154 protein-coding genes, 5 tRNA genes and 26 pseudogenes (2 of these 185 cut by a window edge) are annotated in these 230,686 nt (G+C 65.5%); 112 read left to right on the top strand and 73 right to left on the bottom strand.

All coding sequences use genetic code 11. The features are described 5' to 3' along the window. Positions 1-900, top strand: the 3' portion of a protein-coding gene (locus CKW46_RS21990) for a fatty acid synthase subunit beta domain-containing protein (RefSeq protein WP_482052400.1). The gene continues 8,307 nt to the left of window position 1, outside the view; only the last 900 of its 9,207 coding nucleotides appear in the window; its start codon lies beyond the left edge, outside the window; its stop codon occupies positions 898-900. Positions 901-928: 28 nt separating this feature from the next. Continuing rightward, a complete protein-coding gene (gene acpS / locus CKW46_RS21985) occupies positions 929-1,321 on the top strand; it encodes a holo-ACP synthase AcpS (protein ID WP_482052399.1) in 393 nt (130 codons plus the stop codon). A 73-nt stretch (positions 1,322-1,394) separates the two neighbouring features. Here acpS and CKW46_RS21980 read toward each other — a convergent pair whose 3' ends face one another. The 5 genes and pseudogenes from CKW46_RS21980 to CKW46_RS21960 form a co-directional block, all read right to left on the bottom strand. Beyond that, positions 1,395-3,281, bottom strand: a complete 1,887-nt coding sequence (locus CKW46_RS21980) for a DUF2339 domain-containing protein (protein WP_482052398.1) — start codon at positions 3,279-3,281, stop codon at positions 1,395-1,397. Positions 3,282-3,342: 61 nt separating this feature from the next. Further along, entirely contained in the window at positions 3,343-3,999 is a 657-nt protein-coding gene (locus CKW46_RS21975; RefSeq protein ID WP_012395552.1) for a response regulator, read from the bottom strand. Next, positions 3,996-4,925 (bottom strand): annotated as a pseudogene (gene macS, locus CKW46_RS21970) (MacS family sensor histidine kinase); the annotation flags it as partial. The pseudogene macS and the gene CKW46_RS21975, both read right to left, overlap by 4 nt. A gap of 18 nt (positions 4,926-4,943) precedes the next feature. After that, positions 4,944-6,146 (bottom strand): annotated as a pseudogene (locus CKW46_RS21965) (ISAs1-like element IS2404/ISMul1 family transposase). A 140-nt stretch (positions 6,147-6,286) separates the two neighbouring features. Then, positions 6,287-6,514: pseudogene (locus tag CKW46_RS21960) on the bottom strand (DUF5931 domain-containing protein); the annotation flags it as partial. A gap of 42 nt (positions 6,515-6,556) precedes the next feature. Here CKW46_RS21960 and CKW46_RS21955 point away from each other — a divergent pair. Continuing rightward, positions 6,557-7,882, top strand: a complete 1,326-nt coding sequence (locus tag CKW46_RS21955) for a dipeptidase (RefSeq protein WP_117435643.1) — start codon at positions 6,557-6,559, stop codon at positions 7,880-7,882. On the opposite strand, the gene bcp is transcribed toward CKW46_RS21955, so the two are convergent. Continuing rightward, positions 7,883-8,356 carry a thioredoxin-dependent thiol peroxidase gene (gene bcp / locus CKW46_RS21950; protein ID WP_011741514.1) on the bottom strand — a complete coding sequence of 158 codons (474 nt, stop codon included), beginning with the start codon at positions 8,354-8,356 and terminating at the stop codon, positions 7,883-7,885. Between the two features lie 107 nt (positions 8,357-8,463). On the opposite strand from bcp, the gene CKW46_RS21945 reads away from it, so the two are divergent. Then, positions 8,464-8,691: a DUF3618 domain-containing protein gene (locus CKW46_RS21945; protein ID WP_011741513.1), complete on the top strand. Its 228-nt coding sequence runs from the start codon at positions 8,464-8,466 to the stop codon at positions 8,689-8,691. A gap of 111 nt (positions 8,692-8,802) precedes the next feature. Here the strand turns inward: CKW46_RS21945 and CKW46_RS21940 are convergent. Beyond that, a pseudogene (locus CKW46_RS21940) lies at positions 8,803-10,542 on the bottom strand (DUF3556 domain-containing protein). 192 nt (positions 10,543-10,734) lie between these two features. Then, entirely contained in the window at positions 10,735-11,619 is an 885-nt protein-coding gene (locus tag CKW46_RS21935; RefSeq protein WP_482052397.1) for a lysophospholipid acyltransferase family protein, read from the bottom strand. Positions 11,620-11,694: 75 nt separating this feature from the next. Here CKW46_RS21935 and CKW46_RS21930 point away from each other — a divergent pair, with 75 nt between their 5' ends. Further along, entirely contained in the window at positions 11,695-12,276 is a 582-nt protein-coding gene (locus tag CKW46_RS21930) for a TetR/AcrR family transcriptional regulator (protein WP_117435645.1), read from the top strand. 2 nt (positions 12,277-12,278) lie between these two features. Here CKW46_RS21930 and CKW46_RS21925 read toward each other — a convergent pair. After that, positions 12,279-12,351: transfer RNA gene (locus tag CKW46_RS21925), tRNA-Lys, on the bottom strand. 205 nt (positions 12,352-12,556) lie between these two features. Between CKW46_RS21925 and CKW46_RS21920 the strand changes: the two genes are divergently transcribed. Continuing rightward, on the top strand, positions 12,557-13,756 hold the full coding sequence (locus CKW46_RS21920; RefSeq protein ID WP_117435655.1) for a L,D-transpeptidase: 1,200 nt from the start codon (positions 12,557-12,559) through the stop codon (positions 13,754-13,756). Between the two features lies 1 nt (position 13,757). Here the strand turns inward: CKW46_RS21920 and CKW46_RS21915 are convergent, their stop codons facing one another. The 10 genes and pseudogenes from CKW46_RS21915 to CKW46_RS21870 all read right to left on the bottom strand — a co-directional run bounded on the left by CKW46_RS21915 (position 13,758) and on the right by CKW46_RS21870 (position 24,226). Then, positions 13,758-14,537: a mannan-binding family protein gene (locus tag CKW46_RS21915; RefSeq protein ID WP_015356606.1), complete on the bottom strand. Its 780-nt coding sequence runs from the start codon at positions 14,535-14,537 to the stop codon at positions 13,758-13,760. A gap of 18 nt (positions 14,538-14,555) precedes the next feature. After that, positions 14,556-15,248 (bottom strand): Rv1363c family protein, encoded by a 693-nt coding sequence (locus CKW46_RS21910; RefSeq protein WP_482052396.1) that lies wholly within the window; start codon positions 15,246-15,248, stop codon positions 14,556-14,558. Positions 15,249-15,275: 27 nt separating this feature from the next. Further along, positions 15,276-16,526 (bottom strand): annotated as a pseudogene (locus tag CKW46_RS21905) (MlaD family protein). Between the two features lie 917 nt (positions 16,527-17,443). Further along, positions 17,444-17,566, bottom strand: a pseudogene (locus tag CKW46_RS21900) (mammalian cell entry protein); the annotation flags it as partial. Positions 17,567-17,724: 158 nt separating this feature from the next. Continuing rightward, complete coding sequence (locus tag CKW46_RS21895; protein ID WP_482052395.1) at positions 17,725-18,840, bottom strand: MCE family protein; 1,116 nt, start codon at positions 18,838-18,840, stop codon at positions 17,725-17,727. Further along, positions 18,837-19,892: an MCE family protein gene (locus CKW46_RS21890; RefSeq protein WP_020786668.1), complete on the bottom strand. Its 1,056-nt coding sequence runs from the start codon at positions 19,890-19,892 to the stop codon at positions 18,837-18,839. The genes CKW46_RS21895 and CKW46_RS21890 overlap by 4 nt, the downstream gene beginning before the upstream one ends. Beyond that, positions 19,885-20,940 carry an MlaD family protein gene (locus CKW46_RS21885; protein WP_117435649.1) on the bottom strand — a complete coding sequence of 352 codons (1,056 nt, stop codon included), beginning with the start codon at positions 20,938-20,940 and terminating at the stop codon, positions 19,885-19,887. Before CKW46_RS21885 ends, CKW46_RS21890 begins: the two co-directional genes overlap by 8 nt. Then, on the bottom strand, positions 20,937-22,469 hold the full coding sequence (locus tag CKW46_RS21880) for an MlaD family protein (RefSeq protein ID WP_482052394.1): 1,533 nt from the start codon (positions 22,467-22,469) through the stop codon (positions 20,937-20,939). The genes CKW46_RS21885 and CKW46_RS21880 overlap by 4 nt, the downstream gene beginning before the upstream one ends. 23 nt (positions 22,470-22,492) lie before the next feature. Continuing rightward, positions 22,493-23,356, bottom strand: coding sequence for an MlaE family ABC transporter permease (locus CKW46_RS21875; RefSeq protein WP_482052393.1), 864 nt, complete (start codon positions 23,354-23,356; stop codon positions 22,493-22,495). Position 23,357: 1 nt separating this feature from the next. Further along, a pseudogene (locus CKW46_RS21870) lies at positions 23,358-24,226 on the bottom strand (MlaE family ABC transporter permease). Positions 24,227-24,544: 318 nt separating this feature from the next. Between CKW46_RS21870 and CKW46_RS21865 the strand changes: the two are divergent. Next, positions 24,545-25,144, top strand: coding sequence for a TetR/AcrR family transcriptional regulator (locus CKW46_RS21865; protein ID WP_117435657.1), 600 nt, complete (start codon positions 24,545-24,547; stop codon positions 25,142-25,144). 132 nt (positions 25,145-25,276) lie between these two features. Continuing rightward, the gene (locus CKW46_RS21860; protein ID WP_086085613.1) at positions 25,277-25,978 is read left to right on the top strand and encodes a hypothetical protein; all 702 of its coding nucleotides are present in this window, start codon (positions 25,277-25,279) and stop codon (positions 25,976-25,978) included. 60 nt (positions 25,979-26,038) lie between these two features. On the opposite strand, the gene CKW46_RS21855 is transcribed toward CKW46_RS21860, so the two are convergent. Beyond that, a tRNA-His gene (locus CKW46_RS21855) sits at positions 26,039-26,114 on the bottom strand. 49 nt (positions 26,115-26,163) lie between these two features. Next, a complete protein-coding gene (gene orn, locus CKW46_RS21850; protein ID WP_117435653.1) occupies positions 26,164-26,811 on the bottom strand; it encodes an oligoribonuclease in 648 nt (215 codons plus the stop codon). Between the two features lie 114 nt (positions 26,812-26,925). Between orn and CKW46_RS21845 the strand changes: the two are divergent. Then, a pseudogene (locus CKW46_RS21845) lies at positions 26,926-28,533 on the top strand (helicase HerA-like domain-containing protein). 3 nt (positions 28,534-28,536) lie between these two features. Here the strand turns inward: CKW46_RS21845 and cmrA are convergent. After that, a complete protein-coding gene (gene cmrA / locus CKW46_RS21840) occupies positions 28,537-29,343 on the bottom strand; it encodes a mycolate reductase (RefSeq protein ID WP_012395456.1) in 807 nt (268 codons plus the stop codon). Positions 29,344-29,438: 95 nt separating this feature from the next. Between cmrA and CKW46_RS21835 the strand changes: the two genes are divergently transcribed. After that, positions 29,439-30,767: an MFS transporter gene (locus CKW46_RS21835; RefSeq protein WP_015356593.1), complete on the top strand. Its 1,329-nt coding sequence runs from the start codon at positions 29,439-29,441 to the stop codon at positions 30,765-30,767. Here CKW46_RS21835 and CKW46_RS21830 read toward each other — a convergent pair. Beyond that, positions 30,764-31,555: an MmpS family transport accessory protein gene (locus CKW46_RS21830; RefSeq protein ID WP_015356592.1), complete on the bottom strand. Its 792-nt coding sequence runs from the start codon at positions 31,553-31,555 to the stop codon at positions 30,764-30,766. The two genes, CKW46_RS21835 and CKW46_RS21830, sit on opposite strands and share 4 nt — an antisense overlap. Positions 31,556-31,785: 230 nt before the next feature. Beyond that, entirely contained in the window at positions 31,786-32,421 is a 636-nt protein-coding gene (locus CKW46_RS21825) for an SACE_7040 family transcriptional regulator (RefSeq protein ID WP_012395453.1), read from the bottom strand. Between the two features lie 83 nt (positions 32,422-32,504). Between CKW46_RS21825 and CKW46_RS21820 the strand changes: the two are divergent. From CKW46_RS21820 to mmaA2, 14 genes and pseudogenes are all read left to right on the top strand, one after another. Continuing rightward, positions 32,505-33,626: pseudogene (locus tag CKW46_RS21820) on the top strand (AMP-binding protein); the annotation flags it as partial. A gap of 142 nt (positions 33,627-33,768) precedes the next feature. Beyond that, positions 33,769-34,971, top strand: a pseudogene (locus tag CKW46_RS21815) (ISAs1-like element IS2404/ISMul1 family transposase). Between the two features lie 22 nt (positions 34,972-34,993). After that, positions 34,994-35,545: pseudogene (locus CKW46_RS21810) on the top strand (AMP-binding enzyme); the annotation flags it as partial. 120 nt (positions 35,546-35,665) lie between these two features. Next, positions 35,666-36,411: pseudogene (locus tag CKW46_RS21805) on the top strand (CoA transferase subunit A). A gap of 49 nt (positions 36,412-36,460) precedes the next feature. Beyond that, the gene (locus CKW46_RS21800) at positions 36,461-37,108 is read left to right on the top strand and encodes a CoA transferase subunit B (RefSeq protein WP_012395450.1); all 648 of its coding nucleotides are present in this window, start codon (positions 36,461-36,463) and stop codon (positions 37,106-37,108) included. Then, positions 37,105-38,683 (top strand): annotated as a pseudogene (locus tag CKW46_RS21795) (carboxyl transferase domain-containing protein). The gene CKW46_RS21800 and the pseudogene CKW46_RS21795 overlap by 4 nt, the downstream one beginning before the upstream one ends. A gap of 3 nt (positions 38,684-38,686) precedes the next feature. After that, entirely contained in the window at positions 38,687-40,696 is a 2,010-nt protein-coding gene (locus CKW46_RS21790; RefSeq protein ID WP_482052391.1) for an acetyl-CoA carboxylase biotin carboxylase subunit, read from the top strand. A gap of 6 nt (positions 40,697-40,702) precedes the next feature. Next, positions 40,703-41,869 (top strand): acyl-CoA dehydrogenase family protein, encoded by a 1,167-nt coding sequence (locus CKW46_RS21785; protein WP_117436429.1) that lies wholly within the window; start codon positions 40,703-40,705, stop codon positions 41,867-41,869. Further along, positions 41,866-42,372, top strand: a complete 507-nt coding sequence (locus CKW46_RS21780) for a MaoC family dehydratase (protein WP_011741488.1) — start codon at positions 41,866-41,868, stop codon at positions 42,370-42,372. The genes CKW46_RS21785 and CKW46_RS21780 overlap by 4 nt, the downstream gene beginning before the upstream one ends. Then, positions 42,369-43,190 (top strand): HpcH/HpaI aldolase/citrate lyase family protein, encoded by an 822-nt coding sequence (locus CKW46_RS21775; protein WP_117436430.1) that lies wholly within the window; start codon positions 42,369-42,371, stop codon positions 43,188-43,190. The genes CKW46_RS21780 and CKW46_RS21775 overlap by 4 nt, the downstream gene beginning before the upstream one ends. 340 nt (positions 43,191-43,530) lie before the next feature. Then, positions 43,531-44,622 carry a pyruvate dehydrogenase (acetyl-transferring) E1 component subunit alpha gene (gene pdhA, locus CKW46_RS21770; protein ID WP_020786686.1) on the top strand — a complete coding sequence of 364 codons (1,092 nt, stop codon included), beginning with the start codon at positions 43,531-43,533 and terminating at the stop codon, positions 44,620-44,622. A 10-nt stretch (positions 44,623-44,632) separates the two neighbouring features. After that, positions 44,633-45,679 (top strand): 3-methyl-2-oxobutanoate dehydrogenase subunit beta, encoded by a 1,047-nt coding sequence (gene bkdB / locus CKW46_RS21765; RefSeq protein WP_482052390.1) that lies wholly within the window; start codon positions 44,633-44,635, stop codon positions 45,677-45,679. Continuing rightward, complete coding sequence (locus tag CKW46_RS21760) at positions 45,676-46,845, top strand: dihydrolipoamide acetyltransferase family protein (protein WP_482052389.1); 1,170 nt, start codon at positions 45,676-45,678, stop codon at positions 46,843-46,845. Before bkdB ends, CKW46_RS21760 begins: the two co-directional genes overlap by 4 nt. A 318-nt stretch (positions 46,846-47,163) precedes the next feature. After that, the gene (gene mmaA2 / locus CKW46_RS21755) at positions 47,164-48,033 is read left to right on the top strand and encodes a cyclopropane mycolic acid synthase MmaA2 (protein WP_015356584.1); all 870 of its coding nucleotides are present in this window, start codon (positions 47,164-47,166) and stop codon (positions 48,031-48,033) included. A gap of 669 nt (positions 48,034-48,702) precedes the next feature. Here mmaA2 and CKW46_RS21750 read toward each other — a convergent pair. Both CKW46_RS21750 and CKW46_RS21745 read right to left on the bottom strand, forming a co-directional pair. Continuing rightward, complete coding sequence (locus CKW46_RS21750; protein ID WP_012395440.1) at positions 48,703-49,047, bottom strand: hypothetical protein; 345 nt, start codon at positions 49,045-49,047, stop codon at positions 48,703-48,705. Positions 49,048-49,209: 162 nt separating this feature from the next. Beyond that, entirely contained in the window at positions 49,210-50,412 is a 1,203-nt protein-coding gene (locus CKW46_RS21745) for an ISAs1-like element IS2404/ISMul1 family transposase (protein ID WP_499019320.1), read from the bottom strand. 681 nt (positions 50,413-51,093) lie between these two features. On the opposite strand from CKW46_RS21745, the gene CKW46_RS21740 reads away from it, so the two are divergent. Both CKW46_RS21740 and CKW46_RS21735 read left to right on the top strand, forming a co-directional pair. Next, a complete protein-coding gene (locus CKW46_RS21740; protein WP_482052388.1) occupies positions 51,094-52,569 on the top strand; it encodes a cobyric acid synthase in 1,476 nt (491 codons plus the stop codon). 763 nt (positions 52,570-53,332) lie between these two features. After that, positions 53,333-54,535, top strand: a complete 1,203-nt coding sequence (locus CKW46_RS21735; RefSeq protein WP_420891825.1) for an ISAs1-like element IS2404/ISMul1 family transposase — start codon at positions 53,333-53,335, stop codon at positions 54,533-54,535. 55 nt (positions 54,536-54,590) lie between these two features. On the opposite strand, the gene CKW46_RS21730 is transcribed toward CKW46_RS21735, so the two are convergent. Beyond that, complete coding sequence (locus tag CKW46_RS21730; RefSeq protein WP_117437525.1) at positions 54,591-55,214, bottom strand: cutinase family protein; 624 nt, start codon at positions 55,212-55,214, stop codon at positions 54,591-54,593. A 328-nt stretch (positions 55,215-55,542) separates the two neighbouring features. Then, positions 55,543-55,619: transfer RNA gene (locus CKW46_RS21725), tRNA-Arg, on the bottom strand. 186 nt (positions 55,620-55,805) lie between these two features. On the opposite strand from CKW46_RS21725, the gene lipQ reads away from it, so the two are divergent. The 4 genes from lipQ to CKW46_RS21705 all read left to right on the top strand — a co-directional run bounded on the left by lipQ (position 55,806) and on the right by CKW46_RS21705 (position 63,040). Beyond that, positions 55,806-57,059 (top strand): esterase LipQ, encoded by a 1,254-nt coding sequence (gene lipQ, locus CKW46_RS21720; RefSeq protein ID WP_482053458.1) that lies wholly within the window; start codon positions 55,806-55,808, stop codon positions 57,057-57,059. Between the two features lie 232 nt (positions 57,060-57,291). Further along, positions 57,292-58,755, top strand: a complete 1,464-nt coding sequence (locus CKW46_RS21715) for a WS/DGAT/MGAT family O-acyltransferase (RefSeq protein WP_015356574.1) — start codon at positions 57,292-57,294, stop codon at positions 58,753-58,755. Further along, on the top strand, positions 58,752-60,677 hold the full coding sequence (locus tag CKW46_RS21710; protein WP_015356573.1) for an HAD-IB family hydrolase/lysophospholipid acyltransferase family protein: 1,926 nt from the start codon (positions 58,752-58,754) through the stop codon (positions 60,675-60,677). The genes CKW46_RS21715 and CKW46_RS21710 overlap by 4 nt, the downstream gene beginning before the upstream one ends. Further along, complete coding sequence (locus CKW46_RS21705) at positions 60,674-63,040, top strand: glycerol-3-phosphate 1-O-acyltransferase (RefSeq protein ID WP_482052386.1); 2,367 nt, start codon at positions 60,674-60,676, stop codon at positions 63,038-63,040. Before CKW46_RS21710 ends, CKW46_RS21705 begins: the two co-directional genes overlap by 4 nt. A 57-nt stretch (positions 63,041-63,097) precedes the next feature. Here the strand turns inward: CKW46_RS21705 and CKW46_RS21700 are convergent, their stop codons facing one another. Beyond that, entirely contained in the window at positions 63,098-64,027 is a 930-nt protein-coding gene (locus CKW46_RS21700; protein ID WP_015356571.1) for a sterol desaturase family protein, read from the bottom strand. 78 nt (positions 64,028-64,105) lie between these two features. After that, complete coding sequence (locus tag CKW46_RS21695; protein ID WP_015356570.1) at positions 64,106-64,324, bottom strand: hypothetical protein; 219 nt, start codon at positions 64,322-64,324, stop codon at positions 64,106-64,108. A 316-nt stretch (positions 64,325-64,640) separates the two neighbouring features. Here CKW46_RS21695 and CKW46_RS21690 point away from each other — a divergent pair, with 316 nt between their 5' ends. From CKW46_RS21690 to CKW46_RS21655, 8 genes and pseudogenes are all read left to right on the top strand, one after another. Next, a complete protein-coding gene (locus CKW46_RS21690; RefSeq protein ID WP_012395431.1) occupies positions 64,641-65,159 on the top strand; it encodes a single-stranded DNA-binding protein in 519 nt (172 codons plus the stop codon). Between the two features lie 67 nt (positions 65,160-65,226). Continuing rightward, entirely contained in the window at positions 65,227-66,903 is a 1,677-nt protein-coding gene (gene ettA / locus CKW46_RS21685; protein WP_482052385.1) for an energy-dependent translational throttle protein EttA, read from the top strand. Between the two features lie 160 nt (positions 66,904-67,063). Continuing rightward, positions 67,064-71,902 carry an NAD-glutamate dehydrogenase gene (locus CKW46_RS21680; protein ID WP_482052384.1) on the top strand — a complete coding sequence of 1,613 codons (4,839 nt, stop codon included), beginning with the start codon at positions 67,064-67,066 and terminating at the stop codon, positions 71,900-71,902. Beyond that, on the top strand, positions 71,899-72,315 hold the full coding sequence (locus tag CKW46_RS21675; RefSeq protein WP_482052383.1) for an acyl-CoA thioesterase: 417 nt from the start codon (positions 71,899-71,901) through the stop codon (positions 72,313-72,315). The genes CKW46_RS21680 and CKW46_RS21675 overlap by 4 nt, the downstream gene beginning before the upstream one ends. Then, positions 72,312-72,974, top strand: a complete 663-nt coding sequence (locus CKW46_RS21670; RefSeq protein ID WP_011741473.1) for a DUF8010 domain-containing protein — start codon at positions 72,312-72,314, stop codon at positions 72,972-72,974. The genes CKW46_RS21675 and CKW46_RS21670 overlap by 4 nt, the downstream gene beginning before the upstream one ends. Before the next feature lie 512 nt (positions 72,975-73,486). After that, positions 73,487-75,676: pseudogene (locus CKW46_RS21665) on the top strand (Rv1355c family protein). Then, the gene (locus CKW46_RS21660) at positions 75,673-77,208 is read left to right on the top strand and encodes an MFS transporter (RefSeq protein ID WP_482052382.1); all 1,536 of its coding nucleotides are present in this window, start codon (positions 75,673-75,675) and stop codon (positions 77,206-77,208) included. The pseudogene CKW46_RS21665 and the gene CKW46_RS21660 overlap by 4 nt, the downstream one beginning before the upstream one ends. An 83-nt stretch (positions 77,209-77,291) precedes the next feature. Next, entirely contained in the window at positions 77,292-78,890 is a 1,599-nt protein-coding gene (locus tag CKW46_RS21655; RefSeq protein ID WP_482052381.1) for a GMC family oxidoreductase N-terminal domain-containing protein, read from the top strand. Between the two features lie 169 nt (positions 78,891-79,059). On the opposite strand, the gene CKW46_RS21650 is transcribed toward CKW46_RS21655, so the two are convergent. From CKW46_RS21650 to CKW46_RS21640, 3 genes are all read right to left on the bottom strand, one after another. Further along, positions 79,060-80,592 (bottom strand): phospholipase C, encoded by a 1,533-nt coding sequence (locus tag CKW46_RS21650; protein WP_117437533.1) that lies wholly within the window; start codon positions 80,590-80,592, stop codon positions 79,060-79,062. 236 nt (positions 80,593-80,828) lie between these two features. Continuing rightward, on the bottom strand, positions 80,829-82,406 hold the full coding sequence (locus CKW46_RS21645) for a glycoside hydrolase family 13 protein (RefSeq protein WP_041299454.1): 1,578 nt from the start codon (positions 82,404-82,406) through the stop codon (positions 80,829-80,831). Continuing rightward, positions 82,406-82,792: a globin gene (locus CKW46_RS21640; RefSeq protein ID WP_012395421.1), complete on the bottom strand. Its 387-nt coding sequence runs from the start codon at positions 82,790-82,792 to the stop codon at positions 82,406-82,408. The genes CKW46_RS21645 and CKW46_RS21640 overlap by 1 nt, the downstream gene beginning before the upstream one ends. A gap of 153 nt (positions 82,793-82,945) precedes the next feature. On the opposite strand from CKW46_RS21640, the gene CKW46_RS21635 reads away from it, so the two are divergent. From CKW46_RS21635 to CKW46_RS21625, 3 genes are all read left to right on the top strand, one after another. Further along, complete coding sequence (locus CKW46_RS21635; protein ID WP_015356563.1) at positions 82,946-83,587, top strand: HNH endonuclease; 642 nt, start codon at positions 82,946-82,948, stop codon at positions 83,585-83,587. Positions 83,588-83,688: 101 nt separating this feature from the next. Beyond that, positions 83,689-83,922 (top strand): aa3-type cytochrome oxidase subunit CtaJ, encoded by a 234-nt coding sequence (gene ctaJ / locus CKW46_RS21630; RefSeq protein ID WP_011741467.1) that lies wholly within the window; start codon positions 83,689-83,691, stop codon positions 83,920-83,922. Continuing rightward, a complete protein-coding gene (locus tag CKW46_RS21625; RefSeq protein ID WP_252872648.1) occupies positions 83,909-84,376 on the top strand; it encodes a DUF5130 domain-containing protein in 468 nt (155 codons plus the stop codon). The genes ctaJ and CKW46_RS21625 overlap by 14 nt, the downstream gene beginning before the upstream one ends. 94 nt (positions 84,377-84,470) lie before the next feature. Here the strand turns inward: CKW46_RS21625 and pepN are convergent, their stop codons facing one another. Further along, positions 84,471-87,050: an aminopeptidase N gene (gene pepN, locus CKW46_RS21620; protein WP_482052380.1), complete on the bottom strand. Its 2,580-nt coding sequence runs from the start codon at positions 87,048-87,050 to the stop codon at positions 84,471-84,473. Positions 87,051-87,325: 275 nt separating this feature from the next. Between pepN and CKW46_RS21615 the strand changes: the two are divergent. The 6 genes and pseudogenes from CKW46_RS21615 to CKW46_RS21590 all read left to right on the top strand — a co-directional run bounded on the left by CKW46_RS21615 (position 87,326) and on the right by CKW46_RS21590 (position 93,091). Further along, a pseudogene (locus CKW46_RS21615) lies at positions 87,326-89,022 on the top strand (PE family protein). A gap of 100 nt (positions 89,023-89,122) precedes the next feature. Then, the gene (locus CKW46_RS21610; protein WP_117437535.1) at positions 89,123-89,746 is read left to right on the top strand and encodes an Rv2466c family mycothiol-dependent reductase; all 624 of its coding nucleotides are present in this window, start codon (positions 89,123-89,125) and stop codon (positions 89,744-89,746) included. Positions 89,747-89,877: 131 nt separating this feature from the next. Next, positions 89,878-91,248: a cation:dicarboxylate symporter family transporter gene (locus CKW46_RS21605; protein ID WP_482052379.1), complete on the top strand. Its 1,371-nt coding sequence runs from the start codon at positions 89,878-89,880 to the stop codon at positions 91,246-91,248. Positions 91,249-91,333: 85 nt separating this feature from the next. Continuing rightward, the gene (locus CKW46_RS21600) at positions 91,334-91,813 is read left to right on the top strand and encodes a ribose-5-phosphate isomerase (RefSeq protein ID WP_012395413.1); all 480 of its coding nucleotides are present in this window, start codon (positions 91,334-91,336) and stop codon (positions 91,811-91,813) included. 8 nt (positions 91,814-91,821) lie between these two features. Beyond that, complete coding sequence (locus CKW46_RS21595; RefSeq protein ID WP_015356556.1) at positions 91,822-92,628, top strand: Fpg/Nei family DNA glycosylase; 807 nt, start codon at positions 91,822-91,824, stop codon at positions 92,626-92,628. Positions 92,629-92,755: 127 nt separating this feature from the next. Beyond that, positions 92,756-93,091: an Mtp family mycobacterial-type pilin gene (locus CKW46_RS21590; protein WP_499018222.1), complete on the top strand. Its 336-nt coding sequence runs from the start codon at positions 92,756-92,758 to the stop codon at positions 93,089-93,091. Between the two features lie 76 nt (positions 93,092-93,167). Here the strand turns inward: CKW46_RS21590 and CKW46_RS21585 are convergent, their stop codons facing one another. Together CKW46_RS21585 and CKW46_RS21580 are read right to left on the bottom strand one after the other, a co-directional pair. Further along, positions 93,168-94,352 (bottom strand): serine hydrolase domain-containing protein, encoded by a 1,185-nt coding sequence (locus CKW46_RS21585; protein ID WP_134429427.1) that lies wholly within the window; start codon positions 94,350-94,352, stop codon positions 93,168-93,170. A 30-nt stretch (positions 94,353-94,382) separates the two neighbouring features. Further along, a tRNA-Gly gene (locus CKW46_RS21580) sits at positions 94,383-94,456 on the bottom strand. A gap of 164 nt (positions 94,457-94,620) precedes the next feature. On the opposite strand from CKW46_RS21580, the gene CKW46_RS21575 reads away from it, so the two are divergent. The 4 genes from CKW46_RS21575 to clpP2 all read left to right on the top strand — a co-directional run bounded on the left by CKW46_RS21575 (position 94,621) and on the right by clpP2 (position 97,539). Continuing rightward, positions 94,621-94,697, top strand: a tRNA-Pro gene (locus CKW46_RS21575). 36 nt (positions 94,698-94,733) lie between these two features. Then, on the top strand, positions 94,734-96,188 hold the full coding sequence (gene tig, locus CKW46_RS21570) for a trigger factor (RefSeq protein WP_482052378.1): 1,455 nt from the start codon (positions 94,734-94,736) through the stop codon (positions 96,186-96,188). A gap of 131 nt (positions 96,189-96,319) precedes the next feature. Then, positions 96,320-96,907 carry an ATP-dependent CLP protease proteolytic subunit ClpP1 gene (gene clpP1, locus CKW46_RS21565; protein WP_036426435.1) on the top strand — a complete coding sequence of 196 codons (588 nt, stop codon included), beginning with the start codon at positions 96,320-96,322 and terminating at the stop codon, positions 96,905-96,907. Further along, on the top strand, positions 96,904-97,539 hold the full coding sequence (gene clpP2, locus CKW46_RS21560; RefSeq protein ID WP_011741457.1) for an ATP-dependent CLP protease proteolytic subunit ClpP2: 636 nt from the start codon (positions 96,904-96,906) through the stop codon (positions 97,537-97,539). Before clpP1 ends, clpP2 begins: the two co-directional genes overlap by 4 nt. Before the next feature lie 56 nt (positions 97,540-97,595). Here the strand turns inward: clpP2 and CKW46_RS21555 are convergent, their stop codons facing one another. Next, positions 97,596-99,152: an MFS transporter gene (locus tag CKW46_RS21555; RefSeq protein ID WP_482052377.1), complete on the bottom strand. Its 1,557-nt coding sequence runs from the start codon at positions 99,150-99,152 to the stop codon at positions 97,596-97,598. Between the two features lie 725 nt (positions 99,153-99,877). Here CKW46_RS21555 and clpX point away from each other — a divergent pair. From clpX to CKW46_RS21450, 21 genes and pseudogenes are all read left to right on the top strand, one after another. After that, entirely contained in the window at positions 99,878-101,158 is a 1,281-nt protein-coding gene (clpX, locus tag CKW46_RS21550) for an ATP-dependent Clp protease ATP-binding subunit ClpX (RefSeq protein WP_117437541.1), read from the top strand. Between the two features lie 78 nt (positions 101,159-101,236). Further along, positions 101,237-102,466, top strand: coding sequence for an MFS transporter (locus tag CKW46_RS21545; protein ID WP_482052376.1), 1,230 nt, complete (start codon positions 101,237-101,239; stop codon positions 102,464-102,466). Positions 102,467-102,798: 332 nt separating this feature from the next. After that, positions 102,799-104,760, top strand: coding sequence for a 2-oxoacid:acceptor oxidoreductase subunit alpha (locus CKW46_RS21540; RefSeq protein ID WP_482052375.1), 1,962 nt, complete (start codon positions 102,799-102,801; stop codon positions 104,758-104,760). Between the two features lie 48 nt (positions 104,761-104,808). Beyond that, a complete protein-coding gene (locus CKW46_RS21535) occupies positions 104,809-105,900 on the top strand; it encodes a 2-oxoacid:ferredoxin oxidoreductase subunit beta (RefSeq protein ID WP_482052374.1) in 1,092 nt (363 codons plus the stop codon). Between the two features lies 1 nt (position 105,901). After that, complete coding sequence (gene mobA / locus CKW46_RS21530) at positions 105,902-106,507, top strand: molybdenum cofactor guanylyltransferase (RefSeq protein ID WP_015356549.1); 606 nt, start codon at positions 105,902-105,904, stop codon at positions 106,505-106,507. 347 nt (positions 106,508-106,854) lie between these two features. Continuing rightward, positions 106,855-108,057, top strand: a complete 1,203-nt coding sequence (locus tag CKW46_RS21525; RefSeq protein ID WP_420811857.1) for an ISAs1-like element IS2404/ISMul1 family transposase — start codon at positions 106,855-106,857, stop codon at positions 108,055-108,057. Between the two features lie 1,340 nt (positions 108,058-109,397). After that, positions 109,398-109,623, top strand: a pseudogene (locus tag CKW46_RS21520) (transglycosylase family protein); the annotation flags it as partial. 166 nt (positions 109,624-109,789) lie between these two features. Beyond that, positions 109,790-111,046 (top strand): saccharopine dehydrogenase family protein, encoded by a 1,257-nt coding sequence (locus CKW46_RS21515; protein WP_482052373.1) that lies wholly within the window; start codon positions 109,790-109,792, stop codon positions 111,044-111,046. Between the two features lie 107 nt (positions 111,047-111,153). Continuing rightward, positions 111,154-111,750, top strand: coding sequence for a DUF937 domain-containing protein (locus tag CKW46_RS21510; protein ID WP_117435370.1), 597 nt, complete (start codon positions 111,154-111,156; stop codon positions 111,748-111,750). Between the two features lie 83 nt (positions 111,751-111,833). Next, positions 111,834-112,457 (top strand): LysM peptidoglycan-binding domain-containing protein, encoded by a 624-nt coding sequence (locus tag CKW46_RS21505; RefSeq protein ID WP_011741447.1) that lies wholly within the window; start codon positions 111,834-111,836, stop codon positions 112,455-112,457. 74 nt (positions 112,458-112,531) lie between these two features. Further along, positions 112,532-115,192 carry a valine--tRNA ligase gene (locus CKW46_RS21500; protein WP_020725987.1) on the top strand — a complete coding sequence of 887 codons (2,661 nt, stop codon included), beginning with the start codon at positions 112,532-112,534 and terminating at the stop codon, positions 115,190-115,192. Beyond that, entirely contained in the window at positions 115,189-116,643 is a 1,455-nt protein-coding gene (gene folC, locus CKW46_RS21495; protein ID WP_482052372.1) for a bifunctional tetrahydrofolate synthase/dihydrofolate synthase, read from the top strand. The genes CKW46_RS21500 and folC overlap by 4 nt, the downstream gene beginning before the upstream one ends. Beyond that, the gene (locus CKW46_RS21490) at positions 116,640-117,044 is read left to right on the top strand and encodes a DUF4233 domain-containing protein (protein ID WP_012395378.1); all 405 of its coding nucleotides are present in this window, start codon (positions 116,640-116,642) and stop codon (positions 117,042-117,044) included. The genes folC and CKW46_RS21490 overlap by 4 nt, the downstream gene beginning before the upstream one ends. A gap of 63 nt (positions 117,045-117,107) precedes the next feature. Continuing rightward, positions 117,108-117,518, top strand: a complete 411-nt coding sequence (gene ndk, locus CKW46_RS21485; RefSeq protein WP_012395377.1) for a nucleoside-diphosphate kinase — start codon at positions 117,108-117,110, stop codon at positions 117,516-117,518. A gap of 325 nt (positions 117,519-117,843) precedes the next feature. Further along, positions 117,844-120,866: pseudogene (gene rne, locus CKW46_RS21480) on the top strand (ribonuclease E). 272 nt (positions 120,867-121,138) lie between these two features. Beyond that, positions 121,139-121,450: a 50S ribosomal protein L21 gene (rplU, locus tag CKW46_RS21475; protein ID WP_011741441.1), complete on the top strand. Its 312-nt coding sequence runs from the start codon at positions 121,139-121,141 to the stop codon at positions 121,448-121,450. 17 nt (positions 121,451-121,467) lie between these two features. Further along, complete coding sequence (rpmA, locus tag CKW46_RS21470) at positions 121,468-121,734, top strand: 50S ribosomal protein L27 (protein WP_015356542.1); 267 nt, start codon at positions 121,468-121,470, stop codon at positions 121,732-121,734. Positions 121,735-121,837: 103 nt separating this feature from the next. Then, on the top strand, positions 121,838-123,277 hold the full coding sequence (gene obgE / locus CKW46_RS21465) for a GTPase ObgE (protein WP_015356541.1): 1,440 nt from the start codon (positions 121,838-121,840) through the stop codon (positions 123,275-123,277). Beyond that, positions 123,277-124,383 (top strand): glutamate 5-kinase, encoded by a 1,107-nt coding sequence (gene proB / locus CKW46_RS21460; protein WP_015356540.1) that lies wholly within the window; start codon positions 123,277-123,279, stop codon positions 124,381-124,383. The genes obgE and proB overlap by 1 nt, the downstream gene beginning before the upstream one ends. 443 nt (positions 124,384-124,826) lie before the next feature. Next, positions 124,827-128,975 (top strand): PE family protein, encoded by a 4,149-nt coding sequence (locus CKW46_RS21455; RefSeq protein ID WP_482052371.1) that lies wholly within the window; start codon positions 124,827-124,829, stop codon positions 128,973-128,975. A gap of 185 nt (positions 128,976-129,160) precedes the next feature. Continuing rightward, entirely contained in the window at positions 129,161-129,616 is a 456-nt protein-coding gene (locus CKW46_RS21450; RefSeq protein ID WP_482052370.1) for a hypothetical protein, read from the top strand. A 70-nt stretch (positions 129,617-129,686) separates the two neighbouring features. Here the strand turns inward: CKW46_RS21450 and CKW46_RS21445 are convergent, their stop codons facing one another. After that, entirely contained in the window at positions 129,687-130,325 is a 639-nt protein-coding gene (locus CKW46_RS21445) for a TetR/AcrR family transcriptional regulator (protein WP_015356536.1), read from the bottom strand. A gap of 128 nt (positions 130,326-130,453) precedes the next feature. Between CKW46_RS21445 and CKW46_RS21440 the strand changes: the two are divergent. Further along, positions 130,454-131,714 (top strand): annotated as a pseudogene (locus CKW46_RS21440) (cytochrome P450). A gap of 86 nt (positions 131,715-131,800) precedes the next feature. Here the strand turns inward: CKW46_RS21440 and CKW46_RS21435 are convergent. Beyond that, positions 131,801-132,670 carry a Sir2 family NAD-dependent protein deacetylase gene (locus CKW46_RS21435; protein ID WP_482052369.1) on the bottom strand — a complete coding sequence of 290 codons (870 nt, stop codon included), beginning with the start codon at positions 132,668-132,670 and terminating at the stop codon, positions 131,801-131,803. 291 nt (positions 132,671-132,961) lie between these two features. Here CKW46_RS21435 and CKW46_RS21430 point away from each other — a divergent pair, with 291 nt between their 5' ends. Continuing rightward, positions 132,962-135,004 (top strand): NAD(+) synthase, encoded by a 2,043-nt coding sequence (locus CKW46_RS21430; protein ID WP_015356532.1) that lies wholly within the window; start codon positions 132,962-132,964, stop codon positions 135,002-135,004. Positions 135,005-135,116: 112 nt separating this feature from the next. Here CKW46_RS21430 and CKW46_RS21425 read toward each other — a convergent pair whose 3' ends face one another. Beyond that, on the bottom strand, positions 135,117-137,177 hold the full coding sequence (locus tag CKW46_RS21425; protein ID WP_499018204.1) for a PE family protein: 2,061 nt from the start codon (positions 137,175-137,177) through the stop codon (positions 135,117-135,119). A gap of 698 nt (positions 137,178-137,875) precedes the next feature. Between CKW46_RS21425 and CKW46_RS21420 the strand changes: the two are divergent. From CKW46_RS21420 to CKW46_RS21385, 8 genes and pseudogenes are all read left to right on the top strand, one after another. Further along, a pseudogene (locus CKW46_RS21420) lies at positions 137,876-139,078 on the top strand (ISAs1-like element IS2404/ISMul1 family transposase). A gap of 192 nt (positions 139,079-139,270) precedes the next feature. Beyond that, a pseudogene (locus tag CKW46_RS21415) lies at positions 139,271-141,465 on the top strand (adenylate/guanylate cyclase domain-containing protein). Beyond that, on the top strand, positions 141,462-142,862 hold the full coding sequence (locus tag CKW46_RS21410) for a mechanosensitive ion channel domain-containing protein (protein WP_015356530.1): 1,401 nt from the start codon (positions 141,462-141,464) through the stop codon (positions 142,860-142,862). Before CKW46_RS21415 ends, CKW46_RS21410 begins: the two are co-directional and overlap by 4 nt. A gap of 165 nt (positions 142,863-143,027) precedes the next feature. Continuing rightward, positions 143,028-145,220, top strand: a complete 2,193-nt coding sequence (locus CKW46_RS21405) for an adenylate/guanylate cyclase domain-containing protein (protein WP_240274676.1) — start codon at positions 143,028-143,030, stop codon at positions 145,218-145,220. Then, a complete protein-coding gene (locus CKW46_RS21400; RefSeq protein ID WP_482052367.1) occupies positions 145,217-146,611 on the top strand; it encodes a mechanosensitive ion channel domain-containing protein in 1,395 nt (464 codons plus the stop codon). The genes CKW46_RS21405 and CKW46_RS21400 overlap by 4 nt, the downstream gene beginning before the upstream one ends. A 92-nt stretch (positions 146,612-146,703) precedes the next feature. Beyond that, positions 146,704-147,975, top strand: coding sequence for a glutamate-5-semialdehyde dehydrogenase (locus CKW46_RS21395; RefSeq protein WP_482052366.1), 1,272 nt, complete (start codon positions 146,704-146,706; stop codon positions 147,973-147,975). Positions 147,976-148,008: 33 nt separating this feature from the next. Continuing rightward, complete coding sequence (locus tag CKW46_RS21390; RefSeq protein ID WP_011741427.1) at positions 148,009-148,884, top strand: AAA family ATPase; 876 nt, start codon at positions 148,009-148,011, stop codon at positions 148,882-148,884. A gap of 13 nt (positions 148,885-148,897) precedes the next feature. Further along, entirely contained in the window at positions 148,898-150,337 is a 1,440-nt protein-coding gene (locus CKW46_RS21385) for a vWA domain-containing protein (protein WP_482052365.1), read from the top strand. A 10-nt stretch (positions 150,338-150,347) separates the two neighbouring features. Here CKW46_RS21385 and CKW46_RS21380 read toward each other — a convergent pair whose 3' ends face one another. Then, positions 150,348-151,385 (bottom strand): class I SAM-dependent methyltransferase, encoded by a 1,038-nt coding sequence (locus CKW46_RS21380; protein ID WP_482052364.1) that lies wholly within the window; start codon positions 151,383-151,385, stop codon positions 150,348-150,350. Positions 151,386-151,620: 235 nt separating this feature from the next. On the opposite strand from CKW46_RS21380, the gene nadD reads away from it, so the two are divergent. Genes nadD through CKW46_RS21355 form a run of 5 tightly spaced genes read left to right on the top strand, consistent with a single transcriptional unit; the run spans position 151,621 to position 154,919 of the window. Further along, positions 151,621-152,268: a nicotinate-nucleotide adenylyltransferase gene (nadD, locus tag CKW46_RS21375; RefSeq protein ID WP_015356524.1), complete on the top strand. Its 648-nt coding sequence runs from the start codon at positions 151,621-151,623 to the stop codon at positions 152,266-152,268. After that, positions 152,265-152,654: a ribosome silencing factor gene (gene rsfS, locus CKW46_RS21370; RefSeq protein WP_012395357.1), complete on the top strand. Its 390-nt coding sequence runs from the start codon at positions 152,265-152,267 to the stop codon at positions 152,652-152,654. The genes nadD and rsfS overlap by 4 nt, the downstream gene beginning before the upstream one ends. Further along, positions 152,651-153,325, top strand: a complete 675-nt coding sequence (gene gpgP / locus CKW46_RS21365; RefSeq protein ID WP_015356523.1) for a glucosyl-3-phosphoglycerate phosphatase — start codon at positions 152,651-152,653, stop codon at positions 153,323-153,325. Before rsfS ends, gpgP begins: the two co-directional genes overlap by 4 nt. Beyond that, complete coding sequence (octT, locus tag CKW46_RS21360; RefSeq protein WP_012395355.1) at positions 153,315-154,070, top strand: diglucosylglycerate octanoyltransferase; 756 nt, start codon at positions 153,315-153,317, stop codon at positions 154,068-154,070. The genes gpgP and octT overlap by 11 nt, the downstream gene beginning before the upstream one ends. Before the next feature lie 3 nt (positions 154,071-154,073). Further along, positions 154,074-154,919 (top strand): DegV family protein, encoded by an 846-nt coding sequence (locus CKW46_RS21355; RefSeq protein WP_015356522.1) that lies wholly within the window; start codon positions 154,074-154,076, stop codon positions 154,917-154,919. Between the two features lie 35 nt (positions 154,920-154,954). Here the strand turns inward: CKW46_RS21355 and CKW46_RS21350 are convergent, their stop codons facing one another. From CKW46_RS21350 to CKW46_RS21335, 4 genes are all read right to left on the bottom strand, one after another. After that, positions 154,955-157,876, bottom strand: a complete 2,922-nt coding sequence (locus tag CKW46_RS21350; protein WP_117435689.1) for an MMPL/RND family transporter — start codon at positions 157,874-157,876, stop codon at positions 154,955-154,957. Next, the gene (locus CKW46_RS21345) at positions 157,873-158,262 is read right to left on the bottom strand and encodes an MmpS family transport accessory protein (protein ID WP_020725966.1); all 390 of its coding nucleotides are present in this window, start codon (positions 158,260-158,262) and stop codon (positions 157,873-157,875) included. The genes CKW46_RS21350 and CKW46_RS21345 overlap by 4 nt, the downstream gene beginning before the upstream one ends. Positions 158,263-158,614: 352 nt before the next feature. Continuing rightward, entirely contained in the window at positions 158,615-159,391 is a 777-nt protein-coding gene (locus CKW46_RS21340; protein WP_012395351.1) for a hypothetical protein, read from the bottom strand. 2 nt (positions 159,392-159,393) lie between these two features. After that, positions 159,394-160,443 (bottom strand): NAD(P)H-dependent amine dehydrogenase family protein, encoded by a 1,050-nt coding sequence (locus CKW46_RS21335; RefSeq protein ID WP_012395350.1) that lies wholly within the window; start codon positions 160,441-160,443, stop codon positions 159,394-159,396. 192 nt (positions 160,444-160,635) lie between these two features. Between CKW46_RS21335 and CKW46_RS21330 the strand changes: the two genes are divergently transcribed. After that, the gene (locus tag CKW46_RS21330) at positions 160,636-161,766 is read left to right on the top strand and encodes an enhanced intracellular survival protein Eis (protein WP_499019318.1); all 1,131 of its coding nucleotides are present in this window, start codon (positions 160,636-160,638) and stop codon (positions 161,764-161,766) included. 222 nt (positions 161,767-161,988) lie between these two features. Here the strand turns inward: CKW46_RS21330 and CKW46_RS21325 are convergent, their stop codons facing one another. The 3 genes from CKW46_RS21325 to CKW46_RS21315 all read right to left on the bottom strand — a co-directional run bounded on the left by CKW46_RS21325 (position 161,989) and on the right by CKW46_RS21315 (position 165,637). Further along, positions 161,989-163,089 carry a pyridine nucleotide-disulfide oxidoreductase gene (locus CKW46_RS21325; RefSeq protein WP_117435694.1) on the bottom strand — a complete coding sequence of 367 codons (1,101 nt, stop codon included), beginning with the start codon at positions 163,087-163,089 and terminating at the stop codon, positions 161,989-161,991. A gap of 255 nt (positions 163,090-163,344) precedes the next feature. Then, positions 163,345-164,463, bottom strand: a complete 1,119-nt coding sequence (locus tag CKW46_RS21320) for an acyl-CoA dehydrogenase family protein (RefSeq protein ID WP_015356517.1) — start codon at positions 164,461-164,463, stop codon at positions 163,345-163,347. 7 nt (positions 164,464-164,470) lie between these two features. Further along, on the bottom strand, positions 164,471-165,637 hold the full coding sequence (locus tag CKW46_RS21315) for an acyl-CoA dehydrogenase family protein (protein WP_011741415.1): 1,167 nt from the start codon (positions 165,635-165,637) through the stop codon (positions 164,471-164,473). A 254-nt stretch (positions 165,638-165,891) separates the two neighbouring features. On the opposite strand from CKW46_RS21315, the gene CKW46_RS21310 reads away from it, so the two are divergent. The 3 genes and pseudogenes from CKW46_RS21310 (at position 165,892) to holA (ending at position 169,339) form a co-directional block, all read left to right on the top strand. Then, the gene (locus CKW46_RS21310; RefSeq protein ID WP_482052362.1) at positions 165,892-166,767 is read left to right on the top strand and encodes a ComEA family DNA-binding protein; all 876 of its coding nucleotides are present in this window, start codon (positions 165,892-165,894) and stop codon (positions 166,765-166,767) included. A 17-nt stretch (positions 166,768-166,784) separates the two neighbouring features. Continuing rightward, positions 166,785-168,349 (top strand): annotated as a pseudogene (locus CKW46_RS21305) (ComEC/Rec2 family competence protein). A gap of 30 nt (positions 168,350-168,379) precedes the next feature. Then, entirely contained in the window at positions 168,380-169,339 is a 960-nt protein-coding gene (gene holA / locus CKW46_RS21300; protein WP_482053457.1) for a DNA polymerase III subunit delta, read from the top strand. Positions 169,340-169,410: 71 nt separating this feature from the next. Here the strand turns inward: holA and rpsT are convergent, their stop codons facing one another. Then, positions 169,411-169,674, bottom strand: a complete 264-nt coding sequence (rpsT, locus tag CKW46_RS21295; protein WP_011741410.1) for a 30S ribosomal protein S20 — start codon at positions 169,672-169,674, stop codon at positions 169,411-169,413. A 138-nt stretch (positions 169,675-169,812) separates the two neighbouring features. Between rpsT and CKW46_RS21290 the strand changes: the two genes are divergently transcribed. Genes CKW46_RS21290 through CKW46_RS21280 form a run of 3 tightly spaced genes read left to right on the top strand, consistent with a single transcriptional unit; the run spans position 169,813 to position 173,302 of the window. Further along, entirely contained in the window at positions 169,813-171,486 is a 1,674-nt protein-coding gene (locus CKW46_RS21290) for a circularly permuted type 2 ATP-grasp protein (protein WP_012395343.1), read from the top strand. After that, positions 171,486-172,463: an alpha-E domain-containing protein gene (locus tag CKW46_RS21285; protein ID WP_012395342.1), complete on the top strand. Its 978-nt coding sequence runs from the start codon at positions 171,486-171,488 to the stop codon at positions 172,461-172,463. The genes CKW46_RS21290 and CKW46_RS21285 overlap by 1 nt, the downstream gene beginning before the upstream one ends. Continuing rightward, positions 172,463-173,302 carry a transglutaminase family protein gene (locus CKW46_RS21280; protein ID WP_482052360.1) on the top strand — a complete coding sequence of 280 codons (840 nt, stop codon included), beginning with the start codon at positions 172,463-172,465 and terminating at the stop codon, positions 173,300-173,302. The genes CKW46_RS21285 and CKW46_RS21280 overlap by 1 nt, the downstream gene beginning before the upstream one ends. 4 nt (positions 173,303-173,306) lie before the next feature. Here CKW46_RS21280 and CKW46_RS21275 read toward each other — a convergent pair whose 3' ends face one another. The 3 genes from CKW46_RS21275 to CKW46_RS21265 form a co-directional block, all read right to left on the bottom strand. After that, complete coding sequence (locus CKW46_RS21275) at positions 173,307-174,734, bottom strand: PE family protein (RefSeq protein WP_482052359.1); 1,428 nt, start codon at positions 174,732-174,734, stop codon at positions 173,307-173,309. A gap of 103 nt (positions 174,735-174,837) precedes the next feature. Beyond that, on the bottom strand, positions 174,838-176,478 hold the full coding sequence (locus CKW46_RS21270) for a PE family protein (protein WP_482053456.1): 1,641 nt from the start codon (positions 176,476-176,478) through the stop codon (positions 174,838-174,840). Between the two features lie 162 nt (positions 176,479-176,640). Then, positions 176,641-177,480 (bottom strand): Rv2407 family type 3 sulfatase, encoded by an 840-nt coding sequence (locus tag CKW46_RS21265; protein ID WP_015356510.1) that lies wholly within the window; start codon positions 177,478-177,480, stop codon positions 176,641-176,643. Positions 177,481-177,705: 225 nt separating this feature from the next. Between CKW46_RS21265 and CKW46_RS21260 the strand changes: the two genes are divergently transcribed. Next, positions 177,706-178,134, top strand: coding sequence for a CBS domain-containing protein (locus tag CKW46_RS21260; protein ID WP_117436190.1), 429 nt, complete (start codon positions 177,706-177,708; stop codon positions 178,132-178,134). A 41-nt stretch (positions 178,135-178,175) separates the two neighbouring features. Here CKW46_RS21260 and CKW46_RS21255 read toward each other — a convergent pair whose 3' ends face one another. Beyond that, positions 178,176-178,778, bottom strand: a complete 603-nt coding sequence (locus CKW46_RS21255; RefSeq protein ID WP_012395337.1) for a type II toxin-antitoxin system PemK/MazF family toxin — start codon at positions 178,776-178,778, stop codon at positions 178,176-178,178. Between the two features lie 32 nt (positions 178,779-178,810). Here CKW46_RS21255 and lepA point away from each other — a divergent pair. The 3 genes and pseudogenes from lepA (at position 178,811) to CKW46_RS21240 (ending at position 182,247) form a co-directional block, all read left to right on the top strand. Then, a pseudogene (gene lepA, locus CKW46_RS21250) lies at positions 178,811-180,728 on the top strand (translation elongation factor 4). Positions 180,729-180,730: 2 nt separating this feature from the next. Then, a complete protein-coding gene (locus tag CKW46_RS21245; RefSeq protein WP_117436187.1) occupies positions 180,731-181,474 on the top strand; it encodes a sensor domain-containing protein in 744 nt (247 codons plus the stop codon). Next, a complete protein-coding gene (locus CKW46_RS21240) occupies positions 181,474-182,247 on the top strand; it encodes a sensor domain-containing protein (protein WP_117436186.1) in 774 nt (257 codons plus the stop codon). Before CKW46_RS21245 ends, CKW46_RS21240 begins: the two co-directional genes overlap by 1 nt. Before the next feature lie 17 nt (positions 182,248-182,264). On the opposite strand, the gene CKW46_RS21235 is transcribed toward CKW46_RS21240, so the two are convergent. Next, a complete protein-coding gene (locus tag CKW46_RS21235) occupies positions 182,265-184,331 on the bottom strand; it encodes a glycoside hydrolase family 15 protein (RefSeq protein ID WP_012395333.1) in 2,067 nt (688 codons plus the stop codon). A 70-nt stretch (positions 184,332-184,401) separates the two neighbouring features. Then, a pseudogene (locus CKW46_RS21230) lies at positions 184,402-185,584 on the bottom strand (FAD-dependent oxidoreductase). A gap of 123 nt (positions 185,585-185,707) precedes the next feature. Between CKW46_RS21230 and CKW46_RS21225 the strand changes: the two are divergent. The 5 genes from CKW46_RS21225 (at position 185,708) to CKW46_RS21205 (ending at position 190,130) form a co-directional block, all read left to right on the top strand. Further along, positions 185,708-185,911 (top strand): hypothetical protein, encoded by a 204-nt coding sequence (locus CKW46_RS21225; protein ID WP_231395645.1) that lies wholly within the window; start codon positions 185,708-185,710, stop codon positions 185,909-185,911. Positions 185,912-186,260: 349 nt separating this feature from the next. Next, positions 186,261-187,310: a sulfate ABC transporter substrate-binding protein gene (locus tag CKW46_RS21220; protein ID WP_012395331.1), complete on the top strand. Its 1,050-nt coding sequence runs from the start codon at positions 186,261-186,263 to the stop codon at positions 187,308-187,310. Beyond that, positions 187,307-188,209 (top strand): sulfate ABC transporter permease subunit CysT, encoded by a 903-nt coding sequence (cysT, locus tag CKW46_RS21215; protein ID WP_012395330.1) that lies wholly within the window; start codon positions 187,307-187,309, stop codon positions 188,207-188,209. The genes CKW46_RS21220 and cysT overlap by 4 nt, the downstream gene beginning before the upstream one ends. Continuing rightward, positions 188,206-189,024 (top strand): sulfate ABC transporter permease subunit CysW, encoded by an 819-nt coding sequence (gene cysW / locus CKW46_RS21210; protein ID WP_117436184.1) that lies wholly within the window; start codon positions 188,206-188,208, stop codon positions 189,022-189,024. The genes cysT and cysW overlap by 4 nt, the downstream gene beginning before the upstream one ends. Then, positions 189,021-190,130, top strand: a complete 1,110-nt coding sequence (locus tag CKW46_RS21205) for a sulfate/molybdate ABC transporter ATP-binding protein (RefSeq protein WP_015356502.1) — start codon at positions 189,021-189,023, stop codon at positions 190,128-190,130. Before cysW ends, CKW46_RS21205 begins: the two co-directional genes overlap by 4 nt. A 28-nt stretch (positions 190,131-190,158) precedes the next feature. Here the strand turns inward: CKW46_RS21205 and CKW46_RS21200 are convergent. From CKW46_RS21200 to CKW46_RS21175, 6 genes and pseudogenes are all read right to left on the bottom strand, one after another. Beyond that, positions 190,159-192,161, bottom strand: a pseudogene (locus tag CKW46_RS21200) (OPT family oligopeptide transporter). A gap of 90 nt (positions 192,162-192,251) precedes the next feature. Next, the gene (ggt, locus tag CKW46_RS21195) at positions 192,252-194,192 is read right to left on the bottom strand and encodes a gamma-glutamyltransferase (protein ID WP_482052357.1); all 1,941 of its coding nucleotides are present in this window, start codon (positions 194,190-194,192) and stop codon (positions 192,252-192,254) included. Between the two features lie 14 nt (positions 194,193-194,206). Then, positions 194,207-194,937: pseudogene (locus tag CKW46_RS21190) on the bottom strand (sirohydrochlorin chelatase). Continuing rightward, on the bottom strand, positions 194,916-195,665 hold the full coding sequence (locus CKW46_RS21185; protein WP_015356498.1) for a phosphoadenylyl-sulfate reductase: 750 nt from the start codon (positions 195,663-195,665) through the stop codon (positions 194,916-194,918). The pseudogene CKW46_RS21190 and the gene CKW46_RS21185 overlap by 22 nt, the downstream one beginning before the upstream one ends. After that, entirely contained in the window at positions 195,662-197,329 is a 1,668-nt protein-coding gene (locus CKW46_RS21180; protein ID WP_240274682.1) for a nitrite/sulfite reductase, read from the bottom strand. The genes CKW46_RS21185 and CKW46_RS21180 overlap by 4 nt, the downstream gene beginning before the upstream one ends. A gap of 117 nt (positions 197,330-197,446) precedes the next feature. Beyond that, on the bottom strand, positions 197,447-197,500 hold the full coding sequence (locus tag CKW46_RS21175; protein WP_350356019.1) for an Ms4527A family Cys-rich leader peptide: 54 nt from the start codon (positions 197,498-197,500) through the stop codon (positions 197,447-197,449). Positions 197,501-197,765: 265 nt separating this feature from the next. Between CKW46_RS21175 and hemW the strand changes: the two genes are divergently transcribed. Continuing rightward, on the top strand, positions 197,766-198,938 hold the full coding sequence (hemW, locus tag CKW46_RS21170) for a radical SAM family heme chaperone HemW (RefSeq protein ID WP_041300487.1): 1,173 nt from the start codon (positions 197,766-197,768) through the stop codon (positions 198,936-198,938). Between the two features lie 11 nt (positions 198,939-198,949). Here hemW and CKW46_RS21165 read toward each other — a convergent pair whose 3' ends face one another. Then, positions 198,950-200,185, bottom strand: coding sequence for a sodium-dependent bicarbonate transport family permease (locus CKW46_RS21165; RefSeq protein ID WP_015356495.1), 1,236 nt, complete (start codon positions 200,183-200,185; stop codon positions 198,950-198,952). Positions 200,186-200,474: 289 nt separating this feature from the next. Further along, a complete protein-coding gene (locus tag CKW46_RS21160) occupies positions 200,475-200,684 on the bottom strand; it encodes a hypothetical protein (RefSeq protein WP_012395320.1) in 210 nt (69 codons plus the stop codon). 389 nt (positions 200,685-201,073) lie between these two features. Between CKW46_RS21160 and CKW46_RS21155 the strand changes: the two genes are divergently transcribed. The 3 genes from CKW46_RS21155 (at position 201,074) to CKW46_RS21145 (ending at position 204,525) form a co-directional block, all read left to right on the top strand. Continuing rightward, on the top strand, positions 201,074-202,435 hold the full coding sequence (locus tag CKW46_RS21155; protein ID WP_015356494.1) for a salicylate synthase: 1,362 nt from the start codon (positions 201,074-201,076) through the stop codon (positions 202,433-202,435). Between the two features lie 200 nt (positions 202,436-202,635). Beyond that, positions 202,636-203,439 (top strand): sigma 54 modulation/S30EA ribosomal C-terminal domain-containing protein, encoded by an 804-nt coding sequence (locus CKW46_RS21150; protein WP_012395318.1) that lies wholly within the window; start codon positions 202,636-202,638, stop codon positions 203,437-203,439. An 81-nt stretch (positions 203,440-203,520) separates the two neighbouring features. Continuing rightward, a complete protein-coding gene (locus CKW46_RS21145; protein WP_369797351.1) occupies positions 203,521-204,525 on the top strand; it encodes an acyl-ACP desaturase in 1,005 nt (334 codons plus the stop codon). 31 nt (positions 204,526-204,556) lie between these two features. On the opposite strand, the gene CKW46_RS21140 is transcribed toward CKW46_RS21145, so the two are convergent. From CKW46_RS21140 to CKW46_RS21115, 6 genes and pseudogenes are all read right to left on the bottom strand, one after another. Beyond that, positions 204,557-205,519, bottom strand: a complete 963-nt coding sequence (locus CKW46_RS21140) for a MerR family transcriptional regulator (protein ID WP_015356492.1) — start codon at positions 205,517-205,519, stop codon at positions 204,557-204,559. Continuing rightward, positions 205,516-207,028, bottom strand: a pseudogene (locus CKW46_RS21135) (flavin-containing monooxygenase). Before CKW46_RS21135 ends, CKW46_RS21140 begins: the two are co-directional and overlap by 4 nt. Beyond that, positions 207,025-207,945, bottom strand: a complete 921-nt coding sequence (locus tag CKW46_RS21130; protein ID WP_482052356.1) for a ferritin-like domain-containing protein — start codon at positions 207,943-207,945, stop codon at positions 207,025-207,027. The pseudogene CKW46_RS21135 and the gene CKW46_RS21130 overlap by 4 nt, the downstream one beginning before the upstream one ends. Before the next feature lie 31 nt (positions 207,946-207,976). After that, a complete protein-coding gene (locus CKW46_RS21125; protein ID WP_117436176.1) occupies positions 207,977-208,837 on the bottom strand; it encodes an SDR family NAD(P)-dependent oxidoreductase in 861 nt (286 codons plus the stop codon). 1 nt (position 208,838) lies between these two features. Next, a complete protein-coding gene (locus tag CKW46_RS21120) occupies positions 208,839-209,834 on the bottom strand; it encodes an alpha/beta hydrolase (protein ID WP_020725941.1) in 996 nt (331 codons plus the stop codon). Positions 209,835-209,943: 109 nt separating this feature from the next. After that, a complete protein-coding gene (locus CKW46_RS21115; RefSeq protein ID WP_482053455.1) occupies positions 209,944-211,557 on the bottom strand; it encodes a (2,3-dihydroxybenzoyl)adenylate synthase in 1,614 nt (537 codons plus the stop codon). Positions 211,558-211,792: 235 nt separating this feature from the next. Here CKW46_RS21115 and mbtG point away from each other — a divergent pair, with 235 nt between their 5' ends. Next, complete coding sequence (gene mbtG, locus CKW46_RS21110; RefSeq protein WP_482052355.1) at positions 211,793-213,097, top strand: NADPH-dependent L-lysine N(6)-monooxygenase MbtG; 1,305 nt, start codon at positions 211,793-211,795, stop codon at positions 213,095-213,097. Beyond that, entirely contained in the window at positions 213,078-213,293 is a 216-nt protein-coding gene (locus CKW46_RS21105; protein WP_011741377.1) for an MbtH family protein, read from the top strand. The genes mbtG and CKW46_RS21105 overlap by 20 nt, the downstream gene beginning before the upstream one ends. Before the next feature lie 4 nt (positions 213,294-213,297). On the opposite strand, the gene nbtC is transcribed toward CKW46_RS21105, so the two are convergent. The 4 genes from nbtC to CKW46_RS21085 all read right to left on the bottom strand — a co-directional run bounded on the left by nbtC (position 213,298) and on the right by CKW46_RS21085 (position 219,119). Continuing rightward, positions 213,298-216,372, bottom strand: coding sequence for a nocobactin polyketide synthase NbtC (gene nbtC / locus CKW46_RS21100; protein ID WP_482052354.1), 3,075 nt, complete (start codon positions 216,370-216,372; stop codon positions 213,298-213,300). Next, positions 216,369-217,688, bottom strand: coding sequence for a beta-ketoacyl [acyl carrier protein] synthase domain-containing protein (locus tag CKW46_RS21095; RefSeq protein WP_015356484.1), 1,320 nt, complete (start codon positions 217,686-217,688; stop codon positions 216,369-216,371). The genes nbtC and CKW46_RS21095 overlap by 4 nt, the downstream gene beginning before the upstream one ends. Continuing rightward, complete coding sequence (locus tag CKW46_RS21090) at positions 217,685-218,443, bottom strand: thioesterase II family protein (RefSeq protein WP_117436170.1); 759 nt, start codon at positions 218,441-218,443, stop codon at positions 217,685-217,687. Before CKW46_RS21090 ends, CKW46_RS21095 begins: the two co-directional genes overlap by 4 nt. Positions 218,444-218,552: 109 nt before the next feature. Beyond that, positions 218,553-219,119 carry a GNAT family N-acetyltransferase gene (locus CKW46_RS21085; protein WP_020725936.1) on the bottom strand — a complete coding sequence of 189 codons (567 nt, stop codon included), beginning with the start codon at positions 219,117-219,119 and terminating at the stop codon, positions 218,553-218,555. A 313-nt stretch (positions 219,120-219,432) separates the two neighbouring features. On the opposite strand from CKW46_RS21085, the gene CKW46_RS21080 reads away from it, so the two are divergent. The 3 genes in view from CKW46_RS21080 to CKW46_RS21070 are tightly spaced (at most 35 nt apart) and all read left to right on the top strand, a layout consistent with a single transcriptional unit that may run on beyond the window. Further along, positions 219,433-224,445 (top strand): non-ribosomal peptide synthetase, encoded by a 5,013-nt coding sequence (locus CKW46_RS21080; RefSeq protein ID WP_482052353.1) that lies wholly within the window; start codon positions 219,433-219,435, stop codon positions 224,443-224,445. Then, positions 224,442-228,980 (top strand): non-ribosomal peptide synthetase, encoded by a 4,539-nt coding sequence (locus tag CKW46_RS21075; protein WP_482052352.1) that lies wholly within the window; start codon positions 224,442-224,444, stop codon positions 228,978-228,980. The genes CKW46_RS21080 and CKW46_RS21075 overlap by 4 nt, the downstream gene beginning before the upstream one ends. Positions 228,981-229,015: 35 nt before the next feature. Then, positions 229,016-230,686, top strand: partial view of an amino acid adenylation domain-containing protein gene (locus tag CKW46_RS21070; protein ID WP_482052351.1) — the 5' end (the start) only. Its footprint extends 1,821 nt past the window's final position; the window shows 1,671 of its 3,492 coding nt (coding positions 1-1,671); its start codon is at positions 229,016-229,018; the stop codon falls past the right edge of the window.

The raw sequence follows: 230,686 nt of genomic DNA, 5'->3' as shown, positions 1-230,686 counted from the left end.
CGCGGCCGCGGAATCGCCGACTCGAAGTTCTCCCGGCCCAATGACCGGCGCCGGCTGGGCTTCGTGGAAGCCCAGGGCGGTGGCACGATTCTGCTGGCCCGTGGCGACCTGGCTCTGAAGATGGGCCTGCCCGTGCTCGCGGTGGTGGCCTTCGCACAGTCCTTCGGAGACGGTGTGCACACCTCGATTCCGGCTCCGGGGCTGGGCGCATTGGGCGCCGGACGCGGCGGCCGGGACTCCGCGCTGGCGCGGGCGCTGGCCAAGTTGGGCGTGGGTGCCGATGACATCGCCATCATCTCCAAGCACGACACGTCGACGCTGGCCAACGATCCCAACGAGACGGAATTGCACGAGCGGCTCGCCGACTCACTTGGCCGATCCGAGGGTGCGCCACTGTTCGTGGTGTCGCAAAAGAGCATGACCGGTCACGCCAAGGGTGGCGCGGCGGTCTTCCAGATGATGGGGCTGTGCCAGATTCTGCGTGACGGTGTCATTCCGCCCAACCGGAGTCTGGACTGTGTGGACGATGAACTGGCCGGGGCAGCGCACTTCGTGTGGGTGCGTGACGCGTTGCGGCTGGGCGGGAAGTTCCCGCTCAAAGCCGGCATGCTGACCAGCCTCGGGTTCGGCCACGTGTCCGGTCTGGTCGCGTTGGTGCACCCACAGGCGTTCATCGCCTCGCTGGCTCCTGAGCAGCGCGCGGACTACCAGCGGCGTGCCGATACGCGGCTGCTGGCCGGTCAGCGGAGGCTGGCGTCGGCCATGGCCGGTGGAGAGCCGATGTATCAGCGGCCTCCGGACCGCCGTTTCGACCACGACACGGCCGAGAAGCCGCAAGAGGCAGCGATGCTGCTGAATCCGGCCGCTCGGCTCGGCGACGGCGAGGCCTACATCGGATGAGATTGGTCATCGATTAACGTGGCGATCCATGGGCATCGTCGGCGTCGGGATCGACCTCGTCTCCATTCCTGATTTCACCGAGCAGGTCGATCAGCCGGGAACGGCGTTCGCTGCGACCTTCACCCCCGGTGAGCGCCGCGACGCCTCCGATAAGAGTTCGTCGGCGGCGCGGCACTTGGCGGCCCGTTGGGCCGCCAAGGAAGCGGTGATCAAGGCCTGGTCTGGATCACGGTTCGCGCAGCGGCCGGTGCTGCCCGAAGACATCCACCGCGACATCGAGGTGGTCACCGACATGTGGGGACGGCCGCGGGTGCGTCTCACCGGGGAGATCGCCAAGCACCTGGCCGATGTGACGATCCATGTGTCGTTGACCCACGAGGGGGATACGGCGGCCGCCGTGGCCATTCTCGAGACCAGTTGATCTCCGGCGAGCAGACGCGAAATCGCATCGGAATCTCCGATCCCGTGCGATTTCGCGTCTGCTCGCCAGGGTGCTAGCGCGCGAGGCTGCGCGCGTATCCGGTTCCCATCGCCAGCAGCACCAGGCCGACCACGATGAACGCCGCGACCCGGAAGATGCCGTCGAGCGTGGCGAGATCGAACAGGAACAGCTTGGCGGTGGCGGCCCCGGTGAGCGCCAGGCCGGCGCTGATCGGGGCGGTGCGGCGTTCCCGGTCTGCGACTCGCAGTGCGTAGACGAACAGCGGCGCCGCTACGGCGATCCAGCAGATGGTGGCCGCCATGTGGCCGGCCAGGAAGCCCGCCTCGCTGCCGGCGATCAGGACACCGGCGGTGACCGTAAACGCGGTGACGGCATAGATCACCAGCACCCCGCCGACGGCGGCCAGGATCCGGCGGATGTCGCGATTCTGGCCTCCGATGCCGGCACACGCCCTGCTCATCGCAACGACAAATGCGATGCTGAGCAGGCTGGCGGCCAAGGTGGACACCGCGATCGGGGTCGGCATCACCGTCGCTGTCAACAGCGCATGCAGCGGCGCATAGCTGTAGTACAGGCCGAGGCCGACGATGCCGAAACCCGCTGCGGCCCAGAGCGCCATGCGGTCGTGGCGACCGGCGATCGCGACGACGATGGCAAGGGCGAGCAGGATCGGCCCCTCGACGTGGCCGTCGAAGGCAACGGTAACGGCGACCAGCGCCGAGATTGCCGACCATGCCGCCAAGACCCGGTTGAAGATGGTGGGAAGTTCACTGCCTACCAGAACGATTGCCAACAGTGCCGCGGCCAGGGTGCCGGCCAGCAGCGCGGCAAACACGCGATCGACCGCGACGGCGGCGGCCAAGACGGGCAGGGTCCCGACCACCGTGAGCACGGCCAGGGCGGCGGCGTTCTTGCCGCCCGGCAACACGATCAGGCCGCTCACGATGGCAAGGATCGCCGCGACACCGCAGGCTGCGCCCAGCAGCCAGGTGTTGTCGTGCTTGTCGGCCGCCACCAGGGCGATCAACAGGGGCACGGTGGGTGCCGCGACGCGCGCGGCGTGCAGCCAGACCCAATCCTTGCCCAGTTGCACCGGTAACGCTGCGGCCGACAGCGCCAGCATGAAGCTCACCAGCAAGAGATCGGCACCTCTGGTGAGCACGGGCGCCAGCCCGATCAACGGCACCAGCACCAGTAGCCCCAGGTGCTCGGAATCCCAGCGGCGGGCCAGCGCAAGTCCCGCCCCACCGACCAGCGCGGCCAGCACCAGCCCGGCGGGCGCCGGCACCAGCCCGGTGGGCGCCGGCACCCACTGGTAGATGGTGGTCGCCGCGATGACGTCCAGGTAGGCGGTTGCGATACCGGTGGCGGCCAACGCGATCGCGCCGATGCGTCCACCGGGGCGGCCGCGCAGCCGGACGGCCACGCCGACGAGCGCGACTGACAACGCCGTGCCACCGGCGACCCGGATCTCGGGTCGCAGCAGCCCGGCTTGCGCGGCGAGGACCAGCAGCAGCGCCACGCCGGTCAACGTCACCGCCACTCCCGCGACCGCTAGCAGCTTGCCGATCCAGCCGGATTCGGTGCTCTCGGCGGGGCGCCGCGGTGCGGAGACCGGTGGGGCCGCGGCCGGTGCCGGGGCCGGTGGGCCTTGGGGGGCCGGGCGCGCGGTAGGTGGGGGAGCGTCCTGGCGTGGCGGCGCCGCGGCGGGTGCTGGCGCCACGGGCGCCCACTGCTGCCAGTAGGGGTACCAGTACGGAGCCACAGGCTGCGGTTGCGGTTGCGGCGGCGCGGCCGCAGCGGGTTGGGGCGCGCCGACCGAATCGGAGATCAGGCGGTCAAGCTGGCTGAGTTCGCCGGAAACGCGGGCCATCTGACGAGCCAATGAGTCGAATTCCGCGGAGAGTCGACTGATGACAGCGTGCTGCGATTCGGTCATGTCGATTACTCTGCCGTTCTTGGCCCCGGCATGGATGAGTAGGACTACGCAAACTGGGCGGCTACTTGTCCAGCCCGTGCTCAATGGCGTAGCGGGTCAGCTCCACCCGGTTGGCGACCTGCAGCTTGCGGAACGTCGCCTGGACGTGGTTTTCCACCGTCCGGTGGCTCAACGAGAGCTTTTCAGCAATCTGCTTGGCGGATAGTCCTTTTGCGACGTAGCGCAGTATCTCGGTCTCCCGTTCGGTCAGGCTGGGCCGATCCTGGCTCGAGTCCGCGGTTTGCGCGATACGCCGATACTCGCCCAAGACCAGCCCAGCCAGGCTCGGGGTGAAGACGGCTCGCCCCGCCGCGGTGGCGCGCACCGCATCGGCGAGTTCGGCCTTCGACGCACTCTTGACCAGGTATCCGGTTGCCCCCGCCTTGACGGCTTCCAGGACGTCCTCGCGTTCGTCGGAGGCCGACAGCACCAGCACGCGGGTCGCGGGCGAGACCTTGAGCACCTCCGTGGTTGCCTGCACACCATCGCCGTCGGCCAGCCGCATGTCCATCACCACCACGTCGGGCTTGACGATTGCGGCCCGCCGTTGCGCCGTCGCCACCCCGTCGGCGGTGGCGACCACTGCGAAGCCGTCATCGGAGAGATCGCGGGCAACCGCGTCACGCCAGATCGGATGGTCGTCGACGACCATCACCGTCGGCGATTCGTGCTCACTCATGACGATCCTTCCCGGCGTGGCACCCGCAGCTCCCATTCGGTGCCCTCGCCCTGGTCCGTGCTCAGTTCTGCGGTGCCACCCAGGGCCGCCAGCCGTCCCACAATCGACTTCGAGATGCCCAGATGCCCCTGGCCGGCGGCCTCGTCGAGTCGCCCCGGGGCAATGCCCACGCCGTCGTCGCGGACGCTGACGGTGACCGAGTCGCCGAGATCTTCGAGCAGCACGAATGCGCGGGCGCTCGGCCCGGCATGCAGGCGCACGTTGTCGAGGGCGTTGCCCACCGCCGCATCCAGCTCGGTGGCGACCTCCCGCGTCAGTGTCACCGGAGTTCCCGGCAAGCTCATCGATACCCGGTCGGACGCCCTGCGCCGCAACAGGGCGCACAGGTCGACGCTGCGGGTGTTGCCGTCACGATCGGTGTCAGTGGAGATTATCCATCGGCGCAGCGCGCGTTCCTGCTCGCTGGCGAGTTCGGCTAACTCGGATGTGGGGCCACCGATTTCGTGCCCGCGCCGAGAGACCAGCGCCAGCACCTGGATGACGCCGTCGTGGATCTGCCGGGAGAGCCGCTCCCGCTCCTGCAAGGCGGCCGACAGCTGAGCCGCTCGTTGCAGATCGGCGTGGGCGCGCCGGGCGGTGCGGGCGGCCATGCCGACCGCCAGGCCGACCGCCAGTTCGATCACGATGGTCGCGCTGCGCCCAAGGTTGACGTTGACGTAGCCCTTGACGGCCTCATTGGCGGCTGTCACCGCAATGCCGGTCAACATGCCGCCGGCCGGGCCGAACTGCAGCGCCGCCGAGATGGTGGCGTTGCTGGCCCAAAGCGTGGTCGGCCAGGTCTGGTTGTCCAGGGCCCACTGTGCCGAGGCCACCATCTTGGTGGACAGCATCAGCACGACGACGACGGCGATCTCGGTGATCACCCAGGGCTCCGGCGTTGTTGATTAGCAGGCTTGTGAGCTGGGGAATTGTGGATTGAGGAGGTCTAGGCGGCGGTTGGCGGTCAAAGCGGTGATCCGGCAGGCTTCGGCGATGTTGTCGGCGCCGTTGAGGCGGTGCAGATTGATCGCGGTGTTGCGTAGCGTTGCTAGGACCTGTGCGCCGTTTCCGGTATGTGCCCTTTGACGGTCTTCGTCGAAGGTGACGTCGGGTATCCAGTGCAGGCTGTTCTCGATTCCCCAGTGTTGACGCATCCAGGTCATGATCGCGGTAGGGCGGGCGTGCTCGAACGGCAGGCTGCAGATGGCATAGACCACCTCCACGCTGCGCTGGTCGGTGGCGGTGATCAAGCGTTCACGAGTGATCCGGATGATTTGTTTTGCGTAGGGGAAGCCGATTCCTCGTACAGCGGTGATGATTTGCAGGGTGCGGGTCTCGACACGGCCGTGGCCGCGGGAGTCGTCGGTAGCGGCTGCGGGCACCTCGGCCCAGGGCAGCGCGGTGATACGCGCAAGTATTTTGGCTTGGTTGGACTTGACGATCATCAGGTAGTGCGACTTCAAGGTGGCGCAGATCAACTTCGCGGTGACGACCTGGGTATGCATCGCATCCACGGTGACCAGCCACCACAAGCTACCCGGCAGCAGCGTGAGCAGGGCACGTACGCAGGGAATTTCATTGCTTTTCTCGGCGACAGCGAGTTGACCGAGCACCAATCGGGCACGGTGGGCGAACACCGACACGAGATGCGTGGCTGTCGCTTTGGCGCGTAAAGCACCACGCAGCATCTTGCCGTCCAACGCGATCGGCACCAATCCACTGGGGTCGCTGCTGGCCACGTGTGCAGTGAAGTAACTGCCCATCCTGGCGTTGAGGTCGGCGGGGTCTAGCCGAGACAAAACAGCGCGGAAGGTCTTCTCACTGGGCCGCCGGAACCGGACCCCTAATTAGGCCAACACATCATCGGGAGCGGTGGCCGCCCATGTGGCAAAACCAGCATAGCCGCGCATCCCCGCGGCAGTGGCCAGAACCGCGATCGCCAACAAAGCCATCAGCGAATACCTCCGACCGCGTGGGTCCCTCGGGTCTGGCACCGAGGCCAACACATCGAGAAACTCCGATCCGATGAGCTCGCTGCGCTCACCAGGACTCCAGCGGTCGAACACCTCTGGAACCGACGACACAGGCAATACTGAAACGGTAGGCACGGGCAACTCCAGACCAACGACGAACAGTAACCAACTCGATCGTTCTCCAGATAGCCCGTGCCTACACTCCGGCCCCAATAGCGCGGCACCAAAGATCATCAACCCAGCTCACAAGCCTGCTAATCAACAACGCCGGAGCCCTGGGTGATCACCCAGGCCGGCCGCCGGCCGAAGCCGCGCAGGTAGGCGACCGCGCAGGCTGCGCTCCAGCCGATCAGCACCGCGAACAGCGCCCAGCCCAGCAGCGGCCGCTGCAGGTTTGAGTTGATCGCGATGTGGAAGCCGAGTGCGTAGCCGCAGCTCAGCAGCCGGAATAGCTGCGCCGCCCGCCAGAGCGGCGCCGTCGGGTCGGGACCGCGTGTCGCCATTACGCGCTCAGCATAGCCAGCCCGTTGGTTAGCCTCAGTGTCATGACTGATCTTGTTGAGCGTGTGCGCGAGGTGCTGCCGTCGGTGCGGCAGGACCTCGAGAAGCTGGTCCGGATCGAATCCGTATGGGCCGACCCGGGGCGACGCGCCGAGGTCCATCGCAGTGCTCAAGCGGTAGTTGATTTGTTGGCACAGGCAGGTTTTGATGACGTCCAGATCGTCAGCGAAGGCGGTGCCCCGGCGGTCATCGCGCAGCATCCGGCACCGCCGGGCGCGCCGACCGTGCTGCTGTATGCCCACCACGATGTCCAACCCGAGGGAGACCCCGATCAGTGGGCCTCGGCCCCGTTCGAGCCGACCGAACGCGACGGTCGTCTTTACGGGCGTGGCACGGCCGATGACAAGGCGGGAATCGCAACGCATTTGGCGGCCTTTCGGGCGCACGATGGCAAACCGCCGGTGGGTGTGACCGTCTTCGTCGAGGGCGAGGAGGAGTCCGGTTCGCCGTCGTTGGGCCGATTGCTGGCCGCTCACCGCGACGTGCTGGCGGCCGACGTGATCGTCATCGCGGATTCGGACAATTGGAGCACCGATGTGCCGGCGCTGACGGTGTCGCTGCGTGGCATGGCTGACTGTGTCGTGGAAGTCGCCACCCTCGACCACGGGCTGCACTCCGGTTTGTGGGGTGGTGTGGTTCCCGACGCGCTCAGTGTGTTGGTGCGGCTGCTGGCCAGCCTGCACGATGACGACGGCAACGTAGCGGTGGCCGGATTGCACGAGAGCACGGCCGCCGCCGTTGACTATCCGCCCGAGCGGGTGCGTGCGGACTCGGATCTGCTCGACGGTGTCACCGAGATCGGGTCAGGTTCGGTGCCCCAGCGGCTGTGGGCGAAGCCGGCGATCACCGTGATCGGTATCGACACCACTTCCATTGCGGCAGAATCGAATACGTTGATTCCGCGGGCTCGCGCCAAGATCAGCATTCGGATCGCACCCGGCGGGGACGCCGCGGCGCACCTCGATGCCGTGGAAGCTCACCTGCGTAAGCATGCGCCCTGGGGAGCCCGGGTAAGCGTCGAGCGCGGCGACATCGGTCAGCCTTACGCGATCGACGCGAGCGGTCCGGTCTATGACGCCGCACGCACGGCGTTCCGCCAGGCGTGGGGTACCGACCCGATCGACATGGGTATGGGTGGGTCGATCCCGTTCATCGCCGAGTTCGCCGAGGCGTTTCCTGACGCGAAGATCCTCGTCACGGGGGTGGAGGATCCCGGGACGCAGGCGCACAGCGTCAACGAGAGCCTGCATCTGGGGGTGCTGGAGCGAGCCGCGGTGGCTGAGGCGCTGCTGCTGGCCAACCTGGCCTGATCACACCTGTAGGTCGCGGCGGAGTTTGGCGACGTGCCCGGTCGCCTTCACGTTGTACTGGGCGACGGCGATCTTGCCGTTTTCGTCGACCACGAACGTGGAACGGATCACGCCGGTGACGGTCTTGCCGTACATCATCTTCTCGCCGTAGGCGCCGTAGGCGGCCAACACCTTGCGGTCCGGATCGGATAGCAGCGGGAACGTGAGCCCCTCGGCATCGCGGAACTTGGCCAGCTTCTCCGGCTTGTCGGGCGAGATCCCGACCACGTCGAGGCCGGCCTCGTTCAACTCGCTCAGGTTGTCGCGGAAATCGCAGGCCTGTTTGGTGCATCCGGGAGTCGAAGCGGCCGGGTAGAAGTACACCACCACTTGGCGTCCCTTGTAGTCGGACAGTGACACCTTGTTGCCGTTGGCGTCGGGCAGGCTGAATGCAGGCGCTTTGTCGCCTGGCGCCAGGCGTGTGGTCTCGCTCAACGTAGGTCCCTTTCTGTTCACCGGAGCGTTAGGACTCGCACCGGCTGATCTAGGGTAGTGCGGGCAGGTGTATAGGCCGGATAGCGGGAGACTTGGAGGACAGACACGTGGCGGACCGCGATCCCGACACCATCAAGCAGGACATCGACGTCGCCCGCGACCAGCTGGCGACCACCGTCGACTCGCTGGTTGAGCGTGCCAACCCCCGCCGCCTGGCCGACGACGTGAAGGCCAAAGTGATCGAGTTCGTCACCAAACCGGCCGTGACCGTGACGTTGGTCGGGATCGGGTCTGTCGTCGTGGTCGTGGTGATCCGCAAGATCAGGAACCGCTGAGACGGCTTCGGATGTGCGTCCAGGGCGTGGAAACCGCCGGATCGCCACCCTGAGCGCACACTCGACGCCCTGGGGGCACGCTCGACGCGATTGGGTACCACCGCAGTGCCCTCAGGTCATTCCGGCCGCGGTGCCGCTTTCGACGTGTATCGGCAGGTCATCGACCCAGGGCTGGGCCTCGGCCATGTCAGCCACATCGACGTAACCGTGCTCGAACTCGCCAGTGGCGGCGTCGACGAGCCGGTACTGCTGGCGCTGGATTTGGATGGGCTGCGAGTCGAGAATCACCACCCGAACCTCACCCGGCTCGAATCCGCACCGCTGCTGTAGGGCCTCGATGAGGCACTCGTTATGTAGATGCCCGTCGCCGAAGTTCCATCCGAGCACCATGGCGCAAAGTTGCTCGCCCTCGCACACGTTGTAGTCGTCCTCGTCGTACCCGGCCAGTGCGCGATGCACCAGCGTGTAGAGCGCGCGGCCATGGGTGTTCATCCCCCGAAACGCGAAGGCCAGGTGTATCGGCACCAGGGCCTGCTCTTTGCTGTTGTAGAGCCGCTCGAGTTGCAGGTGATACATCGGGCCGAGTGCGCGAGCACCGACTCGGATCTTTTCGTCGGCCGACGGCTTGACGCACCACTGGGTGGTGTCCCAGTTGCCGGCGTAGTAACGCATGCCGGGCAGGAAGGAGACCATGCGCGGGTAGAGATTTCCGATGACGACAACGGCGGCGATCAGGGCGCACAGGACGACGGGCCACGGGCCGGTCAAATCGGCGAGCCCGAGGTGTGCGTGGGCGACGAACAGCTACAGCACCCCGAAAATCATGAAGACGTTCCACTACAGCGGCACCCCCATCGGGAAGGCCAGCAGGATGTTGAGGTGGAACATGACCATCACGAACGCGGCAATGGTCGTCGGCCAGCCACCGTGGCAGAAGAACAGCGCCAGCGGTACCAGCCCTTCCACCGCGGTCGAGAAATGTGCGATGAAGTCCGATAACGTGCTGGGCCGTAGATCATCCGGGTATCGCTTGAACAACGACCTCTTGAGGAACCCGGAGGGGATGAACGGATTATTGGCCAGCATCGTCGAGATCACGAACGGGAAGTGTTTGTTGAGCTTCGAGGTCGCTGCGCCCAGCCAGATGACGATGAAGACCAGCTTTGCTCCGACGACGATGTCGCTGCCGGAGAACAGGAACACCAGTGTCAGTGGCGCATACACCTCACCGCGCGCGGCCAGGAAGGTGATCTTGTCGCGCAGGCCGAGGACCGCGAGCACCGAGAGGATGGCGACCGGCTGCCACCGCGGAAGCACGCCGATCATGGTGTTGAGCTCAGGAATTGGCCCGGTGCCGTCGGACACCAACGCGACGACGAGCAGCGCGAGTAGGGCGCCGTAGAGCAAAACCTCGAACAGAGTTCGGTTGGTGCCCTTGGTCAGTGGCACCCGGTTGGGCCAGGGGGGCAGGCGGATGGTTCCGGGCCGCAGCCAGTACAGGATCGAACCCATCGGCGGGAAGTAGCGCCCGGCCATCGGGCCGAAGCAGCAGCCCAGACCTACCACCTCGAACAGCATCGTGTAGAGCACGGCCTTCTCGAACACGATCGGTTCCGTCCACCACGCGCCGACGTTGCTGAAGCCCTCGACACCGCTTGTGGACAAGGCGAACAGCCACGCGCCCAGGATGTAGAGCACGATCTTGATGCCATACATCACGGGCATCACCAGCGGGGTGCCGAAGCCGTTTTCTGCAATGTGGCGGGCCATCGGAACGATCCGCTGCGCGCGGGTGCCCTTGCTCCACTCGGCCATGTCGACGACGGGCAGGTTTGGCTGGATGAACCCCATTACAGCTCCTTCGACAAACCTGGTCTGGGGGCGCCGATCACAACTTCGGTGTCAGAAGAAAACTACCGCCAAAGGCGGGGGTTCGAACAGATCCGATCGGCCCACCGAAGGCGTCTTGATAGCCCCTGGACAGCGCGCGTCGGCCAGGCCTGGCGGGTGTGGGCTGGGCGCTGCCAAAGTTGCGGCGGGACCCTAATTTTGGCTCGCGCTGCTGGTCGCTTCGGCTTTGGCCGCGCTCGCCCAGGACAACGGGTTGAGCGCGCGGAACGGGTCGCCTGCGCGAATGCTCAGCAACTCGGCCAGGATTGTTTCCAGAGCGTGCTGAGTGCTTTTCTTCACCGACTCGACCCACTCCTGGGCCGCTCTCCCATCCGGCTGCGTCGTGTCGATCGGCTCGCCAAAACGCAGGTACATCCGTTGGGGGCGGGGGATCAGGGTTGGTCCCATCCCGCGCATCAACGGCATCGCCATGTCGGAGCGGCCGGTCAGCTTCACGCTGACGGCCTGGCTGAGCCGGCCGAGCGCGCTGTCGCGGGTGACCATGCTCTTGTAGACATCGTCACCGCCGACCAGTCCGACCGGAACGATCGGATAGTCGTTTTCGGCCGCGATGCGGGCGAATCCGTTGCGCTCATTCCAATTCAAGTGGTATTCCTCGCCCTTGAATTTCGCGATCTCGCGGCCTCCGCCGGGGAATACCAGAATGGTTTCGTTGTGCCGCATCAGTTCTCGTGCGCTTTCGGGCGCGCCGACGACGCCGCCGTAGGCGGTCATCAGGTCGTAACCAATGCCGCGGCGCCGCCCGAACCGGCGATCGGCCAGTGGACGCACTCGGCTGCCGATTGCCCGACGAACGAAGTGCGGAACCAGCAGCACCTCACCGCCGACAAACTGAGTGTGGTTGCCCACCAACAAGAATCGTCCGTTGGCGGGCAGTGTTTCCAGGCCGGTTACATGGGGTCGAAACAGGTCGATAAGCGGCGCAATCCCGTCTTGGGTCCGGTCTAGCGCACCGCGCAGGAACTCCACTCGGCGCGGCGGGCTCATTATTGCCTCGGTATCGATGCGTCCGCCCATGGCTTCCTCCGCTCGGATTCGTGCTCGGACTACCACGCTATCAAACGAACTAGTTCGTATGGCTATGATCATGCTGTGCGAACCACGGCTGAACTTCGCGAGACGATCCTGACCGCCGCTCGGTCCGAGTTCGCGCAATACGGCCTGGCCGGTGCCCGGATCGACCGCATCGCGCGGACCGCCGAGGCGAGCAAGGAGCGGCTCTACGCGCACTTCCAGGACAAGGAGGCGCTATTTCGCAGCGTTGTCGCCGCCGACATGGAGGAGTTCTTTGCCGCGGTGACGCTGCGTCCCGACGCGGTCCCCGAGTTCGTCGGCGACATCTACGACCTGGCCTGCTGCAGGCCCGAGCACCTGCGCATGATTACCTGGGCCAATCTAGAGGGTTTGGTCCTGGACCCGCCGCAGGTCGAGGGCGTGGAATCGGTCCAGGCGCGCGACGTCGGTGTGATCGAAGCGGCCCAAGCCGCCGGCCACGTCGACCCGCACTGGCATCCGATGGACTTGCTCGTCCTGTTGTTTGGGGTGGGTCTGGCCTGGGCGCAGTCGCCTCATCCCGATGCCGTCGCTACTGATCGCGCGGTTATCGAGGGGCGACGGGCAGCGGCCGTAGAGGCCGCTCGCCGCATCGTGGCTCCCACAAGGGGCATTTCGTGAAGTGCGCCGTCAGGGTTTCGAACCCCGGACCCGCTGATTAAGAGTCAGCTGCTCTACCAACTGAGCTAACGGCGCATCGGTCTGGCACGACCGCGTTGCGACAATAACAGGCATCCCGGCGCAGAGGGAAATCTCCGGATCACACGGGGTGCAGTGCGATACTGGACCGCAGGAACGGAGCCTCATTCGCCGAGCTGGCGGTGATGAGGCAGTACAATGCTAGTAACAATCCGAGGTCAGCGGTGACCAAAGTAAGCGTGAGTATCTGGAAGGTCACTTGATGGCGCCTTTGAGCAGACGTCGATCGTGGCTGGCTGCGATCCTGATCCCGGTTGCTGTGCTGGCCGTCGCCTGCGGCGGCAGCAGTGCTACCCCCACCGCGACCAAGGTGATCGAGAACAAGGGCACCCCGTTTGCCGACCTGTTGGTGCCCAAGCTCACCGCATCGGTGACGGACGGGGCCGTCGGGGTCACCGTGGACGCACCGGTCACCGTGAGCGTCTCCGACGGTGTGTTGGCCGCGGTCACCATGGTCAACGAGAGCGGCAAGTCCATCAGCGGGAAACTCAGCTCCGACGGACTGCACTGGTCGACTGACGAGCCGCTCGGATACAACCGGCGCTATACGCTCAACGCCAAGGCGCTTGGCCTGGGCGGTGCCGCGACCCGCCAGATGACGTTCCAGACCAGTTCGCCGGCCCATCTGACGATGCCGTACGTGAGTCCCGCCGACGGTGAGGTTGTCGGCGTCGGTGAGCCGGTCGCGATCCGGTTCGACGAGAACATCGCCAACCGCCTGGCTGCCGAGAAGGCCATCAAGATCACCACCAAACCGGCCGTCGAGGGCGCCTTCTACTGGCTCAACAACCGCGAGGTGCGTTGGCGCCCAGAGCACTTCTGGAAGTCGGGGACCAGCGTTGATGTCGCGGTGAACACCTACGGTGTCGATCTGGGTGAGGACATGTTCGGCGAGGACAACGTCAAGACGCACTTCACCATCGGCGATGAGGTGATTGCGACCGCCGACGACAACACGAAGATGCTGACCATCCTGGTCAACGGCGAGGTGGTCAAGACCATGCCGACCTCGATGGGCAAGGACAGCACCCCGACCGCCAACGGCATCTACATCGTGGGCGCGCGGTTCAAGCACATCATCATGGACTCTTCGACCTACGGCGTGCCGGTCAACTCACCCAATGGGTACCGCACCGATGTCAATTGGGCCACGCAGCTGTCCTATAGCGGTGTCTATGTGCACTCCGCGCCGTGGTCGGTCGGTGCCCAGGGCCACACGAACACCAGCCACGGGTGTCTGAATGTGAGCCCCAGCAACGCGGAGTGGTTCTATGACCACATCAAGACCGGCGACATCGTCGAGGTCGTCAACACCGTGGGAGGCACGCTGCCCGGCACTGAGGGGCTTGGCGACTGGAACATTTCCTGGGAGCAGTGGCGCGCCGGCAACGCCAACGCGTAACTCAGCCGCGCAGTACGGGACCCAGCGCCGAGAGCGGGATGTGCGCTACGACGGCTCCTCCGTCCATGGACCATTGTGCGGCCCCGGGCATGAAGTCGATCGGCTCGTCATGACCCACCGGGTAGTCGGGCAGGTAGAGAACCAACTCGTCTGGGGTTAGTGCCCAAGCCCGGTAGCCGCCGGAATAGACCTTGTCGGGTGTCCACCGGTCGGCGACGAATGGGTAGGTTCCCGGGTCGTGCGGTGGCGCGGCCGCATCGAGTGCGGCCTGGATGTAGGGCTGGCCCAGCGGGGGAATTGCGGTAAGCGGATTCGAGGTCGTCAGGTCCGCCAGCTGCACTCGCCTCCCGCCCCCCGTGTCGAAGGTGAACGTGCGATAGGCGTTGTTGGGCTTGGGGCCGTCGGCGTGGTAATCCTCGTGGAACACGGCGCTGAGCATGCTGCCGTGCCGGAACACCTGGTAGTTCTCCTCGCCGAAGCTGTCCGCGACCATCTGTGCGCCCACAGATTTCCAGTTGGTGACCAGGGTGCGCAGATAGTCGCGGACCACCGGACCTGCCGTCGCATCGTCGATGAGGTCAGCGGGCACCGCCACTTTGATATCGCGGACCGCTTTGCGTTCGGAGACCACCGAGGTATGGCAGTACTGGCCGTCCCAGTCGCCACCGAGCTCCCCGCAGAACGACGAAGCTGATGCCCGCGCCGTTGGCGGGCTGACGAACCCCGAGGTTGCTGCCGCTACGACCAGCGTCAGTGTCGTGAGCAATCGTGTGATCGGCATGGGTTGGCTCCGAACGGTTTAGAGCAGCTGGACTTTGCTGGCCAGCCAGCGTCCGTCGACCTTTTCCATGGTCATCTTGATCCGGCTGCGATCGATGCGCGGGTCCGGTACCGCCATGTTGGTCACGGTTAGGTCGACAAAGACCAGCACGACGACCTTGTTCACGGTTTCGGAGGCAACTGCGGAATCCACCACGACGCCATGGGCACTGGCCTTGTTGTCGATCAGCAACTGACGCAGCTGAACGCTGGACTGCGTATACATGTCCTTGAACTCGCCGGTCGCCCCGTCGAGCACTTGACGGAAGTTCTGGTCGACGTTGTTGGAATCAATGCTGGTCAGCACTTGGGCGTAGGCGATGGCGGCTTGTTGAGCCTGCTGGCCCGCCAGCTTCACCTGGTGCTGCTGCCATTGCTGCCAGCCCAGGAATGCCGAAAGCGCCAGTGTACCAGCGAGCAACAGCGGCATTGCGCCGCGCCGTAGATACCGCGCCCAGGAGCGGTTTGGGCGCGCCGCCTTTTCGCGCTTGTCCGCCAGCAGCGTGTTGTCCTCGTCGTCGTCCGCCGACTCGGCCTCGGCGTGCTCAACCGAGTCGACTTCGATGTCTGGGGTCTGTGAGGTGTCTTCGGTGTCTTGGTTGTCCTCCGACGAGGCAGCGGGTTCCTCGGACTGGGTTTCGTCGTCTTTCTCCGTGGTAGCGACCACAATCATCTCCTTGCGTTGGACGTGGTGTCGTGCTCAGTGAGGCGGTTCGATCGGCAGCACCGGCCCCCGTAGGGGGTGGGAATGGTGAAGCGGCCCCGCGGCGTTGGATCGGTTCGCCGGCCCAGATCTGCCCCGGGCGGTGGTCCGGCAGTATCGTCACCGCCCGGGCGCGGCGCGTTCTTGGCTCCTCGAATCGAGACCGCGGGGTCGTCGTCGCGGCAGTAGGTGTACATGAACGGTTCGGGATAGTCGGCCGCCGAAGGCAGATACGACGGGGTGCCGTAGTCGCAGGTGTAGCGCGGATAGAGTTCGGCCGTCGCCCAGACGCCGTGGTCGTGGAAAGCGCTTGCCAGAGCGTCCAGCACCGATCCTCGATAGTCGGGGAACAGCGCGTTGAGCGCCGGTACCCGCAGGTAGAGCAGCTGCGCGGCGGTAGCCATGCTGCCCAGTAACTGCACCATCGTGTCGGAGTTATCGGCGAACAAGTGGTCGATGGCCGCCAGGGTGTGCGGTGTCCGCTCGGTGAGGCTCCGATACCCGCCTTGCATTCTGGCCACGCCGGCCAGGGTCCGATCCAGTGTCACGGCGGTCGCGGCCAGCCCGGCATTCTTGTCGGCTATCAGGTTCAGCACCACCCGGCTGGTCCTGATAATGCTGGTGGTTTCGGGCAACACCGAATCGAGCGTCGACAGCAGGAACGTGCCGCCATCAACAATGGCGGCAAGCTTTTTCGGCCCCGCCTGGCTCAGGCTCAGTTCCTTCTTGATCAGCTCGACCTGGTGCGGGTCGATCTGCGCGAGCAATCCGTTGGCATCACCGAGCAACTGCGCGAGGCTGACCGGGACCCTCGCCTGATCAACTCCGATCACTGCGCCCTCGCTTAGATAGGGCCCGGTGTCGGATTCGGGTTCGAAATCGAGGAACTGCTCACCAGCCGGAGACAGCGCCGACACATGAACGGTGCTGGACGCCGGAATCTTTACCTGCGATGTGATGCTGGCGATGGCATCGACACCCGATTCGGTGAGGTGCAGCGACTCGATTCGTCCGATCCGCACACCACGCAGTGCGACGTCCTGATTGGGCAGTAGGCCACCGGATTCCGGTAGCGAGACGGTAACCCGGTAGCTCGGAGGCGAACGGCGTCAGCCGCAACGCGCCGACCAGCAAGTAGGCGGCCGCGACGACGAGGGTGAGAACCAGCCCCGCCACCGACAGCCACGTCTGCTGACGATGTCCCGCCCGCACCACGCGGACAACGGCATTGGCGATCGGCGTGATCACGGTGGGGGTCCCGGCGGTTGGGGGGACAGGGGAGGAGCGATCTGGATTTCGCCCGGAACCTCCGGGTCGGGCATCACCGGCAGCTGCGGCGAACCCGGTCCTCGCCCGACCACTCGTTCCTGCAGCCGCCACAGCGTGTACTTCAACGAGCCGATGAACTGGTTCCAGTTGTAGCGGTGCGGTCCGTGCAATCCGACGTCGCCGGGGAAGCCGATGTCGGGTATCGATCCGAGCACCAGCCGGTCCACGCTGGCGCGCACCGAAAGTGCGCCCCGAGCAGTGGATTTAACCATCGGCGGGATCATCCGGTTCAAGGCCAGCCAGCTGGTGTCGGGGCTGACCGCGATGTCGTTGGCGGCCCCGGCAATCGTGTTGAGGTCTCGGATCATGCTGCGGCCGCTGGTGTCGGTTCCGCCCAATGCTGGGAACCTGGCCAGCAGGCGGGTGGTGTCGCCGACCTGGACGACCAGGTTGGACAGCTCCCCGGTGTTGGCGGCCAGGGCGTCGGCGGCAGGCTCGGCGGCGGCCATCAACTCGGTGACGGCCTGGTTCTTGGCATCGAGTTGTTCCGCCAGGCTGGCTAATTCGCTCAGGCCAGTCGAGATCTGCTCAGACCGCGAGTCCAGCGTGGCCAGCAGCCGGTTGGACTTGCGAATGAGATTTCCGAATGCCTGGCCCTGGTCGCCCGTGGCGTTGCCGAAGCCGTTGATCATGTTGGTGAAATTGCGTATTGCTCCGCCGTTGACCAGGATTGCCGCAGAGCTCAGCACCGATTCCACGGTTGCGGCCGCCGTCGTGGAATCCAACCCGATGGTGTCGCCGTCCTTCAACATCGCCGCCTCGGTACCGGCTCCCGCGGGTGGGCGCAACGCCACGAACACATCACCGAGCGGGGTGGCGGTCCGCAACTCCGCCGTGCTGCCCCGAGGCAGCCGAACGTCATCGGTAATGCGCAGCCTCGTCACCGCCGTGTAGTTGCGCGCGACCATTGACTCGACCTGTCCGACGTCGGCGCCGGCGAGCTTGACCTTCGCGTTCATCGGCAGGTTGAGCGCGTCGGCGAACACTGCGGTCAGCGTGTAACCCCCGGAGCCCAGTGTCGGAGCCGGAAGGGGAAGGCTATCAAGGCCGTTAGCGGCACATCCGGAGCTGAGCAGCGTGGTCACCGCGATCGCGGCGGCTTTCCCGAACCCGCTCATCACTTCTGCCCCATGGCGGCCATGCCGTCCAGCACGAAGGTCAGGCCGAAGTCGGGCCCGAAATCCTGCAGGGTCCCAGTGCTGCATCCCAGCTGCCTCAAGCCCATCATGTTGCAGACCTCTTTGGTCAGCTGGCTGTCGAATATCATTCTGTCGGTGAGGAAGTGAGCTCGAACGGCACCGTTGGCCCGGTCGATGGCGTTGTACCCGTTGTCGGCCACCAGCGGCGCGAGATCAAGTATTTCCGCGAGATCCCGCTGCTGGTCGCTGACCGTCTGCAATGTGGTGTTGCCGTTGAGAACGGTCTGTCGGATCGCCTCGCGGTTGACATCGAGCAGGTCACCGGCACGCTGCACCAGTTGATCGAGCCGCTTGCCGGTGTTGCCGCCGCCGATATCCTCGTCGGCCAGAATCTGGCTGACCTGATGGATCGTCGAGGCAAACTCCCGGAGCTTTGCGTCGTTGGCTGCTGCGGCGTCGAACAAGGAGCTGACGTTTCTGATGATCGTCGTGATCTGTTCGCGGGTCTGGGCGCCGCCGTCGCTGCTGAGCCGGAGCGCCCGCGACAGGGCGTCAAGGGCTCCCTTGATCTTGGCGCCGTTCCCGTCGACGATCTCGGTACCCCCGCTCAGCACATCGGCGACGGGACCACTGCCGTGACCATCGCCTTGCAGCGACTTGGTCACCTTGTCGAGAACGCTGAGCACCCGACTGAATTCGACGGGAGTCTTGGTGCGGGTCAAGCCGATGGTGTCGTGGCTTTGCAGCACCGGGCCACCCCGATAGGGCGGCGTGAGTTCGATCTGCCGGTCGGTGAGGATGGAGGTCGACACCGTGACGGCTTGGGCGTCGGCGGGAATCTTGACCTTGCGATCGATGGTGAATTCGACTTCGACGTAGCCGCCTTTGGGCCTGATCTTGGTGACCTGGCCGACCGGCATACCCAAGACAGCCACCACGTTGCCCTCATACAGCCCCGAGGCGCTGTCGAACTGGGCTGTCACGGTCATCGGGTCATCATCGGCACCCATCCGCCACCACCCGGCACCGGCCAGCGCGGCCACCGCCAGCACGGCGGCGACGACGGCGAGGATCTTGACCTTGCTGGTTGTCATTTGCAGTCCTTGAAATAGGGAATCATCCCGAACTGCTCGGCGCGGCCGCTGATCGCACACATCCATGAATCCACCAGCAGCAGGCCATTGGGTGCGTTGAAGTTGACGGCGTTGCCATCGCCGGTGATGTTGGTCGCCTCGCGGAAGAAGATCGGGCTGATCTGCAGCAGATTGCTCAACAGGTCGTCGTGTTGTGCCAACAGACCGGTGAACTCACGCATGTCTTTCAGCAGCGCATCCACGCCCGGGCGGTCGCCGATGATCTGGCGCAAGGTGCCGACGAAGCCGTCGAGGGATCGCATCATCGCGTGGAAGACGGCGCGCCGCGCGACGAACTGGCCCATCAGGTCCTGTCCCTGGTTGACCAGGCCGCCGATGGTGGAAAGCTGCCGACGCAAGGTATTGGTGACCTGCTCGGTGCTCTCGAGCAGCTGGCCCAATTGATCGCGGCGGGTGGCGATGATCGAGGACAGCGAGTCGATGTTGGCCACCGCCTGCGGCACCACCGGCGGTAGCTTGTCGAGCTGCCTGCCCAGCACGGTAAGCGACTGCGCGAATCGGTCCGAGTCGACCTGCTCGAAAGTTGTTGTCGCGTCTTTCAACGCGGCCTGCAGATCGTAGGGAACCGCGGTGTGTGCCAAGTCGAAGGTGTGGTCGGGAAGCGACGCCGCGCCGTCGGGCTCGATGGCCAGATAGCGGGATCCGAGAATGGTGGTGACTCTGATGGTGGCCGTGGAGTCCTTGCCCAGCACCACGTCATCGCGGATCCGCAGACCCGCCTCGACGTGATCACCGACGAGCTTCATGCTGGTGACGGTGCCGACCGGGATGCCCGCGATGGCGATCGGGTTACCGGCTCGCAGCGCAGCCGCCTGCAGAAACTCCGCCGTGTAGCGCCGATATCCGGCTCCGGCCAGATGCACCACCAGCATGGCCGCGATCACCACCGCGACCACCGCGACGGCGGCAAACCCCAGCCAGGTCTTGTTGTAGCTCTCCAGCGGGCGCCTCTGCAACGCGGAAAGCCTGTGGCGCAGCGATGAATCAGCCATCAGCCATGCTCCGGCATCGCGGCGTGTGCCGGGCTTGGTTCCCCGGGGTCGCAGCGTTGACGATGATCGGCATGACGTCGTTGAGGCCGGGGAAGAATCCGAAGGCGTTGATGTCGCATACGTATGCGTTGCCGTAGGCGCCCCGGTTGCCTACGCGGGTTAGTCCTTTCAACAGCAGCGGAATGTTGTCGCCGAAGAATGCCACCTGGGGCTCGACGCTGAGAATATGGCGGGTGGCGCCGGGCTGGCGGTCGATGAACTCACGCAGTTGCGGGTATACGTCGTTGGCGGAGGCGGATAGTCGCTCTAGTACCCGGGCCAGGGAGCCGATTGAGGAAACCAGCTCTGGACGGCGCTGGTCGAGGGTAGACACCACCTCCTGGGTATCGGTGATCACGCCGTCGAGGTTGTCGTTCTGCTGAGCCAGGTTGTAGATCACCTTGTTCAGGTTGGTGATCACATCGCCAAGCGCCTGGTCGCGGCCGGCGAATGTCTCGGTGAGCGTGGATGTCTGGCTGACCAATGTGGCCAGCGAGGCGGTGTCGCCCTGCAGCGACTCGATGATGCCCTTGGTGAGGTTGTCGGCGTCACGTGGGTTCAACAGGCTGAACAGCGGCTCGTAACCGTTGAGCAGCGCCGTGACGTCGAAGGATGGTTCGGTGCGCTGCACGGGGATGACACTGCCCGGCGCGAGCTGATCCGGACTGCCCTTCTTGCCCAACGACAGCCCGAGGTAACGTTGCCCGACGATGTTCTGGTAGGTCACCGAGGCGACCGTGTTGCCGAAGAGTCGTTGCTCGTTTTGTACAACGAACCGTACCTTCGCCAGTTTCCCTTCAAGGTCGATCTTTTCGACCCGGCCGACCCGAACGCCGGCCATGCGGACGTCGTCGCCTTCACACAGCCCGTACACGTCGGTGAACACCGCCGCATACGCCACGGTCTTTCCGGCGACTTCACGTCGCAGGCTGACATAGACCATCCAGGTGAGTGCCACCGCAACGACCATGAATAGGGAAAGCCCGATGAGCGGACCGCGAAACTTCATCGTGGCTCCCCACCCGCACCCGAATTACGTAGCGACACAACCGTCCCACGGTCGAGTGGTCCCAGCAGCAATTCGGTGGCGACGGTGGCGGGCCGGCCAGTGATCAGGGCGAGTGCGTCGCGCTCCTGGCGGCTGCCGACGGGACCGACGTTGCCGCCGAATGCCGACGGCGCAGCGGCCCCTGGTGGCGCGGGTGGCGCGGGTGGCGCATCGTCAGGGTCCCCGGTCCCCGACACCCGCGGTGATGGAGTCAACCATGCGGGCAACGGTGGATTGGGATCGGTCAGATTGGGGCTCGGGTTGATCAGCGGCGGGCCGAGGGCCACCAGGTTGCCGTCTGGACCGACAGCGGTCCCCGGTGGCGGTGCCAGATCTTTGGGTGGTTGATAGTTCTGCGGCAGCAGCACTTCCGGTAGGTCGGGCCGAACCGGAACCAGCGGCGCCGTGAAGCAGCTGGGCCCCTTGAGTTCGCCGTAGCGCGGGCAGTCCGCGCGCGTGTATGAGTGGCTGGGCGTGAACGACAGGTTCACCCGCATGTTTCCGGTGTTGTTCTCGGGCATCCAGACTTCGTCCATGAACTTGGTGGCCAGGTTGTCCAGTTTGATGACCACGGGCAGAAAATTGTCGGACTGCTGCGCCAGCACGCCCAGCACCGGAGTGAAGTCGGTGGTGATCTGGATCAGCTGATCGATGTGGTTGCCCAACGATTGCTGCGCGGTCCCGATGGTGTGGTCGGCGCCGGCGAGCAGGGCGGCGAGCTGTGCACGGGTCTCGGCGAACGTCTTCATCGGCTCCACGGCCTGGTGCAACGCCTCGACGAGTTCGGGTGCGCTGGCCTGCAATCCGCGGGTCGCGTCGATGAGCGCGGCGACCGTTGAGGGTTCCGAATCGGTGGCGACGATCGAATTGAGTTGATCGAGAAGGCGATTGAGCTGAGCTCCACCGCTGAGTAAGGACGCACGGCGATGGTCGGTGGCGGCCGCGATCGCAGCGAGGATTCCCAGCGAGTTATCCTCACGACCGCGTCCGGCCGCAGCGAGCAGATCGCGCAGCTTACTGACGGTGGTTTGAAAAAGTACCGTGGGTAGCCGGCTGTCTTCGGGGATGTGCGTCCCGGCCCGGATGGCAGGTTGGCGACCACGCGGTGCGGGTGCGTCGATCAGCTGCACCGACGACACGGCGAAAACGCTACTGGGAACGACGCGAGCGGTTACCGCCGCCGGAATCGATGCGGCGTATTCGGGTTTGAGATTGATGTGGACGTAGTTGGGCCGCCCGTTGGCCGCCGGAGCCACGCCGTCCACCATGCCGACCAGCACGCCGTGGTACTTGACGTCAGATCTCTTGGGCAGGCCGTCGCCCACGTTGCGCAGGTCCGCGGTTACGCGCACGTAGTCGTTGAGCCGGCCGGTCGATTTGACCAGCAGCGCAATGGTCAGCACCGCCGCCAGCAGCACAACCACCAGTCCGATGCCGATCAGCTGGCGATCCGACGGGCCACGCCCGTCTGACTCAATGGAATTGGGCATCTGTCATCAACCTGATCATCTACCTAGCCGCCGAATCGTGCCCCGGAGTCGACGCCCCACAGTGCCATGGTGATCAGCATGTTCACCATGATCACGACGGTGATGCTGGCCCGCATGCCATGTCGCGCGGCAACACCGACCCCCTCGGGGCCGCCGCTGGCGTAGAAGCCGTAGTAGCACTGGATAGTGGAAGCGATCCACACGAAGATGACGGTCTTGAGCAACGAATAGAAGATGTCCTGACCGGCCAGCATCAGCGAGAAGTAGTGCAAATAGGAGCCGGTGGAGCCACCGCTGCTGATGCCTACCACCACTTGGGTGGTCAGGTAGCCGATGGCCAGACAAGCGGCATAGAGCGGGATCATCGCGACGATCGAGGCAACCAGGCGAGTCGTCACCAAGAACGGGATCGGGCGGATCGCAATCGATTCCCTCGCGTCGATCTCTTCGGCGATGCGCATCGAACCCAGCTGTGCGGTGAACCGGCAGCCGGCTTGCATCGCAAACGCCAGTGACGCCATCAGGGGAGCCAACTCGCGGGTGTTGACCAACGATGAGATCAAGCCGGTTGCGGGGCCCAGGCCAAGCAGATCGAGGAAGTTGTAACCCTCGATGCCCAGCAGCGCGCCAACGGTCATGCCGAGCACCACCGCCACCCCGACGGTACCGCCCCCCACCACAATCGAGCCGTTGCCCCAGGTGATGTTGGACAACAGCCGCAGAAACTCGCCGCGGTATTGGCGCACCGCGATCGGCACTCCGGCCAGTGCCCGGAAGAAGAAGACCAGCATGTGGCCCAGCCGAATGATCGGCTTGGTGGTCCTGCGGTAGAGCCGAACCACCTGCTCGGTGATGGGCGCTAGCGGCCGGTAGGCGGAAACCGTCATGTCACAGCCCCGTCCGGGGAGCCAGCATGACGTGCAACTGGCTGATCGAGACGTTGACGATCATCAGCACCAGGATCGACTCGACGACCGCCGCGTTCACCGAGTTCGCCACGCCCGTCGGCCCGCCCTTGGTGGACAGGCCCTTCTGGGCCGATACGACCGCCACGATGGTGCCGAAGATGACGGCCTTGAACAGCGCCAGAAACATGTCGTCGGTCGTCGCGAAAGACGCGAACGTTGCCACGAAGCTGCCGGTGCCCCGTTCTGGAAGTACACGTTGAACATGTAGCTGGCGAAATAGCCGACGAAGCACACGACACCGGTCAGCGCGACACCGATCATGATCGCGGCGGCAAAGCGCGGCACCACCAGGCGCCGGATCACCGATACGCCCATGACTTCCATGGCGTCGGTCTCTTCGCGCATCGTTCGCGAACCTAGGTCGGCGGTGATGGCCGATCCGACAGCCGACGCCATCAGGACGGCCGCCACCAGCGAGGCTCCTTGCCGGATGACCGCCAGGCCGCTGGCGGCTCCGGCCAGTGAGGTGGCCCCGACCTGGCCGGCGAGCAGCGCGAACTGAATCGACAACGTGACGCTGATCGGCAGCGAAACCAGGATCGTCGGCAGCACCGCGGTCCCTGCCATGAAGGCGCCTTGGCGGACGAACTCTTGCCACTGGAAGCGGCCGGTGACCAGATCGACGAAGAAGTACTGGATGGTGCGCACCCCGAGGACGAACTGTTCACCGACGGTGGTGAGTGCGGCTAGTGGGTGGCGCCTAACGTAGCCGGCGGCCCAGTCACCGATGGCGGCAACGCCGTCGTCATTGCGTGAACCGAGCAGTGCGGGCTCGGGTTGGGTGGTCATCGCGGTGCAACCAACGGCGTCGTGAGCAAACCCGGGCCGCGCCTCATCGCGTGCTAGCGCCCGACTCCATTGGCGCCCTCCCCACCGCTTTTGTCCTACATCGTCCAGCAGAAGTTATCGGGCGCCATGGAGCGAGTCTTGCCTGGGGTGGCGCGCTCGGGTTCCGCGACTCTGCAGCTCAGTACGGTATGCGGTAACACGCAGGCCTAGTCGATAGGCACTTTCAATAGTGTAGAAACGTTCATCCGCGATGATCTACCATCAGCGCGGAAGGCATAATCGCCTTGCTGTTCCGGGATGGCGTCCGAGGGTGATGGTATGAAACCAGCAAACATTGGTTCGCTGCGAGACCGTCGGCGCGCCGAGTTGTTTTCGCTGATTCAGCAGACCGCCCACCGACTCTTTGCCGAGCGTGGATTCGACGCGGTGACGACCGAAGACATTGCCGCGGCGGCTGGAGTCTCCATCAGCACCTACTTTCGGCACGCCCCCACCAAGGAGGGACTGCTGGTCGATCCGGTCCGGCAGGCCATCACCGAGATCGTCAGCTCCTACCGCAGCTGGCCCGCGGATGAATCCGCGGTCGAGGCCTTGATCGCGTTGTTCGTCAGCTACGCCAGGGACGCCGGTGATCTCAAACTGGATACCTGGCGCCGGGCGATCGCGACCGCTCCCTACCTGTTGAGCAAGTCGGCTTTGGTGAGCGAAGACGACCAGCACCGCTTCATCGAGCACGTCGCTTCCCGAATGGGAGTCGACGCGCGCACCGACATTCGACCGGCATTGCTGGTCCACACGAGCCTGGCCACAGTGAAATTCGTATTCGATCGCTGGCTGAGCACGGATCCGCCGTCCAGCCCGATATTTCACGTCCAGATGGACCAGGCGCTGCGGATCGCGCTCGCCGGATTCCGGTAATGCGATCAGGCATCTCCCGTCGAGTCGCGAAGCGGAGCCCAACTTCGTGGTGCGCCACGATATTTGGGTGCGTCCAAGCGGGAGCGGCTCAAACCCCCGCGCCAGTGCGTGCAGCTTTGAAAGGATGAGGCCGTGCATCCACCACCGCAGGCATCACTGCACCCGTTGACGACCCCCCGAGCCGCGGCGCTGGCTGGAGTGGTTTTTGCACTGCTGTTCGGTGCCGTCATCATCCTGATTCGCACCAGAATGCCTGAGGGTGAGGGGGATACCGCGGGCTGGCTCAACAACGAGCACGGCGGGATCGCGACCGCTGCCATGCTGATGCCGTTCGCGGGGATCAGCTTCTTGTGGTTCATTGGGGTGGTGCGTGATGGCTTCGGCCGCTATGAGGACCGGTTTTTCGCGACGGTGTTTCTGGGCAGCGGCTTGCTGTTCTTGGTGATGATCTTCGTCATGACGGCGGCGTCGGCCGGGCTGGTGGCCAGCAATGCCAATGTCGTCGACCCGGCTGCGCATGCCGAGGTGGTCAGGTTTGGCAAGGCGGTGGTGCTGACTGCCAGCAAGACCTACGCGCTGCGGATGGCGGCGGTGTTCATGATCTCGCTGGCGACGATCTGGCTGCGGACAGGCTTGATGCCGCGCTGGCTGGCCGGAATCAGTTACGCGGCCGCCGCGGCCCTGTTGACCGTCAGTGACGTCAGCATGTGGGTGACGCTGATGTTTCCCGCGTGGGTGCTGCTGGTCAGCGGCCTGATCTTGGCCAGATCGCAACGAATCCACGAGATGCGCGCAGACACCCAAACCAGCTCCGGGTCTCCAACGGCGTCATGAGGGCGTCCCGAGGGCCATCCAAAGCAAAAGGTCAGAGGGCGGGAAACGCCCTCTGACCAGTGGGGTGAGTGACGGGACTCGAACCCGCGACCCCCAGGATCACAACCTGGTGCTCTACCAACTGAACTACACTCACCATGGCCGTCGCCCGCCCCGACCGGGGCTAACCAACGGTGACGTCGATACTAACCGCTCGGACGCTCCTGGGCCGAATCGGTTGCCTCCGGTGCGTAGTCCGCGCCCTGAAGATCGGCGACCACCGCGGTGATTTCGCTGGTAGTGGGCCCGGGCTGGGGCACGAATGCGGTACGCCGGTAATACTGCAGCTCCCGGATGGATTCGTGAATGTCGGCCAGTGCCCGGTGCGCCAGCCCTTTGGGCGGTTGTCCGAAGTAGATACGCGGATACCAGCGCCGGCACAGTTCCTTGATGGAGCTGACATCGATCATCCGGTAGTGCAGAAATGCGTCCAGCGCCGGCATGTCGCGGGCGATGAACGAGCGGTCGGTGGCGATCGAGTTCCCGGCCAGGGGCGCCGTCTCGGGTTGCTTCACATGTTCACCGATGTAGTCGAGCACCATCGCCTCGGCGGTGGCCATGTCGACCGTGGATGCCCGCACCTCTTCGGTCAGCCCGGAGCGCGAGTGCATGTCGGCGACCACGTCGACCATCGAGGACAACGCGGCGTCGTCGGCGTGGATCACTACGTCCACGCCGTCTCCCAGGATGTTTAGGTCGGCATCGGTGACCAGTGCGGCGATCTCGATCAACTTGTCCGACCCAAGATCCAGTCCGGTCATTTCACAGTCGATCCATACCAATTCCTCACGCACAGCGCTCAGACTAAGGCCCACGCCCGGCTCGCACCCCGCCTGCCCCCGGCAAAGTAGTGTGATGCTTTCCCCAACTGCACGCCGGAACCACTGGGAAAAGGGGGCGCGGCAACGATGAGTACCGATGGGCCCGACGGGCAGGTGGGGCCGGCGCAGCGGATCGCAGCCGGCTACGGCGTGGACGGTCAAGCGCTTCAGCTGGGCAGCGTCGTGATCGATGGCTAGGCGGACCCAGCTGCACAGATTCGCATTCCGCTGGCCACTGTCAACCGGCACGGTCTGGTAGCTGGGGCCACCGGTACCGGAAAAACCAAGACGCTGCAGCTGATCGCCGAGCAACTCAGCGCGGCTGGGGTGTCCGTGCTGATGGCCGACGTGAAGGGAGACCTGTCCGGCCTGTCTCGAGCCGGGCAGACCGATGACAAGCTGGCGGCGCGGGCCGAAGAGACCGGGGATGCGTGGACGCCCACCGCATTTCCGGTGGAGTTCCTGTCGCTGGGTGCCGGCGGGGTGGGCGTTCCGGTGCGCGCCACCATTTCCAGCTTCGGCCCGATCCTGCTGGCAAAGGTGTTGGGACTTAACGCCACCCAGGAATCGACGCTTGGACTGATCTTTCACTGGGCCGATCAGCGGGAACTTCCGCTGCTGGACCTCAAAGACCTGCGTGCGGTCATCACGCATCTGATCAGTGATGAGGGCAAGGCCGAGCTGAAATCTCTTGGCGCGGTATCTCCGACGACGGCCGGCGTCATTCTTCGGGCGTTGGTCGACCTGGAGGCCGAAGGCGCCGACAGCTTCTTCGGCGAGCCGGAACTCAGACCCGATGACCTGCTTCGTGTCGACGGCCAGGGCCGGGGCATCATCTCCCTGCTCGAGCTGGGGAGTCAGTCGCTGCGCCCGGTGTTGTTCTCCACCTTCCTGATGTGGGTGCTGGCCGACCTGTTCACCTATCTGCCCGAGGTGGGGGATCTGGACAAGCCGAAGCTGGTGTTCTTCTTCGACGAGGCGCACTTGCTGTTCAGCGATGCCTCCAAAGCTTTCCTGGAGCAGGTCGAGCAAACCGTCAAGCTGATTCGCTCCAAGGGCGTAGGGGTGTTCTTTTGCACCCAATTGCCGACCGACCTGCCCAAGGATGTGCTGTCCCAGCTCGGCGCCCGGATTCAGCACGCGTTGCGGGCATTCACCCCCGACGATCACAAGGCACTGACCAAGACCGTACGCACCTACCCGAAAACCGATGTCTATGACCTGGAGTCCGCGCTGACCTCGCTGGGAATCGGCGAGGCCGTCGTCACGGTGCTCTCCGAAAAGGGGGTGCCGACGCCGCTGGCGTGGACCCGGATGCGCGCGCCGCGGTCGCTGATGGGTGCTATCGGCTCCGAGGCGATCCGCGCTGTGGCCCAGGCCAGCCCACTGCAGGCCGTCTACGGCCAGACCATCGACCGGGAATCGGCCCACGAGATGTTGAGCGCCAAGTACGCGCCGGCGACCGAGGCGGCGGAGCCACCCGCGACGGCGCCTCAGCCCCCACGAGGAAAATACGACCCGCTGCCCTGGCCGCAGGACTTCGACTTACCGCCGATGCCGACGCCCGTCGAGCCGCAGGGACCTCCGTTGTGGGAAGAAGTGCTCAAGAATCCCACCGTGAAGAGCGCGATCAACACCGCCGCACGAGAGTTCACCCGCAGCATCTTCGGTACCGGGCGGCGTCGGCGCAAGTAACGCCTAGCCGCCCCCGAGCTTTTTGTAGAAGCCGCCCACGATGGGTGCCACGATGGCCCGGGGAGCGTACTGACTGGCCACCGACATGGCCTTCGAGGTCAGGCCGGGAACGACGCGCATCTTGTTGCGGGCCAAGGCGTCCAATGAAACCTGGGCGGTGTGTTCGGTGGAGATCCACAAGAAATCGGGTACCAGCCGTTCGACCAGCGAGGCTTCGCTGGCGTCGGGCAGGTCGGTGCGTACCGGCCCCGGGGCCAGCAAGGTGACGTGCACTCCGGAGCCGCGCAGCTCACCGCGCAGCGATTCGCTGAAGGTGTTTGCGAAGGCTTTGGTGGCGGCATAGGTCGCGTTGTAGGGGATCGGCGAGTTGCCGGCCGCCGAACCGGAAATCAAGATCCCGCCGGCCCTGCGCTCGATCATGCCCGGCAGCACCGCCAAGGTGAGGTCGTGCACGGCGACGGCATTGAGCTGCACCTGCGCCTTTTCGCCCGCCGGGTCCAGCGATGCGACCGGACCGAACGTCGCGGTGCCGGCGTTGGCGCACAGGATCGAGATGGGTCGCGCGGCGAGTTCGTCGGTCAGCTTGGTGCGTTCCTGTGGGTCGGCGAGATCTGCCGGCCGGACTTCGACGGTGACGCGGTACTTGTCGGTCAGCCGGGCGGCGAGCTCGTTCAGCAGCGATTCGCGGCGCGCGGTGACGATCAGGTTGTGCCCCCGCGCGGCCAACTCGGTGGCCAGCGCTTCGCCGATGTTTTGCGAAGCTCCGGTGACAACGGCACGTGCGTCGGGACTGGGCGCAGGTATCGGCATGAGCCAATCGTAGACAGTGGCCTTTTCACAACGACCACAAGCGCAGCGGAGCCGACGCAGCAGGTCGCGGCCAATCGCGAGATAGAGTGCCGGGCATGACCAACCCGGCCACCGGAACGTTTGTGCGATCCCGGGTGGTGGCATGGGCGCTGTGGGACTGCGGGTCGACCGGTTTGAACGCGATCGTGACGACCTTTGTGTTTTCCGTCTACCTGACCAGCATGGTGGGAGAGGGGATGCCCGGAGGCAGTGACCCGGCCAGTTGGTTGGGTCGAGCCGCGGCCGCCGCTGGCCTGACCATCGCGTTGCTGGCTCCGCTGGTCGGCGTATGGGTGGAATCCCCGCACCGCCGCCGGGTGGCCCTGGGCGTACTGACCAGCGTCACGGTGGCGCTGACCTGCGCGATGTTTTTGATCCATGACAGTCCCGGATACCTGTGGGCCGGGTTGGCATTGCTGGCCGCGACCGCGGCATGCAGTGACCTGGCGAGCGTTCCGTACAACTCGATGCTGCGTCAGCTCTCCCCGCCGACGACCGCCAGCCGGATCTCGGGTTTCGGCTGGGCATCGGGATACGTCGGCAGCGTTGTGTTGCTGATATTGATCTATCTGGGCTTCGTGGCGGGCAGCGGCGCTCACCGCGGCTTGCTGCAGTTGCCGGCGCATGACGGCTTCAACATCCGGGTCGCGATGCTGCTCGCGGCGGCTTGGTTAGCCGTGCTGGCCTCGCCGCTGCTGCTGGTAGCCCACCGACTCCCCGATGTCGGCACGGTGCCGCAGCCGGCGACGAGAATGCTCGGTGCCTACCGAAAGCTGTGGGCCGACATCAGTTCGGAATGGCGTCGCGACCGCAATCTGGTCTACTTTCTGATCGCCAGCGCGATCTTCCGGGACGGCCTGGCGGCGATGTTCGCCTTCGGGGCGGTACTGGGCGTCAACGTCTACGGGCTGACTCAAGCCGATGTACTGCTGTTTGGTGTGGCCGCAAGCGTGGTGGCCGCGGTCGGGGCGGTGGTCGGTGGGTTTGTTGACCATCGGGTCGGATCCAAGCCGGTCATCGTCGCATCCCTGGCGTCGATCTTGATCAGTGCGATCGTTCTGATGGTGCTGTCGGGAGCGACGGCTTTTTGGGTGTGCGGGCTGCTGCTGTGTCTGTTCATCGGACCGTCGCAGTCGTCGGCGCGCGCTCTGTTGCTGCGCATGGCACCGCACGGCAAGGAGGGGGTGGCCTTCGGCTTGTACACGATGACAGGCCGCGCCGTGGCGTTCCTCGGGCCGTGGCTGTTTTCAATCTTTGTCGACATCTTCAGCGCGGTCCGAGCCGGACTGGGCGGCATCTGTCTGGTGCTGGCGGTGGGACTGGTGGGAATGCTGGTGGTGCGTGTTCCGCGGCACGGCGGTGTCGTCGTGACCGAGACGACCTAGCCCGAGGCGTCGCAGATGGTCAAGCCGACCCCGGTGCGCTGGCGTACCTGAACACCGCTCACCGTCACCGAGCAGGTCACGTTGTGGCCGATGTTGACGATGGTGACGCTCGCCGGATGGTTCGCCGACCGCGACAGGCTCACCTCTTTGCTCCAGGGCAGCGCGACATTGAATTCGGTCTGTATGACGTCCCCGGTGTCCATGTAGGTGACGCTGATCGCGCGGCCTTCGCCGGTGACGGTGTACACGACGGTCTGCATCGCACCGGCGGTAGGCGTCGTGGTCGGTGTCGCCGAACCGCTGGTCGTTGTGGGCGCCGGGCTGCTGCTGGGCGTGGGTGAGGTTCGCGTCGTGGGGGGCGCGATTGTCGAGCTTGGCCCAGCGATCGGTGGCAGCGGCTCGAGGGCGGTCTGGTTCTTGACTGAGATGTTCGCGATCACCAGCGCGATGACCAAACCGATGACCAGGACCACCGCCGCGCCAGCCGCGATCCACAGCCAGCGCGGTGTCTTCGGGCCTTCCGGCGGTGGCGGTCCGTCGCGCAGCACCCCGCCCGGCTGACCCGGGTTCTGTTGCCAATACTGTGGCGGCAATTGCTGAGTGGGGTTGGCCTCGTCGTAAGAACCCGGAGCCCATTGCGGAACGTGACCGCCGTATGTCGGCGCATAGGGCGCCTGGTCGGCGTAGGCCGGATCGGCGGGCGGCGTGTTTACCGGACCCTGCGGCCAGCCTGGCCCGGGCCCCGGTTGCGGGGGACCATACCGCAGGGGTCGACGCGGATCGTTCATCCCCACCTCATGGATTGAAGGGTACCCAAGATTTACGTGGCCGTGATGCCAGACCGGTTTTGTACCCGGTTGCCCCGGTCCGCCCCGCTCGCCATGTCCGCGAGCGCGCGCTGCGGCATTGTCTCCCTAGCTCACCACGACTCCGCCAAGAGCTTAGGTGCCGATGCCGAGCGCGCGCTCAGCGCGGCCCGTGATGTGAAGGCGATTGTGGCTGCGCGGCGCGGCCGGCGTTAGGCTCCCACGTCGACCGTTAGCGCGGCGACGGTCATCGCCCGCATCACGGCGCGGGAATGGGGTGCACACGCCGACTTGGTATCGGCTGATTTCATGCTGTGTGGCGTGGAATTGAGCAAGCCGAACGCGGCATGCGCCATCAGCCGGGCGTCGGCTTCGGCCAGGCCGGGATCCAGTTGGCGCAGCACGCCCACCCAGATCTCCACGTACTGCCGCTGGGCTTTGCGCACCTGGCGTTCGGCCGCCGCGGGCAGGTGCCCGAGGTCGCGGTCCTGGATCCGGATGAGGTCCGGTTCGCCCAAGGCGAAGTCGAGATGGAAATCGATCAAACCGTCCAGAGCGGCGGCAGCGTCATTGCTGTTGGTGGTCACCTGACGGGCACCGGCGAGAAGCCGGGAGCTGATTCCGACTAGCAACTCGACCAGTAGTGACTCTTTGTTGGGGAAGTGCCGGTAGATCGCAGGACCGCTGATGCCGGCCGCGGCGCCGATGTCTTCGAGTCGTACGGCCAGAAAGCCGCGCTCGGCGAACAGTCGCTCGGCCGCCGATAACAGCTGCAAACGCCGATCGGACTTTTGCTGGCTGCGACGATTCGGGGTCGCGGTCTGCTCATCCGGGGCGGACGCTGCCATGACGGCCTCCGTCCAACTCGTCCTGGACACTTCGGTTAATCGTCACTAACGTAACACGAGTTAGTCGATATTAACTCCGCGTGATGCAAATAGACGGAGGAGCCGTGGCAACCACCGCTGCCGCAGACCAAAATCAGCTCTCCTATGACCGTGGTCCCATCGCGCCCGCCCTACTCGAGATGACCATCGGCGCAAATCTCGCCGCTACCGCGTCCCAGTGTGAAAGCCGCGACGCCCTCGTCGATGTCCGTTCGGGCCGTCGGTGCAGCTACGCCCAGCTTCTAACCGACGTGCGCCAATTGGCGACGGGCTTGGTGAGGGCGGGGATCGGCCGTGGCGATCGGGTCGGGATCTGGGCGCCAAACCGCTGGGAGTGGGTGCTGGTCCAATACGCGACCGCTGAAATCGGAGCCATCCTGGTCACGATCAATCCTGCCTACCAGGCGCGCGAGTTGGAGTATGCATTGCGCCAATCCGGCGTCGCGATGGTGATCGCCGCTTCGGGTTTCAAGGGGTCGGACTACGCGGCGATCCTCGCGGAGGTAGCGCCGGGGTGTCCCGAACTGCACGATGTCGTGTTCTTAGACGGCGATGGCTGGGCGAAGCTGGCCGGATCCGGTGCCGATTTGGTTGCGCTGCAGGAGATTGCCACCACACTCAGCGCCGACGATCCCATCAACATCCAATACACCTCTGGCACAACGGGCTTTCCCAAAGGTGTCACGCTGAGCCATCGAAATATCCTCAACAACGGCTATTTGGTGGGTGAACTGATCGAATACACCGCCGAGGATCGCATCTGTATCCCGGTGCCGTTCTACCACTGCTTTGGCATGGTGATGGGCAATCTGGCGGCTACCGGCCACGGCGCCTGCATGGTGATTCCGGCACCTGGGTTCGACCCGGCCGCGACTTTGCGGGCCGTGCAGGACGAACGGTGCACCAGCCTGTACGGCGTCCCGACGATGTTCATCGCCGAGCTCGGACTGGCGGACTTCGCGACTTATGACCTGAGCAGCCTGCGTACCGGCATCATGGCGGGCTCGACCTGCCCGGTCGAGGTGATGCGCAAAGTGATCGACCAGATGCACATGGCCGGGATCTCCATCTGTTACGGCATGACCGAGACATCGCCGGTGGCGACCCAGACTCGCAGCAACGATTCCCTTCAGCGACGCGTCACGACGGTGGGGCGGGTGGGTCCCAGGGCTCCGGCGTTGTTGATTAGCAGGCTTGTGAGCTGGGTTGATGATCTTTGGTGCCGCGCTATTGGGGCCGGAGTGTAGGCACGGGCTATCTGGAGAACGATCGAGTTGGTTACTGTTCGTCGTTGGTCTGGAGTTGCCCGTGCCTACCGTTTCAGTATTGCCTGTGTCGTCGGTTCCAGAGGTGTTCGACCGCTGGAGTCCTGGTGAGCGCAGCGAGCTCATCGGATCGGAGTTTCTCGATGTGTTGGCCTCGGTGCCAGACCCGAGGGACCCACGCGGTCGGAGGTATTCGCTGATGGCTTTGTTGGCGATCGCGGTTCTGGCCACTGCCGCGGGGATGCGCGGCTATGCTGGTTTTGCCACATGGGCGGCCACCGCTCCCGATGATGTGTTGGCCTAATTAGGGGTCCGGTTCCGGCGGCCCAGTGAGAAGACCTTCCGCGCTGTTTTGTCTCGGCTAGACCCCGCCGACCTCAACGCCAGGATGGGCAGTTACTTCACTGCACACGTGGCCAGCAGCGACCCCAGTGGATTGGTGCCGATCGCGTTGGACGGCAAGATGCTGCGTGGTGCTTTACGCGCCAAAGCGACAGCCACGCATCTCGTGTCGGTGTTCACCCACCGTGCCCGATTGGTGCTCGGTCAACTCGCTGTCGCCGAGAAAAGCAATGAAATTCCCTGCGTACGTGCCCTGCTCACGCTGCTGCCGGGTAGCTTGCGGTGGCTGGTCACCGTGGATGCGATGCATACCCAGGTCGTCACCGCGAAGTTGATCTGCGCCACCTTGAAGTCGCACTACCTGATGATCGTCAAGTCCAACCAAGCCAAAATACTTGCGCGTATCACCGCGCTGCCCTGGGCCGAGGTGCCCACAGCCGCTACCGACGACTCCCGCGGCCACGGCCGTGTCGAGACCCGCACCCTGCAAATCATCACCGCTGCACGAGGAATCGGCTTCCCCTACGCAAAACAAATCATCCGGATCACTCGTGAACGCTTGATCACCGCCACCGACCAGCGCAGCGTGGAGGTGGTCTATGCCATCTGCAGCCTGCCGTTCGAGCACGCCCGCCCTACCGCGATCATGACCTGGATGCGTCAACACTGGGGAATCGAGAACAGCCTGCACTGGATACCCGACGTCACCTTCGACGAAGACCGTCAAAGGGCACATACCGGAAACGGCGCACAGGTCCTAGCAACGCTACGCAACACCGCGATCAATCTGCACCGCCTCAACGGCGCCGACAACATCGCCGAAGCCTGCCGGATCACCGCTTTGACCGCCAACCGCCGCCTAGACCTCCTCAATCCACAATTCCCCAGCTCACAAGCCTGCTAATCAACAACGCCGGAGCCCTGGGGTGGGTCCGCACCTGGAGATCAAGGTGGTCGACCCGGCGACCGGTCGGGTCGTGCCCCGCGGCACCGCCGGTGAGTTCTGTACCCGGGGCTACTCGGTGATGTCTGGGTACTGGAAGGCTCCGGAGCGGACCGCGGAGGTGATCGACCCCGAGGGCTGGATGCACACCGGCGATCTGGCGCTGATGGACGAATGCGGATACGTGCAGATCACGGGCCGGATCAAGGACATCGTGGTGCGAGGCGGGGAGAACATTTCGCCGCGTGAGATCGAGGAATTCCTCCACTCTCATCCCGATATCGTCGACGCCCACGTTGTCGGGGTGCCCGACGAGCGGATGGGCGAGGAGCTGATGGCGGTGGTTAAGCTGCGTGCCGGGGCGCCAGAGTTGACCACCGGCCTATTGCGCGAATACTGCGCCGGCCAAATCGCCAAATTCAAGATCCCGCGATATTTGCGGCTCGGTGACGAGTTCCCGATGACTGTGACCGGCAAGGTTCGCAAAGTTGAAATGCGCCAACAGGCGATCGAGTACCTCCGTGGGCAGCACTGAGCGTGCGGGTACGCGCTCTCTTTGCGTGCTGGGCGGGGCAGTGGTATTGTCAAGCTTCGGTTAATCAAGATTAACTGAAAAAATCTCAGCCCGAGTCGATAGCGAGGAGACTCTGCGGCAATGGACAAGGTAGTGGCCACCGTCGCGGAGGCGGTGGCAGACATAACCGATGGGGCGTCGCTGGCGGTCGGGGGATTCGGCCTGTGCGGCATTCCGGAAGCGTTGATCGCGGCGCTGGTAGATAGTGGTGTCACTGACCTCGAGACGGTGTCGAACAATTGCGGTGTCGACGGCGTCGGGCTGGGCGTGTTATTGCAGCACAAGAGAATTCGCCGAACCGTTTCCTCCTATGTGGGGGAGAACAAGGAGTTCGCGCGTCAGTTCCTTTCCGGCGAACTCGAGGTGGAACTGACCCCGCAGGGCACGTTGGCGGAGCGGTTGCGCGCCGGTGGTATGGGCATCCCAGGTTTCTACACACCGGCCGGTGTTGGTACCCAGATAGCCGACGGCGGCCTGCCCTGGCGCTACGACGCCTCGGGCGCGGTCGCGGTGGTGTCGCCTCCCAAGGAGACTCGTGAATTCGATGGCGCTACTTACGTTCTCGAGCGCGGGATCCGCACCGACTTCGCGCTGGTTCATGCGTGGAAGGGGACCGGCACGGCAATCTTCTGTATCGCTACTCTGCGGCGAACTTCAACCCCGAGTGCGCTCCGGCGGGCCGGATCACGATTGCTGAGGTCGAGCATCTTGTCGAGCCCGGCGAGATCGACCCGGCCACAGTCCACACCCCGGGCGTGTTCGTGCAGCGGGTGGTGCATGTGCCCAATCCCATCAAGCGGATCGAGAAAGAGACGGTGCGGCCGTGAACCCGCTGGCGACGATGCAGAGCGAAGCGATGAGGAGGAGCGGCGCCAGATGAGCTGGAGCAGAGACGGCATGGCCGCACGGGTGGCCACCGAATTCGAGGACGGGCAGTACATCAACCTCGGTATCGGAATGCCCACGCTAATCCCCAACCACATTCCCGAGGGCGTCACCGTTGTCCTGCACTCGGAGAACGGAATCCTGGGTGTCGGCCCCTATCCCATTCGCGAGGAACTCGACGCCGATCTGATCAATGCGGGCAAAGAGACGGTGACCACGCTGCCCGGTGCGGCGTTCTTCGGCTCGTCCACCTCGTTCGGAATCATCCGGGGCGGCCACTTGGACGTCGCGGTGCTTGGAGCCATGCAGGTTTCGGTCAGTGGCGATCTGGCCAACTGGATGATCCCGGGCAAGATGGTCAAAGGAATGGGCGGCGCGATGGACTTGGTGCACGGCGCGCGCAAGGTGATCGTGATGATGGAGCACGCCGCCAAGGACGGCAGCCCGAAGATCCTGGAGAGATGTACGTTGCCGCTGACCGGGGTGGGTTGCGTCAACCGGATCGTGACCGAACTCGCGGTCATCGACGTTTGCCACGACGGCCTGCACCTGATCGAGACCGCACCGGATGTCTCGGCGGAGGAAGTCGTCGCGAAAACCCAACCGCCCCTTGTCCTCGATGATCTGGTCGCCCGGTGACAACCATCGCCGCGCCATCATTTGCCGACGAGCATCGCCGGCTGGTCGCCGAATTGAACACCAAGCTTGCGGCTGCGGCCCTGGGGGCAATGAACGTGCCCGCGAACGCCATGTCGGTCGCGGCAAGCTGTTGCCGCGCGAGCGGGTGTACCGCTTGCTGGACCCGGGCAGCCCTTTTCTGGAGTTGGCCGCGCTGGCGGCGAACGGCATGTACGGCGACGAATCTCCGGGCGCGGGGATCATTACCGGGATCGGCCGGGTCTCCGGGCGGGAGTGCGTCATCGTCGCCAACGACGCGACGGTCAAGGGCGGCACCTACTACCCGATGACGGTGAAAAAGCACCTGCGTGCTCAGGAAGTCGCACTGCAGAACCTGCTGCCGTGCATCTACCTGGTCGACTCCGGCGGGGCATTCCTGCCCCACCAGGATGAGGTCTTCCCGGACCGCGAACACTTCGGACGGATCTTCTACAACCAGGCGACCATGAGCGCCAAGGGGATTCCGCAAGTGGCCGCGGTACTTGGTTCGTGCACGGCCGGCGGCGCCTACGTGCCGGCGATGAGCGACGAAGCCGTCATTGTCCGCGAGCAGGGCACGATCTTTCTGGGCGGCCCACCTCTGGTCAAGACGGCCACCGGCGAGATCGTCACGGCCGAGGAACTCGGCGGCGGCGACCTGCACTCGCGGGTATCCGGTGTCACCGATCATCTGGCCGACGATGACGAAGACGCGCTGCGGATCGTGCGTGCGATCGCGGCCACCTTCGGCCCACTGGAACCCGCGCAATGGGAGATCGGCCCATCCGTTGAACCCAAGCACGCTCAGACCGAGCTCTATGACGTCGTGCCCCCGGATCCGCGGGTGCCCTACGACGTGCACGACGTCATCGTGCGGCTGATCGACGGCGGCGAATTCAGCGAGTTCAAAGCCAATTACGGCAAGTCGCTGGTGACGGGGTTCGCGCGCATCCACGGACATCCGGTCGGCATCATTGCCAACAATGGCGTCCTGTTCAGCGAATCTGCGGTCAAGGGAGCGCACTTCATCGAGCTGTGCGACAAACGCAAGACCCCCCTGCTGTTCCTGCAGAATATCGCGGGCTTCATGGTCGGCCGTGACTATGAAGCGGGGGCATCGCCAAACACGGCGCAAAGATGGTCACCGCCGTGGCCTGCGCCCGGGTGCCGAAGCTGACCGTGGTGATCGGCGGATCCTATGGGGCGGGTAACTATTCGATGTGTGGGCGGGCGTACTCGCCGCGCTTCATGTGGATGTGGCCGAACGCGCGGATTTCGGTGATGGGCGGTGAGCAGGCCGCCTCGGTGCTGGCCACCGTGCGTGGCGAGCAACTTTCCGCGTCCGGCAAGCCTTGGTCGTCCGACGAGGAAGAGCAGTTCAAGGCGCACATCCGGGAGCAGTACGAGAACCAGGGCAATCCTTATTATTCGACCGCACGCCTGTGGGATGACGGCATCATCGACCCGGCCGACACGAGAACCGTTGTCGGACTTGCTCTGTCGGTGTGTGCTCACGCACCCGTGGAATCGGTCTCCTACGGCGTCTTCCGGATGTGACTCATGTTTGACACCGTCTTAGTGGCCAACCGCGGCGAGATCGCGGTGCGAGTGATCCGCACCTTGCGGCGGCTGGGGATCCGCTCGGTTGCCGTGTACAGCGACGCCGACGCCCGGGCCCGGCACGTGATCGAGGCCGACACCGCGGTGCGGCTGGGTCCCGCCGCGGCGCGGGAGAGTTACCTCGACATCGGCGAGGTGATCGATGCGGCGGTACGCACCGGGGCCCAGGCGATCCACCCGGGCTACGGGTTTCTTTCCGAGAACGCCGAATTCGCCGCGGCTTGTGATCGCGCCGGGGTGGTCTTCCTGGGGCCACCCGCGGGCGCGATCGAGGTGATGAGCGACAAGATCGCCGCCAAGAACGCGGTCAGCGCCTTCGACGTTCCGGTGGTGCCGGGCATCGCGCGACCCGGACTGACCGACGATGACCTGATCGCCGCAGCCGACGAGGTCGGATACCCGGTGCTGGTCAAGCCCTCGGCCGGTGGCGGTGGCAAGGGCATGCGCATGGTGGAGGAGCCGGCGCGGCTGCGTGAGGCGCTGGTCAGCGCGCGGCGGGAAGCGGCATCCGCGTTCGGTGACGATACCCTGTTTCTGGAGCGGTTCGTGTTGCTTCCCAGGCACATCGAGGTGCAGGTGCTTGCCGACACGCACGGCAACGTGGTGCACCTCGGCGAGCGCGAGTGCAGCCTGCAACGGCGCCACCAGAAAGTCATCGAGGAGGCGCCGTCGCCACTGCTGGACGCCCCAACCCGGGCGCGGATCGGAGCCGCGGCGTGTAACACCGCCCGCAGCGTCGACTACGTCGGAGCCGGCACCGTGGAATTCATCGTGTCGGGCGATCGCCCGGATGAGTTCTTCTTCATGGAGATGAACACCCGACTGCAGGTGGAACATCCGGTCACCGAGGCGGTGACCGGGCTAGACCTGGTCGAGTGGCAGCTGCGGGTGGCCGCCGGTGAAAAGCTCGGGTTTGCCCAAGACGACATCGAGCTAAATGGGCACGCGATCGAGGCACGGGTGTACGCGGAGGACCCCGCACGGGGATTCCTGCCCACCGGTGGCCGGGTGCTGCAGGTGGCCGAACCGAGCGGCACAGGTATCCGGGTGGACTCGTCGCTGCTGGCCGACACCGTGGTGGGCAGCGACTACGACCCGATGCTCTCCAAGGTGATAGCGCACGGAGCCAACCGTGAGCAGGCGTTGGAGCGGCTTGACCGGGCGCTGGCCCACACCGCGATCCTGGGTGTGCAGACCAATGTTGAGTTCCTGCGTTTTCTGCTGGCTGACGAGCGGGTGCGGGCGGGAGACCTCGACACCGCGTTGCTGGACGAACGCCTGGCCGATTTCGTGCCGTTGGCGGCACCCGATGATGTGTTCGCCGCTGCCGGCCTGTATGTCCAACAAGCGCTATCGCGCCGCGCCGCCGGCAGTCTGTGGGCCGCGCCCAGTGGGTGGCGTGTCGGTGGGGTAACGGCACCGGTGCGCACCGCGATGCAGACCCCGTTGCGGACCGAGACGGTATCGGTGTTCGGTCTGCCGGAGGGGGCCCACGTCCAGGTCGGCGATGGCGAGATGCTTTTAGCGAGTGTGCAGCTCGCGCCCGGTGTGATGAGCGTGACGGTGGATGGCCTGCGTCGCGACTACCGATGGGCGGAGGCGGAGCGGCACCTGTGGATCGCCGACGTACGCGGGACCTGGCACATTCGCGAGGCCGAGGAGCACAAGATCCACCGTGCGGCGGGGGAGCGCCCCGCCGAAGTCGTCAGCCCGATGCCCGGCAATGTGATCGCGGTGCAGGCCGAGTCCGGCACCGCGGTGTCCGAGGGCGACGTGGTGGTGATCATCGAGGCAATGAAGATGGAACACCCACTGGTCGCGCCGATTTCAGGCCGAGTGGAGGTGCTTGTGGCCGTCGGCGATCAGGTCAAGGTCGAGCAGGTGTTGGCTCGGTTGATCCCCGACACCGAACAAGCCCAGAGCAAGGATTCAGCCGAGAGCAAGGATTGAAAGATCATGACGACAGCGATCTCCGCAGGAACATTACCCAAGGAATATCAGGATCTGCGCGACACGGTGGCCGACTTCGCGCGGTCGGTGGTTGCGCCGGTATCGGCCAAACACGATGAGGAACATAGCTTTCCCTACGAAGTCGTGGCCAAGATGGGCGAGATGGGGTTGTTCGGCCTGCCGTTCCCCGAAGAATACGGGGGAATGGGCGGGGACTACTTCGCGCTAGCCCTGGCGCTCGAGGAGCTCGGCAAGGTTGACCAGTCGGTGGCGATCACCCTGGAAGCGGGTGTGGGTCTGGGCGCCATGCCGATCTACCGGTTCGGCAACGAGGAACAGAAGAGCAAGTGGTTGCCGGATCTGCTGGCCGGGCGTGCGCTGGCCGGTTTCGGGCTCACCGAACCTGGCGCGGGCTCGGACGCCGGCAGCACCCGCACCACCGCACGCCTCGACGGCGGCGAATGGGTCGTCAACGGCAGTAAGCAGTTCATCACCAACTCAGGCACCGACATCACCTCATTGGTCACCATCACCGCCGTCACGGGGAGCATCGCCGATGGCAAGAAGGAGATCTCGACGATCATCGTGCCCAGCGGCACGCCGGGACTCATCGTGGAACCGGTCTACAACAAGGTCGGCTGGAACGCGTCGGACACCCACCCGCTGAGCTTCGATGACGCGCGCGTGCCGGAAGAGAATCTGCTTGGAATCCGTGGCAAGGGCTACGCGAATTTCCTATCCATCCTCGACGAGGGCCGAATCGCGATCGCCGCGTTGGCGACAGGTGTCGCTCAGGGCTGTGTCGACGAAAGCGTCAAGTATGCCAAGGAGCGTCAGTCCTTCGGTCAGCCGATCGGTTCCTATCAGGCGATCAGCTTCAAGATCGCGCGCATGGAAGCACGGGCACACGTGGCCCGCACCGCGTACTACGAGGCTGCCGCAAAGATGTTGGCGGGCAAGCCCTTCAAGAAGGAGGCGGCGATCGCCAAGATGATCTCCTCGGAGGCTGCGATGGACAATGCCCGCGACGCGACCCAGGTCCACGGCGGCTACGGCTTCATGAACGAGTACCCGGTGTCCCGTCACTATCGTGACAGCAAGATCCTTGAGATCGGCGAGGGCACCACCGAGGTGCAGTTGATGCTCATCGCCCGTTCACTGGGCCTGTCGTGAGCGAACGGGAGCCCGCCGGCAAGTCGGTGGTGCAGCGCGGCTTGTGGTTTGAAGAGTTCGAGATCGGTACGACATATCTGCACCGGCCCGGCCGTACGGTCACCGAGGCGGACAACGTCTTGTTCACCACGCTGACGATGAACACCCAGTCGCTGCATCTGGACGCGGCCTGGGCCGCCGAGCAGCCGGGTTTCCGGGGTGAGCGGCTGGTGAACTCGATGTTCACTCTGTCAACGCTGGTGGGGTTGTCGGTCGCCCAGCTGACGCTGGGCACCATTGTGGCCAATCTCGGCTTCTCTGAGGTGTCTTTCCCCAAGCCGGTCTTTCATGGCGACACCCTGTACGCCGAGACGGTCTGTGCCGGCAAGCGTGAGTCGAAAAGCCGGCCCGGAGAAGGCATCGTCACCCTCGAACACACCGGCCGCAACCAGCACGGCGATGTCGTTGCTCGGGCGGTGCGGACCACGCTCGTGCAGAAGAGGCCCAGTGAGGAGGCGAAATGAAGCTGCGTACCGCTGGTCCGGCCTGGTTGTTCTGCCCGGCGGACCGCCCGGAACGCTTCGCGAAGGCAGCAGCCGCCGCCGACGTGGTGATCCTCGACCTCGAGGACGGTGTGGCCGAAGCGCAGAAACCTGCCGCGCGCCAGGCGCTGCTGGACACCCCGCTGGATCCGGAGCGAACCATCGTGCGCATCAACGCGGGCGATACCGATGAACAAGCCCGCGACTTGGCGGCCTTGGCGGGTACTGCCTATACGACGGTGATGCTGCCCAAGGCGGAGTCGGTCGCACAGTTGGCGCTACTTGCGCCCCGCGACGTCATTGCGCTGGTGGAGACCGCGCGCGGTGCGCTTTTCGCCGCGGAGATCGCGGCCGCCGACAACACCGTTGGCATGATGTGGGGCGCCGAGGATCTGATCGCAACTCTGGGCGGCAGCTCCAGCCGGCGCGGCGATGGCACCTATCGCGATGTGGCGCGTCAGGTGCGCTCGACGATTCTGCTCGCGGCGTCAGCGTTTGGCCGGCTGGCGCTGGACGCGGTGCATCTGGACATCGGCGATGTCGACGGTCTGCACGCCGAGGCGATCGATGCGGCAACGGTGGGTTTCGACGTTACGGTGTGCATCCACCCCAGCCAGGTCGAGGTGGTGCGCAAGGCGTATCGCCCCGACGAAGAGAAGCTGGCCTGGGCGCGGCGTGTGCTCGTCGTAGCACGCACCGAGCGGGGCGTGTTCGCGTTCGAAGGGCAGATGGTCGACTCCCCGGTGCTCAGGCACGCGGAAATGCTGCTGCGGCGGGCCGGGGAATCCGTCCCCGCGTGACGGTTGCTGATTTCACCCCAATCGCGTTCGACGGTGCGGCGGCCCGCCCAGTGATACTCGGCGATCGCCGCTGGGGCGACACGGCTGCGCGGATCTCGCAATCGCCGCGGCGTCTTCGTGTTCGAGGGCATAATGGATGGCGCGTCGGTGTCGCGGCGAGCAGAGCCTATCGGGGCTCTGGCGATGTGCTCTGGGCTCGCGGCGGTTCCCGCTCGGGTTTTGCTGTGGGTGCCGCGCCGCTGACGCTGGCAAAGGATGCAACGCGGTTGGTCGGTGATCGACGATCGGCAGGACGGCATCGTCTGACGGCGTGACCTTGGCTTCGAGCTGAGGAGGCGGCATGGCAGATCGACCTCGGATCCCGATGACTGTCGGCCTGGAGCCGGTTCAGCTGGTCAACGCCGATGGCGAGCCCACCGACGAACACCGCTACAGCCGTGATCTTCCCGAAGAGACGCTGTGCTGGCTCTACGAGATGATGGTGGTCACCCGGGAGCTCGACGCCGAGTTCATCAATCTGAAGCGGCAGGGGGAATTGGCGCTGTTCGCGTCCTGCCGTGGTCAAGAGGCCGCGCAGGTCGGCGCGACAGCGTGTCTGCGCAAGACGGACTGGTTGTTCCCGCAATATCGCGAATTGGGCGCCTATCTGGTGCGCGGCATTCCGCCGGGGCACGTCGGAGCGGCGTGGCGCGGAACCTGGCATGGCGGGCTGGAGTTCACCAAGAAATGCTGTGCCCCGATCTCGGTTCCGATAGGTACCCAGGCCCTACACGCCGTCGGCGCGGCAATGGCCGCGCAGCGCTTGGCCGAGGACTCGGTGACGGTCGCGTTTTTGGGCGACGGCGCCACCAGTGAGGGAGACGTACACGAGGCGCTGAACTTCGCGGCCGTGTTCGATGCCGGGTGCGTGTTCTACGTGCAGAACAACCAGTGGGCGATCTCAGTTCCGGTGTCCAAGCAGACGGCCGCACCCTCGATTGCGCACAAGGCAATTGGATATGGGATGCCAGGCATTCGAGTGGACGGCAATGACGTGTTGGCCTGCTATGCCGTGACGGCCGAGGCCGCTGCCCGGGCCAGACGCGGCGACGGGCCAACCCTGATCGAGGCGGTGACCTACCGAGTCGGCGCTCACACGACGGCCGATGATCCGGGCCGATATCGAAGCCAGGAGGAGGTGGATCACTGGCTGGCGCTGGATCCGATCTCGCGTTACCGCTCCTACTTGCAGGGCCAGGGGCTGTGGTCGCAGCGTCTGGAAGAACGCGTTGCCGCACGGTCCGGTCGGCTGCGCGCCGAACTGCGTGAAGCGGTATTCGGCGCGTCCGACTTCGACGTCGACGACGTGTTCACCACCGTATTCGCCGAGATCACCCCCGGGCTGCAAACGCAACGCCAACAGCTGCGGGCCGAACTGGACCGGATCGACTGAGGAGCCGTTCATGACACAGATCGCCGATCCGCCAGCCCGTCCCGGCCCGGCTCCGGCCGCGCCGGTGGTGGGCACCATGCAGTCATTGACCATGGTGCAAGCGCTCAACCAGGCCTTGCATGACGCGATGGCGGCTGACGATCGCGTGCTGGTCTTCGGCGAGGATGTTGGGATTGCGGGCGGCGTCTTCCGGGTGACTGAGGGATTGGCCGAAACCTTTGGTGAGCACAGATGCTTTGACACCCCGTTAGCCGAGTCGGCTTTGATCGGCATCGCGGTGGGGCTGGCGCTGCGCGGCTTCGTGCCGGTGCCCGAGATCCAGTTCGACGGCTTTTCCTACCCGGCATTCGATCAAGTGGTCAGTCACCTGGCCAAGTACCGGACCCGCACCCGCGGCGAGGTCAATATGGCGGTAACCGTTCGGATCCCGTCGTTCGGCGGCATCGGCGCCGCGGAACATCATTCGGACTCCACCGAGTCCTACTGGGCGCACACGGCGGGCTTGAAGGTGGTGGTTCCCTCAACCCCCGGCGATGCCTACTGGCTGTTGCGCCACGCCATCGCCTGCCCAGATCCCGTCATGTATCTGGAGCCCAAGCGCCGGCACCAGGTTCGCGGACCCGTCGACACCAGCCGGCCGGAACCTGCGATCGGTCAAGCGATGATTCGCCGGGCCGGGGCCGACGTGACCGTCATCACCTACGGAAACCTGGTCTCGACCGCACTGTCGGCCGCTGAAGACGCTGCACACCAACAGGGTTGGAGTCTAGAAGTCATCGACCTCAGGTCGCTGATCCCCTTGGACTTCGAAACCATCGCCGCCTCGATCCGCCGGACCGGACGGTGTGTGGTGCTGCACGAGGGGCCGCGCAGCCTGGGCTACGGCGCCGGGCTGGCCGCCCGGATACAGGAGGAGTTGTTCTACGAACTGGAGGCTCCGGTATTGCGCGCCTGCGGATTTGACACTCCGTATCCGCCGGCACGATTGGAGCGGCTGTGGCTGCCCGGGCCCGACCGGCTGCTGGATTGTGTCGAACGGGTGCTGGGGCAGCCATGAGCACCGGCGACCGGCTGAAGTGCTTCCAGGTGCCCGACCTTGGTGAGGGCCTCGAGGAAGTCACTGTGACGTGCTGGGCCGTCGCGGTTGGTGATGATGTCGAGCTCAATCAGGTGTTGTGTTCGGTGGAGACCGCCAAGGCCGAAGTCGAGATCCCGAGCCCCTACGCCGGTCGCATCGTTGAACTCGGTGGCGCCGAAGGCGATGTCATCGAAGTGGGCGCAGCACTTGTGCGCATCGACACGGCACCGGAGTTGTCGGCCCCGACCAACGGTGAGATCGCGGTCCCGACGCTGGTGGGCTACGGCGCCGACGCGGCCATCGACACCAGCAGGCGCCCAGGCCGGCCGCGCGCGGCCCCGCCGGTGCGCAAGCTGGCCAAGGAACTCATGGTTGACCTCGCTTCGCTGCAGCGGGGTAGCACGGTGATCACCCGGGCCGATGTACTGGCCGCCGCGAAGGGCGCCGGAGCGTCAGCGCGGGTTCGGGAAGTCCGTGGTGTGCAGGCACACATGGCGGAGAAAATGAGCCTGTCCCACCAAGAAATCCCGGCTGCGAAAGCTAGCGTCGAGGTTGACTGCACCGAACTGCTCAGGCTCAGCGAACAGTTCCGGGCGGCGGTGCCGCCGGCGACGCCGTTCGCGCTGGCGCTGCGAATGTTGGTTATCGCTCTGAAGAACAACGAGATACTCAACTCGACATGGGTCGATTCGCCAGGAGGACCGCAGGTTCATCTGCACCCGGGAGTGCACTTGGGTTTCGGTGTAGCTACCGAGCGCGGACTGTTGGTGCCGGTGATCGCCGATGCCCATCGCATGACCACGCGTGAATTGGTTTGCCGCGCGGCAGAGCTGATCACCGGTGCGCGCGAAGGCACCCTTGCACCCGGGCAGCTGCGCGGTTCGACGTTCACCGTGTCGAACTACGGGGCGCTGGGCGTCGATGACGGAGTGCCGGTGATCAACCATCCCGAAGCCGTCATCCTGGGCATGGGGTCAATCAAGCCGCGGCCGGTGGTCCGCGGTGACGAGGTTGTTGTGCGGCCGACGATGTCATTGACCTGCGTGTTCGACCACCGCGTCGCCGATGGCGCCCAAGTCGCCCGGTTCATCTGTGAATTGCGCGGTCTGATCGAGGCGCCGGAGACCGCGCTGTTGGACCTGTAGGGCCAATCCACCCGGGCGGCGGCCGGTGATTTTCTTCTCACTTCTGTCCTCCGGTGCCCTGTTGATCGCACTGGCGGCAGCCGGAGCCTAGTACCGGCGCGAAACCGCACGCCAACATCGTTGCGACACCCGCCCAGCCCCATGGCCTGGGCTTTTGGCTTGCCGATTCACGAGCCCGTAACGTGGGTTCCTGACAAAGCCATGTAGTGGTATCGCGCCGTCGCGGATTGCTCGTGTCCAGCATGGCTTGAGGAGCGCATTGTCGCGCTTCGCATCAGCACACAATGGCAGTCTTCGTGCCGAAAGGGCTCCAGTTTCATGGCCAAACATCTAGCGCCGCGTTTCGATGACGTACAGGCGCATTACGACCTATCCGACGATTTCTTCCGGCTGTTTCTGGATCCCACCCAGACCTACAGCTGCGCCTACTTCGAGCGCGATGACATGACGCTGGAAGAGGCACAGATCGCCAAGATCGACCTGGCGCTGGGCAAGCTGGGCTTGGAGCCCGGCATGACACTGCTCGATATCGGCTGCGGCTGGGGCGCCACCATGCGCCGCGCGATCGAGAAATACGACGTCAACGTCGTCGGCCTCACCCTGTCCAAGAACCAGGCCGCCCACGTGCAGAAATCGTTCGACCAGCTGGACACCGCACGCACCCGGCGGGTGCTGCTGGAGGGCTGGGAGCAGTTCGACGAGCCCGTCGACCGCATCGTCTCGATCGGCGCGTTCGAGCACTTCGGTCACGACCGCTACGACGACTTCTTCACCCTGGCCCACAACATCCTGCCCAGCGACGGGGTGATGCTGCTGCACACGATCACGGGGCTGACGATGCCGCAGATGGTCGAGAACGGTCTGCCGCTCACCCTGTGGCTGGCCCGCTTCCTCAAGTTCATCCAAACCGAGATCTTCCCCGGCGGCCATCCGCCCACCATCGAGATGGTGGAGGAGCAGTCAGTCAAGCCCGGTTTCACCCTGACTCGGCGCCACTCGTTGCAGCTGCATTATGCGAAAACCCTCGACCTGTGGGCTGAGGCCTTGGAAGTTCGTAAGGACGAGGCCATCAAGATTCAGTCCGACGAGGTCTATGAGCGCTATATGAGGTACCTCACCGGCTGCTCCAAGCTGTTCCAGGAGGGCTACATCGACGTCAACCAGTTCACCTTGCAGAAAGCAAGGTGAACTGGCTGGTCGTCGCGATCAGTTTGCGGGTGGGGGAGCATCCGCAGGCGGCGGAGCATCCGCGGGTGGAATAGCTCCGTCGCAGCCACCGGGGGCGGCGGGCCGGGGAGTGGTTCGTCGCCACCGACGCAGTCGTAGTAGAACTGCGGGCCGGTCATGTAGGTCCTCATCCACTGGTGCCAGAACGACCCGTCCGGGTATTTCTCGCCGTCACACACGGCCAATTCGCCCCAACCCCATCGACCGCCAGGGCAGTAGCCCTTGGTCATGTCCGGCTGGTGTGGGTCGGGCGGACCGGCGGTGGCGACCGCGGTAGAAAACATCAACGCCGCGACACCACCCAATATCGCAGCGCCAAGGCGACTGAGCTTGAGCATCATTTTGACTCCATTGGAAATATTTAATGAATACAGCCGATTCCACGCAATGATCAGAACTTGCGGTGAACCTCGACCTGTGGGGCGGGCTTTGGAAGCCCGAATAGACCTCAAATGGACCTCAAATGGACCTCGAATGGATGAGGCCAGACGATGCCATCGAGATTCGGTCCGACGGGGGCTAAGAGCGCTATATGAGGTGCCTCATCGGCGCTCCAAGCCATTTCGGGACGGCTACATCGACGTCAATTAATTCACCTTGCAGAAAGCAAGGTGAACGAGCCGGTCGCGGTCAGTTTGCGGGTGGGGGAGCATCCGCGGGTGGAATAGCTCCGTCGCAGCCACCGGGGGGCGGCGGGCCGGGGAGTGGTTCGTCGCCACCGACGCAGTCGTAGTAGAACTGCGGGCCGGTCATGTAGGTCCTCATCCACTGGTGCCAGAACGACCCGTCCGGGTATTTCTCGCCGTCACACACGGCCAATTCGCCCCAACCCCATCGACCGCCAGGGCAGTAGCCCTTGGTCATGTCCGGCTGGTGTGGGTCGGGCGGATCAGCGGTGGCGACCGCGGTAGAAAACATCAACGCCGCGACACCACCCAATATCGCAGCGCCAAGGCGACTGAGCTTGAGCATCATTTTGACTCCGTCAGGAATGTTGAACGAATGCAGCCCGATTCCGAGCATTGGTTAAAGCTTGCGGATGGGCCGCGGCGACCCAGCATACATAAGTGCACGACCTTCCCAACAAAAATCTTGTCCGATAGGTTCCGGTCAAAAACAGGGCTCCGGCGTTGTTGATTAGCAGGCTTGTGAGCTGGGGAATTGTGGATTGAGGAGGTCTAGGCGGCGGTTGGCGGTCAAAGCGGTGATCCGGCAGGCTTCGGCGATGTTGTCGGCGCCGTTGAGGCGGTGCAGATTGATCGCGGTGTTGCGTAGCGTTGCTAGGACCTGTGCGCCGTTTCCGGTATGTGCCCTTTGACGGTCTTCGTCGAAGGTGACGTCGCGTATCCAGTGCAGGCTGTTCTCGATTCCCCAGTGTTGACGCATCCAGGTCATGATCGCGGTAGGGTGGGCGTGCTCGAACGGCAGGCTGCAGATGGCATAGACCACCTCCACGCTGCGCTGGTCGGTGGCGGTGATCAAGCGTTCACGAGTGATCCGGATGATTTGTTTTGCGTAGGGGAAGCCGATTCCTCGTGCAGCGGTGATGATTTGCAGGGTGCGGGTCTCGACACGGCCGTGGCCGCGGGAGTCGTCGGTAGCGGCTGCGGGCACCTCGGCCCAGGGCAGCGCGGTGATACGCGCAAGTATTTTGGCTTGGTTGGACTTGACGATCATCAGGTAGTGCGACTTCAAGGTGGCGCAGATCAACTTCGCGGTGACGACCTGGGTATGCATCGCATCCACGGTGACCAGCCACCGCAAGCTACCCGGCAGCAGCGTGAGCAGGGCACGTACGCAGGGAATTTCATTGCTTTTCTCGGCGACAGCGAGTTGACCGAGCACCAATCGGGCACGGTGGGCGAACACCGACACGAGATGCGTGGCTGTCGCTTTGGCGCGTAAAGCACCACGCAGCATCTTGCCGTCCAACGCGATCGGCACCAATCCACTGGGGTCGCTGCTGGCCACGTGTGCAGTGAAGTAACTGCCCATCCTGGCGTTGAGGTCGGCGGGGTCTAGCCGAGACAAAACAGCGCGGAAGGTCTTCTCACTGGGCCGCCGGAACCGGACCCCTAATTGGGCCAACACATCATCGGGAGCGGTGGCCGCCCATGTGGCAAAACCAGCATAGCCGCGCATCCCCGCGGCAGTGGCCAGAACCGCGATCGCCAACAAAGCCATCAGCGAATACCTCCGACCGCGTGGGTCCCTCGGGTCTGGCACCGAGGCCAACACACCGAGAAACTCCGATCCGATGAGCTCGCTGCGCTCACCAGGACTCCAGCGGTCGAACACCTCTGGAACCGACGACACAGGCAATACTGAAACGGTAGGCACGGGCAACTCCAGACCAACGACGAACAGTAACCAACTCGATCGTTCTCCAGATAGCCCGTGCCTACACTCCGGCCCCAATAGCGCGGCACCAAAGATCATCAACCCAGCTCACAAGCCTGCTAATCAACAACGCCGGAGCCCTGGTGATCTGCGGCATCCAATTGGTGCTGACGCGTGAGTTCAGAGTCGGCTGATCGTTGACGGATTCACTTCGGATGGCCCCTGGCTTCCGGTGGCTGGTCTCGCGTCGATGCTGGGTGAGGTAGCCCTCGAGTCCATTTGCCGCGCCGGTCTTACTCGGCACTGGCTGGGTTGCCGACCTCCGGCGCTGCACCTCCACGAGCCGCCCCGGATGGTTACCGGTGGCCGGGCTGCCGACCAAAGATCAACGATCGCAATCTATTTCGATCAACCCGGCTATCGTCATGGCGATTGCTGCCGGCATCGCCGCGCTCCCGGCGCCGACCCGGGAAGGTGGAGGCCCAGCCGGTCCGGCCCCAGATCCCCTCCGGCGCCTGATGGCGGCGCCGCCGAGGCTCTAGTGTGGATACGGACACCGTGTCGGTCAGCGCCTAAAGGAACAGCATCGCAACAGATTTCGAATGTCGATGATCCACGATTTCCCGAACACGAGGCGAAGGCGGGCTGGGCAATAGATCTCTACCTACCGAGGCACGGCTGATGCCGGGTTTGCTGGTGGCCGGTACGACCAGCGACGCCGGTAAGAGCACCCTAACCGCCGGTCTTTGTCGTGCGTTCGCCCGACGCGGCGTCAGGGTGGCGCCCTTCAAGGCCCAGAACATGTCCAACAACTCGATGGTCTGCCAAGGCCCGGGTGGCGCGGGTGTGGAGATCGGTCGCGCGCAATGGGTGCAGGCGCTCGCGGCCAACGCGACACCTGAGGCGGCCATGAATCCGGTCTTGCTCAAGCCGGGGAGTGACCACCGCAGCCACGTGGTGTTGATGGGCAGATCCTGGGGCGAACTGGCGTCGTCCAACTGGTTCGAGGGCCGGCAGGTTCTCGCCGATACGGCGCACCGAGCCTTCGACGACCTGGCGGCCCGCTACGACGTCGTCGTCGCCGAAGGTGCCGGCAGCCCAGCCGAAATCAACCTCCGTGCGGGCGACTACGTCAACATGGGGCTTGCCCGTCACGCGGAACTGCCGACCATCGTCGTCGGCGACATCGACCGCGGAGGGGTGTTCGCGGCATTCTTCGGAACCATCGCGCTGCTGTCTGCCGAGGACCAGGCGCTGGTCGCGGGGTTTGTCGTCAACAAGTTCCGTGGCGACCTCGACTTGCTGGCACCAGGTCTGCGTGACCTCGAGCGGGTCACGGGCAGACAGGTGTTCGGCACGCTGCCGTGGCACGCTGACCTCTGGCTGGACTCAGAGGACGCCCTCGACCTGACCGGCCGGCGCGCGGCGAGCGCGGGGGCCCATCGGGTGGCCGTCGTGCGCCTCCCACGGATCAGCAACTTCACCGATGTCGACGCACTGGGTCTGGAACCCGACCTGGATGTCGTGTTTGCTTCCGACCCCCGAGGGCTGGGCGATGCCGACCTGATCGTGGTCCCGGGTACCCGTGCAACGATCGCCGATCTGGCGTGGCTACGAGCGAGGGGCCTGGACCGTGCGCTGATGGCGCATGTGGCGGCGGGCAAGCCGCTGCTCGGCATCTGCGGCGGGTTCCAGATGCTGGGGCGGGTGATTCGCGACCCAGACGGTGTGGAAGGGCCGGTAGCCGAGGCCGACGGTTTGGGCTTGCTCGACGTGGAGACCACGTTCGGCGCCGAGAAGGTGCTGCGCTTGCCGCGCGGGCAGGGACTCGGAGTGACCGCTTCGGGCTATGAGATACATCACGGCAGGATTACCGCCGGTGACGCCGCTCAGCAGTTCCTCGGCGGCGCGCGTGACGGACAAGTATTCGGGACGATGTGGCACGGTTCGCTCGAAGGGGATGCCCTGCGCGAGGCCTTCCTGCGCGAGACGCTCGGGCTCACTGGGTCGGGCACTTCGTTCTCGGCGGCACGCGAGCGCCGCCTGGACCTGCTCGGCGATCTGGTCGAACGTCACCTTGACGTCGATGCACTGCTCGCCCTGGGTCGGCACGGTTGCGCGCCGGCCTTGCCCTTCCTCCCGCCCGGCGCGCCGTGATCGCACCGAGCGGTCGACGACCCTCGACACAACTCGAACGTGCGGTAGTCATCGACCCGACCGGGCCGGACGCGCTCACCCCGCGCTCGTGGGCGCCGGCGTTGGCTTCGCCGGCAATTGGCAATCGCGTTTTTATTTTGGAGCTGAATTCTAGATCGCGTCATTAAATTCGGGCCGATCCGGGCGCGCCGATATGCATTGGTTGCGGCCGTTATTAGAAAAGTCGGATTCTGCCCTATTTCATTCCTCTTGGTATACGCTGACCGGGTCCAAGTGCCGGGCGGTGGCGGTAGCAACTGTCGTTTGCTGTAAGTACGAAAGTGCAGAAAAAGACACTGATAATGGATTGCTGAACAATGAGGTCAAGATGACGACAGGCAACCTGCGAATGCTGCTTAAATGGCTGCTCGGAGCGGTATTCATCAGTTTGTACGCGTTTTTGGTGACGGGTTGCGCCGAGGAGTTGACTTTGCCTCGAGGGCCGGAGATCGGCTGCTTTAATCGGCATTGTTAGCCGAGTACTCGTTGGCTTTCCGGTGTGCTCCACGGCCACGCCTGGCCGGCGTCGGCGCCGAGTTCGCTGTGGCCACCATGATCTAGCCGGGTGTGCCGATCCCACCCAGGGCTCCGGCGTTGTTGATTAGCAGGCTTGTGAGCTGGGTTGATGATCTTTGGTGCCGCGCTATTGGGGCCGGAGTGTAGGCACGGGCTATCTGGAGAACGATCGAGTTGGTTACTGTTCGTCGTTGGTCTGGAGTTGCCCGTGCCTACCGTTTCAGTATTGCCTGTGTCGTCGGTTCCAGAGGTGTTCGACCGCTGGAGTCCTGGTGAGCGCAGCGAGCTCATCGGATCGGAGTTTCTCGATGTGTTGGCCTCGGTGCCAGACCCGAGGGACCCACGCGGTCGGAGGTATTCGCTGATGGCTTTGTTGGCGATCGCGGTTCTGGCCACTGCCGCGGGGATGCGCGGCTATGCTGGTTTTGCCACATGGGCGGCCACCGCTCCCGATGATGTGTTGGCCCAATTAGGGGTCCGGTTCCGGCGGCCCAGTGAGAAGACCTTCCGCGCTGTTTTGTCTCGGCTAGACCCCGCCGACCTCAACGCCAGGATGGGCAGTTACTTCACTGCACACGTGGCCAGCAGCGACCCCAGTGGATTGGTGCCGATCGCGTTGGACGGCAAGATGCTGCGTGGTGCTTTACGCGCCAAAGCGACAGCCACGCATCTCGTGTCGGTGTTCGCCCACCGTGCCCGATTGGTGCTCGGTCAACTCGCTGTCGCCGAGAAAAGCAATGAAATTCCCTGCGTACGTGCCCTGCTCACGCTGCTGCCGGGTAGCTTGCGGTGGCTGGTCACCGTGGATGCGATGCATACCCAGGTCGTCACCGCGAAGTTGATCTGCGCCACCTTGAAGTCGCACTACCTGATGATCGTCAAGTCCAACCAAGCCAAAATACTTGCGCGTATCACCGCGCTGCCCTGGGCCGAGGTGCCCGCAGCCGCTACCGACGACTCCCGCGGCCACGGCCGTGTCGAGACCCGCACCCTGCAAATCATCACCGCTGTACGAGGAATCGGCTTCCCCTACGCAAAACAAATCATCCGGATCACTCGTGAACGCTTGATCACCGCCACCGACCAGCGCAGCGTGGAGGTGGTCTATGCCATCTGCAGCCTGCCGTTCGAGCACGCCCGCCCTACCGCGATCATGACCTGGATGCGTCAACACTGGGGAATCGAGAACAGCCTGCACTGGATACGCGACGTCACCTTCGACGAAGACCGTCAAAGGGCACATACCGGAAACGGCGCACAGGTCCTAGCAACGCTACGCAACACCGCGATCAATCTGCACCGCCTCAACGGCGCCGACAACATCGCCGAAGCCTGCCGGATCACCGCTTTGACCGCTAACCGCCGCCTAGACCTCCTCAATCCACAATTCCCCAGCTCACAAGCCTGCTAATCAACAACGCCGGAGCCCTGCGATCCCACCGGCAAGTGATCCCCCGACTCGCGCGCTAGAGCTGGCTCACCACGAAAGTCGCTGCCTGACTGGGCATCCCGGACTGCGCATACGACAGGTGTGCCGCGGAGAACATCTCATCGTGAGAAGGCAGCGCAAGGGCGCCGGGGGTGCAAATCGGATCGTTGGGCGCACACAAGTCAATCGCTTTATGGCCATACCAGGGGCTGATCTCGCTTATTGGCCCGCCAAGATATCTGTCGGTCGGATTCCCGAAGACGGCGACCGCGGCGACGTGATCAGCCACCTCCGCCGATAGCGTTTGGGGGATGAAGCCGGCAACGGGGGCTCGAGCGATCGTGATCAGGTCTATCACCATCGCGCCTTGGGAATATCCGCCGAGCACCAGCTTGGTATTGGGGCAGCTGGCCGCCATGGACTCAACGTGAGTGCTGGCATCGGTGGCGCCCGCGGATGCGGACGGGGGCCAATCTTCGGTGGCGGGGTAGTTGACGGCATACACCCCGAGGGACCGGCGGCCAAGCTGGGAGCGTAGGGAATCGATGAATGCCTGTCCGACCCCACCGACGCCGGGTGGCTCGGCGGTCCCGCGGGCGAACGTCACTTCGGCATCGGGGCAGGCGGCGGCCGACGCGGAGGCAATGATCAGGGGGGGCACTCAGCAGGGCCGCGCAGATTGTCGCGAGCCCGACACCCAGCAAACGAGTGAATTGGCGTGCGTTCACGTTTTGATGCTGGCACATCGCGGCCGAAACGGAGCGCCCAAATTGTGCGACGCTCATCCGCGAAACGCTGCGGAAACCAGGTCTGGCCACCGATCGCGCTCACGCGTCCGGTGTTGCACGGAGACGCCAGGAGGCGCAGGTGGCGGCCGGGGGTCCGTTGCCCCGCCCAATCGCCGGCCGCGAGGGCACTGGCCCGAAGCCACCGTCAGGCATCGACCGAAGGTAAAACGTCGAGCATCAGCCGACGTCACACACCTTGGTTGGTGCCCCCGGCACGACTCGAACGTGCGACCTAGGGATTAGAAGGCCCTTGCTCTATCCACCTGAGCTACGGAGGCAATGCGCAGGTCAGTCTATCCAAGCCGGATTCAAGATCAGATTGGGTGACGCGACGCGCCCCAAAATTCTTCGCCTGGGCCAGAAATCGGTTATTGTGTGAGCCTCGACACACGTACAACACCGGCTAGTAATCGGCCGTTTACCGCAACGACGCGTGTGCCTGACGTCGAGGGGTGGGCTTTGTTATGTGCATGGCCAGTGTGACTTCGCGGTGCTCGCGGGCAGGTGCCGAAGCGTTGCGCCAAGGAGCGCAGCTTGCTGCCGACGCGCGCGACGCTGTCCGTTCCGGAGCTCTGTTGCTTCGGGGTTCTCCGTTTGCCCTCGGCTGGGTAGCCGGTTGGGTGTCCGCGGAATTTCCGCCGCACGTGCTGACCGGGTACGCGTTGTCCCGTGTCTCTCCGCCGGCCATCGGCCGGTACGGCACCGCGTGGGCGGCCCAGCGGGCCGATCTGACCCTCACCGCGGCACTCGAGGAGTCCTTCGGATCGGAATTCCGTGACCTGGTGTCACACCCCTCCGGTGATGGCTCGGCGTGTGCGACGCGCGGCGGCCTGCTGCCGTCGGGACCCCGCCGCCGCTACGCGGCGCAGACCTCCGACATCTCCTACGGGCCGGGTGGTCGTGAACATCTGCTCGATGTCTGGCGCCGCCCCGACTTGGCGCCGGGAGGCCGGGCCCCGGTGCTGATCCAGGTGCCTGGGGGAGCGTGGAGCGTCAACGGGAAGCGTCCGCAGGCCTACACCCTGATGAGCCGAATGGTGGAGCTGGGCTGGATTTGCGTCTCCATCAACTACAGCAAGAGTCCGCGCTGCAAGTTCCCCGCACACGTGGTGGACGTCAAGAGGGCGATTGCCTGGGTCCGGGAGAACATCGCCGCCTACGGCGGCAACCCCGATTTCATCGCCCTGACCGGCGGCTCAGCCGGTGCGCACCTGGCCTCCCTGGCGGCGCTGACTCCGTGCGACCCGGCTTTTCAGCCTGGCTTCGAACACGCCGACACGACGGTTCAGGCGGTCGCGCCCTATTACGGCGTTTACGACTTCACCGACTTCGACAACATGCATGAATTGATGCTGCCGTTCCTGGAGCACTTCGTGATGAAGAGCCGCTACGCCGACGACCCGGAGCCGTTCACCGCTGCTTCCCCGATTTCTTACGTGCACCGGGAGGCGCCGCCCTTCTTCGTGCTGCACGGTGAGCGCGATGAGCTTGTCCCAACCGGGCAGGCGCGGGCGTTCTGCGCAGCGTTGCGGGGCGCCGGAGCCGACACCGTGGCCTATGCCGAGCTCGCCAACGCACATCACGCGTTCGACATCACCCCAACCGTCCGCTCCCGGCTGGCCGCCAGTGCGGTCTCCGACTTCCTGGGGGTCGTCTACGGGCGTTGGACCAGCTCGGTACTGGGTTCGTTGGCGTTCTCAGCGAATTCGGCCAGCTGAATCGGCAGGCGCCGGCCAGAACGCGAGAACCGCCGAGTTACCGACTCGATTGCCAGCCACGTCGTCTTGCGGGCTTGTCCGCGGCGCATGCCGTGCTGAGCGGATCCTCACTTTCACCGCCGCGTCAACCGGACTAGCGTTGTGTTGGCACTTTGGTTGGCGGGGACTGAGCAGGAGGCTTGATTGGCGGTGACGAGGATGGCGCGTCGAGTTGGCCGAGTGGGTCGTGATCATGGCTGAGGCGGTTGGGTTGTCCGATGAGCTGGGGCCCGTCGATTATTTGATGCATCGGGGCGAGGCGAATCCGCGGACGCGTTCGGGGATCATGGCCCTAGAGCTTCTCGATACCACGCCGGACTGGGAGCGGTTCCGGACCCGGTTTGAGAATGCCTCGCGACGCGTGTTGCGGCTGCGGCAGAAGGTGGTTGTTCCCACGCTGCCGACCGCGGCGCCGCGCTGGGTGGTGGATCCGGACTTCAACCTGGACTTCCATGTGCGCCGGGTGCGTGTGTCTGAGCCCGGCACGCTACGCGACGTCTTCGATTTGGCCGAGGTGATCCTGCAATCGCCACTGGATATCTCGCGCCCGCTATGGACGGCCACCCTGGTCGAGGGTTTGGCCGACGGCACGGCCGCGACTCTGCTGCATGTCAGCCATGCGGTCACCGACGGCGTCGGCGGTGTGGAGATGTTCGCCCAGATCTATGACCTGGAACGGGATCCGGCGCCCAGACCCACACCGCCGCTACCGATTCCCCAGGACTTGTCACCCAATGACTTGATGCGTGAGGGCATCGGCCACCTGCCCATCGCCCTCGTTGGCGGCGTGGCGGGAGCGATAGCCGGGGCGGTCTCGGTGGCCGGACGCGCGGTGCTGGATCCGGCCGCCACCGTCTCGGGGATTGTCGGCTATGCGCTGTCGAGCGTGCGGGTGATGAACCGCGCGGCTGAGCCCTCACCGCTGTTGCGCCGGCGTAGCCTGACCACGCGCACCGAGGCGATCGACATTCGGCTCTCCGAGCTACACAAGGCCGCAAAGGCCGGTGGCGGCTCGATCAACGACGCATATCTTGCGGGCCTGTGTGGCGCGCTGCGGCGCTACCACGAGGCCCTCGGGATGCCGATCAGCACGCTGCCCATGGCGGTCCCAGTCAATCTGCGGGCCGATGTGGACGGCGCCGGCGGCAACCGGTTCACCGGCGTCAACCTGGCAGCGCCAGTGGGCACCGCCGATCCGGTGGCGCGGATGAAAAAGATCCGAGCCCAGATGACGCAGCGCCGCGACGAGCCCGCGATGAACGTCGTCGGGTCCATGGCGCCAGTGCTCAGTGTCCTACCCACGGCGGTGTTAGAGGGGATCAGCAGTTCGGTGATCGGCTCGGACGTGCAGGCCAGCAACGTGCCGGTCTACCCCGGGGACACCTTCGTCGCTGGAGCAAAGATATTGCGCCAGTACGGGATTGGCCCCTTGCCGGGAGTGGCGATGATGGTGGTGCTGATTTCCCGGGGCGGATGGGCCACCATCACCGTGCGCTACGACCGGGCCTCGGTCCGACATGACGAGTTGTTCGCCCGCTGCCTGGTCGAGGGCTTCGACGAGATCCTGGCGCTCGCCGGCGATCCCGCACCGCGCTCGATTCCTGCCTCTTTCACCACTGTCTCTGGATCGGAGTCTCGATCGGTGTCCAATTCATGAGCGCCGCCGAAGAACCAGGTGACGGGCGCGAGCAGGACAAGGCGGCGGGGGACCTACGGTTACCCGGCTCCGTCGCCGAGATCATGGCCAGCCCCGCGGGACCAAAGGTTGGTGCGTTTTTCGACCTCGACGGCACACTGGTGGCTGGTTTCACGGCCGTCATCCTCACCCAGGAGCGGCTGCGGCGCCGCGACATAGGGGTGGGGGAGCTGCTCAGCATGGTTCAGGCGGGCCTGAACCACACGTTGGGACGAATCGAGTTCGAACAGCTCATCAACACGGCCTCCTCGGCGTTGCGCGGACGCCAGCTCGTCGACTTGGAGGAGATCGGCGAGCGGCTGTTTGCCCAGCGCATCGAGTCGCGGATCTATCCGGAGATGCGCGAGCTGGTCCGGGCGCACGTGGCGCGCGGTCATACCGTCGTGCTCAGCTCGTCGGCCCTGACCATTCAGGTCAATCCGGTGGCCCGCTTCCTGGGCATCGTGAACATGCTCACCAACAAGTTCGAGACCAATGAGGACGGGCTGCTCACCGGTGGCGTGGTGAAGCCGATCCTATGGGGTCCCGGCAAAGCCGCAGCCGTGCAGCGTTTTGCGGCCGAGCACGACATCGACCTCAAAGACAGCTACTTCTACGCTGACGGCGACGAAGACGTCGCACTGATGTACCTGGTCGGTAATCCGCGGCCGACCAACCCGGAAGGCAAGATGGCCGCGGTGGCCAAACGCCGTGGCTGGCCCATCCTGAAGTTCAACAGCCGCGGGGGGGTGGGCCTGCGCCGGCAGATACGAACGCTTGCCGGTTTCAGCACCATGTTCCCGGTTGCTGCCGGGGCAGTGGGAATCGGCCTGCTGACGGGTAATCGCCGCCGTGGGGTGAATTTCTTTACCTCGAACTTCTCCCAGCTGTTGCTTGTGACCAGCGGTGTGCACCTCAATGTCGTCGGCAAGGAGAATCTGACCGCGCAGCGTCCAGCCGTCTTCATCTTCAACCACCGCAACCAGGTCGACCCGGTGATTGCTGGTGCCCTGGTCCGGGACAACTGGGTTGGGGTGGGCAAAAAAGAGCTGCAGAACGACCCGATCATGGGCACGCTGGGCAAGGTCCTCGACGGTGTGTTCATTGACCGCGATGACCCGGCCTCAGCCGTCGAGACGCTGCATACCGTGGAGGAACGCGCAAAGAACGGGCTATCCATCGTGATCGCCCCCGAAGGCACCCGGTTGGACACCACCGAGGTTGGTCCCTTCAAGAAAGGGCCGTTCCGCATCGCTATGGCGGCCGGCATCCCGATCGTGCCGATTGTGATCCGCAATGCGGAGATCGTCGCCTCCCGCAACTCCACCACGATCAATCCGGGAACCGTCGACATAGCAGTGTTTCCGCCGATCCCGGTCGATGACTGGACGCTGGACACCCTTCCGGACCGCATCGCCGAGGTGCGCCAGCTCTATCTGGACACACTCAAGGACTGGCCGGTCGACGAACTGCCCGAGGTCAATCTCTACGCCGAGGAAAAGGCGGCCAAGAAAGCCAAGGCGCAGCTTGCCAAGGCGTCCGCGAAGGAGACACCGGCCGAGAAAGCACCCGCGAAGAAGGCTGCCGCCAAGAAGGAGACACCGGCCAAGAAGGCACCTGCGAAGAAGGCGCCGGCCAAGAAGGCACCTGCCAAGAAGGCGACGGCAAAGAAAGCACCCGCCAAGAAGGCGCCTGCGAAAAAGGTGCCCGAGAGCGCGGCTGCAAAGGCTGCGACGCCCGCCACCGACACCGAGCTGTCCGCACCCAAGCCGGTGGGCGAGGCGTCGAACCCGACCGAGATCGCACCCGAACCCATTGCCCATGATGGCGACGCGCAACAACTCGGCGCAGGCCGAAGCGACGCGGCCGAGTCATCGAGCTCTAGGCCCAAAGGACGGCCGTGACCAAACCGGTCGCTGATACCAGCGCAGTCCTTACCTCTGAAGACACGCTGGTGCTGGCCTCGATGGGCTCGCCGGTCGAAATGCAGCTGATCATGGATTGGCTGGGCGAGCAGCGGGCCCGCACACCAGGGGCAAAGTTCGACGTCCTGAAGCTGCCGCCGCGAAATGCCCCGACGGCCGCGCTGACCGCGCTGGTTGAGCAACTCGAGTCCGGTTCCGAAGCCGGCGCAGATCGGTCCATCGTGCCGGTCCAGGTGTTCTGGCAGCCGCCGGCGGATCGCAGCCGGTTGGCAAAGGTTGCCGGGCTTCTTCCGGGCCGCGATCCATGCCATCCCAACCCCCGCCAGCAGCGCCGCATCCTGCGTTCGGACCCGCAGCGTGCCAGGGTGATGGCAGGGGAGTCGGCCACGGTGTCGGAGCTGCGCAAGCAGTGGCGTGACAACACCGTTGGCGAGGACCAACACGACTTTGCCCATTTCGTTGCCCGCCGGGCGATCCTGGCGCTGGCCCGCGCCGAGTACCGGATCCTTGGGCCGCAATACAAATCGCCGCGGCTGGTGAAGCCAGAGATGTTGGCGTCCGCACGATTTCGTGCCGGCCTGGAAAAGATCCCCGGCGCCACTGTCGAGGAAGCCGGCAAGATGCTCGACGAACTCGCCACCGGCTGGAGTCAGGCATCGGTCGATGTTTTTTCCGTCCTGGGCAGGCTGATCAGCCGCGGATTCGATCCCGAATTCGACTACGACGAATATCAGGTCGCGGCCATGCGCACCGCGCTGGAAGCCCATCCAGCTGTCTTGCTGTTCTCCCACCGGTCCTACATCGACGGGGCGGTGGTACCGGTGGCGATGCAGGACAACCGGCTGCCGCCGGTGCACATGTTCGGCGGCGTCAACCTGTCGTTCGGCGTGATGGGGCCGCTCATGCGGCGCGCGGGGATGATCTTCATCCGGCGCAATATCGCCGGCGACCCGCTGTACAAGTACGTGCTCAAGGAATACGTCGGCTATGTCGTCGAGAAGCGGTTCAACCTGAGTTGGTCCATCGAAGGCACCCGCTCGCGCACCGGAAAGATGTTGCCACCCAAGCTCGGCCTGATGAGCTATGTCGCCGATGCCTACCTCGACGGGCGCAGTGACGACATCCTGCTGCAAGGGGTTTCGATCTGTTTCGACCAGCTGCACGAGATCGCTGAATACGCCGCCTACGCGCGCGGCGCCGAGAAGACACCCGAGGGCTTCAGCTGGCTCTACAACTTCATCAAGGCACAGGGCGAGCGCAACTACGGAAAGATCTATGTGCGCTTCCCGGAAGCGGTCTCCATGCGGCAGTACCTCGGTGTTCCGCATGGTCCGATAACCCATGATCTGGCGGCCAAAAGGCTTGCGCTGCAGAAGATGTCCTTCGAGGTCGCGTGGCGGATTCTGCGAGCGACGCCGATGACCGCGACCGGTTTGGTGTGTGCATTGCTGCTCACCGCACGTGGTACCGCACTAACCCTTGGCCAGTTGCACCACACGTTGCAGGATTCGCTTGACTATCTCGAACGCAAGCAGACACCGATGTCGACCAGTGCGCTGCGGCTGCGTTCGCGCGAGGGGGTCCGGGCGGCCGTGGACGCCCTGTCCAACGCGCACCCGGTCAACCGGGTGGACAGCGGCCGCGAACCGGTCTGGTACATCGCTCCCGAGGACGAACTCGCCGCGGCCTTCTACCGGAATTCGGTGATCCACGCCTTCCTGGAAACCTCGATCGTGGAGCTTGCGCTGGCCCATGCCCGCCACGCCGAAGGCGATCGCATGGCCGCCTTCTGGGACCAGGTGATGCGGTTGCGGGATCTGCTGAAATTCGACTTCTACTTCGCCGACTCGGCGGCATTTCGCGCCAACATCGCCGAAGAGATGGCGTGGCACCAGGACTGGGAAAGCCAGGTCGCCGCCGGGGGCGATCAGATCGACGCAATCCTTTATGCAAAGCGACCGCTGATTTCGGACGCCATGCTGCGGGTGTTCTTCGAGGCCTACGCAATCGTTGCCGACGTGCTGCGCGATGCTCCGGCGAACATCAAACAGAAGGACCTGACGGACTTGGCGCTGGGCCTCGGGCACCAATACGTGGCCCAGGCGCGGGTCCGCAGCAGCGAGCCGGTGTCAACACTGCTCTTCGCAACCGCACGTCAGGTGGTCGACGACCAGCACCTGATCGAGCCCGCGCCAGACCTGACCGAGCGTCGGAGCGCGTTCCTGGCCGAATTGCGCAATATCCTGCGTGATTTCGACTACGTCGGGAAGATCGCGCGAAACCGGTTCGTGGCTCGTGAGCTCAAGGCCCGTCAGGAGCGACTCGAGCAACAGGCTCAGTAGTCGCCGCGACGGTGCGGCGATCGACGCCGCCAGTGGCGCCGCCCGGCGCCGCAACAGCTAGCCGTTGCCTGCCGCCGCCCAGTGCTGGCCATCGACGGGAACCGCGTGATCATCGCTGTCATGTGAGCGGGGCGCAGGCGTCTCGGCTACTTCGCTCCAGCCGGGCGGGCGCAGCAGATACCCGACCCGGCCACGCCACGTCTTTGCCCGCCCAACGTCGCTAAGCATTGCGGCGAATTCGTGGTAGTTGAGTTTGATCGGGTTATGGGTAGCGATGTTCTGCTGCAACCCGTACTGAACCGGCTCGTCTTCCTCGGCGTAGCTACCGAACAGTCGGTCCCACACGATCAGAATGCCGCCGTAGTTCTTGTTGAGGTACGGATTGTTCGCGCCGTGGTGCACACGATGGTGAGAAGGCGTGTTGAACAGATACTCGATCGGTCTGGGCAGTCGGTTGATGCGCTCGGTGTGGATCGGGAACTGATAGAAGAGCACGATTGCGTGGCAAGCGAAGATCATCCAGACGGGGAAGCCGATCAGCGCCAGCGGCACGTAGACGACCGCTGATATGAACAACCAACCGGGGACCAGCCAGGGGGTGCGCATCCCCGTGGACAGGTTGAGGTACTGACTCGAATGATGCACATGATGCGCGGCCCAGAACACTCGAATCCGATGGGTCATGCGGTGCCTGCCGTAGTAGGCCAGGTCGGTCAGCACCAGTGCGCACGCCCAGGTCCACCACTGGGAGGTCGGCAGGTGGATCGGCGTCAGCGAACTGGCGATCAGGACTAGCGGCACTGCGGTGACGCTGCCTACCGATCGAGTCAGTCGGGCCAAGGCGTAGACCGACAGGTTGGCTGCGGTATCGCGAGCGGACACGCTGGGGCGTGACCGGTTGCGCTGTTTGCCGAGCCGGTAGCTGAGGAAGTCCAGCCCCACCAGCACCATGAACCCGGTCAGAAATATCGGGACGGCGCGTTCCATTGCTCACCTAGCATCGTGAGACCCCACCCGGCCGCGTTGTTGAGCAAGGCCGTGGTCCCTGAGCGGTCAGAAGCCGATTCAGAGACCGATGTGTGTGGGTGCCACAAACGTCGGGGCCGGGACGTGTACCAGCTGACCTGAGCATCCTTCGGGCATGCCGTCGCCCTCCGGGGCCGGTGTTCCTTTCAGATCCGATGAGCAGCCCACCGCCAGCAGCGCATAAGCGGCCGCCACCAGCGTGCCGACCACCCAGGCCACCCGTACGCCCATCCTCTGGCCCTTCAACTTTGCGTTCACCGTGGCAGCCTCCATTTGCTGTCCGGTCGCCGTGGCTGGCAAATGCGACGACCTTTGGATGCTATCGCCGTTGACCTGCTGAGACGGGTGGTTTTCAGATTCTGGTGACAGTTGGTTTCAGGTCTGCGGTCGTGGCCCCACGCTCGGGACTTCGATCCACAGTCACGTCTTTGCCCACAGGCGGGTTGGACGGACCGCGCCCGCCTCGGGCGGCTGTCGGTGCGGTGCAGGTGAATGACAGCCAGCACCGCGCGGATCCACCCGCGGGCGGCACGAAACAGCCAACGACAGCAACCCAGCGAAGGGAATCGCGCAGATGTTTGAAACGCCTCTTACCGTGGTCGGTCACATCGTCAATGACCCGCAGCGCCGGAAGGTCGGCGATCAGGAGTTCATCAAGTTCCGGGTCGCCAGCAATTCGCGCCGGCGGACCGCAGACGGCGGCTGGGAGCCGGGCAACTCGCTGTTCATCACCGTGAACTGCTGGGGCAGGCTGGTTACCGGGGTGGGGGCGGCATTGGGCAAAGGTGCACCGGTGATTGTCGTGGGCCACGTCTACACCAGCGAGTACGAGGACCGCGATGGCAACCGCCGCTCCTCGCTCGAGCTGCGGGCAACCTCCGTCGGTCCAGATCTCTCGCGCGTCATTGTGCGTATCGAGAAGCCCGGGTACACGGGTCCGAGCCCGGAAAAGGCAGCGGCGGCCGCGGCCACAACGCGATGCGAGGACGTCGCCGACAACGACGACCACAGCGCCCGCGACGTTGCTGACACTGCGGACGTTGCGGCGGGTGCGGACGCCGCCGATCGCAATGCACTGCCACTGTCGGCTTAGCGCTGCGCGGTGGTGCCTAGGATGGTCGGCGGGGTAACTCCAAAGACTAGAAAGGCAATACCGCGGCATGGCTGAGTTCATCTACACGATGAAGAAGGTCCGCAAGGCGCACGGCGACAAGGTGATCCTCGACGACGTCACGTTGAGCTTCTACCCGGGCGCCAAGATCGGTGTCGTCGGCCCTAACGGGGCCGGAAAATCGAGCGTCTTGCGGATCATGGCCGGTTTGGACAAGCCGAACAACGGCGACGCGTTCTTGGCTACCGGGGCCACGGTCGGCATCCTCTTGCAGGAGCCGCCGCTGAACGAGGAAAAGACGGTTCGGGGCAACGTCGAAGAGGGTCTGGGCGACATCAAGGTGAAGCTCGACCGATTCAACGAGGTCGCCGAGTTGATGGCCACCGACTACAGCGACGAGCTGATGGAAGAAATGGGCCGGCTGCAGGAGGATTTGGACCACGCCGACGCGTGGGACATCGACTCGCAGCTGGAGCAGGCCATGGACGCGCTGCGCTGCCCGCCGCCCGAGGAGCCGGTGGCCAACTTATCCGGTGGTGAACGCCGGCGGATTGCGCTGTGCAAGCTGCTGCTGTCGAAACCGGATCTGCTGCTGCTCGACGAGCCGACCAACCACCTCGACGCGGAAAGCGTGCAGTGGCTCGAACAGCACCTTGCCAGCTATGCCGGTGCGGTACTGGCGGTCACCCACGACCGCTACTTCCTCGACAATGTCGCCGAATGGATCCTGGAATTGGATCGCGGCCGCGCCTACCCGTACGAAGGTAACTACTCGACCTATCTCGAGAAGAAGGCCGATCGGCTGGCGGTGCAGGGCCGAAAGGACGCGAAGCTGCAAAAGCGGCTGCAGGAAGAGCTGGCCTGGGTTCGGTCGGGGGCAAAGGCGCGCCAAGCCAAGAGCAAGGCGCGTCTGCAGCGCTACGAGGAGATGGTCGCCGAGGCGGAGAAGACTCGCAAGCTTGACTTCGAGGAGATCCAGATACCGGTCGGACCCCGGTTGGGCTCCGTGGTGGTCGAGGTCGAACACCTCGACAAGGGCTTCGGCGGGCGCACCCTGATCAAGGACCTGTCCTTCACCTTGCCCCGCAACGGCATCGTCGGCGTTATCGGCCCCAACGGAGTGGGCAAGACCACCCTGTTCAAAACCATTGTGGGGCTCGAGGAGCCGGACAGCGGCACGGTCAAGGTCGGCGAAACGGTCAAGTTGAGCTACGTCGATCAGACTCGCGCTGGCATTGATCCGAAGAAGACCGTGTGGGAAGTCGTCTCGGACGGGCTCGACTACATCGAAGTGGGCCAGTCTGAAGTGCCCTCGCGCGCCTACGTGTCGGCCTTTGGGTTCAAGGGACCAGACCAGCAGAAACCCGCGGGTGTGTTGTCGGGCGGCGAGCGCAACAGGCTCAACCTTGCGCTGACGCTCAAGCAGGGCGGCAACTTGATCCTGCTGGACGAACCGACCAACGACCTGGATGTCGAGACACTGAGTTCGCTGGAGAACGCGCTGGTCAACTTCCCGGGCTGTGCCGTGGTGATCTCGCACGACCGCTGGTTCCTCGACCGCACGTGCACGCACATCCTGGCGTGGGAAGGCGACGCTGACAGCGAGGCCAAGTGGTTCTGGTTCGAGGGGAACTTCGGAGCCTACGAAGAAAATAAGGTTGAGCGGCTTGGCGTCGAGGCTGCGCGGCCGCACCGGGTTACTCATAGAAGGTTGACGCGCGACTAGTGTCAGCTCTGCGAAGGCCCCGCGACGATGCGGCCGCTATGGCTGCTGAGGAGTGGGGCAGTCAAGTGGTGCCCCGCGACGATGCGGCCCCTATGGCCGGTGAGGAGTGGGGCCGATCAAGTAGCGCGCTGGTTTCAGTCGTGAGTTTGGAGCAGTCGGCATGACGATCGATCCCGGGGCCAAGCAGGATGTCGGGGCGTGGACGGCGTTCACCCAACCCGCCGACATTCCTGACTGGATCTCGCAGGCCTACCTGGACAGCTACCAGCGTCGGGGGGAGGAGGATTCGCAGGCTTCACAACGAGCCGCCGAAGCCGCTGCCTCCGTGGTGACGCCGGCGATGCTGAGTGCGCACTATCGGCTCGGGCAGCACCGCCCCATGGGTGAGAGTCGCGTCGCCGTGTATCCGGCGGACGACCCGGTCGGGTTCGGGCCGGCGCTGCAAGTGGTCACCGAGCACGGCAGCATGCTGATGGATTCCGTGACGGTGCTCCTGCACCGGCTTGGTGTTGGCTACACCACCATCATGACCCCGGTCTTCGAGGTGCACCGCGGCCCCACCGGTGAGCTGCAGCGCGTCGAGCCGAAGTCCCTGGACGCCTCGCCCTACGTCGGTGAGGCTTGGATACACGTCCAACTCTCGCCGACGGTCGAGGCCAAAGCCCTCGCCGAAGTCGAACAGTTGCTGCCCAAGGTCTTGGCTGATGTTCAGCGTGTCGCCAAGGATGCGCCGGCAATGATTGCCACCCTCAGCGAATTGGCGGTCGCAGTCGACAGCGATCGCGAAGGCCACTATGCGGCTCCGGACCACCAAGAGGTGGCGGCGTTGCTGCGTTGGCTGGGGAATGGAAACTTCCTCTTGCTTGGCTATCAGCCCTGCGAGGTGGACGACGGGATGGTCCTCGGCGACGGCTCGACTGGCCTGGGCGTGCTGCGTGCGCGGACCGGCACGCGGCCCCGGCTTACCGACGAAACCAAGTTGCTGGTCCTGGCGCAGGCGCGGGTCGGCAGTTACCTGCGCTACGGCGCTTACCCGTACGCGATCGCGATACGCGAGAGCCTCGGCGACGGCAATATCGTCGAGCATCGCTTTGTTGGATTGTTCACAGTGGCGGCCATGAACGCCGACGTTTTGGAGATCCCGGCGATCTCGCATCGGGTCCGTGACGCGCTGGAGTTGGCCGGCAACGACCCGAGCCACCCGGGCCAGCTTCTGCTGGACGTCATCCAGACCGTCCCTCGTCCCGAGCTGTTTACCCTGAGCTCCGAACAGTTACTGGCGATGGCCAAAGCGGTGGTGGATCTGGGCTCCCAGCGACGAGCGCTGCTGTTCCTGCGGGTCGATCGGCTGCAGTTCTTTGTCTCGTGTTTGGTCTACTTGCCGCGCGATCGCTACACGACGGCCGTGCGGCTGCAGATCGAGGACATCCTGGTCCGCGAGTTCGGCGGCACCCGGCTGGAGTTCACTGCCAGAGTCAGTGAATCACCCTGGGCGCTCATGCATTTCATGGTTCGGTTGCCCGAAGACGTGGCGACGGGTTCGATCGATGTTTCGGAGGCCAACCGAAGCCGGATTCAGGCGCTGTTGAGCGAGGCCGCGCGCACCTGGGCCGACCGCCTGATCGGCGCTGCCTCCGATGCTTCGGTGCGGCACGCCGACGCCGAGCATTACGCGGCTGCCTTTCCGGAGGCCTACAAGCAGGCGGTCGCCCCGGCCGACGCCATCGACCACATCGCGATCATCAACGAGCTAGCTGATGACTCGGTCAAATTGGTCTTCTCCGATCGCACCGCGGACGGTGTCGCCCAGCTCACCTGGTTCCTGGGGGGCTGTACTGCCTCGCTAAGTCAGCTGTTGCCGATGCTGCAGAGCATGGGTGTGGTGGTGCTCGAGGAGCGGCCGTTCACGGTCACCCGCCCGGACGGGTTGCCGGTCTGGATCTATCAGTTCAAGATCTCACCGCATCCCACCATCCCGAAGGCGACGGTTCCCGCCGAGCGGGCCGCGGCGGCACAGCGATTCGCCGATGCGGTCACCGCGATCTGGCAGGGCAGGATCGAGATCGACCGGTTCAACGAGTTGGTCATGCGGGCGGGGCTGACGTGGCAACAGGTGGTCCTGCTGCGTGCCTATTCGAGATACCTGCGGCAAGCGGGCTTCCCCTACAGCCAGTCCTACATCGAATCAGTTCTCAACGAGCACCCCTCCACCGCGCGGTCACTGGTCCTATTGTTCGAGGCCCTGTTCGACCCACGGCCGGCGGGCTCACCGGTAAGTCCTGACGCGCAAGCCGCTGCTGCTGCCGTTGCCGCTGACATCGACGCACTGGTGAGTCTGGATACCGACCGGATTCTGCGGGCGTTCGCGTCGCTGGTTCAGGCCACCCTACGGACCAATTACTTTGTCTCACGCGAAGGTTCGGCCCGCAGCCGCGATGTCTTGTCAGTCAAGTTGGATGCCCAGCTGATCGACGAGCTCCCGCTGCCGCGGCCCAAGTACGAGATCTTCGTTTATTCACCCCGGGTCGAAGGCGTGCATTTGAGGTTCGGCCCGGTAGCGCGAGGCGGGCTGCGCTGGTCGGACCGGCGCGACGATTTCCGCACCGAGATCCTCGGTCTGGTCAAGGCGCAGGCGGTGAAGAACGCCGTCATCGTGCCGGTCGGAGCCAAAGGCGGATTCGTCGTCAAGCGGCCGCCGTTGAGCACCGGCGACGCGGCCACCGACCGCGAGGCCACTCGCGCCGAAGGCGTTGCCTGCTATCAGCTGTTCATCTCCGGGCTGCTCGACGTCACCGACAACGTCGACCACACGACCGGAGTGGTCAGCCCGCCGCCGGAGGTGCTGCGGCGCGACGGCGACGACGCCTATCTGGTGGTGGCCGCGGACAAGGGCACCGCCACGTTCTCCGACATCGCCAACGAGGTCGCCAACTCCTACGGATTCTGGTTGGGTGACGCGTTCGCGTCCGGTGGGTCGGTGGGCTACGACCACAAGGCCATGGGGATCACCGCCAAGGGCGCCTGGGAAGCCGTCAAGCGGCACTTCCGAGAGATGGGGATCGACACCCAGACCGAGGACTTCACCGTCGTGGGCGTCGGCGACATGAGCGGCGACGTCTTTGGCAATGGGATGCTGTTGAGCAAGCACATCAGGCTGATCGCTGCCTTCGATCACCGCCACGTCTTCCTCGACCCGAATCCGGATGCCGCTGCCTCGTGGCAGGAACGGCAGCGAATGTTCGATCTGCCCCGATCCAGCTGGGATGACTACAACAAGTCATTGATCAGCGAGGGCGGGGGGGTGTACAGCCGCGAGCAGAAGTCCATCCCGGTCAGTGACCAGGTTCGCAATGCCCTTGGCATTGGCGGCGACGTCACCGAGATGACCCCGCCCAACTTGATCCGGGCGATTCTGCAGGCCCCAGTGGATCTGCTGTTCAACGGCGGCATAGGGACCTATATCAAGGCTGAGTCGGAGTCGGATGCCGATGTCGGTGACCGTGCCAACAATCCCGTGCGGGTCAACGCGAACCAGGTGCGCGCCAAGGTCATTGGTGAAGGCGGCAACCTCGGGGTCACGGCACTGGGTCGCGTCGAATTCGATCTGTCCGGCGGGCGGATCAACACCGACGCGCTGGACAACTCCGCCGGTGTGGACTGCTCCGACCACGAAGTAAACATCAAGATTCTGATCGACTCGCTGGTCAGCGCCGGCAAGGTAAGAACAGACGAACGCAAACAACTGCTCGAGTCGATGACCGACGAGGTGGCACAGCTGGTGCTCACCGACAATTCCGATCAGAACGACTTGATGGGTACCAGCCGCGCTAACCCGGTCAGCCTGCTGCCGGTGCACGCCGACCAGATCAGGTACTTGGTGGCCGAGCGCGGAGTCAGCCGGGAATTGGAGGCGCTGTCCTCCGAAAAGGAGATTGCGCGACGTTCGGAAGCGGGCATCGGGCTCACCTCGCCCGAGTTGGCAACCCTGATGGCGCACGTCAAGCTGGCGCTCAAAGAGACGATGCTGACCACCGAGCTGCCCGATCAGGATGTGTTCGCCTCGAGGTTGCCCTCCTATTTCCCGAAGCCCTTGCGCGAGAGGTTCGCTCCCGAGATCCGCTCGCACCAGCTACGTCGCGAGATCGTCACCACCATGGTGATCAACGACCTGGTGGACACCGCCGGCATCACCTACGCCTTTCGGATCACCGAAGACGTCGGTGTCTCACCGATCGACGCGGTGCGCACCTACATGGCCACCGACGCCATCTTCGGCGTGAGTCACATCTGGCGCCGTATCCGTGCGGAGGAGCTACCGGTGGCGCTGTCCGACCGGTTGACGTTGGATACCCGCCGGCTCATCGACCGTGCCAGTCGCTGGCTGCTCAACTACCGCCCTCAGCCGCTCGCCGTCGGCGCCGAGATCAACCGGTTCGCCGCGAAGGTCAAAGCGTTGACCCCGCGGATGTCGGAGTGGTTGCGCGGCGACGATAAGGCCATCGTCGAGAAGACCTCCGAGGAGTTCATCGCCCAGGGCGCACCCGAGGACCTGGCGTACCGCGTTGCGGTCGGCCTGTATCGCTACAGCCTGCTCGACATCATCGACATCGCCGACATCGCCGATATCGACGCGGCCGAAGTCGCCGATACCTACTTTGCCCTGGTGGATCGGCTGGGTGCGGACGGTTTGCTCACCGCCGTCTCCGAGCTGCCGCGAAAGGATCGCTGGCATTCATTGGCCCGCTTGGCGATTCGCGACGACATCTACGGTGCGCTGCGGTCGTTGTGCTTCGACGTGATCGCCGTGGGTGAGCCCGATGAGAGCAGTGAGCAGAAGATCCTGGAATGGGAGCAGCTCAGCGCCTCCCGGGTGGACCGGGCACGCCGGACACTCAACGAGATTCGGGATAGCGGCCAAAAGGATCTCGCGACGTTGTCGGTGGCCGCCCGCCAGGTCCGCGGAATGACCTGCACCAGCGGACGAGGGATCTCGGGATGACCGTCGGGTACGTCGCTGCGGTGCCGGTGCGCTGGTCGGACATTGACATGTACCAGCACGTCAACCACGCCACCATGGTCACCATCCTCGAAGAGGCTCGGGTCCCATTCCTCCGGGAGCCGTTCGGCGCCGATATCACCACCATCGGCCTGCTGATCGCCGATGTCCGGGTCACCTACAAGGATCAGCTGCGGCTTGCGGATTCGCCTTTGCAGGTGACGATGTGGACGAAGCGGCTTCGGGCGGTCGACTTCACGCTGGGCTACGAAGTCCGCTCGATCGGCGCGGCCTCGGAGTCCAAGCCGGCCGTCATCGCGGAATCGCAGCTCGCTGCGGTGCACATCGAAGAGCAGCGGCTGGTGCGGTTGTCGGCACAGCATCGGGAGTACCTGCAGCGGTGGCTGCGGGAATGACGGGGACAGACGAGCGCGGGCTGTGGTTGACGGACCCAGCTCATCGTTCGGATCTGTCCACATTCGTCGAGCATGCGATCCGGCTTGACCCGGCCGCGATCATTCGACTGCGGGCACGATCCGCCGGATTGCTGACGGCTTGGGTGGCAACCAGTTTCGATGTGCTGGCCAGCCGGGTGGTGGTCGGTAAAGTGCGCCCCAATGACTTAACGGTGGGCGCCGACGCGCTGGCCCGCGGACTTGCTGCGACGGACAGTTCCGGCTACCTGGATCCGGGCTACCCGATGGACTCGGCGTGGCGGGGCGCGCTGCCGCCGGAGTCCGGATTCGTCCACCTCGAAGACCTGCCGGCGCGCGTTGTGCTGGACCTGGCGCAGAGTGGTGCACGACTTGTCAAGGAACACAGCAGCTCTCACGGTCCACCGGTCTCACTGATGGACCAAGAGGTCATCCAGGTCAGCTCCGATGACGCCGCCGTCGGTCTGCCGATGCGCTGCGTATTCGCCTTGACGGCAATGGGTTTCCTGCCGCAGTCGGCAGAAGCGATTGATGCCGATGAGATGGTTCGGGTGCGGGTAATGCCGACGTGGTTGCGGCTGGATGCGCGATTCGGATCGGTGTACCGGCGCCGCGGGCATCCGCCTTTGATGTTGAGGTGATAGTCGGGCTCGCGGCTTGCCCGGAAGCGGTCGGTGACCGGCAAAGCGGATTTCCCCACCGGGTGGATAATGCCATTTTTCTTTTTATTACCGACCCATAACGATTGTCTTAATTCCTGATAGCCCAGTTGTGGGGTTTCGAGTGGCAACTCTACGATTCTTTCGGTCCGCGTGTGGCCAACTTCGGCTAGCGCGAGTATTTGCCGCTCGCAATGGTCTTTCCGCTCTGTTGAACGGTGCGCAATCGGCTGGATAGTGGCCGAAGTCGAACTGGGTCTTGATACTGCGGATACCGTTGATGGGCAAGTGCTTTAATTCTGGTCCGGACGGTTGGACCCGCGGGTTGATCGGTTGGGGGCTGCGCTGAACCGAGTGAATTCGGCGAGCCTAATTTGATTTTTCGGCGGGCCTGTTGTGGCAATTAATGAGGATCCTGTTGGCCGGGATCGAAGACGGCTATTGCGTCCCCAAAATCCTTGCGAAGCGCTTCGGTGGGTGAAAGTATCGCTGGCATGTGGGCGAGCGGCGATGGGGACGATGCTGGGGCGCAGATTCTTAATCCGGACGTTCCCGCGGATTCTCATCGGTTGGAATGTCTGCGCGCAGATCCATCGATTAACTTCTTGGACCGGACTGACGAGCAGGCGCAAATTATTCGCGGAATCCGCCCTGGCCGTAACGCCGACCTCATTGCCGAGCGGCACCGGTGGGTTCATTACCCGTGGCGACGAACGGTCGTCGGTGTGTTGGGGCCACACGCGTTTCGCGCTGTCCGGCTAGACCGAAACCGGCATCTGATCACCGAGGAGGAACAAGATCAGCTCGCCGAGTTGCGTATCGGGGTAGTCGGCTTGAGCGTCGGACACACCCTCGCGTACACCCTCGCGGCCGAAGGGCTCTCCGGTGAGCTGCGGCTCGCCGACTTTGATCACCTGGAGCTGTCCAATCTCAATCGGGTCCCTTTGTCGGTGCTCGACCTCGGCGTGAACAAAGCGACCGCTGCCGCGCGCCGGATAGCTGAGTTGGATCCCTACCTGAAGGTGTCCGTCGTCACGGCCGGCATCACCGCAGATACGATCGACGCTTTTCTTGACGGGCTGCACATCGTGGTCGAGGAATGCGACTCGCTGGACACGAAAGTCATGGTCCGTGAGGCTGCGCGCGCACGGCGGATACCGGTCATCATGGCCACTGATTATCGCGGTCTGTTAGACGTCGAGCGATACGACCTGGAACCGACGCGGCCGATCCTGCACGGCCTGCTCGGCGACATCGACGCCGCAGCCCTGAGCGGATTGTCGGACTGGGACAAGATTCCACACCTTTATCGCATTACCTCTCCCGAGAAGGTGACGGCGCGAGAGGCCGCGGCGTTCATCGAAGTTGGTTCGACGCGGTCCGGCTGGCCACAGCTGGCCAGCGAGGTCCAACTCGGGGCGGCCAGCGTTGCTGAGGCCGTTCGCAAAATTGGCTTACAACAGCCGCTTTCATCGGGCCGCATCCGTATGGACGTCGAAGAGATGCTCAGCCGTATCGACGATCCCGCCGCCCACGCCACCGACCGGCAGACGGCCGGGCCGGCTTGCGCCGCGCAGTCTGATGCCGACGCCGACCCACTGGCCGAAGCCGCGCAGCTGGGCGACGTCGTTGACGTGGTCGCCGCGGCCGCCAATCGTGCACCGTCGGTCGGCAACGCCCAACCGTGGCGCATCCGAGCCGATCGGGACTGTGTTGTCATCGAGCTCGCGCCCGAGCACACGTCTTTGGTGGACATCGGTTTGCGCTGCAGCGCGGTAGGAATCGGCGCGGCGGTGTTCAACGCGCGGGTCGCGGCCGCTGCCCATGGCGTTCTCGGGCCGATCGAGATCGGTGCGGTCAGCGAACGGTCTCCGTTGACCGCGACGGTAAGACTGGGCAGCGGAGATGACCCGGATCTGGCGCGACTTTACGAACCGATGCTGGCGCGCCAGACGAATCGGCACTATGGGACGCCCACTCCGATCTCCGATTAGACGGTGGAGATGCTGGAACTTGCCGCTCGCGGCGAGGGCGCGCGGCTGCAGGTCTTGCGCAGTCGTGACGACATCGACAGGGCGGCAAGGATTATCGGAGCCAGTGACCGCATCCGCTATCTCACTCCGGAGCTGCATGCCGAATTGGTTGCTGAGCTGCACTGGCCAACTGACCCGGCCGCGAACAGCGGCATCGACGTTCGCAGTCTGGAGCTGGATGCGTTCAGGTTGATGATGCTCGAGCAGATCTGCCGCCCTGAGGTCACGGCCCAACTCGCGCGGTGGGATGGGGGAGTGGCCTTAGGGTTCGACGGCTTCGCCCGGCTCTCTTCGAGTTCGGCGCTGGCCCTGGTGTACGTGCAAGGCCGGTCGTTGGCCGATTACGCACGTGGCGGATCGGCCTCTCAAGCCGTGTGGATCCGCGCACAGCAGGAGGGGCTGGCGGTAGGACCGACAACGCCGCTGTTTCTCTACGCTCACAACGATCAAGAGCTGCATGGCCTGTCTTCGAGCTACGGTGCCCAGCTACAGCGACTGCAGCTGGAGTTCGCCGAACTGGCCGACGCCGACACGGGTGAGTCGCCGGCCATCTTGTTGCGGTTCTGCACCGCACCGAGCCCGTCAGTTCGCAGCCGGCGCCGGCCGTTAGCAGAGTGGCGCAAGGGGGTTCGGAGCGGCGCGGACGCATGATCGGGGCCAGCCTCGTCGCCGGACGCGCCAGGCGGATAGCTCGGGGCACCCGTCGGGCGCGATCATTGAACCCGTGGCCTGCGCTGTGGGCGATGTTGGTCGGCTACTTCATGATCGTCCTGGACTCCACGGTGGTGATGCTCGCCAACCCGAGCATCATGGCCGACCAGCACACCAGTTACTACCTGGTGATTTGGGTGACGAGTGCCTACCTACTGACGTACGCGGCGCCGTTGCTGGTGGCCGGGCGCCTTGGTGATCGATTCGGTCCCAAGAACATCTATGTCATCGGCCTTGCGGTGTTCACGGCGGCATCGTTGTGGTGTGGGTTGTCTGGCAGCATCGGGATGCTGATCACGGCCCGTGCGGTGCAGGGCCTGGGCGCCTCGCTGCTATTTCCGCAGACGTTGTCGATCATCAGCCGGATATTCGAGCCGCAGCGCCGTGGTGTGGCGTTGGCCATCTGGACAGCCACCGGTGGCGTCGTAACTTTGGTGGGACCGTTGGCCGGTGGTGTGTTGGTCCAGGCGCTGGGCTGGCAGTGGATCTTTTTCATCAACGTCCCTATCGGCCTCGCCGGGCTGGTGCTGGCAGCCCTGCTGCTCCCAGTCTTGCCGGTACACCGCCCGCAGCTGGATCTGCTTGGGGCCGCACTGTCGGCGCTGGGTGTCTTTCTCGTGGTGTTCGCGCTGCAAGAGGGTCAGCACGCGGGGTGGGCGCCGTGGACCTCGATGATGCTGATCGGCGGCGTCGGGGTCATCGCGGTGTTCGTCTATTGGCAGTCGGTCAATCGCGGTGACCCGCTGGTCCCGTTGAAGATCTTCAGCGACCGCAACTTCAGTCTGTCCAGCATCGGGGTGGCGGCCGTCGCGTTTGCGACGACAGCGATGATGGTGCCGGCGATGTTCTTCGTGCAGTCGGCCGTGGGGTTGTCGCCGATCCGCTCGGCGGCATTGATTGCCCCGATGGTGGTCATGAGTGGGGTGGTGTCGCCCCTGGTCGGCAAGATCGTCGACAGGTATCACCCGAAGCTGGTGGTTAGTTCAGCGTTCACGATGCTGGCGGTCGCGCTCACCTGGCTATCGATCGAGATGTCTTTGAGCACGCCGATCTGGCGGCTGGTGCTGCCCATCACGGCGCTCGGCGTGGCCATTCCCTTTGTGTGGGCGCCGCTGGCCGCCATTGGCTCGCGAGACCTGCCGGCACAGTTGGCGGGTACGGGCGCCGGCGTGTACACAGCGGCTCGGCAGGTGGGGGCCGTGCTTGGCGCCTCAGGCATGGCGGCGTTCATGACAGCGCGGATCGCCGCCGAGATGCCGCCGTTGCCAGGGAACTCGCCTGCGCTGCGCGGCAGCGACGGCACAGCGGTGCGACTTCCCGGGTTGCTGCGTGAGCCCTTCTCGGTCGCGATGTCGCAGTCGATGCTGCTGCCCGCGTGCGCGGCATTGTGCGGCGTGGCCGCCGGGTTGTTCATGCTGGGCTTCTCGGGATCGACCGATACCGGTCACGAAGCAGCGGACCAACCGGGTTGAGCGGACCACCGGTTCCCGATCCGGTCGGCGGCCGCAGCGGAGGACCCGTTTTGCTGGGGTGAAATTGACGCTAGGTTTTTGTCATGGCCGACACCGCTGCAGTTCTGGCTTGCAACACCGATGCGTTGCGTAGCGAGTACGACGTTGTGATCCTCGGCTCCGGCTATGGAGGCGCGATCACCGCGGCGCGGCTGGCAACCGCCAACGCGGCAGCGGGCGGCAAACTCGACATCGCGGTGCTGGAACGGGGCGTCGAGCACCCCACCGGAACCTTCCCCGAAACCGAGAAGGCCGCGCTTGGCGAACTTCGCTCGCGCTCGAATCCCTTGGGCCTCATCGAGATCGAACGCTTCAAGACCATCGACGTGATCCACGCCAGCGGACTTGGCGGCACCTCGTTGATCAACTTCAATGTGGCGATCGTCCCCGATCGGGAAGTGTTCCTGGCGTCATGGCCGCGGGAGTTCCGCGCGTTGGTGGAACAGCAGCGTGAGGGTGTTGGCGGCCTGGACGAATACTTCGGCCGAGCCCGCCGCATGCTCGGCGCCGTGCCCTATGCGGAGAACGTGCCGCTGCGTCGCGTCGAAGCGTTCACCCAGATCGCCAAGAACGTGGGTGCCCAGCTGCAGATCCTGGACATCACGGTCAGCGCCGAAGACCGCGTGACCAGATACGGCGTACAGCGGCGGCGCTGCCCCAACCACGGTGGCGATGGCACCGGTGACAACACCGGTTCGAAGAACACCCTGATGACCAACTATCTGCCGATGGCCGCACACCATGGCGCCCAGATGTTTTGCGGCATCGAAGCGGAGCGCATCGAAGCCGCCGACGACGGCCGCTGGCGGGTGATCGCTGGGCGCACCGGGCGCAAAGGTCAAGGCTCGCGCAAGGGCCAAGACGGCGATGTCGTCATCACCGCCCGTCACGTCGTGGTCTGTGCCGGCGCGCTGGGCAGCAACGGAATCCTGATGCGCTCGAGAGATGCCGGGCTGAAACTGTCTGGGCGGCTGGGTAAGAACTTCAGCGGCAACGGCGATAACTTCGCGATCGCCTACAACACCGACATGCGCACCGATACCCAAACCTGGGCGACCACCGATGGGCCGCCGCGATCCGAGCTGACTTGCGGGCCGAGCATCACCGCGGTGATACGTTTCGGCGCCGACCAATCCGACGTGCGTAAGCGGTTCACCGTGGAGGACTTGTCGATGCCCCGCGCGCTCGTCGACAGCTTCCGCTTGGGGCTGATGGGGCTGGCCGCGGCCAGCTATCGCGACCTGCGGCCGACCAAACTTGACCGCTGGCGTCGTGACGTCACCTTCAACACCGACGGCGCGATGAACCACTCGCTCGGATTCCTGATCATGGTGCACGACAACTCCGACGGCGAACTGGTGCTACGCAAGAACGGCACCGTCAAGGTCGACTGGCCGCGGGCCCCGACCGAAGCGGTCTACCGCGACGTCGACGCGATCATGAAACCCGCTGTCGAGGCGATTGGCGGGACGTACATCAAGAATCCGCGATGGGACAAGCGCTTCCTCGGCAAGCACCTGATCACCGCCCATCCGATGGGTGGGTGTGCCACCGCCGACAACGTCGACGCCGGCGTAGTCGACCACGCCGGGCACGTGTATCACCGCCGATGGCGGCACCTACGACGGGCTCTACGTGTGTGACGCGTCGGTCATCCCGCGAGCCATCGGGGTGAACCCGTTTCTGACCATCTCGATGTTCGCCGAACGCACCGCCGAACTGATGCGTCGCGAACTTGGCCTGCCCGGCTATGACCCCGTTACCGAACTCGACGACCGCGTCTGAGCCGTCCGTCTGGGTGGCTGCGCGGGCCTAGCAGAGGCCGCTGGGAATCCCGCGCGCTGGCTGGGTCTCCTGCGTGGGCATCACCTGCGGGAACGGCACCCGGTAGGGGACCGCCGTCTTCGTCACGGTGCCCAGGACATAGTTGGGCACGCACTGGGGCAGCTTCTGGACGGCGTTGATCGCGGGGTGGCTGAGGTTGGGGCGCGATGAATTCGGCGGGACCGCGAAGTTGAACGTCGAGGTCATGTCACCGACCAGGCCGTTGCGCCAGGCGCTGATGTTGGGGACCGGAACGTCAAACCGCGTCTCGATCAACTTCAGTTGAGAGGTGTGGTCGAACGTGTCGTGGACCATCAGCGGGCCCCGGCTGTAGGGCGAGATGACAAAGCATGGCACGCGATAACCCAAACCGATCGGTCCACGTATGCCACCGGAGCCGGTGACCGCGTCGATGTTGGGCACGGTGATCCACTCGCCGGGAGTTCCCGGGGGAGCCGTGGTCGGCGTGACATGGTCGAAGAATCCGCCGTTTTCGTCGTAGCTGACGATGAGCGCCGTCTTTTCCCACACCGCCGGATTGGAAAGCAGGATCCGCAGCACGTCCACAATCGCCACGGCGCCCACATTCACCGGGAACGCCGGGTGCTCGGACAACAGGAACCCCGGCAGCACCCAGGAGACCTTGGGCAGCCGGTTGTTGCGGACATCGGAGACGAAGTCTCTGGGGTAGGTCGGCGCGATGCCGTAACGGGCTAGATTCGTCCGCGGATTCTGGGCCTGCTTGAAATCATTGAGCATCCCGTCATAGCCGATGACCGTATTGTTCAGCGCCCCCAGCAGCTTGTTCTGGTAGATCTTCCAGCTGACCCCGGCATCCTCGAGATTGTCGGGCATGGTGCGCCAACTGAACCGCCCCTGGGGTTGGATGTTGGGGTCTACCAGCAGCGGCCCCCCGTTGGCGCCATCGGGATCGATAGTGCCGCTCATCCAATAGAGCCGGTTTGGCGACGTTCCTCCGATGAGCGAGCAAAAGTAGCCGTCGCAAATCGTGAACGTATCGGCCAGCAGGTAGTGGATCGGGATGTCTTCGCGCTGGTAATAGCCCATCGTCACCGGGGTGTTGCCCTGCAGCGCACTGACCGCGGCTTGGGCCGGCAGCCAGTTGTCGTTGCCGCCGTTGTTCCAGGCGTTGTGCATGGCGATCCAGTCGTGTCCTGGGTCGTTGACACACTCACCGGCAACGAGCGGGCCTCGCGTGGTGTCGAAGCGGTAGGGGATCGTGGTTCCGGCCGGATCGTTGGACTGTGTTTGGGGGTTCCAGCCTTTCTGGGCGAACAGCGGTGAGCCGCTGTCGAATCCGTTGGTGCCCGAAAGCTTGCCGAAGTAGTGGTCGAACGACCGGTTCTCCTGTATGAACAACACGATGTGCTCGATGTCGCTCAGGTGACCCGAACATGGCCCCGCTGCGTAGGCCTTTTCGATGACCGGGCCGGCCAAGGACATGACGGCACCGGCCCCGCTGGCGGCGGCGGCCTTGGCCAAAAACTCGCGACGCGACATCGCATCGACGGGGCTCTTGCTCACCGCCTACCTTCCCTGTGCGTTTGTGGGAGGAACGGTATACGCCGGCGATGCTTTGCTGCGCCAAGTCGACCGGCGTGTTGGAGGCAAGTTCGGATTCGCTGTCGGCCGATCCGGTTCGGCACCGGCGGGACCGGGAGCGTTCCATGATGCTGGCGTAGCGGCGGCAACGGCGCCTGGCTGTTCGGAGCCAACGGGGCTTGGCCGCCGCGTCGTTACACCAGCCAGGCCGCCGCATCGGGCGCCAACGCGCCGTCGACTAGTGGCGCGCTGGCCAGCAGCAGCTCGCCGTCCGGGAGCGTCAGCGGGCGGTCGCCGGCGTTGAGCGCGCACACCAACCCAGCCGGGCGGCGAAATATCAGCGCGCCGCGTGGGGCGCTCAGCCACCGGATTTCGTTTCCGTCGAATTCCCTACGCTTCCTGCGTAATTCGAGCGCACGCCGGAAAAACGCCAACGTCGAACCGGCATCCTCAAGCTGCTTTTCGACGGTCAGCGCCGCCCATTCGGGCGGCATCGGCAACCAGGTGTCAGCGCAGCTGGAGAACCCGAACGGGGGAGTCGTACCCGACCACGGCATCGGAACCCGGCACCGGTCACGGCCGCGTTCGGTACGTCCGGAACGTTCCCAGGTCGGGTCCTGCAACACCTCGTCGGGCAGGTCCACATCCGGCAGCCCGAGTTCCTCCCCGTTGTAGAGGAACACGGCGCCCGGCAGGGCGAGCATGAGCATCGCCATGGCCCGGGCCCGGTGCAGCCCCGTGGGCCCGCCGCCGTAGCGGGTGACCTCCCGGCCCACATCGTGATTGGCCAGTGTCCAGGTGGGAGCGGCGTTCGCCATCGCGGCGGCCTGCAGCGAGTTCTGCACCGCGGCGTGAATCTCGGCCGCATCGAAGTCGGTTCGCGCCAGCCGGAAATTGAAACCCAAATGCAGCTCATCGGGTCGCAGATACTGCGCCCAGCGAGCGTTGTCGTGTACCCACACCTCGCCGACGGTCACCGCGGCCGGGTACTCATCGATGACCGTCCGGATGTCGCGGTGAATCGCGTGCACATTCGGGTGGTTGAAGCGCGGATCGTCGTCGGTGTGGCGCAATACCTCTGCGACGTCCGATGTGTCCGGAAGCCCGGGTGGTTTGGCCATGCCGTGCGCAACGTCGATACGGAAGCCGTCCACCCCGCGTTCCAGCCAGAAGCGCAGCGTTTTCTCGAAGCCGTCGAAGACGTCGGGGTTGTCCCAGTTCAGATCTGGTTGTTCGGTATCAAACAGATGCAGATACCACTGGCCGGGCGTGCCGTTCGGATCGGTCACCCGGGTCCACGCCGGTCCGCCGAAGACTGACTCCCAGTTGTTGGGCGGCCGCACGCCGCCGGGTCCGCGCCCGTCGCGGAAGAAGTACCGATCTCGGTCGATGCTGCCTGGTCCTGCGGCAAGCGCGGCCTGAAACCAGGGATGCGCCGAACTGGTGTGGTTGGGCACCACGTCCATGATGATCTTGATGCCGCGCCGGTGCGCCGCCGCGATGAGCCGCTCGAGTGCGGCCATGCCGCCGAACAGTGGGTCGACGTCGCGGGGATCGGAGACGTCATAGCCATGGTCTGCCATCGGCGACACCGTGACGGGGTTCAGCCAGATCCCGTCGACACCGAGGTGGGCCAGGTGATCGAGCCGGGCCGCGACCCCGTCCAAGTCACCAACACCGTCGCCGCTGCTGTCCGCGAACGATCGGGGATAGACCTGGTAGAAAACCGCGGTGGACCACCACGGCTTCGCTTCGTCGCCGTCGGCCGCCATCAAAATGGTGAGTTGACCAGTGAGTGGGCGGCCATTTCCAGGTAGTCGAGCAACTCGCGACGATGATCGTCGTCCAGGGTCTGCGAATCGACGGCAGCGACGGCCGTGTGCATGCACCGCAGCCAGGCGTCGCGCTCGATCGGCGTGATTCGGAAAGGCATGTGCCGCATCCTCAGCCTGGGGTGTCCGCGCTGCTCAGAATAGGTGCGCGGGCCGCCCCAATACTGCTCGAGGAACATCCGCAGGCGTTCTTCCGCGCCCGATAGGTCCTCTTCGGGATACAGCGGGCGCAATATCTCGTCCTCGGCGACCAACTCGTAGAAGCGGGACACGATTGTTTCGAAGGTCTTGGCCCCCCCGACAGCGTCGTAGAAGGGCTCGGTCATCTGATCCATCCCTTCCATTGTGGGCCATTTGTCTTGGCTGGCTGTTGCGGGCGACCCGTTAGACCCTGTTGTTCACCCAAGTGACACGGCGTCGACGTGGCAAAAGGCGTGCGATCGGCGGCAAATCGTGGTGGACTGTTGCCCGGAGGATCTATGGCGCAGGGCAAGAAGCGCCGCGGCCACCGCAACCACGGCGCCGCGGCCAGCATGACTGGGACCGCGTCATGTCTGCACAGTGTCGATACCCATCCGCCCAACCGCCACGAGACCGCGTCGATCTGGAGCCGCCGGCGGGTGCTGCTGCTGAACTCCACCTACGAACCGCTCACCGCCTTGCCGATGCGCCGCGCGATCGTCATGGTGATCTGTGGCAAGGCTGACGTGGTGCACGACGACCCGGCAGGGCCGGTCATCCACTCGGCGACCCAAACCATCGTGGTTCCTTCGGTAATCCAACTGCGGACCTACGTCCGGGTGCCCTACCGTGCCCGGGTTCCGATGACCCGTGCCGCGCTGATGCACCGTGACCGTTTCTGCTGTGCCTACTGCGGGGCGAAAGCCGACACCGTCGACCACGTCGTGCCGCGCAGTCGCGGGGGTGAGCATTCGTGGGAGAACTGCGTCGCGTGCTGCTCAGCGTGCAATCACCGCAAGGGTGACAAGCTGCTCACCGAACTTGGCTGGTCACTGCGCCGAACGCCGCTGCCGCCGACCGGTCAGCACTGGCGACTGCTCTCGACGATCAAGGAATTGGACCCATCCTGGGCCCGATACCTCGGCGAGGGCGCTGCCTAGCGTTGTCATCGCGACTGGCCGACACTGTCGCGGTGATCAAATTCGTGTCCTAACTGCGCCGGGTGAACCCTCGGTGGGATACGGTTTGGGGCGTGAGCGTTATGGAGATTCATCTCTTTTTCGTCGGAATACCGTTGTTCTTGGTGGTTGTCCTGGGAGCGATCTTCTTGACCCGCAAGGGACCGCACCCGGCCACCTACGAACTGTCGGAGAAATGGACGCATCCCCCGATCCTGTGGGCCGCCACCGATGAGGCTGTCGGAGACGCCCACGGACACGGCGGGCATGGTTCCTCGGAATTCTCAGTTGGAGGTGGCGCCAGTGGCACATGGTGACGTAGCGACGATCGAGCCCACTGACCTGCCGCGGGGTTCGGTATTCACCAGCAGCGGACGGATATCCAGGGTGACCGAACCCGGGGAATTGTCCGTGCACTACCCGTTCCCGATCGACGACCTCGTGGCCGTCGATGACGCCCTGAAGTACGCCTCGCGTGCGTCCAACGCGCGTTTCGCGGTGTACCTCGGCGATTTGGGTAGTGACACCGCCGCTCGTGCGCGCGCGATCTTGGCCAAGGTGCCGACACCCAACGGCGCGGTGCTGGTTGCGGTCTCACCCGACCAATGCGCCGTCGAGGTTGTCTATGGCGCGAACCTGCGGGGGCGCGGCGCCGAGTCGGCGGCTCCGTTGGGAGTTGCCGCCGCCACGTCGGCGTTCGAGCAGGGCAACCTGATCGATGGGCTGGTCAGCGCCATCCGCGTGCTCAGCTCGGGAATCACCCCGGCCTAGTCGCCGCGCGTCTGCCCGCGAGGGTGCGCAGCTGTACGCCCAACAGGGCGTGTCGGCGTATGGTTGCGCACCCTCGCGAGGGCACACGGCCGCGCTAGAGCGCGGCGTCGAACCGTCGGGCTCGCAACGACCGCTTGACCGCGGCCTGGCCCTCGGACACCAGCCGCCGCAGCGCGGGTGCTAGCTCGGGGTCGGCCAGGAAACGGTCGGCGGCGGCAACGCCTTCCTCGGTGATGTCCCAGTAGGGGTACAAGCCGATTACCACCGATTGGGCGACCTCGCTCGATCGGCGCTCCCATACCCCGAGAATCACCTCGAAATAGCGGGCGGTGAAGGGCTTGAGCAGCTCACCTTGTCCGGGGGCGCCGATTCCCGAGATGATGGCTCGGCCGGTGGCGTTGGCCAGCGTGTCATCCTCGACCACCGTGGTGAACGCGCGGTCTTTGACCGGGAACTGCGGCCGCGCCGCACGGGCGTGCGCACTGCTGCGCTTGCCGGTGGCGGTCGGGTCGCGCTTTTCCTCGGCGTCGATGCGGGGTGACTCCGGTCCATCGCTGTCGATGACGCCGGCGGTCGCCAGCGCGGTGACGATGCGCCAGCGCAGGTCCGTATCGACTTCCAGGCCGGCCAATCCCAACTCGGCCGGGTCATTGTCCAGCAGCGCCGCCAGCGTCTCCACATGGCGGGGCGAGAGCACCGACGTGCACAGCGCGTTGATGAAGGCCAGCTGATGATCGGACCCGGCATCGGCCGCGCGGGCCAATTCCACCAGCCGATCGGCGAACTGCGGCCAACCCGTTTCGCTGGCCCAACCCGGTTCGGCGTAGGAACCCAGCGCCGTCTGGGCTTGCAGCAGCAGTCGCTGTGCCACGCCGACTTCCGTCTCGGCGTGAATGCCGCCTGACACCAGCGACACGAAGTCACGCGCACGCAGCTCGGCCTCGCGTGTCATCTCCCAGGCCGCGGACCAAACCAGGCTGCGCGGCAACGGTTCGGCGATGTCGGCGATGCGCCCCAACGCCGTTTGCAGCGAGTCACCGTCGAGCCGCAGCGAGCAATAGGTCAGGTCGTCATCGTTGACCAGGATGAGTTTCCCGCGAGGCACACCAACCAGGGCAGGGACTTCCGACTCCGTCCCGACGACGTCGAGTTCTTCTCGATGGACTCGCACCAACTTTCCCGACCCGCCGGCGACATCGTCGTCGTAGACGCCCACCGCCAGCCGATGCACCCGGGTCTCGCCCGCACCGGGCGCCGCGCCACTTTGCTGCACCACAAACCGGGTAAACCGGCCGTCGGCATCGACGTCGAAGTCCGGGCGCAGCGTGTTGAGACCGGTGGTCTTGAGCCACTGCTGACCCCAATTGGACAAGTCGCGCCCGGATGCCTTTTCCAGTGCGGTGATCAGATCGCTGAATGTCGCATTGCCGAATGCGTGGGCACGGAAGTAGTCCCGCAGCCCGGCCAGGAAGTGCTTGAGTCCGACATAGGCGACGAGCTGCTTGAGCACCGAAGCGCCTTTGGCGTAGGTGATCCCATCGAAGTTCACCTCCACCGCCGCCAGGTCGGGAATGTCCGCGGCGATCGGATGGGTCGAGGGCAGCTGGTCTTGCCGGTAAGCCCAGGATTTCTCGACCGTGGCGAAGGTTGTCCAGGCCTCGGTGAATTCCGTGGCCTCGCTTTGGCACAGCACCGAAGCGAAAGTCGCGAAGGATTCGTTGAGCCACAAGTCGTCCCACCAGGTCATGGTGACCAGGTCGCCGAACCACATGTGCGCCATCTCATGCAGCACCGTCTCGGCGCGCCGCTCGTAGGAGGCCCGGGTGACCTTGCTGCGGAACACGTAGTCCTCGAGGAAAGTCACCGCGCCGGCGTTCTCCATGGCACCGGCATTGAACTCCGGGACGAACAACTGGTCGTACTTGCCGAACGCGTAGGGAATGCCAAAGTACTTGTGGTAGAAGCCAAATCCCTGCTTGGTTTGGGTGAACAACCGCTCGGCGTCCATGTACTGCGCCAGCGACGCGCGGCAGTAGATGCCCAGGGGAATGTCGCCGTGTTCGTCGCTGTAGGTGTCGTTCCAGACTGCGTACGGTCCAGCGATCAGTGCCACCAGATAGGTGCTCATCCGGGGGGTGACCCCGAAGCTGTGCACGGCGGCCGACTGGCTCTGTGAGACCTCGACCGCGGCGGCGTTGGATATCACCTTCCAGTGTTGAGGCGCGGTCACCCGGATCTCGAAAGTGGCCTTCAGATCGGGCTGATCGAAGCAGGCGAACATGCGCTTGGCATCGGCGGTCTCGAACTGCGAGTACAGGTAGGCCTCGCCGTCAACCGGGTCGACGAAACGATGCAGGCCTTCGCCGGTGTTGGAGTACCTGCAGTCGGCATCGACGATGACGACATTGCGATGCGACAGCCCGCGCAGGGGGATTCCGGTGGATTCGTCGTAACCAGAGACATCCAGCTCTTGGCCGTTGAGGTTGGCGCTGCGGACGCCCTCGGCGGCGATGTCGATCACCGTATCGGCGCCGGGCAGCGCGTCGAACATCACGGTGGTGGTCGAGCGGAACGTGCGCTCGCCGGTCACATCGAGGTTGACCTGGTAACTGTCGACCGTGATCAGGGCGGCGCGTTCGACAGCTTGATCCCGGGTGAGGTTTGGAAGAGCCACGGCGTCCAAGATATCGGCTGCGCTGGCACTGCACACGACAGCCCCGCTGCAAGATCGTGGTAAGGCTGGCCGGTGCTGTGGTCAGTGGTGCCCTGGGCAAGCGGGGCCAACCCGATTCGCCTGCCCGCGATAATCATCCACCGGTGAATTACGTTCCCCCACAACGCATTTGCGAGAAATTGTAGTGCCGACTCGGCTAGGGTGTGGTGCCAATGCTCTCGAATTTTGATGGTCGGTAAGTGCTAGCGGTGCCGTGGCTGATAGGAGACTGAGCGATGTCCTTTGTGGTGGTGGACCCGGAGATGGTGGCGGCGACGGCAGCGGATTTGGCGAATATCGGTTCGACGATCGGCGCGGCCAATGGTGCCGCGGCGGCTACGACGAGGGCGGTGCTTGCCGCGGGGGGCGATGAGATCTCGGCGGCCGTAGCCGCGTGCTTCGAGGCGCAGGCTGAGGCCTATCAGACCTTCGGTGCCCACACGGCGGCACTTCACGACCAGATTGTGCGGGCGTTGACTGCGGGTGCGGGCGGCTATTCCGCAGTTGAGGCGGCCAACACTTCGCTGCAGCAGGCCGCGAATCTGGTGACCTCTCCAGTTCAGACACTTACCGGGCGGCCATTGTTCGGCAATGGCGCCGATGCGACGACCCCGGGCGCCAACGGCGGAAATGGTGGGTGGCTCATCGGTAGCGGTGGTGACGGGGCGGCCGGCGGCGTGGCCGGCCAGGCCGGCGGCAATGGCGGTAGCGCCGGGCTCATCGGTGATGGCGGTAACGGCGGCACGGGTGGGTTCGGTGCGGCAGGGGGTACCGGTGGCGCGGGCGGGATGCTGTTCGGCAATGGCGGCAACGGCGGGGGGGCGTTGGTGTCACCGCGGGCCTAGGTGGCAACGGCGGTGCCGGCGGCAGTGCGGGGCTGTGGGGTCACGGCGGCAACGGCGGAATCGGCGGGGCAGGCGGGGCCGGGGCCGATGGCGTCAATCCTGTCCCGGCTGACGCCCCATTCAGCTACGCCGATAGTGGCCAGCAGGGTCATGATGTCATCGATGGCACCGCTGCTGGCGGCCACGCCGGCGCCGACGGAACTACCGCCGGGGAGATCGGCGGCGTGGGTGGCCGTGGCGGCGCCGCCTGGGCCCAATCACCAACGGGTACCCCCAATGTCACCGGTGGTGCTGGTGGCGGCGGCGGTGACGGGGGTTCCGGCGCGATGGGCGGCGGCGGCGGTGCCGGCGGCGACGCCACCGCAGGGACCGGGGCGGTTGCCACTGGTGGTGCTGGTGGCGCCGGCGGCGCCGGAGCCATCGGCGGAGCCGGCGGAGCGGGTGGTTCCGCCGGTACCGTGCTCGGCACCGGCAGTGCCCACGGCGGGGCCGGCGGGGCGGGCGCGGCGGGTGGCATCGGTGGCGCGGGGGGCAGCGCGGATGTGAACGCGAATGTCTTTCCCGGGCAATCCGCGACCGGCGGCAACGGCGGTATGGGCGGACGCGGCGGTGATGGCGTTGCTGCCGGCCTTGCCGGCGACGGCGGCAATGGTGGTGTCGGCGGTCAGGGTGGACTGCTGTTCGGAGATGGCGGCATCGGTGGTGCCGGTGGTGGCGGCGGTATCGGCGGAACCGGCGCTGTCGGTGGCGGGGGTGGTGCCGGCGGAGCCGCTGGCGACGGCGCGTTCGGCGGTGGCCCGTTCCACACCGGGCAGGGTGGTGTCGGCGGTGATGGCGGTGATGGCGGTGATGGCGGTGCCGGCGGTGATGGCGGCAACGGCGGAAATGGCGGCGCCGGTGGCGCGGGCGGGCTGATCGGTCACTCCGGTGGTTCGGGGCTCGGCGGTGCCGCCGGCGGTGGCGGAAGCGGCGGGGCCGGTGGTTTGGGCGGCGCCGGTGGGTTCGGTGAGGGTGGGGGTGCTGCGGCCGGTGCCAACGGTGCGACCGGTGCGACCGGCAACTCGGGCCACTCCGGCCAGGCCGGCTGACCGGGGAGAAAATGCATCTCCCTCGGTGGGGCGATCCGGGAACAATCAGCGGGTGGCCCCGGTTGCGCTGAATTGACCACCGACGAGAGGACCGCACGCCATGCCCGATCAGGCCGCCGAAAAATCTATTGCCGACTTCTGGTTCGACCCGCTGTGCCCGTGGTGTTGGATCACCTCGCGCTGGATCCTCGAGGTGGAGAAGGTCCGCGACATCGAAGTGAACTTCCGGGTGATGAGCCTTGCCATCCTGAACGAGAATCGCGAAGGTCTGCCCGAGCAATATCGCGAAGCCATGGCCAAGGCGTGGGGACCGGTGCGGGTAGCGATTGCGGCGGAGCAGGCGCACGGTGCCGGTGCGCTGGCCTCGCTCTACACCGCGATGGGCACCCGGATTCACAACGAGGACAACAAAGACCTCGATGAGGTGATCAAGCTGTCGCTGGCCGACGCTGGTCTGCCCGCCGATCTGGCTGCGGCCGCCACCAGCGACGCCTATGACGATGCGCTGCGCAAGAGCCACCATGCCGGGATGGACGCGGTGGGCGATGACGTCGGCACCCCGACCATCCACGTAAACGGTGTCGCCTTTTTTGGGCCGGTGCTGTCCAGGATTCCGCGGGGCGAACAAGCCGGCAAGCTATGGGACGCCTCGGTGACTTTCGCCGCCTACCCGCACTTCTTCGAGCTCAAGCGGACCCGCACCGAGCCGCCCGAATTCGACTGAACGCGGGTGCGTAACCGCTTGGCCAAGTGCTGAACATCGCCGGTCAGGCGCATCTATAATCCGGCCAGTGTCGATTCCCGGCCGATCGGATGTGCGGAATTATGACTGTGCGGCCTGCTAGGTAGTCGTCGATGACTACCCCGCTGGATCAGCCCCCAGCTACCGATCCACGGGCGAGCAAGAAGCGTCCCGACCGCACCCGCTGGCTGTATTTCGCGGTCATCGGCGCGGTGATCCTCGGGGTGATCGCCGGGCTGGCTGTGCCGTCGATCGGCCCACACGTCGCGGTCCTCGGGACGACATTCGTCAACCTGATCACCATGATGGTTGCGCCGGTGATCTTCTGCACCATCGTGTTGGGCATCGGTTCGCTGAACCGGGCCGCGCTGCTCGGCAAGGTCGGGGGACTGGCGTTCCTCTACTTCTTGGTGATGTCAACGGCGGCGCTGGGGATCGGCCTTTTCGTCGGCAACCTGATTGGGACGGTTCGCGGTCTGCATCTGTCCGTCGAGTCAATGGGCAGCGGCGTCGAGGTGGCCGACGCGGCGCCGCCGTCGGGCTGGATGCACGGCCTGCTCGATCAGGTCATCCCCACCTCGTTGTTGTCGGGTCTGACGAATGGCAACGTGCTGCAGGCACTGTTTGTGGCGCTGTTGGTCGGCTTCGCGGTCCAGGGCATGGGCGCTGCGGGTGAGCCCATCCTGCGTAGCGTCGAGTACCTGCAGAAGCTGGTTTTCAAGGTGCTTGGCATGCTGCTGTGGCTGGCGCCCATCGGCGCATTCGGCTGGATCGCCAGCATCATCGGGGCCACCGGTTGGGGTGCCGTGGCCAACCTGCTGATCCTGTTGGTTGGCTTCTGCCTGGCGTGTGCGGTGTTCGTGTTCGGTGTGCTGGGCGTGTTGCTCTACGTGGTTTCTGGGGTGTCGATCTTCCGGCTGGTTCGCTACCTGGCCCGGGAGTATCTGCTGATCTTTGCCACGTCGTCGTCAGAGGCGGTGTTGCCGCGACTTGTCGCCAAGATGAAGCACCTGGGCGTCGAACCCGCGACCGTCGGGGTGGTGGTGCCCGTCGGGTATTCGTTCAACCTCGATGGCACCGCGCTGTATCTGACCATGGCGTCGCTGTTCATCGCCGACGCACTCGGACGGCCGTTGGCGTGGGGCGAGCAGATCTCGCTGCTGGTGTTCATGATCTTTGCCTCCAAGGGCGCCGCCGGCGTGAGTGGTGCGGGTCTGGCCGCGTTGGCCAGCGGCTTGCAGGCCTATCGTCCCGAGCTCCTCGGTGGTGTCGCGCTGGTCGCGGGGACAGACACCTTCATGAAGGAGGCCCGTTCGCTGACGAACTTTTCCGGCAACGCGGTCGCGACAATCCTGGTGGGCTGGTGGACCAAGACGATTGACCGGGCAAAGGTCGACGCGGTACTGCACGGTCGCGATCCGTTTGACGAGTGGACCATGATCGATCGGGACGACGCGCCGCCGACGGGCGTCGCCGAGTCTTGAGCGGGCCGAGCCCGCCGGTTCGCCCAACGTGGCGCGACACGCCGCGCTTTGCATAGCTGACTTCCGCCAGGGAAGGATGTCGGGCATGCGCGTCTACCTGGGGGCCGACCACGCCGGCCTGGAGCTCAAACAGCAGATCATCGAGCACCTGAAAGCAACTGGGCACGAGCCGATCGACTGCGGTGCATTCACCTATGACGCCGAGGACGACTACCCGGCGTTTTGCATCGCCGCCGCGCAACGCACCGTGGCAGACCCGGGCAGCCTGGGCATCGTGCTGGGCGGATCGGGCAATGGTGAGCAGATTGCCGCCAACAAGGTCCCCGGTGCCCGCTGCGCTCTGGCCTGGAGCGAGCAAACCGCATCGTTGGCGCGCGAGCACAACAACGCGCAGCTCATCGGCATCGGCGGTCGGATGCACACCGTTGCAGAGGCGCTGGCTATCGTCGACGCCTTCCTGTCCACACCGTGGTCCAAAGCCGAGCGGCATCAACGTCGAATCGACATCTTGTCCGAGTACGAGCGGACCCACCAAGCGCCGCCGGTGCCCGGCGCTCAGGACTGAGAGCACCTGTGCCCGAAGGGCATACGTTGCACCGGTTGGCGCGGTTGCATCAGCGCCGGTTCGCCGGTGCGCCGGTGGTGGTATCGAGTCCGCAAGGCAAATTCGCGGACTCGGCCGGCGCGGTAGATGGCCGAGTGTTGCGCGCCGCCAGCGCATGGGGCAAGCATCTGTTCCATCACTATGCCGGCGGTCCGGTGGTGCACGTGCACCTCGGTCTCTACGGGGCTTTCACCGAATGGGTACGTTCTGCCGGTGAGCTTCTTCCCGACCCGGTCGGGCAGGTGCGGATGCGGATGGTTGGTGCCGAATACGGCACCGACCTGCGCGGGCCCACCGTATGTGAGGTGATCGACGACGCCCAGGTTGCCGATGTGCTCGCCCGGCTGGGACCTGACCCCTTGCGTAAGGATGCCGACCCGTCGTGGGCGTGGGCTCGGATCGCCAAGTCGCGCAGGCCGATCGGTGCACTTCTGATGGACCAGAAGGTGATGGCGGGGGTCGGCAACGTCTATCGCAGCGAGTTGTTGTTTCGGCACCGCATCGACCCGTACCGCAGCGGTCAGCGGATCACCGAAGCGGAGTTCAGCGCGGCCTGGACCGATCTGGTGGCACTGATGAAAGTCGGTTTGCGCGGCGGCAAGATCGTTGTGGTTCGTCCCGAACATGACCACGGGGCACCGTCGTACGCGGCGGGACGGCCTCGCACCTACGTGTACCGGCGCGCGGGAGATCCATGCCGGGTGTGTGGGGCCACGGTCGGTACGGCCGTACTCGAGGGCCGCAACGTCTTTTGGTGCCCCTCCTGTCAGGCGTGATCTTGATCACTATCTAGGTGCGCAACGTGACGTCACCTGACTTGCGTTCTGGCACTTCGGTTGTCGGCCCCAGGTTGGGCACGATTCTTCAGATTGGCTACAGGTTGGCCGGGTAAGTCTGGTGCCTATGAAAACTTACCCACGTTTAGCTGCAACAGGCTTGGCAATGGTCCTCGGTCTGGGACTGGCCGGAGTAGGCGTCGCATCCGAGGCTGCGGCGCAGCCCGGCGCCCCCACGCAGTGGTGCCCGGGCGACTTTTGGGATCCCGGCTGGGGGCAAAACTGGGACATGGGTCACTGTCACGACAACTGGCGTGGGCCAGGACCCAACCCCCAGCCCGGTCACGCAGGTCCGGGAGGGCCGGGAGAGCCCGCACCTGGGCAGCAGGGACCGGGCGGGCCGGGTGGTCCCGGGGGCCGGGAGAGGGGCTGGGCGGGCCGGGTGGTCCGCACTGATCCCTGACGACGCCTAGCCGGATGGCCGCACCCTGCCGACATCGGTTCGGCAGGGTGCGCTCGTTCGGGTTGGCCGCGGCGAGCTAGTCCGCGGCAACGTCAAGTGCCGCGTAGACCTCGTTGCTCAACGCGACGCTGCGCGGGTCGGCGTTGGCCTTGCTGGCGTCGAAGCGGTTCATCACGTACGCATAGCCGATCCGGTGTTCGAGGTCGACGAAACCGAACGACCCGCCCAGGCCGCCATGGCCGAAGATTTTCTGGTTGGGACCGTTTACGGCGCGCTGGTTGAGCATGTACCCCAAGCCCCAGCCGTGATCGGCGACCCGCGGCCCGAGCACCAGGTCGGTGTCGAAGCCGCCCTGCGAGACCCGGACCAGATCCATGTGCTCGCGGCTCAGCAGTTTCTCCTGCGCCAGTGCGTTGTAGAACGTTGCCAATCCCAGCGCGGAGACCTGCGCGTTGGTGCCGGGGAACTCCAGCTGGCGCCACAGGTGCAGGTCGTTGGAGCCAAGTTCGTCATCGGGGGCAAACCCCATCGCAATCGACAGCCCCGCCTTGGGGTGGTCGTCGAGGCTGGTGGGGTCGCTGGGGGCTTGCACATCGGCCAGCAGGTCTCGGGCGTGCGGCTTGTTGACCCGCTCGGCGCAGCGGCTCTGGTCGAAGGGGGACAGGCCGATGTGGACGTCGGCGCCGATCGGTTCGGCGATCTCGGTGCGCAGATACTGCCCGACCGTGCGCCCGGTGATCCGGCGGAATACCTCGCCGAGGATGAAACCGAACGTGGTCATGTGGTAGCCCTGGGCGCTACCCGGCTCCCACCGCGGCTCGGCCAAGGCCAATTGCTCGCACACGAAATCCCAGTCGGTGACTTGTTGCCAGCTCATTCGCGCGTTGGGGCCGATCACACCGGAGCGGTGGCTGAGCACCATGGCCACGGTGATGGCTTCCTTGCCCGCCTGCCCGAATTCGGGCCAATAGCGGGCGACCGGAGCGTGTAAGTCCAGTTCACCGCGGTCGGCGAGCTGGTGGACACAGGTGGCCGTGAGCGCCTTGCTGCCGGACAACACGGTGGTCAGGGTGTCTTGCCGCCACGGCCGGGTACCGGCGGCGTCCGCGGAACCGCCCCAGAGATTGACGACCAGATCACCGTCCACCCACACCGCGACGGCTGCTCCGACCTCCATGCCCTGGGTGAAGTTCCGTTCAAAGGCAGCACGCACTCTTTGGAACTTCCGCGCACATGAGCCGTAAATATCGACGTCGCTCATGGCGCCTTTCTGTGGTGCATAGGCCGTGCTTGGAGCGGGCGACGGGAATCGAACCCGCGTAGCTAGTTTGGAAGACTAGGGCTCTACCATTGAGCTACGCCCGCATGTAGCAAGTCGAGCGAAACTCTACGTGGTGGCTGAGATCAAATCTAATCGACGCAGTCATGTGACCGCTTGGGACGCGGCGCGACTTCCTCGAGGACCCTGTCGGACCCTGGAGGTCCTTGCAGGCCCGCCGCCGCCGGGCCGTAGGATCGCGAGGTCAGTCCGGGGTGTAGCGCAGTTTGGTAGCGCATCCGCTTTGGGAGCGGAAGGCCGCAGGTTCAAATCCTGTCACCCCGACCAACTCACCGCCACGAACAACCACCAAGGAGCAGATCCGTGAAGAGCAGTGTCGAGCAGTTGAGCCCCACCCGGGTTCGCATCAAGGTGGAGGTGCCCTTCGCCGAACTCGAGCCTGATTTCCAGCGGGCCTACAAAGAGCTGGCCAAACAGGTGCGGCTGCCCGGCTTCCGGCCGGGGAGGGCGCCGGTCAAGCTTCTCGAGGCTCGCTTTGGCCGGGAAGCGATGTTGGACCAGATCGTCAACGATGCCGTGCCCAGCCGGTACGGCCAGGCGTTGGCAGAGTCCGAGATCCAGCCGCTGGGCCGACCGGACATCGAGGTGACTCAAAAGGAGTATGGCCAGGACCTGGCCTTTACCGCTGAGGTGGACGTTCGACCGGAAATTGCACTGCCGGACCTGACCGGGCTGTCGGTTTCGGTGGATGCGATCGAGGCCACCGACGACGAGGTCAACGCCGAGTTGGAGTCGTTGCGTGCCCGGTTCGGCACGCTGACCGGAGTGGAGCGCCCGGTGGCCACGGGGGACTTCATCTCGATCGACTTGTCGGCGGCTGTCGACGGCGAGGACGTGCCTAACGCCGCCGCCGAAGGGTTGTCCCACGAGGTCGGCTCCGGCCGGCTTATCACGGGTCTCGACGATGCGGTGGTCGGATTGTCGGTGGACGAGTCGCGGGTATTCACCGCCAAGCTGGCGGCCGGAGATCACGCCGGGCGCGATGCCGAGGTCACCGTCACGGTCAAGTCGGTCAAGGAGCGCGAACTGCCCGAACCCGACGACGAGTTTGCGCAGTTGGCCAGTGAGTTCGACACCATCGACGAGCTGCGCGCAAGCCTTCGCGAGCAGGTGCTGCAAGCCAAGCGGGTCGGCCAGGCGGAGCAGATTCGCAACGCCACCATCGACGCCCTGCTCGAGCGGGTCGACGTGCCGACGCCGGAATCGTATGTGCAGGCGCAGTACGAGGGTGTGCTGCACAGCGCACTCAGCGGCATCAACAACGACGAGGCCAGGTTCAACGAACTGCTCGTTGAGCAAGGATCTTCGCGTGACGCGTTCGACGCTGAGGCCAGGACCGCCTCGGAGAAGGACGTCAAGCGGCAATTGTTGCTGGACGCCCTGGCCGATGACCTCAAGGTCCAGGTCGGTCAGGAAGACCTGACCGAACGCCTGGTCCCCACGTCGCGCCAGTACGGCATCGAACCGCAACAGCTGTTTGCCTACCTGCAGGAAAACAACCAGCTTCCGTCGATGTTCGCCGACGTTCGGCGCGAGTTGGCGGTCAAGGCCGTGGCCCAGGCCGCGACGGTGACCGACACCGACGGCAACACGATCGACACCAGTGAGTTCTTCGGCAAGCCGCCGGAGAACGACGTAACGGACTTGTTGGACGACGACGCCGACGGAGACGCCGGCGTGGACGCCGATGGGGATACAGAAAACTCAGCAGAGCCCGCCGACGCGGACAGCGCCGACGCGGCCCAGGGGGCCGGCTAAGGCCACATGGCATGACGCTGTGAGCGAACGCGCCGACTTCAGGGGGTGCGTGGGCGCCACACAGTGGGTGCGGTTGGTTAGGGTCGGACACAGAAGAACTCGAGAAAGCAGGTAACCCAGTCGTGACTGACATGCGTTCGAACTCGCAGGGTCTCAATCTCACGGACTCGGTCTATGAGCGCTTGCTCTCCGAGCGCATCATCTTCCTGGGGTCGGAGGTGAACGATGAAGTCGCCAACCGGCTGTGCGCGCAGATTCTGTTGCTCGCCGCCGAAGACGCCAGCAAGGACATCAACCTCTACATCAACTCGCCGGGTGGATCGATCAGCGCCGGCATGGCGATCTACGACACCATGGTGCTGGCCCCCTGCGACATCGCCACGTATGCGATGGGCATGGCCGCCTCGATGGGCGAGTTCCTGTTGGCGGCGGGCACCAAGGGCAAGCGTTACGCGTTGCCACACGCCCGCATCCTGATGCACCAGCCGCTGGGTGGGGTGACCGGTAGTGCGGCCGACATCGCGATTCAGGCCGAGCAGTTCGCCGTCATCAAGAAGGAGATGTTCCGGCTCAACGCCGAATTCACCGGCCAGTCGATCGAGCGTATCGAGGCGGATTCGGATCGCGACCGCTGGTTCACCGCCCCCGAAGCTCTGGAATACGGTTTCGTCGATCACATCATCACCCGCGCCGCCCACGTCAACGGAGAAGCACAGTGAATCCTCAGGTCCAGCCCCAGGCGCGGTACATCCTGCCGTCGTTCATCGAGCACTCCAGCTTCGGGGTCAAGGAATCCAACCCGTACAACAAGCTGTTCGAGGAACGCATCATCTTCCTCGGCGTCCAGGTCGACGACGCGTCGGCGAACGACATCATGGCGCAGCTGCTGGTGCTGGAGTCGCTGGACCCCGACCGTGACATCACCATGTACATCAACTCGCCGGGCGGCGGGTTCACCTCGCTGATGGCGATCTACGACACCATGCAGTACGTGCGGGCGGACATCCAGACGGTATGTCTGGGACAGGCCGCTTCGGCCGCGGCCGTGTTGCTGGCCGCGGGAACCCCGGGCAAGCGCATGGCGCTGCCCAATGCGCGAGTGCTGATCCACCAGCCGTCGTTGTCGGGCGTCATCCAGGGACAGTTCTCCGACCTGGAGATCCAGGCCGCCGAGATCGAGCGGATGCGCACCCTGATGGAGTCCACGCTGGCCCGCCACACCGGCAAGGATCCCTCGGTGATTCGCAAGGACACCGACCGGGACAAGATCCTGACCGCCGAAGAGGCAAAGGACTACGGGATCATCGACACGGTTCTGGAGTACCGCAAGCTCTCGGCCCAGAACGCCTGAGGCGCGGCCGGAATTTCGTTGACGGGCTACGGTCAGTACGACCGCGCTCGGCTGTCTTAGTCGAGGTCTGAACCGGCGAGTTGGCTCTCGTCAGAGTCGGGGCGGGCAAAGCGCCGCAAGCCCAGGACGAACGCGGCCGCCAGTAACACCGAGGCGCATCCCAGCGCGATTCGGATGCCCTGCATGAAGTCCGAATCGGCGGCGCTGACGATATTGGTTTCCTGCGCCGACGTGATGCGGTGTCGCGGCCCGATGAAGGCCGAGTGCGCATGCGGATTGGCGCTGTCCACGATGGTGTCGACAACGATCGAGCGCACGACGGGATCGGGCAGGTCATCTTCCATGCTGTCCGGCAGTGTGGCGCCCAACCATGCGGCCAGAATCGAGCCCAAGAAGGCGACACCAAAAATTCCGCCCATGGACCTTTGCAGGTTGAGCAGGCCGGCGGCCATGCCGGCGCGGTGATCATCAACCTTGGTCATACCAAGGTGTAGCAGCGGTGTGACGCTGCCGCCGGCCCCCGCGCCGAAGACGGTCAGTCCCATCAGGGCGAGCGCGGGCACATGGCCCATCGCGGTGACGAACAGCACCAGCCCGGTGACCATGGCAGCCAGACACGTCACCACCGGCAGCCGCGGGCCCCATTTGTTGACCGCCGCGCCCGCCAGCAGGCTCGCCATCCCAAATCCCGCGGGCACCGGCAACATCATCAGGCCCGCGTGCAGCGGCGACAGGTCGCGCACATTCTGGAAGAACTGCGTGATCACCATCAGCGTCCCAAAGAAGCAGGACATCACCACGAAATAGACGATCAGCACAGACCGGTACACCGGCTCGGTGAACAACTGGAGATCGATCAACGGAAACGGGGCGCGCCGTTCATGCCGGATGAAAGTCCACAACAACGCGACGATGATCAACAGCAGTGAGGTCAGCACGATGACCGACCGCTGCTGAAACCGAGGTGCCTCGATGATCGTGTACGCCAGCACCGCGATCCCGGGCACGAAGGTCAGCTGTCCCACCCAATCCAGCTCGGTCGGTTCAGGATCCCTGGACTCGTCGACACCGATCAGGGTCAGCACCAACACGATCGCGCCGAGCGGCACGTTGACCGCGAACACGCTGCGCCAGCCAAGGGTCTCCACCATCAGTCCGCCCAGCGCCGGTGCCGACGCGGCGCCGACCATCCCAATGGCCATCCAGTCCGCGATGGCCCGCGCCTTCATGCGCTGATCGGGAAAGGCGTGGCTGAGCAGGGCAAGTGACAACACCGATATTAACGATGCGCCCAGGCCCTGGATCACTCGGGCCGCGGTGAACATGCCGAGATTGATCGGGAGCACGCAAACCACCGAACTTGCGACGAACAGGGCCAGTCCGACAAAGAATCCGCGCCTGCGGCCGTAGCGGTCGCCCAGCAAGGCGCAGCTCATCAACATGGCCGCCATCCCCAGGCTGTATCCGGCGACTGCCCACTGAAGACCTTGCTCGCCGGTGTGAAACACCCTTTGGATACTGGGCAATGCGACGTTGACGATATTGACGTCCACGACCACCATGAAGATGCCCAGCCCCGTTGCCGCCACGGTCAGCCGCTGGCGTCGGGTCATGACGACATTGTCAGTGGCGGGGGCAGTGGCGGGTACCTCAGCGCTGCCTGACGTGGTTGGGGGGTTCGCCGATTTCGCCTGGGTTGCTCATAGCCCGCCTTGACCTTTCGCGTGGACAGGGAATGCGGCTAGAAGTTCGTCGGCTGGGTTTGACGGCTTTGACGGGCCCGCGGATCGGGGAGCAGGCCGGGACCCCAGGGCGGACCACGAGGCCGGTCGGCGGCCGGCGCTGCCAAACCATGCGTTGCCGAGCATCGCTCTCACAATGCTCAACACTAGGGAAACTGACGTAGTAGCAACTGCGTTTTACGCAGCGTTTCCAACGCCGGCTCGGTGACGGGGGACCAGGGCTCAACCGTGGGCGCCGGCGGGACTGGGCGCCGACGCGAGCCGCCGACCTCGATCAGTGCAGAAACATCAGCCAACCGCGCAACGTCGCTGTAGGGTTGTCGCCTGGGGGCTTGGTAGCCATGAGTTTCGCCAGCTGACGGGCCTCGGTGGCGTAACGACCACGACACGCCAGAGAAACGTACAGCGCGTCTCGGCGAGTAGTGGGAGCCGTTGGGCTATATGTTGCATTCAGACGAAAGGCACGAATAACCCAGCGAATACCAAGGACGCTATTCGGTGTTAACGGTCGCGGTGGGCCGGAGCAAGCGGGTAGCGTCGGGGGGTACACGCGGCACGGCAAGACGAACGGCGAACAGGAAGTAGGCCTCACCAAAATGGCGCGCATAGGAGACGGCAGCGACCTGCTGAAGTGCTCGTTCTGCGGAAAGAGTCAGAAACAGGTCAAGAAGCTCATAGCTGGCCCCGGTGTGTACATCTGTGATGAGTGCATCGATCTGTGCAACGAGATCATCGAAGAGGAACTCGCTGACGCCGACGATGTGAAACTCGACGAACTGCCCAAGCCGGTCGAGATCCGGGAATTCCTCGAGGGCTACGTCATCGGCCAAGACACCGCGAAGCGCACGCTCGCCGTCGCGGTCTACAACCACTACAAGCGGATCCAGGCCGGCGAGAAGTCTCGCGATTCCAGGTGCGAGGCCGTGGAGCTGACCAAGTCCAACATCTTGATGCTCGGGCCTACCGGATGCGGTAAGACCTACCTGGCCCAGACCCTGGCCAAAATGCTGAACGTGCCGTTCGCGATCGCCGACGCCACCGCGCTGACCGAGGCGGGTTATGTGGGTGAAGACGTCGAGAACATCTTGCTCAAACTCATTCAGGCCGCCGACTATGACGTGAAGCGCGCCGAGACCGGCATCATCTACATCGACGAGGTCGACAAGATCGCTCGCAAGAGCGAGAATCCCTCCATCACGCGCGATGTCTCCGGTGAGGGTGTTCAGCAGGCCCTGTTGAAGATTCTGGAGGGCACCCAGGCTTCGGTGCCCCCGCAGGGCGGCCGCAAGCATCCGCACCAGGAATTCATCCAGATCGACACCACGAACGTGCTGTTCATTGTCGCGGGTGCATTCGCCGGGCTGGAGAAGATCATTTACGAGCGGGTCGGCAAGCGCGGTCTGGGCTTCGGCGCCGAAGTGCGCTCCAAGGCCGAGATCGACACCACCGACCACTTCGCCGAAGTGATGCCCGAGGACTTGATCAAGTTCGGGTTGATCCCCGAATTCATCGGTCGGCTCCCGGTCGTTGCCTCCGTCACCAACCTGGACAAAGAGTCCTTGGTCAAGATCTTGTCCGAACCGAAGAACGCACTGGTCAAGCAGTACACCCGGCTCTTCGAAATGGATGGTGTGGAGCTGGAGTTCACCGATGACGCGCTGGAAGCGATCGCCGACCAGGCGATCCACCGCGGCACCGGCGCTCGCGGGCTGCGGGCCATCATGGAAGAAGTCTTGCTGCCGGTGATGTATGACATCCCGAGCCGTGACGACGTCGCCAAAGTGGTGGTCACCAAGGAGACCGTGCAAGACAACGTGTTGCCGACGATCGTGCCTCGCAAGCCGTCACGTAGTGAGCGCCGCGACAAGAGTGCTTAACCGGCGCTGATGCCGGGCGCTTCCGGTCGCAAGCCGGCGTCATCGACCGAGTCGAGTGACGCCGGCTTCGCTGATTCGATGGCGGCCTACGATGCGCTGCCGCGGCGAGTGGTCCATGCGCTGGACCTGGTGAACTTCTCGCTGGCTGACGTCCGCGATGGCTTGGGTCCGTACCTGTCGGTGTACCTGTTGGTGACCAACAACTGGGACCAAGCCTCGATCGGGTTTGTGATGGCTGTCGGCGGCATCGCGGCCATCGTGGCGCAGACACCGATGGGCGCGTTCGTGGACCGGACGAAGGCCAAGCGGGCGTTGGTCATCACCGGCGCCTTGGCGGTCACCGCGAGTGCGCTGGCGATGCCTCTGTTTCCCGAACTCCGCTCCATCTCGTTGCTGCAGGTGCTCACCGGGATCGCCAGCTCGGTCTTTGCTCCGGTGCTGGCTGCAATCACGCTGGGCATCGTCGGCCCGCAGCTGTTCGCCAGGCGGATCGGGCGCAATGAATCCTTCAATCACGCGGGCAACGCCACGGCCGCCGCCATCACCGGTGGGTTGGCCTTCTTCTTCGGGCCGGTGGTGGTGTTCTGGGTGCTTGCCACCATGGCGGCGATGAGCGTCGTGGCAACCCTGCGTATTCCGCATGATGCGATCGATCATGACCTCGCCCGCGGTATGGATCACGCGCCCGGGGAACCGCATGCTCAGCCATCAGGCTTTGGGGTGCTGCTGCACAACCGCACATTGATGATCTTCGCGGCGGCCGTTGTCGCTTTCCACTTCGCCAACGCGGCCATGCTGCCGCTGGTTGGCCAGGTGCTGGCCCTGCACAACAGGGACGAGGGCACGGCGTTGATGTCGTGGTGCATCGTGGCGGCCCAGGTGGTGATGGTGCCCGTGGCGTACGTGACCGGAAGCAGGGCCGATGCCTGGGGACGAAAGCCGATCTTTCTGGTGGCGTTCGCCGTCTTGACCGCTCGTGGCTTTCTCTACACGCTGTCGGACAACTCGTACTGGCTGGTTGGGGTCCAGTTGCTCGACGGCATTGGCGCCGGCATCTTCGGAGCGCTGTTTCCGCTTATCGTCCAGGACCTCACCCACGGAACGGGTCACTTCAACATCAGCCTTGGCGCCATCACCACGGCGGTGGGGGTCGGCGCGGCGTTGTCCAACTTTGCTTCCGGCTGGGTGGTCGTCATTGCGGGCTACAACGTGGCCTTCATGTCCCTTGGTGCGATCGCTGGCGCGGGCTTCATCTTGTACTTGCTTGCGATGCCGGAAACGGCATCGGCAAGACTTGCCGGGCGTTGAGTTGCGGTGGCTGTGCGCGGCGGGCTGGCGTCGTGCGCCACGCTCGGCGCGGCCGGGGCGGAAGAAGTGACCAATACCACACTTTTCTTCGGCCGCCGTTATCGCCCCCTCTGACGTCGGGTTTGCGATGTATGTCCCCTGTACACGGGACATTTCGGCGTCATTGTCCCCTTAGGGAGGTGACATGAGGTTGCCATACACTCCTTATGTAAGTGCCATAATCGGTACTGCCAGTGACACAAAATCGTGAGGGCGGGGAGCCACTCCGACGACGCGTAATCTAGAGATTTGGCGCGGAGTGCCTGTCCCCAGTTAGACGGAAGGGCGGAGACGTGGATCCGAACGGCAGCGAAGCCGGACCAGAGTCTCATACCGCGGCGACCCATGGCGGGCCTGACCGGCAGCGCCTGGAGAATGTGGTTATCCGTTTCGCCGGGGACTCCGGCGACGGCATGCAGCTGACCGGCGACCAATTCACGTCGGAGGCCGCGCTTTTCGGCAATGACTTGGCGACCCAGCCGAACTACCCCGCCGAGATCCGGGCCCCCGCAGGCACGCTTCCCGGGGTTTCGTCTTTTCAGATTCAGATTGCCGACTACGACATCCTGACCGCCGGTGACCGGCCCGACGTGCTGGTGGCGATGAATCCGGCCGCGCTGAAGGCCAATATCGGCGACCTGCCGCTGGGCGGGATGGTGATCGCCAACTCGGACGAGTTCACCAAGCGCAATCTGACCAAGGTGGGGTACGTAACGAACCCGCTGGAGTCTGACGAGCTCGAGGAATACGTCGTCCACTCCGTCCCGATGACCACGCTGACGCTGGGAGCCGTCGAAGCGATCGGCGCATCGAAGAAGGACGGGCAGCGGTCCAAGAACATGTTCGCGCTGGGCCTGGTGTCCTGGATGTATGGGCGGCCGATACAGACCAGCGAGACGTTCATCAGGGAGAAGTTCGCCCGCAAGCCCGAGATCGCTGAAGCCAATGTGTTGGCCCTGGAGGCGGGCTGGAATTTCGGCGAAACCACCGAGGCTTTCGGCACCACCTACGAAGTACCCCCGGCGAAGCTTCCGCCCGGCGACTACCGGCAGATCTCCGGGAACACCGCGCTGGCTTACGGCATCGTCGCGGCCGGGCAGCTGGCCGACCTCCCCGTGGTGCTGGGCAGCTATCCCATCACGCCGGCGTCGGACATCCTGCACGAGCTGTCCAAGCACAAGAACTTCAACGTGACCACCTTCCAGGCCGAAGATGAGATCGGTGGCATCTGTGCCGCACTTGGCGCCGCTTATGGGGGCGCGTTGGGCGTCACCAGCACATCGGGACCCGGCATTTCACTCAAGTCGGAGGCGCTCGGGCTCGGCGTGATGACCGAGCTGCCGCTGATCATCATCGATGTGCAGCGGGGAGGGCCGTCGACCGGTCTGCCCACCAAGACCGAGCAGGCTGACCTGCTGCAGGCCCTATACGGCCGCAACGGTGAGTCGCCATTGGCGGTGCTGGCGCCGCGGTCGCCTGCCGACTGCTTTGAGACCGCTCTCGAGGCGGTGCGGATTGCGGTGTCGTATCACACGCCGGTGATCCTGTTGTCCGACGGTGCGATCGCCAACGGATCGGAACCATGGCGCATCCCGAACGTCGCCGATCTGGCGCCGATCAAGCACACCTTCGCCAAGCCCGACGAGCCCTTCCAGCCCTACGCCCGCGACCCGGAAACCCTGGCGCGCCAGTTTGCCGTGCCCGGCACTCCCGGACTGGAACACCGTATCGGCGGACTAGAGGCGGCCAATGGAACGGGCGCCATCTCGTATGAGCCGACCAACCACGACCTGATGGTGCGGTTGCGGCAGGCCAAGATCGAGGGGATCAGTGTTCCCGATCTCGAAGTCGACGATCCGACCGGTGATGCCGAGCTGCTGATCATCGGGTGGGGCAGTTCCTACGGGCCCATCGGCGAAGCGTGCCGGCGGGCGAGGCGGCGTGGGACCAAAGTGGCGCATGCTCATCTGCGCTACCTCAACCCCTTCCCGGCGAATCTGGGCGAGGTGTTGCGACGTTACCCGCAGGTGGTGGCTCCGGAAATGAACCTGGGTCAGCTGGCGTTGGTGCTGCGTGGGAAGTATTTGGTCGACGTGCAGTCAGTCACCAAGGTCAAGGGTGTCTCGTTCCTGGCCGACGAGGTGGGGCGCTTCATCCGGGCCGCGCTGGCCGGCAGACTGGGCGAACTCGAGCAAGACAAGATGATGGTCGCCAAGTTGTCGGCGGCCACGGTTGAAGCGGGAGTAGGCGCATGACCCGTGCCGCGACGACGCAGAGCGAGGCGATGAGGAGGAGCGGCGCTCATGACTAGCGTGATCGGCAATCTGGCTGGCACAAACCTGGGTGTAACGCCTGCTTTGTCCAAGAACACCGGAGTGCCCACCACCGACCAGCCACAGAAGGGCAAAGATTTCACCAGCGGCCAGGAGGTCCGCTGGTGCCCCGGCTGTGGCGACTACGTCATTCTCAACACCATCCGCAATTTCCTGCCGGAGCTGGGGTTGCGTCGCGAGAACATCGTGTTCATCAGCGGGATCGGCTGCTCTAGCCGCTTCCCATACTACCTCGAGACCTATGGCTTCCACTCGATCCACGGGCGCGCTCCGGCAATTGCGACCGGTCTCGCGCTGGCCCGCGAAGACCTCTCGGTTTGGGTGGTCACCGGTGACGGCGATGCCCTTTCGATCGGGGGCAACCACCTGATCCACGCGCTGCGGCGCAATGTCAACATCACGATCCTGCTGTTCAATAATCGGATCTACGGGCTGACCAAGGGCCAGTACTCGCCGACGTCGGAGGTCGGCAAGGTGACCAAGTCGACGCCGATGGGTTCGCTGGACACCCCGTTCAACCCGGTGTCATTGGCGTTGGGGGCCGAGGCCACGTTCGTCGGCCGCGCGCTGGACTCCGATCGTGCGGGGCTTTCTGAAGTGCTGCGCGCCGCCACCGAGCATCGTGGCGCTGCGTTGGTCGAGATCCTGCAGGATTGCCCGATTTTCAACGACGGCTCCTTCGACGCGCTGCGCAAGGAGGGTTCCGAAGAGCGGGTCATCAACGTCCACCACGGCGAACCAATCGTGTTCGGCGCCAACGGGGAATACTGCGTGGTGCGATCCGGCTTCGGCCTCGACGTGGCCAAGACCGCCGACGTCGCCGTCGACGAGATCGTGGTGCATGATGCCCACGCCGATGACGCGGCCTACGCCTTCGCACTGTCGCGGCTGTCCGATCAAAACCTCGAACACACGGTGTTGGGTATCTTCCGAAGCATCAGCAGACCGGCCTACGACGACGCGGCTCGCTCCCAGATCAGTGCCGCTCGGGAGTCGACGCCTTCGGATTCGGCGGCGCTGCAGTCGCTGCTGCGTGGCCGCGACACCTGGACCGTTTCCTGAAATGGCCGGACGCGAGTCGGACGCCGTGTCGTTGGCAGGGGTCGTCCTAGCCGGGGGAGAATCCCGGCGAATGGGACGTGACAAAGCCACACTGGTGCTGCCCGGTGGCAGCACGACAATGGTCGAGCACGTGCTCGGCATTGTCGGGCAACGCTGCGAGCCCGTCTTTGTGATGGCGGCCCAGGGGCAGCCACTACCGCCCCTGCAGGTTCCTGTGCTGCGCGACGAATTGCGCGGGTTGGGACCGCTGCCGGCGACCGGACGTGGCCTGCGTGCGGCCGCGGAGGCCGGCGCTCGGTTTGCCTTTGTGTGTGCCGTCGACATGCCCGGGCTGACGGTGGATCTGATCGATGATCTGGTGCGCAGCGCTATTGAGACCGACGCCGAGGTGGTGCTGCCGTGGGACGGCCGCAGCCACTATCTGGCGGCGATATACCGGACCGATCTCGCCGAGCGGGTCGACGCGCTCGTCGCCTCGGGCGAGCGCAAGATGAGCGCTCTGGCCGACCGTTCGGATACGCAACGGATCGTGATGTCGGACTCTGCGCCGTTGGCCAATGTCAACACTGCCGCGGACCTGCCCGCACCGGTGCGGCCCGGACACTGACCCTTGCCGTATCGGTCGCTGGGTGGCCTGCGTGCACCGGTGGTTATGACTGCTTTTCTAGATTTGTCTCGCTGATTTCATTTCCGTTCGATTTGGAATGGGTCTCCGAATATTTCTCTTCTTTAGTGTTCGTCGATTCGCATCGTTATTTGTCGCGGCCTATCCCGTTATTGGTTTCCCCCGGATCTTGAACGGTCGGAGCGGCAGGGCTCCGGCGTTGTTGATTAGCAGGCTTGTGAGCTGGGTTGATGATCTTTGGTGCCGCGCTATTGGGGCCGGAGTGTAGGCACGGGCTATCTGGAGAACGATCGAGTTGGTTACTGTTCGTCGTTGGTCTGGAGTTGCCCGTGCCTACCGTTTCAGTATTGCCTGTGTCGTCGGTTCCAGAGGTGTTCGACCGCTGGAGTCCTGGTGAGCGCAGCGAGCTCATCGGATCGGAGTTTCTCGATGTGTTGGCCTCGGTGCCAGACCCGAGGGACCCACGCGGTCGGAGGTATTCGCTGATGGCTTTGTTGGCGATCGCGGTTCTGGCCACTGCCGCGGGGATGCGCGGCTATGCTGGTTTTGCCACATGGGCGGCCACCGCTCCCGATGATGTGTTGGCCCAATTAGGGGTCCGGTTCCGGCGGCCCAGTGAGAAGACCTTCCGCGCTGTTTTGTCTCGGCTAGACCCCGCCGACCTCAACGCCAGGATGGGCAGTTACTTCACTGCACACGTGGCCAGCAGCGACCCCAGTGGATTGGTGCCGATCGCGTTGGACGGCAAGATGCTGCGTGGTGCTTTACGCGCCAAAGCGACAGCCACGCATCTCGTGTCGGTGTTCGCCCACCGTGCCCGATTGGTGCTCGGTCAACTCGCTGTCGCCGAGAAAAGCAATGAAATTCCCTGCGTACGTGCCCTGCTCACGCTGCTGCCGGGTAGCTTGCGGTGGCTGGTCACCGTGGATGCGATGCATACCCAGGTCGTCACCGCGAAGTTGATCTGCGCCACCTTGAAGTCGCACTACCTGATGATCGTCAAGTCCAACCAAGCCAAAATACTTGCGCGTATCACCGCGCTGCCCTGGGCCGAGGTGCCCACAGCCGCTACCGACGACTCCCGCGGCCACGGCCGTGTCGAGACCCGCACCCTGCAAATCATCACCGCTGCACGAGGAATCGGCTTCCCCTACGCAAAACAAATCATCCGGATCACTCGTGAACGCTTGATCACCGCCACCGACCAGCGCAGCGTGGAGGTGGTCTATGCCATCTGCAGCCTGCCGTTCGAGCACGCCCGCCCTACCGCGATCATGACCTGGATGCGTCAACACTGGGGAATCGAGAACAGCCTGCACTGGATACGCGACGTCACCTTCGACGAAGACCGTCAAAGGGCACATACCGGAAACGGCGCACAGGTCCTAGCAACGCTACGCAACACCGCGATCAATCTGCACCGCCTCAACGGCGCCGACAACATCGCCGAAGCCTGCCGGATCACCGCTTTGACCGCCAACCGCCGCCTAGACCTCCTCAATCCACAATTCCCCAGCTCACAAGCCTGCTAATCAACAACGCCGGAGCCCTGGTCGGAGCGGCTACCGGCGCCGCTAGAACGTATTGCGTTGCCGCACAGGGTATTTAGTACCTACGGTCGATTCCGTTTTAGCCGGGGAGCCTTCCTATTGGTCCGGCGCCGCCCTGGGTGGGAGCTGGCGACCGTATTGCAGCAAATTCGAAAACATCGCAATCTTCGTGCCGATGCGGGGGCCTGCCCGGCTCTTGTCGCGCAGCCTGGGGTTTGCTTCGTGGAGTTAGGGTCGTCTCGGTGTGGCGGAGGTAAAAGCTCTGTCCTGCAGCGATATTCGTCCCTGCGGTGACTCTTTGCTCCGTCAGCCGCCACTGCTCGTCCATCGCGGTGAACGACACTGTGACACTTGATGTTCAGTTGTTTGACAGCAGACTTCTACGAACTGCAGCTGAATGTGGTCCAACTCGCCTTTGTCCGTGGTTATGACCTGGGTCACGGCGGCCGCGCTGTGGGTGCCTAGTGCGCCGGCCGAGTTGTTGATGGGCAAACTCGTGTCTCAGCTCACAAAATGTGCGTGATTCGGCTCACGAAGGCGCTCAAACCGGCAATGCTCGTGTATTGCCACAAACTTGCGCCTGACCAGCGGGAACATTTCTGGTATCCGGCCGTGATTCGCGCGTTATAGAACTGAAATATCGGCGTGGCGGAGATGACGAATCCAAATCGTTATCGTACGGTCCCCGTAGCCCAAAAAACCGGGCAACAGTAATGAACAAAATTGAATCCACGGACCCGCGTGTGAGCGGAGCTGCGGGCGGCACGAGTTTCGTATAGCCGCCGCTGCGGTCGGGCAAGGCCCGCCGGGCAGATCAGGCCCTCCGCTGTCGTGCCGAAACGAGACGGCACGTCTCAAAGCAGCAATTCCTAACTGGACATCGCAACCAACCCACGTCTCGTGGGCTGGCTGGCTTTGGCGCGCGCACCGCGAAAGGAACAATCTTGAAGAACGTCCGCAAGACGCTCATCGTCGCGGCGATCACAGGGACGCTCGTGACTGTGCCCACCGCCGCCACCGCCAACGCCGACGACGGCCTGGACCCGAATGCGGTCGGTGCCGACACGACGGGCTTTGACCCCAACCTGCCTGCGGCCCCGGGTGCCTTTGAGCCGCCCGCCCCGCAGGACGCACCGCCGGCCCCCGAGGCCATGATCGCGCCGGTCGACATGCCGGACGGTCCCGCTCCGGAGGATGCACCGCCGGCCCCGGACGCCTTCGCGCCGCCGGCCCCTGAGGATGTTCCGCCAGCTCCGGAACCAGTCGCTTTCGAGCCGCCGGCGCCGGACGTTGCCCCGCCGCCCGCTCCCAAGGTCTACACCGTGAACTGGGACGCCATCGCACAGTGCGAATCCGGCGGTAACTGGGGCATCAACACCGGCAACGGCTACTCCGGTGGCCTGCAGTTCACCGCGAGCACCTGGCGGGCCAACGGCGGCGCGGGATCGGCCCGCCGGTGCGAGCCGTGAAGAGCAGATCCGAGTGGCCGAGAACGTGCTGCGCAGCCAGGGCATCGGCGCGTGGCCGGTCTGCGGCCGACGCGGCTAGCCGACGCCACGCTGGACTTTTGATGAGAGTGTCGGGCCTTCGGGCCCGGCACTCTCACCTTGTTTGGGGTCTTACCGGGTCCAGCCCGGCCCTATCAGGTGTGAATCCGGGCGCCACTGGCCCTCGTCTGCTCACTAACCCCTGACCGCGCGGTAGCGTCGGGTCGGTGAGCGAGACGCCGCGTGAATTCGACATCATCCTCTACGGAGCGACCGGCTTCGTCGGCAAGCTGACCGCGCAATACCTGGCCCGGGCCGGCGGCGACGCGCGAATCGCGCTGGCCGGCCGGTCGACCGACCGATTGTTGGCGGTCCGTCAGACGCTGGGAGAGGCCGCACAGTCCTGGCCCGTGGTCAGCGCCGACGCCGGCGCACTGGCGACACTCAAGGAGATGGCCGCCCGCACCCGGGTGGTCGTCACCACGGTTGGGCCGTACATGCGCTATGGCCTGCCCCTGGTGGCCGCGTGCGCGGCTGCCGGCACCGACTATGCCGATCTGACCGGCGAGCCGCCGTTCGTGCGCGAAAGCATCGACCTGTATCACAAACAGGCCGCCGACACCGGGGCCCGGATCGTGCACGCCTGTGGCTTCGATTCGATTCCATCGGACCTCACCGTGTACGCCCTCTACCGTGCCGTCCGCGACGACGGTGCCGGTGAGCTGGGTCGCACCGACTTCGTCGTCCGTTCGTTCGCCGGCAGGGTATCGGGCGGCACGGTCGCGTCGATGCTGGAAATTTTGCGTGCCGTCTCCGCGGACCCCGATCTGCGTCGCCAGTTCACCGACCCCTACACGCTGAGCACCGACCGCGCCGCCGAGCCGGAACTTGGACCGCAGCCCGATCTGCCCTGGCGTCGTGGTGGACGAATCGCTCCAGAACTGACCGGGCTGTGGACGGCAGGATTCATGATGGCGCCCACCAATACCCGCATCGTGCGGCGCAGCAACGCGCTGCTGGATTGGGCGTACGGCAAGCGGTTCCAGTACACCGAACACATGAGCCTGGGCTCGTCGGCGGTGGCGCCAGTGGCCTCGGCCATGATCAGCGGTGTTGGCAACGCGATGACGGGCTTGGGCAGCCGCTACTTCCGGTTGCTGCCACAACGGTTGGTGGAGCGCATCGCTCCCAAACCCGGCACCGGCCCCAGCGCCGCAACTCGGGAGCGCGGCTACTACCGCATCGAGACCTACACCACGACGACCTCGGGTGACAGGTACGTGGCACGGATGGAGCAGGACGGTGATCCCGGGTACAAAGCGACGTCGGTGTTGCTGGGGGAGTGCGGTCTGGCACTGGCCTTCGATCGTGACCAGCTTTCGGGCCTGCATGGCGTGCTCACCCCGGCGGCCGCGATGGGTGACGCGTTGCTAGCGCGCTTACCGGCCGCGGGTGTCGCGCTGGCTACCGAACGGTTAACTTGAACTGGTCTGCCGCAACGGCTTTCGGTGAAGAGCGCGGCGGTCTAGTGTCGAAAGTGGTTCACAGAAGTTCACAGCGCACCCAATGAGCCGCAAAAGAGGTGGCATCGATGGCCGGTCTCGACGATCTTTACGCTCGGATACCTACCTCGGAAATCGCCAGTCGGCTAGGCGTCGACCAGGGCGAGGTTGACAGCGCGGTTCACGTGCCGGTGCCGGTGCTGGTCAGCGGTCTGCACCAGACTTCGCAAGATCCCGACCATGCCAGCAGGATCGAATCCGCCGCCAACCGTCAGGCGGACCGGGGCCTGCTCGACGCCGGCGGGGGTCTGGATCACAACCTTGATGCGGCGGACCGGGGCGACGGACATCAGACGATTGCGACACTTTTCGGTGGCAACGACGCCGAGCAAGTCGCATCGGCGTTGGCCAAGGGCGGCGCCGGCAACCGCGATCTGCTCAAGCAGCTGTTGCCGATCGTGCTCCCGATTGTGTTGGCCTACATCGGAAATCAGCTAGGCTCGGGGGAAGGATCGCAGCAGAACTCCGAGTCAGCCTCCCGCGGAGGGCTAGGCGAGGTGCTGGGCAGCATCCTCGGGGGCGGATCCGTTGACAAGTCCCTGGGGAGCATTCTCGGCAGTGTGCTGGGAGGCAAAGGCGGCGCCCTGGGTGACATTCTGGGCGGCCCACTGGGCGGTAAGAAGTAGCGCCAGTCGGCGGCCGGCGTAGCTGCCGTTTCGCTCGACCACCGCGAGCCGATTCAAGATAAGTAACGAGAGGGGTATTGCCAATGTCGGACACACTGACCGAAGGACAGCAGCTGGTGCCGGGGGAGTCACTGGTTTCCAAGAACGGGGCTTACACCCTGACCTTGCAAGACGACGGCAATCTCGTGTTGGCCTCCCGCGGCACCCCGCTGTGGGCGAGCGCCACCAACGGCCAGCAGGTGGTGCGCGCCGAGGTGCAGCGCGACGGCAACTTTGTGGTGTACACGGCGGACAAACCGGTCTGGCACACCGACACCAAAGGCAAGAAGAACGTCCGGCTGGTGCTGCAAGACGATCGCAATCTGGTGCTCTATGCCGCTGACGGACCGGCCTGGTCGACGCATACCGAGACCGACGCCCCGCCGCCGCCCGAGCCCACCGCCGCGGCCGAAGCCACTGCCTCGGATACGGCTCAGCGCGTCGACACCACCCCGGAGGCCGTCGCGGCAGCGGTCGCCGAACCGGCGCCACCGGAGCCTGCTGCCGAGCCCGCGCCGCGGACCTACACCGTGGTCTCCGGTGACACCCTGTGGGCCATCGCGGAGCGCTTCTACGGCGACGGCAGCAAGTATCAGGTGATTGCCGAGGCCAGCGGTGTGGCCAATCCCGACTTGATCCACCCCGGCGAGGTGCTCACGATTCCCTGATCGCGGCTAAACGGCGTTCACCTGAGGTTTTGGGTGCCTACAGGCCGCCCGAGCGCGGTTCCTAGAATTGACCGGTGACCGCCAGCGCCGATTCTGCCGCCGACCAGCTGCCCAAGTCGTGGGATCCAGCTGCGATGGAAGGCGACATCTATCAGAAGTGGGCGGATGCCGGCTACTTCGTCGCCGATCCGACCAGCTCGAAACCGCCGTACTCGATTGTGTTGCCGCCGCCCAACGTGACCGGCAGCCTGCACATGGGCCATGCGCTGGAACACACCATGATGGATGCCCTGACCCGCCGCAAGCGGATGCAGGGCTATGAGGTGCTGTGGCAGCCGGGAATGGACCATGCCGGCATCGCGACCCAGACCGTAGTGGAAAAGCAGCTCGCGGCCGACGGTAAGACCAAGGAAGACTTCGGTCGCGAGCTGTTCGTCGACAAGGTCTGGGACTGGAAGCGCGAGTCGGGCGGCGCGATCGGCGGCCAGATGCGCCGGCTCGGTGACGGGGTGGACTGGAGCCGTGACCGGTTCACCATGGACGAGGGCCTGTCGCGGGCGGTGCGAACGATCTTCAAGCGGCTCTACGATGCCGGGCTGATCTATCAGGCCGAGCGGTTGGTCAACTGGTCGCCGGTGCTGCAGACGGCGATATCCGACCTCGAGGTGAACTACCTCGAGGTGGAGGGTGAGCTGGTGTCGTTCCGGTACGGTTCACTAGAGGACTCCCAACCCCACATCGTGGTGGCCACCACCCGGGTCGAAACAATGTTGGGCGATACCGCGATCGCCGTCCACCCGGACGATGAGCGCTACCGCCACCTGGTCGGCACCACCTTGGCGCACCCATTCGTGGACCGGCAGCTGATCATCGTCGCCGATGGGCACGTGGATCCCGAATTCGGCACGGGTGCGGTCAAAGTCACCCCGGCACACGACCCGAACGACTTCGAGATCGGAATGCGCCACCAATTGCCCATGCCTTCGATTCTGGATACCAAGGGCCGGATCGTGGACACCGGAACGCAATTCGACGGCATGGACCGATTCGAAGCCCGGGTCGCGGTGCGTGAGGCGCTCGCGGCCCAGGGGCGCGTCGTCGAGGAGAAACGTCCCTACTTGCACAGCGTCGGGCATTCCGATCGCAGTGGAGAGCCAATCGAGCCACGGCTTTCGTTGCAGTGGTGGGTGCGGGTGGAGTCGCTGGCCAAGGCCGCGGGTGATGCGGTGCGCAATGGGGACACCGTGATCCACCCCGCAAGCCTGGAGCCACGCTGGTTCGCCTGGGTCGACGACATGCACGACTGGTGCATCTCGAGACAATTGTGGTGGGGTCACCGCATTCCGATTTGGTACGGCCCCGACGGGGAGAAGGTGTGCGTCGGTCCGGACGAGACGCCGCCGCAGGGGTGGGAACAGGACTCCGATGTCCTGGACACCTGGTTCTCCTCGGCGTTGTGGCCGTTTTCCACACTGGGCTGGCCCGAACTGACTCCAGAGCTGGAAAAGTTCTATCCCACAAGTGTTTTGGTCACCGGATATGACATCTTGTTCTTCTGGGTGGCCAGGATGATGATGTTCGGCACCTTCGTCGGCGGAGACGAGGTGATCACCCTGGACGGCCGCCGTGGCGCCCAGGTGCCGTTCACCGACGTTTTTCTGCATGGCCTGATCCGCGACGAGTTCGGCCGGAAGATGAGTAAGTCCAAAGGCAACGTCATCGACCCACTGGATTGGATCGACACGTTCGGTGCCGACGCATTGCGCTTCACTCTGGCCCGTGGTGCGAGCCCCGGCAGTGACCTGGCAGTGGGCGAGGACGCGGTCCGGGCGTCACGAAACTTCGGTACCAAGTTGTTCAACGCGACCCGTTACGCGCTGCTCAACGGTGCCGCGCTGGCCCCGCTGCCCCCGCTGGGGGAGCTGACCGATGCCGACCGCTGGATCCTGGGGCGGCTCGAAGAGGTTAGGGCCGAAGTTGATTCGGCCTTCGACAGTTACGAATTCAGCCGGGCCTGCGAGGCGCTCTACCACTTCGCGTGGGACGAATTCTGCGACTGGTACGTCGAGCTGGCCAAAACCCAGCTCGCCGAGGGCCTTTCGGCTACCACCGCGGTGCTGGCGGCGGGGCTGGACACACTGTTGCGGTTGTTGCACCCCGTCATCCCGTTCATCACCGAGGCGTTGTGGCAGGCGCTGACCGGGCAGGAATCGCTGGTGATCGCCGACTGGCCGCAGCCCTCCGGAATCACCCTGGATCCGGTTGCCGCGCAGCGGATCAGTGATATGCAGAATCTGGTCACCGAGATCCGGCGTTTCCGCAGTGACCAAGGGCTGGCCGACCGGCAAAAGGTGCCCGCTCGGCTGATCGGTGTCGAGGAATCCGATCTGGGTGCTCAGGTTGCTGCCGTCACCTCACTGGCGTGGCTTACCGCGCCGGGTGAAGGCTTTGCGCCGTCGGTCTCGCTGGAGGTTCGGCTCGGCCCGAGCATGAACCACACGGTTGTTGTCGAGCTCGATACCTCGGGCACCATCGACGTGGCTGCCGAGCGGCGGCGTCTCGAAAAGGACTTGGCCGCAGCCGAAAAGGAATTGGTATCGACCGCGGCCAAATTGGCAAACGCCGATTTCCTGGCCAAGGCGCCCGAGGCCGTCGTCGGCAAGATCCGCGATCGCCAACGTTTGGCGCAGGAGGAAAGCGACCGGATCACGACCAGGTTGGCAGCGCTGCAATGAGTTTCGATCCACCTGACTGGACAGGGTTAGCTCAAGGGAGTGACGCCGAACCGACCCCGGACGAACTCGCGTCTCTGCTGCAGGTCGAGCACCTGCTGGACCAGCGCTGGCCGGAAACCCGCATCGAGCCGAGCCTGACGCGGATCAGTGCGCTGATGGACCTGCTTGGTTCACCACAGCTGAGTTACCCGTCGATCCACATCGGGGGCACCAACGGCAAGACGTCGGTGGCGCGCATGGTTGACGCGCTAATCACCGCGCTGCATCAACGCACCGGCAGGACCACCAGCCCACATCTGCAGTCGGCGGTGGAACGGATATCGATCGATGGAAAGCCGATCACCCCGGCTCAATACGTCCAGACCTACCGCGAGATCGAGCCGTTCGTGCAAATGATCGACCAACAGTCGCAGGCCGCAGGCGGGCCGGCAATGAGCAAATTCGAGGTGCTCACCGCGATGGCGTTCGCCGCGTTCGCGGACGCGCCGGTCGATGTCGCGGTGGTCGAGGTCGGTCTGGGAGGACGGTGGGATGCCACCAACGTGATCAACGCGCTGGTCGCGGTGATCACCCCGATCAGCATTGATCACGTCGACTACCTCGGTGATGACATCGCGTCTATCGCCGGTGAAAAGGCCGGCATCATCCACAAAGCCGCCGACGGTTCCCCTGACACGGTCGCTGTCATCGGGCGTCAGCTCCCTGAGGCCATGGAGGTGCTGCTGGCCCAGGCGGTTCGCGTCGACGCCGCCGTCGCGCGAGAGGACTCCGAGTTCGCCGTGCTGGGCCGCCAGGTGGCGGTAGGCGGGCAGCTGCTTCAGTTGCAGGGCCTCGGTGGGGTCTACTCCGACATCTACCTGCCGCTGCACGGTGAACATCAAGCGCATAACGCGGTGGTGGCGCTGGCGGCAGTGGAGGCGTTCTTCGGTGCCGGCGCCCAGCGTCAGCTCGATGTCGACGCGGTGCGTGCTGGTTTCGCCGCGGTCACCAGCCTCGGCAGGTTGGAGCGCCTGCGCAGCTCACCGACGGTCTTTATCGATGCCGCCCACAATCCGGCCGGGGCGGCGGCGCTGGCGCAGTCGCTGGTCGCAGAGTTCGACTTCCGCAGCCTGGTTGGGGTGGTCGCCGTGATGGCAGACAAGGACGTGAATGGCATTCTGGCCGCACTCGAGCCCGCATTCGACTCCATCGTGGTGACCCACAATGGTTCGCCACGGGCGTTGGATGTCGCGTCACTGGCCCTGGCGGCGGAGCAATACTTCGGCCCCGACCGGGTGATCACCGCAGAGAACCTGCGTGATGCCGTCGACGCGGCAACCGCGCTGGTCGATGAATCCGCGATCGACTGGGAAGCGCAGGGGGGCTCACTGTCGGGAACCGGGATCGTCATTACCGGTTCGGTGGTCACTGCCGGGGCCGCCCGCACCTTGTTCGGTCGTGATCCGCAATGACCGGGCAGCCGCAAGAGCCGGCAAATCACGGGGATCCGGCACCACAGTCAGACCCATGGAAGAGCTTCGGCTCGGTGATGGCAGCGACACTTATCCTCGAGGCGATCGTGGTGCTGTTGGCCATCCCGGTGGTGGGTGCGGTCGGCGGCGGGCTGACTCCGGCGTCGCTGGGTTACCTCATTGGGCTTGCCGTGACGCTGGTGTTGCTGGCCGGCGTGCAGCGCAGGCCGTGGGCGATCTGGGCGAACCTGGGCATTCAGCTGGTGCCTATCGCCGGCGTTTTCGTGTACCCGGCCGTCGGGTTTTTGGGTGTGGTGTTCGGCGCGGTATGGGCCATGATGGCGTACTTCCGTGCCGAGGTCAGGCGTCGAGAGCGCCAGGGGCCTCCGCCGTCGCGCTGATCTGACCGGCCTAGGGGCATCCAGGTTTAGGCCGCAGAATCGGGCCATCTACTGTTAGCCCCCGTGACCGAACGGACCCTCGTACTGATCAAGCCAGACGGTGTGCAGCGCCAACTGGTGGGCGAGATCATCAGCCGCATCGAGCGCAAAGGCCTCGCTATCGCGGCGCTAGAGCTCAGGAACGTGACCGAGGAGCTGGCCAGCCAGCACTACGCCGAACATGAGGGCAAGCCGTTCTTCGGCTCGTTGCTGGAGTTCATCACCTCGGCGCCGGTGGTAGCGGCGATCGTGGAGGGACCGCGAGCCATCGCGGCGTTTCGCCAACTCGCCGGTGGTACCGATCCGGTCGAGAAGGCCACGCCGGGCACCATCCGGGGTGACTTCGGCCTGGAAACCCAGTTCAACTTGGTGCACGGCTCGGATTCGGCCGAATCCGCGCAGCGCGAGATCGCACTCTGGTTTCCCAGCGCCTAGCTCCGCGACGCGGGGCTTGCGGGCTGGTTTTGGACCGGGTTGCTCAGGCGAGGGTGACTCGCTCCGGTGGTATGGGATACTGACTTCGGGTGAACGTCGCTGTACCAGCGTCGGACACCCGGATGAAGACTTCGACAAGCGCGACGATCGCGTTCCCGTGATGCGGCGCGGCGTGTCAAGCCGTCATTCAGTACGGCGCCGAGTGGGTTCGTTCGGAGCTGCTCGGAGCGAGACCATCACAAGCCCGGGAGAAGTGACCCGGGCACATAGTGAAGCCCTCGCGTGGCCGCGTCGATTAGACGCGCCCGGGGCTTGAGGAGAATACGTGGTAGACGGTGCCCCATCTTCAGACCCGGAAAACGAGCCGACACAGCGTGAGGACCTGCCGGACCGCCTGAGAGTTCACTCACTGGCGCGAACGCTGGGAACCAGTAGCCGTCGGGTGCTGGATGCGTTGAGTGCGCTCGATGGGCGGATTCGCAGCGCCCATTCCAGTGTGGACCGCGTCGATGCGGTCCGGGTGCGCGACCTGCTGGCCGAGCAACCTGCCGAGGAGGGCCAGGCCGAGGAGGGCCAGCAAGCTCCTGACGCCGTGGCCGCTGAGGTGCCCGATGCGCCCGGCGAACCCGCCGAGCCCGAATCGCGCCTGATGCTGGAAACCCAGGAGACGGTGCAGGTCGTCGAGACCTGGGTGGAGCGGCCGCACTACATGCCGCTGTTTGTCGCACCCCAGCCGATTTCGGAGCCCGTCGCTGGCGACGATGCCGATGACGAGTCGGGCGACGAAGGTGACGATGGCGAAGAGCAGGCCGACCGGCCGGCCAACCGGCGCCGCCGCCGGGGTCGGCGCGGGCGCGGCCGCGGGCGCGGCGAGCAGGGCGCAAACGACGGTCAGGACCAACCCGGCGACGATGGTGACGAGGCCCCGCAGAAGACGGGGGGCAACTCCACGTCATCGGACGACAGCGAGGCGCAAGACGGCGCTGACTCCGAAGAGTCGGACAACGGCGACGACGACAACGGTTCGGCCGACGGCGCCAGCCGGCGTCGGCGCCGGCGCCGGCGCCGCAAGTCGGGTGCTGGTGATGACGGCGACGAGGGTCCGGCCCCGGATGACCCGCCCAACACGGTCGTACACGAGCGTGCCCCCCGCTCCGGCGGCAAGTCGGGCAACTCGGATAGCGGTGACGATTCCGGTGGCAACGAGATCAAGGGCATAGACGGCTCGACACGGCTGGAAGCCAAGCGGCAGCGCCGCCGCGACGGGCGTGACGCCGGACGGCGCCGCCCACCGGTGTTGAGTGAGGCCGAGTTCTTGGCTCGTCGCGAGGCGGTCGAGCGGGTGATGGTGGTGCGCGACCGGGTTCGCACCGAGCCGCCCCACCCGGGCTCGCGTTACACCCAGATCGCGGTGCTTGAAGACGGCATCGTCGTTGAGCACTTTGTGACCTCGGCTGCTTCTGCCTCCCTGGTGGGCAACATCTACCTGGGGATCGTGCAGAACGTGCTGCCTTCGATGGAGGCGGCATTCGTGGATATCGGTCGTGGCCGCAACGGCGTGCTCTACGCCGGTGAAGTCAACTGGGACGCGGCGGGCCTCGGCGGGGCCGACCGCAAGATCGAACAGGCTCTCAAGCCAGGCGACTACATCGTTGTGCAGGTCAGCAAGGACCCGGTCGGCCACAAGGGTGCCCGACTGACGACACAGGTATCGCTGGCGGGCCGCTATCTGGTGTACGTGCCGGGTGCGTCATCGACCGGGATCAGCCGCAAGCTGCCCGACACCGAACGTCAGCGGCTCAAGGAAATCCTGCGTGAGGTGGTGCCCTCCGACGCCGGCGTGATCATTCGAACCGCGTCCGAGGGTGTCAAAGAGGACGACATCCGTGCGGACGTCACCCGGCTGCAGGAGCGCTGGAACCAGATCGAGGCCAAGGCCGTCGAGATCAAACAGAAGGCCGCGGGCGCCGCGGTAGCGCTCTACGAAGAGCCCGACGTGCTGGTCAAGGTCATCCGGGATCTGTTCAACGAAGACTTCGCCGGGCTGGTCGTATCCGGGGACGACGCGTGGGACACCATCAACGAGTACGTGAGCTCTGTTGCCCCTGATTTGGTTTCCAAGCTGAGCAAGTACGAACCGGCCGTCGGGTCGGAGGGGCAGGTCGGGCCGGATGTCTTTGCGGTGCATCGCATCGACGAGCAACTGGCCAAGGCAATGGATCGCAAGGTGTGGCTGCCCTCGGGCGGCACTCTGGTGATCGACCGGACCGAAGCGATGACGGTGGTCGACGTCAATACCGGCAAGTTCACCGGTTCCGGCGGAAACCTCGAGCAGACGGTGACCAAGAACAACCTGGAGGCCGCCGAGGAGATCGTGCGCCAGCTGCGGCTGCGCGACATCGGTGGCATCGTGGTGATCGACTTCATCGATATGGTGCTGGAGTCCAACCGTGACCTGGTGCTGCGCCGGCTGACCGAGGCGTTGGCCCGCGACCGGACCCGTCACCAGGTGTCGGAAGTGACTTCGCTGGGTCTGGTCCAACTGACTCGCAAGCGGTTGGGGACCGGGCTGATCGAAGCCTTCTCAACCTCCTGTCCGCACTGCAGCGGCCGTGGGATTCTGCTGCATGCCGACCCGGTGGATTCGGCGCCGACGACTGGACGTAAAGCTGACTCGGGTGGTCGGCGGAACCGCCGATCGAAGAAGAACCGCGCCGAAGAGCCCAGCGAGAAGGAGGCCGTGGCCAAGGTTCCCACCCACGCCCCGGGCGAACACCCGATGTTCAAAGCCATGGCCGCGAGTTCGTCATCGGAGGCCGAGCACGGTGACGGGGAAGTCGAGGAGTCCGGCGAGGAGTTGACCGCCGCGGTCGACGACCAAACCGCGGTTCAGGTGGCCCTTGATCTCGGCGAGACCGAAGAGTCCGAAGAGACCGACGGGACCGACGAGACCGACGAGACCGACGATTTTGATGACGACTCGGACGACTCGGACGACTCGGACGAGACCAACGACACCGACGAGACCAACGACACCGACGTTGACGCCGATGAGGACGAAGACACCGACGACGACTCCGACGAGGACGTCGACGAGGACGAAGACACCGAAGACGACGACGAACTCGACGACGACCTCGACGAGGACGATCTCGACGACGACGACCTCGACGAAGACGACGACGACCTGGATGACGACGATTCGGATAGCGACGACGAGGATGGTGAGAGCGAACTCACAGAGCCGGCTGCTGGCCGTCCCGCAGCCCTCGAGGTCACCACGATTGCCGAGCGCCCGCGCCGGCGGCGTGCGGCCGGCCGGCCGGTCCGCCTATCCATCTGGGCTGATGACAGGGCGAGTGAAAGACCTGGTGATAGGGCTATGGGAGGGCTGGTGACAGGTTCAACGCACCAACCCGCTGGACGCCAGGAGCCAGTTTGACCCTGTAGCCGCTGGTCACGTACCCTCGGAAAGTTGTCATCAGGCGTTTGCCGAGCGTTGACGTCTCGGCCGGTGACAGCGGGACAGATGAAGTCCCCAAACCAGACCAGCACGCGTAAGCAGTCTTTGCGCGTGCCCACGAGAAGCAAGCACAACAACGAGTAGAGGTGCACCCACGATGGCGACCTACGCAATCGTCAAGACCGGCGGCAAACAGTACAAGGTTGCCGTGGGAGACGTGGTCAAGGTCGAGAAGCTCGAATCTGAGCCCGGTGCGAAGGTATCGCTGCCGGTCGCCCTGGTCGTTGACGGTGCCGCCGTCACCTCCGATGCCGACGCCCTTGCCAAGGTCGCGGTGACCGGCGAGGTGCTGGAGCACGTCAAGGGCCCCAAGATCCGGATCCACAAGTTCAAGAACAAGACCGGCTACCACAAGCGGCAGGGTCACCGTCAGCAGTTGACGGTCCTTAAAGTCACTGGCATCAAGTAGTAGCGGAGACCAGACACATGGCACACAAAAAGGGCGCGTCCAGCTCGCGCAACGGTCGTGATTCCGCCGCACAGCGGCTGGGGGTCAAGCGGTTCGGCGGCCAGGTCGTCAAGGCCGGCGAAATCCTGGTTCGCCAGCGCGGTACCAAGTTCCACCCCGGTGTGAATGTCGGACGCGGCGGTGATGACACGTTGTTCGCCAAGGCGGCCGGTGCGGTCGAGTTCGGCATCAAGCGTGGACGCAAGACAATCAACATCGTGGAGCCGGCCACACAGGACGCCTAGTCGCGTCCGCCTCCAGGTCGAGATCGACGTTTTGCAGCTGAGTTCTCGCACAAAGTCTGCAAAACGTAGATTTCGTCCGGGAAAGGATATGTAAGGAAGCCCGATGCCTCGGTTCGTCGATCGGGTCGTCATTCACACCCGAGCGGGTTCCGGTGGTAATGGCTGCGCCTCGGTTCATCGTGAGAAATTCAAGCCGCTCGGTGGTCCCGACGGCGGTAACGGCGGGCGCGGCGGCAGCGTCGTCTTTGTGGTAGATCCACAAGTGCATACCCTGCTCGACTTCCATTTCCGCCCGCACGTCACCGCGGCGTCAGGCAAACAGGGCATGGGCAGCAACCGGGACGGCGCCGCCGGTGCAGACTTGGAAGTCAAAGTTCCCGACGGCACCGTCGTACTCGACGACAACGGCCGGCTGCTTGCCGACCTGGTGGGAGCCGGCACCCGCTTTGAAGCCGCCGCGGGTGGTCGCGGCGGGCTGGGCAACGCAGCGCTGGCGTCGCGGGCGCGCAAGGCGCCAGGCTTTGCCCTGCTTGGTGAGCCGGGACAGGCCCGTGACCTCACCCTAGAACTCAAGACCGTCGCCGATGTGGGGCTGGTTGGATTCCCCTCCGCCGGAAAATCCTCGCTGGTGTCGGTCATCTCGGCGGCTAAGCCCAAGATCGCCGACTATCCCTTCACCACCCTGGTTCCCAACCTCGGCGTGGTCGCTGCCGGTGGTCACTCATTCACCGTCGCCGACGTTCCCGGTCTGATTCCGGGCGCCTCACAGGGCCGGGGGCTGGGGCTGGACTTTCTGCGGCACATCGAGCGCTGCGCGGTGCTGGTACATGTCGTGGACTGCGCCACCGCTGAACCGGGCCGGGACCCTATTTCCGACATCGACGCGCTGGAGGCCGAATTGGCGGCCTACCAACCCACGCTGCAGGGCGATGCGGTGCTCGACGACCTGGCCGAGCGGCCACGTGCGGTGGTGCTCAACAAGATCGATGTGCCCGAGGCCCGCGAGCTTGCCGAGTTCGTTGAGGACGAGCTCGCGCAACGCGGCTGGCCGGTATTTCTCGTATCCACGGTCACCCGGGAAAACTTGCAGCCGTTGATCTTCGGGCTGTGGCAGATGGTCTCGGAGTACAACGCGGCTCGGCCGCAAGCCGCGCCGCGACGGCCGGTGATCCGCCCGGTTCCGGTCGATGACAGCGGCTTCGACGTGCAGGCAGACGGACACGGGGGCTTCGTGGTGACCGGCGCTCGACCCGAGCGTTGGATCGGCCAGACCAACTTCGACAACGACGAGGCCGTCGGCTACCTGGCCGACCGCCTGGCGCGGCTGGGGGTCGAGGAGGGGCTGCTGCGGTTGGGGGCAAAGCCGGGGTGCGCGGTCACCATCGGTGAGATGACTTTCGACTGGGAGCCGCAAACGCCCGCGGGTGGTCACGTCGCAATGTCCGGTCGGGGTACCGATGTGCGGCTGGAACGCAGCGACCGCGTCGGTGCGGCCGAGCGCAAGGCTGCCCGCCGCCAACGTCGTGAACGCGATGACGATTGATGGGCAGTCCGCACCGCGAAGCCATTCGCACCGCCCGCAGTGTCGTGGTCAAGGTTGGGACGACGGCACTGACCACGCCATCGGGGGTGTTCGACGCCGGCAGGCTGGCTGAACTGGCCGACGCGATCGAGTCGCGGATGAAGGCCGGTACCGACGTCGTCATCGTGTCTTCGGGGGCGATCGCTGCCGGCATCGAACCGCTCGGACTATCACGTCGGCCAAAGGACCTGGCGACAAAGCAGGCGGCGGCCAGCGTCGGTCAGGTGGCGTTGGTGAACTCGTGGAGTGCCGCCTTCGCCCGCTACGGCCGCACGGTAGGGCAGGTGTTGTTGACGGCACACGACATTGCGATGCGGGTGCAGCACACCAATGCCCAGCGCACACTGGACCGGCTGCGGGCACTGCATGCGGTGGGAATCGTCAACGAGAACGATACGGTTGCTACCAACGAGATTCGCTTCGGCGACAACGATCGGCTTTCGGCGCTGGTAGCGCACCTAGTAGGTGCGGACGCCTTGGTGCTGCTGTCCGACATCGACGGCCTCTACGATGCCGATCCACGAAAATTCCAGAACGCCAGATTCATTCCCGAGGTGTCCGGTCCGGCCGACCTTGATGGAGTAGTCGCCGGACAAGGCAGCCACCTGGGCACCGGCGGCATGGCGTCGAAAATGTCGTCGGCGCTGCTGGCCGCGGATGCCGGAGTTCCGGTGTTGCTCGCTCCTGCGGCGGATGCGGCGGCCGCACTCACCAATGCGTCGGTGGGCACCGTCTTCGCCGCGCGGTCCGAACGCATGTCGGCCCGCCGATTCTGGGTACGCTATGCGGCCGAGTCCGCCGGATCGCTGACCCTCGACGAAGGTGCTGTGCGGGCCGTCGTCGGGCATCGGCGCTCGTTGCTGCCGGCGGGCATCACGGCAGTGGCGGGCAAGTTCTTTGGCGGCGATGTCGTTGATCTGTGTGGGCCCGACGCGACGATGGTGGCCCGCGGTGTGGTTGCCTATGACGCGACGGAGTTGGCCGCCATGATGGGCCGGTCCACCTCAGAGTTACCCGGTGAGCTGCGCCGGCCCGCGGTCCACGCCGACGACCTTGTCGCGGTGTGAGCGAGGTGGCGCCGGCCGCCGAGCCGGGAGGCTCGACGACCGCCCCAGTGGTTCCGTGACGGGCCGTTGCTGATGTCGACGGTGTTTCGGCGTCAAGGGCTTTGAAAGGCGCGGGATTCGGGTTCCGGCCAGATCGCCAGCGGCAAGTCCGTTGCGAGCGACTCAACCCGGGCGATGGCCGCTCCGCTCGCTCGCCGAATCGGCGGGAATCGTTGGTTCCGCTTCGGAAGCGACGCCGAGCCGTTGTGACCAATCTTCTTAGTGATGAGACGACTATCGCCGAGTGATCGGCCTATGTCCACAGGTAGAGGCCTTGCGCTGAGATTTTTGTGTGAGGGCTTGGGGCCGTGAGGTTTTCAACTTTCTATGGTGATTTCGCTGCACCGGCGGTGCTCGGTCTGTCCGGCTATCGTGGGGCCTCGTCGGAGATGACGGAGGTCTTGATGTCATTCGTGAGCGTGGCGCCCGAGGTAGTGGCGACGGCGGCTTCGGATTTGGCGCGCATTGGTTCGTCGATCGATGCGGTCAACGCAGCGGCGGCGGGCGCCACGACGACGGTGCTGGCCGCCGGTGCCGATGAGGTGTCGGTCGCGATCGCGGCCTTGTTCGGCACCCATGCCCAGGAATATCAGGCCATTAGCACCCGGATCTCGGCCCTCAATGAGCGCTTTGTCGCGCTGTTGACCGCGGGGAGCAACAGCTACGCGGCTAGCGAGTCGGCCAGCGTCTCGTGGTTGCAGGCCGTGGAGCAAGACGTGCTGGGTTTGGTGAATGCACCCAGCCAGAACTGGTTTGGGCGGCCGCTGATCGGCAATGGCGCCGATGGGGTGGCGGGGACCGGGCAAGCCGGTGGGGCTGGCGGAATTCTGTGGGGTAACGGCGGCGCCGGCGGCTCCGGCGCGGTCTGTCAATCCGGTGGCGCCGGCGGGTCGGCGGGGTTGCTCGGCCATGGCGGTGCCGGTGGGGCCGGGGGGCAGGCCGGGGCTTCCGGTACCGGCGGTGTCGGTGGGGCCGGCGGCGCCGGCGGATGGCTGTACGGCAACGGTGGAACCGGGGGAGTTGGCGGTGCGGGCCCGGTCAACGGGGGTGTTGGAGGTGCCGGCGGGCGGGCCTGGTTGCTGGGTGCTGGCGGGTCCGGTGGTGCCGGGGGACAGGGGCTTGGTCTAAACGGGGGTGCCGGCGGGTCCGGCGGAAACGGCGGTTTATTCGGCATCGGCGGCACCGGCGGTGCCGGTGGTGACAGTTCCGGCTCCGGTAGTGCTGGGGCCGGTGGCGATGGCGGTCATGGCGGGTTGTGGGGTCGGGGCGGGGCTGGCGGTATCGGCGGAGTCAATTCGGACTCTGGCGATGGTGGGGCCGGTGGCGGTGGCGGCGATGGCGGACGGCTGTTCGGTAGCGGTGGCGCTGGCGGGGCCGGCGGAACCGGCGCGGTCGCCGGTAGCGGCGGTGACGGGGGCGCCGGTGGCTCTGCTGTCGGGCTGTGGGGGTTGGGCGGTCACGGCGGCGCGGGTGGCGACGGTGCTGTCGGTCTGGCAGGCGGTGTTGGTGAGGCGGGTGGTGAGGGCGGCAGTGCCGGCAACGGTGGTGCCGGCGGGCTCGGTGGTTGGCTGATCGGCTCCGGCGGGGCGGGTGGCCTCGGAGGTGTTGGTGGCGCCGGTGGTGCGGGCGGGGCCGGGGCTGCCGGGATCGCGCCCGGGAGCAACGGCGGCAATGGCGGCAGTGGCGGCGTTGGTGGTGCCGGCGGGGCGGGCGGTTCTGGCGGGCAGGGCGGCTTTTTGCGGTTCCTGGGCGGGCAGGGTGACGGTGGTGCCGGCGGGGCCGGCGGGGCCGGCGGGGTTGCCGGTGATGGTGGTAAGGGTGCCGACGCGGCGGCGTTCTCGGGTGGGGCCGGGGGCAACGGTGGGCATGGTGGCGATAACGGTGCCGGTGGCGCCGGTGGCACCGGCGGAGCCGGCTCCACCGTCGGTGCCCACGGGGCGGATGGGTTCAGTCCCATCATTGGTGGTAACGGCGGTGGCGGTGGAAACGGTGCCTCCGGTCCAGCCGCGTCTGCCGGGGTTGCCGGTGGGGCGGGTGGTGCCGGCGGTGATGGCGGGTTGTATGGCAATGGCGGCGCCGGTGGGGACGGTGGTGATGGCGTGGCCGGTGGCCAGGGGGCGGATGCCACCGCGGCTGGCGGATCAGGCGAGAACGGCGGCGATGGCGGGGCTGGCGGCATGGGCGGGGCCGGTGGCATGGGTGGTGCCCTGGGCGGTCACGGTGGCGCAGGCGGGTCCGGTGGTGTCGGCGCGACCGGCGGGTCCGGCGGGCTTGGTGCTACCGGCGCTGAGGGTGTGACCGGGGGCAACCTTCATGGCGGTGACGGTGGCAGTGGGGGCAAGGGTGGTGTCGGCGGGGCCGGTGGTGACGGTGGTGCCGGCGGTAAGGCTCAGGCCGCGGGATTCGCCGAGGGCACCGAGGGTGTCGGCGGGGCCGGTGGTGAGGGCGGATCCGGCGGTGTCGCTGGTGACGGTGGTAAGGGTGCCGACGCGGCGGCGTTCTCGGGTGCGGCCGGGGGTAACGGTGGGCATGGTGGCGATAACGGTGCCGGTGGCGCCGGTGGCACCGGCGGAGCCGGCTCCACTGACGGGGCCCACGGCGCGGATGGGTTCAGCCCGACCACCGGCGGTAACGGCGGTGACGGCGGCAGCGGCGGCAGCGGTTTTCAAGGTGTGAAAGGTGGTGCCGGCGGGGTAGGCGGTGACGGCGGGTTGTATGGCAATGGCGGCACCGGAGGCACCGGAGGCACCGGAGGCACCGGAGGCATCGGCTTCAACGGCAGCACCACCATCGGAGGCGGCAACGGTGGTGATGGCCACACCGGGTTGACCGGTGGTGACGGTGGCGCCGGGGGCAAGGGTGGTGCCTTGGCCGGCCACGGCGGTGACGGTGGTACCGGTGGTGTCGGTGGTACCGGCGGCACCGGTGGTAGCGGTGGTACCGGTACCTCTGGCATTTTCTCCTCCGCAAACGGTGGTGACGGCGGCAACGGCGGTGACGGTGGTACCGGCGGGACCGGTGGTGTCGGCGGCCTAGGCGGCCAGGCTCAGGCCGCGGGATTCGCGGACGGCACCCAGGGCGTCGGCGGCGCGGGCGGCGTGGGCGGGACCGGCGGGAACGCCGGCAACGGCGGCCACGGCGCAAACGCGGACGTTGGCTCCGGGAAGGCCGGCGGCAACGGCGGCGACGGCGGTGACCCCGGCGTCGGCGGCATCGGCGGGCAAGGCGGGGCCGGTTCCATCGCAGGGGTCGAGGGTGCGGCCGGGGTCGCTCCCACCTCTGGCGGTAACGGCGGCGACGGCGGCAACGGCGCCAGCGGCGCTACCGGCGTGAACGGCGGTGCCGGCGGGTCCGGTGGTGACGGCGGGCTCTACGGCAATGGCGGCGACGGTGGTGCCGGCGGGAACGGCGGCAAGGGCCAGGTCGGCTCCACCGGCCCTGTGGCAGGTAGCGCGGGCGGAACCGGAGGAACTGGCGGCACTGGCGGTCAGGGCGGTGCCGGTGGCAGCGGGGGCGCGTTGGCCGGTCACGGCGGTGATGGCGGTAGCGGTGGAGACGGGGGTACCGGGGGTACCGGCGGTACCGGCAGAAATGGTGCGAACGGGATCACCGGGGCCGATATCGATGGCGGGTCCGGCGGTAAGGGCGGAAATGGTGGGACCGGCGGAGCTGGCGGTGCCGGTGGACAGGGCGGTCAGGCCCAAGCCGCGGGTTACTCCGATGGAACGCAGGGCGTTGGTGGTGCTGGCGGGGACGGTGGGACCGCCGGAATCGGCGGGGACGGCGGTGACGGTGCCAACGCGGTAGCGGGCTCCGGTGAGCGTGGTGGTGACGGCGGACATGGGGGTGACCCCGGTAACGCCGGGGCCGGTGGCCAGGCCGGCGCCGGTCCCACATCTGGCGGAAACGGCAAAGCCGGGTCCGGCGTAACCACCGGTGGTAACGGCGGTGACGGCGGAGACGGCGGCAGTGGTGCTATCGGCGTCAAAGGTGGTGCCGGCGGGGCCGGTGGCGACGGCGGACTCTACGGCAATGGCGGAAACGGCGGTGATGGTGGAACCGGCGGGAAGGGCACCGTCGGGGACAGCGGTGCCACATTGTCCGCGGACGGCGATAGGGGCGGGGCTGGCGCGACCGGTGGTGTCGGCGGGGCCGGTGGCGACGGCGGTGCCAAAGGCGGCAACGGTGGCCTCGGCGGGTCCGGCGGTACCGGTGGCATGGGTGGTACCGGTGGCGATGGTGCGCATGGAGCAGACATGGCTTCTGGCAGCGGCGCTAACGGCGGCTATGGCGGCTACGGCGGCTTTGGTGGTGTCGGAGGTGCCGGTGGTACCGGCGGCGTCGGTGGTCAGGCTCACGCCGCGGGGTTCACTGACGGTGCCACCGGGGCCGGCGGCGACGGCGGACAGGGGGTACCGGCGGCCTCGGGGCCTGGGGAGACAATGGTGGTAAAGGAGCTGACGGGAGCATCTCTGGTCCGCCACAGAATGGCGGCAAGGGCGGTGACGGCGGAGGTGGGGGCCCGGGCGGGCTTGGCGGTCAAGGCGGCCTGAGTGGGGACGGATCAAGTACGGGCGCGGCCGGCGAGCTCGGCACTTTCGGCAACGGCGGCTCAGGCGGAAACGGTGGCATCGGCGGAAATGCCACTGGTTTCAACGCACCCGGTACCGGCGGCGACGGCGGCAACGGGGCCTTTGGTGGCTCGGGAGGAACCGGTGGCAGAGGTGGCTACTCCAGCGTGGGTACCGGTGGCGCCGGCGGTGACGGCGGTGACGGCGGTATGGGCTTCGGGGGCATAGGTGGCGGCGGCGGCACTGGCGGCCAGGGTGGTAGCGGAGTTGATGCCCAGGGTATTGGTGGTGCCGGCAACGGCGGGGTAGGCGGCAACGGCGGTGACGGTGGTGACGGCTGGGATGCTCCTGGCGGCCAGGGCGGCCAGGGCGGCCAGGGCGGCAAGGGCGGCCAAGGTGGCAACGGCGGTGACGGATCCCCGCCCGTCCCTCCGTTCGGCGGCAGCAGCGGCGGCACCGGCGGCACCGGTGGCACGGGCGGCGCTGGCGGTGACCGGTTCGTCGATACCGAACTTGTCGGGATTGGCGGAGCAGGCCATGGTGGCGTGACCGGCGGCGGGCCGACCGGGCCGGCGCTGGTCGACGGCGGCCTCGGCGGCGCAGGCGGATCCGGCGCACACTAATCGCACCGGAATGCCTTCGCTCAGATCAGCGACCTGCCTGCCGAGGTCGTGGTAGGCCAATCCCGGTGCGTCATCGCAGCGACGTTGACGTGAGATACAGGGCACCCCATACGATTTCAGAGAGCGTATCGGCCAGTTCGGCGTCGAATTCGGGCGGTCTGCTCGGTAGGTTCTGATGACAGGTTCGCTCGACCATCCATGTGAGCGCGTTGGCCGTGGTGGTCGCGGATAGTTCGGGGCGGATTGAGCCATCGGCCTGGCCGTCCTCGATGACCCGGGCCAATCGCGCGGAGATGGCGGTCAGGATGTCCCGATATGTTTGTGCTGTCTGGGGGTCATAGCCGGCCATCTCGTTGAGGGCGATGAGGATCGGTTGATGACGGCGATAGCGGGCGATGATGGCGCACATCGCGGCTCTGACGTCGTCCGGATCGTGGCGCCAGGCCACGTCCCACCAATGCTGCGCGCCGGTGGCCAGGTCGTCGAACACCTGACCGGCCAGATGGCGCAGCAGGTGGCCCTTGTCATCGAAGTAGATGTAGAAGCTGGCGCGCGAAATGCCGGCCTCGGTCGCCAACCGATCGACGCTGAGCTCGGTGAAGCTGGCGCCATTGTTCATCAGTCGCTCGGTGGCCTCTAGCAGGCGGCATTCCATCTGCTCGCGCCGCTGCCGGCGGTTGGCCTGCGCATTTCGGGTGATGGACGCCATGTTTGCCCGGGCACCTCCTGGTCTTCGGACGAGCATAGCCAACCGCTCGACATATTGACTAGACATAGTGTCTAGACATAGCATCGTCGGTCTGTGACCGGGGTCATAGTTGATGAAGGAGAGCGGCGATGACGGCAATTTCGGCGAGCGTGCGGCCCTACGACACGATCGATCTGTCATCGCGTGCGTTCTGGGCATCGAGTGCGGCGCAGCGGGAGAGCTCATTTTCGGTGTTGCGGGCCGAACGCCCGGTGAGCTGGCACCCTCCGGTCGAAGACGCGCTCATCCAGGATCCCAGCGACCCGGGGTTCTGGGCGGTCACCCGGCGCGCTGACATCGTTGCGGTCAGCCGCACCAACGAGGTGTTCTTGTCCGGCAATGGCGTGCTGTTCGAGAATGTCCCCGCCGAACTGCTGGAAGCGTCACAGTCATTTCTGGCGATGGACCCACCGCGACACACCAAGCTGCGCAAGTTGGTCAGTGCGGCATTCACGCCCAGGCAAGTCCGTCGCATCGAGGACTCGATCAAGATCAACGCCAAGGGCATTGTCGAAGAGCTCCGGATGGCCGGCGGCGGTGTCGATTTCGTCGAGCACTGCGCCAAGGAACTGCCCATCCGCACCCTGTCGGACATGGTGGGAATTCCCGAAGCCGACCGTGAGCGGGTGGTACATGCCGCCGATGCGCTGGTCTCCTGGGCGGACCCCCGCTACCTGAATGGTCGAGAACCGCTGGCCGTGCTCTTCGAAAATCAGATGTATCTGCATCAGGTCGCCGCCTCTTTGGCCGCCGAGCGGCGGGACCGGCCCGCCGATGACCTGTTCAGCGCTCTGGTCAACGCCGAGGTGGACGGCGATAGGCTCGCCGATGCGGATGTGGCGGCGTTTTTTGTGCTGCTTGCGGTGGCCGGTAATGACACCACCCGCCAGACCATCAGTCATGGCCTGAAGGCGCTTACCGACTTTCCCGGCGAGAAGGCTTGGCTGCTAGCCGATTTCGACACTCGCATTGGTACAGCGTTCGAGGAACTCGTTCGGTGGGCTACGCCGGTGATGACATTTCGCCTTACTGCGGCAGCGGATTTCGAGCTGGGCGGACAACTGATTCGTGCGGGGGGAGAAGGTGGTGATGTTCTATGCCTCCGGAAACTGGGACGAGGATGCGTTCTGTCATCCCGAACGCCTCGATCTGAGCCGCAGTCCAAATCCCCACGTGGGCTTCGGTGGCGGTGGAGTGCACTTTTGTCTCGGCGCGCATCTGGCCCGCGCGCAACTGCGTGCCATCTTCGGCGAGCTACTTGTGCAACTTCCCGATATCCAAGCCGGTGATCCGGTCTACGTGCCCGGCAACTTCGTACACGCCATCCGCAGCATGCCCTGCACCTTCTGACGGTGCGGGACATGGCATCGGTCCAAGCGGATCATCGGCCTTTGCGCAGGGGCATCCGCTGGTCAAGCTGGCGATCAAAGACACTGCTAGCAAACGGTTATCGGTTCCACGTAAACCGCTGCGGCTAGTTCGGAAGCCAGCAAGACCAGCAGTTCAGAACAACCGCCGTCGACTTTGACGTCGGCCAGATCGTCTCCGCGGGTGTGGCCCCGGTTGATGATCGCGACCGGAATGCCCCGTGCCGCGGCGTGACGTAGAAACCGGTAGCCCGAGAACACGGTCAGTGACGAACCGGCCACGAGCAGCGCGTCGGACTGATCGACCAGTGAAAATGCTTGATCCACACGTTCTTTGGGGACACTTTCGCCGAAGTAGACGATATCGGGCTTGAGCATCCCACCGCAGCAGCGGCAGTCGATGTAGCGAAACGATTCGGTATCGGCGATAACAGCGTCCGCGTCGGGAGCCACGGCCAGGCCGCCGACGGCTTCGGCGCGCTCGATGAATCCCGGGTTGAGCGACTCGAGTTCGGCGGCCAGCGTCGAGCGGCTGATCGTGTGACCACAGCCCAGGAACGTCACCTGCGCATAGGTGCCGTGCAGGTTGACCACATTCTTGCTGCCCGCCTTGGTGTGCAGCAGATCGACGTTCTGGGTGATCACTCCGGTCACCACGCCGACACGTTCGAGCGCGGCCAGCGCGCGATGGCCGGCATTGGGCGCGGTGTCATCCATGTGCCGCCAGCCAACATGATTGCGCGCCCAGTACCGCTGCCGGAAAACCGGGTCCGACGTGAACTGGCGGATTGTCATTGGATTGCTCGGCGGCGAATCGGGTCCGCGATAGTCCGGTATGCTGGAATCGGTGGAAATCCCGGCGCCGGTGAGCACGGCTATCCGGTGACCGGTCAGCGCCGCGACGAGTTCCGGGGATTCCACAGCCTCGAGAGTAGGCACGAATCAGCTTGCCTGCCAATCGGCCGTCGGACAATCGAGCGGTTTCGTGAGGCGGGTATCCGACCCGGTAGCGGCGCCGACGCGATGGGCGGCAGTGTCGCCGAACTCGGTGAGCAGACCGAAGCCGTTCAGGCCCAGGGGCGGGTGGGGCATGGGCGCCGCGACAACGCACCGAGCGGGACATCTTGCCTGCGATCTAGGCGCCCACCCGGACCCCTAGACAAGGCTCGTTGATCGGTTTCCGCCCGTCGTTTCGGTCTTCGGCGGTGGGAAGCCGATAATGGAACGACGATGGACTTCTACAACGCATACGGCCAGGGCTTTGTGCGCGTTGCCGCGTGCACCCACCACACCACGCTTGGTGACCCGGCGGCCAATGCCGCGTCGGTACTGGGGTTGGCCCGCCAGTGCCACGACGACGGTGTCGCGCTGGCGGTGTTTCCTGAGCTGACGCTGTCGGGCTACTCGATCGAGGACATCCTGTTGCAGGACGCTCTTCTCGACGCCGTGCAGGACGCGCTGCTCGATGTGGTGACGGCGTCGGCCAATCTGTTGCCCGTTTTGGTGATCGGCGCGCCACTGCGGTATCAGCATCGCATCTACAACACCGCCGTCGTCATTCATCGCGGAGCCGTGCTGGGGGTGGTGCCGAAGTCCTATCTGCCCACCTATCGCGAGTTCTACGAACGCCGTCAGGTCGCGGCCGGAGACGACGAGCGGGGCACCATTCGGGTCTGCGGCGCGGACGTGCCGTTCGGCCCCGACTTACTCTTCGCCGCCTCCGACCTGCCCGGCTTCGTGCTGCACGTCGAGATCTGTGAGGACATGTTCGTCCCCATACCGCCCAGTGCTGAGGCAGCGTTGGCGGGCGCGACGATACTTGCCAACCTGTCCGGGAGCCCGATCACCATCGGGCGCGCCGAGGACCGTGCGCTGCTGGCCCGCTCGGCGTCGGCACGGTGTCTGGCCGCCTATGTCTATGCCGCGGCGGGGGAGGGCGAGTCGACGACGGACCTGGCCTGGGACGGCCAGACCATGATTTGGGAAAACGGGGTGCTACTGGCCGAATCCGAGCGGTTTCCCCGCGGAGAACGCCGCTGCGTGGCCGACGTGGACACCGAGTTGCTCCGATCCGAGCGGCTGCGGATGGGCACCTTTGACGACAACCGCCGCCATCACCGGTCATTGGCGGACTCATTTCGGCCCGTCGTGTTCCGGCTGGATCCACCGGCCGGAGACATCGGGTTGCGGCGCGAGCTCGAACGCTTCCCCTTCGTCCCAGCTGATCCGCAACGGCTGCAACAGGATTGCTACGAGGCCTACAACATCCAGGTGTCCGGCCTCGAACAGCGGCTGCGGGCGCTCAACTATCCGAAGGTGGTCATCGGGGTCTCCGGCGGGCTCGACTCCACCCACGCGCTGATCGTCGCCGCTCGCGCCATGGACCGCGAAGGCCGCCCGCGCAGCGACATTCTGGCGTTCACCCTGCCCGGATTCGCCACCGGTGATCGCACCAAGAACAACGCGATCAAGCTGGCCAAGGCGCTGGGGGTCAGCTTCGAGGAAATCGACATCACCGAGACGGCCCGGTTGATGCTCGACACCATCGGGCACCCGTTCTCCAGCGGGGAGAAGGTCTACGACGTCACTTTCGAGAACGTTCAGGCCGGGCTGCGCACCGACTATCTATTCCGCATCGCAAACCATCGCGGCGGAATCGTGCTCGGCACCGGCGACCTGTCCGAACTCGGGCTGGGGTGGTCGACATATGGTGTCGGCGACCAGATGTCGCACTACAACGTCACCGCCGGCGTCCCCAAGACATTGATTCAGCACCTGATGCGCTGGGTCATCTCATCGGGTCAGTTCGACGAGCATGTGGACGAGGTATTGCAGTCGGTGCTGGACACCGAGATCACTCCCGAACTGGTGCCCACCGGCGAGGAAGAAGAATTGCAGAGCAGCGAGTCCAAGGTGGGCCCCTTCGCGCTGCAGGACTTCTCGCTGTTTCATGTGCTGCGGTACGGATTTCGCCCCTCGAAGATTGCCTTTCTGGCCTGGCACGCGTGGAGCGACTCGCAACGTGGCAACTGGCCACCCGGTTTCCCCGACGACAAGAGGCCGTCGTACTCACTATCCGAGATCCGGCACTGGCTGATGGTCTTCGCCCAGCGCTTCTATTCGTTCAGCCAGTTCAAGCGGTCGGCACTGCCCAATGGTCCCAAGGTGTCCCACGGAGGTGCGCTGTCTCCGCGCGGCGATTGGCGGGCTCCCTCGGACATGTCGGCGCGAGTCTGGCTCGACGAGATCGAAACCACCGTGCCGCGCGACTAGCCAGACAGACCGGCCGTAGCGGCCACGTCTGCTAGTTCCATCAATCCGCGAACACCGTTGGGCCCCTAAGGGTTTCCGCGACCGGAAGAACGGCCGCCTCGACGTGCGGGGTTCACCCAGGCTGGCCCTCGCTGCCGTTCTGGCCGGGGCGGCCGGACACCGCGCCGCCTCCGCCCCCCGCACCACAAGCGGTGCCGATACCGCCCGTACCGCCGGCACCGACGGGTGAACCGTCACCGCCGTCACCGCCGTCACCGCCGTCACCGCCGTCACCGCCGTCACCGCCGTCACCGCCGTCACCGCCGTCGCCTCCGGCACCGCCCGCGCCGCCGTCGAAGGTGCCTTTGCCGCCGGAACCGGCGCCGCCCCCGTTACCGGCGTTGCCGCCGGCACCACCGGTGCCGGCGGTGCCGCCGTCGAGAGCGTCACCACCTTTGCCGCCGTCGCCGGCATCGCCGCCGGCGCCACCGGCACCACCGCCATGACCGGCCACACCGGCGGAGCCGTCGGTGCCGTGGCCGCCGTTGCCGCCCCCGCCGCCCCCGCCGCCGCTGCCGGCGCTGCCGCCGCCCGTTGCGATACCGCCAGCACCGCCGCTGCCGCCCCGACCACCGGTGCCACCGTCGCCACCGGCGACGGCGTCGGAGGCGTCGCCTCCGACGCTGCCGTCGCCACCGACGCCGCCGGTGCCGCCGCTACCGGCGTCGCCGCCCGCGGTTGCGGTGCCGCCGACGCCGCCATTGCCGCCGTTGCCGCCACCACCACCATGTCCGACCCGGAATCCACCGCCACCCAAACCACCGGCGCCGCCTGTGCCGGCCGTCCCGCCGTTGCCGCCGTCGCCGCCGCCGGTTGCGTTGCCGCCGTTGCCGCTATCGCCGCCGTCACCACCTGCCCCGCCGGCACCGCCATTGATCCCGGTCACGATGCCGCCCCCGGTGCCGCCGTTGCCACCGCCGACACCGGCGATGCCAGCGCCGCCGCTTCCGCCGTTGCCGTCGTTGCCGCCGTCGGTGTGGAGATCGCCGGTGCCGCCGGTGCCGCCGGTACCGCCGGTGCCGCCGGTGCCGGTGTTGCCCGCATGCCCTGGGGTAACCAGTGGACCACCGGCACCCGCCGCGCCACCGCGGCCCGCGGCGCCGCCCACGCCACCGTCCCCGCCGGTACCGCCGGCCAGGCCTGATCCGACACCCGAGCCACCGGCCCCACCCGTGCCGCCGGCACCACCGGTACCGCCATGGCCACCGTCCCCGGCGTGGCCGAAGAACTGATTGGCCCCGCCGACCCCGCCGGTCCCGCCGGCACCGCCGGCCGATCCGGTCCCGCCGGTCCCACCGGCGGTACCGCTGTCACCGGGAGCGCCATCGCCGCCGGCCCCGCCGCTGCCACCGGAACCGGCCGCCCCGAACAGCCCATTGGCGCCGCCGGTCCCGCCGGTACCGCCCGCCGAGCCGACTCCACCGACACCCCCGGCCCCACCGCCCCCTCCGACACCGCCATTGCCGAACAACAGACCGCCGGCCCCGCCATTGCCGCCGGTGCCGCCGCCCTGGCCGAGCGCGCCGACCCCACCGGCACCACCGGCCCCGCCCTGGCCGAACGACAGACCGCCGGCGCTGCCGGTGCCGCCGCCCTGGCCGAGCGCGCCGACCCCACCGGCACCACCGGCCCCGCCGTTGCCGAGCAGAAGCCCGCCGGCCCCGTCGGCCCCGCCGCGTTGACCGGACGCTCCGGACCTGCCGGCGCCGCCGTTGCCGACAAGCAGGCCGCCGTTGCCGCCGGCTTGCCCGGTGCCCGGTGCCCCGTTGGTACCGTCGCCGATCAGCGGGCGTGCCAGCAGTGCCTGGGTCGGCGCATTGATCAGGTCGAGCAGCGGCTGCAGGGGCCCGGCGTTGGCGGCTTCGGCTGTGGCGTAGGCGGTGCTGCCGGCGGTCAGGGCGCGGGTGAAGGACTCATGAAATTCGGCCACGCGAACACTGAGGGCATGGTACTGCTCGGCGTGGGCGTTGAACAGCGCCGCGATGGCCGCAGACACGTCATCGGCGGCGGCAGTGGCTATCGCGGTGGTCGGGATCGCCGCGGCGGCATTGGCCGCGCTGACCGTCGAGCCGATCGCAGCCGCATCCGCGGCCGCAGTGGCTACCATCTCGGGCGTAACCAAAACGTACGACATCAAATTGCTCCTTTAGCTAGCCTCGGACAATGACGGAGGGGTTTCGCGCCGAGGTCAACCGATTCGGGCAGCGCCGCCGGCTATTGCGTGTGCGGTAAGGGCTGGATCGACTGTCGGGCCTTTCGCGCCAGCCCCAGCGGGCCAAGCAATTGAGGCGGGATGGGCCGATGGCGGGCAACCGTGATCACGGCCCCGTCGGCGTTGTTCGACGGCTCGCGATCCCAGGGCAGGCTTCCGGTCAAAAGGGTTACCTGGATGAAGATTTCGGCAACGTCGTGCGGTGACTGGCGGCGCACTGGTCAACCGGTGTCCCGGCTTGGCGACATCGCGACCTTGATCGTTGGAACCACAGGAGTCGGCCATCGCTTGCTATCCGCCTTAGGTGCCGTGGGGAATTGGTCCGGGCGGAAGGCACGTTACGTTAATGGCCGGTCTAATTGAGGCCCTTTAAACATTCTATTAATTCATTATCGAGCGAATTGATAATTCAGTATTGAACGAATTTTCGTTCCGCCCATAATTGTCTCGTCGGTGAATTGGCGCACCCCGGCAGGCCAGGGCTCCGGCGTTGTTGATTAGCAGGCTTGTGAGCTGGGTTGATGATCTTTGGTGCCGCGCTATTGGGGCCGGAGTGTAGGCACGGGCTATCTGGAGAACGATCGAGTTGGTTACTGTTCGTCGTTGGTCTGGAGTTGCCCGTGCCTACCGTTTCAGTATTGCCTGTGTCGTCGGTTCCAGAGGTGTTCGACCGCTGGAGTCCTGGTGAGCGCAGCGAGCTCATCGGATCGGAGTTTCTCGATGTGTTGGCCTCGGTGCCAGACCCGAGGGACCCACGCGGTCGGAGGTATTCGCTGATGGCTTTGTTGGCGATCGGGGTTCTGGCCACTGCCGCGGGGATGCGCGGCTATGCTGGTTTTGCCACATGGGCGGCCACCGCTCCCGATGATGTGTTGGCCTAATTAGGGGTCCGGTTCCGGCGGCCCAGTGAGAAGACCTTCCGCGCTGTTTTGTCTCGGCTAGACCCCGCCGACCTCAACGCCAGGATGGGCAGTTACTTCACTGCACACGTGGCCAGCAGCGACCCCAGTGGATTGGTGCCGATCGCGTTGGACGGCAAGATGCTGCGTGGTGCTTTACGCGCCAAAGCGACAGCCACGCATCTCGTGTCGGTGTTCGCCCACCGTGCCCGATTGGTGCTCGGTCAACTCGCTGTCGCCGAGAAAAGCAATGAAATTCCCTGCGTACGTGCCCTGCTCACGCTGCTGCCGGGTAGCTTGCGGTGGCTGGTCACCGTGGATGCGATGCATACCCAGGTCGTCACCGCGAAGTTGATCTGCGCCACCTTGAAGTCGCACTACCTGATGATCGTCAAGTCCAACCAAGCCAAAATACTTGCGCGTATCACCGCGCTGCCCTGGGCCGAGGTGCCCGCAGCCGCTACCGACGACTCCCGCGGCCACGGCCGTGTCGAGACCCGCACCCTGCAAATCATCACCGCTGCACGAGGAATCGGCTTCCCCTACGCAAAACAAATCATCCGGATCACTCGTGAACGCTTGATCACCGCCACCGACCAGCGCAGCGTGGAGGTGGTCTATGCCATCTGCAGCCTGCCGTTCGAGCACGCCCGCCCTACCGCGATCATGACCTGGATGCGTCAACACTGGGGAATCGAGAACAGCCTGCACTGGATACGCGACGTCACCTTCGACGAAGACCGTCAAAGGGCACATACCGGAAACGGCGCACAGGTCCTAGCAACGCTACGCAACACCGCGATCAATCTGCACCGCCTCAACGGCGCCGACAACATCGCCGAAGCCTGCCGGATCACCGCTTTGACCGCCAACCGCCGCCTAGACCTCCTCAATCCACAATTCCCCAGCTCACAAGCCTGCTAATCAACAACGCCGGAGCCCTGCCCGGCAGGCGGGTAGCGGCCGCGGCAACGACGGCGAAGGTGACGCGGTGGTCACCAGGCGGTCGCACAACAAACACAGCAAACCGCGCCCGCGCTGCGTGTCGGCGCTCGTCTGGCGCGCAATCGGTGCATCGTAGAGCGGTTGGGCGGCAAATTACAGAAAGGAAGTCTTTTGACGGCGGCCGAGGCGAAAGATCCGGAGCCGGTGGTGGAGGGTGCCCCGGCTCACGATGGTGCGAAGGGCAAGCGCCGCCGCCGGCCGCGCTTCCGGGTGAGCATCCAGTCCAAGCTCATGGTGCTGTTGCTGCTGTCGAGCATCGTTTCGGTGGCCGCGATCGTGGCGGTCGGTTTTCACGCCGGCCGTAGTTCGCTCAGCGCTGCCGCGTACGGACGTCTGACCCAGCTACGCGAATCGCAGCTGCGTGCGGTGGAGACGCTGTTCTCCGACCTGACCAATTCGCTGGTCATCTACGCCCGCGGGCTGACCGTGATAGACGCGGTCGCGCAGTTCACCGCCGGATTCGACCAACTGGCGGACGCGACGATAAGCCCGGCGCAGCAAGAGTCGCTCGTCAAGTACTACAACGACCAGCTCATCAAACCGGTCGAACACCTGACTGGAACCAAACTCGACCTCGAAGCGCTGCTGCCGACATCGCCGGCGCAGAAATACCTGCAGGCGTACTACACCGCGCCGTTCACGTCCGATCAGGATTCGATGCGGCTGGACGACGCCGGCGATGGCAGCGCGTGGTCGGCCGCCAACGCGGAATTCAACGGCTACTTTCGCGAGATCGTCACCCGATTCGATTACGACGATGCGGTTCTGCTTGATACCCGTGGCAACATCGTCTACAGCTTGAGCAAGGACCCCGATCTCGGCACCAACATACTGACCGGGCCGTATCGCGAATCCAACCTGCGTGATGCTTATCTCAGGGCGCTGGGCGCCAACGCCGTCGACTTCACCTGGATCACCGATTTCGAGCCGTATCAACCACAGCTGGACGCGCCGACGGTCTGGCTGGTGTCCCCGGTGCTGCAGGGCGGCAGAACCGAAGGTGTGTGCTGGCGCTACCGCTGCCCATCGCCAAGATCAACAAGATGATGACCGCCGACAAGAACTGGCAAGCGGCCGGGATGGGTACCGGGACCGAGACCTATCTTGCCGGGCCGGACAACCTCATGCGATCGGATTCGAGGTTGTTCCTGCAGGATCCCGAAGAATATCGCCGCCAGGCGGTGGCGGCCGGGACCTCACCGGAGGTGGTGAACCGGGCGATCCAACTCGGGAGCACGGTGTTGCTGCACCCGGTGGCGACCGCGGGTCTGCGTGAGGCGCAGCGGGGCCAGACCGGAACGGTCAGCGCGGTCGACTATACGGGTAACCGCGAGCTGGAAGCCTTTGCGCCGCTGAATATTCCGAACTCGGATCTGCATTGGTCGATCCTGGCGACCAACGACGATTCTGCGGCATTCGCCGCCGCGGCCGCATTCAGCAAGGCGCTGGTATTGGTGACCGTGGCGACGATCGTGATCATCTGTGTCTTCTCGATGTTGATCGCCCAACTGATGGTGCGGCCGATCAGACGCCTGGAGGCGGGCACCGAGAAGATCAGCGGCGGTGACTACGACGTCGCGATTCCGGTGAAGTCGCGTGACGAGATCGGCGATCTGACCGCCGCTTTCAATGAGATGAGCCGAAGCCTGAATATCAAGGAGGATCTGCTCAACGAGCAGCGCCGGGAAAACGATCGGCTGCTGCTGTCGATGATGCCCGAGCCGGTGGTGCAGCGGTATCGCGAGGGCGAGCAGACCATTGCCCAGGAACACCAGGACGTCACCGTGATCTTCGCTGACATCCTGGGCTTGGACGAGGTCTCCCGATCGCTGTCGGGCAACGAGTTGGTCGCCATCGTCGATGACCTGTTCCGCCAGTTCGACTCGGCGGCTGAATCCCTTGGGGTGGAACGGATCCGCACGCTACATAACGGCTATCTGGCCAGCTGCGGGGTCACCACGCCACGTTTGGACAACGTCGCCCGCACGGTCGCATTCGCGCTGGAGATGCAGCGCATCATCGAGCGGTTCAACCACCAAAGCGGCCACCAACTACGGCTGCGGGCCGGAATCAACACCGGCAACGTCATCAGCGGGCTGGTCGGTCGAACCAGCGTTGTCTACGACATGTGGGGTGCGGCGGTAAGCACCGCTTACCAAATGCATAGTGGGTCACCGCAACCCGGTATCTACGTCACCTCGCAGGTGTATGAGGCGATGCGAGACGAGCGGCAGTTCGCACCGGCAGGGACCATCTCGGTCGGCGGTGTGCAAGAGCAGATCTACCGGATGTCGGAGCAGTCATGAACGTCCTGGGCGCCTCGTGGTTCCACTGGGCCATCGGCATCGCGATCGGAGTGCCGGTTGGCCTGATCCTGCTCACCGAGCTGCACAATTCGCTGGCCCGCAGGAACAGCCACCTGGCCCGTCAGGTCACCCTGCTACGCAACTTCCTGCTCCCGCTCGGTGCGTTGCTGCTGTTCCTGGTCAAAGCCTCACAAGTGCCGGCAGGAGAAGGCACGGTACGAATCCTGACCACGGTGTTCGGCTTCCTGGTGCTGGTGTTGCTGCTCTCTGCGCTCAACGCGACGGTATTTGCCAGCGCGCCGCAGGATAGTTGGCGCAAGCGGTTGCCCACCATCTTTCTCGATGTGGCCCGGTTTGCGCTGATCGGTATCGGGCTGGCGATGATCCTGTCCTACGTCTGGGGGGTTCGGGTCGGAGGCATCTTCACCGCCTTGGGCGTGACGTCGGTCGTGATCGGCCTGATGCTGCAGAACTCCGTCGGCCAGATCGTGTCGGGCTTGTTCATGCTGTTCGAGCAGCCATTCCGGATCGACGACTGGTTGGACACGCCCACTGCGCGAGGGCGAGTGGTGGAGGTCAACTGGCGTGCCGTACACATCGAAACCGGAACCGGGCTGCGAATCACCCCAAACTCGGTGCTGGCGACGACGGCTTTCACCAACCTCAGTCGCCCGGGTGGTTCGCACAAGTGCAGCATCACAACCAAATTCGCGGCGGACGATGCGCCGGACAAGGTATGCGCGATGCTGACCAGGGTCGCCAGCGCATTGCCCAATCTCAAGAGCGGGGTGATGCCGGCCACGGTTGCCCTGGGCGGCGCCGAGTACCGCACCACCGTCCGGATCAAGTCTCCCGCCGAAGACGGTGCTGCCCAAGATACGTTTTTGCGGTGGGTCTGGTACGCCGCCCGTCGCGAGGGGCTTGCGCTGGACGGGGCCGGTGACAGCTACTCGACCCCCCAACGAGTCCAGGACGCGTTGCGCGCGGTGAGCCCGGAACTCAAGCTCAGTCTGCTCGATCAGCAGTCGCTGGCCCCATACGCCAAGGTGGTGCGCTACGGCACCGATGAAACCGTCCAGCAAGCCGGCGTTGTGCCCAAAGGCATGTCCTTCATCATCGCCGGCAGCGTCCGTCTGATGGTGACGCCGGCGGACGGTCCCGCCGTCGCGGTCGGCACCCTCGGTAAGGGCGCCTTCCTGGGGGTGACCGCGTTGACTCGGCAACCCAACCCGGGCGGTGCGGTGGCGCTGGAAGAGGTGACCGTGCTCGACATCGATCGCGAGTATCTCGAGCGCATCGTGATGAGCAAGCCGGCGCTGTTGCAGGAGCTGGGGCGACTGATCGACGAGCGGCAGATGAAGGTGCGGCAAGTAACCCAGCGCGAACGGGTCGCTTGACAGCAACCGCGGTCGCGACGTGGGCCCATCGGCAGGCGAGACTTGAGATCAACTGCTGGCTCATGCGCGATCGCGTGTTTCGCGCAAACGCCGTTTTGTCTGCGTTTCCGCGTTAGTCTGCTGCGGGATCTGCCGGTCCCGCGGCCATAGGCGAAAGGAAGCCGGGTGACATCGGGGCAGCCAACGGAACCCGTCACAGCAGCCGCGTCCGGTCAGACCGGCAGAACCGACAGTCGAGGTCGTCGGTTGCTGCGATTTCTCCGGGTCGGCATCCAGGCCAAGTTGTTGGTGACGCTGCTGATCTGCAGCATCCTTTCGGTCGCGGTGGTCGGGGTCATCGGCTACGTCAGCGGCCGCAACGCGTTGCAGCGCGTTGCCGTTGAGCGACTACTCCAGCTGCGGGAGGCCCAGAAGCGGCAGGTCGAGGCACTCTTCTCCGAGTTGACCAAGTCGGTGATGGTGTACAGCAACGGGATGAGCGCCAACGAAGCCACCGCGGCGTTCACCGACGGCTTCGCGCAATTGGCCAACGCGACCGTCGACCCGGTCCAGCAGCAGGCGATCGTCGACTACTACGTCAACGAGCTGATCAAGCCGATCGACCAGGCGACCGGACACGAACTCGATCTCGAGGCGGTGCTGCCGGCATCGCCCGCGCAGACGTACCTGCAGGCGTACTACACCGCACCGTTCAGTTCGTCGAGTGAGTCGATGCGCTTCAACAACGCCGGTGATGGCAGCGCATGGTCGGCGGCCAACGCCCGTTTCAACGACTTTTTCCGCGGCATCGTCACCCGATTCCAGTACCGCGACGCGTTGCTGCTCGACCTGCAAGGCAACGTCGTCTACTCGGTCAACAAGGGACCCGATCTGGGGACCAACCTCTTTACCGGCCCGTATCGCGAGACCAACCTGCGTACCGCGTATCAAAAGGCGCTGGCGTCCAATGAGATCGACTTCGTGTGGATCACAGACTTCCAGCGCTATCAGCCCGAAGTTGACGCCCCCACCGCGTGGCTGGTGTCGCCGGTCGGGGTGGACGGCAAGCTGCAGGGAGTGATGGCCCTGGCGTTGCCGCCCACCAACTTGAACCAGATCATGAACGCCAACGAGAAGTGGGAAGCCGTTGGCATGGGTCGATCGACCGAAACGTATCTGGCGGGCTCGGACAACCTGATGCGTTCGGACTCACGGCTTTTCCTGGAAAGCCCGGACGAATACCGCCGCGAGGCGCTGGCCGGCGGTACCCGAGAAGACGTCGTGAACAAGGCGATCCGGTTGGGGACCACGGTGCTGGTCCAACCGGTGCCCAGCGCGGGCTTGCGCGCTGCCCTGCGTGGACAGTCCGGCATCACCAAGGACACCGACTATCTGGGCAATCGAGAGTTGGAGGCCTACGCCCCACTGGACGTGCCCAATTCCGATCTGCGGTGGGCGATTCTGGCGACTCGAGACGACTGGGATGCCTACGAGCGATTGTCGTCGTTCGGCCGGACGGTGGTGTTGGCGGTCGCGGGCATCACCCTATTCATCTGCGTGGTGTCCATGGTGCTGGCCAAGCTGCTGGTGCGCCCGATCCGTCGGCTGGAGGCGGGCACCGAGAAGATCCGCTCCGGCGACTACGAGGTCACCGTGCCGGTCAAGTCGCGCGACGAACTTGGTGATCTCACTGCGGCTTTCAACGAGATGAGCAGCAATTTGAAAGTCAAGGATCAGCTGCTCACCGAGCAACGCAGCCAAAACGAGCAGCTGCTGCTCGCACTGATGCCAGAACCGGTGGTGCAGCGCTACCGAGCGGGCGGCGAGGTCATCGCCGAAGAGCATCAGGATGTCACGGTCATCTTCGCCGAGCTCATCGGGCTCGAAGAGATCTCCGACGGGCTCTCTGGTGACGAATTGGTCGGTATCGTCGACGAGCTGTTCCGACAGTTCGATTCGGCGGCCCAATCCCTGGGCGTGGAACCGATTCGCACATTTCACAATGGCTACCTCGCCGCCTGCGGCGCCACCACGCCGCGACTGGACAACGTGCACCGGGGCATCGAGTTTGCCCTCGAGATCGAGCTCATCGTGAACAGGTTCGCCAACCAGTCACAGCATCCGCTGCGGGTGCGGGTCGGGGTCACCACCGGCAGAGTCGTCAGTGGTCTGGTGGGCCGATCGAACCTGGCCTACGACATGTGGGGCGGCGCGGTGCAGATGGCCTACCGAATGCTCGGCCACCTGTCGGATCCGGGCATCTACGTCAGCGCCCGGGTGCACGACGCGATGCGCGAAATATGGACGTTCACACCGGCCGGCGCCATCTCGGTCCGGGGATCACAGCAGCAGATCTGGCAAGTGTCGGAGCGGCGATGAGCGTGTTCGGCTCGGCTTGGTTCTACTGGGCCGTCGGAATCGCGGCGGCTCTGCCCGTGCTGGTCGTGATTCTCACCGAAGTCCAGCGGCTGTTGCGCCGCAGGCAAAGCGCGCTGGCCCGCCAAGTCGGCCTGCTGCGCAACTATGTGCTGCCGCTGGGCGCGCTGTTGCTGCTGCTGGTCAATGCGACGGGAGTGCCGGCCCACGACACCGCGGTGCGGCTGCTGGCCACCGTATTCGGCTTCCTGGTCTTGGTCCTGCTGTTGTCCGGGCTCAATGCCGCGGTCTTCTCCGGGGCCCCGCAGGGTTCGTGGCGCCGACGGCTACCGGTCATCTTCGTCGACGTCGCACGGTTCGTACTGATCGGCGCCGGACTGGCGGTGATCCTCTCGTTCGTCTGGGGCGTTCGAATCGGCGGCCTGTTCACCGCGCTGGGGGTGACATCGGTCATCATCGGTCTGATGTTGCAGAACTCCGTCAGCCAGATCGTCTCCGGCCTGTTCATGCTGTTCGAGCAACCGTTCCAGATCGACGCCTGGCTCGATACGACCACCACGCGGGGACGAATCGTCGAGGTGAACTGGCGTGCAGTGCACATCGAGACCGGCAGCGGACTGCGAATCACCCCGAACTCGGTACTGGCCAGCACACCGTTCACCAACCTGAGCCGCCCGGCCGGCACCTACCAGTTGGCGATACCGACCAAGTTTTCCGACGCGGACGCCCCCGATCGGGTGTGCGCGCTGCTGTCCCGGGTTGCCGCCGCGCTGCCGCAGCTCGACGGCGGGTTCCTAGTTACCACCGAGCCGGTCGGCGGCACCGAATACTGCACCACCATCGGGCTGCGGTCGCCGGCCGAGGAGAGTGCCGCGCGCGCAACATTTCTGCGCTGGATTTGGTACGCCGCGCGGCGGGAGGGGCTGCACCTCAACGGGGCCGATGACGATTTCTCGACCACCGAACGCGTCCAGCACGCGCTCAAGACGGTGGTGGCACCGGTGATGAGGCTCAGCGATACCGACCAGCAGGCGTTGTTGTCCAGCGCCAGGATCATTCGGTTCGCGGCCGGCGACACCATGGAGTACGCCGGACAGGTGCCGGCCGGGATGACGTTCTTGATCACCGGACGCGTGCGGCTGACCGCGACGGCCGAAGACGGGTCGGTCGTGCCGGTCACCACGTTGCATGAAGGCGGATTCCTGGGGCTCACGGCGTTGACCCGCCAACCCAACCTGGCCGGCGCACATGCGCTCGACGAGGTCACCGCGCTCGAGGTCGACCGCGAGCACCTCGAACATCTGGTGATGCGTGAACCACTGCTGCTGCAGGATTTTGGTCACATCCTCGAGGAGCGGCAAAGCAAGGTGCGACGGGTGGGCGGCCTCAATTAGCCCCCCGAGCCGCCCGGCCGGCCCCGCGCGGCCGGGCGGCCACCCGAACGGGCCGTCTTACTCGTCCGGCTAACGCCCGTTACCCTGGGGTAATGACTCTGCAAGCAGCACCCAGGAGTGCAGCGGCCCAGCAGCGCGAGCCGGACTTGCGCCAAGAGGTGCATGACGCCGCGCGCCGGGCGCGGGTCGCCGCTCGACTGTTGGCCGTGGTGCCGACCGGGGTCAAAGACCGCGCGCTGCATGCGGCCGCCGATGCGATATTGGCCCACGTCGACCGGATTCTGTCGGCCAACGCCGAAGACCTCGACGCGGCACGGGCTGCCGATACCCCCGCCGCGATGCTCGACCGGCTGGCCCTCAACCCGCAACGGGTCGATGGGATCGCCGCGGGCCTGCGTCAGGTCGCGGGCCTGCCCGACCCGGTTGGCGAAGTGCTGCGCGGCTACACCTTGCCCAACGGTCTGCAGCTGCGCCAGCAGCGTGTCCCGCTCGGGGTGGTCGGCATGATCTACGAGGGGCGTCCGAACGTCACCGTGGATGCTTTCGGACTCACCCTCAAGTCGGGTAACGCGGCATTGCTGCGCGGCAGTTCGTCGGCGGCGCGGTCCAACGAAGCCCTGGTCAACGTGTTGCGGTCGGCCCTCGACAGCGAGCAGCTGCCCGCCGACGCGGTCCAGCTGCTCTCCAGCGCCGACCGGTCCACGGTCACCCATCTCATCCAGGCCCGCGGCCTGGTCGACGTGGCGATTCCGCGTGGCGGTGCGGGTCTGATCGACGCGGTGGGGCGTGATGCGCAGGTTCCCACCATCGAGACCGGCGTGGGCAACTGCCATGTCTACGTGCATGAAGCCGCCGACCTCGACGTCGCCGAACGAATCCTGCTCAACTCCAAGACCCGCCGACCCAGCGTCTGTAACGCGGCCGAGACGCTGTTGGTCGACGCGGCGATCGCCGAGCATGCCATGCCCCGGCTGATTGGCGCTCTGCAGGACGCCGGTGTCACCGTGCATCTCGATGCGGATGAGCAGGACCTGCGTCGTGAATACCTGGCGATGGAGATCGCGGTGGCGGTGGTGGACGGTGTGGACGGTGCCATCGCCCACATCAACGAGTACGGCACCGGTCACACCGAGGCCATCGTGACCACTAACCTTGCTGCGGCCCAACGGTTTACCGAGCGGATTGATGCCGCTGCGGTGATGGTCAACGCATCGACGGCCTTCACCGACGGTGAGCAGTTCGGCTTCGGCGCCGAGATCGGTATCTCGACTCAGAAGCTGCACGCCCGCGGTCCGATGGGCCTGCCGGAACTGACCTCGACCAAGTGGATCGTGTGGGGTGAGGGTCACACGCGTCCGGCCTGACGGCCCCCGTTAGGACCTGTAAGGAGAACCATTGTGAGCGTGCCAGCACGGTCCGTACCGCTGTTCGCCGACATCGCCGATGTCTCACGCAGGTTGGCGCAGACCGGCTATCTGCCGGACACCGCCACCGCGACCGCGGTCTTTCTCGCCGACCGGCTCGGCAAGCCGCTGCTGGTAGAAGGCCCCGCCGGGGTGGGCAAGACCGAACTGGCCCGCGCCGTCGCGCAAGCCACCGGCTCCGGGCTGGTCCGGCTGCAGTGCTACGAGGGCGTGGACGAGGCCCGCGCGTTGTACGAGTGGAACCACGCCAAACAGATCCTGCGCATCCAGTCCGGCTCGGGTGACTGGGAGGCGACAAAGGATGACGTCTTCAGCGAGGAATTCTTGCTGCAGCGCCCGCTGCTGACCGCTATTCGGCGCACCGAACCGACGGTGCTGCTGATCGATGAAACCGACAAGGCCGACATCGAGATTGAAGGCCTGCTGCTGGAGGTGCTGTCCGACTTTGCGGTCACCGTCCCCGAGCTGGGCACGCTGACCGCAACCCGGGCGCCGTTCGTGCTGCTGACCTCCAACGCCACCCGAGAGCTGTCCGAGGCGCTCAAGCGGCGCTGCCTATTCCTGCACATCGACTTCCCGACTCCCGAAATGGAACGCCGCATTCTGTTGTCGCGGGTTCCCGAGCTGCCCGAGCACATCGCGGAGGAGCTGGTGCGCATCATCGGGGTCCTGCGCGGGATGCAGCTCAAGAAGCTGCCGTCGATTGCCGAGACCATCGACTGGGGCCGCACCGTGCTGGCGCTGGGGCTGGACACCATCGACGATGCGGTCGTTGCTGCCACCCTCGGTGTGGTGCTCAAACATCAGTCCGATCAGCAACGTGCAACCGGGGAACTCCGGTTGAACTGAGGGGATTGCGCTGATGGCCACTCGCCGTATCCGACCTAGCTACCCGCTCGCCCCGCACGGGTTGCCCGGCCATCTGGTTGGTTTCGTGGAAGCGCTTCGCGGCAGCGGAATTTCGGTGGGCCCCTCGGAGACGGTGGACGCCGGCCGAGTGATGGCGGCCCTTGGGTTCGAGGATCGTGAGGTGCTACGCGAGGGCATCGCTTGCGCGGTGCTGCGCCGGCCCGACCACCGCGACACCTACGATGCCATGTTCGACCTGTGGTTCCCGGCCGCCCTGGGCGCGCGGGCGGTCATCACCGAGGAGCAAGCCGGGCAGTCCGAGGGCTTGCCGCCCGACGACGTCGAGGCGATGCGGCAGATGCTGCTGGATTTGCTCACCGACAACCCGGATCTGGCCGACATGGACCAGCGGCTGGTGGGGATGATCGCGCGGATCGTGGAGACCTACGGCAAGTACAACTCCAGCCGGGGGCCGTCGTTCTCGTCGTATCAGGCGCTCAAGGCGATGGCGCTGGACGAACTCGAGGGCAAGCTGTTGGCCGGCCTGCTTGCCCCCTATGGTGACGAGCTCACCCCCACCCAAGAGCAGATCGCTAAAGCGATTGCAGCGCAGAGGGTTTCTCAGCTCCGCAAGATGGTCGACGCGGAGACCAAGCGGCGCACCGCCGAGCAGCTCGGGCGTGACCACGTCCAGATGTACGGCATTCCGCAGCTTTCCGAAAATGTCGAGTTCCTGCGAGCCTCCGGTGAGCAACTGCGTCAGATGCGCCGGGTGGTTGCCCCACTGGCGCGCACGCTGGCGACCCGGTTGGCGGCTCGGCGGCGCCGCGCTCGGGCGGGTTCCATCGATCTGCGCAAGACGCTGCGCAAATCGATGTCCACCGGTGGGGTGCCGATCGACGTGGTGTTGCGCAAGCCGCGCCCGGCGCGCCCGGAACTGGTTGTGCTGTGCGACGTCTCCGGTTCGGTGGCGGGGTTCAGTCACTTCACGTTGCTGTTGGTACATGCGCTACGCCAACAGTTTTCGTGGGTGCGGGTCTTTGCGTTCATCGACACCACCGACGAAGTGACGCACATGTTCGGGCCGGATGCTGACTTGGCTGTGGCGATCCAGCGGATCACCAGGGAGGCCGGGGTTTACAGCCGAGACGGCCATTCCGACTACGGCAACGCGTTTGTCTCTTTCATGCAGGGTTTCCCCAACGTGCTGTCCCCCCGCAGCTCGCTTCTGGTGCTCGGTGACGGTCGCACCAACTACCGGAATCCGGCCACCGACGTGCTGGCCGACATGGTGACCGCGAGTAGGCACGCGCACTGGCTCAACCCCGAGCCCCAACACCTGTGGGGCAGCGGAGACTCGGCGGTGCCGCGCTATCAGGAGGTCATCGCGATGCACGAATGCAGATCGGCAAAGCAGCTGGCCACCGTGATCGACGAACTACTGCCGGTGTGACCGGGGCACTTCAGTGCGTCTTGCGAAAGACCAGCCAGCGCAGCTCGATCGGGCTCATCTCGCGGGCCACCGGAAACAGGTCGAGGCCGCTGACCCAGTCGGCGTACCAGCTGGTGGGAGGCCAGGCGTCGGCCGGCAGATGCGCCTTCTCGTAGTCGTACACGGAGTCGTCGGCGATGAGTTCGACGGGTAGTCCGGCCGCCGCAACCGATAGCTCGTGCCGGGTGAAAATGGTCGTGTAGGCCTGTTGGCCGAACTCGCGCGCCGCCTGGTCCGGCGTGTAGCCGCCGCAGGCCAGGAAGGCGTTGAAGACCAAGCGCGCACCGGGAGCAAGGCATTGCGCGGCTAGTTCGAAGAGCTCGCGCAACTGCTGGGTGGTCCGAAAGTCCGACACCACCTCCGAGAGCACGATCAGCTGATAATCGCGCCGCAGGTCCGCAATGGTCGTGAAGACGTCGCGCACGATGACGCGTACGTCGAGGCCCTCCTTCTCGGCGTCGGCCCGGATCATCTCGGCGAATTTCGGCGTCAGTTCCACGACGTCGACCGGATGCCCCCGTCGCGCCAGGGCAAGGGCATTGCGCCCGGTCCCCGCACCGATCTCGAGCACCCGATGCGTGCTGGGATCGGCCGCCTCGTTAGCCAGCGCCCACACCCGAGCGTCGGGTTCGGTACCGAACAGCGGGGCCTTGCGGGTGTCGATCCAGTTTTCGTAGGCGGCCTCCACGGTCCACCAGCGCGCATTGACCTCGTAGTTCAGCGTGGGGCCGACGGGCGCGTTGAACGAGATGATGATGCTGGAACGGGGCGAGGCCGAGTAGGCCTGAGCCAACTGGCCTTCGAGCACCGAACGCAGATGGGCAAGCTCCTCCTCGGAGAACTTTCGTCCCACATCGGCGAACATGCCATCGCACATCTTCACGTACTCGTCGATCATGGCCGGCACCGCCGGCAGCGTGATCTTGCCGGTGACCTCCGATCGGCTATAAAACCGCCGGGTCATCGAAACTTTCAGCGACTGCTGGGAGTCCACGGAGCCCAGCGGCATGTTTTCCACAGACCCCTTTTACCTGACCGGGCGGCTCGATGCGGCGCCATTGCTCAAAGGCTCATGATTCGCAAAACGCGAAGCGGCTCCCGCAGGTCCGGGCTGGGCCAGGCGGACCAGCGGCCCAGTGCCTGTCGTTTGCCCCGTCCGGGCCGGTTCCCGCACGATCTGAGCGGCGCCGTGCGCTCAAGTAAGCTGGCAAACCGTGCAAAAGCACCGTCGCAGGCTAGGTGTCATGGGTGGGACTTTCGATCCCATCCATTACGGTCACCTGGTCGCCGCCAGTGAGGTAGCCGACCGCTACGAACTCGACGAGGTCGTGTTCGTGCCCAGCGGACAGCCGTGGCAGAAGGGACGGCGTGTTTCGCCTGCCGAAGACCGCTATCTGATGACGGTCATCGCGACGGCTTCCAACCCCCGCTTTTCGGTCAGCCGGGTCGACATCGACCGGGGCGGTCCTACCTACACCACGGACACGCTGCGGGATCTGCATGCCCTCAACCCGGCTGCGGAGCTGTACTTCATCACCGGCGCCGACGCCCTGGCCTCGATCATGTCCTGGCAGGGCTGGGAGCAGATGTTTGAGTCGGCGCGGTTTGTCGGAGTGAGTCGGCCGGGCTACGAACTGCGCCACGACCATGTCACCGCCGCGCTGGACGGGCTCGCCGAGGACGCCTTGTCCCTGGTGGAGATCCCGGCGCTGGCGATCTCATCGACGGATTGCCGTCGGCGCGCCGCGCATGGTCGCCCCCTGTGGTACCTGATGCCCGACGGCGTCGTGCAGTATGTCTCAAAGCGCAGGCTCTACCGCACGCCACCGGACTCGGGGGGCGGGGAGACCCTGGACACCACGACCATTCTGCCCGCGGGGAACAACACATGAGCGCTACTCAGGAAGCCATCGACATGGCGACGGTGGCTGCCGGCGCCGCGTCGGCCAAACTGGCCGACGACGTGCTGGTCATCGACGTGTCCGGCCAGCTGGTCATCACCGACTGCTTCGTGATTGCTTCGGCGTCCAACGAGCGCCAGGTCAACGCCATCGTCGACGAGGTCGAGGAGAAGATGCGCCGAGCCGGCTATAAGTTGGCGCGCCGCGAGGGGGCCCGCGAGGGCCGCTGGACGTTGTTGGACTATCGCGACATCGTGGTCCACGTCCAGCATCAGGATGACCGCAGTTTTTACGCACTCGACCGGTTGTGGGCCGACTGCCCGGTGGTGGCGGTGGACTTGGCGGAGGGCTCCGATGACCCGGCGGAGGCGCCATGACCGTGCGCCGGCTGGTGATGCTGCGGCATGGGCAGACCGACTACAACCTGGGTAGCCGGATGCAGGGGCAACTGGACACCGATCTAAGCGACCTGGGCCGCGCCCAGGCCGTGGCCGCCGCAGAGGTGCTGGGCAAACTGCAGCCGCTGCTGATCGTCTCGTCGGATCTGCGGCGCGCGTACGACACCGCAACCAGGCTGGGGGAGCGCACCGGCCAGCAGGTGCGGGTGGACCCCCGGCTGCGTGAGACCCACTTCGGTGATTGGCAGGGATTGACCCACACCCAGATTGACGCCGAGGCGCCAGGCGCCCGGCTGGCATGGCGCGAAAATGCCGAGTGGGCTCCGCACGGCGGGGAAAGCAGAATCGACGTGGCCGCGCGCAGCGTGCCGTTGGTCACCGAGCTGGTCTCCGCCGAGCCGGAATGGGGTGGCCCCACCCAGGCGGACCGCCCGGTGGTGCTCGTCGCACATGGCGGTCTGATCGCCGCGTTGTCGGCCGCGCTGCTGAGGCTGCCGGTTTCCAATTGGCCCGCGTTGGGGGGCATGGGCAACGCCAGCTGGGTGCAGCTGTCCGGCCATTCCGACGCTGCCGGCAGCGATTTCGACGCGATCCGGTGGCGTCTGGACGTGTGGAACGCTTCGGCGCAGGTCGCCAACGATGTCCTCTGAGCGCGGGGCAAGCCCCAGCCAACGGCCCCTGCTGCTGGTTTTCGCCGACTCGCTGTCCTACTACGGTCCGACCGGCGGACTGCCCGCCGACGATCCCCGCATCTGGCCGAATATCGTTGCAGCACAACTGGGGTGGGATCTGGAACTGATCGGGCGGATCGGCTGGACATGCCGCGACGTCTGGTGGGCGGCCACCCAGGATCCGCGGTCGTGGGCGGCGCTACCCCGAGCCGGCGCGGTGATCTTTGCCACCAGCGGGATGGACTCACTGCCCTCGGTGTTGCCGACGGCGCTGCGCGAGCTCATTCGCTATGTGCGTCCACCGTGGTTGCGACGGTGGGTGCGCGATGGGTACGCCTGGGTGCAGCCACGGCTGTCACCGGTGGCTCGCTCGGCCCTGCCGGCGGATCTGAGCGCTGAATACCTCGAACAGACGCGTAGCGCAATCGATTTCAACCGCCCGGGCATTCCCGTTGTGGCGTCCCTACCGTCAGTGCACATCGCCGAGACCTACGGCAAGGCGCATCACGGCCGCCCCGGCACCGTGTCCGCGATAACACGATGGGCGCAGCGCCACGATGTCCCGCTGGTAGATCTCAAAGCCGCAGTTGCCGAAGAGATCATGAGCGGGCGCGGCAACCCGGACGGAATCCACTGGAACTTCGAGGCTCACCAGGGGGTCGCGGAGCTGATGCTCAAGGCGCTGGCCGAAGCCGGGGTGCCCAGCGAGAAGCCGCGCAGCTAAACCATGGCCGTTGTGGTGGTCACGGATACATCGGCGCGCCTGCCCGCCGATATCCGAGAACGGTGGGCGATACGCGAGGTCCCGCTGCATATCCTGCTCGACGGCGTCGACCTGCGTGACGGTGTGGATGAGGTCCCCGACGATATTCACAAGTGTCATGCCACCACTGCCGCGGCCACCCCGGCCGAGCTGCGTGCCGCCTATCGCGCAGCGCTGGCCGATAGTGCCGGTGATGGGGTAGTGGCGGTGCATATTTCGGCGGGACTGTCGGGAACCTACCGCGCCGCCAAACTGGCCGCGGCGGATCTGGGGCCCGAGGTGCGCGTCATCGACTCGAAGTCGGCCGCGATGGGAACCGGGTTCGTCGCGCTCGCGGCGGCACGGGCCGCTGCGGCCGGAGAAGATCTCGAATCCGTTGGGCGCGCTGCCGATGCCACCGTGAGCCGGACGCACGCGTTCGTCGTCGTCCACCGGCTGGACAACTTGCGCCGCAGCGGACGAATCGGCGGCGCCAAGGCATGGCTGGGCACCGCCTTGGCCCCCAAGCCGCTGTTGCGGGTTGAGGACGGAAAACTCGTGCTAGCCCAACGGGTTCGCACCGTCAAGCATGCAATGGCGGCGCTGGTCGACCGAGTATGTGAAGTGGTCGGGCGCGAACCGGCGCTCTTGGCCGTGCATCATGTCGCCAATGTGGAGGGCGCCAACAGCGTCGCGGTGGAACTGGGCCGCCGCCTTCCGGCATGTGAGCCGGCGCTGGTGACCCCACTGGGGCCGGTGCTGGCGTTGCACGTCGGCGCCGAAGCGGTCGCGGTTTGCGTGCAAGTCGGCGCTGCTTCGCTGCGGGGGTAGCCCAAACACCGAGTTGTTCGGACAGGGCGCGGTTTTCAGTGGGTTGGCGCCGCGACCCTGGGCCGGGCATTGTCGCCGCGCGGGTGCACAACCTGCGGCCACCAGAACCAGCGGCCCAGCAACGTCGCGATCGATGGCATCAGCAGGGTGCGCACGATCAGCGTGTCCAGCAGTAGGCCGATGCACACCGTGGACCCGAACTGTCCGAGCACCCGCAGATCGCTGCCCAGCATGGACGCCATGGTGAAGGCGAAAACCAGACCTGCGGCGGTCACCACCCCACCGGTTCCGGCCATGGACCGGATGATCCCGGTCTTGAGTCCGGCGTGGATTTCTTCGCGGAACCGCGAGACCAGCAACAGGTTGTAGTCCGAACCGACGGCCAGCAGGATGATGACCGACAGCGCGGTCACGATCCAGTGGATCTTGATGCCGAACAAATCCTGCCAAATGAGCACGGACAGACCGAATGACGCGGCGATCGAGCTGGCTGCGGTGTCGACGATCACCAGGGCGGCGACTACGCTTCGGGTGAGCAGCAACATGATCAAGAAGATCAGTGTCAGCGCAGATACCACCGCGATCATCAGGTCGTACTTTTCGCCGTCGGCCATGTCTTTGAAGGTGGCGGCGGTTCCGCCCAGATAGACCTTGGCATCCGAGAGCGACGATTGCTTCAGGCCCTCCTGCGCCGCTGTGCGTTCCGCGTCGACCCGCGAAATCCCCTCCGGGGTCATCGGATCGCCCTGGTGGGTAATGAAAAACCGGGCCGATTTTCCGTCCGGAGACAAGAACATCCGAAGCCCCGTCTGGAAGTCCGGGTTGTCGAAGGCTTCCGGGGGCAGGTAAAAGAAGTCATCGTTCTTGGAAGCGTCGAAACTCTGGCCCATGACGATAGCGGTGTTGCTGAGTTCGTCCATCTGGTCGAGCATCGCCGAGAACGTGGACTGCATGGTCAGCGTCAGCGCTTTGGTCGTCTTCATGGTGGCGATCATCGGCGGAATCAAAGTCAGCATCTGTGACGTGAGACCGGCCGTGTGCTGTATGTCTTCGGTGAGTTCGGAGAACTTCTCGGAAAGCTTGTCGATCCCGTCCAGAGAGTCGAACAGCGATCTGAACGACCAGCAGATCGGAACGTCGAAACAGTGTTTTTCCCAGTAGAAGTAGGACCGCATCGGTCGCCAGAAGTCATCGAACTCGGCGAGGTGGTCTCGCAGCTCGTCGGTGATGGTCGAGGTTTCGGCGGTGACGCGCGCCATGTCGGTCGTGGTGGTGTCGAGCTCGCGCATGACGGCGTACATGCGTTCTGTGGTGTCGATCAGGACCTGCATCTCGTCGGCCATCTTGGTCATGTCGGCCATCCGCTCTTTCAGGAAGGCCATGTTCTGCATCATCGTCTGGCTTTGCATGCTGTTCTGAAACGGTATGGAGCTGTGCTGGATCGGGATACCCAGCGGCCTGGTGATGTCCTGGATCATGGCGATGCCCACGGTGCGGATGACGTTCTTGGCCACTTTGTCCAGGACAAGCATGTCCGCCGGGTTTCGCATGTCGTGTTCGGCCTCGACCATCAACATGTCGGGGTTCATCCGGGCGTGCGAAAAGTGCCGGTCGGCAGCGGCCTCGCCGAGATTGGACGGCGCCGAGGCCGGTAGGTAGTAGCGGTCGTTGTAGCTGGTCTTGAAACCGGGCAGGGCGACCATGCCGACCAGAACGATCGCGCCGCTCAGCGCCAGAATCGTTGCGGGCCAACGTACCACCGCGGTGCCGACCCGCCGCCACAGCCGGCCTCTATTGGCGGCCCGCTTGGATTCGAATAGGTGGAATCGGCTGCCCACGAATACCACTGCGGGACCCAGTGTCAGCCCGGCCAACACGACGACCAACATCCCGATTGCCACGGGTGCGCCCATCGTGTTGAACCAGGGCAGCCGCGCGAAACTCAGGCAGTAGGTGGCACCGGCGATGGTCAGGCCGGATCCCAAGACCACCGGGGCCACCCCACGAAAGGTTGTGTAGTAGGCGTCTTCTCGGTCCTCGCCCGCTTGGCGCGCCTCTTGGTAGCGGCCGACCAGAAAGATCCCGTAGTCGGTCCCGGCGGCGATCGCCAGCATCGTCAGAATGTTCGCGGCAAACGTGGTGAGTCCGAATACGTTGTGGTAGCCCAATACCGCCACCACTCCCCGCGAGGAGGCCAACGCGATTCCGGTCATGAACAGCTGGATCACGGTGGTGACGATGGAGCGGTAGACCAGCAGCAACATCACCGCGATGGCGCCCAGGGTGAACATCGTGATCTTGGCCAAGCTGGCGTTGCCGATCAGGTGCATGTCGTCGCTGAGCGCGGCGGGCCCGGTGACATATGCCTTGACCCCGGCGGGTTCGTGCGTCCGGTTGATGACGTCACGCACGGCTTCGACCGATTCATTGGCCAGGGTCGTGCCCTGGTTTCCGGCCAGGTTCACCATCACGTAGGCGCTTTTTCCATCGGCGCTTTGGGCCCCCGCGGCGGTCAGCCGGTCGCCCCAGAAATCCTGGATGTGCTGTATGTGTTCGGGGTCCTGGCGCAGCTGGCGAATTAGGCTGTCGTAGTACTGGTGCGCATCATCGCCGAGCTTGTGCTGGCCCTCCAGGACGATCATGACCGTGCTGTTGGAGTCGAATTCCCGGAAGTTGTGTCCCAGCCGCATCATCGCCTTCATCGACGGTGCGTCCATCGGGGTCATCGGCGCGGAATGTTGTTCGCTGACCACCTCGAGCGACGGGACGACCACGTTGACCAGGACCGTCAGCAGCACCCAGCCCAGGATGATCGGCACGGCAAGGATCCGGATGGTGTGCGGAATGACCGGGCGGTGGCCGCGCTCGCGGTTGGGTGCGCCGCCGGTGGCCGCGCCGATTTCGATCGGGCCGGTGTCCTCGGTGCTGATACTGGCGCCGCTTTTGGACTCGCTCATGCCGATTTCACTAAGCAAAAGGTCTGCGGATTGACCCCGGCGGCCGACTTCTCTTCCCGCACCACACCATCCACGGTGATACGGCAGCCGATCTGACTACCGTCGCCTTGAGCCATAATGTTTGCGCTCACCGAGGGCAGCGTCGTCGAGATAGTGAACGACCACGGCAGGGGGGCCGCGTTTACCTGGTGTGTGTTGGCGTCGGCGTCCCAAAAGTTGATGTTGGCGGTGGATCCGGCGGGGCCGGAGATTTCATAGATGACGACCTTGGGGTTGAACTGCACGATGTCGATCCCGGCGCCGGCGTTGGCGTTGAGGTCCTCAGAACCGAATATCTTGTGCAGGCGTGACACCACCAAGCCCGAGATGGCCAGTACCACCACCATCAGCAAGGGGATCCACGCTCGTTTGAGCACGCTGGTAACAGGAATCTTAGGCACCCGACCGCCCCTCCGCTCGCCGATGCAGCTCGCCGTGGCCTGCTGGGCAAGCAAGCTTCCGGCGTAGGCAAGAAAATATTTGCTTGGCTAAGCAGTCTAACTCTTAGTGCACGACTTCGTTCCTCCGGGGGGCAGGCGCCGGCGGGCGGGGGTGATCGCATCGGATCGGCATGGCCGACCGCCACAATGGGCGCTTTTAAACTTGCTTGATCGACGCATCGAGGCGCCGCTCATCGGCAGTTATTGATCTGACTTTCGCCGGGGGACCGCTCTCGGCAGTGTTGTTCAGCCGTTCGAGTCACGTGCGCTGCGGGCGCGAATCGCTGTCCTGCGCCACCGGCAGGAACGCAAACAGCACCTGCCCGCCAAAGTAAAGAATCCAGTTCAGCGCATACAGGTCGAACCCAGGAACATTCGAGTCCTGGCCCGAGGGCAGCCAGGTGAAAAATAGGTACAGGTCTGAGACGGGGATGAGCAATCCGCCAATCAGTACCGATAGCGCCAGCAAGCTGAATCGGTCGGCCCAGAAATACCAGATGCTGAAACTGATCAGCGCCGTGTAGATGATCAGATTGAAGAGGAAGCTGCCCACCTCGAGGAAGTGATGGCCCTGCACCGAGTTCCGGATGTGCAGGACCCAAGTCGCCGTGTTGGCCGCCGCAACCACGGCGACGATAAGCCAGCGAGCCCGATATGCGAAGCCGCCGTACGAGCGCAGCCTGGGCGCGGCAAACTTGTACAGCACAATGGCATATAGGCCGTAGGCGATGCCGAAAAGAATCACCGCGGCCGACAGTTTGCGGCTGATCGGCTCGATGCCGGAGATCGCGCTATTGACCACATCTCCGACCGTGGCGAATGCCATCCCCACGATCAAAACCAGGGAATACTTCGCCACTTCTGGCGAAAGCTGTCGCTGATATGCGAGCCGCACCGCCAGGACGAAGAGCATCAGTCCGATATGCCACAGGTGGTAGAGGACCGTGGGTGGGCGGGAGATCCCGCCGGTCCACAAGACCTCCAAAGTGATGCTGATGGCAATGACACTGAGCAGGGCCCTGGCGTAGGCAGCCATTGTCAGAGGGCCGCCCGCCCGGTGATCGGCGGCAGATCGGCAAGCGTCACGATCCCCGGTTTGGCGGCCACCACCGCCGGAACCGCATTGGTGACCGGCATCGCGGTGTAGATCATGCCCAGGCCCATGAAACCGGGCTCCGTCCAGTCCTTCGGCGGCAGACAGTGCAGCACCGTGCGCATGTTGGGCAACCCGAACACCTGGATGACATGTCCGTGCTCGAGTGGCTTGGGCGGAACCACATGATTGCCCATCGTCCAGTTGAATCCGACGCTGACGACGTTGCGATCACCGACCCAGCCGCGGTGGTAGCCGTATACACTGCCGACAGTGCCCGCGGGGATCTTCATGAACCCCAAATCGGTGTCCGCGGTGGCCGCGGTGAAGGTGACGTCGAAGGTCATCTTGTCCAACGTTGCGCCGATCGCGTCGGCCATCATCGCCGCCGATTCGGCGAAGACCTCGCTTTCGACCCGCACGCTCTCGGCCAGGCCGGGGGTGTCGGGATGCTGGGAGAACCCCATCGCCGTCTGGGTGGCCGCCGATTCGTAGGTCGAGCAGTCGACGGATTCGGTGATCCGGATTTCGTCGACTCGCTCGCACGAGCCGCTGAGCACCATGCCGACCATGTTGGTCATCCCCGGATGTGCGCCGCTGCCGAAGATCGTCGCGCCGCCGCGTTCGCAGGCGGCCAGGATGCGTTCCCGGTCCCGCGGTGTCTGCTTGCCCCCGGTGATCCAGGCGGCGCTGGTGCACACATTCACGCCCGACTCGAGCAATCCCACCAGCTCATCGATGTTGGGCCACAACGGGTTATAGCAACACGCGTCGGCGCCCAGCGCGAGCAGCGCGCCGATGTCGCTGGTCGCCCGCACCCCGGTGGGGTCCGGCCAGCCCGCCAGCTCGGCGGCGTCGACACCAACCTTGTCCGGGCCGTGTGCGTACACCCCCACCAGTTCCAGGTCGGGTCGCCCGATGATGGCGTGCAGCGACCGCCGCCCGATATTTCCGGTGGTCCACTGGATAACCCGAAGCGGGCGTTCTGTGCTCATCGAAGGCTCCTTTGCCGTTGCGATTGGACCCATTATGTTCACCGAGCTTTGGTGGGCTCGGACTGCCTCCCGGGCGGAGCCGGTAAATGGGATGCGGGCCGGCGCCGCCGTGTGCCAGATTCGGAGCCCGTGACTGCAGTACTGCCCGCATCGGTGACGTTGACCACTCCGGCCGAGGACGACTGGGCCGGGATGTACCTTTTGGCCGTGGCAAGTTTCACTGATTTCATCGGTGCGGAGTCGGCCGACGCCTGGCGGGGGCTGATACCTGCCGATGGGGCGGTGGTGGCCCGTCACGGCCGTGATGTCGTCGGGATGGCGCTGTTCATTGATCTGCAGCTGACGGTGCCCGGCGGCAACGTGCTTTCCACCGCCGGCATGAGCTTTGTCGCCGTCGCGCCAACGCACCGCCGGCGCGGGCTGCTGCGCGCGATGTGCGGTGAACTGCACCGGCGGATGGCCGATTCCGGGTATGCCGTGGCTGCGCTCCATGCCAGCGAGGGCGGCATCTACGGCCGATTCGGCTACGGCCCGGCGACGATTCTGCAGGAGCTGACCGTCGACAGACGCTTCGCCCGACTGCATGCCGGGGTGCCCGACGGAGGGCCGGTCAGGTTAGTCAGCCCCGCGCGCCATCGCGCTGAGTTCGAAGCGATCTACGAGCGCTGGCGCCAACGCGTACCACGCGGCCTAGTGCGCCCGCCGGTGTTCTGGGACCAGCTGATGGCCGAATGCAAAGCCTCGCCCGGGGGCGAGCGCGAATCGTTTGCGCTGCTGCATGCCGACGGCTACGCGCTCTACCGGGCGGACAGATCCGACCCCAAGCTGACCCGCGTCGACGAGCTGCGCGCTGTGACCCCGGAAGCGCGGGCAGCCCTGTGGCGAACACTGCTCGGGCTGGACTCGATGGAGCGGGTCAGCATCGTCAGCCATCCGGCTGAGCCGATGCCGTTCCTGCTCACCAACACCCGACTGGCTCGCACGACCTGGCGGCAAGACGGCTTGTGGCTGCGCATCATGGACGTTGTGCCCGCCCTCGAGGCCCGCGCCTATTTCGGCGACCTCACCACGGTGATCGCCATCACCGGCGGTGGCCGGTTCGCGCTGCAGATCCGTGACGGACGCGCGGCCTGCACCCCGACCGACGCACCGGCGGATGTCGAGATGGATCGCGACGTGCTGGGCAGTCTCTACCTGGGTGCCCACCGCGCGTCCACACTGGCCGCGGCCAACCGGTTGCAGGCCAAAGATGTTGGCGTGATTGCCCGGCTCGATGCGGCGTTTTCCAGCGAGGTCCCCGCCGAGACGGCTTTCGAGTTCTAGGTTCCGCCGCGCTGCCCGGTGGCCGCGCGACATCGCCGCTGCCACCCACCGGACGCGGACCGTTGGGGTTGTGCACGGGCCCCGCCAGCGGCAACGTCTGGGGTCCTTTGGTGCTGCCGGCCCGCCCCGCGCCCGGTCGTCATAGCGGCATCCGGGTGCGGGGCGGGAGACGGCCTCGCCGCGGGCTGACCCCAGCTGGAGTTAGCCGTGTGCGCTGGCTCCCTAGGCGGTTGCGCCCGCGAGCAGCCCGACGCCGTCCGGGCAAAGAGCCGCCGCCTGGGCCGGCGATCCGCCGTACTGCAGCCACAGCGGCAGGACACTGTTGAGGCGTTGCATGAACTTGGCCATTCCCACCCGGTGCTCGCCGAATCCCAGCGGATCGGTCCGGTACTCGGGGAATGCAATGCCGATCCCGAACAGCCCGGGCGCGAGAATCCCGTTGGCGCCGTCGTGCTCCAGCAGTCCCCACTGCGGGGTCAGGGGAAGGTGCCTGCGTTCGAACCCGACGGTGTAGACGGCCTGGTCGCATTCGCGAAGCAGTCTGGCGAATTCCGGGCTGTCGACCAAACACCTGTGCAGCCGTTCGGGATGCCGTCCGTCGATGTTCTCCCGCGCCCACCGAGCCGCGTCGCCTTTGAGGCCGGTGTCGTCGAAGAGGGTCCAATCCTGGAAGGGGACAGCGTATCTGTGCGGGCTGCGGTAGAAGTTGATCACCTTGTGCACGGGATGCTCGAGCAGGTTCGGCAATGCGATCATCGTCGAGTGGGACGAGCCGAATACGGCAACGGTTGCCCCGTCCAGTTGTTGCTGCGCCAGCTTCTCAGGGTTGAGGGCAACTTCGACCGGTATCTCTTTCAGCTCGGGGTAGGTCAGCTTCTTGGGTGTCGAGCCGACCGCCAGAATCACGTTCTTGGAAGAGATTTCACCGTCGAGTGTGGTGATCTGCCAGTGTTGGTTGCGCAGTGAGAGCTCGGTTGCGGTGCTTTGAAATGCTGCCACCTTGGCCCGCAGGTGCTCGGTGACCCAACGCAGCGGCCCGGCGACTACGCCTAGTTGGCAGGTGTGCTGGGGGTCGATGTCGTGCAGGTCGAAATGCGGTGCCGCGGCGAAGCCGAACGCGGGTGAGGCGTTGAAGTAGTCCAGGAACAGCGATACTTGGGTGTTACTCGGGACGGCACCCCACTTTTCGCCCAGGTCTCCTGCCGCGAACTGCGGATCTATCCAAGCGATTTCATTGGGCCGCACGCCGTGGTCGAGCAGTCTGCCAACACTGGCGATCCCTGCGGGTCCGGCTCCGATGACGGTCCACGTGTAGTGAGTCATGTCTCCTCTTGAGGCTTGTTCGCATACGTTTGTCGGTTTGTTTCGTCTTGCCGGCGCACGTTGACGCGCCGACATTTCTAGTATTTCGGCGGCAGCCGCGCGTGGGCAGAGGGCACTTCTTTGAGTGGTTACAACCAATGGTTGTGACCACGGGCGGGTGTTGGCGCGCCGGGCGTCCCGATCGGGTGCCGGTCAAACGGTTCCGCGGATCGCCGCCGGGCTGGGCGCGGCGGGCAGGCGATCGGCGGCCCGGAGTTAGAGCCTGACCAGGTCGTAGTCGGCGATGTGATCGATGAGAACCCGAAGCTGATCCTGGGTGGAACCCAGGGTGTGGTCGATCGCGGTGAGCCGGGCCGCGTAGTGGCCCACCGGATACTCCGCGGTCACCCCGATGCCGCCGTGCAGCTGGATCGACTCTTGCGCGATGTGGCGGCCCGACCGGCCAATCTGAAGCTTGGACCGGGAGGCGATGAGCGGGTCGAGGTTGCCGTCGGCAATGGACATTGCGGCGTAGAAGTTCATGCTGCGGGCCAGCTCCAGCGACACGTACATGTCGGCCGCACGCTGGGTGAGCGCCTGGAACTTGTTCAGTGTGACGCCGAACTGCTTGCGCGTCTTGAGGTAATCGGTGGTCAGGCGAAGGGCTTCTTCCATCGCACCGACCGCTTCGGCGCACATCGCCGACTGGATCCGGATGATGGCGTTGCGAATGGCGGCTGACGCGTCGACGGCGTCGCCCAGCGGTGCCGCGGGCGCCTGGTCCAGGTCGATCTGCGCACCGCGCTGACTGTCGAACGTCGGGTACGGGTGCTTGTCGACCCCACCGCCCTCGGGGCCGGCATCCACCAGGAACAACCCGACCCCACCATCGGGCAAAGCTGCGCTGACCACCAGTGTGTCGGCGCAGTCACCAGCCAGGACCGGATTTTTCGTTCCGCTCAGGAGCCATGAATCACCTTGCCGCACAGCACGAGTCGACACGGTGGCCGCCGGGCTGCGCTGGCCCGGTTCCAGGTGTGCGAACGCCAGCAGTCGCCCTCCGGCGGCGACTTCGTCGAGTAGCTGCAGCTGTGCGTCGTTGCCCAACTCGGCGATGATCGCGCCGGGTGCCAGCGCGGCGTGCACGATGGGTTCCGGGGCCAGCCGGCGACCGACTTCGGTCATCACCAGCATGATCTCGATCTGGCCGGCCTCGGCCGGCTCGAATCCGAGCCCCAAGATCCCGGTGTCGGCCAGTTGACTCCAAACGTCGCGGCTCCAGCCGAGATCGGTGTCGATGATCTTGTTGCGGCTCTCCGCGTCATAGCTGCGAGACAACAGATCACGGGTGGTGTCGCGGAGCAGCGTTTGCTCGTCGCTGTACTGAAAGTCCATGACTGCCTCACAATCCCAAGATGGTGGACGCGATGATGTTGCGCTGCACTTCGTTGCTGCCGCCGTAAATCGATGTCTTGCGGTAGTTCAGGTAGCGCGGGGCGCTGCTCTGGGCCCACTGCGGTGACGCGATCCCTGCCGCCTGTGCACCGCCCACCGGTAGCGCGTCGGGCCCGGCTACCTCGACGAGCAATTCGGTGGCGACTTGCTGCAATTGGCTGCCGCGCAACTTGAGTACCGACGACGCCGGGTTGGGCTTACCGTCTGCCGAGTCGGTAACCACCCGAGCCTGGGTGAGTTCCAATGCCAGCAGCTCGTTTTCGGCTTCAGCAAGGCGCGCCGCGAACAGCGGATCGTCGAGCAGGCCGTTGTTGGCAGCGTGCTTTTTCACCTCGGCGAGGCGCACCTTGGTGCGGCCCACCCCGGCGATCCCGGTGCGCTCGTTGCCCAGCAGGAACTTCGCGTAGGTCCAGCCCTGGTTCTCCTGGCCAACGAGTTGATCGGCCGGTACTCGAACGTCGGAGAAAAACACCTCGTTGACTTCGTGACCACCGTCGATGGTCTTGATCGGCCGCAGCGTGATGCCGGGGGTGGCCATGTCGATGAGCAGAAACGAAATGCCGGCTTGCCGCTTGGGCGCCTGGGGGTCGGTGCGCACCAGGCAGAAAATCCAGTCGGCATACTGGCCCAGCGTCGTCCATGTCTTCTGGCCATTGACGACGTAGCTGTCGCCATCGCGCACGGCGGTGGTGCGCAGTGATGCGAGATCCGAACCGGCTTCAGGTTCGGAGAAGCCTTGACACCACCAGATGTCGAGGCTGGCCGTCGGCGGCAGGAAGCGCTGCTTGATCTCCTGGGATCCGAATTCGGCGATCACCGGACCGACCATCTTGGTGTTGAAGTTCAACGGCTCCGGGACGCTGGCCAGCTGCATCTCGTCGGCCCAGATCTGGTGCTGAGTCGGTGTCCAGTCCTTACCGCCCCATTCCACCGGCCAGTTCGGCACCGCCAGCCCGTGATCGTTGAGGATCTTGTGGCACGTGACGATCTCATCGCGGCTCGGCGACTGGCCCTGGCGCACCAGCTCGCGCAGGTCTTCGGGTATCCGGGTGGTGTAGAAGGTGCGAAGCTCGTCGCGGAAGGCGGCTTCGTCGGGGGTGAGAGCCAGCTTCATCGGCAGCCTCCTGTTTCAGGTGACCACCGTTGGGTTTGCTTCCCGCGCAGGGACTGCGCGTGCCGGAAACCGGCAGTCCTGCCTTGCACGTTAGGCGCATCGCGGGCTCACCTGTTAATCGGGTGCCTCGACACCGGTGTTGGACCGGTCCTGCTGCACCTGCCCGATGCACAGTGTCGGGTTCATCCACAAGCACCAGGCTTGGCGCCGTCGCTTCGAGTTGGTGTGGCGGTCGGCGCATTTACCGTCGGCCCATGCGAACAGAGCTTCCCGCCGAGCGACTGCAGCGACGGCTCACCACCGCCCCCGACCTCCGATTGCACGCCGAGTCCGGTGCCGCCGAATCCGGTGCGGATCCGCACGACGATCGCGATGACGACCCGAACTCGCTGCTCCCGCGCTGGCTGGCGGAGGCAGGGGATGGCAGCGGCTTGTTGAGCAGGGTGCGCGCCGACCCCGGGCGTGCCGGTGCCATCGCGTTGGCCGTAGTCGCCGCGCTTGCGGTGCTGGTCACCGCTTTCACGTTGCTGCACGATCGCCCTGCGCCGGTGATGTCGGCGAAACTACCGGCGGTGGAACATGTTTCGGGGAGCTCGGGAGCCAGCCCTGGATCCTCGGCAAGTCCCGCCGCGGCTGCCGGCCCGGATCGGCCGGTGGTGGTCAGTGTCGTTGGCCTGGTCCATACGCCGGGACTGTTCACGCTGGCACCGGGCGCCCGGGTAGCCGATGCGTTGCAGGCCGCCGGCGGCGCGCTGGCCGGTGCGGACACCATCGGCCTCAACATGGCCCGTCAGCTGGCCGATGGCGAACAGATTGTGGTGGGGCTCGCACCCGTCGCGGGGCAGCCCAAAAGATTCGGCAGCTCGATCGGCGCCGCCACACCAAGCCCAGCGCCCGCGGCGACGTCGGGCACGAGGAGCCCGGGCCCCAATCCGGCCGAGGTCCTCGACCTCAACACCGCGACGGTGGAACAACTGGATTCGCTGCCCGGGGTGGGGCCGGTCACCGCCGCTGCGATCGTGTCGTGGCGAGCGGCCAACGGCAAGTTCACCAGCGTGGACCAGCTTGCTGAAGTTGACGGCATCGGTCCGGCGCGACTGCAGAAGCTGCGGTCCCTGGTTCGCGTCTGACGCCGGTGCATAGCGGGATGGCCGGCGCCGGCCGCGACGTCGCGGAGCGACTGGATGTGCGTCTGGTTCCGGGTGCGCTGACCAGCTGGATCGTGACCGCGGCGGGAATCGTCTGGCCGGTCGGTCGCGCGTGCGCATCCGGGTGCCTGCTGCTCGCGCTCGGGGCCGAGGTGTTGTGGTGGATCACCGATCGCCGGCCGCGGTCGAGGCGGTGGCCGTGCGCAGTCAGCGCCGGCCTGGTCACGGTCGGGGTGGTGGGCGCGGGCTTTGGAATGGCGATCGCGCTGCGGACCGAGGCTCTGGCGCGCCATCCGATCAGCGCCGCGTTCGGAACCTCAGCCGCGGTGACCGTCACACCCAGTGAAAGTGCCTTGTCGCTGGGGTCTGACCGATTGATGTTTCGGACGACGATCCAGCGGCTGCGTGATGACGAGATCTCCGGTCGTGTCGTGGTGTTCGCGCGTGCCTCCGAGTTCGAGGAGATGGGAGAGCTGATGGTCGGGCGGCCGGTGCGCTTCACGGCCCGCATCAGCGGTCCCGCCCGCCACGATCTCACGGTCGCGGTGTTCAACTCGGCGGGTGCGGTCAAGGCTGGTTGTGCCGGTGCGTTGCAGCGGGCCGCTCACCAGGTGCGCGGCCGGTTTGCCGCGGCGGCACGGCGCGTTCTGCCCGCCGACCAGGCCGCGATGCTGCCCGCCTTGGTCCTCGGTGATACCTCGACGGTCAGCACCGAGACCGGCCGCGCGTTCCGGTCAGCGGGGATGACCCATCTGACGGCGGTGTCGGGAGCCAACGTCACCATCGTCTGCGGTGCGGTGCTGTTCTCGGCGCGTTGGGTCGGACCGCGGGCCGCGGTGGCACTGGCCGGGATCGCGCTGGTGGCGTTTGTGGTCGTGGTGCAGCCGACGGCAAGTGTGTTGCGGGCGGCGCTGATGGCATCCATCGCGCTGGCCGCGATGTTGTCGTCGCGTCGACGGCAGGCGATTCCGGCACTGTCGACCACCGTGCTCGTGTTGCTGGTTGCGGCGCCGCACCTGGCCGTTGACATGGGTTTCGCGTTGTCGGTGGTGGCTACCGCGGCCCTGGTCGTCGTCGCTCCGGGGTGGTCGGACGGCCTGGTGGCGCGGGGCTGGCCCAAAGTGCTGGCGGACGGGCTCGCCGTCGCGACCGCGGCACAGCTGGTGACGGCACCGCTGGTCGCCGCGATCTCCGGCCGGTTCAGTGTGGTCGCAGTGTTTGCCAACCTCGCGGTAGCCGCCGTGATCGCGCCGATCACCGTGCTGGGCAGTGCGGCGGCCGTGCTGGTCATCCCGTGGCCGGCCGGCGCGCAGCTGCTGATCCGCTTCACCGGGCCGCAGGTGTGGTGGGTGTTGCATGTGGCGCGGTGGGCCGCCGATGTGCCAGGGGCGACCGTGGCCGTCCCGGCGGGGCTTGCCGGGGTGCTGATTGTGGGGGAGTCACCGTGTTGGTGGTGGCGCTGTGGCGATTTCGGTGGATTCGGCTCGCGATGATTTCAGCTCTGCTGGCCACCCTCGGCAGTGGGCTGGCGTGGTCGGTGGCGGGCCTGGTCGGCCCCTCGTGACACCATCAGGGGGTGAGCGAGATTTCGCCGTTGCACTTGGTCCTGGGTGATGAGGAACTGTTGGTCGAGCGGGCGGTGGGCGACATCGTGCGGGCAGCGCGTGAGCGGGCACGCCAGGCCGCGGGCACCGACGACGTGCCGGTCAACCGAATGCGCGCGGGCGACGTCAGCACCTACGAGCTGGCCGAACTGCTGAGCCCCTCGCTGTTCGCCGAGGAGCGGATAGTCGTTTTGGAGGCCGCTGCCGAGGCCGGCAAAGACGCGGTCGCGTTGATCGCCTCGACCGCCGCCGACATTCCACCGGGCACGGTGCTGGTGGTGGTGCATTCCGGCGGTGGGCGGGCCAAGGCGCTCGCCGGTGAGCTGAAGTCGCTGGGTGCGCAGGTGCACCCGTGTGCGCGGATCAGCAAGGCTAGCGAGCGTGTCGACTTTGTCCGTGGCGAGTTCCGCGCGCTGCGCGTCAAGGTCGGCGAGGACACTGTGACGGCCCTGCTCGATGCCGTCGGATCCGATATCCGCGAACTGGCCTCGGCCTGTTCACAGCTGGTTGCCGACACCGGCGGTGACGTTGATGCCGTCGCGGTCCGTCGCTATCACAGCGGCAAGGCCGAGGTGAAAGGTTTTGATATCGCCGACAAGGCGGTGGCCGGCGACGTGGCCGGCGCCACCGAGGCGCTGCGCTGGGCGATGATGCGCGGAGAACCGCTGGTGGTCCTGGCCGATGCCCTGGCCGAAGCCATACACACGATCGGTCGGGTGGGGCCGTTGTCTGGAGACCCGTACCGCATGGCAAGCCAGCTGGGCATGCCGCCGTGGCGGGTGCAAAAGGCCCAGAAGCAAGCGCGGCGCTGGTCGCGCGACAAGGTCGCAACGGCGATGCAGTTGGTCGCGCAACTCAACGCCGACGTCAAGGGAGCCGCGGCCGACGCTGACTACGCGCTGGAATCCGCGGTCAAAACGGTGGCCGAGTTGGTCGCCGACCGGGCCTGACCAGATGTGAACCAGGCCTGAGACACGCTTGAACCGGTCCTGGACCAGGCCCGGTTCTCAGGTTTGACGGGTCAGCCCAGCTTGTTGAGGGCGCGCGCCAGAGCCGACTTCTTGTTGGCGGCCTGGTTCTTGTGAATGACGCCCTTGCTGGCCGCCTTGTCCAACTTGCGGTTGGTTGAAACCAGCAGCTCGGCGGCCTTTTCCTTGTCGCCCGAGTGAGCAGCGTCGCGGAACGACCGGACCGCCGTACGCAGCGACGACTTCACCGACTTGTTGCGCAGTCGGGCGCGCTCGTTGGTGCGGTTGCGCTTTTGCTGCGACTTGATGTTGGCCACGCGTTAGTTCCTTAAAGTCTGCTCGGTGGTTGCTCGGGTGACCTTGACACCCGACAGCGAGTGCTCAGGTTATCAGTCGGTTACGTTTCCACCCAAAAGAGGAGCCGTTAGCTCGGCGGATTGTCGAATTGAGGCACCATGAACCAGGTGAGTCTTACTGAACCGATGCAAGCAAGTAGGCGGCGGTCACAAGCGCGTCCGGAACGCATATTCGGCGGCTACAACTCGTCGGATGTGTATTCCCAAGCCTTTGACGAAATGTTCGACGCCCAGGGCAACGTTCGCGGCCCCTACAAGGGCATCTACGCCGAGCTTGCGCCGTCGGATGCGTCGGAGCTCAAGGCCCGCGCCGATGCGTTGGACCGCGCATTCCTAGACCAGGGCATCACGTTTTCGCTGTCGGGCCAGGAGCGGCCGTTCCCGCTTGACCTGGTGCCCCGGGTGATCTCGGCGGCCGAATGGTCCCGGTTGGAACGCGGCATCATCCAACGCGTCAAGGCCCTCGAGATGTACCTGGACGACATCTATGGCGACCAGGAGATCCTGCGTGACGGCGTCATTCCGCGGCGGCTGATCACCTCCTGCGAGCACTTCCACCGGGAGGCCGTGGGGATCATTCCGCCCAACGGTGTGCGCATCCACGTCGCCGGCATCGACCTGATCCGCGACGAGCGCGGTGACTTCCGGGTCCTCGAGGACAACCTGCGCTCGCCGTCGGGGGTGTCCTACGTCATCGAGAACCGGCGCACCATGGCGCGGGTCTTCCCGAACCTGTTCGCCACCCATCGGGTCCGTGCGGTCGACGACTACCCTTCGCACCTGCTGCGGGCGCTCCGCAACTCGGCGGCCACCAACGAGGCCGACCCCACCGTGGTGGTGCTGACCCCAGGTGTCTACAACTCGGCCTATTTCGAACATTCGCTGCTGGCCCGGCAGATGGGCGTCGAGTTGGTCGAAGGCCGCGACCTGTTCTGTCGCGACAATCAGGTGTACATGCGCACCACCGAGGGGGAGTGCCAGGTCGACGTCATCTACCGGCGCATCGACGACGCCTTCCTGGACCCGCTGCAGTTCCGCGCCGACTCGGTGCTGGGAGTGGCCGGTCTGGTCAATGCCGCCCGCGCGGGCAATGTGGTCATCTCGAGCTCGATCGGAAACGGTGTCGGTGACGACAAGCTAGTCTACACCTACGTGCCCACCATGATCGAGTACTATCTGCGCGAAAAGCCGTTGCTGGCCAATGTGGACACCTATCGGTGCTGGCTGGACGAGGAACGCGAAGAAGTGCTGGACCGGCTCAAGGAACTGGTGCTCAAGCCGGTCGAGGGATCCGGGGGCTACGGCATCGTGTTCGGCCCGGACGCGTCGGACAAGGAGCTGGCCGCGGTCGGCAAGAAGATTCGTGACGATCCGCGTAGCTGGATCGCGCAGCCGATGATGGAACTGTCGACCGTGCCGACACGCATCGAGGACTCGCTGGCGCCGCGCTACGTCGACCTGAGGCCGTTTGCGGTCAATGACGGCAACGACGTGTGGGTGCTGCCGGGTGGGTTGACCCGGGTGGCCCAGGTCGAGGGGTCACGGGTGGTCAATTCCAGTCAGGGCGGCGGGTCGAAGGACACCTGGGTGCTGGCGCCGCGCTCCTTGGCTACCGGCCGTGAGCTGGGCGGCGCCCAAGTGCTGCGGTCGTTGCCGCGGACCGTGCCCGAGCAGAGTCCCGACGATACGCGGCCCAACCAGCAGCAGCCGCAGCAAAATCAGCCGCAAGAAGGTCAGCACCAGCAACAACAGCAGCAGAAAGCGAAGAAGTGATGCTTGCCCGCAACGCCGAAGCGCTGTACTGGATCGGTCGCTACGTAGAGCGCGCCGACGACACCGCCCGAATTCTCGATGTCGCGATACACCAGCTGCTCGAGGATTCCAGCATCGACCCCGACCATGCCTCGCGGCTGCTGTTGCGGGTGCTCGGCATCGACCCTCCCGATCACGAGCTGGATGTCTGGTCGTTGACCGACCTGGTGGCCTTCAGCACCAACGCTTCGGGCGGCTGTTCGATCGTCGAGGCGATCTCAGCGGCGCGGGAAAACGCCAAGTCGGCTCGCGAAGTGACGTCCATCGAGACCTGGGAGTGCCTGAACACCACCTACCACGCTCTCCCGGAACGTGAGCGAGCAGCCAAACGACTTGGGCCGCATGAATTTCTGTCATTCGTCGAAGGGCGTGCGGCCATGTTCGCCGGGCTGGCCGACTCCACTCTGTCGCGCGACGACGGATACCGGTTCATGTTGCTGGGCCGCGCCATCGAACGGGTCGACATGACGGTGCGCCTGTTGCTGTCCCGGGTAGGGGACAGCGCGTCATCGCCGGCCTGGGTCACGTTGCTGCGTTCGGTGGGTGCCCATGACACCTATCTGCGCACCTATCGCGGGGTGTTGGACGCGGCCCGGGTGGTCGAGTTCATGATGCTGGACCGGCTGTTCCCGCGCTCGGTCTACTACTCGCTGCGCATGGCCGAACACAACCTCGATGAGCTGCTGCATAATCCGCAGAGCCGCATCGGGGCGACCACCGAAGCGCAGCGGCTGCTTGGGCAAGCGCGCAGCAAACTCGAGTTCGTCCAGCCCGGGGTCTTGCTGGAGTCCCTGGACAGCCGCTTGTCAGGTCTGCAACGAACCTGTCGTGACGTCGGAGAAGCGTTGACACTGCAGTATTTCCACGTAACCCCATGGGTAGCCTGGACCGATGCCGGCCCCCGCGGCCAGATGGTCGCCAGGAAGGGAGAATCCTGATGTGGCGGATGCGGGTGGTGCACAGCACCGGGTACGCATACGAGGCGCCGGTCACGGCGTCGTTTAACGAGGCGCGACTGACGCCGCGGTCCAACTCCCGGCAGAACGTGATCCTCAACCGGGTCGAAACCATTCCGGCTACCCGGTCCTACCGCTACGTCGACTATTGGGGTACCGCGGTGACGGCGTTCGACCTGCACGCCCCGCACACCGAGCTGACGGTCACGTCCTCCTCGGTCGTCGAGACCGAGCGTCCGGAGCCGCCGGAGGCGAAGGTCACCTGGGAAGAACTCGAGTCGATGGCCGTCATCGATCGTTTCGACGAGGTGCTGCGCCCCACCTCGTACACCCCGACAAGCAAACGTGTCGCCGCCGTGGGACGCCGGATCAGGAAGTATCACGACCCGGCGGAGGCGGTCGTCGCGGCGGCCCGTTGGGCGCGCAGCGAATTGGACTACCTGCCCGGCACCACCGGTGTGCACTCCTCCGGGCTCGATGCCCTGGAACAGGGCAAAGGCGTCTGCCAGGACTTTGCGCACTTGTCGCTGATTGTGTTGCGGGGCATGGGAATTCCTGCGCGCTATGTGTCCGGTTATCTGCATCCCAAGCGCAACGCGGTGGTGGGGAAGTCGGTGGCCGGACGCAGTCACGCCTGGATCCAGGCGTGGACCGACGGTTGGTGGCACTACGACCCGACCAACGACACCGAGATCAGCGAGCAGTACATCAGCGTGGGCGCCGGCCGCGATTACAGCGACGTACCTCCGCTGAAAGGCATCTACTCCGGGCTTGGCGTCACCGACCTCGACGTGGACGTGGAGATCACCCGGCTGGCCTAGGGCCTTAAACGGTGGTGCCGTCGCTGCCGGGGCTGCCAAGCAGCCCCGCGGCGCCGCCGGTACCACCGGAGCCGTTGGCGCCGCCGCCGAAGCCGACCCCACCGTCACCGCCGTTGCCGCCGTTACCGATGAACTTGGCGTCACCGCCATTGCCGCCGGTGCCGCCCGCGAGGCTGCCCGCGTTGCCGTCCCCGCCGGCCCCGCCATCACCCCCGTCGCCGATCAGATAAGCGCCGGCGCCGCCGTCACCCCCGGCGCCGCCGCCCGCCCCACCGGCTCCGCCGTCGCCGCCGACGTCGACCAACCCGGCGGCGCCCCCGAGCCCGCCGCTGCCGCCAGCGCTGCCGACGACGTCGCCGCCGGCGCCGCCGGCCCCGCCGTCACCACCGACGCCGTAGAGCAACGCGGCGCGTCCGCCCGATCCGCCATTCCCGCCGGTGCCGAGGCTGCCCGCACCACCACCGTCGCCGGCCGCACCGCCGGCACCGCCGTTGCCGATTCCGTAGCCGCTGGCGCCGCCCGCGCCGCCGTCGCCGCCAGCGGAACTCCCGGTGCCGCCGCCCCCGCCGGAACCTCCGGAACCGAACAGCGCACCGCCGTAGCCGCCGTCGCCGCCCTGGCCGCCCTGACCGGTCAGGCCCAGGCTGTTGTCGCCGCCAGTCCCGCCGGCGCCGCCGGTGCCGAACAGCCGCGCGTCACCGCCCAGCCCGCCCATGCCGCCCAACACGGCGCCCGCGGCACCGGCACCACCCGTGCCACCCGCACCGCCGCTGCCGTAGAGCAGCCCGCCCAGGCCGCCGTTTCCGCCGGTACCCCCGAATCCGGATGAGACACCGGCACCCCCGGTGCCGCCGGTACCGCCGCTGCCGAGCAGCCAGGCATTGCCGCCGAGCCCGCCACTGCCGCCGTTGCCGCCGGTGCCACCGGCGCCGCCGTTACCGATCAGCCCGGCGTCGCCACCGCCGCCTCCCGAGACACCGGCAAGGGTGCTGTCACCGCCCAGGCCGCCGTTGCCGTACAACAGCCCGCCCGCCCCGCCGGGCGTCCCGATTCCGCCGACGGTCGCGCCGTCGGCGCCGTTACCGATCAGCGGGCGCCCCAGCAGCGCTTGGGTAGGAGCGTTGATCAGATCGAGCAATGCTTGTGCGGCGTTGGAGGCCTCGGCCCCGGCGTAGGACGCGCTGCTGGCGGACAGGGTCTGCACGAGCTGGTCATGCATTGCCGACATCTGTGTGCTGATGCTCTGATAGCCCTGGGCATGCGCGGCGAACAACGCCGCGACGGCCGCTGACACCTGATCGCCGGCGCAGGCCTGCACGGCGGTCGTCGGGACCGCGGCAATCCCGTTGGCTGCCGCGATTGCCGAATTCACCCCGGCCAAATCGGCGGCCGCCGCGGCCATTGCCTCCAGGTCGGCGATCACATATGCCATGGCGCACCTCTGAGGGTCAGGACCACTGGGCCAGGTGCGGATCGTATCGCGATGCGATCAGCAGTCCGGGCACATTTCGCCCGCGTCCGCCCGACGCTGTGGGCTATCCGCCATCGCTGCCGTTCTGTCCGAACAGGATGCCGCCGCTGCCGCCGGTACCGCTGGCACCGTCGGGGGTACCGTCACCTCCGTGAGCGCCGTCGCCGCCGTTGCCGATGAACCGAGCGTCACCGCCATTGCCGCCGGCCCCACCGGTTGCTGAGCTGGTGCCGCCCTCGGCGCCGTTACCGCCGTTGCCGAGCAGCCACCCGCCGTCGCCACCGCTGCCGCCGTCGCCGCCGTCGCCGGTGCCGTCGCCGGCACCGCCGACGCCTCCCCAGCCGCCATTGCCAATCAGGTAGGCGCCGCCGCCGTTGCCACCTTGACCGCCGGCGGGGTTACCGGAATCGCCGGCGCCGCCGATGCCGCCGTTGCCGCCGTTGCCGATCACCAGGCCGCCGAGGCCGCCGTTTGCGCCCTGGCCGCCGCCGGCGCCGCCGTTGCCGCCGGCACCACCGTCGCCGAAGAGCAGGGCCGAGCCGCCGCTGCTGCCCCAGCCGCCCCCGTTGGCGACGTCGAACCCGTCGCCGCCGTTGCCGCCGTCGCCGCCGTTGCCGAAGAACAGGCCGCCGGTGCCGCCGATCCCACCGAAACCGCCGAACCCGTCGCCGCTGGTAGCCGTGCTGCTAGCGCCGTTGCCGCCGCTACCGCCGCTACCGCCGCTACCGCCGTTGCCGCCGCTACCGCCGTTGCCGGCAAGGATGGCGGTGCCGGCGGCGCCGCCGGACCCTGAACTGAACCGGCCGGCACCGCCGTCGCCGCCGTCGCCGCCGTCGCCATAGAGGATTCCGGCTCGACCGCCGCTGCCACCACTGCCGCCGTCACCGTCGGTGCTCTGACCGCCCAGCCCGCCCGCGGCGCCGTTTCCGAACAGCCCGCCCTGGCCGCAGTCCCCGCCGGTGCCGCCGAATCCGGACGTCCCCAGGCCCACCCCGCCGTTGCCGCCTGCGCCGGCGGCCCCTAACAGGTAGCTGTTACCACCCGCGCCGCCGTCGCCGCCGAACGAGGCGAAGGAATTGATGCCGCTGCCGCCGGTGCCGCCGGCTCCGCCGAAGCCGAATATCAGTCCGGCGTTGCCGCCCGCCCCGCCGGCGCCACCGTTGGTCGCGCTCACATCAGCATCCGCGCCGGTGCCGCCAGCGCCGCCATTGCCGAAGAGCCCGGCACTACCGCCGGCGCCGCCGGCCACACCGGCACTGGTGCTGTCGCCGCCGTTGCCGCCGTTGCCCCACAGGAAGCCCCCGTCGCCGCCGGCCTGTCCCACCCCGTTGACGGTTTGCCTGTCGGCGCCGTCGCCGATCAGCGGGCGTCCGAACAGGGCCTCGGTGGGTGCGTTGATCGCGTTGAGCAGCGTCTGCTCGACATTGGTGGCTTCCGCGGACCAATACGAGGTCCCGCTCGACGCCAGGGTCTGAACAAACTGGTCATGAAATGACGTCGCCTGCGCGCTCAGTGACTGGTACGTCTGCGCGTGCCAGCCGAACAGGGCCGCGATCGCGGTAGACACTTCGTCGGCCGCGGCCGCCTGCACCGCGGTCGTTTGGGCCGCCGCGACCGCGTTGGCGGCGCTGAGCGTGGAGCCGATATTGGCCAGATCCGAAGCGGCCACCCGCATTAGCTCTGGCGCTACGACCGCAAACGACATCACGACCACCACCACTTCACGACCATTGACCAATTACCAGGCGATATGGATGTTACGCAGCGTGAGCAGGCGGATTTGCGTTTCCACGAAACCCGCACCGCGCCGACAAAAGGGCAATTCGTGTCGGCGGTGAACAGTCAGTGGGGCGTGCCCGGAGGACCGCTAGCGGGCGTGCACCTCGACGCGATGCAGGTCGTTGCCCAGTTCGATGCGCCCGCCGAACTCGGTCGCGGCCAACGCCCGCCACTGGTCTTCCTGACCCGCGATGATGGCTGGCACGTAGTGCGTCATGACCAGCGTGCCCACCCCCGCGCGGGCGGCGGTCGCGGCCGCCTCCTGTACCGAGGAGTGGTAGTCGCAGATGTCCTTGACTCGCTGTTGGGGGAAGTTCGTGATGATGTCCTTGCGGATCACGGTGTGCACCAACGCACCGGCGCCGGCGGCCAATTCGTCCAGGCTGGGACAGGGCACGGTGTCCCCGGCCAGCACCGCCGACGCGCCGTCGAACTCGACGCGGAACCCGATCGTCGGCGCCACCGGGCGGTGATCGGTGGGTGCCACTCGGATCGCTACACCATCGCGGTCCCAGACCGTACCGTCGGTGTATTCGTGAACCTCGATGGGCGGCGGAGCGTTCAGGTCGGCGTGATGGGCGATCCGGTAACCGATGTCGCGGCCGAACGCTTTGAGCATTGCCTCGACAGTTTCCGCGGTGCCGGGCGGCCCGATGACCTGAAGGGGCGCGGGATCGGCCGCGAAGTTGGTGACCCAGCTGGTGATGAGCACGTCGCCGAGTTCGGCAATGTGGTCGTTGTGCAGGTGGGTGAGCAGCACTGCCGACAAGCCGGCCGCACCCACCCCGACGGCCGCCGCGCGCTGCAGCACCCCGCGGCCACAATCGACCAGGAAGACCTGTCCGCCGGCTCGCACCAGGGTCGATGGCCCCGCACGATCCGGGTCGGGGATGGGACTTCCCGTTCCGAGCAACGTGATCTCAATCATGAGCCCATCCTTGCAAGCCGGGTCGGTGCGTCATCGCTCAACCGGTCGATCCGGCTGGCGGGTATCAGGATTGGTTCTATCGGTCAGGGGGCTCGGGAAGCGCCCAGGTGCAGGTGACCGGATCGATACTTGGCTGTTTGTGCCCGGTTGGGGTGTTGGCTTTCCCGCCGCACGAGTTAGTCGTAGCCTGGGTGTGAGTCGGGTCACAAGCTGTGGGAGGCCTCAATGCGGATCGCGGACGTCTTGCGGAACAAGGGGGCAGCGGTGACGACCATCAACCCCGATGCGACGGTCCGGGAATTGCTTGCCGGTTTGGCTGAGCAGAACATCGGCGCGATGGTGGTGGTCGGAGTGGAAGGTGTGGTCGGCATCGTGTCGGAGCGCGATGTCGTGCGCCAGCTACACACGCACGGCGCCAGCGTGCTGACTCGCCCGGTCTCCAAAATCATGACCAGTGCCGTCGCCATCTGCACAAAGTCCGACACGGTCGACAGCATCAGTGTGCTGATGACGCAGAACCGGGTGCGGCACGTGCCGGTGCTCGACGGCCAGAAGCTGATCGGCATCGTCAGCATCGGCGACGTGGTGAAGTCGCGGATGGGAGAACTCGAGGCCGAGCAGGAGCAGCTGCAGTCCTACATCACCCAGGGGTGATCACTGCCCGGTGCCGCGGCGGCCAATAGCCGCATTCGTCGCTAGCGCCAGCTGTACTCGGCACGCAGCCGCGCCGCCACCACGTCGAACACGTCGCGCTGCAGGATCGCACCCTGGCGGCGGATGCTCTCCTCGGGTACATCGAGCACCCGGTCCAGCCGCACCCAGCCTTGCTGGCCCTCGAAGTCCCAGTCGCCGGTGCCGATTGCGACCCAGTCCGGATCGGCCGAGTACTGCTCCTGGCTGGACAACATCAATGCCAGCAACACGTTGCGCTCACGGCCTACGACGAGCACCGGCCGGTCTTGGCCCTGGGTGGGATCGTCTTCGTAAACCACCCAGGTCCACACGATTTCGCCCGGGTCGGCTCGGCCATCGAGGTCGGGGGAGTAGGTGAGCTTGCGCGCCCGCGCAGCGGTCGGGGAGCTGGTGTCGGTCACCGGCCGGCCCGCGGTGATCTCGGCCGGTGGCGGCGGCAGCCCCATCGCCACGATGTTGGCGGTGATTTTGACGGCTTGCTGAATGGTCCGCAGCGTTTCCTGGGTGTTCTGCAGACGATGGACAACCTTGGGCGCCTCGTTGAACACGAGGTTCTCCGCGAAGCGCTGGAACGTCTTCCACTGGGACTTCCCGGCAGACGTCATATTCGCAGCATAGACGCGATCCGCCGAGCGCGATTGGCCTCAAGTAGGTCCGGGCGGCGCTGCACAGATAGGCTGGAAACCCGCAAACCCCCGCTTCAGGAGAGTCCCATCAGCAGTTTCGCCGACAAAACCTTCACCCCGCCGGCGCAGATTCGGAACTTCTGCATCATCGCTCACATCGACCACGGAAAGTCGACGCTGGCGGACCGAATGCTGCAGTTGACCGGGGTCGTTGACGAGCGCTCGATGCGGGCCCAGTACCTGGACCGGATGGATATCGAACGCGAACGCGGGATCACCATCAAGGCGCAGAATGTGCGGCTGCCCTGGCAGCTCGATGGAACCGAGTACGTCCTGCATCTCATCGACACGCCAGGACACGTCGACTTCACCTACGAGGTGTCACGTGCGCTGGAGGCCTGCGAGGGCGCGGTGCTGCTGGTTGACGCCGCCCAGGGCATCGAGGCCCAGACGCTGGCCAACCTCTACCTGGCACTGGACCGCGACCTGCACATCATTCCGGTGCTGAACAAGATCGACCTGCCGGCCGCCGACCCGGACCGCTACGCGGGCGAGATTGCTCACATCATCGGCTGCGAGCCCGGCGACGTGCTGCGGGTTTCCGGCAAAACCGGGGAAGGCGTCGCAGACCTGCTCGACCACGTGGTGCGCGAGGTGCCGCCACCGCAGGGCGATGCCGACGCACCCACTCGCGCAATGATCTTCGACTCCGTCTATGACATCTACCGCGGTGTGGTCACCTACGTCCGCGTCGTCGACGGCAAGATCACCCCCCGCGAGCGCATCGCCATGATGTCCACCGGCGCCACCCACGAACTGCTCGAGGTCGGCATCGTCTCACCCGAACCCAAGGCCAGCGACGGCCTTGGTGTCGGCGAGGTGGGTTATCTGATCACCGGGGTCAAGGACGTGCGGCAGTCCAAGGTCGGCGACACCGTCACGACCGCCCGAAAAGGTGCCACCGAGGCACTGACCGGCTACCGCGAACCCAAGCCGATGGTGTATTCGGGACTGTATCCCGTTGACGGATCGGACTATCCGAACCTGCGGGACGCCCTGGACAAGCTGCAGCTCAACGACGCGGCCCTGACCTATGAGCCCGAAACGTCGGTGGCGCTGGGTTTCGGATTCCGGTGCGGCTTCCTGGGCCTGCTGCACATGGAGATCAGTCGGGAACGTCTGGAGCGCGAGTTCGACCTCGACCTGATCTCGACCTCGCCCAACGTCGTGTACCGCGTCATCAAGGACGACGGCACCGAAATGCAGGTGACCAACCCGTCGGACTGGCCCGAGGGCAAGATCCGCACCGTCTACGAGCCGGTGGTGAAGACCACCATCATCGCGCCCAGCGAATTCATCGGCACCATCATGGAGCTGTGCCAGTCGCGGCGCGGCGAGCTGGGGGGCATGGACTATTTGTCGCCCGAACGGGTGGAACTGCGATACACAATGCCGTTGGGGGAGGTCATCTTTGACTTCTTCGACTCGCTCAAATCGCGGACCCGTGGCTACGCCAGTCTCGATTACGAGGAGTCCGGCGAGCAGGAAGCCCAACTGGTCAAGGTCGACATCCTGCTGCAAAGCGAGGCCGTCGATGCGTTCAGCGCTATCGTCCACAAGGATTCGGCGTTCGCCTACGGCAACAAGATGACCACCAAGCTCAAGGAGCTGATTCCGCGTCAGCAGTTCGAGGTGCCGGTGCAGGCGGCCATCGGTTCCAAGATCATCGCGCGCGAGAACATCCGCGCGATCCGCAAGGATGTGTTGTCGAAGTGCTACGGCGGTGACATCACCCGCAAACGCAAGCTGCTGGAAAAGCAGAAAGAGGGCAAGAAGCGGATGAAGACCATCGGCCGGGTCGAGGTGCCGCAGGAGGCGTTTGTCGCGGCACTGTCCACCGACGCCGCGGGGGATAAGGGCAAGAAGTAGCCGTGACGGTGGGGCGAGCCGGCTGGGCGGGAGCCGTTGCCCTGCTGGGTATCGGCCTGCTGGGAACCGGCTGCACGAACACCGTTGCGGGAGTGTCCACCCACGCCGGCCAGCCGGGTGCGAATGCGCTTACCCCCGAGCAAGTATTGCCGGATGGCGAGGAGGTCAAGGCCGCGGTCGGCAACGATCTGCCGCCCCACAGCCCGCCGATGGTGGGTGATATCGGCGTGTTGCCCAACGGGATTCGCGACAATTCTGCCGCCGCGCCCATCGAATGTCTGGGGGCGATAGCGCCGGCGATGCGGATCAGCTACGAGGTGGCGCCGGTCCGCGCGGCGGCACTGCAGGATTATTGGAATTACGACTCCGGTGTGGTGACGTCTAGTGCAACGGTGGCCGCGATCAAGCTGGCGTCCTCAGACGACGCGCAACGACTATTCGCGTCTTTCACGCAGCAATGGCGACAATGCGAGGGCCGCACCGTCACGATGTACACCCATGACAGGAGCGATACAGAGTTGTATTCGAAAGTGACCGAAGTCCGAACCAACGGGCCGATACTTTCGGCGACCATCATCAGCTGGGACAACCACCACACTCCGCAGTCCCCGGTCGAACGGGCCGTCGGCGTCCAGGGCGACGTCCTCGCCGATGCCAAGGTGGCGCTCAGGCCGCACTCGCAACCCGGGACCAGGGCGATCGAACTCGTCAAGGTGATGCTGCGCAAGGTATCGAGCACGAACTGATGAGAACTCGATTGGTCTTGGCCTGCCTGTTGGTCATCAGTCTGGCTTCGGGCTGCACGTCTGTCGTTGCGGGCACCGCGCTCCCCGCGGCGGGGCTTGCCCCCCAGCTGGTCACCGGAGAAGCGATCAAGGACGTGCTGTTGGACAGCGCCGCACTGGCAAAGATTCTCGGCCAGGACTTCACGGCCAAGTCAGAATTGCCACCGCGCTTCGGTGGCCCGGAGAGGTTGCAGGAAGCCTTCGGTCGGGTGTCGCGGGTCGACTGCCTGGGCATCACGACCATGCTGGCCAAGAGCGCCTATCAGTCGGCGCGTCGATCCGGCAGCGTGGAGAACGTGGCGCGGGAGACCTGGTGGAACTCCGCGGGACCGGCGAAGGTGATCAGCGTGGCGGAGGGCGTGGTCGCGCTGTCGGGGCCCGACGAGGCCGCCGAACTGTTCGAGAGCTTCACCCAGCAATGGGACAGCTGCGACGGCGCGATGGTGACCATCGATAGCGGCAAGGTCGCCTTCGCGGACAAGATCACCGACGTGCGCATCACCAACTCCGTGCTGGCGGCGACCGTTTCGATTGGCACCCGGATATCCGGTTCACAGCTCAAAGCGGCCAGACCGGAGGCGCGTGCCATTGGCCTGCGGGGGAATTGCCTGGTCGAAGTCGAGATCGCGTTTTTCAGTGTGCGAGGACCCGCAGACAAGGGGTCCGCCGACATCAATACCAGCGCTATCGAGATCGCCCACGCCATGATGGAAAGAGTCAGCAATATGAGCTGACCCCGAATCGACGGGGGCTACATCGGCGCGTTGGCCGGCTGGAACATCCCGGAACTGTCGGCCTCTTCCTCGGCGCGGATCACGTGGACCACCGCGTTGATCAGCGCCAGGTGGGTGAACGCCTGCGGGAAGTTGCCCAGATGCCGCCCGGTGCGTGGCTCGATCTCTTCGGCGTACAGATGCAACGGGCTGGCGTAGGACAGCAGCCGCTCGCAGAGCCGCTTGGCCTGGGCCACTTCGCCGATCTCAACCAGCGCCGAGACCAGCCAGAACGAGCAGATGGTGAAGGTACCCTCCTCGCCGGAGAGTCCGTCGTCGGTCTCCTCGACCCGGTACCGCAGCACCAGGCCCTCCTCGGTGAGCTCGTTGGCGATCGCCAGGACGGTATTGCGCACGCGCGGGTCATCCGGGGGCAAGAAGCGAGTCAGCACCACCAGCAGCAGCGAGGCGTCCAGCGCGTCGTCGCCGTAGCGCTGGGTGAACACCCCGCGCGAGTCCACCCCGTGCTCGAGAATGTCCGCCTTGATCTCGTCGGCGATCTGGTGCCACTGCTGGGCATAGCTTTTCTCGCCCTGGCGCTCGGCGAGTTTGGCCCCGCGGTCCAGCGCCACCCAGCACATCACCTTTGACGAGGTGAAGTGCTGCGGCTCCCCCCGCACTTCCCAGATTCCGCGGTCGGGCTCGCGCCAGTGCGTGATCGCCTCTTCCACTTGTCGCTTCAGCACCGGCCACAATGTTTCCGGGACTTGTTCACGCGACTTGGCGTGCAGATAGAACGAATCCAGAATCGAGCCCCAGATATCGTGCTGGTCCTGGTTGTAGGCGCCGTTGCCGATCCGGACCGGTCGCGCATGGTCGTAGCCGGACAGATGGTTGAGCTCTTCTTCAACCAGGCTGCGCTCGCCGCCCACGCCGTACATCACCTGCAACGGGTGGCGCTCGTTGTGGTTGGCGCCGGATACATCGGCGATGAAGGCGAAGAAGTCGTCGGCCTCGCGGTCCAGACCGAGGGTGTAGAGCCCCCACAGCGCGAAGGTCGAGTCGCGAACCCAGGCGTATCGGTAGTCCCAGTTACGTTCGCCGCGCGGTGTTTCCGGAAGCGAGGTGGTGCTGGCCGCCAGCAGTGCGCCGGTGGGCGAGTAGGTCAACCCCTTGAGTGTGAGCGCGCTGCGCTGCAGGTATGCCCGCCACGGGTGGTCGGGAAAGTTGCCGATGTTGATCCACTGCCGCCAGCATTCGGTGGTTTGCCACATCTTCTGGGCGGCCTCTTGGTAGGTCTGTGGCGCCGGGTGCTTGGTCCAGCTCAACGCGACGAACACGTCGTCGCCCTCTTTCATCCGGGTGCGCGCCCGCGCCTCCCGGCCCTCCAGCCCGATCCGCAGGTTGGTGGTCAGCCGCAGCGTCGGGTGAGCATCGGGTTGCTTGCTGGCCCGGGCGATGGCCTCACCGTAGGCGTTGGCCGAGTACTCCCAGGTGGCCCCGAGACGGTGGTAGTCGAACGCCGGTTCGCAGCTCATCATCAGCTCGACGGTTCCGCTGACGCAGCGCACGGTGCGCAGCAAGATGTGTTCGGCGTCCCAATCCATCGGCGTACGCCGATGAGTCCGCGAGCGCCTTTCGATGTCGTGCCAGGGCCCCATCACCAACGCGTCGCGCACGATCAGCCACCCGGTGTGGGTCTGCCACGTGGTCTCCATGATCAGGCTGCCGGGAAGGTAGCGCCGCGCCGACGGCACCGAAACCCCGTAGGGGCCCAGCCGGAAATGACCGGCGCTGCGATCCAAAATCGCGCCGAACACGCTGGGGGAGTCCGGCCGGGGCACACACATCCACTCCACCGAGCCGGCCGGAGAGATCAAGCACGTCGTTTCCCAATCGGACAGGAACGCGTAGTCGGCAATCGGCGGAAACGGATTGCGCAGCGATGCGCTGGACGGGGAGATGCCGTGCTGGCTGAGTTCGACCGACGCCGCGGGGGCCCCGTCCAACGCGGGAATCTGGGTAGCCGGCGCGGCGTGCGGGGCCTCCGTCGGCTCGACGGTGAGCTCGACGTCCTCGTCTGCGTGTTCGGCGTGCAAAACCATCCCGCCATCATCGACTGTCGACCTGCCCTGCGTCCACCACTGCGCTCCGCGCGGCGCCGAGGTGTCGGGTCTACCGTGCCCGCCTCGCGTACTTTGGGGCGTGTTCGGGCAGTGGGCCGATCGCCACCAGATAGCCCATGATCCGCCGCACTGGCACCGAACGGCTCACCAGGCGCACCACCGGCGGCGGTTGCGGCGGCCCGCCGGTTACCGCCACCGCGACGATGGCGGCGTGGATGGCCCGCTGGATGCCCTGCAGAAAGGCCGTCCGGGGCCCACCGGCGTGCCTGCACCCGCGCCAGCTGGCCGGTGGACACCCACCCGACGCGCAACGACGGCGCCAGCATCCGGGCGGTGGCCACCGCGTCGGCCAGGGCCAGGTTGATCCCGACGCCGCCGACCGGGGACATCGCGTGCGCCGCATCGCCGATGCACAACGCGCCGTCGCAGTACCAGCGCCGCAGCCGATTGAGTTGTACATCAAGCAGTTTCACGTCATCGAAAGACTTCAGTGCGTCGACGCGGTCGGCGAGCCAGGGCATCAAGTCCGCCAGCGCCCGGTGCAGTGCCTCAATACCCTGCGCGCGCAATTGGGCATCGCTGCCCTTGGGAATGATGTAGGCGATCTGGTAGTAGTCGCCGCGGTCGATGGCAATTCCGCCGTGACCTGAGTTGAAGATGCCGGCCAGACCGGTCGGATCATCGGGCCGACGTGGTAGTCGGAACCACCAGACGTCCATCGGTGCGCCGAAGCTGCGGGTCGCCATGCCCAAGGCCGAGCGCACCGTGGAGCCCCGGCCATCGCAGGCCACGGTCAGATCGGCGTGCATGTGTTTTGTTTCACCGGATTGCGCGCGGTAGGTGACACCGACGACGCGGCCCGGGTCGGGTCCGTCACCCCACAGCACCCCGGTCACCTCGGTGCTGCGCAGCAATCGGAAGGTGGGTTCAGCCTCAGCCGCGGCGGCCAGCAACTCGAGGAAATCCCACTGGGGCACCAAGGCGATGTGCTGGTGGGCGCCGGGCAGGTGTTTGAGGTCGAGGTCGACCGGTTGGCCCTGCACCTTCATGCTGATGGTGTCGATCAGGCGATGCGGGATCTGAGCGAATTGGGATCCAAGACCGAGTTCGTCAAGCAGACGCAGGGTGCTGGCGTGCACCGTGTCACCGCGGAAATCGCGCAGGAAGTCCGCGTGCTTTTCCATCACGGTGACGTCAACGCCGGCCCGGGCCAGCAACAAGCCCAGCATCATGCCTGCCGGTCCGCCGCCGGCTACCAGAACGCTTGTCGTTTCCGATGGCTGAGGCACTGGGCGATCTTAGGCAGATCATCCGGCCGATCAGGCGCATTGGTTTCGGCTGCCGCGCCGCATAGGGTGAGTCCGGTGAGCGGCATCCTGAATTGGTGGGACGGTGTTGAGCTGTGGCTCTCCGGGCTTCCGTTCGCACTGCAGGCGCTCACGGTGATGCCGGTGGTGCTGGGTGTGGCCCTTATCTCGGCGGCAATATTGGATGCCCTGCTGGGCATGGGTATCGAGCTGATGCAACGCGTCCGCCATAGCGACGAAGCGTCGGGGTAAGCGATGCCACGGTCGCACGTCACGTTGGTTCTCGTCGTCCTGCTGGTGTTGGTGGTCGCCATGTGGTTGCTCACGCACTGAGATGCGGACGCGGTCTGTCCCCGGCGGATTCTGTTAGGCTTCGCGGCATGCACGCAGTGGCCAGTGCTTTGGGGTGCTTGGGGTTTGCAGTGGCCTGCGTGAGTGAAGCCGTGGTGATCTGCGCCACTGCTGACGTGCGCTGTTGTCGCTGACGCCAAACCCGTGCGCGGTCTGGTGCGGAGTTCGTCAATGCCTCAGTTGCTAGCCGATCGCTCCTTCCGCAGTCACGGGAAACGTTGTCCACAAATCCCGCACTGGAAGGCCACCAATGCCGCAGACGTTCATGGGCGCGGCGCGCTCGCGGCGGCCCGGCACGTTCGGGGTCATCTTCGCGCTGATCGCCGTCCTGGCCTCGGCGTGTCAGGGAGGTCCTAGCGACATCGCGGGTGGTGGTGGACCCACCGACGCGCACACCAGCATCACGCTGGTGGCCTACTCGGCCCCGGAGCCCGGCTGGAGCACGGTGATCCCGGCCTTCAACGCCTCCGAGGAAGGCAAGGACGTGCAGGTGATCACCTCCTACGGTGCCTCTGCCGACCAATCTCGCGGTGTCGCCGACGGCAAACCGGCCGATCTGGTGAATTTCTCGGTCGAACCGGACATCGCTCGACTGGTCAGGGCCGGCAAGGTCGCCAAGGACTGGGACGCCGACGCCACCAGGGGCATTCCGTTCGAGTCGGTGGTCACGCTGGTCGTGCGGGAGGGCAATCCCAAGAACATCAGGGATTGGGACGATCTGTTGCGGCCCGGCGTGGAGGTCATCACCCCCAGCCCGTTGAGCTCGGGGTCGGCCAAATGGAACCTGCTCGCCCCCTACGCGGTCAAGAGCGAGGGCGGCAGAAACAGCCAGGCCGGGATCGACTTCGTCAGCAGGTTGGTGCGCGAGCACGTCAAACTACGCCCCGGCTCGGGCCGCGAAGCCACCGATGTCTTCGTCCAGGGCAGCGGCGACGTCTTGATCAGCTACGAGAACGAGGCGATCGCCACCGAGCGGCAAGGCAAGCGCGTTCAACACGTCACCCCGCCGCAGTCCTTCCAGATCGAAAACCCCCTGGCGGTGGTGACCACCACCGCACATCTGGCCACGGCGACGGCATTCAAGAACTTCCAGTACACCGTCGAGGCGCAACGGCTCTGGGCGCAGGCCGGATTCCGGCCGGTCGACCCCGCCGTGGTCGCCGAGTTTCGCGATCAGTTTCCCCTGCCGGAGAAACTGTGGACGATCGCTGACCTGGGCGGTTGGGACACGGTGGATCCGCAGCTATTCGACAAGGGCACCGGCAGCATCACCAATATCTACATGCAGGCCACCGGATGACGGTGACAGCACATTCCGGGCAGTCCGATCCGCCGGCGGTGGCGCCGGATCCCGGTCAGCGCGCCGACGGCGGTCCGCAATGGATATCCGGACTCGGCCGCTCGGGCCGTAGGGGCGCCACGGCGCTGCAGGTTGGTGTGTCGATGGTGTGGCTTTCGGTCATCGTGCTGCTGCCGTTGGCGGCCATTGCCTGGCAGGCCGCCGACGGCGGCTGGCACGCATTTTGGTTGTCGGTCTCCTCGCACGCGGCGCTGGAGTCGTTGCGGGTGACGTTGACCGTCTCCGCCGGCGTCACGTTGCTCAACACGGTGTTCGGCCTGTTGATCGCCTGGGTGCTGATCCGGGACGAGTTCGTGGGTAAGCGACTCGTCGATGCCGTCATCGATCTGCCGTTTGCCCTGCCCACCATTGTCGCCAGCCTGGTCATGCTGGCGCTCTACGGGCATAACAGCCCGCTGGGGCTGCACCTGCAGCACACCGTGTGGGGCGTGGGGGTGGCGCTGGCATTTGTCACCCTGCCGTTTGTGGTGCGTGCCGTTCAACCGGTGTTGCTGGAACTCGACCGCGAGACCGAGGAAGCGGCGGCATCGCTGGGTGCCACCGGTTGGAAGGTCTTTACCTCCGTCATCTTTCCGTCGCTGATGCCGGCGTTGTTGTCCGGTGCGGGCCTGGCGTTCTCCCGTGCCATCGGCGAGTTCGGGTCGGTGGTGTTGATCGGCGGCGCAGTCCCGGGTGAGACCGAGGTGTCCTCGCAGTGGATTCGCACCTTGATCGAAAACGATGACCGCACCGGGGCCGCGGCGATCTCCATTGTCCTGCTGTCGATCTCATTCGCGGTACTGCTGGTGCTGCGGGTCCTCGGTGCGCGCGCGGCCAAGCGGGAGGAGTTGGCCCCATGACTTCGTCCCCGCTGGTTCGCTACCTGCTCCGGGCCATCGCGCTCACGTATGTCTTTGCGCTGCTGGTGGTTCCGATGGGGGTGATCTTGTGGCGCACCTTCGAACCCGGCTTGGGCCAGTTCTATGACTGGATCAGCACCCCGGCGGCGATTTCGGCGCTGCATCTGTCGCTGTTGTTGGTGGTCATCGTGGTGCCGCTGAACGTGATTTTCGGCATTCCGACCGCATTGCTGCTGGCCCGCAACCGGTTCCGGGGCAAGGGCGTGTTGCAGGCGATCATCGACCTGCCCTTCGCGGTCTCGCCCGTCATCGTGGGCACCGCGTTGATCTTGTTGTGGGGATTGGCGGGTGCCCTGGGCTTCGTCGAACGAGACCTCGGGATCCGAATCATCTTCGGCCTGCCCGGGATGGTCCTCGCCAGCATCTTCGTCACCCTGCCGTTCGTCGTACGCGAGGTCGAACCCGTGTTGCACGAATTGGGCACCGACCAAGAGCAGGCCGCCGCAACCTTGGGTTCTGGCTGGTGGCAGACGTTCTGGCGCATCACGCTGCCATCGATCCGGTGGGGCCTGACCTACGGAATTGTGCTGACTGTCGCCCGTACCCTGGGCGAATACGGTGCGGTCCTGATGGTGTCGTCCAATCTCCCAGGGACATCGCAAACGCTGACGTTGCTGGTCTCGGACCGCTACCACCGCGGGGCCGGGTACGGGGCCTATGCGCTGTCGACGCTGCTGATGGCTGTCGCGGTGGTGGTCTTGATCGTCCAGGTGGCACTTGACGTGCGCCGGTCTCGAACGACCAGCCGGGCATGAAGAAGGAGACTTCATTGACTGGACCGGGAACCGGTGGTCACGCCATTGTCGTGCGGGACGCCTTCAAGCAATACGGGGACTTCGTCGCGCTGGACCACGTGGACTTCGTGGTGCCGGCCGGTTCGCTGACCGCCTTGCTGGGGCCCAGCGGTTCGGGCAAGTCGACGCTGCTGCGTACCATCGCCGGGCTCGATCAGCCCGACAGCGGCAACATCACGATCAATGGACGCGATGTGACCCGGGTGCCGCCCCAGCGACGCGGCATCGGCTTCGTGTTCCAGCACTACGCCGCCTTCAAGCACCTCACCGTTCGCGACAATGTGGCCTACGGCTTGAAGATCCGCAAGCGGCCCAAAGCCGAGATCAGAGACAAAGTCGACAATCTGCTAGAAGTGGTGGGATTGAGCGGATTTCACGGCCGCTACCCCAATCAGCTCTCCGGTGGTCAGCGGCAGCGGATGGCGCTGGCCCGCGCGCTGGCCGTCGACCCGGAAGTGCTGCTCCTCGACGAGCCTTTCGGTGCGTTGGACGCCAAGGTCCGGGAGGATCTGCGGGCCTGGCTGCGCCGACTCCATGATGAGGTGCACGTGACCACCGTCCTGGTCACCCATGATCAGGCCGAAGCGCTGGATGTGGCGGATCGGATCGCCGTGCTCAACTCGGGCCGGATCGAACAGGTTGGTTCTCCCACCGAGGTGTACGACGCCCCCGCGAATGCGTTCGTGATGTCCTTCCTGGGTGCGGTTTCCGCGCTCAACGGTGCGCTGGTGCGCCCGCACGACATTCGGGTCGGCCGCACCCCCGAAATGGCCGTCGCGGCGGCCGACGGCACGGGGCAATCCACCGGTGTCACGCGCGCCGTCGTGGACCGGATCGTGGTGCTGGGCTTCGAGGTGCGGGTGGAGCTGACCAGCGCGGCCACCGGCGGAGCCTTCACCGCCCAGATCACCCGGGGTGACGCCGAGGCGCTGGCTCTGCAGGAAGGCGACACCGTCTATGTGCGCGCCACCCGGGTGCCCCCGATCGCCGGAGCTGCCCCGGCCGTTCCGGACGACGGTGCCGGCAGCACTCCCAGGGCAGCGCAGATCGGTGTGGGGGGACAGTAACGGTCACCCCGTAGCTGTGACGGGCGTCCTATCCGGCCCGGCCGGATAGCGGTTCAGGCTCCTGGCCAGGCGTTGTGGGGCGATACGACGCCGCCGCCCGGACGTACCGGTAGAGCAGCGCGATCATGGCGGCAAAGACAAACAGACCCAACAGCTCGGCCCAATGCGTGAATCCGTCGCCCAGGATGGCCAGGGGGTCCTCCGTGCCAGTCCCCACGACGATGCCGGCGAAGGCCACGCCGAAAAGACTTTCGCCCACGATCAGGCCGGTGGCGAACATGACGCCCATGCGTCTCTTGCTTTCATCCTCATCACCGGATCGCTGCGCCCACGAGTCATAGATCCGGCCGAGCACCGCGCCGACCGGGATAACCAGCGTCAGCGAGATCGGCAGGTACATGCCCATACCCACCGCGAGCGGGGGAGCCGAAGTGTCGCGGTGGTCCTGGTCAGTACTTCATCGACCACGACCACCACGATGCCGATCAGCGCGCCCAATCCCACCAGCGACCAGTTCAGCGATCCGCCGAAGACCCCCTTCGCCAGTGCCGAGATCAGTGCCGCCTGCGGAGCGGCCAGCGCATTTCCGGTAGCGCCGGGGGCTCCTTGAAAGCCGAACGCGCTTTGCATCAACTGCAAAACAGGAGCTATCACCGCCGCGCCGATCGTTACCCCGATCACCAGGGCCACCTGCTGCTTCCAGGGGGTCGCTCCCACCAGCTGACCGGTCTTGAGGTCTTGCAGATTGTCGTTGGAAATGGTCGCCACACCAAAAATCACCGCGGCGGTAAAGACGGCGTACGCCACCAAAGCTGGGGTCTGGGCATCGCTGGCCGGACCATAGGTCCACTTGATCAGCAGCGCGGCCAGCAGCACCACCAGGATGCCGACCCCGGAGATCGGACTGTTCGACGAGCCGATCAGGCCGGCCATATACCCACACACCGATGCGACCACCAGACCGATGGTCACGATCAGCAGCAAGCTGACGGCGATGATGCTGCCGGCCCGCCCAGCGATCGGCGTGTGGTCGGTGAAGTCGCCGAGCAGCAACCCAATCGGGATCAGCGAGACCAGCACCACCAGCCCGACCAGCTGGATCGGGATGTCGCGCTCGTGCAGGTCGACGGCCTCGCCCCGGCGACGGGTGCGCGCGGAGACCGCGGCCTCGGCGATACCGGCCATGATGGGGCCGGCGATTTTCAGGAACGTCCAAACCGCCGCCACCGCAATGGCTCCCGCCCCGATGAAACGCACGTCCGACGAGAAGGTCCTGGAGACGAAATCGGCCAACGCCCCATCCTGGGGCAGCTGACCGGCGGTGCGCATCGGCAGCAGCACACCGTAGCTGATGAGCACACCCACAATCATCGCGATACCGACGCCCAGCCCGACGAGATGGCCCACGCCGACCAGCGCCAGCGACAGGCTCGCACCCGCCATCGTCGCGCCCGAACCCAACCGGAAGGTCACCGCCAGCGAGTTGCTGATCACCTTGAGCGCGGCCAACAGCGAGTATCCGGCCGCGGTCACCGCGCCCAGCGCGATGACCGAAAGTCCCCTCCAGTTTTCCTCCGCCCCCCGTGCCGATGCGCCGATCTTCAAAACCTCTGCCCCCGCGACGCCTTCGGGGTAGGGCAGATCGGAACCGGTGACCAGCGCGCGGCGCAGTGGGATCGAGTACATGACACCCAGCAGGCCACCGAATCCGCATACGGCCACCGTCGTCCAGTACGGGAACCCGCTCCACCAGCCGATCATGATCAGTGCCGGTAGCACGAAGATGATCGCCGACAGGGTGCCTGCGGCCGACGCGATGGTTTGCACGATGTTGTTTTCCACGATCGAGTGGTTCGCGAAAAACCTCAGGACTCCCATCGAGATCACCGCGGCCGGGATGGAAGTGGCAAACGTCAGCCCGACCTTGAGGCCGAGATAGACATTCGCCGCGGTGAACACCAGCGTGATCAGCCCACCCAGGATGATCCCGCGGGTGGTGATCTCGCGTGTACTGCCCAGTGCACCAGACATGGGGCTAGACCATATCCGCTAGTGCCGCCATCCGCAGCAATCCCCACCTGGCCCCGGCGGGCCGACCACGGCAGGTGCCGCGCGCGGGGGCTAGCTGGTGTCGCCCATCACCACACCTTCGCGGCGCGGGTCGGCGCCACCGGTCCACCCCGACTTGCTGCGGGTGATCGCCGATAGCCCGCTGGACTGGTCAGCCAGGTTGACCTGATGGCCCAGCGCGCGCAGGCCTTCCACCAGCGGATCGTGGGCGCCGTTGTCGGCGGTGTTGATGTCGGGGTGCTCGCCGCCGACATTGGTTCGTGGCGTGTTTGCCGCGCCGAAATCGACCGCTGACACCGCCTGCTGCGGATCCAGCCCCCAATCGAGCATCGCCACAAGTGTTTTCACAACGAACTGGACGATCGTTGACCCGCCGGGGGAGCCCACCACCGCATACAGCGAGCTGTGTTTTGCTGGTGCGCCATCGAAGACGAAGGTGGGTGCCATCGAACTTCGCGGCCGCTTCCCGGGCTGGATGCGGTTGGCCACCGGTGCACCATCGGAGTCGTATGGCTGCGCGTTGAAATCGCTGAGCTGGTTGTTGAGCAGGAAACCGTCGACCATGTGAAAGGAACCGAACGCCGATTCCACCGTTGTGGTCAAAGCGGCCGCGTTTCCGTATGAGTCAACGACGCTGACGTGGCTGGTGCCGTGTTCGGGAACCGGCGCGGCGATGGTGGTCGGCAAGCCGAAGTCGCCGGGCTTGGCGGTTCCCATGCTGTGCTGGGGCGAGATCAGCGCCGCGCGCCCGGCCAGATACGCGGGGTCGACCAGGGTGCTCAGCGACCCACCGGGCGGTGGGACGAAATCCGCGTCGGCCACGTATTTATCGCGGTCGGCGTACGCCAGCCGCTCGGCCTCGGCGACCAGGTGCACGCCCATCACACTCGGGCGACCACCGTTGGGGTCGAGATTGTCGGGCCGGTACTCACTCATGGGGAAGTGCTCGAGGATTCCCAAAGTGGCGGCCACCGCGACGCCACCCGATGACGGCGTCGGCATCCCACAGATCTGCCGGCCACGGTAGGTCGTGCACAGCGGTTCGCGCTTCTTGGCGGGATAGGCGGACAGATCTTCAAGGGTGATCAGGCTGGGCGTGCGGCCACCGGAGGTGTCGCCGGTGGCGGCCACGATGTCGTGAGCAATATCGCCGGTATAGAAGACGCTCGCGCCGGCCGATGCGATCTCGGACAACGCCTTTGCGTAGGCGGGATTGGTCAGCCGGGTGCCAACGGCCTTGGGGGTGCCGTCGGGGGTGAGGAAATACCCGCGCGCTTGTGGGTCGGCGCCCAATTGCGGCGCCGAGTCGGAGATGGCCGCGGCCATCCGCGGGCTGATGTCGAAACCATTGTCGGCCAATGCCACCGCGGGACTGAAGAGGTCACGCCACGGTGTGGTGCCGTGCTCGTTGTGCACCATCTCGAGCATTCGCAGGATGCCCGGCACTCCGATCGATCGTCCTGAGGCACGCGGATCGGGCCTGGGCGCGCTGTGGTCGGCATCGCTGATCCAGCGCATGTAGTTCTCGGTGGCCGCCGCCGGGGCGACCTCGCGGCCATCATAGGCCTGCACCGACCGCGTTCTGGCGTCGTAGTACAGCAGCACCCCGCCGCCGCCGATGCCCGAGGACTGGAGTTCGACCAGGCCCAGCACCGCCTGGGCCGCCACCACAGCGTCGGCGGCGGTGCCACCGTCGCGCAGCACTCGGCAGGCGGCCTGAGTGGCCAGTGGATTGGCGGCCGACACCGAATAGTGCGCGGTATGCACCGGGGTCATGTCCGTGCGATAGCCGGTGGCGATCTCCGGGTTGGTCGCCACGTTTCTCGATGACGGGGCCGCGGCGGCGACCGAGGTTTTCGGCGCCGGGGTGCCGTTGGGCACGATCTCGCACGGGCCCGCCGAGTTCGGCGCCCCCACGTGGGTAGTGCCACATCCGGCCAGCGCAAGGGCCGCTACGGCCAGCACTGCACCACAACGCTTGACAAAAGTCATTGAACGAAACTCCGTTACGCCGCGACGCGACCAGCGGTTGCCTGCGCGAAGCGATCTAGTACTGTCTCGGCCACCAAACGGTGCGCACCCAGGGGTGCGGCCATGGCGAGCCCAGTATCGGCCGCAAAGCGCTGCACCCGGTCCGGCAGTCTGCCATGGGCCAAGAACCACGGTGCAACGACCACCCGGTGGGCACCGCGCCGACGCAGCCGGCTGACGGCTTCGGCCAGGGCGGCCGGCGGGTGGGTGGCGAACGCGGTCGCTACCGCGGCCCAGCTGGTTCCCTCGGCCAGTTTCGGCCCGATCTGGGCGGTATGGGAGTTGACCGCGGCGTTTGACGAGCCGATCGCCACGACGAGTACGCCGAGGCCGTCGTCGAATCGGGAAACTCCCAACGCCGTCACGCGTTGCCGCAGCACCGACACCAGCCGGTCGTCGGTTCCGAGCACGTTGGCCTGGCGCACCCGCAAACTCTCCCGGCAGCTTGCGATTTGCGCGGGAATGTCGATGCCCGCGTGGTACCGTTGGCCAGCAGTAGGGGTGTGACCACAGCATCACCGGAACATCCGTTGAGCACCTCGACCAGGCCTGGCGAGTTCAGCTCGCAAAACGCCAACCGCACATCGAGATCGGGCCGCATGCGCGCGACTCGGGCCGCCACCGCTCGTGCGTTCGCCGAAGACCGGGGATCCCTGCTGCCGTGCGCCGTGAGTACCAGCGCCGTCACGAAGCGTGCAACCCGCATTCGGTCTTGGCCAGCCCCTGCCAGCGCCCGCTGCGCGGGTCGGCGCCGGCGGCCGGCTTGACCGTGCACGGGGCACAGCCGATCGACGGATAGCCCTCGTCGACAAGCGGATTGACCAGAACATTGTTGGCCACGATGTAGTCCTGGACTTCGTCATCAGACCAGGCCGCCAGCGGGTTGATCTTCACCAGCTTGAAGGCCTCATCGAAGCTGATCACGGGTGCATTGGCTCGCGTTGGTGCCTCGACCCGGCGCAGTCCGGTCACCCAGGCGGAAAAGTTGCTCAGGGCCTGACGCAACGGGACCACCTTGCGCAGCCGGCAGCACTCGCCGGGATCGCGGGCGAACAGGTCTTGGCCCAGCAGCTTGTCCTGCTCGGCAACGGTGTGCTCGGGAGTGATGGTGAGCACCTGGACGTCGTAGACGGATTCGACCGCATCGCGGGAACCGATGGTTTCCGCGAAGTGGTATCCGGTGTCCAGAAACAGCACCGGTACGCCCGGGCGGACCTTGGACGCCAGGTCGATCAACACGGCGTCCTGCATGTTGGAGGCCACCACGTAGTTAGCCGTCTGGACACCAGCGACACCGGCGGCACGATTGGCACCGCCGAAGGTCTCATCGGTCCACTGCAGCAGTTCGGTGGCACTGGCCCCTTCGAGTTCGGCCGCACCGCGTGCCGCCAGCTCGCGCAGCTCGGCTTCTGTCAGGTTGCTTGTTTCGATCATCGCAGGTCGTCCTCCTCGGCCCGAATTGCCCACTGAGCAAAGCGTTCACCGGCGGCGCGGTTCTTGACGAAGTTGCGCACCACCCGATCGATGTAGTCACCCAGCTCGTCGCTGGTGACCTTGTGTTGACGCAGTTTGCGGCCGAAGCCACTGTCCAGGCCCAGGCTGCCGCCCAGATGTACCTGGAAACCCTCGACCTGGCCGCCGGCGCCATCGTCGACCATCTGGCCCTTGAACCCGATGTCAGCGACTTGAATTCGTGCACAGGAGTTCGGGCATCCGTTGATGTTGACGGTGACCGGGACATCAAGCGTGGAGTTGAGATCGTCCAGCAGCTCTTCGAGTTCGGGGACCAAAGACTGTGCCCGGACCCGGGTTTCGGCGAACGATAGCTTGCAGAACTCAATGCCACTGCAGGCCATGAGATTCCGGCGCCAATGCGATGGCTGCGCGCGCAGACCCAGCGCCTGCAGGCCGGCGATGGTCTCATCGAGCTTGTCGTCGGGAATGTCGAGGATGACCAACTTCTGGTAGGGCGTGAACCGGATCCGGTCCGACCCGGCCCGCTCGGCCAGCTCAGCCACCGCCGTCAAGATGGTGCCCGATACCCGACCGGCGATAGGGGAAACCCCCACCGCGTTGTGCCCGTTCTTGAGCCGTTGCACGCCGACGTGGTCGATCGGATGCTTGGCGGGTTCGGGGGCAGGACCGTCGATCAACGGCCGCTTGAGGTACTCGGTTTCGAGAACTTCCCGGAATTTCTCGATGCCCCAGTCCTTGATCAGGAACTTCAGCCGCGCCTTGGACCGTAGGCGCCGGTAGCCGTAGTCGCGGAATACCGAGGTGACCGCTGCCCACACTTCGGGCACTTCTTCCAGCGGCACCCAGGCCCCGACCCGTTTGGCAAGCATCGGGTTGGTGGAAAGACCGCCGCCTACCCACAGATCCAGTCCCGGCCCGTGCTCGGGGTGGTTGACGCCGATGAACGCGACATCGTTGACCTCGTGCACAACGTCCTGCAGGCCCGAGATCGCGGTCTTGTACTTACGTGGCAGGTCGGCGAAGTCAGGCTTGCCGATGTAGCGGCGCACGATTTCGTCGATCGCCCAAGTCGGGTCCAGCACCTCGTCGAGTGACTCGCCGGCCAGTGGCGAGCCCAGCACGACGCGGGGGCAGTCCCCGCACGCCTCGGTGGTGTGCAGCCCGACTTCGTCGAGCCGTCGCCAGATCTCGGGTACTTTCTCGACCTCGATCCAGTGGTACTGCAGGTTCTCCCGGTCGGAGATGTCGGCGGTGTCTCTGGCGAATTCGGTAGAAATGGCGCCCAAAGTACGCAATGCGGCCGTCGAAAGGGCACCGCCGTCGCAGCGCACCCGCAGCATGAAGTATTTGGCTTCGAGTTTGTCGATGTTCTCGTCGCCCGTCCAGGAACCGTCGTAGCCCTGTTCGCGCTGGGTGTAAAGACCCCACCAGCGGAAGAGCCCCCGCAGATCACTCTTGTCGATGCTGTCGAATCCGGCCTTGGCGTAGATGTTCTCGATGCGTTCGCGCACATCGAGTGGGTTGCCCGCCTTCTTGAGTTCCTCGTTGGCGTTGAGCGGCTCGCGATTTCCCAGCGCCCACTGGCCCTCACTGCGGGGCTTGGCGGGACGTGCCGTGGTCATTGGGTCTGTTCTCCTTCGCGAGAAATGCTAACCTGGGCGCGCACAAAACCATCGAGTCTGACGGGGTGCGCAGATCCGATGGCCAGCTAAAGGTATAAAGGGGCCGGGTCTACGACATCAAGGAAGACAGCAACAGCTGCAGACACGCTTGAGGTCGATGTGCCGACGCATAACCAGCGCGATGTGCGGGTTCGAATTGGCGGGCACCGTGACATTCTGCCACGGACCGCGGTCGTCGCGCGAACAGGGCTGATTTTGTCTCACAGTGACCAAAACTACCGAGCGAGACTGGGGGCTTGGATAGACGAAGCCGCGAAGCGGCTGAGAACATCCAGGCCCCGCGGCAGACGGGCCCGCTTCCCGGGGTGGGGGCCCCTCGTTGACCGCCGGCGTGCACACCGGCGTCCGGGTCTCGGCCGGCGTGCGAAGATTTGGCATGACTGTTCGCGAGGCACCGGTCGACCTGCCCGCCCTGTTGCCCAGCCCCGGACGGCCGTTTGGGCTGTACCTGCATGTCCCGTTCTGCGTGACCCGCTGCGGGTATTGCGACTTCAACACCTATACACCGGCTGAGCTGGGCGGCGTCAACCCCGACGCGTGGCTGCTGGCGCTACGCAGCGAACTGGAGCTGGCCGCGGCACGGCTGAACGCGCCGACAGTGAACACGGTGTTTGTCGGCGGTGGGACACCCTCGCTGCTGGGCGGTCAGCGCCTGACGACGCTGCTGGACATGGTGCGCGACCATTTTGTGCTCGCGCCCGACGTCGAGATCACCACCGAGGCCAATCCCGAGTCCACCTGGCCGGAATTCTTCGACGCCATCCGCTCGGCCGGCTACACGCGGGTATCGCTGGGCATGCAGTCGGTAGCGCCCCGTGTGCTCGCCACCGTGGACCGGGTGCATTCGCCCGGCCGGGCTTCGGCGGCGGCGCGCGAGGCCTTTGCCGCGGGTTTCGAACACGTCAACCTCGATCTGATCTACGGAACCCCCGGGGAGACCGACGACGACCTGCTGCGCTCGGTAGACGCCGCTATCGAAGCCGGTGTCGACCACGTTTCGGCCTACGCCCTGGTCGTTGAGGACGGAACCGCGATGGCGCGGCGAGTGCGGCAAGGCGAGTTGCCCCCCGTCGACAACGACGTGCTGGCACATCGTTACGAATTGGCCGACGCGCGGCTGACCGCGGCCGGGTTGGCGTGGTACGAGGTGTCCAACTGGGCCCGGCCGGGCGGTGAATGCCGGCACAACCTCGGCTACTGGAATGGGGGTCAATGGTGGGGTGCGGGCCCCGGCGCACACGGGTACGTCGGCGCGACCCGCTGGTGGAATGTCAAGCACCCCAACACTTATGCGGAGATACTGGCGGGTTCTTCGCTGCCGGTGGCCGGCCTCGAGCGGCTCGAAGAGGACGCCTTGCACACCGAAGAGGTGATGCTGGGGCTACGGCTGCGGCAAGGGTTGCCGCTGGCGCATCTCGATGCCGGCGAGCGTGAGCGAGCTCAGGCCGCGGTGGCCGACGGGCTGCTGACCGCCGAGGGCGACAGCGTGGTGCTCACCGATCGGGGACGGCTGCTGGCCGACGCCGTGGTGCGCACGCTGCTCGGGTAGCTTCGCGCGGCTCAGCCCGTGGTGTGAAACCAGATCCCGACCATGCGGGCGATCTCGATGTAGAGCGGGATCCCGATCGTCACGTTGTAGGAGAAGGTCAAACCCAGCGATGCGGCCAGCGGCAGCGTCGGGCTTGCTTCGGGTATCGCCAGTCGCTGCACGGCCGGCACCGCGATGTAGGACGCCGCACCGCACAACACCGCGAACAACACGTAGGTGCCCGGCTTGAAGTCGCTGTTGGTGAGGTAGGCGTAGCTGTGCGCCACGATGATGCCGATGGTGGCAAAAAGGTTTGGGGCCAGTAGGCCGAAGAAGATGAACCCGCGCCCGGCCGTCTTGAGGTCCTTCAACTTGCGCGACGCTGTCATGCCCATCTCGAGCAGGAACAGGGCCAGCACACCCTGGAACGCGGTAACGAAGAAGGTGTCGTCGTCGTGGACGACCTTCTCGCCTTGCAGGCCACTGATCAGGCCGATGATGATGCCCCCGAGCAGCAGAGCCAGCCCGGGGTTGAGGAAGACCTCCTGGAAGAGCTCCCGGGAGAACAGCGACGGCTGGCCGCTGCCCTTGGCGGGTTCGTCCTGGTCCGTGTGCTCCCGCTTTTCCAGCGAAAACTCCAGCTCCTGCTCGATTTCGCGGTCATGTGTGCTTTCCAGGCTCTCGCCGCGCGCGGGCCGTGCGGCGGTACCCGGTCCGACCGAGACCTTGGCCGGGGGCGTGTAGCCCGGTTCGTCGGGCATGTATCCGGCCTCGTCCATCCCGCGGTGCCGCAGCCGCGCCACCAGATACAGGGCCACCAGGCAGCCGGGGATCTCCATGACGGCCAACATGACCGGCATGTAGGCGTTGAAGGCGATGCCCACGCTGGTGAGGACGGCCACGCAGGTGGCAAAGGTCCCCGCCGAGTCCGACCCGTAATAGCCGGCGACGGTAGCTCGGTCGACTCGCCGCATTCGGCTCATCCGGCTCAGCAGCAGGTAGGCCAGACCGCCGATCAGGAAATTCAGGACGAAGCCCACACCCATGAAGCCGACGATGCTGCCGATGCTGGACGGTTTGATCTTGGCGAGTTCCTCACCGCCGTGCCAGCCGATCGCCAGCAGCAGGTACATGGTGAGGCCCTGATAGATCACATACGGGAACTCGAACCGCACCTTCAGGATCGGAATCAAAAACCCGAAATAGAAAAACAACAAGAGCGGTTTGAACAGGTTATGGGTGAAGTTCTCCCAGAACTCGTGCAGCATTGACGCCTCCCATCGTGCCGCGATCCAGGAAGCACCCACCGCCAGCGGAGCAACCGGGAACACACCCCAGACAACGCTGAGAATTTAGCGAGGCGGCTGCCAAATCGCCACTTGGTACGCCTATTAAAGTAGCTGGATTTGGGCCGTTTTGGCCGACACGGCAGCGGCCGAAACGGCCATGTAACAGTCGGCGATGGCAATTGTGCTGGCAACGTGCCGTAAAAGTCAGCTGGCCGCCAGTTTAGTGTGAGTTATCTGGCAATCCACTGTGAGACGGGCGTTGCGGCGTTCAACGCGCCGAAGAAACCAGCGACGGCCTGACGCCGATGTCGCGCTTTCGGTACGTCACCGACCGCCAGGCGTATGGCGAGTAGTGAGTCGTCGTTTCCTCGAAGCCGTCGACCTTGCAGACCGTCAAAACGCCGGTGTCGTGGTTGATGGTGAGCTCATCGCATTCGCCGGTGACTTCTTCTCCGTCGGCAAGCCGGATTACGAACATGTGCTGGTCCTCCTTGATGCTTGCGGCAGGCGGTCTTGGGCGGGGGTGGGTGAGCGCCGGCGGGCATCTCTGCGACTGGCTAGCTGGCTAGACAGTGATGGTAAGAGAACTGCCCGCTCAGCAGCATCTCACGGTGTGTCGATCAGGTAAATGGTTGGCGATCTGTGGTCGTTGTGCAAGCCAGAGGTCGGCGAGGCGAGCGTGATGGGCTGGTGGCGGCGGGTGAGCTGGCGTGGCTCGGGGTTGAGGTGGGATGCGTTGGCGCCACCGGCCGGGGGGTCCGGCGCGCATGGGTCCCGCCATTGATTCCCGCTGAGTCTTGGCCGGTAGCCGCGTCTTACGGGAGCGGATAGCGCGAATTTACGTAGGTTAGGCTACATTTACCTACTGTGGTGGAGGTCAGTGTCGAAGCGAGTGCTGTCAGTACCGCTGAACCGTCGATCCCGATGCCGGCCGATATCGATCCGGCCGACCTTGCGGCCGAGTTGGCCGTCGTGCTGTGCGAGGCGGTGAGACCCGAAGGTACCCAATACCTGCTCTACGAGCGTGACGGCCAGTGGGTCCTGGCGTCGGGTGTGCAGGCGATGGTGGAGTTGGACAGCGACGAGGTCCGGGTTATCCGCGACGGTGTGACTCAGCGCCAGCAGTGGTCGGGGCGACCTGGGGAGGTCCTGGGCGAGGCCATCGACGGATTGTTGTTGGAGACCGATCAGGTCTTCGGCTGGGTGGCTTTCGAATTCGGGCTGTACCGCTACGGTCTGCAGGCGCGCCTGGCCCCGGGCACCCCGCTGGCTCGGGTCTTCTGGCCGCGCACCCGCATCGTGGTGACCCGCGATGACGTAAGCCTGTTCGGCGCGGAGCCGCACGAGCGCGAGGCGGTGCTGCGGCTGCTGCGCGACGGGCTGCCCACGGTGCCGCGATCTCGAACCATCGATCTGAGCGCCGATCCGTCGGGCTATCGCGACCGCGTGGCGGTAGCGGTTCGTGAGATCGCGTCCGGCGCGTACCACAAGGTAATCCTGTCCCGTTGCGTAGAGGTGCCGTTCCGGCTCGATTTTCCGTCGACGTATCGGCGGGGCCGTGAGCGCAACACACCCGTACGGTCATTCTTGCTGCGGCTTGGTGGAATTCGCGCCCTCGGCTTTAGCCCGGAACTCGTCACCGCGGTTTCGCCCAGCGGTGTGGTGGTCACCGAGCCGTTGGCCGGCACGCGCGCGCTGGGCCGGGGTGCCGCCCATGATCGGCTGGCCCGTGGGGACCTGGAGAGCAATGCCAAAGAGATTGTCGAGCATGCTATTTCGGTGCGCACGTCGTTGCACGAGATCACCGAGGTGGCCGAGCCCGGAACCGCAGCGGTGATCGATTTCATGTCGGTGCGCGAGCGCGGTAGCGTGCAGCACCTCGGTTCGACGATCAGCGCCCGCCTGGATGCGGCCAGCGATCGGATGAATGCGTTGGAGGCGCTTTTTCCCGCCGTGACGGCATCGGGCATCCCCAAGGCCGACGGTGTCGACGCGATCTTGCGTCTCGACGAAGGTCCGCGCGGACTGTATTCGGGGGCGGTCGTCATGTTGTCGGCCGATGGTGGGCTCGATGCCGCCCTGACACTGCGCGCCGCCTACGAGCGTGACGGGCGCACCTGGTTGCGGGCGGGTGCCGGCATCATCGAGGCATCCCAGCCCGAGCGCGAATTCGAGGAGACCTGCGAGAAGCTCTCCACGTTGGCGCCGTATCTGGTTGAGCGTCAGTAGCCTTCGAGGCTTTCGCAACGCCGGCGGTAAGTGCCGCCGCGCGCTCACACTGCGGTAGGGCACGAGGACGTCTGCCGTACGCCGGGTGAGTGGACGCCGTTGACCAAACGGTGATCAATCGCACACCGTGCGCAAGGACTTTCGGCCCTAGCCGAGTAGGCATCTGGCCAGCCAGGCTTCCCTTTCAGCGGCAGCAACACATGTCGAGAAAGCGGGGTCGGTGCGCCGTGTATGCACCCAGGCCGTGGTCGGTGCGGGAGTTCCCTGATGTGACCGTGCTTTCCAGTGCGTCGGTGTCGGCTGCTCATGGTGAGCAGGTGGCGCGCGCGGTGGGTCAAATTCTGGTGCACCGCGAGATCGTCGGAGGGGCCCGGGTGCGTCTCAAGACGGGAGCTTGTGGCCGTGGCCCGATGGTGGTGCAGGTGAACCTGCGGGTGGGGGAACTTCCGGCTCGGGTGCTTGCCGTTACGCCCGGCATCGATGATCTGACGCCGGCATTGCTCAGGCTGGACCGTCATATCGTGCGGATGTATGACCAGTGGCGTCCCCGGCCCTGGCCCGATCTGACGCGTCGTCGGCTGTTCGTGCGGCCTGATGCGGCCATCGCGCGTCGCAAGCCGGTCTCGCTGCAGTGCTCGACGCCCCTGGCGGCGGTGGCCGTGATGGATGCGATGGACTACGACGCGCACGTGTTCACCGACGCAGAAACGGGCGAGGACGCGGTGGTCTACCGGGCCGGCCCCTCGGGGCTGCGGCTGGCTCGGCAGCGGCACGTATATCCGCCGGGATGGGCTTGGTCGCCGAGCAATTCGGCGCCGCCGGTACCCCTGATCGTGAATTCTCGCCCGACGCTGGCCCTCACCGAGGAGGAGGCCCTGCGCCGCGCCCGCGAACACGGGCTTCAGCTGCTGTTTTTCACCGACTCGGCTACTGGCCGCGGCCAGTTGCTCTATCCCCGCTACGACGGCGATCTCGGATTGGTCGGTCCCGCCCGGCGCGCCTGACTTGAATGTAACCGCATTTTACAGATATATTGCCTGTAACTGGACGGAACACATAGCTGGGAGACCAACGTGTCCAAGGAAATGACCAACCTGCAGCTACTCCACGAGCTTCAGCCCGTGGTGGAGAATCTGCTCAACCGGCACATCTCGATGTTCAAAGAATGGAATCCGCACGACTACGTTCCCTGGTCCGATGGCAAGAACTACTACGCCCTCGACGGCCAGGATTGGGAGCCCGGGCAGAGCCAGCTCACCGACGTCGCTCAAGTGGCGATGGTGCAGAATCTGTTGACCGAGGACAACTTACCGTCGTATCACCGCGAGATCGCGATGAACTTCAGCATGGACGGTCCATGGGGACAGTGGGTCAACCGGTGGACCGCCGAGGAGAACCGACACAGCACCGCGCTGCGTGACTATCTGGTGGTGACACGTGCTGTCGACCCCGTAGAGCTGGAGAAGCTGCGCCTGGAGCAAATGACAAGAGGCTTCAGCCCGGGCCAGAACCAACAGGGTGATCTGTTTGCGGAAAGTGTGTTCGACTCGGTCATGTACGTGTCGTTTCAGGAGTTGGCCACCCGCGTCTCGCACCGCAACACCGGTAAAGCCAGCAACGACCCGATCGCCGAGCAGTTGATGGCCAGGGTGTCGCACGACGAGAACTTGCACATGATCTTCTACCGTGACGTCAGCGCGGCCGGGCTGGACATCGCACCGAACCAGGCGATGAAGTCTGTGCACCGGATATTGCGCAACTTCAAGATGCCCGGGTTCACCGTCCCGGAGTTCCGTCGCAAGGCCGTGATCATCGCCGTCGGCGGCATCTACGACCCGCGGATCCACCTCAACGAGGTGGTGATGCCGGTGCTGAAGAAGTGGCGGATTTTCGAGCGGGAGGACTTCACCGGCGAGGCCGCGTGGATGCGCGACGATCTCGGTGTGCTGATCAAGGAGCTCGAACAAGCCGGCGACAAGTTCGACGAGTCCAAGCAGCGCTACCTCGAGCGCGAGGAGCGCAGGGCAGAGAAGATCACCGCCAGTCGGGTGCTCAAAACCGAAGGGACGCTTACCCTCAGCAGAATGTGATCACCGAGCCGGTTGGCCCGGCATCGGTGGCTCACGGTGCCTGCTGGCGCCGCAGGGCGGGTTGGGCCTCCGAGGATTGCTCGATGTAGTCCGAGAGTAGGCGGCTGACCAGTGACTCGATGGTTGATTCGATCGAGGACGCCAGCGTCGCGGTGATCGATGCGACGGCTTGGGTCCGGAACCGGATCAGCATGGTGATCAGCTCGGCGATCTCGGCGTCACCGGGCAGCGGCTCGCCCGGCTTGATCCGATCCACAACATGCTCGGCGCCGGCTCGCACCAGCAGGTCGCTGATCTCGTCGACCTTGGGAAGGATCTGCTCGTGCAGGTCGATGAGTTTGTCCATGCTGATGCCATAGCCCCGTACCTCGTTGAATGCGTCAATGAGTTTGGGGCGGGCAATGATCGCCTGGGTGCCGTCGATGCGGATCAGTCGCAGCGCCACCAGCCGTTCGAATGCCAGTGGATCGTCGACGCGCCGCTGAGCCTGGGCAAGTGGCATGGCTTGCGGTTTCTCGGTGGTCCAGCTGCCGACGATGGCCGTCTCCAAGCCCAGGACGTCGCCGAGGTTTCTGCCTTCCTCCCAGGCGCTAAGCATCTCTCGAACATGTGCGATGTTGTACCCCCGGTCGAGCATGGACGTGATGAGCCGAAGCCGGGTCAGATGGGTGTCGTTGAACAACGCGATTCGGCCGACCCGCAGCGGCGGGGGCAGCAGGCCGCGGTCTCGGTACACCCGGATGTTGCGGGTGGTGGTGCCGGCCAGTCTGGCCAGTTCGTCGATCCGGTATTCACCTGAGGCCGCGCCACCATTGGGGTGCCGGACGGCCGCATCGAAAAGTTGTGTCACAGCGGCTTCGATGAACTCGCCAAGCTCCCGCGATTGGCGCCGGACACGTTTCGGCGCGCGCCGCACGTTGTGCAGCACGCTGGCTATGGTGCCGGGGTCGGGTCGCGCCGATCGGTCGTTGGTCATGTCACCGTTGGGGATCATGCCGTCGAGGTCACCAGGCTGCCGGCGTCTTGGGCGACCGCATGGTAGTGGCCGTAGCGGAAATCCCGCATTTGGCAAAGGTACTCGGTGGCAAACCCGGGAAACATCGACCCGTTGAACCCCTCTTTGGTGAGATACCAACTGCGGCAACCCGACATCCACGTCGTCTTGGCAAGCCGACGCTGGATTCGCTCGTTGTAGCGGCGCTGGACGTCTGCACGCACATCGAGATAGCGCAGGCGTTCGTCGAGGATCGTGGTGATGGCGCGCACCGCGTAGTCGAGTTGGCCTTCGATGTACACCAGCAACGAATTGTGCCCGGGCCCGGAGTTCGGTCCGGTCATGAAGAACAGATTGGGATATCCGTGTGCGTTGATGCTCTTGTAAGCCTGTGCGCCGTGGGCCCATTCATCGGCCAGCGACCGGCCGCCGATGCCGGTGACCGGGAAGGGAGGTCCCGTCAGATGGACGTCGTAGCCGGTCGCGAACACGATGCAGTCCAGGTGATGCTCTAGACCATCGCTGGTCCGGATGCCAACCGGGCTCAGCGTCGCGATCGGCCAGTCGATGAGTTTGCAGTTCGGGCGTTGCAGCGCGGGATAGTAGTCGCTGGAAACCAGCATGCGCTTGCAGCCCGGGCGGAAGTCCGGCGTCAGTTGGCGGCGTAACCACCGGTCTTTGACCTGACCGCGAAGATGGGCCTGGCCCAGTAACGCCACCAGCGACGTCAGCGGAGTGTTCCACACCAACGCGCCCGCGGTGGCCTCGTGGCCCCAGAACAGGGCTTGTCGCGCGAGTTGTTGAGCAGCGGGGACTTTGGTGAACAAGGCCTGCACGGCGGGTGGCGTGGCGACGTCGAGCCGTGGCAAGACCCAACAGGGGGTGCGCTGGAAGACCTTGACGAAGCCGGCCTGATTCACCAGTTCCGGGACGATTTGCACGGCGCTGGCTCCGGTGCCGTGCAACGGCGACTCGCTTGCCGCTGAAGTCGTAGTCGTGGTCCCAGCGCGCGCTGTGGATCTTGTGACCTTCATAGCGATCCAGGCCCCGGATGTCGGGGAAGCTGACATCGGAGAGCGGACCGGAAGCCAGGATGACGGTCCGGGCCCGAAACCTTTCGCCCGCCTGCGTTGTCGCGGTCCAGATGCCGGTGTCTTGGTTGAATGTGAGGCCAGTGACTCGTTGGCCGAACCGGATGCGATCACCGATACCGAACCGGTTCACCATGGCCTCGATGTGCCGGTAGATCTCCGCGGCGGGGGAGTAGGTGCGTGACCACTTGGGGTTGCGGACGAACGAGAACGAGTACAGCAGTGAGGGTATGTCGCAGCTGGCGCCCGGATAGGTGGTGTCGCGCCAGGTTCCGCCGACCCGGTCGCCGCGCTCCAGAATCACCACCTCATCGGGGTTGCTCAAACCGGCCTCGGCGAGTCGGATTGCCGCACCCAGTCCGGTGAGGCCCGCTCCCACAATCAGCGTCGCGTAGGCGTGATCGGGCGCCATGGTCACGCCGCTGGCCGATGGGTGAGTTCTTTGAACCAGCTGGGTATCGGCTTCAACAAGGGCTTGGGGTAGTAGTCCGACAGCCACACCATGGAGTTGGCCAGTAGGTGATAGGGGTGGCTCGGGTTGACCACCATGGCGGCATGGCGCTTGAGGACGCGGTACGCCGGAACCCGTGGTGTTTTCGCGCTGCGCTCGCCGAGTTGTCTGAAGCGCTTGACCGCGTTGTACAACCGCTCCGGTTCCATGCCCATGCCGGCCATCTCATTGCGCACCCGGTTGAGCAGCGGTATGTACATGAGTGCGCCGATGATCAGTCCCGGCGAGGCGATATTGCCGATGAACTCGATCGCCAGCCGGCGCGCCGTGGCGTGCCCGATCATGTCGAGCACCTCGAAATCCACGGCGATGTGCCGGGATTCGTCGTTGTTGATCGTCTCGAACACCTGGTGGCACACCGGATCTTCGACGCTATCGAGGAGGAACTTCAACAGCGCCCCGTCGAGCGCCACTTCGAGCATCGGAATCACGGTGCCCAGCACGGACAGCGGCATGCCATCCGAGTAGGTGTCCAGCCATTCGATAGCCAACCGGATGTTGACGTTGGGTTTGGGAAGTTCGCCCTCGTCGAGCATGCCCCAGCGCTTCATCAGGGCTAGCTCGGCGTTGGCGTGGCGCTGTTCTTCGGCGTGAAAATACCGGTAGATTTCCGCGATTGTCGGGTCGGGGGCTTTCTTGGCCAGCGCGGCGAAGCCGCGCGCCCCGATGTTCTCGATCCAGCACAGGTCCGCCATGAATGCCTTGAGCTTGGGCCGGAATTCGGGCCGAATGGTATCGGCGCCCGGTGCTTCCCAGTCGATGTCGGCGAGCGCCCACTGACGATCCTTGATCTTGGCGAGCATAGCTTCCATGTCGATCGTCACCAGAAGCTCCTTCCGTTGGTGAAACGGGCTCTTAGCGCATCGTCGCCCGCAAAATCAGACCGGCCGCCCTGGTGTATGTGCCGGGCGTCATCCGCTTGATGTTCCACCCGATCTTGGCGTCCAGCTGGGGCATGCAGTACAGATCGCCGCGGTCGTTGGCGTCCAGACAGATGCGTGCCACCTTGTCGGGCGAAAATCCGGTCCAGCGAATGAGTTTGGTGACGACCTCGCTGGACTGCTCGCTGATGCGACCGGACTCGACGATGTTGGTCTTGACGAAGGTCGGGCACAGCACGGTGACATTGATGCCGGTGCCGGATAGTTCGGCGGCCAGGGTTTCCGATAGTGAGAGCACCCCAGCCTTGCTGACGTTATAGGCGGCCATGCCCGGAGCCGCGCCGAATGCGGCGGCCGAGGCGACGTTGATGATGCCCCGCGGGCCGACCGCCCGTCCGGCCTCCCGCAGGATGGGGGTGAAAACATGGCAGCCATGGATCGGGCCCCAGAGATTGATGCCCAGGGTCCATAACCAATCATCAAGGGGGATTTCGCCGATACCCGCGCCGCCAGCACCGACGCCGGCGTTGTTGATCACCAATGTCGGCGGTCCATCGAACCAGGCTTGTGAGCGTTCGGCCAGCGCCGTCACGTCTTCGATGCGTGAGACGTCGCAGCCGATCGAGATGGCTCTGGCGCCCGCCTCGGTCAGCGCTGCGACCGTGTTCTGGGCGGCCACTTCGTCGATGTCGCTGCAAACTACCGCGCTACCGCTGCGACCGAGTTCGAGCGCGAATGCGGCGCCGATTCCGCTGCCCGCTCCGGTGACCACCGCCAGGGCATCGTGGCTGGTCTTTCGGGACTTGCCCAGCAGCTTGTCCAAGGGACCCAACATGTCAGACCGCCTCGGCAGTAGCGTTGTCCTGCAATGAGCCTGCGATGAACGCGGAGGCGTAGGCCATGGCTTTGGCGGCCTCCGGAGTCATCCGCGGCAGTGCCTGGAATACGTGCATCTGATCGGGCCAGACCTGCAGTTCGCAGCGGCCACCGGCAGTGCGAATGTCGGCGGCCAGCTGACGCGCATCCGCCTCCAGCATCTCGGCCGCGCCGGCCTGGATCAGCGTGCTGGGAAGTGGCGATCCGCCCGCGACGTCGAGGCTGAGGCGGTGATGGGTGGGATCGATCCCGGCGTGGTAGAGGCCGACCACGCGCGCCGCGGTGGCCGCGCGGACGGCGGGATCGGGCTTCGTCCGTTCGCGTGCGGCCGAGAGCCCGAAGGTCAGGTCGATCAGCGGTGAGAACAGCACCAGTGAGGCCGGCGGCCGGGCGGCGACGTCGGGCTGCAAGAGCAAATCAACCGATAGGTGACCGCCCGCCGAATCGGCCACCACGACCATGCGTTCCGGCGACAAGCCGCATGCGCCCGGCAGCCAGTCCCACCCGGCCCGCACGTCGTCGGCGGCGGTGGGGAAGCGGTGTCGTGGCGCCAATCGGTAGTCGACGCTGAACACCGGCAGCCCGGTGAGTGAGGACAGCCAAGCCGTCAGGCGCCGGTGCGTCCGGGGTGAACACATGGTGTAGCCGCTGCCGTGCACGAAATAGATTGCGCCGCTGCGATTCGGTGCGGGCCCGGTCGGCAGGTGCGGCCCGTGGACCCATTCGCCGACGACCCGGCGCCCGTCTGGCAGAACAGAGTTCACCGGTTTCACGTGGGTGCCCGACAGTGATGGGCCGAGCGTGCCCATCAGCCGCGCGATGACCTGGCGCGTCATCCAGATTCCCCAGGCGCGCTCCGGCGGTATTGCCGCGGTGATGGGCGGCATCATTATCGAGCTCACCGCTACCGCGGTGCGGGACCGCAATGACCCGCGGACCGGAACGACGTCCGTCATAAAATGCAGTCAATACCAAATGGTGACATTAGTCAATGTCACTTTTTGTCGGTCGGCTATGTCGGCTCGGCGGACCCGCATGGCGGCGTGGCGGACGTGATTGCCCTGCTCAGGTCACCGTGGTTGTCAGGATCTGGCTCGCGATCGCCTTCTTGTCGATCTTTCCCACCGGTGTGGTCGGCAGCGACGGCATCGCGACCAGCCGATCGATGCGGATATGTGCGGCCACGCCACGCTGCTCGAGATAGTCATTGAGTCCCGACAAGGTCTGCGGCGTCTGCGGTGGCCCCGCGAAAACAATTGCAGCGCAGATCAGCTCGCCCATATCCGGGTCCGGCAGTGGCACCGCCGCGGCCGAGCGGATCGCCGGGTGGCTGAGCAACTGTTCTTCGAGGTCCTGGGCCGAGATGGTCTCACCGCAGCGGCAGATGACGTCTTTGACGCGCCCGGTGACCTGCAGGTAGCCGTCGTCGCGGAGTCGGACCAAGTCGCCGCTGCGATAGAAGCCGGCTGGATCGAAGCAGCGCTCGTTGTCTCGGTCGGCGCAGAAGTAGCCGTTGATGGTGTAGGGACCGCGCACCAGTAGCTCGCCCTCTGCGCCGGGAGCCACCGGCGCGCCCGCGCCGTCGACAATGCGCAATTCGTCAGCGGAGCACAGGGGCCGGCCCTGGGTGTGCTCGAGGAGGTCCGGCGGATCTTCGAGGCGGGTGAAGTTCAGCAGTCCTTCGGCCATCCCGAAGACCTGTTGCAGCCCCGGGGTCAATGCCTCTCGTGCCTGGCGAGCATCCTCGGGCTCCAATCTGGAGCCACCAACTTGCAATAGCCGCAAAGACTTCGGGGTTACCGGCTCCCAATCACAGGCCTGGGTCCACAGTTTGGCCAGCGCGGGTACCAGCGCCGTGACGGTGACGCCGTGGCGCTCGATCAAGGTGAAGGCGGCCTCCGGGCTGGGGTCGGTGCTGAAAACGATGGTGGCGCCGACGGCCATCGAGCCGAGTATGCCCGGACATGCCAACGGGAAGTTGTGCGCCGCCGGCAGCGACACGAGGTACACGTCGTCAGCGGTCAGCCGGCACAACTGCGCACTCGCGGTGGCGTTGTAGACGTAGTCGTCGTGTGTTCGGGGGATCAGTTTCGGAGTGCCGGTGGTGCCACCTGAGACGAGTAACAAGGCGGGCGATGTGGTGTCGACATCGATGTCGGGTGTGGCGCCTTCGGACAGCGACGACCACGGCAGAAAGGGCCCGGACTCGCCGTCGATGATGACGTGGCGCAACTGGGGGTGAGCGGCGACCAACCGCTCGGCCATCGACCGGTAGTCGAAGCCGCCGGCGTGCTGCGCGACGATCAAACCCACCGCACCGCTGACCTCGGCGAAGTGGTGCAGTTCTGCCAGCCGGTGTCCGGGCAGGCACATCACCGGGATGGCTCCGGCGCGCAACAGGCCGAACAAGGCGACCGCGAACCGGCACGAATTGGGTAACTGCAGCAGCACCCGGTCGCCCGGTGCGATGCCCAGCGAAACGAAGCCCGCGGCGGCTCGATCGGCCAGTTTGTCCAGTTCGCAGAACGTATGGCTGGCGCCGGCGTCGACCACACCCACTCGGTCAGGCCAGCGTGCGGCCGCTTGCCGCAACAGCGAGCCGATGCTGCGACCGGTCCAATAACCGGCGGCGCGGTAGCTGGCCACTCGTTCGGGTGGGTACGGAATGAACCCGGCCACCGGCCCCGGTCGAGGCGGCTGGGCGGATGTAACAGGCACTCGGCGACTCCCCTTGGGGCGTGCGTTTCCCACCCCTCGGACCATAGGGTAGCGTACTCGAAGTTAGGACAGCCTGGGCTAAGGATGGGAGGTGGCTGGTGGGCGGCGCCACCCTCGCCGGGATGCTGGCGAACTGGAAATGGCAGCGCTATTACCCAACGTGCTCCCGCGGCCATGTGCGATTGCTGGGCGCCGCATGAGCGCCACGCTCGCGATTGTCGGGGCCGGCGCGAAGGCGGCGGCGGTGGCCGCGAAGGCGGCGGTGCTACGCGAGATGGGCGTCGAGGTTCCTGACCTGGTTGCCATCGAGTCAACCGGGGTGGCCGCGAACTGGCGAGCCGGCGGCGGCTGGACCGACGGCCGGCAGCGGCTGGGTACCAGCCCCGAAAAGGACGTCGGTTTCCCCTATCGGTCGGCGCTGTGGCCGGGCCGCAACGCCGAAATCGACGAGCGGATGATTCGGTTTAGCTGGCAGTCTTTTCTGGTCGACACCGACCAATTTGTCGGCTGGGTGGACCGGGGCAGGCCGTCGCCGGCCCACGACACGTGGGCGCAGTACTTGCGCTGGGTTGCCGACCGGGCTGGTCTGGAAGTCGTTGGTGGCGAGGTAGTTCAGCTGTCGGTCGACGATTCTCGCTGGGTGGTGCATACGGCCGACTCGAGTCTGACCGCAGACATGGTGATGTTCACCGGGCCTGGCCAGCCGGAAAGATCGATCCTTGCCCACGATCCGCGGGTGCTGTCGATTGCCCAGTTCTGGCACCGCGCGGCACAACATGAGCGGATTGTTGCCGAACGCGTCGCGGTCATCGGCGGTGGCGAGACCGCCGCATCAATCCTCAATGAGCTGTTTCATCATCGGGTTTCGGCGATCACGGCCTTCTCGCCGCAGGCGACCCTGTTCACCCGCGGTGAGGGCTTCTTCGAAAACTCTCTGTTCTCCGATCCCGCCGGGTGGCGCAATCTGGCCCTGTCGGAACGGCGCGACTGCATCGCTCGCACCGACCGTGGGGTGTTCTCGGCGCGCGTACAGGAATCCCTGCTCACCGACGAGCGAATCCGGCATATGCGCGGGCGGGTTGCTCGTGCGGTCAACCGCGACAACCGAATCTGGCTCACGCTGTCCACCGACTGCTGCGGTGAACCCCGCGAGACCTTGCATGACTTCGACCTCGTCATCGACGGTTCCGGCGCCGACCCGTTGTGGTTTCTATCGTTGCTGAGTCAGGATGCGGTGGACTTGCTGGAGCTGGGGCTGCAGGCGCCGCTGACCTGTCAGCGGCTCGAGGAATCCATCGGTGCCGATCTGGCTGTGTCCGGCGTTGCCCCGAAAATGTTCCTGCCGAATCTGGCCGGCCTCAACGAAGGTCCGGGATTTCCGAATCTGAGTTGTCTGGGTCTGCTGTCCGACCGCATCCTCAGTGCCGAACTCGGCCTAGCGCCCGCACCGGTTGGGACCAATCGGTCAAAGGGGAGAAGCGATGAGTACCAATCCGTTTGATGACGAAGACGCCATGTTTTATGTGCTGATCAATGACGAGGAACAGCACAGCCTGTGGCCGACATTCGCCGATGTGCCCGCCGGCTGGCGGGTAGCGTTCGGCGCGGACACGCGCGCCGATTGCCTGTCCTACGTCGAGCAGCACTGGGCCGACATCCGGCCCAAGAGCCTGCGCGACGCGATGGCCGGCAACTAACCGTTCACCGCGAACCGAGCTGGGCAAGCACGTCGGCGATCGACGCCCCGCCGAGCAGATCCGAGACCTCTAGCTCGTGATCAAACTCGGCCTTGACGCGCCGGCGTAGCTCCAGCGCCTGCAACGAATCCAGTCCGAGCGCGACCATGGGCACCGACGTGTCGATCCGCTCGGCGCGCTCCGCGCCAATCGCTGCGGCCAGCAGGTTGCTGAGTCGTCCCGGTAGGTCCGCCGGCTCGGCCGGCGCAGCGGTCTCGCTGACGGGCGAGAGCAGCTCTGATACCAGCGGGCCGTAGCCAAAGGTTTCCAGTACCGGGCGGGCGCGATCGAAGTTGAATGCCGCGACGATGGCATTGCGGCCGAGCCGCTGCATTCCCAACGCGATCGCCTCGGCGGGCGGCATCGGGATCACACCGATGGCGGCCAACTGCGCCATGCTCGAGGCATCGAGATCGAAATGCACGGTCCACTGGCCCCACTGCACGGAGACGCAGTCCAGCCCCTCGGCCCGCAGCCGGTGGGCCATCGCGTCCAGCATTCGGTTGGCCGCGGCGTACATGACCTGTCCGCGACCACCGATGGTGGCCCGTGCCGAAGAGCACAAAACGATGCGACAGCCATCAGTCCTGGGGAAAGCGTCCAGGACCTGCCCAATGCCGACAACCTTGGCGTAGAGCGCATTGTCGGCGTCATCGGTGGTGATGTCGGAGAACTCCACCGACGCATAAGCCACGGCGGCATGGATGATCAGATCCGCCGGTGTGGACCGGTGCTGCGCTGCCAACCGCGATACCGCAGCGGGGTCACCCACGTCGCATCGGGTGACAGCGATCTGGGCGGCTGTCGCCGAGCGGAGCTGCGCCAGGCGCTCCGCCACCGCAGCAGACTCGCCTGATCTGCTCACCAGAGTGATTCTCCGTGCGCCGCGGTGGGCGAAGTGGTCGCAGAATTCGAGCCCGAGGTTGCCGGTCCCGCCGATGATGAGCACGTGTTCTGGACACGCGCCCGCACCGTGCACCACCGCGCCCTCGCCCGCCACGATCCGTTTGGCATAGAAAGCGCCGTCGCGATATGCCAGCTCCGGTTCGTTGGCTGTGTGCAGCGCCGCCACAATGGGATGCGCCCAGTCTTGGGCCGTCGCTCCGGCCGGCAGATCCAGGTGGCGGAATCCCACGCCCGGGTGTTCGGCGCCGATGCTGCGAAAGCCCGCGCTTGCCGCCGCGTGCACCGGATCTGGCGGCCCATCCGCGGCGGTCGCCGCCTCACCGCCCACCGTCACCAGCCAGCAGTCGGTGACCCCGGTGTCGACTCCGGGCCACCACGCCCGGTTCGAAAAGAATCCTCCGACCTCGGCGGCGGCGGCGCGGCCATCCAGTTTCGGTGTTTCCGGAAGCAGAATGACCAGTGTGTTGACATCCGCTCCGGTGCCGTCATTTTCGCCATTGACCACCCGAGCCGTGGCCCCGGCCTGGTGGGCCGCGGCAGTCATCGCGGTGGCGAGCTGGGCGCAGGCTCCGGTGGGGTCAACAATCCCGACGACCCGTGGCGGCGTAAGCGAGCGCTGCGAGAGCCGCACCCATTCTTCGACCAGCAGACGCGCCGGTGTGGTGTCCGCGGTCGCGTCGGGGACCGACGGTGCTGCGGGAGCAACTGATACCGACGGCGGCTGACGACGGGGCAGCACCTCGTCATAGGGCAGCCACAACCGGATCTCGTTCATCCGGGTGTTGGGAAAGTCGAGCAACGGTAAGGCCTGGGCGCCGTCCGGCTCGGCGCGCAGACACTCCCATGGGTAGTTCAGGTCATGCACGGCCAGCTGGGCCAGATTGCGGGTGAATTCGCCCAGATCGGTGGCGGTGCGTTCGGAGGTTCCTATCACCATGGCGGGGCGGTCATCGGCTTCGTCGCGCAGGGCGGCCAGATTCTCGTGAATCGCCAACTGCAGCGTCGGATGCTCGGCCAGTTCGACGAACGTTTCGACGTCACGTTGCACGGCGGCGGCGATTGCCTTGTCGAACCGAACGATGTTGCGCAGGTTCCAAAACCAATAGTCACCGACAGGGAGCTCCGACGTGATGGGCGCGCCGAGAGTGGCACCGAGGCAGTCGATGTCGGTGTCGACAAAACTTGGGTGCTGCAGTTGGTCTTGGATGGCTGCACGAAGTTTGTCGGCACCGTCGTGGATCAAGCTGGTGTGTGCGGGATAGCGGACCCGGATAACCCGGGCGAAGGTGCCGCCCTCGGTCAAGGTGTCCACGATGCCCTGAACCGTTTCCCGTTCACCCGAAATACCTACCATGCGTGGGGAATTGACCACGGAGAGCTGCGCCCAGCCGGAGCATCGGGCGAGTAGGTCCTCGCACGTTTCCCGGTCGGCGGCGACGATGGCCATGGCGTAGTCAGCAGCAGCGAACTCGTCGGCGGCGTGGGCGCGGATACCGATGACGCGCACGGCGTCCTCGAGGGTAATCGTGCCGGAAACGTAAGCCGCGGCGACTTCCCCTTGGCTGTGCCCGATGGTGACGTTGGGCGCAATGCCGAATGATCGCCACATCGCCGCCAGTGCGGCCATCTGGGTGAACAGCGCCGGCTGGACGATGCCGGCGCTGCCATCATCCTGAAAATTCTTGTCGAGCAGATAGTTTCGCGGTGACCCGCAGGATTGTGCTTCGAACGCCTGGGCGCAGCGATCTACCTCGGCGCGAAACGCGGGCACCGATTCGTAAAAGAGCTGTCCCATACCGGGGCGCTGGCCTCCCTGCCCGGGAAAGACATAGCCGATGCGACGGCGGATGGCCGCCGGGTCGGTACGAATCAGGGCGGGATGCTCGTATCGGTCGATCATCGCCTGCAGGGCGTCGATCAACTCCGCACGCGTCCTGACCATGGCCAGGGCCCGGTGCCGGCGAGCGGCCCGCGTCCGAAACAGCATGGCGGAGATCGGGCCGGGGGTGAGGTCGGGATGAGCTGCGACATGGTCACGCAGCGCTGTGGCCTCGCTGTCCAGTAGCTCGGGCGTGTCCGCCGAGAGCAGGACGGGAATGGTGCCGTCCGGCAGGCGGTAGGCGGCCGCGCTCACTGTCCGACTCCGGTAGCCGGCATCGAAATGATGGCATGGGCATTGGCGCCGCCCGCACCGAACGAAGACACGGCACCGTAGCGAACACCGTGTTTGGGCTCCCACTCATGTAGTTTCGTCGCCAGCCGCAGGCCGGTCAGATCCCAGTCCACCGTTTTGGTTGGGTTGTCCGCGAAAAGGGTTGGCGGAATCTGACCGTGTTGGCCGGCCAGCAGCAGCTTGATCAACGCCAGGATTCCGGATGCCGCCTGCGAGTGTCCGGCATTGGACTTGATCGACCCGAGCAGGGCTTCCGACCCCGCAGCGCCGTAGGTCTTGAACAGCGCGATCAATTCGACTGGGTCGCCGGCAGGCGTTGCAGTGCCGTGTCCTTCGATCATTCCGACCTCGACCGGATCAATTCCCGCCACCTCCAGCGTCTTGCGAATAACCTGCTCTTGCGCTCGTACCCGGGGAACCAAGATTGGCTTACCTTTACCGTTGTGGTTGGTGCGGATGGCCGCGATACGTCCGTAGATTCGCCGGCCCTCTCGCCGTGCTCGTGATTCCCGCTCGACGAGAACCATTCCCGCGCCTTCCCCCCACACGGTGCCGGTGGCGTTATCGGAATAGGCGCGGCAATGCCCGTCCTCGGAAAGGGCATTGAGTCTCGCGAACTCGTAAAACGCTCCGGGCGAACCCATCACGCACACGGCGCCGGCAAGCGCCCATTCGCACTCGTCCTCCCGCACCGCCGTGGCGGCCAGGTGCAGTGCGGACAATGACGAGGCGCACGCCGTGTCGACACTGATCGAAGGACCGATCAGGCCAAGACTGTGCGAAATTCGGGCGGCGCCCCCCAGTTGGCCCAGCGAGGCGATCCGATGACCGCTGTAGGCATCGGCTACCGATGCCCGTGGTCCGTACTCCATTGGCGACATGCCGACGAAACAGCCGCCCTCTGCCCCGGCAGTCGAGCCGGGGTTGATTCCGGAATTCTCCAGTGCCTTCCACGCGACTCGCATCGCAACCCGTTGCTGGGGATGCAACACGATGGCCTCGCGGGCGCTGATACCGAAGAAGCCAGGGTCGAATGTGGTTGCTCCATCCAGGAATCCGCCGGAATCGCAAACCTGCCCCCAACCTTCCAGGTCGGATACCGACAACAGATCATCGACGGGCCAGCCGCGGTCGCGGGGAAAGGGACTCAGTAGTTCCCTGGATTCGGCAAGCGCTGCCCACAAAGAAGCCGGGCTGTCGATTCCGCCGGGTGCCTCGACGGCCATTCCGGAGATGACGATCGGGTCGGCTGCTCCGGCGGATCCGTTGGTGCTCATGCTTGCTGCCCGCACTGTGCGCTCGAGGCCAGCAACGCCGCGACGGCGTCGATGTGTGACCGCAAGTAGAAGTGTCCCCCGTCGAACATGGTGACCTTGGCGGTATCGGTGTGCTTGCCCCACCCGTAGAGATCGCCCAGTGTGATGTAAGGGTCCTGGTCGCCGCCCATGGCGTGAATCGGCGTCGCCACCTTGATGTCCTCGGCGCACGAGTATGTGTCAAAAGCGTGGTAGTCGGCCTTGATCACGGGAAGTGCCAGCCTCATGAGTTCGCGGTTGCTGAACACGTCCGTATCGGTGCCCTCGAGCGCGCCCAGATGGTTGAGGATTTCTTCGTCGTCGCTGGGATGTGCCGGCTTGGCCGCCGCGTTGCAGGGGGCCACCGCGGCGGAGACGTTGAGGTGCCGCACATCGATACCGTTGGCTTCGGCCAGGCGGACGAACTCGAACGCGACCAGCGCCCCCATGCTGTGACCGAATGTGATGATCGGGAGTCCGCGATTGTGCTCCGATGCCGCGAACTCGCTGAACGCGCCGGCAGCAATCTCGGAAATGGCGGCGCACGAGGGTTCAGCGGCCCGATCTTGGCGCCCCGGGTACTGAAAGACAATGACGCTGAACGTCTCGCTGAGGACCTTCGAGAACTCGCGATATGCCGACGCGCCCGCCCCGGCATGCGGAAAGACGAGCAGCGGAAGGCTTTCGGGGGCATCCGGTTCGTGGAATTGCCTGACCCACCCTAGTTTGCGCGCCATGCAGCACTACCTCTCACTCGACCACTTCGCTCGTTGCGACAAGTTCTCGTTGTTGTGCGCACCGGTTCCAGCTCGCCGACCGCCGGTTTCGGTGCCGCCGCGGTTGGGCTCATCGGCGTTGCCGGTCACGGATCATCAGCGCGGCCCGCTTGTCCGGTAGATCAAGGTCGGCGGTGCGCTCGAACCCGGCACGTTCGAGCGCCCGGATCATTCGGGTGTTGTTGACGTCGGGCTCGGCGATGACACGGTCTGCGCTCGGATCCGCATCCAGCTGCCACGTCGAGACGATGCGCAGCAGATCCGCGGCGAGGCGCCGTCCCCGGCATTCGGCGGGACCTAGCAAACTGTGCAGGCCGGCATCGTGCTCGCGCGCGGCGTAGTGGCGGGCGAGCGGATCCAGATCGGCACGGTAGAGCTCCCAATAGCTGATCGGGGCGCCGTCTAGCAGGCCGAGATAAGGGACGGAATGCGCGCTGCAGTGTTGGTCGAACAGATACGAGGCGATCTGGGGCCGTGGCCACGGCTTGCGCCAGAAGCGCGCCACTTCGGGATCGTTCATCCAGGAATGCATCAAATCGAGGTCGCCCTCGGGGTCCAGCCGCCGCAGCGAGAACTCGCCCGAGAAGGCCTCATGATCCAGCGCGGCGCGACATTGTTGCAGGTCAAGCGCGTTCACTAGGTACCTCCCGACCATCTGGCCCGGATGGCCCGCCATCAGCGCCTGGGGCGCAGGATCGATCCGGTCTCTGTCTTGCCGTGATAGCCGCGACGGGCCGCAACAGCCATTCAACTTAGCGAAGGCTAACATAAGCCTGGTTTGGCGAAGGCTGTTCGGCATGCAGGGGCTTGTCCCCGGACAGCGCGCGGGCGTTGGCGAGTTGGAGGGGTTGGTTTGATGCGCGTCGTGTCGCTTGATTTCAGACCGGGGAAGCCGGGGCCCGCAGGTTCTGATTGGTCCGGCGCAGCGACGGTGAGGAGTGAGGCTAACCATGGCAGATGATGTCAGGACTTTGCAGGATCGCCGCCGGGAACTGTTGCGCCGGCGGATCGCCGAGAGCGGATTGGCGGCGGAGCAGTCGAGCGACCAGCCACGTATCTGCCCGGGAGAACGTTATCGTCTGTCGGACGGCCAGCGCCGCATGTGGTTCCTGCAGACGATGGACCCCGATGACGTCACGTTGAACATCTGCGTCGCGTACCGGCTGACTGGCCTGGTGGACGAGGACCGCTTGCATACCGCCGTCAACGATGTGGTTGCGCGCCATGCCATTTTGCGCACCACCTACGGGGTGGACACCGAAGGGGAGCCATACCAGGTATTTTCCGACGACGTTGAGGTCGGGTGGCGACGTGAGGATCTGACCCGGCTGCCCGAGGCCGGACATGAGCAGCAGATCGAGAGTCTGGCGGCCGACGAGTTCGGCCGTCCCTTCGACTTGACCAACGAGTTGCCGCTGCGGATCACCGTGATACGTACCCGCGCGGACGAATTGGTGTTGCTTCTGGTCGTGCATCACATCTGTTGGGACGACGATTCCTGGGAGGTCTTCTTCGGCGAGCTCAGCGCCGCCTACAACGATCTGCCGATCAACGACCCGGCAGCACAGTTCCTCAGCGTTGAGGTGCTGCAAAACTCTGCGGCTCCTAGCGTGGCCGACGTCGGCTACTGGGCGGAGACATTGCGTCCGCTGCCGGAACCGCCGGAGCTTCCCGGTGTGTCCGGTGCGAATCCCTGCAGGCGGGCGCAGCGTCGAGTTCGGCCGCTGCCCGCCGGCCTGTTCAGCAGGGTCGAGGAATTCGCCAGGAAGTGCTCCGCGTCACCGTTCATGGTGTTGCTCGCGGCATACGGCGTGCTGGTGCGCCGCTACACCGGAGCATCGGATTTTCTGGTCTCGGTCCCGGTCACCGAACGCAGTGGTGCCGCCGCGGGTGCCCTCGGATACTTCGGCAACACGTTGCTGCTGCGGATCACGACACGGTCGCAGGACACCTTCACCTCATTCGTCAACGAGGTACGGGAAACCTGTCTGGCCGGCTTCGCCCACCAATCGGTGGGCATCGACCGGGTGGTACGCGAAGCAAACCCGGAGCGAATGGGACGCGACGGGATGGACCTGCTGGTCCGACTCGGTTTCAGCATGCGCAAGAGCGCCGGTGGCCTTGCGTTGGACGGCGTCGTGGTGCGCCAACTCGGCCTCGGTGCGGTAGCCGCGCATCTTCCGCTCTCGTTGACGATCGCGCTCGACCCCGATGATGTCTCGGTCGAATTCGAGTATCAGCAACAGCTGAGCTCTGTGCTGGTCGACCAGATGCTGGCCCATTACCTACAGCTGGTGGACAAAGCGCTGGCCGAGCCCGAGCGGCCGCTGTCCAGCCTGGACATCCTCGGCGCTGGCGAACGCGATAGCGTGCTGGCCCAGTCGCATGGCGAGCTTGTTGAAATGCCTGCCACCACGATGGTCAAGCTGCTGGAAGCGACCGCGTCGGCAGCCGGGACGGCCACAGCGCTGGCATTGGTTTCCGACGAGGCCGAACTGACCTACAGCGAACTACACCGGCGCGCGAATCGTTTGGCGCGCTGGTTTATCGGCCAAGGCTTCGGGCCTGAGGACATCATCGGGCTGCGGATGGCCAACTCGATCGAGTTCATCGTCGCAATGCTGGCGGTGCTCAAGGCCGGTGCGGCCTACTTGCCGATCGATCCCGCCTACCCCGACGAGCGCATCGACTACCTCATCACCGACGCTCGTCCGCAGACGGTCATCGGGCGGCCCGAACTCGACGTGGCCGAGCGGGCCGCGGCCGATAACTCGGATCTGCCACTCTCTGATGGCGACCGGCTAAGGCCCTTGCGCCCTGGGCATTTGGCCTATGTGATCTACACATCCGGCTCCACCGGCCGGCCCAAAGGGGTGGCGGTGTCGCATCACGCGATCGCCGAACATGTGCAGGGTTTCGTCGCCGAGTGGACCATGACGGCCGAAGACCGGTGGCTGCAGTTCTCGTCGGTCAGCTTCGATGCTTCGCTGGCGGATATCTTCGTCACGTTATTCCTTGGGGCACAGCTGATCGTGCCCAAGCCGGATGCCTTCGGCGACATCAGCTATGTCGCGGATCTGATCAGCCGCCGCGGCGTCACGGTGTTACACCTGGTGCCTTCCATGCTGAGCACCCTGCTACTGCTGCCCCAGGTCCAGCAGTGGCGGCAGTTGCGCCACGTTCCGGTCGGCGGAGAAGCGCTTCCCGGTGAGGTGGCGGACAGATTCGCCGGCTACTTCGACGCGGAGTTGCGCAATCACTACGGGCCGACCGAGGCGGTGGTCTGTTCCACACACATGGTGGTCACGGGCTCGCATGGTGCCCGAGTGGTGCCGATTGGTGTGCCAAACCGCAACGTCTACGCATACGTGCTTGACGAGCAACTCCATCCGGTACCGGACCAGGTGATCGGTGAGCTGTATCTGGGCGGCAGTCAGTTGGCGCGTGGATATCTGGGACGGCCAACTCTGACCGCGCAACGCTTCATCGCCGACCCGTTCAATCCCGGCATGCGGCTGTACCGAACGGGCGATCTGGTTCGCCGCAACCATTGCGGTGAGCTGGAATTCGTCGGCCGCGCCGACGAGCAAGTCAAGATCCGCGGCTTCCGCATCGAACTTGGCGAGGTCGAATCCGTGATCACCACGCATCCAGCGGTACGGCACTGCCTCGTCGTCGCGGAAGAAACCGAGGCCGGACCCATGCTTGCCGCGTACCTGGTGCCGGCGGCGGCCCAGGTCGACCTCGAGGAGATCCGGGCGCACACCGCAGCGGCAGTGCCGGAGTACATGGTGCCCGGCGCGTTCGCGGTGATCCCAGAGATCCCGATGACGGTGAGCGGCAAACTCGACAGGCGGGCATTGCCCGCGCCAACTCCGATCGCGACCCGACGCTACCGCGAGCCAGAGACGGCCACCGAGCGGTGGATATGTTCGATCTTCGCCCAGCTGTTCGGCCGGCAGCGGGTCGGCGCCGAAGACTCCTTCTTCGGGCTGGGCGGCCATTCGCTGCTGGCGGCTCGACTCGTTGCCCAGATTCGGGCCGAGTTCGGTGTGGACCTGACTGTGCGCACCATCTTCGACGCTCCGACTCCGGCCGGGCTGGCGGCCCGCCTGGTGGAACGGTTCCGCAACGATTTCGAACTCGACCTTGATAACTTGGCCGCCGACGACATGCCGTTGGATCCGAAACGGGCCCGCCCCGGATTCGTCAAATCGGCCAGGCCACAGTGGCTTCCACTGTCCCACTCCCAGCTCGCCGCCTGGTTTCAGTACCGGATCGAGGGCGCCCGCGAAGAGTTCAACATGCCTCTCGCGCTTCGCTTCGAAGGTCCACTGGACTCGGTCGCACTCGCCGCGGCACTCAACGATGTGGTGGCCCGCCATGAGGCGTTGCGCACCAACTTCGATGAGCACGAAGGCGTTCCGTATCAGATCGTGCACCCGAGCCGGACGGTGCAGCTAGCGGTCCGTGCGATCGACCAGGACGAGTTCGACGACGTATCGACTCAGCTACGCCGGCATGTGTTCACCCCGGAGTCCGGGCCGTTGCTGCAAGCCAACCTGTTGGTGCTGGGGCCGGATACGCACGTGCTGTTGTTGATCGTGCACCACATCGTCAGCGATCACGCGTCGCTCGAGATTGTTTTCGACGACCTGATCGTTGCCTACCGGGCCCGACTGCAACACAACGCGCCGCAGTGGGACATCCTGCCCATCCAGTTTGCGGACTACGCGGTGTGGCAACGAAACACGTTCGAGTCCAACTGGGGACAGACCGAACTCGACTACTGGCGCGATGCGTTGGCCGGACTGCCGGACGAGATTTCGGTGGCAACTGACCGCGCGCGTCCACGTGTGCTCGGCAAGCGCGGCGAGGTAGTGCAGTTCAGTGTCCCGGCGGCCCGTCGTTCTGCACTTACCCAACTCGCCGAGCGCAACGGCGCGACCGAGTTCATGCTCTATCAGGCCGCTCTGGCCGTCGTCCTGCACAAGCTCGGCGGCGGCACCGACATCGCGCTGGGCAGCCCGGTGGCCGCCCGGGTGGAACCGGCCACCGCGCAGCTGGTCGGTCTGTTCGCCAACGTCGTGGTGCTGCGCACCGACCTATCCGGTGATCCGACGCTGCGCTCCATACTCGTCGGCAGTCGCGACACGGTGCTCGATGCGTTGGCACACCAGGAGCTTCCCATCGAGCGGTTGGTGGAGGCTCTCAACCCACCACGCGCGCTGTCGCGCAATCCGTTGTTCCAGAACATGCTCAACTTCCGGGGCGAGGACTGGGCGCTGGTCCCGCGCGATCTCACCGGAAGGGGCGAAACCACGGTTGTGCCACTTCCGGTGAACTTCGAAGTCGCCCTGCTCTTTCTGGCCATTGGGATGAGCGTGACACCGAGTGGAGAACTCGACGTGCAGGTCATCGCCAACGCCGACCTCTACCAACCCGTGACGGTTGCGCTGATCGCCGATGCATTGGACGCCGCACTCGCTGCGTTCGCAACAACACCGGACCTCCCACTGTCGGCGGTGCAGCTGCTGCCCAGCGCTGACTTGGCAAAGCTGCTGGCCCCACCGCTGCCGGCCGGTCCCGCGGCGTCGCAGCCGGTCGCCGCTGGATCCGCGGAAACCGAGCGGCGGCTGACCGCCATGCTGGAGGAGTTGCTCGAGATCACCGGCATCGATCGCGACGAGAACTACTTCGCGTTGGGCGGCGACAGCATCATCGCCATCAAATGGTCGGCTCAAGCCGGTGCGCTGGGGCTGCCGTTTCCCCCGGCCATGGTGTTTGAGCACATGACCATCGCTGAGCTGGCCGCCGCCGTCGACGCGGCCAACGGCGAGCCCGTGGTCGAGGCGGATCCGCCACCGGCGCAGGAATATACGCCGATGAGCGCATCCGGCTTGGCTCCCGATGCATTGGCCAAGCTGAGCGCATCCTGGCTGCAGCAGGGAAGCGCATCGTGACCGCGGCTGCCCCACAGATCGAGGACGTCCTTGCCCTCAGCCCGCTGCAGGAGGGGCTGTTCGCGTTACACCAGCTGGCCGAGGACGGCGTCGACCTCTACAGCATGCAGTTCGTGGTCGATATCGACGGACCGGTTGACCTCGAATTGCTCCGTCGCAGCGCGCAAGCCATGCTGGACCGCCATCCCAATCTGCGCGCCGCCTTCTGGGATCGTGATGTGCCCAAGCCGGTGCAGATTGTGCCCGTCCATGCCGTGCTGCCGTGGTCCGAGCGGGTGGCGACACCGGCGGAATTTGACTCCATCGCACGCTCGGAGCGACGCCGTCCGTTTGATCTCAGCCGTGGACCGGCACTGCGGGTGGTGGTGCTCAGCGTTCCTGGCGAGACCAAGCGCCGGATGATCTTCACCGCTCACCACATCCTGGTGGACGGTTGGTCACTTGCGGTGTTCTTCACCGAACTGCTCGCGGTGTACCGAGCGGGGGGAGCGGCCGACGCGCTTCCGGCCGCGCGCCCCTACCGCGACTACATCGTCTGGCTCGCCAAACAGGACAGGTCGGCCGCGCTTGCCGGCTGGATGGACTATCTGCGCGGGGTGTCCGAACCGCTCATGGTGGCTTATGAGGCCACGGCGGGGCAGAGCAAGCCGGGGAAAACGGAATTGTTGTTGCCGGCGGCCGACACTGCGCGCCTGCGACAGTGGGCGGGGCGCCATGGCCTCACGCTGAACACCGCGGTGCTTTTCGCCTGGGCAGTCGTGCTGAGCAGGCTGACGGACCGTCGTGATGTCGTGTTCGGCACCGTTGTCTCCGGCCGTCCTGACCAGCTGCCCGGGGTGGAGACCATGGTCGGGCTGTTCATCAACGCCGTACCGGTCGTCCACTACGTGAGTGGTACGGAAGCTGTGGTGGCGCAATGCACTCAGGTGCAGCGCCAGTCATCGGCGATGCGCGACGTCAGTTACCTGAGCTTGTCGGAAATCCAACGCGAACATGGCCGCGGCCCCCTCTTCGACTCCCTGTTCGTGTTCGAGAATGCGCCGATCGACGACGCCATCCGCCCGGCCACCACACCCGACGGCGCCCAGTTCCTTCCCGTGGAGATGGAAAGCCTGACGCACTACCCGCTGACCGTGGTCTCGCACCTGCGCGAGGACGAGTTGCTGGTGCTGATCGAGGCCATAGCCGAGGCGCTGCCGTATCTTCCGGCCGCCGAAATTGGCGAGCGAATGCTGACCGTGCTGCGTCAACTTCCCGATATCGGCGACGGCACTCCCGACGACCTGGACATTCGGACCGCGGCCGAGCTGAAGGCACATGGCCTCCTTGCCGCGAGGTCGGCGCCCACCTTCGATACGACGGTGTGGGAAATGTTCGAGCGTCAGGTGCAAACCACACCGGATGCCGTCGCCCTGACTGCCGCGGGTGGTGTGCGCCATACCTATGCCGAACTGCACGCGCGGGCCTGCCGGCTGGCGGGGGAGCTAGCCGAGCACGGAGTCGGCCCGGAAACGGTTGTGGCGCTGGTGTTGCCACGCTCGGAGCGATCCATCGTCGCGATTCTGGGGGTGCTGGCCGCCGGTGGGGCCTATCTACCCGTAGACGTCACCCTTCCCAGTGCGCGCGTCGAATCTATTGTGCGTCAGGCTAGCCCAGCGTTAGCCATCACCGAAGCCGACTATTCGCAGCTGGTCGGCAACGCCGTGCCGACCTTGGCGCTCGATGATCCCGCCGCGGTGGACAGTATTTCGCGGCGCAGCGCTGCCGCGCCCACCGTCGACCGTCGACCGGAACAGTCCGCCTATGTCATCTTCACCTCCGGATCAACCGGTGAACCCAAGGGTGTCGTCGGTACCAACGCCGCGGTGTTGAGCTATTTCGCTGACCACGCCGAGCGCGTATACCGGGCAGCCCGCGCCCGCCTGGGCCGGCCGTTGCGCATCGCTCACGCCTGGTCGCTGAGTTTTGACGCCTCGTGGCAGCCCATGGTCGGCCTGCTCGACGGGCATGAGATCCATCTGTTCGACGCCGATGAGATGCGCGACGCGGATCGCCTGGTGGAAGGCATCGCGATCGGTCAGATCGACATGATCGACACCACCCCGTCAATGTTCGTCCAGCTAAGTGCCGCCGGGTTGTTGGATCACAACCTCTCGGTTCTTGCCCTGGGCGGCGAGGCGATCAACACCGGGCTGTGGGATCAGCTTCGTGGGCTATCGCAGATGGCGGTCTACAACTGCTACGGGCCGACCGAGATGACGGTTGAGGCGGTGGTCGCCGCGGTCAAGGACTATCGGAAACCGACGATCGGTACTGCCAACGCGGGGACTTTCGGTTACGTCTTCGATTCGGCGCTGCGGATGGTGCCCGACGGCGTGGTGGGGGAGCTCTACCTGTCGGGGGCGCAGCTGGCCCGGGGCTATGTTGGCAGACCTGGGATGACGGCTGCTCGCTTCGTGGCCGACCCGCTGCGTCCGGGTCAGCGCATGTATCGGACCGGGGACTTGGTGCGCCGGTTGTCCCATGGTGGCTACGCCTACGTGGGCCGCGCCGACACCCAGGTCAAGATCCGCGGCTATCGCGTCGAGGTCGGCGAGATCGAGGCGGCACTGCGCGGCCAGCCCGGCGTGCATGACGCGGCGGTTTCGGTCCTGCGTCAGCAGGACCGCACCAGCCTGGTCGGTTTCGTTGTGTGGCAGGACAATATGCACGAGGACCTGATCAAGCTGCGCGCCGGTCTCACCGAGCGCCTGCCGTCCTACATGGTTCCAGCGCGTATCGTGACGCTTCCGCGGCTGCCGGTGAATGCCAACGGCAAGCTGGATGGTCACGCATTGGATCGGCTGGCCGAAGACGCATTGACGAGTGTCTCCGGGGGCACAGCGGTATCGGCGTCGACTGACACCGAACGCGTGTTGTGCGAACTGTTCGAAGAGCAGCTCAACGCTGTTCCGCACATCGATGATGATCTGTTCCTGTTCGGTATGGACAGCATCGTGGCAATTTCGTTGGTCCACAAGGCGAGACGGCAGGGACTTCGAGTGGACCCGCGGATGGTGTTGACCGCTACGACGATTCGCCAACTCGGTGCCGCAATCGATGCCGCGGTGGACTCGCAGGACGCCCCGGCCGACGCCGACTACGGTGCGGTGCTGCCGCTGCCGATGGTGTCCTGGCTCTATGAATACGGCAACTACCGCCGATTCACCCACACCGTGTTGCTGCGGCTACCCTCGGGCATCGACCGCTCGTCCATCGAACTGATGCTGCAGCTGCTGCTCGATGGACACGACACCTTGCGGTCAATTTTGACCGAAACCCCAGAGGGGCCGCGGCTGGTCACTCGCGAGCCCGCGGCGGTGCGTGCCGAAGACGTGCTGACCCGTATCAGGTTGCCCGAAGGCTCCGATGACGAACTGGCCTCGGCCGTCGCGCACGCCGCGCGGGTCGTGACCGACCAGATCGACCCATCCGCCGGTGCGATGGTGCGCGCCATCTGGTTCCGCGGCACCGAACATCGGGCTGACCCGGCGAATATGTTGCTGCTCACCGCTCATCACCTGGCCGTGGATGTGGTGTCCTGGCACATCATGCTGGGCGACCTCGCCGCGGCGTGGCGCTCGCTGCAGGCGGGCACGCCACCGAAGATATTGCCGGAGTTCACCTCCTACCGCTGGTGGTGCGAGCTGATGTGGCACCGGGCTTCGGCGCCGCAAGTACAGGACCAGCGCGACTACTGGGCGGCCCTGGTGCGCGAACCCGATCCGGCGTTGGGCCTGCGCTACCCGGACCCGACTCGCGATACCTGGTCCACGCTGCAACTCACGCGGGCAGCCATTCCGGTCGATGTCACGGAGAGGGTGCTGGGCGCGGTCAGACGCGACCAAGGCGTGCGCGAACTATTGCTGGCCGCAACAGCGATGGCGGTGGCAAGCTGGCGTCGGGTCCGTGCTCAGGATCCGGCGGCGGGGGTCCTGGTCGCGTTGGAGGGCCACGGGCGCGCTGATGCCGTACTCGATACCGACACCACCAACACCGTCGGCTGGTTCACCAACGCATTCCCGGTGCGCCTCGGCGCGGGCGCGGCGGCGGTGGATATCGAGCAGGCCGAGCGGGATCCGGTGGCCGCCCAGGACCTGGTCCATTCCGTCGTCAGCCACCTCGAAGCGATCCCGAACGACGGTTTGGACTACGGCTTGCTTCGGTACGTGGACGGCGTTGCCGAACTGGTGGACGCGGTCGATCCGCAGATCCAGTTCAGCTATCTGGGGCGCCTGGACCTCGGCGGCGTCGCCGATCAACCGTGGTCGCTGCTGACCGGGCCCTACCTCGACGCGCTTCCGATTGATCCGGAGCCGGATCTGCCCCTGCGTTTTGCGTTGAACCTCAGTGTGTTTGTCGGCGTGACAGCCGAGGGCACCCAACTGATCGGCAACTGGCGCTGGAGTGACGCGGTGTTCGAACGCTCCGACATCGACCACCTGACCGGCCTGTGGCAGCGCGGCATTGCCGCGCTCGCGGCCGGGTTGGACTAGGCGCCGAGTCAATAGACTGGTCGGAAAGGACTGGGATGGAGCCGCTCAGCACGGAGTGGATTAGCCGGGACGAGATCAGGGCCGCGATCGCGGCCCAACTGGATTGTCCCGCGGCAGATGTCGCCGACGACGACGATCTCATTCAGCTAGGCCTGAACTCGATCCGCATGATGTCGATGGCCGGACGCTGGCGCAAGCGCGGAGCCGACATCACCTTTGCGCAACTCGCCGCCACCGCGACGGTGCAGTCCTGGCACGAACTGCTCAACGCCGACCAGCTCGGATGTGCGGTAACTGCACCGGCCGACCGCCCCGAGTTGTTGTTGGAACCGGAGGCACCACAAGCCCCGTTCCCGTTGGCAACGATGCAGCACGCCTACTGGATCGGTCGCGCTGAGGAACAAGAGCTCGGCGGCGTTGCCGCCCATCTCTACGTTGAATTCGACGGAACCGGAATCGATCCCGAGCGGCTGGAACGTGCCGTGTCCGACCTGGTTGCGGTGCATCCGATGCTGCGTACCCGATTTCTCGCCGACGGGACGCAGCAGACGATGCCCAGCCCGGGTAGGCCGGTGTTCGCCCTGGTCGACCTTCGGGGGCAGAGTGCGGACGAGGTTGAGTCCGCACTGCTGCAGACGCGTGAGCGTAACGGGCACCAGCGCCTGGCAATTGAAGACGGTCAGGTCATCGACTTCACGCTCACGCTGTGGGATGGCGACCGCAGTCGCCTTCATCTGGACGTCGACATGCTGGCCGGTGACGCGATGAGCTATCGGGTGTTGGTGTCGGACCTGGCGCAGCTGTACCGGGGCGCGACGCTGCAGTCTCCCGGCTTCAGTTACCGGCGTTATCGCACCGAATACGAACCGGACAGGGCGGCGCGCGAGCGGGACAGGCAATGGTGGCAGCGGCGGTTGCCGGAGATGGCCGGCGCGCCGCAACTGCCGACCGTGGCCGTGCGAGAACCCGGGGCGCCGCATCGGACCGAGCGCTACGAGCACTGGCTGGCGCCGGAAGCCAAGCAGCAGCTGATGGCCGGGGCGCATGCGCGCGGGGTCACGCCGGCCATGGCGTTGGCCGCGGTCTTCGCCGACACCATCGGCGGTTGGTCGGAGCAAGGTAAGTTTCTGCTGAATGTGCCTTTGTTTCAACGCGAATCGGTGCACCCGGACATCGATCGAGTGGTTGGCGACTTCACCTCGTCGATCATGCTCGAGGTCGACGTCACCGAAGACGTTTCGGTTGCCCAACGAGCTCGAGACATTCAACGCAGGATGTACGAAAGCGGTTCACACGCTGCCTATTCCGGTCTGGAAGTGCTGCGCGATCTAGGGAGGTACCGCGGCGAACCGGTGCTGGCGCCGGTGGTGTTTACCAGTGCTCTCGATCTCGGTGAGTTGTTTGCCGATGAAGTGATCGAGACCTTCGGAGACCCGGTCTGGATCATTTCGCAGGGGCCCCAAGTCCTGCTGGATGCTCAGGTCACCGAGTTACGTGGCGGGTTGCTGGTCAACTGGGATGCCCGCGAGTCAGCATTCCCGCCGGGACTGATCGACACGATGTTCAACCGGTTTACCGATGCGGTCAAGCGGTTGGCCGACGGCGACGCTGGCTGGGACGCCTCCGCCCCGGTGCAGTTGCCCGCCGCGCAGGCCGCGACCCGTGCAGCGACCAATGCAACCGATGGACCAGCCAGCGAAAAATGC

Source organism: Mycobacterium liflandii (genome assembly GCF_022354805.1).
In the GTDB taxonomy this organism is placed as follows: Bacteria; Actinomycetota; Actinomycetes; order Mycobacteriales; family Mycobacteriaceae; genus Mycobacterium; species Mycobacterium marinum.
This window is presented reverse-complemented; position numbering and strand designations above follow the sequence as displayed.

What these genes read in the sequence shown, in the direction of transcription:
- CKW46_RS21220 (WP_012395331.1), top strand. Translation starts at nt 186,261, where the DNA reads ATGCCGCAGACGTTCATGGGCGCGGCGCGCTCGCGGCGGCCCGGCACG.
- CKW46_RS21205 (WP_015356502.1), top strand. Translation starts at nt 189,021, where the DNA reads ATGAAGAAGGAGACTTCATTGACTGGACCGGGAACCGGTGGTCACGCC.
- nadD (WP_015356524.1), top strand. Translation starts at nt 151,621, where the DNA reads ATGGGTGGGACTTTCGATCCCATCCATTACGGTCACCTGGTCGCCGCC.
- CKW46_RS21125 (WP_117436176.1), bottom strand. Translation starts at nt 208,837, where the DNA reads ATGTTGGGTCCCTTGGACAAGCTGCTGGGCAAGTCCCGAAAGACCAGC.
- rpmA (WP_015356542.1), top strand. Translation starts at nt 121,468, where the DNA reads ATGGCACACAAAAAGGGCGCGTCCAGCTCGCGCAACGGTCGTGATTCC.
- CKW46_RS21380 (WP_482052364.1), bottom strand. Translation starts at nt 151,385, where the DNA reads ATGCCGCTGGGCTCCGTGGACTCCCAGCAGTCGCTGAAAGTTTCGATG.
- CKW46_RS21885 (WP_117435649.1), bottom strand. Translation starts at nt 20,940, where the DNA reads ATGAAGTTTCGCGGTCCGCTCATCGGGCTTTCCCTATTCATGGTCGTT.
- folC (WP_482052372.1), top strand. Translation starts at nt 115,189, where the DNA reads ATGAGTTTCGATCCACCTGACTGGACAGGGTTAGCTCAAGGGAGTGAC.
- rsfS (WP_012395357.1), top strand. Translation starts at nt 152,265, where the DNA reads ATGAGCGCTACTCAGGAAGCCATCGACATGGCGACGGTGGCTGCCGGC.
- CKW46_RS21355 (WP_015356522.1), top strand. Translation starts at nt 154,074, where the DNA reads ATGGCCGTTGTGGTGGTCACGGATACATCGGCGCGCCTGCCCGCCGAT.
- ggt (WP_482052357.1), bottom strand. Translation starts at nt 194,192, where the DNA reads ATGACTTTTGTCAAGCGTTGTGGTGCAGTGCTGGCCGTAGCGGCCCTT.
- CKW46_RS21825 (WP_012395453.1), bottom strand. Translation starts at nt 32,421, where the DNA reads ATGGCAGCGTCCGCCCCGGATGAGCAGACCGCGACCCCGAATCGTCGC.
- CKW46_RS21270 (WP_482053456.1), bottom strand. Translation starts at nt 176,478, where the DNA reads ATGTCGTTTGCGGTCGTAGCGCCAGAGCTAATGCGGGTGGCCGCTTCG.
- CKW46_RS21095 (WP_015356484.1), bottom strand. Translation starts at nt 217,688, where the DNA reads ATGAGCACCAACGGATCCGCCGGAGCAGCCGACCCGATCGTCATCTCC.
- CKW46_RS21880 (WP_482052394.1), bottom strand. Translation starts at nt 22,469, where the DNA reads ATGCCCAATTCCATTGAGTCAGACGGGCGTGGCCCGTCGGATCGCCAG.
- lipQ (WP_482053458.1), top strand. Translation starts at nt 55,806, where the DNA reads ATGTGCATGGCCAGTGTGACTTCGCGGTGCTCGCGGGCAGGTGCCGAA.
- CKW46_RS21445 (WP_015356536.1), bottom strand. Translation starts at nt 130,325, where the DNA reads ATGGCGTCCATCACCCGAAATGCGCAGGCCAACCGCCGGCAGCGGCGC.
- CKW46_RS21345 (WP_020725966.1), bottom strand. Translation starts at nt 158,262, where the DNA reads ATGGTGGTGGTACTGGCCATCTCGGGCTTGGTGGTGTCACGCCTGCAC.
- CKW46_RS21675 (WP_482052383.1), top strand. Translation starts at nt 71,899, where the DNA reads ATGACCGTCGGGTACGTCGCTGCGGTGCCGGTGCGCTGGTCGGACATT.
- CKW46_RS21680 (WP_482052384.1), top strand. Translation starts at nt 67,064, where the DNA reads ATGACGATCGATCCCGGGGCCAAGCAGGATGTCGGGGCGTGGACGGCG.
- CKW46_RS21410 (WP_015356530.1), top strand. Translation starts at nt 141,462, where the DNA reads ATGAACGTCCTGGGCGCCTCGTGGTTCCACTGGGCCATCGGCATCGCG.
- obgE (WP_015356541.1), top strand. Translation starts at nt 121,838, where the DNA reads ATGCCTCGGTTCGTCGATCGGGTCGTCATTCACACCCGAGCGGGTTCC.
- CKW46_RS21385 (WP_482052365.1), top strand. Translation starts at nt 148,898, where the DNA reads ATGGCCACTCGCCGTATCCGACCTAGCTACCCGCTCGCCCCGCACGGG.
- CKW46_RS21545 (WP_482052376.1), top strand. Translation starts at nt 101,237, where the DNA reads ATGGCGGCCTACGATGCGCTGCCGCGGCGAGTGGTCCATGCGCTGGAC.
- acpS (WP_482052399.1), top strand. Translation starts at nt 929, where the DNA reads ATGGGCATCGTCGGCGTCGGGATCGACCTCGTCTCCATTCCTGATTTC.
- CKW46_RS21240 (WP_117436186.1), top strand. Translation starts at nt 181,474, where the DNA reads ATGAGAACTCGATTGGTCTTGGCCTGCCTGTTGGTCATCAGTCTGGCT.
- pdhA (WP_020786686.1), top strand. Translation starts at nt 43,531, where the DNA reads ATGGCAGATCGACCTCGGATCCCGATGACTGTCGGCCTGGAGCCGGTT.
- ctaJ (WP_011741467.1), top strand. Translation starts at nt 83,689, where the DNA reads ATGGAGATTCATCTCTTTTTCGTCGGAATACCGTTGTTCTTGGTGGTT.
- CKW46_RS21275 (WP_482052359.1), bottom strand. Translation starts at nt 174,734, where the DNA reads ATGGCATATGTGATCGCCGACCTGGAGGCAATGGCCGCGGCGGCCGCC.
- CKW46_RS21105 (WP_011741377.1), top strand. Translation starts at nt 213,078, where the DNA reads ATGAGTACCAATCCGTTTGATGACGAAGACGCCATGTTTTATGTGCTG.
- CKW46_RS21455 (WP_482052371.1), top strand. Translation starts at nt 124,827, where the DNA reads ATGTCATTCGTGAGCGTGGCGCCCGAGGTAGTGGCGACGGCGGCTTCG.
- CKW46_RS21935 (WP_482052397.1), bottom strand. Translation starts at nt 11,619, where the DNA reads ATGGGCGGACGCATCGATACCGAGGCAATAATGAGCCCGCCGCGCCGA.
- CKW46_RS21090 (WP_117436170.1), bottom strand. Translation starts at nt 218,443, where the DNA reads ATGGCGCGCAAACTAGGGTGGGTCAGGCAATTCCACGAACCGGATGCC.
- CKW46_RS21635 (WP_015356563.1), top strand. Translation starts at nt 82,946, where the DNA reads ATGGCGCAGGGCAAGAAGCGCCGCGGCCACCGCAACCACGGCGCCGCG.
- CKW46_RS21260 (WP_117436190.1), top strand. Translation starts at nt 177,706, where the DNA reads ATGCGGATCGCGGACGTCTTGCGGAACAAGGGGGCAGCGGTGACGACC.
- CKW46_RS21895 (WP_482052395.1), bottom strand. Translation starts at nt 18,840, where the DNA reads ATGACAACCAGCAAGGTCAAGATCCTCGCCGTCGTCGCCGCCGTGCTG.
- CKW46_RS21505 (WP_011741447.1), top strand. Translation starts at nt 111,834, where the DNA reads ATGTCGGACACACTGACCGAAGGACAGCAGCTGGTGCCGGGGGAGTCA.
- cmrA (WP_012395456.1), bottom strand. Translation starts at nt 29,343, where the DNA reads ATGCCGATACCTGCGCCCAGTCCCGACGCACGTGCCGTTGTCACCGGA.
- CKW46_RS21510 (WP_117435370.1), top strand. Translation starts at nt 111,154, where the DNA reads ATGGCCGGTCTCGACGATCTTTACGCTCGGATACCTACCTCGGAAATC.
- CKW46_RS21605 (WP_482052379.1), top strand. Translation starts at nt 89,878, where the DNA reads ATGACTACCCCGCTGGATCAGCCCCCAGCTACCGATCCACGGGCGAGC.
- CKW46_RS21280 (WP_482052360.1), top strand. Translation starts at nt 172,463, where the DNA reads ATGTGGCGGATGCGGGTGGTGCACAGCACCGGGTACGCATACGAGGCG.
- CKW46_RS21490 (WP_012395378.1), top strand. Translation starts at nt 116,640, where the DNA reads ATGACCGGGCAGCCGCAAGAGCCGGCAAATCACGGGGATCCGGCACCA.
- CKW46_RS21290 (WP_012395343.1), top strand. Translation starts at nt 169,813, where the DNA reads ATGAACCAGGTGAGTCTTACTGAACCGATGCAAGCAAGTAGGCGGCGG.
- CKW46_RS21120 (WP_020725941.1), bottom strand. Translation starts at nt 209,834, where the DNA reads ATGACGGACGTCGTTCCGGTCCGCGGGTCATTGCGGTCCCGCACCGCG.
- clpX (WP_117437541.1), top strand. Translation starts at nt 99,878, where the DNA reads ATGGCGCGCATAGGAGACGGCAGCGACCTGCTGAAGTGCTCGTTCTGC.
- octT (WP_012395355.1), top strand. Translation starts at nt 153,315, where the DNA reads ATGTCCTCTGAGCGCGGGGCAAGCCCCAGCCAACGGCCCCTGCTGCTG.
- CKW46_RS21590 (WP_499018222.1), top strand. Translation starts at nt 92,756, where the DNA reads ATGAAAACTTACCCACGTTTAGCTGCAACAGGCTTGGCAATGGTCCTC.
- ettA (WP_482052385.1), top strand. Translation starts at nt 65,227, where the DNA reads ATGGCTGAGTTCATCTACACGATGAAGAAGGTCCGCAAGGCGCACGGC.
- CKW46_RS21785 (WP_117436429.1), top strand. Translation starts at nt 40,703, where the DNA reads ATGACGACAGCGATCTCCGCAGGAACATTACCCAAGGAATATCAGGAT.
- CKW46_RS21890 (WP_020786668.1), bottom strand. Translation starts at nt 19,892, where the DNA reads ATGGCTGATTCATCGCTGCGCCACAGGCTTTCCGCGTTGCAGAGGCGC.
- CKW46_RS21715 (WP_015356574.1), top strand. Translation starts at nt 57,292, where the DNA reads ATGGCTGAGGCGGTTGGGTTGTCCGATGAGCTGGGGCCCGTCGATTAT.
- CKW46_RS21920 (WP_117435655.1), top strand. Translation starts at nt 12,557, where the DNA reads ATGGCGCCTTTGAGCAGACGTCGATCGTGGCTGGCTGCGATCCTGATC.
- CKW46_RS21690 (WP_012395431.1), top strand. Translation starts at nt 64,641, where the DNA reads ATGTTTGAAACGCCTCTTACCGTGGTCGGTCACATCGTCAATGACCCG.
- CKW46_RS21150 (WP_012395318.1), top strand. Translation starts at nt 202,636, where the DNA reads ATGTCGAGAAAGCGGGGTCGGTGCGCCGTGTATGCACCCAGGCCGTGG.
- CKW46_RS21235 (WP_012395333.1), bottom strand. Translation starts at nt 184,331, where the DNA reads ATGGTTTTGCACGCCGAACACGCAGACGAGGACGTCGAGCTCACCGTC.
- bkdB (WP_482052390.1), top strand. Translation starts at nt 44,633, where the DNA reads ATGACACAGATCGCCGATCCGCCAGCCCGTCCCGGCCCGGCTCCGGCC.
- CKW46_RS21600 (WP_012395413.1), top strand. Translation starts at nt 91,334, where the DNA reads ATGCGCGTCTACCTGGGGGCCGACCACGCCGGCCTGGAGCTCAAACAG.
- CKW46_RS21875 (WP_482052393.1), bottom strand. Translation starts at nt 23,356, where the DNA reads ATGACGGTTTCCGCCTACCGGCCGCTAGCGCCCATCACCGAGCAGGTG.
- CKW46_RS21320 (WP_015356517.1), bottom strand. Translation starts at nt 164,463, where the DNA reads ATGGACTTTCAGTACAGCGACGAGCAAACGCTGCTCCGCGACACCACC.
- CKW46_RS21315 (WP_011741415.1), bottom strand. Translation starts at nt 165,637, where the DNA reads ATGAAGCTGGCTCTCACCCCCGACGAAGCCGCCTTCCGCGACGAGCTT.
- CKW46_RS21980 (WP_482052398.1), bottom strand. Translation starts at nt 3,281, where the DNA reads ATGACCGAATCGCAGCACGCTGTCATCAGTCGACTCTCCGCGGAATTC.
- CKW46_RS21610 (WP_117437535.1), top strand. Translation starts at nt 89,123, where the DNA reads ATGCCCGATCAGGCCGCCGAAAAATCTATTGCCGACTTCTGGTTCGAC.
- CKW46_RS21790 (WP_482052391.1), top strand. Translation starts at nt 38,687, where the DNA reads ATGTTTGACACCGTCTTAGTGGCCAACCGCGGCGAGATCGCGGTGCGA.
- CKW46_RS21670 (WP_011741473.1), top strand. Translation starts at nt 72,312, where the DNA reads ATGACGGGGACAGACGAGCGCGGGCTGTGGTTGACGGACCCAGCTCAT.
- CKW46_RS21265 (WP_015356510.1), bottom strand. Translation starts at nt 177,480, where the DNA reads ATGATTGAGATCACGTTGCTCGGAACGGGAAGTCCCATCCCCGACCCG.
- CKW46_RS21830 (WP_015356592.1), bottom strand. Translation starts at nt 31,555, where the DNA reads ATGAACGATCCGCGTCGACCCCTGCGGTATGGTCCCCCGCAACCGGGG.
- CKW46_RS21775 (WP_117436430.1), top strand. Translation starts at nt 42,369, where the DNA reads ATGAAGCTGCGTACCGCTGGTCCGGCCTGGTTGTTCTGCCCGGCGGAC.
- CKW46_RS21160 (WP_012395320.1), bottom strand. Translation starts at nt 200,684, where the DNA reads ATGTTCGTAATCCGGCTTGCCGACGGAGAAGAAGTCACCGGCGAATGC.
- CKW46_RS21910 (WP_482052396.1), bottom strand. Translation starts at nt 15,248, where the DNA reads ATGATTGTGGTCGCTACCACGGAGAAAGACGACGAAACCCAGTCCGAG.
- CKW46_RS21395 (WP_482052366.1), top strand. Translation starts at nt 146,704, where the DNA reads ATGACTCTGCAAGCAGCACCCAGGAGTGCAGCGGCCCAGCAGCGCGAG.
- CKW46_RS21285 (WP_012395342.1), top strand. Translation starts at nt 171,486, where the DNA reads ATGCTTGCCCGCAACGCCGAAGCGCTGTACTGGATCGGTCGCTACGTA.
- CKW46_RS21330 (WP_499019318.1), top strand. Translation starts at nt 160,636, where the DNA reads ATGTACCTTTTGGCCGTGGCAAGTTTCACTGATTTCATCGGTGCGGAG.
- CKW46_RS21335 (WP_012395350.1), bottom strand. Translation starts at nt 160,443, where the DNA reads ATGAGCACAGAACGCCCGCTTCGGGTTATCCAGTGGACCACCGGAAAT.
- CKW46_RS21340 (WP_012395351.1), bottom strand. Translation starts at nt 159,391, where the DNA reads ATGGCTGCCTACGCCAGGGCCCTGCTCAGTGTCATTGCCATCAGCATC.
- CKW46_RS21740 (WP_482052388.1), top strand. Translation starts at nt 51,094, where the DNA reads ATGCCGGGTTTGCTGGTGGCCGGTACGACCAGCGACGCCGGTAAGAGC.
- CKW46_RS21140 (WP_015356492.1), bottom strand. Translation starts at nt 205,519, where the DNA reads ATGATCCCCAACGGTGACATGACCAACGACCGATCGGCGCGACCCGAC.
- proB (WP_015356540.1), top strand. Translation starts at nt 123,277, where the DNA reads ATGGGCAGTCCGCACCGCGAAGCCATTCGCACCGCCCGCAGTGTCGTG.
- CKW46_RS21650 (WP_117437533.1), bottom strand. Translation starts at nt 80,592, where the DNA reads ATGTCGCGTCGCGAGTTTTTGGCCAAGGCCGCCGCCGCCAGCGGGGCC.
- cysW (WP_117436184.1), top strand. Translation starts at nt 188,206, where the DNA reads ATGACTTCGTCCCCGCTGGTTCGCTACCTGCTCCGGGCCATCGCGCTC.
- CKW46_RS21310 (WP_482052362.1), top strand. Translation starts at nt 165,892, where the DNA reads ATGCGAACAGAGCTTCCCGCCGAGCGACTGCAGCGACGGCTCACCACC.
- mobA (WP_015356549.1), top strand. Translation starts at nt 105,902, where the DNA reads ATGGCCGGACGCGAGTCGGACGCCGTGTCGTTGGCAGGGGTCGTCCTA.
- CKW46_RS21145 (WP_369797351.1), top strand. Translation starts at nt 203,521, where the DNA reads ATGACCAACCTGCAGCTACTCCACGAGCTTCAGCCCGTGGTGGAGAAT.
- CKW46_RS21425 (WP_499018204.1), bottom strand. Translation starts at nt 137,177, where the DNA reads ATGTCGTACGTTTTGGTTACGCCCGAGATGGTAGCCACTGCGGCCGCG.
- CKW46_RS21430 (WP_015356532.1), top strand. Translation starts at nt 132,962, where the DNA reads ATGGACTTCTACAACGCATACGGCCAGGGCTTTGTGCGCGTTGCCGCG.
- CKW46_RS21710 (WP_015356573.1), top strand. Translation starts at nt 58,752, where the DNA reads ATGAGCGCCGCCGAAGAACCAGGTGACGGGCGCGAGCAGGACAAGGCG.
- CKW46_RS21700 (WP_015356571.1), bottom strand. Translation starts at nt 64,027, where the DNA reads ATGGAACGCGCCGTCCCGATATTTCTGACCGGGTTCATGGTGCTGGTG.
- clpP1 (WP_036426435.1), top strand. Translation starts at nt 96,320, where the DNA reads ATGCGTTCGAACTCGCAGGGTCTCAATCTCACGGACTCGGTCTATGAG.
- CKW46_RS21080 (WP_482052353.1), top strand. Translation starts at nt 219,433, where the DNA reads ATGGCAGATGATGTCAGGACTTTGCAGGATCGCCGCCGGGAACTGTTG.
- hemW (WP_041300487.1), top strand. Translation starts at nt 197,766, where the DNA reads ATGACTGTTCGCGAGGCACCGGTCGACCTGCCCGCCCTGTTGCCCAGC.
- gpgP (WP_015356523.1), top strand. Translation starts at nt 152,651, where the DNA reads ATGACCGTGCGCCGGCTGGTGATGCTGCGGCATGGGCAGACCGACTAC.
- CKW46_RS21180 (WP_240274682.1), bottom strand. Translation starts at nt 197,329, where the DNA reads ATGACCACGGCACGTCCCGCCAAGCCCCGCAGTGAGGGCCAGTGGGCG.
- CKW46_RS21915 (WP_015356606.1), bottom strand. Translation starts at nt 14,537, where the DNA reads ATGCCGATCACACGATTGCTCACGACACTGACGCTGGTCGTAGCGGCA.
- CKW46_RS21535 (WP_482052374.1), top strand. Translation starts at nt 104,809, where the DNA reads ATGACTAGCGTGATCGGCAATCTGGCTGGCACAAACCTGGGTGTAACG.
- CKW46_RS21185 (WP_015356498.1), bottom strand. Translation starts at nt 195,665, where the DNA reads ATGATCGAAACAAGCAACCTGACAGAAGCCGAGCTGCGCGAGCTGGCG.
- CKW46_RS21655 (WP_482052381.1), top strand. Translation starts at nt 77,292, where the DNA reads ATGGCCGACACCGCTGCAGTTCTGGCTTGCAACACCGATGCGTTGCGT.
- CKW46_RS21750 (WP_012395440.1), bottom strand. Translation starts at nt 49,047, where the DNA reads ATGATGCTCAAGCTCAGTCGCCTTGGCGCTGCGATATTGGGTGGTGTC.
- CKW46_RS21800 (WP_012395450.1), top strand. Translation starts at nt 36,461, where the DNA reads ATGAGCTGGAGCAGAGACGGCATGGCCGCACGGGTGGCCACCGAATTC.
- mmaA2 (WP_015356584.1), top strand. Translation starts at nt 47,164, where the DNA reads ATGGCCAAACATCTAGCGCCGCGTTTCGATGACGTACAGGCGCATTAC.
- CKW46_RS21645 (WP_041299454.1), bottom strand. Translation starts at nt 82,406, where the DNA reads ATGGCGGCCGACGGCGACGAAGCGAAGCCGTGGTGGTCCACCGCGGTT.
- CKW46_RS21760 (WP_482052389.1), top strand. Translation starts at nt 45,676, where the DNA reads ATGAGCACCGGCGACCGGCTGAAGTGCTTCCAGGTGCCCGACCTTGGT.
- CKW46_RS21325 (WP_117435694.1), bottom strand. Translation starts at nt 163,089, where the DNA reads ATGACTCACTACACGTGGACCGTCATCGGAGCCGGACCCGCAGGGATC.
- CKW46_RS21165 (WP_015356495.1), bottom strand. Translation starts at nt 200,185, where the DNA reads ATGCTGCACGAGTTCTGGGAGAACTTCACCCATAACCTGTTCAAACCG.
- CKW46_RS21585 (WP_134429427.1), bottom strand. Translation starts at nt 94,352, where the DNA reads ATGAGCGACGTCGATATTTACGGCTCATGTGCGCGGAAGTTCCAAAGA.
- CKW46_RS21975 (WP_012395552.1), bottom strand. Translation starts at nt 3,999, where the DNA reads ATGAGTGAGCACGAATCGCCGACGGTGATGGTCGTCGACGACCATCCG.
- CKW46_RS21255 (WP_012395337.1), bottom strand. Translation starts at nt 178,778, where the DNA reads ATGACGTCTGCCGGGAAGTCCCAGTGGAAGACGTTCCAGCGCTTCGCG.
- CKW46_RS21660 (WP_482052382.1), top strand. Translation starts at nt 75,673, where the DNA reads ATGATCGGGGCCAGCCTCGTCGCCGGACGCGCCAGGCGGATAGCTCGG.
- CKW46_RS21835 (WP_015356593.1), top strand. Translation starts at nt 29,439, where the DNA reads ATGACCAACCCGGCCACCGGAACGTTTGTGCGATCCCGGGTGGTGGCA.
- CKW46_RS21350 (WP_117435689.1), bottom strand. Translation starts at nt 157,876, where the DNA reads ATGAGCGAGTCCAAAAGCGGCGCCAGTATCAGCACCGAGGACACCGGC.
- CKW46_RS21555 (WP_482052377.1), bottom strand. Translation starts at nt 99,152, where the DNA reads ATGACCCGACGCCAGCGGCTGACCGTGGCGGCAACGGGGCTGGGCATC.
- rplU (WP_011741441.1), top strand. Translation starts at nt 121,139, where the DNA reads ATGGCGACCTACGCAATCGTCAAGACCGGCGGCAAACAGTACAAGGTT.
- CKW46_RS21640 (WP_012395421.1), bottom strand. Translation starts at nt 82,792, where the DNA reads ATGACCGAGCCCTTCTACGACGCTGTCGGGGGGGCCAAGACCTTCGAA.
- CKW46_RS21955 (WP_117435643.1), top strand. Translation starts at nt 6,557, where the DNA reads ATGACTGATCTTGTTGAGCGTGTGCGCGAGGTGCTGCCGTCGGTGCGG.
- mbtG (WP_482052355.1), top strand. Translation starts at nt 211,793, where the DNA reads ATGAGCGCCACGCTCGCGATTGTCGGGGCCGGCGCGAAGGCGGCGGCG.
- CKW46_RS21400 (WP_482052367.1), top strand. Translation starts at nt 145,217, where the DNA reads ATGAGCGTGTTCGGCTCGGCTTGGTTCTACTGGGCCGTCGGAATCGCG.
- cysT (WP_012395330.1), top strand. Translation starts at nt 187,307, where the DNA reads ATGACGGTGACAGCACATTCCGGGCAGTCCGATCCGCCGGCGGTGGCG.
- CKW46_RS21865 (WP_117435657.1), top strand. Translation starts at nt 24,545, where the DNA reads ATGAAACCAGCAAACATTGGTTCGCTGCGAGACCGTCGGCGCGCCGAG.